Annotated in this window: 180 protein-coding genes, 3 tRNA genes and 3 pseudogenes (1 of these 186 cut by a window edge); 88 read left to right on the top strand and 98 right to left on the bottom strand. The window is 65.7% G+C overall.

The features are described 5' to 3' along the window. Positions 1-146 precede the first annotated feature (146 nt). Positions 147-563 (top strand): hypothetical protein, encoded by a 417-nt coding sequence (locus QA609_RS05780; protein WP_278301627.1) that lies wholly within the window; start codon positions 147-149, stop codon positions 561-563. 413 nt (positions 564-976) lie between these two features. Here the strand turns inward: QA609_RS05780 and QA609_RS05775 are convergent. Together QA609_RS05775 and QA609_RS05770 are read right to left on the bottom strand one after the other, a co-directional pair. Then, a pseudogene (locus QA609_RS05775) lies at positions 977-1,366 on the bottom strand (manganese catalase family protein); the annotation flags it as partial. A 105-nt stretch (positions 1,367-1,471) separates the two neighbouring features. Beyond that, on the bottom strand, positions 1,472-2,857 hold the full coding sequence (locus tag QA609_RS05770) for an NAD(P)/FAD-dependent oxidoreductase (protein ID WP_278301626.1): 1,386 nt from the start codon (positions 2,855-2,857) through the stop codon (positions 1,472-1,474). Between the two features lie 114 nt (positions 2,858-2,971). Here QA609_RS05770 and QA609_RS05765 point away from each other — a divergent pair, with 114 nt between their 5' ends. Both QA609_RS05765 and QA609_RS05760 read left to right on the top strand, forming a co-directional pair. Then, positions 2,972-3,940, top strand: coding sequence for a D-2-hydroxyacid dehydrogenase (locus QA609_RS05765; protein WP_278301625.1), 969 nt, complete (start codon positions 2,972-2,974; stop codon positions 3,938-3,940). A gap of 150 nt (positions 3,941-4,090) precedes the next feature. Continuing rightward, positions 4,091-4,522: a universal stress protein gene (locus QA609_RS05760; protein ID WP_278301624.1), complete on the top strand. Its 432-nt coding sequence runs from the start codon at positions 4,091-4,093 to the stop codon at positions 4,520-4,522. Positions 4,523-5,033: 511 nt separating this feature from the next. Here the strand turns inward: QA609_RS05760 and asd are convergent. Beyond that, positions 5,034-6,068: an aspartate-semialdehyde dehydrogenase gene (asd, locus tag QA609_RS05755; RefSeq protein WP_278301623.1), complete on the bottom strand. Its 1,035-nt coding sequence runs from the start codon at positions 6,066-6,068 to the stop codon at positions 5,034-5,036. Between the two features lie 208 nt (positions 6,069-6,276). Between asd and QA609_RS05750 the strand changes: the two genes are divergently transcribed. Next, a complete protein-coding gene (locus tag QA609_RS05750) occupies positions 6,277-6,543 on the top strand; it encodes a hypothetical protein (protein ID WP_278301622.1) in 267 nt (88 codons plus the stop codon). 90 nt (positions 6,544-6,633) lie between these two features. Here the strand turns inward: QA609_RS05750 and QA609_RS05745 are convergent, their stop codons facing one another. From QA609_RS05745 to QA609_RS05725, 5 genes are all read right to left on the bottom strand, one after another. After that, positions 6,634-6,825: a 30S ribosomal protein S17e gene (locus QA609_RS05745; protein WP_278301621.1), complete on the bottom strand. Its 192-nt coding sequence runs from the start codon at positions 6,823-6,825 to the stop codon at positions 6,634-6,636. 87 nt (positions 6,826-6,912) lie between these two features. Next, a complete protein-coding gene (locus QA609_RS05740) occupies positions 6,913-7,545 on the bottom strand; it encodes a DUF447 domain-containing protein (RefSeq protein WP_278301620.1) in 633 nt (210 codons plus the stop codon). Continuing rightward, positions 7,542-8,399 (bottom strand): triphosphoribosyl-dephospho-CoA synthase, encoded by an 858-nt coding sequence (locus tag QA609_RS05735; RefSeq protein ID WP_278301619.1) that lies wholly within the window; start codon positions 8,397-8,399, stop codon positions 7,542-7,544. The genes QA609_RS05740 and QA609_RS05735 overlap by 4 nt, the downstream gene beginning before the upstream one ends. 81 nt (positions 8,400-8,480) lie before the next feature. Beyond that, positions 8,481-9,701, bottom strand: coding sequence for a PQQ-binding-like beta-propeller repeat protein (locus QA609_RS05730; RefSeq protein WP_278301618.1), 1,221 nt, complete (start codon positions 9,699-9,701; stop codon positions 8,481-8,483). A 135-nt stretch (positions 9,702-9,836) separates the two neighbouring features. Continuing rightward, on the bottom strand, positions 9,837-10,589 hold the full coding sequence (locus QA609_RS05725; protein WP_278301617.1) for a hypothetical protein: 753 nt from the start codon (positions 10,587-10,589) through the stop codon (positions 9,837-9,839). Between the two features lie 98 nt (positions 10,590-10,687). Between QA609_RS05725 and radB the strand changes: the two genes are divergently transcribed. Continuing rightward, a complete protein-coding gene (gene radB / locus QA609_RS05720; RefSeq protein WP_278301616.1) occupies positions 10,688-11,398 on the top strand; it encodes a DNA repair and recombination protein RadB in 711 nt (236 codons plus the stop codon). A 69-nt stretch (positions 11,399-11,467) separates the two neighbouring features. On the opposite strand, the gene QA609_RS05715 is transcribed toward radB, so the two are convergent. Beyond that, positions 11,468-11,938 (bottom strand): hypothetical protein, encoded by a 471-nt coding sequence (locus tag QA609_RS05715; protein WP_278301615.1) that lies wholly within the window; start codon positions 11,936-11,938, stop codon positions 11,468-11,470. 512 nt (positions 11,939-12,450) lie between these two features. Between QA609_RS05715 and QA609_RS05710 the strand changes: the two genes are divergently transcribed. Continuing rightward, positions 12,451-12,891, top strand: coding sequence for a hypothetical protein (locus tag QA609_RS05710; RefSeq protein WP_278301614.1), 441 nt, complete (start codon positions 12,451-12,453; stop codon positions 12,889-12,891). Positions 12,892-13,149: 258 nt separating this feature from the next. On the opposite strand, the gene QA609_RS05705 is transcribed toward QA609_RS05710, so the two are convergent. Next, positions 13,150-14,307, bottom strand: coding sequence for a CBS domain-containing protein (locus QA609_RS05705; RefSeq protein ID WP_278301613.1), 1,158 nt, complete (start codon positions 14,305-14,307; stop codon positions 13,150-13,152). Positions 14,308-14,410: 103 nt separating this feature from the next. Between QA609_RS05705 and QA609_RS05700 the strand changes: the two genes are divergently transcribed. The 3 genes from QA609_RS05700 to QA609_RS05690 all read left to right on the top strand — a co-directional run bounded on the left by QA609_RS05700 (position 14,411) and on the right by QA609_RS05690 (position 16,409). Then, positions 14,411-14,713 carry a lycopene cyclase domain-containing protein gene (locus QA609_RS05700; protein ID WP_278301612.1) on the top strand — a complete coding sequence of 101 codons (303 nt, stop codon included), beginning with the start codon at positions 14,411-14,413 and terminating at the stop codon, positions 14,711-14,713. A gap of 63 nt (positions 14,714-14,776) precedes the next feature. Continuing rightward, a complete protein-coding gene (locus QA609_RS05695; RefSeq protein WP_278301611.1) occupies positions 14,777-15,544 on the top strand; it encodes a CAP domain-containing protein in 768 nt (255 codons plus the stop codon). Positions 15,545-15,593: 49 nt separating this feature from the next. After that, on the top strand, positions 15,594-16,409 hold the full coding sequence (locus QA609_RS05690) for a YihY/virulence factor BrkB family protein (protein ID WP_278301610.1): 816 nt from the start codon (positions 15,594-15,596) through the stop codon (positions 16,407-16,409). Between the two features lie 72 nt (positions 16,410-16,481). On the opposite strand, the gene QA609_RS05685 is transcribed toward QA609_RS05690, so the two are convergent. From QA609_RS05685 to QA609_RS05675, 3 genes are all read right to left on the bottom strand, one after another. Continuing rightward, positions 16,482-17,390 (bottom strand): AEC family transporter, encoded by a 909-nt coding sequence (locus tag QA609_RS05685; protein WP_278301609.1) that lies wholly within the window; start codon positions 17,388-17,390, stop codon positions 16,482-16,484. A gap of 64 nt (positions 17,391-17,454) precedes the next feature. Continuing rightward, entirely contained in the window at positions 17,455-18,459 is a 1,005-nt protein-coding gene (locus QA609_RS05680) for a sodium:proton exchanger (RefSeq protein ID WP_278301608.1), read from the bottom strand. 92 nt (positions 18,460-18,551) lie between these two features. Then, a complete protein-coding gene (locus QA609_RS05675) occupies positions 18,552-19,196 on the bottom strand; it encodes a hypothetical protein (RefSeq protein WP_278301607.1) in 645 nt (214 codons plus the stop codon). Positions 19,197-19,403: 207 nt separating this feature from the next. Between QA609_RS05675 and QA609_RS05670 the strand changes: the two genes are divergently transcribed. The 6 genes from QA609_RS05670 (at position 19,404) to QA609_RS05645 (ending at position 27,023) form a co-directional block, all read left to right on the top strand. Continuing rightward, entirely contained in the window at positions 19,404-20,012 is a 609-nt protein-coding gene (locus QA609_RS05670; protein ID WP_278301606.1) for a hypothetical protein, read from the top strand. 100 nt (positions 20,013-20,112) lie between these two features. Continuing rightward, positions 20,113-21,171, top strand: coding sequence for a site-specific DNA-methyltransferase (locus QA609_RS05665; protein WP_278301605.1), 1,059 nt, complete (start codon positions 20,113-20,115; stop codon positions 21,169-21,171). Positions 21,172-21,249: 78 nt separating this feature from the next. After that, positions 21,250-21,678, top strand: a complete 429-nt coding sequence (locus QA609_RS05660; protein ID WP_278301604.1) for a universal stress protein — start codon at positions 21,250-21,252, stop codon at positions 21,676-21,678. A gap of 65 nt (positions 21,679-21,743) precedes the next feature. After that, positions 21,744-23,411 carry a gamma-glutamyltransferase gene (gene ggt, locus QA609_RS05655; RefSeq protein WP_278301603.1) on the top strand — a complete coding sequence of 556 codons (1,668 nt, stop codon included), beginning with the start codon at positions 21,744-21,746 and terminating at the stop codon, positions 23,409-23,411. An 80-nt stretch (positions 23,412-23,491) separates the two neighbouring features. Then, complete coding sequence (locus QA609_RS05650; protein ID WP_278301602.1) at positions 23,492-26,626, top strand: PAS domain S-box protein; 3,135 nt, start codon at positions 23,492-23,494, stop codon at positions 26,624-26,626. 97 nt (positions 26,627-26,723) lie between these two features. After that, the gene (locus QA609_RS05645) at positions 26,724-27,023 is read left to right on the top strand and encodes a HalOD1 output domain-containing protein (protein WP_278301601.1); all 300 of its coding nucleotides are present in this window, start codon (positions 26,724-26,726) and stop codon (positions 27,021-27,023) included. 929 nt (positions 27,024-27,952) lie between these two features. On the opposite strand, the gene QA609_RS05640 is transcribed toward QA609_RS05645, so the two are convergent. From QA609_RS05640 to QA609_RS05615, 6 genes are all read right to left on the bottom strand, one after another. Continuing rightward, positions 27,953-28,981 (bottom strand): NAD-dependent epimerase/dehydratase family protein, encoded by a 1,029-nt coding sequence (locus QA609_RS05640; RefSeq protein WP_278301600.1) that lies wholly within the window; start codon positions 28,979-28,981, stop codon positions 27,953-27,955. Between the two features lie 309 nt (positions 28,982-29,290). Next, positions 29,291-30,697 carry an NAD(P)-binding protein gene (locus tag QA609_RS05635; protein WP_278301599.1) on the bottom strand — a complete coding sequence of 469 codons (1,407 nt, stop codon included), beginning with the start codon at positions 30,695-30,697 and terminating at the stop codon, positions 29,291-29,293. Between the two features lie 246 nt (positions 30,698-30,943). Beyond that, a complete protein-coding gene (locus QA609_RS05630) occupies positions 30,944-31,174 on the bottom strand; it encodes a hypothetical protein (protein WP_278301598.1) in 231 nt (76 codons plus the stop codon). Between the two features lie 80 nt (positions 31,175-31,254). Then, positions 31,255-31,464, bottom strand: coding sequence for a hypothetical protein (locus QA609_RS05625; protein ID WP_278301597.1), 210 nt, complete (start codon positions 31,462-31,464; stop codon positions 31,255-31,257). 40 nt (positions 31,465-31,504) lie between these two features. Further along, on the bottom strand, positions 31,505-31,711 hold the full coding sequence (locus tag QA609_RS05620; RefSeq protein WP_278301596.1) for a hypothetical protein: 207 nt from the start codon (positions 31,709-31,711) through the stop codon (positions 31,505-31,507). 359 nt (positions 31,712-32,070) lie between these two features. Then, positions 32,071-32,223, bottom strand: a tRNA-Met gene (locus tag QA609_RS05615). Positions 32,224-32,324: 101 nt separating this feature from the next. Between QA609_RS05615 and QA609_RS05610 the strand changes: the two genes are divergently transcribed. Next, positions 32,325-33,305 (top strand): hypothetical protein, encoded by a 981-nt coding sequence (locus tag QA609_RS05610; RefSeq protein ID WP_278301595.1) that lies wholly within the window; start codon positions 32,325-32,327, stop codon positions 33,303-33,305. 4 nt (positions 33,306-33,309) lie between these two features. Here QA609_RS05610 and QA609_RS05605 read toward each other — a convergent pair whose 3' ends face one another. The 4 genes from QA609_RS05605 to QA609_RS05590 form a co-directional block, all read right to left on the bottom strand. Next, positions 33,310-33,693, bottom strand: coding sequence for a DUF5830 family protein (locus QA609_RS05605; protein WP_278301594.1), 384 nt, complete (start codon positions 33,691-33,693; stop codon positions 33,310-33,312). A gap of 118 nt (positions 33,694-33,811) precedes the next feature. Next, positions 33,812-33,964 carry an HVO_2523 family zinc finger protein gene (locus QA609_RS05600; protein ID WP_278301593.1) on the bottom strand — a complete coding sequence of 51 codons (153 nt, stop codon included), beginning with the start codon at positions 33,962-33,964 and terminating at the stop codon, positions 33,812-33,814. Positions 33,965-34,002: 38 nt separating this feature from the next. Then, the gene (locus tag QA609_RS05595; RefSeq protein ID WP_278301592.1) at positions 34,003-34,320 is read right to left on the bottom strand and encodes a carboxypeptidase regulatory-like domain-containing protein; all 318 of its coding nucleotides are present in this window, start codon (positions 34,318-34,320) and stop codon (positions 34,003-34,005) included. A 116-nt stretch (positions 34,321-34,436) separates the two neighbouring features. Then, entirely contained in the window at positions 34,437-37,556 is a 3,120-nt protein-coding gene (locus QA609_RS05590; protein ID WP_278301591.1) for an adenosylcobalamin-dependent ribonucleoside-diphosphate reductase, read from the bottom strand. A gap of 399 nt (positions 37,557-37,955) precedes the next feature. On the opposite strand from QA609_RS05590, the gene QA609_RS05585 reads away from it, so the two are divergent. Beyond that, positions 37,956-38,126, top strand: a complete 171-nt coding sequence (locus QA609_RS05585; protein ID WP_278301590.1) for a hypothetical protein — start codon at positions 37,956-37,958, stop codon at positions 38,124-38,126. A gap of 523 nt (positions 38,127-38,649) precedes the next feature. Here QA609_RS05585 and QA609_RS05580 read toward each other — a convergent pair. The 5 genes from QA609_RS05580 to trpD form a co-directional block, all read right to left on the bottom strand. Next, positions 38,650-38,922 (bottom strand): hypothetical protein, encoded by a 273-nt coding sequence (locus QA609_RS05580; RefSeq protein ID WP_278301589.1) that lies wholly within the window; start codon positions 38,920-38,922, stop codon positions 38,650-38,652. 295 nt (positions 38,923-39,217) lie between these two features. Next, positions 39,218-39,847, bottom strand: a complete 630-nt coding sequence (trpG, locus tag QA609_RS05575) for an anthranilate synthase component II (protein WP_278301588.1) — start codon at positions 39,845-39,847, stop codon at positions 39,218-39,220. Beyond that, positions 39,844-41,496, bottom strand: a complete 1,653-nt coding sequence (gene trpE, locus QA609_RS05570) for an anthranilate synthase component I (protein ID WP_278301587.1) — start codon at positions 41,494-41,496, stop codon at positions 39,844-39,846. Before trpE ends, trpG begins: the two co-directional genes overlap by 4 nt. Beyond that, positions 41,493-42,152, bottom strand: coding sequence for a phosphoribosylanthranilate isomerase (locus QA609_RS05565; RefSeq protein WP_278301586.1), 660 nt, complete (start codon positions 42,150-42,152; stop codon positions 41,493-41,495). The genes trpE and QA609_RS05565 overlap by 4 nt, the downstream gene beginning before the upstream one ends. Beyond that, positions 42,149-43,177: an anthranilate phosphoribosyltransferase gene (gene trpD, locus QA609_RS05560; RefSeq protein WP_278301585.1), complete on the bottom strand. Its 1,029-nt coding sequence runs from the start codon at positions 43,175-43,177 to the stop codon at positions 42,149-42,151. Before trpD ends, QA609_RS05565 begins: the two co-directional genes overlap by 4 nt. A 181-nt stretch (positions 43,178-43,358) precedes the next feature. Here trpD and QA609_RS05555 point away from each other — a divergent pair. Beyond that, positions 43,359-43,433, top strand: a tRNA-Val gene (locus QA609_RS05555). Between the two features lie 474 nt (positions 43,434-43,907). Further along, the gene (locus QA609_RS05550; RefSeq protein WP_278301584.1) at positions 43,908-44,225 is read left to right on the top strand and encodes a DNA-directed RNA polymerase subunit M; all 318 of its coding nucleotides are present in this window, start codon (positions 43,908-43,910) and stop codon (positions 44,223-44,225) included. 155 nt (positions 44,226-44,380) lie between these two features. Here the strand turns inward: QA609_RS05550 and QA609_RS05545 are convergent, their stop codons facing one another. After that, positions 44,381-44,671, bottom strand: coding sequence for a hypothetical protein (locus QA609_RS05545; RefSeq protein WP_278301583.1), 291 nt, complete (start codon positions 44,669-44,671; stop codon positions 44,381-44,383). A 288-nt stretch (positions 44,672-44,959) separates the two neighbouring features. Between QA609_RS05545 and QA609_RS05540 the strand changes: the two genes are divergently transcribed. Further along, positions 44,960-45,517 (top strand): hypothetical protein, encoded by a 558-nt coding sequence (locus QA609_RS05540; RefSeq protein ID WP_278301582.1) that lies wholly within the window; start codon positions 44,960-44,962, stop codon positions 45,515-45,517. Here the strand turns inward: QA609_RS05540 and QA609_RS05535 are convergent. Then, positions 45,514-46,458, bottom strand: a complete 945-nt coding sequence (locus QA609_RS05535) for an A/G-specific adenine glycosylase (protein ID WP_278301581.1) — start codon at positions 46,456-46,458, stop codon at positions 45,514-45,516. The two genes, QA609_RS05540 and QA609_RS05535, sit on opposite strands and share 4 nt — an antisense overlap. A gap of 122 nt (positions 46,459-46,580) precedes the next feature. Here QA609_RS05535 and QA609_RS05530 point away from each other — a divergent pair, with 122 nt between their 5' ends. After that, on the top strand, positions 46,581-46,904 hold the full coding sequence (locus QA609_RS05530) for a hypothetical protein (RefSeq protein ID WP_278301580.1): 324 nt from the start codon (positions 46,581-46,583) through the stop codon (positions 46,902-46,904). Positions 46,905-47,076: 172 nt separating this feature from the next. Here QA609_RS05530 and QA609_RS05525 read toward each other — a convergent pair whose 3' ends face one another. Both QA609_RS05525 and QA609_RS05520 read right to left on the bottom strand, forming a co-directional pair. Further along, the gene (locus tag QA609_RS05525; RefSeq protein ID WP_278301579.1) at positions 47,077-48,852 is read right to left on the bottom strand and encodes a PAS domain S-box protein; all 1,776 of its coding nucleotides are present in this window, start codon (positions 48,850-48,852) and stop codon (positions 47,077-47,079) included. A 243-nt stretch (positions 48,853-49,095) separates the two neighbouring features. Continuing rightward, positions 49,096-51,003 carry an OB-fold nucleic acid binding domain-containing protein gene (locus QA609_RS05520; RefSeq protein WP_278301578.1) on the bottom strand — a complete coding sequence of 636 codons (1,908 nt, stop codon included), beginning with the start codon at positions 51,001-51,003 and terminating at the stop codon, positions 49,096-49,098. Between the two features lie 105 nt (positions 51,004-51,108). Here QA609_RS05520 and QA609_RS05515 point away from each other — a divergent pair, with 105 nt between their 5' ends. The 3 genes from QA609_RS05515 (at position 51,109) to QA609_RS05505 (ending at position 53,793) form a co-directional block, all read left to right on the top strand. Next, positions 51,109-51,603, top strand: coding sequence for a Mov34/MPN/PAD-1 family protein (locus QA609_RS05515; RefSeq protein ID WP_278301577.1), 495 nt, complete (start codon positions 51,109-51,111; stop codon positions 51,601-51,603). Between the two features lie 91 nt (positions 51,604-51,694). Further along, the gene (locus tag QA609_RS05510) at positions 51,695-52,132 is read left to right on the top strand and encodes an FAD synthase (protein ID WP_278301576.1); all 438 of its coding nucleotides are present in this window, start codon (positions 51,695-51,697) and stop codon (positions 52,130-52,132) included. A 272-nt stretch (positions 52,133-52,404) separates the two neighbouring features. Next, positions 52,405-53,793, top strand: coding sequence for a cell surface protein (locus tag QA609_RS05505; RefSeq protein ID WP_278301575.1), 1,389 nt, complete (start codon positions 52,405-52,407; stop codon positions 53,791-53,793). 9 nt (positions 53,794-53,802) lie between these two features. Here the strand turns inward: QA609_RS05505 and QA609_RS05500 are convergent, their stop codons facing one another. From QA609_RS05500 to QA609_RS05490, 3 genes are all read right to left on the bottom strand, one after another. Further along, on the bottom strand, positions 53,803-53,958 hold the full coding sequence (locus tag QA609_RS05500; RefSeq protein WP_278301574.1) for a hypothetical protein: 156 nt from the start codon (positions 53,956-53,958) through the stop codon (positions 53,803-53,805). A 65-nt stretch (positions 53,959-54,023) separates the two neighbouring features. Continuing rightward, positions 54,024-55,763 carry a dihydroxy-acid dehydratase gene (gene ilvD / locus QA609_RS05495; RefSeq protein ID WP_278301573.1) on the bottom strand — a complete coding sequence of 580 codons (1,740 nt, stop codon included), beginning with the start codon at positions 55,761-55,763 and terminating at the stop codon, positions 54,024-54,026. 202 nt (positions 55,764-55,965) lie between these two features. Continuing rightward, positions 55,966-56,607, bottom strand: a complete 642-nt coding sequence (locus tag QA609_RS05490) for a molybdenum cofactor guanylyltransferase (protein WP_278301572.1) — start codon at positions 56,605-56,607, stop codon at positions 55,966-55,968. A 198-nt stretch (positions 56,608-56,805) separates the two neighbouring features. Here QA609_RS05490 and QA609_RS05485 point away from each other — a divergent pair, with 198 nt between their 5' ends. Both QA609_RS05485 and QA609_RS05480 read left to right on the top strand, forming a co-directional pair. Continuing rightward, on the top strand, positions 56,806-57,966 hold the full coding sequence (locus tag QA609_RS05485) for a glutathione-independent formaldehyde dehydrogenase (RefSeq protein ID WP_278301571.1): 1,161 nt from the start codon (positions 56,806-56,808) through the stop codon (positions 57,964-57,966). Between the two features lie 116 nt (positions 57,967-58,082). Further along, on the top strand, positions 58,083-59,774 hold the full coding sequence (locus tag QA609_RS05480) for an ATP-dependent DNA ligase (RefSeq protein WP_278301570.1): 1,692 nt from the start codon (positions 58,083-58,085) through the stop codon (positions 59,772-59,774). Positions 59,775-60,276: 502 nt separating this feature from the next. On the opposite strand, the gene QA609_RS05475 is transcribed toward QA609_RS05480, so the two are convergent. Next, on the bottom strand, positions 60,277-60,459 hold the full coding sequence (locus QA609_RS05475) for a hypothetical protein (protein ID WP_278301569.1): 183 nt from the start codon (positions 60,457-60,459) through the stop codon (positions 60,277-60,279). On the opposite strand from QA609_RS05475, the gene QA609_RS05470 reads away from it, so the two are divergent. Then, a complete protein-coding gene (locus QA609_RS05470) occupies positions 60,460-61,449 on the top strand; it encodes an mRNA 3'-end processing factor (protein WP_278301568.1) in 990 nt (329 codons plus the stop codon). Positions 61,450-61,482: 33 nt separating this feature from the next. On the opposite strand, the gene QA609_RS05465 is transcribed toward QA609_RS05470, so the two are convergent. Beyond that, positions 61,483-61,650 carry a hypothetical protein gene (locus QA609_RS05465; protein ID WP_278301567.1) on the bottom strand — a complete coding sequence of 56 codons (168 nt, stop codon included), beginning with the start codon at positions 61,648-61,650 and terminating at the stop codon, positions 61,483-61,485. A gap of 151 nt (positions 61,651-61,801) precedes the next feature. On the opposite strand from QA609_RS05465, the gene QA609_RS05460 reads away from it, so the two are divergent. Together QA609_RS05460 and QA609_RS05455 are read left to right on the top strand one after the other, a co-directional pair. Beyond that, positions 61,802-61,960 (top strand): hypothetical protein, encoded by a 159-nt coding sequence (locus tag QA609_RS05460; protein WP_278301566.1) that lies wholly within the window; start codon positions 61,802-61,804, stop codon positions 61,958-61,960. A gap of 261 nt (positions 61,961-62,221) precedes the next feature. Then, the gene (locus tag QA609_RS05455) at positions 62,222-63,454 is read left to right on the top strand and encodes a transposase (RefSeq protein WP_278301565.1); all 1,233 of its coding nucleotides are present in this window, start codon (positions 62,222-62,224) and stop codon (positions 63,452-63,454) included. 68 nt (positions 63,455-63,522) lie between these two features. On the opposite strand, the gene QA609_RS05450 is transcribed toward QA609_RS05455, so the two are convergent. Further along, positions 63,523-64,704, bottom strand: a complete 1,182-nt coding sequence (locus QA609_RS05450) for a GTP-binding protein (protein WP_278301564.1) — start codon at positions 64,702-64,704, stop codon at positions 63,523-63,525. Between the two features lie 244 nt (positions 64,705-64,948). Here QA609_RS05450 and phnD point away from each other — a divergent pair, with 244 nt between their 5' ends. From phnD to QA609_RS05425, 5 genes are all read left to right on the top strand, one after another. After that, the gene (phnD, locus tag QA609_RS05445) at positions 64,949-66,139 is read left to right on the top strand and encodes a phosphate/phosphite/phosphonate ABC transporter substrate-binding protein (protein WP_278301563.1); all 1,191 of its coding nucleotides are present in this window, start codon (positions 64,949-64,951) and stop codon (positions 66,137-66,139) included. A 78-nt stretch (positions 66,140-66,217) separates the two neighbouring features. After that, a complete protein-coding gene (gene phnC, locus QA609_RS05440; RefSeq protein ID WP_278301562.1) occupies positions 66,218-67,060 on the top strand; it encodes a phosphonate ABC transporter ATP-binding protein in 843 nt (280 codons plus the stop codon). A gap of 2 nt (positions 67,061-67,062) precedes the next feature. Continuing rightward, a complete protein-coding gene (gene phnE, locus QA609_RS05435; protein ID WP_278301561.1) occupies positions 67,063-67,899 on the top strand; it encodes a phosphonate ABC transporter, permease protein PhnE in 837 nt (278 codons plus the stop codon). Further along, positions 67,899-68,705: a phosphonate ABC transporter, permease protein PhnE gene (gene phnE / locus QA609_RS05430; RefSeq protein ID WP_278301560.1), complete on the top strand. Its 807-nt coding sequence runs from the start codon at positions 67,899-67,901 to the stop codon at positions 68,703-68,705. Before phnE (QA609_RS05435) ends, phnE (QA609_RS05430) begins: the two co-directional genes overlap by 1 nt. A gap of 296 nt (positions 68,706-69,001) precedes the next feature. Beyond that, entirely contained in the window at positions 69,002-69,979 is a 978-nt protein-coding gene (locus tag QA609_RS05425; RefSeq protein ID WP_278301559.1) for a metallophosphoesterase, read from the top strand. A 146-nt stretch (positions 69,980-70,125) separates the two neighbouring features. On the opposite strand, the gene QA609_RS05420 is transcribed toward QA609_RS05425, so the two are convergent. The 7 genes from QA609_RS05420 to QA609_RS05390 form a co-directional block, all read right to left on the bottom strand. Next, complete coding sequence (locus tag QA609_RS05420; RefSeq protein WP_278301558.1) at positions 70,126-71,130, bottom strand: phosphate uptake regulator PhoU; 1,005 nt, start codon at positions 71,128-71,130, stop codon at positions 70,126-70,128. Continuing rightward, positions 71,130-71,789 (bottom strand): phosphate signaling complex protein PhoU, encoded by a 660-nt coding sequence (gene phoU, locus QA609_RS05415; protein WP_278301557.1) that lies wholly within the window; start codon positions 71,787-71,789, stop codon positions 71,130-71,132. Before phoU ends, QA609_RS05420 begins: the two co-directional genes overlap by 1 nt. A gap of 2 nt (positions 71,790-71,791) precedes the next feature. Next, entirely contained in the window at positions 71,792-72,658 is an 867-nt protein-coding gene (gene pstB / locus QA609_RS05410) for a phosphate ABC transporter ATP-binding protein PstB (RefSeq protein WP_278301556.1), read from the bottom strand. Further along, on the bottom strand, positions 72,651-73,568 hold the full coding sequence (gene pstA / locus QA609_RS05405; RefSeq protein WP_278301555.1) for a phosphate ABC transporter permease PstA: 918 nt from the start codon (positions 73,566-73,568) through the stop codon (positions 72,651-72,653). Before pstA ends, pstB begins: the two co-directional genes overlap by 8 nt. Then, a complete protein-coding gene (pstC, locus tag QA609_RS05400) occupies positions 73,565-74,638 on the bottom strand; it encodes a phosphate ABC transporter permease subunit PstC (protein WP_278301554.1) in 1,074 nt (357 codons plus the stop codon). Before pstC ends, pstA begins: the two co-directional genes overlap by 4 nt. 30 nt (positions 74,639-74,668) lie before the next feature. After that, positions 74,669-75,694 (bottom strand): PstS family phosphate ABC transporter substrate-binding protein, encoded by a 1,026-nt coding sequence (locus QA609_RS05395; protein WP_278301553.1) that lies wholly within the window; start codon positions 75,692-75,694, stop codon positions 74,669-74,671. 189 nt (positions 75,695-75,883) lie between these two features. Further along, positions 75,884-76,228, bottom strand: a complete 345-nt coding sequence (locus QA609_RS05390) for a hypothetical protein (protein WP_278301552.1) — start codon at positions 76,226-76,228, stop codon at positions 75,884-75,886. A gap of 224 nt (positions 76,229-76,452) precedes the next feature. Between QA609_RS05390 and QA609_RS05385 the strand changes: the two genes are divergently transcribed. From QA609_RS05385 to QA609_RS05375, 3 genes are all read left to right on the top strand, one after another. Beyond that, positions 76,453-77,448: a phosphate uptake regulator PhoU gene (locus QA609_RS05385; RefSeq protein ID WP_278301551.1), complete on the top strand. Its 996-nt coding sequence runs from the start codon at positions 76,453-76,455 to the stop codon at positions 77,446-77,448. Between the two features lie 82 nt (positions 77,449-77,530). Beyond that, a complete protein-coding gene (locus tag QA609_RS05380) occupies positions 77,531-78,508 on the top strand; it encodes a beta-ribofuranosylaminobenzene 5'-phosphate synthase family protein (protein ID WP_278301550.1) in 978 nt (325 codons plus the stop codon). Positions 78,509-79,200: 692 nt separating this feature from the next. Next, a complete protein-coding gene (locus tag QA609_RS05375; RefSeq protein WP_005559661.1) occupies positions 79,201-79,524 on the top strand; it encodes a transcription factor S in 324 nt (107 codons plus the stop codon). A gap of 90 nt (positions 79,525-79,614) precedes the next feature. On the opposite strand, the gene QA609_RS05370 is transcribed toward QA609_RS05375, so the two are convergent. Further along, positions 79,615-80,001, bottom strand: a complete 387-nt coding sequence (locus tag QA609_RS05370; RefSeq protein ID WP_278301549.1) for a MaoC/PaaZ C-terminal domain-containing protein — start codon at positions 79,999-80,001, stop codon at positions 79,615-79,617. Positions 80,002-80,227: 226 nt separating this feature from the next. Here QA609_RS05370 and QA609_RS05365 point away from each other — a divergent pair, with 226 nt between their 5' ends. The 3 genes from QA609_RS05365 to QA609_RS05355 all read left to right on the top strand — a co-directional run bounded on the left by QA609_RS05365 (position 80,228) and on the right by QA609_RS05355 (position 81,898). Next, complete coding sequence (locus QA609_RS05365; RefSeq protein WP_278301548.1) at positions 80,228-80,368, top strand: hypothetical protein; 141 nt, start codon at positions 80,228-80,230, stop codon at positions 80,366-80,368. 1 nt (position 80,369) lies between these two features. Beyond that, a complete protein-coding gene (locus QA609_RS05360; RefSeq protein ID WP_278301547.1) occupies positions 80,370-80,540 on the top strand; it encodes a hypothetical protein in 171 nt (56 codons plus the stop codon). A gap of 83 nt (positions 80,541-80,623) precedes the next feature. After that, positions 80,624-81,898: a DNA polymerase IV gene (locus QA609_RS05355; protein ID WP_278301546.1), complete on the top strand. Its 1,275-nt coding sequence runs from the start codon at positions 80,624-80,626 to the stop codon at positions 81,896-81,898. Here QA609_RS05355 and QA609_RS05350 read toward each other — a convergent pair whose 3' ends face one another. Further along, complete coding sequence (locus QA609_RS05350) at positions 81,899-82,528, bottom strand: uracil-DNA glycosylase family protein (protein ID WP_278301545.1); 630 nt, start codon at positions 82,526-82,528, stop codon at positions 81,899-81,901. 106 nt (positions 82,529-82,634) lie between these two features. Between QA609_RS05350 and QA609_RS05345 the strand changes: the two genes are divergently transcribed. Continuing rightward, positions 82,635-83,126: a metal-dependent hydrolase gene (locus tag QA609_RS05345; protein WP_278301544.1), complete on the top strand. Its 492-nt coding sequence runs from the start codon at positions 82,635-82,637 to the stop codon at positions 83,124-83,126. Positions 83,127-83,353: 227 nt separating this feature from the next. Here the strand turns inward: QA609_RS05345 and QA609_RS05340 are convergent, their stop codons facing one another. Next, the gene (locus QA609_RS05340; protein ID WP_278301543.1) at positions 83,354-83,974 is read right to left on the bottom strand and encodes a carboxypeptidase regulatory-like domain-containing protein; all 621 of its coding nucleotides are present in this window, start codon (positions 83,972-83,974) and stop codon (positions 83,354-83,356) included. A gap of 492 nt (positions 83,975-84,466) precedes the next feature. Here QA609_RS05340 and gvpH point away from each other — a divergent pair, with 492 nt between their 5' ends. After that, a complete protein-coding gene (gene gvpH / locus QA609_RS05335; protein WP_343233786.1) occupies positions 84,467-84,856 on the top strand; it encodes a gas vesicle protein GvpH in 390 nt (129 codons plus the stop codon). Between the two features lie 533 nt (positions 84,857-85,389). Here the strand turns inward: gvpH and QA609_RS05330 are convergent. Beyond that, a complete protein-coding gene (locus QA609_RS05330) occupies positions 85,390-86,262 on the bottom strand; it encodes a COX15/CtaA family protein (RefSeq protein WP_278301541.1) in 873 nt (290 codons plus the stop codon). A gap of 139 nt (positions 86,263-86,401) precedes the next feature. Between QA609_RS05330 and QA609_RS05325 the strand changes: the two genes are divergently transcribed. Beyond that, on the top strand, positions 86,402-87,493 hold the full coding sequence (locus QA609_RS05325; RefSeq protein WP_278301540.1) for a M24 family metallopeptidase: 1,092 nt from the start codon (positions 86,402-86,404) through the stop codon (positions 87,491-87,493). 6 nt (positions 87,494-87,499) lie between these two features. On the opposite strand, the gene QA609_RS05320 is transcribed toward QA609_RS05325, so the two are convergent. From QA609_RS05320 to QA609_RS05300, 5 genes are all read right to left on the bottom strand, one after another. Further along, complete coding sequence (locus QA609_RS05320; RefSeq protein ID WP_278301539.1) at positions 87,500-88,096, bottom strand: helix-turn-helix domain-containing protein; 597 nt, start codon at positions 88,094-88,096, stop codon at positions 87,500-87,502. Positions 88,097-88,171: 75 nt separating this feature from the next. Next, positions 88,172-89,317 carry a sn-glycerol-3-phosphate ABC transporter ATP-binding protein UgpC gene (gene ugpC / locus QA609_RS05315; RefSeq protein WP_278301538.1) on the bottom strand — a complete coding sequence of 382 codons (1,146 nt, stop codon included), beginning with the start codon at positions 89,315-89,317 and terminating at the stop codon, positions 88,172-88,174. A 24-nt stretch (positions 89,318-89,341) separates the two neighbouring features. Continuing rightward, on the bottom strand, positions 89,342-90,256 hold the full coding sequence (locus QA609_RS05310; protein ID WP_278301537.1) for a carbohydrate ABC transporter permease: 915 nt from the start codon (positions 90,254-90,256) through the stop codon (positions 89,342-89,344). Positions 90,257-90,326: 70 nt separating this feature from the next. After that, the gene (locus tag QA609_RS05305; RefSeq protein WP_278301536.1) at positions 90,327-91,334 is read right to left on the bottom strand and encodes a sugar ABC transporter permease; all 1,008 of its coding nucleotides are present in this window, start codon (positions 91,332-91,334) and stop codon (positions 90,327-90,329) included. Positions 91,335-91,353: 19 nt separating this feature from the next. Then, positions 91,354-92,667, bottom strand: coding sequence for an ABC transporter substrate-binding protein (locus QA609_RS05300; RefSeq protein WP_278301535.1), 1,314 nt, complete (start codon positions 92,665-92,667; stop codon positions 91,354-91,356). Between the two features lie 208 nt (positions 92,668-92,875). Here QA609_RS05300 and QA609_RS05295 point away from each other — a divergent pair, with 208 nt between their 5' ends. Continuing rightward, entirely contained in the window at positions 92,876-93,511 is a 636-nt protein-coding gene (locus QA609_RS05295; RefSeq protein WP_278301534.1) for a DUF4013 domain-containing protein, read from the top strand. Positions 93,512-93,539: 28 nt separating this feature from the next. Here QA609_RS05295 and QA609_RS05290 read toward each other — a convergent pair whose 3' ends face one another. The 3 genes from QA609_RS05290 to QA609_RS05280 all read right to left on the bottom strand — a co-directional run bounded on the left by QA609_RS05290 (position 93,540) and on the right by QA609_RS05280 (position 95,796). Beyond that, positions 93,540-94,727, bottom strand: coding sequence for an AGE family epimerase/isomerase (locus QA609_RS05290; protein ID WP_278301533.1), 1,188 nt, complete (start codon positions 94,725-94,727; stop codon positions 93,540-93,542). A gap of 122 nt (positions 94,728-94,849) precedes the next feature. After that, the gene (locus QA609_RS05285; RefSeq protein WP_278301532.1) at positions 94,850-95,434 is read right to left on the bottom strand and encodes a hypothetical protein; all 585 of its coding nucleotides are present in this window, start codon (positions 95,432-95,434) and stop codon (positions 94,850-94,852) included. Next, a complete protein-coding gene (locus QA609_RS05280) occupies positions 95,431-95,796 on the bottom strand; it encodes a hypothetical protein (RefSeq protein ID WP_278301531.1) in 366 nt (121 codons plus the stop codon). Before QA609_RS05280 ends, QA609_RS05285 begins: the two co-directional genes overlap by 4 nt. A gap of 290 nt (positions 95,797-96,086) precedes the next feature. On the opposite strand from QA609_RS05280, the gene QA609_RS05275 reads away from it, so the two are divergent. Then, on the top strand, positions 96,087-97,064 hold the full coding sequence (locus QA609_RS05275) for a Gfo/Idh/MocA family oxidoreductase (protein WP_278301530.1): 978 nt from the start codon (positions 96,087-96,089) through the stop codon (positions 97,062-97,064). Between the two features lie 19 nt (positions 97,065-97,083). Here QA609_RS05275 and QA609_RS05270 read toward each other — a convergent pair whose 3' ends face one another. The 12 genes from QA609_RS05270 to QA609_RS05215 form a co-directional block, all read right to left on the bottom strand. Next, a complete protein-coding gene (locus QA609_RS05270) occupies positions 97,084-98,166 on the bottom strand; it encodes a glutamate--cysteine ligase (protein WP_278301529.1) in 1,083 nt (360 codons plus the stop codon). A gap of 69 nt (positions 98,167-98,235) precedes the next feature. Beyond that, a complete protein-coding gene (gene hcp, locus QA609_RS05265) occupies positions 98,236-99,561 on the bottom strand; it encodes a hydroxylamine reductase (protein ID WP_278301528.1) in 1,326 nt (441 codons plus the stop codon). A gap of 165 nt (positions 99,562-99,726) precedes the next feature. Further along, on the bottom strand, positions 99,727-100,368 hold the full coding sequence (locus tag QA609_RS05260) for a fibrillarin-like rRNA/tRNA 2'-O-methyltransferase (RefSeq protein WP_278301527.1): 642 nt from the start codon (positions 100,366-100,368) through the stop codon (positions 99,727-99,729). Continuing rightward, positions 100,365-101,249: an NOP5/NOP56 family protein gene (locus tag QA609_RS05255; RefSeq protein ID WP_278301526.1), complete on the bottom strand. Its 885-nt coding sequence runs from the start codon at positions 101,247-101,249 to the stop codon at positions 100,365-100,367. Before QA609_RS05255 ends, QA609_RS05260 begins: the two co-directional genes overlap by 4 nt. A 57-nt stretch (positions 101,250-101,306) precedes the next feature. Beyond that, positions 101,307-101,984 (bottom strand): DUF2391 domain-containing protein, encoded by a 678-nt coding sequence (locus tag QA609_RS05250; protein ID WP_278301525.1) that lies wholly within the window; start codon positions 101,982-101,984, stop codon positions 101,307-101,309. A 72-nt stretch (positions 101,985-102,056) separates the two neighbouring features. Beyond that, the gene (locus QA609_RS05245; protein WP_278301524.1) at positions 102,057-103,175 is read right to left on the bottom strand and encodes a DUF63 family protein; all 1,119 of its coding nucleotides are present in this window, start codon (positions 103,173-103,175) and stop codon (positions 102,057-102,059) included. 62 nt (positions 103,176-103,237) lie between these two features. Beyond that, positions 103,238-104,041, bottom strand: coding sequence for an inositol monophosphatase (locus QA609_RS05240; protein WP_278301523.1), 804 nt, complete (start codon positions 104,039-104,041; stop codon positions 103,238-103,240). 317 nt (positions 104,042-104,358) lie between these two features. Next, the gene (locus QA609_RS24660; RefSeq protein ID WP_343233787.1) at positions 104,359-105,228 is read right to left on the bottom strand and encodes an FAD-dependent monooxygenase; all 870 of its coding nucleotides are present in this window, start codon (positions 105,226-105,228) and stop codon (positions 104,359-104,361) included. Then, positions 105,197-105,658, bottom strand: a complete 462-nt coding sequence (locus QA609_RS05230) for a hypothetical protein (RefSeq protein ID WP_278301632.1) — start codon at positions 105,656-105,658, stop codon at positions 105,197-105,199. The genes QA609_RS24660 and QA609_RS05230 overlap by 32 nt, the downstream gene beginning before the upstream one ends. A gap of 90 nt (positions 105,659-105,748) precedes the next feature. Beyond that, a complete protein-coding gene (locus tag QA609_RS05225; RefSeq protein ID WP_278301521.1) occupies positions 105,749-106,144 on the bottom strand; it encodes a hypothetical protein in 396 nt (131 codons plus the stop codon). Positions 106,145-106,912: 768 nt separating this feature from the next. After that, positions 106,913-106,995: transfer RNA gene (locus QA609_RS05220), tRNA-Leu, on the bottom strand. Positions 106,996-107,043: 48 nt separating this feature from the next. Further along, on the bottom strand, positions 107,044-107,205 hold the full coding sequence (locus QA609_RS05215; protein ID WP_278301633.1) for a hypothetical protein: 162 nt from the start codon (positions 107,203-107,205) through the stop codon (positions 107,044-107,046). Positions 107,206-107,372: 167 nt separating this feature from the next. Here QA609_RS05215 and QA609_RS05210 point away from each other — a divergent pair, with 167 nt between their 5' ends. The 7 genes from QA609_RS05210 (at position 107,373) to QA609_RS05180 (ending at position 111,508) form a co-directional block, all read left to right on the top strand. Next, positions 107,373-107,876 (top strand): DUF309 domain-containing protein, encoded by a 504-nt coding sequence (locus QA609_RS05210; protein WP_278301520.1) that lies wholly within the window; start codon positions 107,373-107,375, stop codon positions 107,874-107,876. A 79-nt stretch (positions 107,877-107,955) separates the two neighbouring features. Beyond that, positions 107,956-108,753 (top strand): succinylglutamate desuccinylase/aspartoacylase family protein, encoded by a 798-nt coding sequence (locus QA609_RS05205; RefSeq protein WP_278301519.1) that lies wholly within the window; start codon positions 107,956-107,958, stop codon positions 108,751-108,753. Between the two features lie 140 nt (positions 108,754-108,893). After that, positions 108,894-109,451, top strand: coding sequence for a YeeE/YedE thiosulfate transporter family protein (locus QA609_RS05200; RefSeq protein ID WP_278301518.1), 558 nt, complete (start codon positions 108,894-108,896; stop codon positions 109,449-109,451). An 85-nt stretch (positions 109,452-109,536) separates the two neighbouring features. Then, the gene (locus QA609_RS05195) at positions 109,537-110,004 is read left to right on the top strand and encodes a DUF6691 family protein (protein WP_278301517.1); all 468 of its coding nucleotides are present in this window, start codon (positions 109,537-109,539) and stop codon (positions 110,002-110,004) included. A 71-nt stretch (positions 110,005-110,075) separates the two neighbouring features. After that, on the top strand, positions 110,076-110,423 hold the full coding sequence (locus QA609_RS05190; protein WP_278301516.1) for a glutaredoxin family protein: 348 nt from the start codon (positions 110,076-110,078) through the stop codon (positions 110,421-110,423). A gap of 115 nt (positions 110,424-110,538) precedes the next feature. Then, positions 110,539-111,120: a hypothetical protein gene (locus QA609_RS05185; protein WP_278292685.1), complete on the top strand. Its 582-nt coding sequence runs from the start codon at positions 110,539-110,541 to the stop codon at positions 111,118-111,120. Between the two features lie 73 nt (positions 111,121-111,193). Next, the gene (locus tag QA609_RS05180) at positions 111,194-111,508 is read left to right on the top strand and encodes a zinc ribbon domain-containing protein (RefSeq protein WP_278301515.1); all 315 of its coding nucleotides are present in this window, start codon (positions 111,194-111,196) and stop codon (positions 111,506-111,508) included. Positions 111,509-111,517: 9 nt separating this feature from the next. Here the strand turns inward: QA609_RS05180 and QA609_RS05175 are convergent, their stop codons facing one another. The 3 genes from QA609_RS05175 to QA609_RS05165 are packed head-to-tail and all read right to left on the bottom strand — an operon-like array spanning position 111,518 to position 113,928. Next, a complete protein-coding gene (locus QA609_RS05175; protein ID WP_278301514.1) occupies positions 111,518-111,829 on the bottom strand; it encodes an ASCH domain-containing protein in 312 nt (103 codons plus the stop codon). Positions 111,830-111,879: 50 nt separating this feature from the next. Continuing rightward, positions 111,880-113,097, bottom strand: a complete 1,218-nt coding sequence (locus QA609_RS05170) for an amidohydrolase family protein (RefSeq protein WP_278301513.1) — start codon at positions 113,095-113,097, stop codon at positions 111,880-111,882. Between the two features lie 39 nt (positions 113,098-113,136). Then, entirely contained in the window at positions 113,137-113,928 is a 792-nt protein-coding gene (locus QA609_RS05165; RefSeq protein ID WP_278301512.1) for a hypothetical protein, read from the bottom strand. Positions 113,929-114,191: 263 nt separating this feature from the next. Between QA609_RS05165 and QA609_RS05160 the strand changes: the two genes are divergently transcribed. Further along, positions 114,192-115,571: a regulatory P domain-containing protein gene (locus QA609_RS05160; protein WP_278301511.1), complete on the top strand. Its 1,380-nt coding sequence runs from the start codon at positions 114,192-114,194 to the stop codon at positions 115,569-115,571. Between the two features lie 38 nt (positions 115,572-115,609). Here the strand turns inward: QA609_RS05160 and QA609_RS05155 are convergent, their stop codons facing one another. Continuing rightward, the gene (locus tag QA609_RS05155) at positions 115,610-116,272 is read right to left on the bottom strand and encodes a phosphate ABC transporter permease (protein ID WP_278301510.1); all 663 of its coding nucleotides are present in this window, start codon (positions 116,270-116,272) and stop codon (positions 115,610-115,612) included. Between the two features lie 149 nt (positions 116,273-116,421). On the opposite strand from QA609_RS05155, the gene QA609_RS05150 reads away from it, so the two are divergent. The 4 genes from QA609_RS05150 to QA609_RS05135 all read left to right on the top strand — a co-directional run bounded on the left by QA609_RS05150 (position 116,422) and on the right by QA609_RS05135 (position 120,227). Beyond that, a complete protein-coding gene (locus QA609_RS05150; RefSeq protein ID WP_278301509.1) occupies positions 116,422-117,393 on the top strand; it encodes a phosphoadenosine phosphosulfate reductase family protein in 972 nt (323 codons plus the stop codon). A 522-nt stretch (positions 117,394-117,915) separates the two neighbouring features. Then, a complete protein-coding gene (locus tag QA609_RS05145) occupies positions 117,916-118,608 on the top strand; it encodes a DUF5668 domain-containing protein (protein ID WP_278301508.1) in 693 nt (230 codons plus the stop codon). Between the two features lie 149 nt (positions 118,609-118,757). Further along, positions 118,758-119,570 (top strand): hypothetical protein, encoded by an 813-nt coding sequence (locus tag QA609_RS05140; protein ID WP_278301507.1) that lies wholly within the window; start codon positions 118,758-118,760, stop codon positions 119,568-119,570. Positions 119,571-119,717: 147 nt separating this feature from the next. Next, a complete protein-coding gene (locus tag QA609_RS05135) occupies positions 119,718-120,227 on the top strand; it encodes a pyridoxamine 5'-phosphate oxidase family protein (RefSeq protein WP_278301506.1) in 510 nt (169 codons plus the stop codon). Between the two features lie 28 nt (positions 120,228-120,255). On the opposite strand, the gene QA609_RS05130 is transcribed toward QA609_RS05135, so the two are convergent. From QA609_RS05130 to QA609_RS05110, 5 genes are all read right to left on the bottom strand, one after another. Continuing rightward, the gene (locus QA609_RS05130) at positions 120,256-120,447 is read right to left on the bottom strand and encodes a hypothetical protein (RefSeq protein ID WP_278301505.1); all 192 of its coding nucleotides are present in this window, start codon (positions 120,445-120,447) and stop codon (positions 120,256-120,258) included. A gap of 150 nt (positions 120,448-120,597) precedes the next feature. Beyond that, positions 120,598-121,389 carry a 2-oxo acid dehydrogenase subunit E2 gene (locus QA609_RS05125; RefSeq protein ID WP_278301504.1) on the bottom strand — a complete coding sequence of 264 codons (792 nt, stop codon included), beginning with the start codon at positions 121,387-121,389 and terminating at the stop codon, positions 120,598-120,600. Between the two features lie 47 nt (positions 121,390-121,436). After that, complete coding sequence (locus tag QA609_RS05120) at positions 121,437-122,183, bottom strand: hypothetical protein (protein WP_278301503.1); 747 nt, start codon at positions 122,181-122,183, stop codon at positions 121,437-121,439. A 78-nt stretch (positions 122,184-122,261) separates the two neighbouring features. After that, positions 122,262-123,095 carry an aldo/keto reductase gene (locus tag QA609_RS05115; RefSeq protein WP_278301502.1) on the bottom strand — a complete coding sequence of 278 codons (834 nt, stop codon included), beginning with the start codon at positions 123,093-123,095 and terminating at the stop codon, positions 122,262-122,264. 574 nt (positions 123,096-123,669) lie between these two features. Beyond that, positions 123,670-124,410 (bottom strand): proteasome assembly chaperone family protein, encoded by a 741-nt coding sequence (locus tag QA609_RS05110; RefSeq protein WP_278301501.1) that lies wholly within the window; start codon positions 124,408-124,410, stop codon positions 123,670-123,672. Between the two features lie 93 nt (positions 124,411-124,503). On the opposite strand from QA609_RS05110, the gene QA609_RS05105 reads away from it, so the two are divergent. After that, on the top strand, positions 124,504-125,412 hold the full coding sequence (locus QA609_RS05105) for an RsmB/NOP family class I SAM-dependent RNA methyltransferase (RefSeq protein WP_278301500.1): 909 nt from the start codon (positions 124,504-124,506) through the stop codon (positions 125,410-125,412). Continuing rightward, complete coding sequence (locus QA609_RS05100) at positions 125,412-125,957, top strand: hypothetical protein (RefSeq protein WP_278301499.1); 546 nt, start codon at positions 125,412-125,414, stop codon at positions 125,955-125,957. The genes QA609_RS05105 and QA609_RS05100 overlap by 1 nt, the downstream gene beginning before the upstream one ends. Positions 125,958-125,962: 5 nt before the next feature. On the opposite strand, the gene QA609_RS05095 is transcribed toward QA609_RS05100, so the two are convergent. The 5 genes from QA609_RS05095 to QA609_RS05075 all read right to left on the bottom strand — a co-directional run bounded on the left by QA609_RS05095 (position 125,963) and on the right by QA609_RS05075 (position 130,377). Beyond that, positions 125,963-126,355 carry a hypothetical protein gene (locus QA609_RS05095; RefSeq protein WP_278301498.1) on the bottom strand — a complete coding sequence of 131 codons (393 nt, stop codon included), beginning with the start codon at positions 126,353-126,355 and terminating at the stop codon, positions 125,963-125,965. After that, positions 126,352-127,008 (bottom strand): SatD family protein, encoded by a 657-nt coding sequence (locus QA609_RS05090; RefSeq protein ID WP_278301631.1) that lies wholly within the window; start codon positions 127,006-127,008, stop codon positions 126,352-126,354. The genes QA609_RS05095 and QA609_RS05090 overlap by 4 nt, the downstream gene beginning before the upstream one ends. Positions 127,009-127,135: 127 nt before the next feature. Next, positions 127,136-128,659 carry a DUF790 family protein gene (locus QA609_RS05085; protein ID WP_278301497.1) on the bottom strand — a complete coding sequence of 508 codons (1,524 nt, stop codon included), beginning with the start codon at positions 128,657-128,659 and terminating at the stop codon, positions 127,136-127,138. Between the two features lie 91 nt (positions 128,660-128,750). Beyond that, the gene (locus QA609_RS05080) at positions 128,751-130,226 is read right to left on the bottom strand and encodes a sodium/proline symporter (RefSeq protein WP_278301496.1); all 1,476 of its coding nucleotides are present in this window, start codon (positions 130,224-130,226) and stop codon (positions 128,751-128,753) included. Between the two features lies 1 nt (position 130,227). Then, positions 130,228-130,377, bottom strand: coding sequence for a hypothetical protein (locus tag QA609_RS05075; RefSeq protein ID WP_278301495.1), 150 nt, complete (start codon positions 130,375-130,377; stop codon positions 130,228-130,230). Between the two features lie 222 nt (positions 130,378-130,599). On the opposite strand from QA609_RS05075, the gene QA609_RS05070 reads away from it, so the two are divergent. Beyond that, the gene (locus tag QA609_RS05070; RefSeq protein WP_278301494.1) at positions 130,600-130,968 is read left to right on the top strand and encodes a sensory rhodopsin transducer; all 369 of its coding nucleotides are present in this window, start codon (positions 130,600-130,602) and stop codon (positions 130,966-130,968) included. A gap of 66 nt (positions 130,969-131,034) precedes the next feature. Here the strand turns inward: QA609_RS05070 and QA609_RS05065 are convergent, their stop codons facing one another. Further along, positions 131,035-131,964, bottom strand: coding sequence for a 2-dehydropantoate 2-reductase (locus QA609_RS05065; protein ID WP_278301493.1), 930 nt, complete (start codon positions 131,962-131,964; stop codon positions 131,035-131,037). 120 nt (positions 131,965-132,084) lie between these two features. After that, positions 132,085-133,548 carry a DEAD/DEAH box helicase family protein gene (locus QA609_RS05060; protein WP_278301492.1) on the bottom strand — a complete coding sequence of 488 codons (1,464 nt, stop codon included), beginning with the start codon at positions 133,546-133,548 and terminating at the stop codon, positions 132,085-132,087. 70 nt (positions 133,549-133,618) lie between these two features. Between QA609_RS05060 and QA609_RS05055 the strand changes: the two genes are divergently transcribed. Further along, complete coding sequence (locus QA609_RS05055) at positions 133,619-134,272, top strand: nucleotide exchange factor GrpE (protein WP_278301491.1); 654 nt, start codon at positions 133,619-133,621, stop codon at positions 134,270-134,272. A gap of 349 nt (positions 134,273-134,621) precedes the next feature. Then, positions 134,622-136,550 (top strand): molecular chaperone DnaK, encoded by a 1,929-nt coding sequence (dnaK, locus tag QA609_RS05050; RefSeq protein WP_278301490.1) that lies wholly within the window; start codon positions 134,622-134,624, stop codon positions 136,548-136,550. 311 nt (positions 136,551-136,861) lie between these two features. Here the strand turns inward: dnaK and QA609_RS05045 are convergent, their stop codons facing one another. After that, positions 136,862-137,245 (bottom strand): hypothetical protein, encoded by a 384-nt coding sequence (locus tag QA609_RS05045; protein ID WP_278301489.1) that lies wholly within the window; start codon positions 137,243-137,245, stop codon positions 136,862-136,864. 166 nt (positions 137,246-137,411) lie between these two features. Here QA609_RS05045 and dnaJ point away from each other — a divergent pair, with 166 nt between their 5' ends. The 5 genes and pseudogenes from dnaJ (at position 137,412) to QA609_RS05020 (ending at position 140,848) form a co-directional block, all read left to right on the top strand. Continuing rightward, positions 137,412-138,569 (top strand): molecular chaperone DnaJ, encoded by a 1,158-nt coding sequence (dnaJ, locus tag QA609_RS05040; RefSeq protein WP_278301488.1) that lies wholly within the window; start codon positions 137,412-137,414, stop codon positions 138,567-138,569. A gap of 71 nt (positions 138,570-138,640) precedes the next feature. Beyond that, positions 138,641-138,858: pseudogene (locus tag QA609_RS05035) on the top strand (DJ-1/PfpI family protein); the annotation flags it as partial. A 55-nt stretch (positions 138,859-138,913) separates the two neighbouring features. Beyond that, positions 138,914-139,651, top strand: coding sequence for a hypothetical protein (locus tag QA609_RS05030; protein ID WP_278301487.1), 738 nt, complete (start codon positions 138,914-138,916; stop codon positions 139,649-139,651). 59 nt (positions 139,652-139,710) lie between these two features. After that, entirely contained in the window at positions 139,711-140,283 is a 573-nt protein-coding gene (locus QA609_RS05025) for an FAD-dependent oxidoreductase (protein WP_278301486.1), read from the top strand. 55 nt (positions 140,284-140,338) lie between these two features. Next, the gene (locus tag QA609_RS05020; RefSeq protein ID WP_278301485.1) at positions 140,339-140,848 is read left to right on the top strand and encodes a DUF892 family protein; all 510 of its coding nucleotides are present in this window, start codon (positions 140,339-140,341) and stop codon (positions 140,846-140,848) included. 18 nt (positions 140,849-140,866) lie between these two features. Here QA609_RS05020 and QA609_RS05015 read toward each other — a convergent pair whose 3' ends face one another. The 7 genes from QA609_RS05015 to QA609_RS04985 all read right to left on the bottom strand — a co-directional run bounded on the left by QA609_RS05015 (position 140,867) and on the right by QA609_RS04985 (position 145,590). Continuing rightward, positions 140,867-141,931 (bottom strand): alpha/beta fold hydrolase, encoded by a 1,065-nt coding sequence (locus tag QA609_RS05015; RefSeq protein WP_278301484.1) that lies wholly within the window; start codon positions 141,929-141,931, stop codon positions 140,867-140,869. Between the two features lie 77 nt (positions 141,932-142,008). Then, on the bottom strand, positions 142,009-142,953 hold the full coding sequence (locus QA609_RS05010) for a formyltransferase family protein (protein ID WP_278301483.1): 945 nt from the start codon (positions 142,951-142,953) through the stop codon (positions 142,009-142,011). 203 nt (positions 142,954-143,156) lie between these two features. Continuing rightward, positions 143,157-143,447 carry a PadR family transcriptional regulator gene (locus tag QA609_RS05005; RefSeq protein ID WP_278301482.1) on the bottom strand — a complete coding sequence of 97 codons (291 nt, stop codon included), beginning with the start codon at positions 143,445-143,447 and terminating at the stop codon, positions 143,157-143,159. Positions 143,448-143,543: 96 nt separating this feature from the next. Continuing rightward, positions 143,544-143,684 (bottom strand): hypothetical protein, encoded by a 141-nt coding sequence (locus QA609_RS05000; RefSeq protein ID WP_278301481.1) that lies wholly within the window; start codon positions 143,682-143,684, stop codon positions 143,544-143,546. A gap of 221 nt (positions 143,685-143,905) precedes the next feature. After that, a complete protein-coding gene (locus tag QA609_RS04995; RefSeq protein WP_278301480.1) occupies positions 143,906-144,082 on the bottom strand; it encodes a hypothetical protein in 177 nt (58 codons plus the stop codon). A gap of 809 nt (positions 144,083-144,891) precedes the next feature. Continuing rightward, positions 144,892-145,305 carry a hypothetical protein gene (locus tag QA609_RS04990; RefSeq protein ID WP_278301479.1) on the bottom strand — a complete coding sequence of 138 codons (414 nt, stop codon included), beginning with the start codon at positions 145,303-145,305 and terminating at the stop codon, positions 144,892-144,894. 72 nt (positions 145,306-145,377) lie between these two features. Beyond that, positions 145,378-145,590 (bottom strand): hypothetical protein, encoded by a 213-nt coding sequence (locus QA609_RS04985; protein ID WP_278301478.1) that lies wholly within the window; start codon positions 145,588-145,590, stop codon positions 145,378-145,380. Positions 145,591-145,768: 178 nt separating this feature from the next. On the opposite strand from QA609_RS04985, the gene QA609_RS04980 reads away from it, so the two are divergent. After that, positions 145,769-147,952, top strand: coding sequence for a GH32 C-terminal domain-containing protein (locus QA609_RS04980; protein WP_278301477.1), 2,184 nt, complete (start codon positions 145,769-145,771; stop codon positions 147,950-147,952). A gap of 91 nt (positions 147,953-148,043) precedes the next feature. Here the strand turns inward: QA609_RS04980 and QA609_RS04975 are convergent. Together QA609_RS04975 and QA609_RS04970 are read right to left on the bottom strand one after the other, a co-directional pair. Beyond that, positions 148,044-149,255: pseudogene (locus tag QA609_RS04975) on the bottom strand (glycoside hydrolase family 68 protein); the annotation flags it as partial. A gap of 60 nt (positions 149,256-149,315) precedes the next feature. Next, positions 149,316-150,470 carry an SPFH domain-containing protein gene (locus tag QA609_RS04970; RefSeq protein WP_278301476.1) on the bottom strand — a complete coding sequence of 385 codons (1,155 nt, stop codon included), beginning with the start codon at positions 150,468-150,470 and terminating at the stop codon, positions 149,316-149,318. Between the two features lie 253 nt (positions 150,471-150,723). Here QA609_RS04970 and QA609_RS04965 point away from each other — a divergent pair, with 253 nt between their 5' ends. Then, complete coding sequence (locus QA609_RS04965; RefSeq protein ID WP_278301475.1) at positions 150,724-151,143, top strand: universal stress protein; 420 nt, start codon at positions 150,724-150,726, stop codon at positions 151,141-151,143. Between the two features lie 106 nt (positions 151,144-151,249). On the opposite strand, the gene QA609_RS04960 is transcribed toward QA609_RS04965, so the two are convergent. Further along, positions 151,250-152,587, bottom strand: a complete 1,338-nt coding sequence (locus QA609_RS04960) for an MFS transporter (RefSeq protein ID WP_278301474.1) — start codon at positions 152,585-152,587, stop codon at positions 151,250-151,252. Positions 152,588-152,789: 202 nt separating this feature from the next. On the opposite strand from QA609_RS04960, the gene hisC reads away from it, so the two are divergent. The 10 genes from hisC (at position 152,790) to QA609_RS04910 (ending at position 160,125) form a co-directional block, all read left to right on the top strand. Continuing rightward, positions 152,790-153,920: a histidinol-phosphate transaminase gene (hisC, locus tag QA609_RS04955; protein WP_278301473.1), complete on the top strand. Its 1,131-nt coding sequence runs from the start codon at positions 152,790-152,792 to the stop codon at positions 153,918-153,920. Then, positions 153,917-154,462 (top strand): adenylate kinase family protein, encoded by a 546-nt coding sequence (locus QA609_RS04950; protein ID WP_278301472.1) that lies wholly within the window; start codon positions 153,917-153,919, stop codon positions 154,460-154,462. The genes hisC and QA609_RS04950 overlap by 4 nt, the downstream gene beginning before the upstream one ends. Continuing rightward, complete coding sequence (locus QA609_RS04945; protein ID WP_278301471.1) at positions 154,459-155,070, top strand: CDP-alcohol phosphatidyltransferase family protein; 612 nt, start codon at positions 154,459-154,461, stop codon at positions 155,068-155,070. Before QA609_RS04950 ends, QA609_RS04945 begins: the two co-directional genes overlap by 4 nt. Before the next feature lie 76 nt (positions 155,071-155,146). After that, positions 155,147-155,689 carry a multiprotein bridging factor aMBF1 gene (locus QA609_RS04940; protein ID WP_343233785.1) on the top strand — a complete coding sequence of 181 codons (543 nt, stop codon included), beginning with the start codon at positions 155,147-155,149 and terminating at the stop codon, positions 155,687-155,689. A gap of 49 nt (positions 155,690-155,738) precedes the next feature. Next, positions 155,739-156,383, top strand: coding sequence for a triose-phosphate isomerase (tpiA, locus tag QA609_RS04935; RefSeq protein WP_278301470.1), 645 nt, complete (start codon positions 155,739-155,741; stop codon positions 156,381-156,383). 40 nt (positions 156,384-156,423) lie between these two features. Beyond that, positions 156,424-156,816, top strand: coding sequence for a hypothetical protein (locus QA609_RS04930; protein WP_278301469.1), 393 nt, complete (start codon positions 156,424-156,426; stop codon positions 156,814-156,816). A 65-nt stretch (positions 156,817-156,881) separates the two neighbouring features. Next, entirely contained in the window at positions 156,882-157,304 is a 423-nt protein-coding gene (locus tag QA609_RS04925) for a DUF3054 domain-containing protein (protein ID WP_278301468.1), read from the top strand. A 376-nt stretch (positions 157,305-157,680) separates the two neighbouring features. Further along, positions 157,681-157,896: a hypothetical protein gene (locus tag QA609_RS04920; protein WP_278301467.1), complete on the top strand. Its 216-nt coding sequence runs from the start codon at positions 157,681-157,683 to the stop codon at positions 157,894-157,896. Between the two features lie 50 nt (positions 157,897-157,946). Then, positions 157,947-158,945 carry an ornithine cyclodeaminase family protein gene (locus QA609_RS04915; RefSeq protein WP_278301466.1) on the top strand — a complete coding sequence of 333 codons (999 nt, stop codon included), beginning with the start codon at positions 157,947-157,949 and terminating at the stop codon, positions 158,943-158,945. Positions 158,946-159,123: 178 nt separating this feature from the next. After that, complete coding sequence (locus QA609_RS04910) at positions 159,124-160,125, top strand: bifunctional oligoribonuclease/PAP phosphatase NrnA (RefSeq protein ID WP_278301465.1); 1,002 nt, start codon at positions 159,124-159,126, stop codon at positions 160,123-160,125. Between the two features lie 23 nt (positions 160,126-160,148). Here the strand turns inward: QA609_RS04910 and QA609_RS04905 are convergent, their stop codons facing one another. Further along, positions 160,149-160,598 (bottom strand): Hsp20/alpha crystallin family protein, encoded by a 450-nt coding sequence (locus QA609_RS04905; protein ID WP_278301629.1) that lies wholly within the window; start codon positions 160,596-160,598, stop codon positions 160,149-160,151. Between the two features lie 138 nt (positions 160,599-160,736). Here QA609_RS04905 and QA609_RS04900 point away from each other — a divergent pair, with 138 nt between their 5' ends. The 6 genes from QA609_RS04900 (at position 160,737) to QA609_RS04875 (ending at position 165,291) form a co-directional block, all read left to right on the top strand. After that, entirely contained in the window at positions 160,737-161,414 is a 678-nt protein-coding gene (locus tag QA609_RS04900; RefSeq protein WP_278301464.1) for a type 1 glutamine amidotransferase domain-containing protein, read from the top strand. A gap of 44 nt (positions 161,415-161,458) precedes the next feature. Then, positions 161,459-161,632: a hypothetical protein gene (locus QA609_RS04895; RefSeq protein WP_278301463.1), complete on the top strand. Its 174-nt coding sequence runs from the start codon at positions 161,459-161,461 to the stop codon at positions 161,630-161,632. Between the two features lie 67 nt (positions 161,633-161,699). Beyond that, positions 161,700-161,900: a DUF1918 domain-containing protein gene (locus QA609_RS04890; RefSeq protein WP_278301462.1), complete on the top strand. Its 201-nt coding sequence runs from the start codon at positions 161,700-161,702 to the stop codon at positions 161,898-161,900. 65 nt (positions 161,901-161,965) lie between these two features. Then, positions 161,966-162,403 carry an RNA-binding protein gene (locus QA609_RS04885; RefSeq protein WP_278301461.1) on the top strand — a complete coding sequence of 146 codons (438 nt, stop codon included), beginning with the start codon at positions 161,966-161,968 and terminating at the stop codon, positions 162,401-162,403. Positions 162,404-162,507: 104 nt separating this feature from the next. Further along, the gene (locus tag QA609_RS04880; RefSeq protein WP_278301460.1) at positions 162,508-163,344 is read left to right on the top strand and encodes a bile acid:sodium symporter; all 837 of its coding nucleotides are present in this window, start codon (positions 162,508-162,510) and stop codon (positions 163,342-163,344) included. A gap of 219 nt (positions 163,345-163,563) precedes the next feature. Next, positions 163,564-165,291 (top strand): YcaO-like family protein, encoded by a 1,728-nt coding sequence (locus QA609_RS04875; protein WP_278301459.1) that lies wholly within the window; start codon positions 163,564-163,566, stop codon positions 165,289-165,291. Here QA609_RS04875 and QA609_RS04870 read toward each other — a convergent pair. Then, a complete protein-coding gene (locus QA609_RS04870) occupies positions 165,282-165,758 on the bottom strand; it encodes a hypothetical protein (RefSeq protein WP_278301458.1) in 477 nt (158 codons plus the stop codon). The genes QA609_RS04875 and QA609_RS04870 overlap by 10 nt on opposite strands. Before the next feature lie 278 nt (positions 165,759-166,036). Between QA609_RS04870 and QA609_RS04865 the strand changes: the two genes are divergently transcribed. The 3 genes in view from QA609_RS04865 to QA609_RS04855 are tightly spaced (each overlapping or abutting the next) and all read left to right on the top strand, a layout consistent with a single transcriptional unit that may run on beyond the window. Further along, positions 166,037-166,537, top strand: a complete 501-nt coding sequence (locus tag QA609_RS04865) for a hypothetical protein (RefSeq protein WP_278301457.1) — start codon at positions 166,037-166,039, stop codon at positions 166,535-166,537. Continuing rightward, a complete protein-coding gene (locus QA609_RS04860; protein ID WP_278301456.1) occupies positions 166,530-168,116 on the top strand; it encodes a sodium/proline symporter in 1,587 nt (528 codons plus the stop codon). Before QA609_RS04865 ends, QA609_RS04860 begins: the two co-directional genes overlap by 8 nt. Continuing rightward, positions 168,116-168,501: the 5' portion of a hypothetical protein gene (locus tag QA609_RS04855; RefSeq protein ID WP_278301455.1), read on the top strand. It continues 70 nt past the right edge of the window; only the first 386 of its 456 coding nucleotides appear in the window; the start codon lies at positions 168,116-168,118; its stop codon lies beyond the right edge, outside the window. The genes QA609_RS04860 and QA609_RS04855 overlap by 1 nt, the downstream gene beginning before the upstream one ends.

Raw genomic sequence — 168,501 nt, 5'->3', positions numbered from 1 at the left:
ACACAGCAACCGCTGTGTGGGCTTTCCACATTTATACAACGATGAAAAAGTCGTGTAGAGAATACAGTGTATACTTTCTAAATAACTCAACTAATCAAACATATTTGGACCCGGTCTTATGCGAGAGTGGTAACAACTCCGTACGTATGCCAGAATCATCCCCTCACGACGCTACCTCCGTTTTCGAGTTGCTATCGCGATCCCGATGTCGGTACGTTACCTACTACCTTCTGAAGAATCAGCACACGACCGTCGAGCGGTTGAGCCGTCAGATAACCGCCTGGGAGCGGGAGTGCTCACTGGAGGCGGTAACCGAAGCAGAGCGACACCCCATACAAACGTCGCTGATACACCACCACATTCCCCGACTCGCCGACCACGGACTCCTCGAGTACGATCACCGAAGCGGGGACGTCACGAGCACGGCGGCGTTCGAGTCGATGCGCGAGGAGATCAGGCGGGCACGCACGCTAGACGACGGACCGGTTCCCGACGAGGAACCGCTCGATTCGGTCCTCTACGCCGAACCACTGACGGAAGGATCGGCGACCTCGAGCGAGTGACGGCGGTGACTCGGAGCGACGCGAGCGCCGAACACGACGAGGTCGATTCGAACCGTTTCGATCCGTCTCGAGCGCGCTCGACGAGCGGCACTGGTCGGCGCAGTTGCTCGAGAGAACTGAGTTATCGCCCGGAACACTAACGTCCAGCGTCATCCCGTGGCGGCGTGCCGCGTCGGCTGGCTAACCCTCGTGCCGGGCGGGGGACTCCGTCCCCAGGCGTGACGGGGATCCGTCACGGTCGAAATGTCACGTGCCCGGGTTCGCCGTACTGTCATCGCACCCGAATGGGTTCGCTCGGACGGGGACTAAAGGCACGTGCTCGTAGTAGATCACTGGGGCGTTTAAGTCTTGTTTGCGACTCCTGCTGGCGGTCGCTGGAGAACTCGGTTTCGAGACGGGTACGTCGAGAGTGCTTACTCGTCCCCCTCCTCCGGACTGTTGTACGGTCTCGGATCCGGCGGGATTCCGGACCCGTCGCCCCGCTGTTCGGCGAGAGAGGAGAACTTGCTCTTGCTGTCCGGGGCACCCCTGTGTCCACGGTGCTTCCGGATCCGTCCGTGGATCTTGCTGGCACCGGAACCGGGTCCTCGAGCGACTCGAGGACGGCGAGCCACTGGTTCTGGTGCATCGTGTCGCGCGATGAGAGACGAGAGCATGTCCTGCATCCCGGGGTCGTCGATCTACTCGTAGAGGCGGGTCGGGAGCGTTCGCCCGGTCCCGTCTGTCGTCACGTTCGCGTAGAGGTCGCCCGTGGGGTTTCCGGAAGCGACCACGTAGCCGCCGGAGAACGGAACGCGGTTGGATCGGAAACCGGAACGGCAGCCCGTACGGGCGGTTCCGTCCTCGGGCGCGGCGGACCGATCGTCCGTCGCTCGCCGTCCGAACCGACTCGGGGAGTCGATCGCCGCTCAGTAGAAGTACTCGTCCTCGGAGAGCTGGACGTACCGACCGTCCCGGTAGGAGAACTTGCGTTTCTTGTAGGCCGCGAGCAGTTTCGTCGCGCCGATGCCGGCGGAGTAGGTCTGCTTGAGGATCGCCGTCTCCGTTCCGGAGCCCTGCATCCCGTTGATGACCTCGAACGCCCGGTCCCAGTCGTCGGGCTCGTACTCCGCGACGATGTCGGCGAAGGCGACGTTGCGGACGATCTCGTCGCCGATCGCGCGCTTCCAGACGTCGTTGTAGTTCTCCAGGGAGTCGGTCGCAACGAGGCGACCGGCGATCTTCCCTGTTCGGACGGCGACGTGGTAGCCGCCCTCGTGAAACGCCGACGTGGTTCCCATTGCGCCGCCGACGACGGCGATGTTCGCGCCGACCGGTGAGTCGATCGGTCGCGTCGAGGAGATCGGGTACGTTTCGGTTCCCTTCGATTTCCCGCGGTCCTCGACGATCGGGATGTCCTCCTCGACGTCGTACTCGTCGCCGTACTCCAGTTCGAGCAGTCGGCGGATGTACTCGGCTCCCGAGGGAAGCTGGTCGTCGGTCGGGTCAAGCAGCGCGTAGGCAGCGGGGTCCGAAACGTCCTCGAGGGTCATCCCGATCGGCATCGTCAGTCCGACGCGGGCGACGGTGCCGTCGTTGGGGAACACCCACGGGTAGGCGGTCTCGCCCGGCATGTACCCCCACCAGAACTTGAGTCGGTCCTCCTCGAACAGTTCGGGGGGAAACTCCCGGTACTCCTGGTAGGCGATGTGGTTCGCCTCCGGCGGCGAGAGGTGGTCCGAGACGCTCCGTCCGGGTGGAGTGAACTGATCCAGCGCCTCGAGGGTGATCCGTCGCTGCGGGCCGTCCGCGAGGACGACGTACTGGGCCTCGAGCTGGTCGCCGTCCGAGAGGGTCAGCGTGTGGGTCGGTCCCTTCGGGCTCGAGGCGCGCAGATCGGTCTCGAGGGACTTGACACCGGTCCCGACCCGGAGGTCGGCGCCGGCGTCCGTGGCGCGCTCGTAGAGCCAGTCGTCCATCCGGGCGCGGTGGAAGGTGTAACCGAACCTCGGATAGTCGGCCTCCATCCCCGTCGTCGCCAGCTCGAGGCGGCTCGACGGGCCGACGAACTCCGTTGTCTCGAGCTCCTGGAGGATAACGTCGTCGGGAATCTCCCGATAGTCGAAGTCCATGATATCGATCCAGTAGTCGAGCATGCCGGCCGCGTCGGTCGAGTCCGGACCGAGTTCGTCGCGGTCCTCCCGCGGGACACCCTGTTCGAACAGCACCGTCTCGGCGCCGTGGGCAGCGGCTCGCTCCGCGGCACAGGCGCCTGCGGGCCCGCCGCCGACGATCGCGACGTCAACGCGTTCCATACTTCGTTGGGACTGGACGGGCCGTATTAAACTGTCTGAAGTTCGGATCGATCACCGGCAGCGGTACTCCCCGTGAACTGAACGCTTTTGAGGACACCGCTCGAGGCACCTGACATGCCCGCTACCGACGAGACGGATCTGCTCGTCCTTCGCAAGGGGACTCACGGAACGCCGATCGAACAGTACGCCGAGACGCTTCGGGATCGGCTTCCTGACCGAACCGTCGAACTCGCCCGCACGCCGACCGCCGAGCGGGAGCTGATCGAGGACGCCCGATTCGTCACCGGGATGACCCTCGAGGAGGAGCTGCTCGAGGCCGCCGAGAACCTCGAGGTGTTCGCCTGTGCGTACGCGGGGACGGGTCACCTGCCCCTGGACCGACTTCGGGAACGGGGCGTCGCGGTGACCAACGCCTCGGGCGTCCACGGGCCGAACATGGGCGAACACGTCCTCGGCGCGATCTTGCACTTCACCCGTCGGTTCCACGTCGCCGAGCGCAGGCAGCGCCGCCGGGAATGGCGCCACTACAAGGCCCACGAGCTACAGGGCTCGACGGTCACCATCGTTGGCTTAGGCGCGATCGGACGGGCGACCGCCGAGCGCCTCGAGCCGTTCGACGTCGAGACGATCGGCGTGCGCTACACGCCGGAGAAGGGCGGCCCCACCGACGAGGTCGTCGGCTTCGAGGGGGAGCCGTTCGAGGACGCGCTCGCCCGGACCGACTACCTCGTGCTCGCCTGTCCGCTCACCGACCTTACCCGGGGGCTGATCGACCGCGAGGTCATGATCACGCTCGACCCCGAGGCCGTGATCGTCAACGTCGCTCGGGGGCCGGTGATCGACACCGACGCGTTGCTCGAGGCGTTGCGCTCGAGCTGGATCCGCGGCGCCTCGCTCGACGTTACGGATCCCGAGCCGCTGCCCGAGGACCACCCGCTGTGGAACGTCGGGAACGTCCAGATCACGCCACACAACGCCGGGCAGACACCCCGGTACTACGATCGACTGGCCGACATCGTCGCGGAGAACGTTCGCCGGTTCGACGACGGAGCCGACGAGCTTCGGAACCAGGTCGTCCCCTGAGGGACCGCGAGTCCGGCCGAGGCTCGCGAGTTCCGACTGTACCTTTTTGACTCGCGGACACCGACGTTCGAGCATGGTATCGAGCACGATCGTTCGATCGGCGCGACCGATTCGCTTCACTACAGGTCGACCGAAACGGAGGACGGGTCGATGACGCTGACGTTCGACGGGACCGTGATCGTTCCCGCGGCGGATCCGGACGACGGGGAACGGACCGCCCGGGCGCTGAAGGGCCATCTCGCGCCGTCGAGTACGGTGATCGCCGTCAACGTCATCGAGAAAGCGGGTGGCGGGATCGACAAGGCACCGATGGAACAGCTCGAGAACCATGCGGACGACATCTTCGAGCGAATCAGGGGTGTCCTCGACGAGTCACCCGCTGCGGTCGAGACGCAGGTGTTGTACGGCACCGACGTGGTCGAACGCGTCTTCGAGGCTGCCCGCGAGGAACGCGCCGACGCCGTCGTCTTCAACGCTCGAGAGGGGAACCGCCTCTCGGAGCTGCTCACGGGAGACGTCGCTCGTCGGCTCGTCAAGGAGGCGTCCGTCCCGGTCGTCGCGCTGCCACAGGCGGAGTCCTGACGATCGACTGCGCTCACTCGTCGATTCGAGTCAGGCGATCCAGGAGCATCGGTCCGTTCTCGCCGAGCGAAACCGCGTTCGTACCGGAATCGACGTCGATCGCGGCGGCCTCGGCCAGCTTCGGAAGGTGAACGTGGTGAAGCGAGAGCCGAACGCGGCGGCGCCGTCTCGTCCTCCGCGAGCACCACGCGGTCTACGAGGGCGTCTACCGAAACCGGCGCGTCGGACTCCGCGAGACACCGGAGGACGAGACGGCGTCGCCGGTTCGCGAGGAGATCGAACGCCGCGCTCGTCTCGTCGGCGACCCCAGTCGACAGGGCGGTCAACGACTCCGGATCGGAGGTGACGGGAAGCATCGTCCGTCGTTGGGGTCGACCCTATTTTTGCGCCGCGCCAAACTGTGATGGTGACGCCGCCGTGAACTCCGATCTCGGGTGTCTACTGGCGAGAGTACGGTACGAACGGAGCGGGAAGTCAAACCGGAAAACAGGGCGTCGATCCGCGGCCGCGGCTACAGGTAACCGTTCTCGAGCAGCAACTCGCCGTTCAGGACGCTCGCGCCCGCGGCGCCGCGGATCGTGTTGTGCGCGAGGCAGTTGTACTGCAGGCCGAACGAGGACTCGCGGAGTCCGCCCGCGGCGACGGCCATCCCGTCGCCAAGCGATCGGTCGAGGCGGGGCTGGGGACGGTCGGGCTCGTCGAAGACGTGGATGAGCTGGTCGGGCGAGGAGCGAAGCTCGAGCGAGGGGTACGAAGCCATTGCGTCGGCCGCGCCCTCGGCCGAGAGCTCCTCGGCGGTTTCGACCCAGACGTTCTCGAGGTGGCCGTCGATCGTCGGGATCCGGTTACAGGAGGCGGCGACCTCGACGCTGTTGTGACTGAGTTCGGCGCCGTCGAACTCGCCGAGCAGCTTGCGGGACTCGGTCTCGAGTTTGTCCTCCTCGCTGCCGATGTACGGGATCGCGTTGTCGATGATCTCCATCGAGGAGACGCCGTCGTAGCCTGCACCGGAGACGGCCTGCAGGGTCGCGACATGGACCTTCTCGAGGCCGTACTCAGCGAGTGCGGCCAGCGTGGGGACGAAGGTGATCGTCGAGCAGTTGGGGTTCTTGACCATCGCGCCGTCCCAGCCGCGCTCGTCGCGCTGGACCTCGAGCAGGTCGAGGTGATCGGCGTTGACCTCCGGAATCACGAGCGGAACGTCGTCGGCCATCCGCGCGTTCGAGGAGTTCGAGGACATGACGTAGCCCGCCTCGCAGAACGCGGGCTCGACCTCGCTCCCGACGCTCGAGGGGAGCGACGAGAAGATCAGGTCGATGTCGTCGGGGACCTCGTCGGGGTCGGTCGCCGAGACGGTCGTCTCGGCGACGTCCTCCGGGATGGGGCCTTCGACGCGCCACTTTGCGGCCTGCCGGTAGCTCTTGCCGGCACTGTCCTCGCTCGCGGTTAGTGCAGCGATCTCGAAGTCGGGATGAGGATCGAGAAGCTGAATCAGTCGCTGTCCGACGGCTCCGGTCGCACCGAGTACGCCAACTCGTACTGCCATTTTCCCGTCTCTCGGAGTCGTGTCCGCAAAACGGTTTGGATTTCCGCGACTGCTGCCGTCCGTCGGAGGCTGTCGGCTCGTAGACGGCCGTATAGAAGAGATTAAGAAAACGGAGTCGATCATATCGACTGATGCAGTACTACCGACGCCGACGCGACGCAGGTACCGCAACGGCAGCGTCCCCCACCCTCCGCCTGAGGTGGTCGCAGTGACGAACTCGACGGCTGGCCTCGGCGATCTCGGCCTGTTCGAGACCCGCTTTAGCACCGGCGCGACGGTCGTCGCAGTACTCGCCGTGGTGCTCGGGATCGCCATCGGCGTGATGGGGTATCAGGAGATGAGCCTCCCGCTCGCCGGAGAGCTCTCGATCATTACCGGAATGGTCGGGCTACTGTTCGGACTCTTTTTCGGGATCGTCGCGTTCGTCGCCGCGGCCTACATGGACTCGGGCTACGGCGACGACCACGGCCACTGAACCGATCCTCGACTCGACGCCACTCGTCGATCGACCGACCGACGCGACGCTATCGACTCTCGGCTCCGATTTTCCGGGTAAGAACTCGAGTTATGCCGCTGCTTCGGCGCCTTTCTTCCGCGTGACGTAGCCGGCGATCCGGTTGCGAACGCCCTTGGACTCGACGTTCGTCAGCTTCGTGACGCTGTCCTTGTTCTGTTCGAAGTCGGTCGTGAACGCCTCCGGGTACCGCTCCAGTAGGAGGTTCCCGGTCTTCTTGACGTAGGCCGGTTTGATTGCCATACAGATGGGTTTCCCGAGCGCGCCCTAAAGCCATTCGTTCTTCGGCGGCGTGGCGGCTGTGTCGCGAGCGACGGAACGGACGCGCCGTCACCACTCGACGTGTTCGCGCACGCACTCGAGGGCCTCCCGTTCTCGGGGGCTTCCCGCACGGTCGACGACCGAGGCGTAGTACTCTAACCGCTCCCGGAGCGCCTCCTGGTCGTACGCCGGGACGCCCAGACGCGAGGCGGCGACGGTCGCCTCGATCACGGCGCCGAACCCCCTGTCGATCGTCGGCACCGTCTCCGCGACGACGTCGGCCTCGAGGGGCCGAAGCGTCCACTCCTCCCACTCGGTTTCCCCCTCGGTTCCCGAGTCGACCCGTTCGACCGCGACGCGCGCCCAGGCGTTGGCCGACTCGAGGATCGGCTCGTCGAACTCGCTGATCGAGAGCGCGGCGTCGACGAACGCGACGGGGTCGACGATGAACTGGACGTACCCCTCGCCCTGCCGGTGGAAGTTCCGTCTGGTTCGGGTGTTTCCCCACGTCGTCGCGGTGACCCGCTCGCCGTCCTCGTCGGCGAACAGCCCGAGCGGGGCGGCGTTCCACCGGCTGTTCGGCCCGAGCGTCGTCACGAGAGACTCCGTGACGCCCTCGAGCGAGACGGGCCACTCGACGGTGTCGGGATCGACGCTCGCGTTCGTACTCGTCTCCGCGGTTCGGTCCGAGTGCTCGGTCACAGTGTCACCGTTTCGTGCTCGAGGGCGATGAACAGTCCGGCGGCGGTGACGTCCGCCGTCGTCCCGGGGTTGATTCCGCGGTCGACGAGCTCGTCGGCGAACGCCTCGACGGCGTCGCGATCGGTCTCGAGTGCGTCGCGCTCGACCAGCGCGGCCGCTCGCTCGGTCGCCTCGGCCGCGACGGCCTCGCCGCTGCGGTTCGCGACGAGCGTGTCGGGTCGCTCCGCGAGCAGGGAGAGAAAGACCGCGGCGGTTCGCTCGAGGATCGGTCCTTCGGCCGCAGCGAGCCGCTCGGCGGCCGCGAAGGAGCGTTCGAACCCGGTTACCCACTCGCGGGCGACGTCGTCGCCGGGGACGCTACGGTCCATCACGTCCAGCAGCGTGAGCCCGCGCTCTTCGAGGGTCTGAATCGCCGCCGCGCCGCGACGGACGTCCAGCGGGGCCATCCCCTCGGGCGGGTCAGCGACGAAGACGTCGACGTGTTCGAACGCCCGGTAGAACGCGGCCGCGTCGGCGACGGTCGTCCCCTCGAGGACGCCCTCGACGACGGGCTGGGAGAGCTCGTCACCGGCCGCCCGCACGAGCGGGACGAGCAACAGCAGTGCGCCGAACTGGGTGTTGCCGCCCTCCTGGGTAGCCATCCCCTCGACGGCCCGCTCGAAGGCGGGACCGACGGCCGCGCCGTTCGCGGCCAGTTCGAGCCCGTCGCGAGCGCCGACGGCTCCGGCGAGGAAGTGTTCGAACCGCAGATCCTCGAGGTCGCGGTGGCGATCGACGTTGCCCGGTTTGGGCGTCCCCGCGACCTCGAGCAACAGTGCGAGTTCGGCGGTGCGATCGGGCGCGGCTCCGTACATACGGTCGTCTACGACACCCCGGGATAGAAGTACGTCCCTTTCGTCGCTGCGAGAACGATCTCGGCTCGGAGCCGCGGGTGACTACGACGGCCGAACGGCGGTAAACTGTCCGTCTCTGTCGACGTAGATCGTTTCCCCGTCGACGACGGCGTCGATCGGGAACCCGTCGCTCCAGTGAGCGTTGTCGAACGCGAACGTCCAGCGCTCGCTCCCGTCCTCGAGATCGAAGCCGACGAGTTCGTCGGGCGAGGATCGCCCGCGGCGGCTGTGGGCGACGACCACGAGGTCACCGACGATCGTCGGCTTGCCGTAGGCATGGGTCTCCCGATCGTTCCACGGCGCGTCCGCGCCGGTGCTCGAGAGCGTGTATCGGCCGTGAGTGACCGCCGTGTCGCCGACGGCTGCGCTGTCGAAGGCGTCGGTGACGGTCTCGACGACCTCCCGCAAGGCGACGTCGAAGACGATGACTCCCTCCTCGGTTGGGGTTTCGACGAACAGGGAATCCTCGGTGGCCGCCAGCCCGCTCGCGGTACGGCCCGACTCCAGATGATCCGTCCACAGAACCTCGCCCGTCGCCGGGTCGAGGGCGGCGACTCCGTCCGCACCCGCACCGGACTCGCTCCGGTGCTTATCGAGCAGCGCCCAGACCGTTCCGTCGGCGACGGCGATCGTTCCGTTCATCGAGTGGAACCCGTAGGCGCCCCTACCGACCTCGCTCTCGACGTCGACCGTCTCGTGCTTCCAGCGGAGCGATCCGTCGGCCGCGTCGTACGCGCGGAGGGCGCCCTCGACACTCACGTAAACCGTTTCGAAGGCGACGAGGGGCGAGGAGACCGAGTCGGCGCCGTCGAGCCCCTCGCTCCAGCGCACCTCGCCGCTTTCGGCCTCGAGCGCCGCGAGCCCCTCGCCCGCGACGTAGACGCCGTCGCCGGCGACCGCCGGTGTTCCGGAGGCCTCGATCGCATCGGCCGTCCACCGGAGACTGCCGTCCCCGGCGTCGAGCGAGTGGATCTCGCCGTCGGTCTGCAGGAAGACGGCGCCCTCGACGACCGAGGCCGGGCCGCTGTGTTCGTACTGCCAGGCGATCGCGTCGGGTCGCCCGAGCCCGTCGCTCGAGGGGACGTGTCGACAGTTTCCGATCGTCCCGCCGTGTGAGGACCAACCCTGCGGTTCGGTTCGGTCGGGGGTTGCGGGAGTATCGGGGGATTCGTTCGCGCTACTCGTTCCGGCTGCGGCGAGGGCGGTTCCGGTTGCGAGTGCGGCACTCGAGACCATTACCGATCGTCGGTTCCATTCACCCATACAGACATTCATATCTTCCAATCATATTAACCTTGTGGAATTTGAAATTACAGTATAAATTGATTGTATGGTAGTTAGTAATATGACTGTGAGCGCGAGTTCCGCCCGCCAGCGGTTTCCGGACCGAACGTGGGCTCAGGAGTCGGAGCCGTCGATCGTCCCGTCGTTTCGGTGTCGCACCAGCGCCTCTTCGATCGTCAGTTCGCCCGCGGCGACCCGTCGGGCCAGCCCCTCGTCGATCGCTCGGTTCGTCTCGCTGCGTTCGCGGGCCCGATCCTTGATCATCTGCAGTTCGCCCGCGGTCGGTTCGATCTCACGGTGCTCGACCGCCTCACCCTCGAGACGGGCGATGTTCACCGCCGCGAGAACGTCGCCCATTCCGCGCGCGCCGGTGCCGAGGTACGGCGTCGTCCCCGTCTCGTCGACGAGCTCGACGCGGACGTCCTCGAGGTCGTTGATCAGCGTCGAGCTCTGCAGGCGGGCGCCGTCGCCGATCCGAACGACGGGGGAGGCGGCCTCGGCGACCTCCCGCTGGATGACGTCGACGGCCTCGGAGAGGGGAACCTGAAACGCGGCGACGACCATCTCGCCCGCCAGCACGGCGATGCCAGGTTTCCGTCCGGGGTCGACGCCGATGATCGTCCGACCGCCCTCGCCCCGAGCGGTCGTCAGCGCCTGATCGACCGCCCGACGGGGCGCGTCCGGGTCCGCGACGACCGTCGTCACGTTCGGGAACGCATCGGCGTAGTCGGTGCCGGTGACGACGACGGTCGTCTCCTCCGGCAGCGGCTCGTCGGGTTCGACGGTCGTAAACGCGGCACCGCGCTCGCGAAGCTCGTTGACGACGCCGTGGTACACCTCGAAGTCTGACGTGGCGACGACGATCACGGTCGCTCTTCGACGCCGATTCGAATAAACGTACGCGAACCGCCGTCGGCCGGGGCGGATTTCAGGAGGTTTTTGCGCGGTGGCGAGCAATATCGCCCGTGAACGACGAGCCGATTCCGACCGGCTGTGGGCCGATCGACGAGCTGCTGGGCGACGGATTCGAACGCGGAACCGTCACGCAGCTGTACGGACCGCCGGCCGCCGGCAAGACGAACCTCGCGCTGTCGGCTGCGGTCGAGACCGCCGTCGCGGGCGAGACGGCCGTCTACATCGACACCGAGGGACTCTCGATCGACCGCTTCGAGCAGTTGCTCTCCGCACGCGTCGGCGAAGCCGAGGACGTCGAGCGCGTCGCCTCCCGGATCGTCGTCGAGGAGGCGCTCGATTTCGAACAGCAAGAGGAGGCCGTCCGGGACGCCGAGGAGTTCGCCGACCGCGCCTCGCTGATCGTCCTGGACAGCGCGACCGGCTTCTACCGTCTCGAGCGAACCGGCGAGGGCGACGACGGCGAGGCGCTGCGCGGGGTCGCCCGTCAGATCACCCACCTGCTCTCGCTGGCGCGCAAACACGACCTGGCGGTCGTGCTCACGAACCAGGTCTTCTCGGATCCCGACAGCGACCGAACTCGCCCGCTCGGGGGCAACACCTTGGAGCACTGGACGGGAACCGTGCTCCGGATCGAGCGCTTCCGCGGGGGCAACCGACGGGCGACCCTCGAGAAACACCGCTCGAAGGCCGCCGGCGACTCGGTCCAGTTCCGGATCACGGAGACGGGCCTCGAGGGCGGGGATGGCGACGGGCTTCGCTGATCTCGCACGCGGTAGATCGGCGTCCCCGTTCGACGGTCGACTCGGACTGTAGAGCGTCGCCGATCGACGTTACGCCTCGCTGCGACGGTACCCCGCGACGAGAACGCGGGAACTCCTGTAGAGGACGACGACTCCGGCGCCCCCGACTAAGAGCCCGAGCGCGACGATACCCCAGCCGAATCCGCCCAGCGCTGCCGACAGACCCGCCCACGCGGCGACCGCCAGCGCGGCGAACGCGAACGCGGTAAACAGCGCGTACCGAGCGAGCGCGACGCGGGGTGATCCCCGTCCAAGCGCTTCGAGGCCGCCCAGCTGGACGGCGGCGGCCTCGACGGCGATCTGAAGCCCGATCACGACCGACGTCGCGAACACCAGGAGACCGACGATCGGGGGGAGCTGGACGCCGGCGAGCCCGAGGACGCGGTCCACGGCGGAACCCAGAATCGCCATCGCACCGATCGTCGCCGGGATCCCGACGAGCACGGCGGCGCCGAGGTAGACCAGACCCGCAACCAGCATCGAACGTCGCTCGCCTGACATACGATCAGTCGTTCGTATCGTCGCAAAAGCGTGTCGGCCAGCGATGGTGTAGAACAGGAGCACGGTTTCGAGGGAGTCGTGAAACCGCGCGTTCAGTATCGGTCGAGGATTCGGATCCAACCGGTGGTCTCACTCACGGGCTACTACGCGCAGATCATTGGTGAATCGAGTCTGCGATCGCGCGTCGCCATGTCGATGACGGCTATACGACGACGTCCGACCGAATCGGGTTCGGGTGGTTAGCCTAGCCGCTCTACTCTTCGCCGACGTCGTCTACAACGTTTTCGCGCCGCTGCTCGAATCGCTGACGACAGGTCGCGTGCTCGTCTCTACAGAACGGACCGAAATCCGGATTATCCCACTCCGCGGAGGATCGGTCGGCTGTTCGTAACCGCTCTTACGTACAGTTCGGTAGCAAAGTACCACAAACGTAGGGGGTATGGCGCCCGAACTGATGGCCCGTGCAACTGTAGGCGAAATCTTTGAGACGCTATAGCACCTCTACCCGTTCGATGAGTACGGAAGAACACAGAACAACGATCAGTGACGACGTGGCGACCGGTCTCGTGAGCGCCGCACGTACCAGTCTCGGCGACACACTCCGAAGCGTCGTGTATTTTACGCCGTCGGCGTTCGACGTGCTCTACCTTCGCCAGGAACTCTACGACTCGATGGAAGCCGGCCGGGCAGCCAAGGAGCAACTGGTCGAACTCGAGCGGGTCGGATTCGCGGAGGCACCGGTCAGGACAGCAATCGTTCGCGGCGAAGACGGAACGGGAATCGGGCCGTACGAGTTTACCGTCCGGTTCCACGAGGACGGGTTCGTCGTCAGGGTGCTTGAGGGCGATGTCGGAACGATCATGACGACCGACAGTATGGATCTGAACGCGTTCGAAGACGCCGCCACCGCCGTCCGACGACTGCTCGCGGACGCGTCGTCCGGCGGCGAGTGAAGACTGTTAGCTACGCAGTAGTAAGTCACTCCTCAAGGACGATCTATTGATCGGTTGATTCGCCGACAGTTACTCGGAACGAACGAAGCCGGTTTGCTGCTTTCAGCCGCTGTAGGCAACGAACCGATCGGTTCGGATTCAGTGCCCAACTCGAGTACCGAAACTACCGGGAACACTCGTCGTTTGCGACGCGAAACCGGGCTCGTCGACAGCGGAGCGGCAAAGAAGTCCGTCCGCGGAACCGGCGCCCTCGAGAACCTACAGCTCGTTGAGCTTCCGCAGCAGCTGGCCGCGGTACTCCTCGTCGCTGGTGACGCCCTTCAGCTCTAAGACGTTACGCTCGAGTTTGTCGAGCGCGACGCGGAAGGCGTTCTCGGCGCCGTACCCCTCGCCGGTGCCGGCAACCTGGCCCTTGTTCGTTCGCAGGCGAATCTGACACTGCACGAGCGGGGTACCGCGGAGTTTCTCCTTGTGTTCGGTGAATCGAACGTGGGCGTGCATCACCTGCATGTCGGCGTACTTCTCGGAGACGTCCTGGATGCTCTCGGTGATCCCCTCTCGGGTGATCGTATCGAGCATCGAGATGTTGGTGATCTGGACGTCCATTCGTTCCTCCTCGGTGAACGTAAGCGCCCGCAGCACGTCGGTCTTGGTGATGACACCGATGACGACGCGGTCGTCGTCCTGTGGGGTCACCATCAGGCCCGCGTAATCGTCGCCGAGCATGGTCTCGACGGCCTCCTTTGCGGTTTTGTCGAGGGAGGTCGTCCGGACCGGACTGTTCATGATGTCGTAGATCGGGACATCGAGCATTCGGTCGGTGTCGCCGACGCGGTCGCCGACCGTCGTCTTGTTGTTCTCCCGGATGACGAAGTCGGCGATGTCGTGGGTCGTGACGACGCCCGTGAGGAAGCCGTTCTCGTTCAGAATGGGAAGCCGCGAGACGCCGTGTTCCCGCAGGTGGTTGATCGCCTTTCCGATCCCGTCTTGCTCCTGAAGCGTCACGGGGTCGGAGGTGTAGATGTCCTCGACGGTGAGTGCGTCGAGATTCTCGAGGACCGCCTCCAGAATGGCGTCGTCGGTGATGACGCCCCACAGCTCCTCGTTCTCGAAGACGGGCGCGACCTTCGAGTTGCTCTCGATGAGCATTCGGGCGGTCTCCCGGACGTCCTCCTGGCGGTCGATCTTCGGCGCCGGCGAGTTGCGGCTCGGCTTGATCAGCGCTGCGACCTTCGCGTCGTCCTCGACGTGGGACTGGAGGACCTCGCGCTCGCTGAGGACGCCCTCGTACTCTCCGTCGTTAGTGACGATGATCCCCTTCGGGTTGCCGTCTTCGAACGTCGAACGGACCTTGCCCATCCGCGTGCCAACGTCGACTTCGATAAACTCCTTCGTCGCGATATCAGCGATATTCATCGTTCGAGTCGTCCTACTCACGCCGGCGTATTTAACGTACTGCACGGTGCTGCCGGCTGGGATCATGGGTACTACTTTTTGATGCGGAGTCCGTAGACGGCGCATGGTACCCGATATCAGCGTTTTCGGACGGTACACCTACCTCGCGACCGAGCTGTTCTGGGGCGCGATCGCGTTCCTCCTGCTCCGTCGTGCGAACGCGCTCCGGCGGGCGGGCGCGACAATCCTCGCGCTGTATCCGATCGCCTACGTCTGGGACCGTTACACCCTCGCCGTCGGCGTCTTCGACATCAAGCTTCGCACCGGAATCGACGTCGCCGGCATCCCGCTCGAGGAGCACCTCTTCATGGCGGTCGTGCCGGGACTCGTGATCGCCTTCCACGAGACGCTGTTCGGCTCGGAGTAGGCGTCGCCTACAGGATGTGTGCAACCGCGAAGCTCTTGGTTCCCTACCACTTGAAGAGGAACGATGGGAGACCGCCGTTCCGCGAGTCCGACCGCGGAGCAAGGAGCGACCGACCGAGGGCTGCTGCGCGGACTGGTTAGATTCGCCGTCTTCGCGGCGCTGCTCGGTGTGATCGTGCTGGCCGGTGCCGCGTACGGGCCGGCGCTCGTGGCCGACCTCGAGCAGTTCGACGACGTCGACGAGATCGAGGTTGGGACCCAGCCCTCGCCGAGTTCCGAGCCGCCACCGACGGGCGAACGCGACCCCGAGACGACGGATCCGAACGATCCGAACGAGTCGAGCTACGAGACCGACGTCGAGACGATCGCCTCCGACGACGTCGAGGACTTCGTCCACGCCGAGGTCAACGACCGACGGGCCGAACACGACCTCGAGGCCATCGACTGGGACGGCACCGTCGCGTCTGTCTCGCGGGCACACAGCGGAGACATGGCCGAGCGGGAGTACTTCTCGCACACGAACCCCGACGGCGAGCAGCCCTACGACCGGTTCAGCGACGTCGAGGACTACTGCCAGGGGTACGGCGAGAACATCGCGATGACCTGGGTCGACAGACCGGTCGAGCAGTCGGGCGGCGACGGCACCGTCGAACACCGGACCGCGGAGGGGCTCGCGGAGGGACTGGTCAACCAGTGGATGAACTCCACCGACCACCGCGAGGCGATCTTAGAGGAGAACGTCCCCTACGGCTGGGACCGCGGCGGCGTCGGCGTCTACGTCGCCGACGACGGCCAGGTGTTCGCGACGCACAACTTCTGTCACGAGTGGTAACGCCCGCGGCAGGTCCCACACTCTTGGCGCACCCGTCCGTAGGACGGGTATGGATACGACGCGGCTCTCGACGGTTCTGCTCTCGATCTATCGGACCGCACAGGATCGAGAGATTACCTTTCTCGCGGCCGGCTTCGCCTACTACGCGTTCGTCTCGCTGATCCCGATGGTCCTGCTCGCGCTGGTCGTCGGCTCGCTGTTCGGCGGCGAGGACGCCGCCGAGCGGCTAGTGCTGGTCACCGGGGACCTCCTTCCGCCGGCCGGCGAGGATCTGGTCGCGGAGGCGCTGATGACGGAGTCGGGGCGCAGCCAGGCGACGGTCGTTGCGCTCGCGATCGCCTCCTGGGGCGCGCTCAAGGTCTTTCGCGGACTCAGCCGCGCGTTCGACATGGTCTACGACGAGGCCGCGGAGGACACGTTCCTCGACGAGGTGCGAGACGGGTTTACGGTGATCCTGGCGGGGACAGGGGCGATCGTGTTGATGATCGTCATCGGAGCGATGCTGGGGATCGCCGCGGACGTGATCCCGCTGGCCGGTCTCGCGAGCTGGATCACGCTGCTGGTCGGTCTGTTTCTGGTCTTCCTGCCGATCTACTACGTTCTCCCCCCGATCTCGGTTACGGTTCGGGAAATCCTCCCCGGGACGGTCGTCGCCGCCGTCGGCTGGACGATCCTGCAGGTCGGCTTCCAGATCTACGCCGCCAACGCCGCCCAGTACGCGGCCTACGGCGCGGTCGGCGCGGTCATCCTCTTCGTCACCTGGCTCTACTTCGCCGGAATTCTGATTCTCCTCGGGGCGGTGGTCAACGTCGTCCTCTCGAGCCCGACTCTGGCCGAGGACGGGGAGATACCGAACCCGCTGTGAACGAGAACCGGGAGCCGGGGCGAGGTTCCCGTCTCACCTCGAGCGAACGTAAAGCGGACTCGAGTGCACAGATTAGCCGACCAGCGTGATGAGCACGAACAGGCTGGCGACGGAGGCGACCGTCGTCGCGAAGACGTTCAGCGAGGCGAACTCGGCGTCGCCGCCGAGCTCGTTCGCGTAGACGTACGTCGACACCGCGGTCGGCATCCCGAGCATCACGACGCCCGCGGTGAAGGTGGCGCCGTCGACGGCGAGCACCGAGAACACCGCCCATGCGAGCAGCGGCATACAGCACAGCTTCAGCGCGACGACCGAGCCGACGGCTCCGAAGTCGACGGCGTCGGCGTCGATCTGTAAGGCAGCGCCGACACACAGCAACGCCAGCGGGAGCGCGAGTGATCCGAGCGCGTCGAGGCCGACGACGACACCCTCCGGAAACGTCACGCCGACCGAACCCACCGCGAGGCCGGCGACCAGCGCGAGCAACACGGGGTTCGTCGCGAGGTTTCGGAGTTCGCGACCGATCGCGGGCTCGGCCGTTCCGAACGCGCTGAGTACGACGATCGTCAGCGGAAGCTGGACGAGGGTGACGAATCCCAAAATCACGCTCGCGATGGCGGTGACCTGCGCGTCGAACGTCGCGGCGACGAGCGGGACGCCGAGGTAGCCGAGGTTCGAGTGGTACGACTGGATGATCGCGACGCTCTGCCGGTCGGTCGAGAGTCGGTTCCGGTGGGCGACCCAGGCGATGGCACCCGTCACGAAGAGCACGACGAGCGATCCCACGAACAGCTCCGCCGAGAGCAGGTCGCCGATCGACTGGTCGTAGGTCGCGACGAACACCAGCGCCGGGAGGGCGACGTAGTAGGCCGTCGCGTTGAGCCGGGCGGTTCTGGTGGCGTTCAACGCGCCCGAGGACCGAAGCCAGGTCCCGACCAGCAACACCGCGAGCATCGCCAGCAGCCGACCGAGAACCTCCATACGCGCTCGAGTCGATCCCGACTTTTCTACCGTTCGATCCCGGTTCGGGTCGCCGCTCGCTCCGTCAGTTCGTCCGCAGGAACTGATCCTCGTACGCCGGCTCGTCCGCCCGGAGGAAACACAGCGCGAGCGATCGCGGCGGGAGCCCCTCGAACCGATCGGCGACCGTCCGAAGCTCCGGATCCCAGCCGATCTCGTCCTCGCGAACCGCGAGCGTCACGAGTAGGTCAGCAGGATCGGCGCGCGTCTCGAGGGTCGATTCCAGCTCGTCCCAGGAGCCGACCGACCGGAACTCGGCGCGGACGTCGATCTCGACGAGATCGAAGAGGGTCCGGTAGTGATCGACGTTCGGCTCGAAGACGTACACCGTGACCGGAAGCTCGAGGCGCGCCGACAGCTGCTTGAGGTTGTAGACGGCCTCGTAGAACCCCTCGTGGTGATCAACGTGTCGCGGGATCACCAGCCGAAGGCGGTCGAGCTCCGACGGTTGGCGAGCGAGCCGGAACAGGTAGATCGGCAGCGGCGTCCGGGCGACGACCTCGTCGGCCGTCTCGCCGTACGTCGCCCCGTCGGCCTCGAGATCCCACTCGGTCATCACCAGATCGGTGTTTGGCTCCGGCGCGGCTCGCACGATCCCGGCGGTGACATCGCCGGCTTCGACTGACTCGGTTCTAACCGCGGTGTGTGCCGCGATCCCGCGCTCGGCGATCCGGTCGGTGATCGACGATCGGTCGCGCTCGCCGCCGGTCGACAGGAGGGTGAGCGGCTCGTCACCGTACCGGTGTTTGAGCCCACACGCGACGGTCGCGAGCCGAAGCGTGTGTTCGTCGTCGCCGTCTATCGGAAGCAGTATCTCCGGGTCGATCGTCCTGGCCCCGCTCCCGTCGGCCCGTTCGAAGAAAGGGAGTCGACTCGAGCCACTGTCGGCGTCGCCGTCGGACGACGATTCCGCCGTCGACTCGTGACTGCGGCCGCGCCGCCGGGACAGCACCCAGTAGCCGGAGACCGCGACGAGGACGCCTCCGGCCGCGGCGGCGCCGACGACGACGGACGGTGCTGTCTCTATCATCGGTTTCGTTCCGGGAGGGGACGATCGCGATCGACCGTCTTCGAACCCGCCTCACTCGAGGATGGTTCCTCGCGGAGAATAAGTGTACCCACTCACGCCTCGAGGAGCCGCTGAAACCGTCGCTGGTGGGCACAGATCGAGAGAACGCCGAACCCGATCAGGCCGAGCTGAAGCGGCTCGATTCGAACGACCACCGTCGCGACGCCGAGCGGAAGCGGCGGGGAGTTGATCACCCAGCCGGGAACCCAGGCCGACCAGAGCAGGAGTCCCGCACCGAGGGCGAGCAGGATCCCCGGACCGATCGCGGCCAATCGATCGGGATCGGCCGACCGGGACCGACACGCCGACTGCTCGAGGGTGAGCTGGACCGCGAGAGTGATCCCCAGAAACCCCGTTGCGACGATCGGCCCCGCCGGCGGACCGACGGTTTCGGCGAGCAACAGCCAGCAGATCCAGCCGCCGGCCACCGCGAGCGAGAGCCCGAGCCACCGCGGTCCGCGCCGGAGCCGGCGGCTGCCGACGACGGCGGCGACGATCCGGGCCCGCAGGAGCGCCCCGCCGACCAGAGCGGCGACCCCGATCAGCGCCGTCGTCGCCGTCCGCGAACTGATCGCGAGGACGAACCAGACGCCGACCGAGACGGCCTCGACGGCCCCGGCCGAGAGGGCGCCGGTCGCACCGAGGACGTGCTGGCGTCTCGTTCGTCCGAGGACGTCCGGCTGTCGGAGCACGCTCATACACCTCCGTTCGGCGGCATCCGTTTCGTTATGCGATCGTTATTCTCGGTTTCGTCGGACTGTTTCTGCCCCTGCTTACCGGACCGAACGTGTTCGACACTCTCCGGGGATAGCCGGTGAATTCTTCTCCTTGTGGTCCGTTACTCTCCCGCACGATAGGTCGATTCGTTGGATAAACCTATGTATCGTGATGTAGTTGGCCGGTGTATGGAAGAGACCGAATCTGATAGGACGATGTCGGAACTCGTCGTCAAGGAACTGGTCGGGCAGGGGCTCGACTCCTCGATGCGAGACTCGATCCTCGAGGCCGTCGAGGAGTCCGAGGGCGACACCGGCGGCTCGCGCAACCTGCCGATCGCGGGTGCGCTGGTCGGCGTCGGCGCCGCGCTCGGCTACCTCGCGGGCCGAGAGTCGACCGACTTCGAGGACGTCTCCCTCGACGACGTCGAGGAACCCGAGATCATCGAGGACGTGACGGGCGGCGACGAGGACGAGGACGAAGACGTCGAGGCCGAAACCGAAAGCGAGTCCGAGGATGCCGAGGCCGAAGCGGTCGATGCCGAGAGCGAGACCGACGCCGAGGTCGAGGACGGCGGCTCCTCGGGCGTGCTCGGTCGGCTGCTGCTGGCCGCCGGTCTGATCGTCGGCCTCGCAGTCCTGCGCCGTCGGTTCGGCGGCGACGCCGACGAGGAGTGGGAACCGATCGAGGAGTTCGAGCCGGCGACCGAGATCGACGCCGACGAGGACGACGACCTCGAGGGCGTCGACGAGGACGAGGAGCTCGAGGCCGAGACGGGCGACGACTCCGAGGAGTAACGCCGACACCGCTTCTTCGCAGTTCTTCCGGTTTTCCCGTGAGAGACGCCGCCGGCTTCGACGAAGGAGCTAAGGGGGCGACGCCGACACACTCCACTCGATGGAGACGACTCACCGCGTCGTCGTCGGCGACGCTCGCGAGCTCTCGCAGGTAGACGACGACTCCGTCGAACTCGTCGTCACGTCCCCACCGTATCCGATGATCGAGATGTGGGACGACCTCTTCACGGAGCTCGACCCCGCTGTCGGCGACGCCCTCGAGGACGGCGACGGCCGAGCGGCGTTCGACGCGATGCACGCCCAGCTCGAGCGCGTCTGGGACGAGCTCGAGCGCGTCCTCGTCGACGGCGGCATCGCCTGTATCAACGTCGGGGACGCGACCCGAACGGTCGACGGCAGCTTCCGGGTGTACCCCAACCACGCCCGCGTGCTCGAGGCGTTCGAGTCCCGCGGGTTCGATCCGCTGCCGGACGTGCTCTGGCGCAAGCCCGCAAACAGCGCGGCCAAGTTCATGGGCAGCGGGATGATCCCGCCTAACGCCTACGTCACGCTCGAGCACGAGTACGTCCTGATCTTCCGCAACGGCGGCGACAGCCGCTCGTTCGAGCCCGGCGCCGACCGACGCTACGAGGCGGCGTACTTCTGGGAGGAGCGAAACCGCTGGTTCACCGACGTCTGGACCGACGTCCGCGGGGAGCTCCAGGCCCTCGAGGACGGTCACGAGGAGCTCCGGGAGCGCTCTGCGGCGTACCCCCTCGAGATTCCCTACCGGCTGATCTGTATGTACTCGGCGTACGGCGACACCGTCCTCGACCCGTTCTGGGGAACCGGAACGACCTCGCTGGCGGCGCTGTGTGCCGGCCGGAGCTCGATCGGCTACGAGCTCGAGGACGCCTTCCGGGAGGTCTTCGCCGACCGGATCGACGACGCGCCCGCACTGTCGCGGACGATCGGGCGACGCCGGCTCGAGCGCCACCGCGAGTTCGTCGCACAGCGTCGGGCCGAAGGCGAGGAGCCGTCCTACGACGCCGTCCACTACGAGACGCCCGTGATGACGAAGATGGAGCGTGAGATCCGGTTCCGGGAGGTTAGCGGGATCGACACCCTCGAGTCGGACGGCGGCTACCGAGCCGTTCACGAACCGCTCGTTCTCGAGTAGCCGACCACCGCTCGTGCCTCGTAGGTGGCTTTCAGGTGGAGGCGGGGGAGCCTTACTGTTCCGCGCGGAAAGGGGGGTATGGGTCGGCACGTCCTCGTCGCGATCGACGACTCCGAGGCCTCGAGAGCGGCCTTCGACTACGCGCTCGCGGAGTATCCGAACGCGACGATCACCGTCCTCCATGCCTTCGATCCGACTCACCCCTACATTTACGCCGACGCAACGGGCGGTTCGGCCGATCAGTACCTCGAGTTCGCGCGAGCCAGCCGCGAGCACGGAACGGCACTGCTCGAGGAGGCGACCTCGCTCGCGGCGGACCGCGGGCGCGAGGTCCGGACCGCCCTCGAGGACGGCCAGCCGCCGGGGGTGATCGTTGACTACGCGGCCGAGGCCGACGTCGATCACGTGGTACTCGGCTCCCGCGACGGCGGTGCGAACTGGATCAGCACCAGGAGCGTCTGCCAGGCCGTCGCGAAACGCGTCGACGCCCCCGTGACGGTCGTCTGATCGTCGGCGTCTCGTGGCCGCCGAACCCGCCAGAATTTTTATCGCAGCCGTCCCGTACACGACCGATGGACACCGACGTCGATCCCGACCGATTCGACTCGAGACGCTCGACGGCCTACGCCAACCGCGGGATGGTCGCGACCAGCCAGCCCCTCGCGGCGGAGGCCGGCCTGTCGATCCTGCGGGAGGGCGGGAACGCCTTCGACGCCGCAGTCGCGACCGCGGCCGCGCTCAACGTCGTCGAACCGACCTCGACGGGGCTGGGCGGAGACGTCTTCGCGCTGTACCGCACGGCCGACGGCGAGGTCGGCGCCATGCGTTCCTGTGGTCCCGCGCCCGCCGAGGCGACGATCGAGAACGTACGAGGCGCCCTCGAGGAGGCCGACGACGTCTCGCAGTACTATCCCGAATCGAGGGGGTACGCCGTCGACGGCGACGCCGGCGGCGACGACCTCGAGATGCCGTTTCTCGGCCCCCACGCCGTGACGGTCCCCGGGACCGCGCGGGGCTGGGAGGCTACCGTCGAGGAGCTCGGAGAGCTGTCGCTCGCCGACGCACTCGAGCCCGCGATCGGCTACGCGACGGAGGGCTACCCCGTCTCGCCGATCATCGCCGGCCACTGGGCGGGCGCCGAGGAGCTCTTCACCGACGAGAACGCCCGCGAGGCGTACCTCTTCGACGGCGAGGCGCCCGACGTCGGGCAAACGGTCACGCTGCCGCGGCTGGGTGACTCCCTGCAGCGGATCGCCGACGAGGGTGCGGACGCCTTCTACGAGGGCGAGATCGCCGACGAGATCGTCGAGGAGATCCAGTCCGCGGGCGGCTTCATGACCCACGAGGACCTCCAGGAGTTCTCGCCGGAGTTCGTCGAGCCCGTCAGCACGACCTACAACGGAGTCGAGGTGTACGAGCTCCCGCCGAACAACCAGGGACTGGTCGCGCTCGAGGCGCTCAACATCGCCGAGGAAATCGGCGCCGGCGAGCACGACTACGACTCGCCCGAGCGCGTCCACGCCTTCGCGGAGGCGATGAAGCTCGCGTTCGTCGACGGCCACCACTACATTACCGATCCCGAGTTCGAGGAGGCCCCGCCGCTGGCCTCGAAAGAGTACGCCCGCGAGCGCGCCGCGGCGATCGGCGACTCGCCGATCCAGGATCCCGAAGTGGGGGTCCCGACGAAGGCGGCCGAGGACGCCGACACCGTCCTGCTCACGGTCGGTGACGAGGAGGGGAACCTCGTCTCGTACATCAACTCGCGGTTCGCCGGCTTCGGCAGCGGGCTGGTCGCGGGCGACACCGGGATCGCGCTCCAGAACCGCGGCGCGTCGTTCTCGCTCGACCCCGACCACCCCAACAGCCTCGAGCCCGGAAAGCGGCCGTTCCACACGCTGGTTCCGGCGATCGCGAAACTCGACGAGGACGACTGGCTCGCGTTCGGCGTCATGGGCGGCTACATGCAGCCCCAGGGCCACGTCCAGGTGCTCTCGAATCTCGTCGACTACGGGATGGACCTCCAGGAGGCGCTCGATCGACCGCGCTGGCGCTACCGCGAGGACGGCAGTCTGGGAATCGAGGAACGGCTGCCAAACGCCGCGAAGCTCGCCCGCAAGGGCCACGACGTCGGCGTCCTCCCGCCCGTGATGTTCGGCGGCGCACAGGCCGTCCGTCGGCGAGGCGAGACGCTCTCGGGCGCGACCGAGCCGCGCAAGGACGGAACGCCGATCGGCTACTGAGCCGTTCCGCGGACGACCCCGTCGCCCGCGTCCGATTGAACCGTCGCGACGTTTTTATCCGCGCCGATCCCAGCGAGGGTATGGATGCCGGACTCGAGGTGGCCGGGGGGAGGCCGGTTCGCGTGCTCGTCGTCGGCGCCGACCCTTGGGCCGAGACAGTGACGACCGCCCTCGAGGATCGGGGCGGATTTCGAGCGGTTACCGGCGAGGATCCCGACCTCGCGCCCGAGCAACCCGACGCCGTCGACTGCGTTCTGACGAACGATCGAACCGCCGTCCGTGAAATCGACGACCGGACCCCTCTCGTCTACGTCGCCGACGACGTCCTCGAGACCGATGTCGAGGGACTGCTCGCCGACGGTGCGACCGACGTCGTCGGTGCGCGAGCGAGCGAGCGACCGGCACTGCTCGAGCGCCGGCTTCGGCTGGTGGCGGGTGACTCGCCGGACCGCGCGCCGACCGGCGACGACGAGGCGTGGTACCGATCGCTGCTCGAGTGTTCGTCGGACCTGCTGCTCGTCTTCGACCCGTCGGGGCGACTCACCTACGCCAGCCCCGGTCTCGAGCGCGTCACCGGACTCGAGGCACCCGAACTCGGGAGGGACCGACTGTTCGAGGGGATTCACCCCGAGGACAGGGCGACCGTCGACGACTCTGTCGACGCCGTCCGGAGCGATCGGCCGGGCGAAACGCGAACCGTCTCCTACCGTTATCGCGGCGAGGACGGCTGGCGCGTTCACGAGGCGGTCCTCACGAACCTCCTCGAGGGCCCCGTCGTCGGCGTGGTCGCGTCGATACGGGACGTCACCCGCTCTCACCGCGCCGAGCGGGAACTGTCCGAGTCGTTCGAACGGGTCAGCGACGCCTTCTACGCGCTCGATACGGACTGGCGGTTCACCTACGTCAACGGCCGGGCCGAGGAGCTGCTGGGTCGGTCGCGATCGGAGCTGCTCGGCGCCGACGTTCGGGAGCTGTTCCCCCACGGGTTTCACTCGGAGCTGTTCGACCGGTTCGCCGACGCGATGGAGCACCAGGAGCGAGTCTCCTGGGAGCGGTACTCCGAGTCGCTCGACATCTGGATGGAGATCCACGCCTACCCCTCCGAAACCGGTCTCTCGGTGTACTTCAGGGATATCACCGACCGGATCGAGCGAGAGCAGGAACTGGCCGAGCGGACCGAACGGCTGCGAATGGTCGTCGAGAACGCGCCGGTTATCCACTACGTCATCGACGCCGAGGGGACGGTCACGCTCTCGGAGGGGCGCGGTCTCGAGAACGTCGGCTTCGAGTCGACAGAGGCCATCGGCGAGTCGTTCTTCGAGCTCTTCGAGGAGTACCCCGCGATTCGCGCCGATGCGCGTGCGGCCCTCGAGGGCGAGTCCGTCCACGGCCAGCGCCGAGTCCTCGATCGGGTCTTCGAGTCGTGGTACCGACCGATCGTCGAGGACGGCGAGGTCACGCGGGTGATCGGCGTCGCGATCGACGTAACCGAACGGGTCCAGTACCGGGATGCGCTCAGCGCCCTCCACGAGGCGACTAGTCACCTGCTGACCGTCGACTCGAAAGACGAAGCCTGTGAGTACATCGTCGCCGTCGCCGACGACGTGCTCGATCTTGACAGTATCGTCTTCCGGTTCGACGAACAGCACAACGAGCTCTCGCCAGCCGCGTACTCGAGCGACCTCGAGCGAGCGATCGGCGCTCCGCCGCGCTTCGAGCCCGACGAGGGGATCACGTGGGAGACGTTCGTCACTGGCACGCCGTCGGTCTTCAAGGACGTTCGAGAGTCGGAGCTGGTCTACGACGAGTCGACGGACGTCAGGAGCGGCCTCTACATTCCCCTCGGCGAGCACGGGGTCTTCGCCGCGGTGTCGACCGTCGCCGATCAGTACGACGAGGACACCGTCGAGCTTGTGAAGCTGTTCGCGACGACGGCGAAGGCGGCCCTCGACCGGATCGGACGTACCCGTCGACTCCACGACAGCGAACAGGAGCTGAAACGACAGAACCGATATCTCGAGCGGGTAAACGAGTCGAAACAGGTCCGCCAGGATGTCGAGGAACACCTGCTGCGGGCCGACTCACGCGAGGAGATCGAGCGCGGCGTCTGTACCAGACTCGCCGAAACCGAGGGCTGCTCGTTCGCCTGGATCGGGGAGCCCGACCCGAGCGGTGGCCGGATCCGACCGCGGAGCCACGCCGGGCTCGATCGGGGCTATCTCGAGGCGGTCACGGCGACCGCCGTCGACGACTCCGCCGCGGAGCCGGCCGGCAGAGCGGTTCGGACCCGGCGTTCGGTCGTCGTCGACAACGTCGCCGACAGCGTGGGGGACGGAACGTGGCGAACCGAGGCGCTCTCGCGGAGCTTCCAGTCGGTGATCTCGGTGCCGCTCGTCTACGACGGTCACCTCTACGGCGTGCTCTCGGCGTACGGCGACGACCCGAACGCCTTCGACGATCCGTTCGAGTCGATGCTCGCGGATCTCGGCGAGACCATCGCGTACACGATCGACGCCGTCAAGCGAAAGAACGCGCTGCTCGAGGAGCGAGTCACGGAGGTCGAGCTCGAGCTCGGAGCCGATTCGCCGCTGTGTCGGTTCGCGGACCGACTCGACCGTCGCGTCGCGTTCGAAGGGGCGACGCTACAGGACGACGACAGCGCGCTCGCGTTCGTCTCCCTCGAGCCTCCAATCGATGGCGAGGATATCGACGCGTCCGTCGACGGAATCGACGACCCGGTCGTGCTCACCGACTCGGACCGACAGACGCTCGTCCAGCTCCGAGTAACGGGGCCGTTTCTCGGCAGGATCGTCGCCGACCACGGTGCCACGCTACGGGAACTCGTCAGCGACGACTCGGGTCACCGGGCGGTCGTCGACCTCCCGGCCGGAGTCGAGCTTCGAACGGTACTGGCCGATATCAACCGTCGCGGCCTCTCGGCGTCGATGGTCGCTCGCCGGGATCGACCGTCCGGAGACGGCGCTTCGCTCGGGGGTCCGGCGCGGAAGGCGATACTCGACCAGCTCACGTCCCGACAGCAGGAGGTCGTTCGGACGGCGTACCACAGCGGGTTCTTCGAGTGGCCCCGGCGGACGACGGGCGAGGCCGTCGCGGACTCGCTTTCGATCTCGCCGCCGGCGTTTCACAAGCACGTGCGATCCGTCGAGCGAAAGCTCCTCGCGACGCTGTTCGAGGGGGCGACGATCGACGGTTAATCAGTTAACCCCCACGATCACCCGCCGTTATACGGTTAACGAGTAGACTCTTTGCTCCCAGTCGAGAAGAGTCGTCGACGACTCACAGTGGGGAACCATGACTGAAACGACACCGCAACCGCTCTCCGCATCGACGAACGACTGCTACGTCGTCCAGTACGACCGACTCGACACCGACCCGCTCAGCGTCACGATCGCGGAGGCGGTCGCGACCTATCGCGGGACCGACGCGACGGAACTCGAGCCGCTACACTACGCCGTCAACGCCGACGCACTCGAGCGACTGTTCGAGCCGCGAGCCGACGGCCTCCGAACCGGTGGCTCGGTAACCTTCGAGTACAGCGACTGTTTGGTCACCGTTACGGCCGACGGCGAGATCCGCATTACGAGCGCGTAGGCCTACACTTCCTGTCTCTTCGGGTACGGATGATACCGCGTACTATGGTGTATAAACACATTATATTTTAATTATTCACCTGCCGAAACAGCTATAACTGATCGATCGGAAGAACCGGTACCATGTCAGAACACACCACCCAGACCATGAAAGACGTCAGTCACACGCCGCCCGCCGGCGAGTCCGTGACGAACGTCTGGAACCGCGGCCGAGACGACGAGTAGTCGATCCCTTCTCCGGTCGCACTCTCTCCTCGAGCGGAGCGCACGCTCTCAAACGGTTTCGGACGTAAACAGGAGGGTCGGAACGAGCGTCACCTTACACGCCGTGCAGCCCCGACCAGGTGGACGGTTCCGGGGGTTCGATATCTGCTTTGTGGTTCGCGGTCGCTCGAGATCGACGGAACTCTCGTCGAGGCGGTTGCGTTGGTCACGTCGGGATGCGAGAACCCATGGTCCGCTATAGACGATCGTGGGGACGGCCTCCCGATCACGGTCGTACTGGTTGCCATACTTGTCCGCTCCGAAGAGGCCCGTTCCAACCTGACGGGACGATACACGAGCTACCGCTGTAGAACGGACCACTTCCGGAAAACAGCGAGCCGAACCGAATCGGCTGCACCCTTCGTTGTCACACGCTCCCTGCAAAAAATAATGCGGAGGGGTTCCGGCATAAGCTTTGTCACTCGGACACACCGGTTTTCTCGTTCTCGACGTCACACGGTACGAACCCCCGGAGAGTGATACCGCTCCGCTTTCCGGAACCGTAGCTCTACTGCGATCCTCAGTATCTGATACGACTGGTCTGTTGAGTACAGAGCGCGAACGTCGGAGGTGAGAGCCGACCTACGAGAGTCAGTGATCGGTAAGTACGAGGCGCGTTTTCATCATCTGCGCCTCCCCTACCCATCGAACTGATGAAAGCCGTCACTAGAGGCGAGCAACTTCTCGAGTCTCGCCTTCCGTATCACCCCGCATCTCCGGCTGGGCCATTTCCCAATCCAGATAGTCGCGGAGGCCTTCCTCGAGAGAGCGGTGTGTAATTCCCAGCTCTTCGAACGCCTTGCTGTTGTCCACCGGCCACTGCACGCCGGTGAAAAACCGGAGGGACTCGGCTTCGAATCCTTCTGGCGGCGTGACGATCCGTTCTATTACTCCCAGTATCCTGGCGAGCCCTGCGAACACCATCGGGGAGACGACTCGGGGGACCGGAACGCCCGTTATCTCCTCGGCACACTCGAGTACGTCGACAACGTGACGGGGTTTCCCCGATATGATATACGTTTCGCCGGGCGTCCCATGCTCCATCGCCCGACGGTGTCCGTCAGCGATATCTCCGACGTGGTCCCAGGGTGCGTAGTGGCCCCGGGGGATCATCGGAAGATCGCCCTGAAGGTAGCTCCGGAACATGCCGCGAATAGATCCGTACGACTTGTCTCCTGGACCGTAGACGATACCCGGCTGAACGATGACGAGCGGGAGTCCATCCTCCATCAGCGGTTTGGCGACTTCGTAGTGAGCCTCCCATTTCGTCCGATTGTACACGGCTGATTCCGGGCAGTTCGGCTCGACCGTTTCGTCGATATAATCGAACTCTCGGAACGGATAGACGCCGATCGTGCTGGTGTAGACGCCCTTCGGAATTTCCAGCTCCTCCATCAGCTCGAGTACGTTCCGGGTCCCCTCCACGTTGATCCGTTCGGCTTTTTCGACGTTTCGAGGGCCCGGGCCAACATAAAACCACGCGGCAATGTGGAACACGCCGTCCACACCGGCCATCGCATCCCGCATACTCTCTTTGTCGGTGATGTCGCCTTCGACCACCGTGACCGCCTCGGGCAGGTGACTCGCGTTCGATCGCGAGCGGGTCAGCGCAACTACATCGTGACCGGCTGCGAGAAGGTCCGTCGTTACGTGTGATCCGATCAATCCGGTCGAACCAGTGACAAAATATTTCATCGAACGTTATACGCTAGCAAGGAGCAAATAGGTTTCTCGAACCGACGAACGGCACGTTTCTATCGAAATCACACAGAACACATGAATACGTCGCAGAACACTCTCACACTGATCTCGACGGATAATATCGTGCTGCAGCCATCCCTCTATGTCTTGCACGCGCTTTCTACCAGCTACCGGATAGGTTAGGCAGAGCGTACGAGAGACAGGGCGCGTATCGGTCACCGCACGCCACTCAGGGCACCGGCTTGCACAGGGGACGGCCTGACGCCCACGTCAGTCGGGACAGGATCGTTCTCGAAAAGCCGTTCAGGAGGTCGAGGTCTCGGCGAGTTCGCGGAGTCGCTCGAGGTTGGCAATTGCCGATTTTTGGCACTCGGCGATCCGCTCGAGCGCGTCCTGTATACGTGGGTCATCGAGGTGATCGTGGACACCCTGAACGAAGCCGATCCGACAGTGTTGGAGCCAGTCCTCGATGTCGGGTTCCTCTCGCCACGCGGCGCGAGCCCGTTGGCCGATGAGAGTATATTGGATCAAGTCCTCCGCGTCACCGGTAAGCGGATTGGGCGGGCACAGCCGGTTTTTCTCCGCGTCGTCGTCGCGGGTCGACTCGACGTAGGCGGTGATCGCGGCACTGAACGAAACGGGGATGATAGTATACTGCAGGGTGATCCGGTCGGGTCCGAAGACCGGCCGCACCGGGGGGGTTTTGACTCCGTGGGCGGTGCAGTCGACGTGCACGTGCTGTAGGTCGGTGGGCACGGTCCCGTCGTCGAGCACGATACGGTCGGCCTCGAGACACTGGACGTACCCCTGACGGATGACGTTGCGGATCCGGCGCAGGTCGTCGCGTTCGTCCTGGCTGAGGATTGCCCCGCGCCAGGTTTCGGGTTCGATCTCGGGGTCGAGCGGGACGACCACCCCGCTGGCTTCGAGCCGTCGGAAAAAATCGGGGACGTCTTCGGCCTTCGCGGCGGCTTCCATCCGCAGCGAAGCCCATTCCATTAACGACGGCACTAGCTCCAGGGTTTGCATATGTCGCCTTTGATGCGTCCATGGGTCGCGTGGTCGAATCCACCGGATCTCGGCCGATGGCACGCCGTTGTTAAGCAGCCAGCCGCAGGTGTCCATCGACGTCTTCCCCGCCCCAATGACGGTGAACCCGTCGGCTGGATCGGTGAGGTCGACGAGCTCGTTGGGGGTGACCAGCCGCACGTCCGGGTCGACGTCGAACGGTGGCGTATGAGTTGCGGGGATGGGCGATTCCACGTAGGTGGCGTCCACGACCCGGCGGCGGACCGTCACCTCGGTCGTCTCGCCGGTCAGCCGCGACTCGAACCGATGGCGGCCCCCCTCGGGACCGATGTAGTTGGACGTGCCGAAAAAGCGGACCTGTCCCGAGCCCAGCAGCTCCTGGTCGAGCACGCGGCGGTAGTAGCCGCAGATCTCCGCGCCGGTCGCCCGCTCGTAGAAGCCGGCGTTGGGACCAACCTCGTCGATCTCGTCGTTGCCGAGCCGCCGCGAGTTGACCCCGTAGACCGCAGACGGCTGGTGGAGCCGCACGAACGGGTAGGCGTCGTTCCAGTGGCCACCCGGATTCGCCCGCCGGTCCACAATCACGACATCGGCGTCGGACTCGCCGATCAGCGTGTCCGTAAACGTCATCCCCGACGCCCCGGCACCCACTACCAGGTAATCCGTCTCAAGCGTCTCCATGTCGACCCACCCCGGTCGTCAGACGCTCAGCGTGATCGCTTCCGGACGATCCCCTCTCGATCTGTCCCTCCTCGGTTTCGAGCTGATCACTGGCGTCTGTCATCTGCTGGGGCACTCTATGCGAAACAGTCACATATAGTCTCCCTGTAACTGGTCTGCAAGGGCTGAGCACTATATTCAGCAGCCGACTTTTGACATACTTCATCCGTGTCGATAGCCGCTTCCGAGAGCGAGTCGAAGCGTCGGTCACCACAGAAGGAGCAAGCCGGCGAGAAGGAGTGCCAGCTTCAGCGACGAGAACGCCGTCTCGTAACCCTCGAGCAGCGACCGGACGCGCGCCGAGTCGTGTTCGACCGCCGTCAGTATCGAAAACTGGATCAAACACGCCGCCGCGAGCCAGTTCGTGGCCGCGACCGAGAGGCCGTACGCGAGTGCCAACATCGCCACGAACAGGCTGAGAACGCGACCGAGTTCCATACAGCATCCCAGGTCACGGCCGGTATTGGCGGTTCTGATCGGTGCGTCGCCCGTAGTGACCAGTCCGCCTCGACGGTCCCTCATCGGAAGTAGAGAGCGTATATCATGATGGCAAGGCCGAACGCGACGCTTCCGCCGACCACGACGATCAGTGCGATCGGCTGATCGACGCGCAGGAGGGCGAGGATGAGTATCGTGTATGCCGCGTACACTATCGTAAGAGCGACGCCAAACCAGAACCACCGGGTCTGTTCCGAGGAATCCGTCTCCCGCATTTCGTCGGTGCTCATTCGTAGCGCTCGTCGTATTCGCGCCCGACACTCCTGTAGCTTACCCACCGCAGGTGTCCTGGCCCGGCTGTGACGCACGAACTGCGATATCGTCGCCGCTATCTTTTTTCCTCACGACTGCAGGCTGGTCGCTAATGCGGTTGGTCTCGGCGCCGGCGACGATCCGACGGATCTTCCCGTCCTTGCTACTCGAGCCATCCTCGAGGACCGCCACCTGCGCCTCGAGTGCTTCGAGACGGGATCGCACCACTTCGTTCTCGTCCTCGAGTTCGGTGCGCGGTCGGCAGTGTTCTCGAGCCGACTCGAGAACACATCCAGTCGTGCCTCAAAGTCGTTGGCGCGATCGCCAAGCGAGTCGCCCAACTCCGCTACGCCCTCGGCGCTGCGAGGAGCGACGCTCATCGAACCACTTCGTGGGCACCGCGGCGTCCAGGCCGCGCGCACGACCGTCCGCGACGGACGTTACGTTTTCACTCCCGTCACTGCCGCTCGAGGACGCTGGAAACTCCTACTACTATCGACTTGACACTCCAGGAGTTCGAGGAAAGGCCACAAACGCCCGTCTCTCGGGGTGTTTTTACGCGATCAAGTAACGAATTGGAAGAGTGCCCGGGGAGGGCTCCGAACCCTCGATCTCCGCATGTCCCAGGTTCGAGGCTCGGCAGTCCTCTGGAGGGACACGGAGGCTTCCAAGGCGAAACCGCACCGAATCTCTGAACCCTATGAGTGCGGCGCTATGTCCAGCTAAGCCACCCGGGCTCGTTTTCGAGTAGTGCGGTCTGTTTCTTTAACCTTCCCTTTCGCGTCGGCCGTGCAAGCAGAACCCACGCATTTATCACCGAATCTACCCAACGCCGGATATGACCGTTCCCGTCATCGTTCGATCCGCTCTCGGCGACGAGGAGGTCCGAACACGGGTCTCGCTCGGCGGTGACGACGAGCTCTTCGTCGCGGACTCGAGCAGCGTCGTCTACCGCGCCGAGGGGTTACTGACCGACGAGTCGATCGAGGAACTCACGTACGACGCCGATCGGCTCACCGTCTCCGAGGGACGCCGCAAGACGTCGCTCACCCTCGAGTACACGCTTTCGGGCACCGCCGAGGTGACCATCCCCGCGAGCAAGACCGACGACGTTCTCCAACCCGTGCTGGCGGGCGTGTTGCGAGCCAACGAGGTTATCGATCCCGACGAGTCGCTCATCGAGGTCTACCGGTTCAGCGAGCTCACCCTGATTCTCACCGACCGACGGCTGATCGAACACGTCGGCACGGCGGTCTGGGACGAGGGGTACGAGGCCTACCATTTCCGGAACGTAACGAACCTCTCGTTCGAGGAGGGCGACGTCGCGACCCGCATCGTCCTCGAGGTCGACGGGCGGCCCCAGCGGATCAAGGCGCCCAACGACGCGGCCGACGACCTCCGGGAGCGACTCAAGCGGGCGCTGGTCGACTACTACGAGCGCACGTCGGAAACCGTCCCCGAGGAATCGGACCCGCTCGAGGAGTCCCAGGAGCGCGGCGAGGAGCAGACCGGACGGGCCTCCCAGTCGAGGCGGGCCGTCCGTTCGGAGCCGACACGAGCCGACGGCCAGCGGGCCGCGGTCGAGTCGCGACCGCCGATGACCGGCACCGTCGACGGCGCGCCGGCCGACGCCACCCAGGACGTCGCGCGGGCGGCAGCCGCCGGCTCCACCGGCTCCGGCGGCGACGACGCGGCGAGCCAGGAGGTCCTCGACCGGCTCGAGGCTCTCGAGGACGCGATCGAGCGCCAGAACGAACGCCTCGAGGCCCAGCAGCAGACGATCGAGCGACTCATCGACGAGCTCCGCCAGGGCCGATAGCGGGCTACTCCCGCCCCGTCACTTTTCGAATACAGGAAGAGCCGTACGGACCGAGTTCGCCGCTCTCGAGGTCGATGAAGTAGCCCGTCGAGAGCCCCGAGCCGCAGCGCCGACAGGCGAACTCGCCTTCCTTCGTGATCACGTCCCGATCGAACCGCACGTACTGGCGGCTCTTCGGTCGGACGATCCCGTCCTCGCGCTCGATGATCCCGCGGAGTTCGGCCTGATCGAGGATCGTCCGAGTTACCGTCGGATCCGCGGTGACGGTCTCGATCCGGTCGACGACGTCCGGCAGGGGGAGCGACTCGTGCTCGAGCCGCTCGAGCAGCGCCAGCCCGAGTTCGACGCGGTCGTCGGTCGGGTCGACCCCGCGCTCGTCGCCGTTCATCGCCGAACACTGGCCCGCCGGAGCGAATAAACGTTGTGTTGAGACGCCTCCTCCGGACGGCTCCGTCGCCTCGAGCATTTCTAGAGGTGAAAGGTGCTATCGTAGTGACTGCTACGGACTAGCGGAACGGGTCGCTACAGTCGATGACGACGCCGTGTTGCGGACAGACGTACTTGCAGTGGCGCTTGAACATCGGCGCCTCACAGTGCGGACAGGTGGGGGCGCCCGCGGCTCCGCTCGTCGGTTCCGGACCCTCGGCGTCGTCGCTCATACGATCTCGTTGGCTCGACTCCCTCAAGTAGCTCCCGCTCACTCGGAGCAGGCGGCGATCCGGCGCACCCGTCGTGCCATCGCCGGCCTCGTAATCGCGCGGATAAGTGTCGTCGCCGGCCGATACGTGAGCGCTCCCTCGCCGGACTTGGTCGCGGTGAGCGACCACAGTCCGGGTGCATGGAAGGTGAGCTGACAGCGTCCCGTCTCGTCCGTTCGGACGGCCTTGCGTCGGCTGGAGACGATGACGCCCTCGATCGGGTTCTGCAGTCGGTCCCGAACGCGGATCGTCACGGGTTCGCCGAGCAGTACCTCGTCGGTGTCGACCTCGAGGACGAGCGACCGTGTCGTTCTCATGCTGAACGTTCGCACGCCACGATGAAAATGGTACCACCTGAACATGATGGTGCGCAGGGTCGGTTCGCCCGGGCTTACAAAAAGTCGAAACGGCGATCGTGTTCAGCTACCGACCGTCAGCACTCGCTCCAGCCACAGGACTCGCAGGTCTTGCAGCCTTCGGAGTAGTACAGCGACAGCGAGCCGCAGTCGGGACACTCGGGGGACTCGCCGGCGTCGATGAGATCCTGGATCGCGTCGTCGTCGCCGGCCGCGTTCGCGGCAGCGGCGCCGCCGTCAGTCTTGGGGCCGTCGACGACGTCCGCGTCCGCGTCGGCCGCGTCCTCTAAGGTCTGCTGGGTCGGGTACGGTTTGTCGATCTCCTCCTCGAGGTAGCGACGCATCGCGGTGCCGATGGCGTCGGGGATCGACTGAATCTGCTCGCCCTTGTCCCAGGCCACCTTGGGGCTTCGAGTGCCACAGAGTTCGTCGACGATCTCCTCGGGGTCGACGCCCGAGCGAAGCGAGGTCGAGATGACCTTCGCCAGCGCCTCGGTAAAGGAGTTGGTGAACCCGCCCGAGTGGCCGATGTTCGCGAACAGCTCGAACGGCTGGCCGGTCTCGGGGTCCTCGTTGATCGTCACGTAGACCTTTCCGTAGCCGGTGTCGATGCGCTGGCTGACACCCTGGAGGGCGTCTGGCCGCTCGCGCTTCTCGGTGAAGTCGACCTGGACGGGCTCGCGGTCGTCCGCCTCGTCGACCAGCGAACCGACGTCGTCCTCGAGGATCTCCTGGACGTCCTCGCTCTCGAGGAACGCCTCGAGGCCGCCGAAGATCTCGTCGATCTGTTCGACGAGCGTCTCCGCGGCCTCGGTCTCGTCGGCGAAGTCGGCGTTCTCGGCGCGGGTCGTCAGCACCTGCTTGCTACGAGTGCCGTCGCGGTAGTAGGTGACGCCCTTGCCGCCGTGCTCGTAGATGTACTCGAAGACGTCCTTGGCGTCCTCGAGCGTGGAGTCGCTGGGTGCGTTGACCGTCTTCGAGATCGCGGAGTCGACACCGGCCTGGCAGGCGACCTGCACGCCCGCGTGTGCCTTCGCCGAGAGGTCGCCGGTCGTGACGAACAGCTCGCCGATCGCGTCGGGCACCGTCGAGAGCCCCTCGACGCCGTTGAACTGGTTGGTCGCCATCTGCTCCTGGGCCTCCTCCTTGACGGCGTCGACATCGATGCCGTTGTCCTCCAGGACGCGTAGGAAGTAGTCGTCGAACTCGACGAGCATCTCGTCGCCCTGAACGTCGTCGGAGACGTTCTTGTAGTAGGCGACGTTGTAGATCGGCTCGCAGCCGCCGGTGGTGTTGCCGACCATGCTCGTGGTGCCCGTCGGCGCGATGGTCGTCGTGTTGTGGTTGCGGATCGGGAACCCGTCGGCCCAGTCGTCGGCGTCCTCGCCGGTCTGGTGCTCGAACCACTCGCGGTACTCCGTCGGGTTCGCGTACTTGGACTCGTCCCACTCCTCGAAGCTACCTCGCTGCTCGGCGAGCTCATGGGAGGTCCACTTCGAGGTGTGGTTGATGTGGGTCATCAGCTGGCGGGCGACCTCGTTGGAGGTCTCGCTGCCGTACTCCATGCCCAGCTGGATGTACAGCTGCGCCAGCCCCATGATGCCCAGCCCGATCTTGCGCATCTCCCGGACCTTCTGCTCGATCTTCTCGACCGGGAAGTCCGACATGGTGACGACGTTCTCGAGGAACCGAGTGCCCATCTCGATACGTCGATCGAACTCCTCGAAGTCGACGGCCTCCTCGAGGAAGGCGCCGACGGCCGCCTCGAGGTCGTCGTACTCCTCACCGTGCTCGTCGTACCAGACGCGCCAGTCCGGCGCCTCGAGATCGGCGAGCGTCGAGAGGTTGATGTGCCCGAGGTTACAGGCCTCGTACTCCTCTAAGGGCTGTTCGCCACAGGGGTTCGTCGCGAGGATTCGGTGGTCGGGGTGTTTCTCGACGTCGAAGGAGTGCTGTTTGTTGACACGCTCGAGGTAGATGACGCCGGGCTCGCCGTTCTCGTGGGCGCCCTCGACGATGTCGTCCCACAGCTCCTCGGCCGGGATCGACAGCTCCTCGCCGACCTCGACGTACTCGCCGAGGCCGAACATCTCGTACAGCTCTTTTGTCTCCGCGGTCGCGATGTGGGGCTCCTCAGTACGGGGGTTGGTGAACGTGAACTCCTCGCCGTTCTGCAGGGCCTCCATGAAGTCGTCGGTGACGCCGACGGAGATGTTGAAGTTCGAGAGGTGGCCCTCGACGGCGTTGCGAAGGTGTTTCGGGACGCGACCCTCGTCGTCGATGAGTTCGCGGGCCTCCTCGAGAGCCGCCTGGAAGGAGGTGTGGGTGTAGTCGTCGGGGTCGTTCAGGCGCAGCGTCTCGGCCAGCGAGACGTCCTTGTTCTTGGCGTGGATGAACTGGATGACGTCCGGGTGGGAGACGCGCATGACGCCCATCTGGGCGCCGCGTCGGGCGCCGCCCTGGGCGATCGTCTCGCACATCTGGTCGTACGTCCGCATGAACGTGATCGGGCCGCTGGCGATGCCGCCGGTGCTCCCGACCGCGTCGCCGTAGGGGCGAAGCCGCCAGAATGCGTAGCCCATCCCGCCGCCGCTCTGGAAGACCTGCGCGGCTTCCTTTGCGGTCTGGTGGATGTCGTCGATGTCGTCCTCGGGGGAGTCGACGAAACACGCCGAGAGCTGCTGGAGCTCGTCGCCTGCGTTCATCAGCGTCGGCGAGTTCGGCATGAAGTCGAGGTTCGCCATCATCTCCTGGAACTCGTCGGCGACGTCCTCGACGTGGGCCCGGACCTCGTCGGGCAGCTCGGGGACGACGGTGTCGTAGGCGAACTTGTTGACGTTGTAGATAGAAAGTGCGGTCTCAGCCTCGTCGTCCGCGGTGGTTCCTGCACCGAACACGTCCGCGGCCAGTTCGTCTCGCCGCGGGTGGTCGGGTTTGAGCTGGTCGGGCGTGACCGTGATCTCGAAGTCGCGCTTCTCGGCCTCGAAGACCGCTTCGGCCAGTGCGATGTTCTTGCCGACGCGGTCGAACAGGTCCTCCTGGCGTTCGACGAGTTCGCCGTCCGCGTCCTTGCGGAGGTATCGGGCAGGGAGAATGTTGTCGTAGGCGTTGGCGGTCAGGCGCTCCTCGAGGGTGTCCCCATCGGTGCGCTTGATCGGGAGGGTAAGCTCCTCCGCGGAGAGGTCGGATTCGCTCATGCGCGGGTCACCTCGGGGGTAGCCCGCCGACGCGTGCGGATTCCGTCGCGGGTCCGGGTCCTGGCGTGGGTCATTTGTAGCGAAGAATCGGTATTCATCGGCGCCTCATAATTGTAGTGGTATTCTTCCATTCTTGTTGTAGTAGTACAACCCTAGTTGCGTAGCTGGTCCTGTACTCAGTCGGGGGGTTGCGATGCGAGGGCGAAACGGCTCTCTTCGCGCTTACCAGGGTGTAGTACGGCGACGGCCTTAATGATTTTCAGACCAGAGTGAAAGTAAATTTGCGGACGATGAGGTCGCTCATCCACGCCTCGAGTTGTACGGAACAGATACTGTTCTTTTGGCCTGTCTTTCACAATATCCAGAAAGACTTCATAGTTTCCGTGCGGGATGGAACGTATGCTCGATCCACTGACGTCCAGCACGGGCGTGCTGCTCGCCCTGGCCGCCCTCGTCCTCGTCCTGGTCACGATCCTCGCGGTCCGCGTCGCGATCAAACTCGCCGTCCGCGTCGGCCTCGTCGCCGGCGTCGCCCTCGCGGGGCTCTACACCGTCGGCGTTATCGGATAGGTCGATCGAAGGTCCGGAGCGATGTTGGCCGTGAGGCGACCGTTGGCGATTCGAGCGTTCTGCTCGAGCCGGCAACACGGGATCGCCACGCCCTCTCCAGCCGATTCGCTCGCTCGCGTTGCTCCCTCGCTCATCCCTCGCACAATATCGTCTATCAGTTCTCGCCGTTGCTCGAACTGACCGACAGCGCGCGCCACTGTAATGCGGCTCAGAGCAGTAACACGTAGCAGTTCGATAAACGATGTCGACATCAGGCCTCGAAGAGCTTGCTAGGCGCGTTGCGCAACAAACCGGTCTCGTGGACTTTCCTTTCTCGATGAGCTAAGATACTTTTTAGAACGACTGGAAGTCACTAACTTCCTCTCATATCCTCGTCTACTGATCCTCAAGATTTTTATAATCGAGTATCCCACCGTCTCTTGCCCGCTACGCAGCCCACCTGAATGGGGTTTCAGCATAAATGGAACGTAATTCGGGCGCAAAACAGTGATCTTGCGGACTGTTGCACCAGCACGGAAGTAAGCTATTCCCCAGACCGCTGGGCGGTTAGCGCGGCCACAGCCAGGATGACTATGGCGAGAAGGGCAGCGAATGCCCCTCCTCCTGCAATGACGATGGCCACAGGCACGAAGCAACAGCCCTGTGCGAGGATCACTTCGAGCCACTTGTCATCGTCGAGCATGTTGTCGTCCATTTTCGGGTTGGACATCCCGGCATTATCCGGGATGGCTACGTTCTTTTGTAGCGAAGAATCGGTATTCATCGGCGCCACATAATTGTAGTGGTATTCTTCCATTCTTATTGTAGTAGCACAACTATATTTGTACAACTGTCCACGAACCTAGTCCCGATTTGCGATGTGGGAAGCGAAATCACATCTTTTTCGCAGAAGAGACTACAATGATGACGGGCTCAATAATTTTCAGAACGGGGTGAAAGTAAACCTATCAATAAGATCACTGTTCATCTATACCACAAAATCCCTCTCAAGATAGCCAGAACATCACATAGACTCGAGCAAGGTCGCTGTGAGACGACAGTCAAGTACTAGAGGTGTGTAGTCCTTGCCGTTTTAGATGGGTCTGTTACCATCACAGCCCCTCGAGGAAGTTCTCGATCACGTCGTGACCGACGGCCGTGAGCACGCTCTCGGGGTGGAACTGCACGCACTCGATCGGGTGCTCGCGGTGGCGTACGCCCATGACCAGCTCGGTGCCGTCGTGGTCGGCCGTCGCCGTCACTTCGAAGCAGTCGGGTACCTCCGTCGCGACCAGCGAGTGGTAGCGGCCGGCGCGAAACCCCTGCTCGAGGCCGGCGTAGACGCCCTCGCCGTCGTGGTCGACCGCCCAGGCCTTCCCGTGGACCGGGTCGGGCGCGCGCCCGACCGAGCCCCCGTAGGCGTAGACGGCCGCCTCGAGGCCGAGACACACGCCCAGCGTCGGTACCTCGGGGCTGATCTCCCGGAGGACGGCCGCCGAGACGCCGACGTCGCGGTCGTTCTTCGGGTGGCCCGGGCCGGGGCTGACGACGATTCCGTCGGGCTCGACGGCACGGACCTCCTCGAGGGAGGCCGTGTTCTTGAGCACCTCGGTCTCGGTTCCGGGCTGCTGGCTGACGTACTCGACGAGGTTGTACGTAAAGGAGTCGTAGTTGTCGATCACGAGGATCCGGACGGTCTCGCCCTCCGACTCGCGCTCGTCCGCGGTCCCGGTCGCGCTCATTGTCCCACCTCCGGGGTGGCCTCAGTCCGTTCGTCCTCGATGGCCTCGAGGGCAGCCAGCACGCCGCCCATCTTCTTCTCGGTCTCCTCGTACTCGGCGGTCGGGTCGCTGTCGGCGACCAGTCCGGCGCCGGCCTGGACGGTGATCCGATCGCGCTCTCCTTCGTCTTCGACGGTTGCGGTCCGAATCACGATCGCGAAGTCGGCGTCGCCGGTCCAGGAGTAGTAGCCCACCCCGCCGCCGTACAACCCGCGAGGCTCGGTCTCGAGATCGTCGATGATCTCCATCGCGCGGATCTTCGGCGCCCCCGAGAGAGTGCCGGCGGGGAAGGCGGCCCGCGTCGCGTCGAACGCATCCGCGTCCGTCGCGAGTTGGCCCGTCACCGTCGACTCGATGTGCTGGACGTGGCTGTACTTCAGGACGTTCATGAACTCGTCGACCCGCACCGAACCCGGTTCGGCGACCCGGCGGACGTCGTTGCGCGCCAGATCGACGAGCATCGTGTGCTCGGCCCGTTCCTTCTCGTCGGCCAGCATTTCGCCGGCCAGCCGACGGTCCTCGACGGGGCCCGACCCCCGGTCGCAGGTGCCCGCGATCGGGTTCGACATGACCTCGCGGCCCCGCACCGAGACCAGCGTCTCGGGGCTCGCGCCGACGACGGTCAGGTCGCCGTGATCGAGCAGGTACATGTACGGCGAGGGGTTGACCTCGCGCATCGCCTCGTAGAACCCGATCGGGTCGATCTCGCCGTACAGCTCCCGCGTCCGCGAAATGACGCCCTGGTAGATGTCGCCGTCGAGGACGTGCTCTTTCGCCCGCCGGACGCTCTCCTCGTACTCCTCGCGCGAGCCCGCACGCTCGTCCTCGCGGACGAACCCGCCCGGCGCCGGCGCCGAGGCCGCCCGGAGCGTCTCGGCGACGTCCCCGGCCTCCGCGAGCAGCCGATCGTAGACCGCATCGGGGTCGTCGTCGGGCTCGACGACGGGAGTGAACACCAGCGAGACGGTTCCGTCGCGCTCGTCGAACGCGACGGTCTTGGTCGTGAGCACGAACTGCGCGTCGGGGAACCGCGAGTCGGGGCGCTCGCAGCCGACCTCCTCGAGCCAGAGGTCGTAGACGGCGTCGTACGCGAGAAAGCCGACCAGGCCGCCCTCGAGGTGCTGGCGGTCGTGTTCCGGGAAGTTCGCGAGCCGGGCGTCCGGCAGCGCGGCCCGGAGGGTGTCGACGGTGTCGCCGGCCGGATCGCGCTCGAGGTCCTCGAGGGGTGGGTCCGCGGAGAGCGCCTCGACCGAGGCGCCATCGGGATCGACGGTGACGACGGCCTCGGGATCGTAGCCGACGTAGGAGTACCGGGCGTGGCGGTCCGCTCGCGAGGCGTTCGGTCGGAAGGCGCCGTCGGGATCGCTCGAGGCGGTCTTCTCCGCGCTCTCGAGCAGGAAGGCGTACGGCGAGCGCTCGCGGTCGCTGCTCTCGGAGCGACCGGTCAGCGCAGCGTAGGCCGCGAGCGGCGACGTTTCGACCTCGAGTTCGGCGACGGCTCGGACGACGACCGGACGCTCCGCGTCGGCCTCGTCAGCGGACGCGCGAAACGCCTCCCGGTCGAGGTCGAGCGCGGGCGGCTCCGTCGGCGTTCGGTCGGCGTCGCTCATGATTGAGGCACCGGGGTGGTCGCGTTCTTCGCTCGCTCGACGAACGACCGGGCTGCGTCGGGGTCGGTCGCGCCTCCGGAGTCCTCGACGCCGCTGGCGACGTCGACGGCGAACGGCTCGACCGTCCGAACCGCCTCGGCGACGTTCTCGGGCGTCAGCCCGCCGGCGAGGACGATCGGCGAGTCGAGGGCTGCCGTCAGCTCGCGGGTCAGCTCCCAGTCGTGGGTTTCGCCGGTGCCACCGCCGCCCTCGGCTGCGGGGGTGTCGACGAGCAGCCCGTCCGCGACCGCGTCGTACCGTTCGGCGGTCCCCGCGTCGGTCTCGCCGGCCTCGAGGACGACAAGCACCGTCGCGTCGACGTTTTCGCGGACGGTCGCGACGTCCTCGGGTTCGAGCGTCCCGTGGAGCTGGACGGCGTCGGGGCTGACCGTCTCGACCAGCTCGATCGCCGCCGCCGGCGTCTCGGGCATCGTCACGAGGACGGTCGTCACGAACGGCGGCGCGGCCGCGGCGAGTTCGGCAGCGCGGGCGGGTGCGAGCTCGCGGTGGGTGTCGACGGGGACCGCAGCGATGAGCCCGACCGCGTCGGCGCCCGCGGCGACGGCCGTCTCGAGGTCGTCTTCGTCGGTCGTCCCGCAGAGTTTCACTCGCGTCATCGGGCCTCCCGCTCCGGGGGCTCGGCGCGGTTCTGGGCGCAGAGCTCCTCGAGCTTCGCCGCCGCGGCCCCCGACTCGATCGCTTCGAGCGCGGCGTCTGCCCCGGCCGCGAGCGTCTCGGCCTCGTCGGCGACGTAGACCGCGGCGCCGGCGTTCGCGAGGATCACGTGCCGCTTGGCGCCGGTCACGTCGCCCTCGACGATGCCGCGCATGTCGCGGGCGTTCTCGGTCGGTGAGCCGCCCGCGATGTCGCCGATCTCGTGTTCGGGGAGTCCCAGGTCGGCTGGCTCGAGGACGTACTCCTCGACGTCGCTCCCCTCGACCTCCGCGACCCGGGTCTCGCCGTGGATCGCGATCTCGTCGGTGCCCGCGCCGTGGACGACCAGCGCTCGCTCGACGTCCATCCGGGCGAGCGCGTCCGCGAGGACGGGCACCAGCTCGGGGTCGTAGACGCCGACGACCTGGGCGTCGGCGCCGGCAGGGTTGGTCAGGGGCCCGAGGACGTTGAACAGCGTCCGCATCCCGAGCTCCTTGCGCGGGCCGATGACGGCCTTCATCGCCGGGTGGAAGACGGGCGCGAGCATGAAACCGATCCCGTCGCGCTGGATCGCGTCCTCGACGGCCGGGGGTTCGGCCTCGATCTCGACGCCGACCTCCTCGAGCACGTCCGCGCTGCCCGAGGACGACGAGACGGAGTAGTTGCCGTGTTTGGCGATCGGAACGCCCGCGCCGGCGGCGACGATCGCGCTGGTCGTCGAGACGTTGATCGTGTCGTAGTCGTCCCCGCCCGTGCCGCAGGTGTCGACGAGCGGCGTCCGGGCGGGATCGATCGTCCGGGCGGCCTCGCGCATCCCCTGGGCGAAGCCCGCGATCTCGGCCTCGGTCTCGCCTTTCGCCCGCAGCGCCGCCAGCAGCGCGCCGATCTGGGCGTCGGTCGCGTCCTCGAAAACGGCCGTCGAGGCCGCTCGAGCCTCCGTCTGTGTGAGATCCTCCCCGTCGGCCACCCGTTCGATGAACTCCTGCATAGTGAACACCAATGTACGTAGTTGTCTTACGATGACCAAATCAGTACACTAACTTAAGCGTGTCGCCGATCCGTGGGGCCGAGTTACGCACGGCGGACGATTCGAAACCTTCAATTACGGCGGCGGGCAACGAACGAGTGCAGGCGAGGTGGCGCACGACGCCACGGACGCGAAACCAGGCGGGTTGGTGGTCTAGTCTGGTTATGACACCTCCTTGACATGGAGGAGGCCGGCAGTTCAAATCTGCCCCAACCCACTACTTCTGTCGCGAACAAATCCGTGAGCGACAGAATCGTGACGTTGAGCAGATTTGAATCAGGGAGTGAAGCGAACGAAGTGAGCGGAACGACCGTGGTTCAAATCTGCCCCAACCCATTTCTGACGAACTAACACGACGAACGCAGTGAGGAGTGCGTTCGTCAGAAATTGTTACGGCAGTTTGAACCGGACCGAGGTTCTGCGAGCGAAGCGAGCAGGTCCTCGGGCGTGGTTCAAATCTGTCCCAACCGCATTTCTTGGTCGTGGCGCAAAGCCGTCTACAAATAAGAAAACTGCTGGGATCGTCGAGGAGGTTCCTTCGGCTCGGTACCACGTACCGCAATACGAGGACGACTTTGACGCTCTTAGTCAACCGCCTCGTACCGCCTGTGAACGATCGTTACAGCTCGCTGCTTTCTAAACGGAGTTGAATCACAAACCTATATTTGCCACCTGCGTAGATTCGGTCACAATGCAATTCTGCGACGAGTGTGGTTCGATGATGCACACGGAGGGCGACACGTGGGTGTGTCGCTCCTGTGAGAACGAGGACCCGCGGGACTCGCAAGCGGAAGCGGCGATGGCGACTCGAGAGGGGCAGCGGGACGACGGGGCACCTGCCGTGGCCGACGCGACCCAAGACTCCACTGAGACGATGCAGGAGCCCTGCCCAGCGGACGACTGCGACAGCGACCGGGCCTACTCCGAGATAATGCCGAAGCCGGGCGGTTCCTACGAGGTTCGGCTGTTGACCTGCGTCGAGTGTAGCCACAAGTGGCGCGAGTCCTGACGGCGCATCTCGCGTCCTCTTCACCCAGACTCCCCTCTCCCTTCCTTTCGAAAATGAACGCCGCTACGCAACTGCTGAGTACCGTCGCAAAGCCGTCCAGCGTTTCGAACGGTGCTATTCACCGTTGCGGTTCGAAATCCGGGCCGCAACGAGAGTCAGCGAGATCCTGTCAGTTCGGAAGCGGCTGCTTCGAGCGCGTTCCGTTCGCGATCCGTGTACCCGATCACGCGCATGTCCTCGAGGACCTCCGGGTCGTAGCTCCGGATCGTTCGACGGATGAGCGCCCCACCCTCGCGGATGTAAAACCCGCCGTTTTCACACCCGACTGCGGGAAGAACGATCGATCGACACGCCAGCTCGTCGGCGACGGAGCGGGCGTTCTCGGTCGCGCGACGGATGCTCTCGGCCGTCGGCCGTTTCCGTGGCGATGTCTCTGGGGGTGACACGGATACCGTCGGTGCCGTGTCCGAGGCAGTCACCGGCGCTCGGTTCGGTGCGACCGAACCCCCGATCGGTGGCGTTCCTCGCTGGAACACCGCACGGAACTGGAGACGCTGACGGAACAGCTGTTCGTCCTGGATCCGGTTCGAGCGCCCGGTTGCGGATACCCGATCGAGGAGGTGGTGTAAGGGGATCACAACGAGACACCCTACACCCTCGAGTGAGCCCTGCTACACCCGATCTTATGTTTCCTGCTGACCACTTATCCGCGGGATCGGCCTAGGGGCGACCGTATGAGTACTGAATCCGCAAGTCCCACGGACTACGGCCTCGGCGGCAGCACGAACTGGCTGCTCGGCGGTGCGATCGGTGGGGTCGTCGGATCGTTGCTCTTCGGCGCCCTGCTGTGGGTCTTCGAGCCGACGATCGTCACCGACACCGTTCCCGGGATCTACGGCGTCGACTCCGGTAGCGCGACGATCGGCTGGCTGTTCCACCTGCTTCACGGGCTCGTCCTCGGGCTCGTGTTCGGTGCGATCGTCTCCCGCGAGGTGATCCTCGGGACGCTCACCGCGACCACCCAGTTCGACGTCCTCGAGGAGAGCGGCCTGGCGGTGCGGTTCGTCCTGGCCGGCGCCGTCTACGGGCTGGCGATCTGGGCGGTGCTCCCGGTCATCGGCGGGCAGGTGCTGATCTCGGTCGGTACCGACCCCGGCTTCCCGGCGGTCGCCGCCGAGAGCCTCGCGGGTCACCTGCTGTACGGTGCCCTGCTCGGTGCGCTGTTCTCGGTGTTCGTCGAGGCCGAGCCGGACGCCGAGACGCCGTTCGACGACGCCGATCGCGACCGCTAACGCTCGAGACGTGCGATCGTTTTCCCGTCCCGTTTTTCGACCTCGACTAACCCGTCGTCCGCGAGATCCGACAGGAGGCCCGCGAGCCACTCCCGGCCGTACTCGCCGTCGGGGGCGTAGTCGACCCGGATCCGGTGGCCGAGTGTGTCCAGCTCGAGTTCGTCGTACTCCCGGAGCGTCCCGATGACCCGTCCGCGGAACTGCCGACGGCTCCCCTCGAAGCTGGGCTGGGTCGGCACGTCGGGTGCCGTGAAATCGCCGGTCTCGTAGGCCGAACACCACTCCCGCCAGGGACAGCCGACCTCGTCACAACGGGGCGTCTGCCGGCAGGCGACCCCACCGAGTTCCATGACGGCGTTGTTCCAGACCCTCGAGCGCCCCTCGGGCATGAGTTCGTTCGCCCACTCTTCGAAGGCCGATTCGTCGTCGGGGACGTCGAAGGCGCGATAGAGAACGCGTTTGACGTTCGTGTCGACGACCGCGTTCCCGTTGTTGAACGCGAAGCTCGCGACCGCATTGGCAGTGTAGGGACCGACGCCCATCAGCTCCTGGAGCTCCTCGGGCGTCGTCGGAAACTCGCCGTCGTACTCCGTCTCGACCTGCCCGGCGGCTTCGTGGAGGTACTTCGCGCGGTTGTTGTAGCCGAGGCTATGGTCGGTCCAGAAGCCGACGACGTCGGCCCGATCCGCGGCCGCCAGCTCGGCCGTCGTCGGCCAGTGCTCGAGGAAGTCCTCCCAGGCGTCGACGACCCGATCGAGCTGGGTCTGCTGGCTCATCACCTCGCTGACGAGGATCTCGTAAGCGTCGTCGGTCTCGCGCCAGGGGTACGGTCGGTGGTCGGCCTCGTACCACGCGATCAGTGACTCGCGGACGGGCTCGCAGTCTTCGGGCACCGACGGCTCGTCGGTACCGGGATCGACGTCGGCGTCGGCATCAGTCATCGGCCGTTGTAGCGACTCCCCCGGCTTACGTCTACTGAATCGGCTCGCGATTCGAACGCGCTCGAGCACACTCGTCGAGCGAGCACGAAAGGCCTATCCGGCCCGCATGAGTCCGCTCCCGTATGAGCCTCGACGATCTCAACGACGACGTACAGGAGTCCTACGCCGACGTCAGCGACGAGCTGACGATTGCGCTCGATCGCGAAACGAGAAACGAACTCGCCCTGCTCGAGGCGGCCCTCGAGCCCGAGGAAACCGACGAACTCGTCCGCCGGGCGATCCACATGCTGTTCCAGACGACCGTCGAGAGCGGGAAGCTCGACTTCCAGCTGCGCTCGGGGTACGACGTCACCTACGACGAGTACCTCTCCGGGATGACCTACGACGAGATGACCGGCGCGGACCAGTATCCGAGCATGGACGACGAGCGCCGCTACCAGTTCTAAGGCTCGAGCGACGAGGGCCCACTCGCGTCCCGGCGGTACGATAGCGGGCAGTAGCGGCTTCCTCACTTGGGGTTGGCCGCGAAACTCGCGCTCGGTACAGGCCAAGCAGGTAACGAAACGGCGCTTGATCCGCATGACAGCTGTCAAAATCCGCGTGCTGAATGCGGAGGTTTTATTCAGCGGTGAACTCAACGCCGATAATCTCAAACCGTGCGCCGCCCTCGGTGCCGTCAACGACGCGAACGTCCCAGCCGTGGGCTTGTGCCACCTGTTTGACGATTTCCAGCCCGAATCCGGTCCCGCCCTCTGCGGTCGAGTATCCGGCCTCGAATACGTCCTCACGATCCCCGCTGGGGATGCCAGGACCGTCGTCTTCGACGTAGAAGCCGTTCTCCAACCGTCCAACAGTAACCGTTACATCTTCACCACCGTGTTCAACCGCGTTCCGCACGAGGTTCTCGAGGAGTTGTTGAAGCCGGCTTTGATTCGCTCGAATCTCACGGTCGATCTCGGTTGTGAGTGCCGCCTCCGGCGTCGCAACGTTCTCCCAGCAGTTCTCGGTGATGTCTGCTAAGTCGACCGGTTCGATACCACCTACTGTATCGCCTTTACGTGCCAGTGTGAGAAGCTCCTCAATCAGACCGTCCATCCGATCATGAGCCTGCTCGACGTGATCGAGGTGCTCGCTCTCCTGGTCTTCTCGAGCGAGTTCCAGATACCCTCTTGCCACGTTGAGGGGATTCCGCAAATCGTGGCTCACGATCGAAGCAAACGTCTCTAACTGTTTCTCGCGTCGTTTGCGCTCGGTGATGTCGCGGTAGAGACCGACCATCCAATCGGGTTCGTTTTCCTGATCGACGATGACTCCCGGGCACTCCGCCCAGACTACGTCCCCATCTCCGTGGATCATTCTGAACTCCATGTGATACAGTTCATCGGTTTCGACGGCTTGGTCGAGTGCATCTTCGACCTGGGGGAGGTCATCCGGATGGACGCGCTTGGCGAAGGCTTCGTAAGTCCCCTCAAACGAGCCGGGCTCGAGTCCGAGCGCCCGTTCCAACGTCTCGTTCCACTCGATTTTGCCCGTTCCTATCTTCCACTCCCAGAGACCCATTTCCGTCCCCTCAAGCACGAGTTCAAGCCGTCGCTTTGTCTCGCGGAGTTCCCGTTCTTGTTCTTTTAGCTCGGTTATATCTTGGAACTGTGAGAAGATGGCAACGACATCGTCCTCGTGGTCGGTCACGACGCGATTGTGCCACTCACAGACGATCCGCTCACCCGTTTTTCGGACGTTTTCGTTGACACTGTGGTATCCGCCTTTGTTTTCGAGCAAGTCGGATACCACCTCATCAACCGCATCTCGGTCCGATTCTGGGACGATCACCTCCCATGATCGGCCAGTCAGATCGTCCTCGGTATATCCGAGGAGTTCCTCAGCAGCTTCGTTCATGCGAACGAACGTGGAGTTCTCGTTCCACTCGATGACACCGAGTGGCGACTGCTCGAAAAACAGGTTGAGACGCTGTTCCCGGTTGGCGAGTTCGATCCGAGTACGGTAGTTTTCGACCGCGTTCCTGATGCGGTTTGCCAGGACGGTATACTGGCTGGTTTTGCTTTCCTTCCGGAGGTAGTCCGTAACACCGGCAGAAATCGCATCACTGGCAACTTCCTCACTGCCCTTACCCGTATGGAGAATAAATGGGAGATCGGGGTATTCTTCGCGGACGGCTTCGAGAAACTCGATCCCGTTCCGACCAGGCATATCGTAGTCGGAAACGACACAATCGAAGTTACCGTCGGCAAGCCGATTCAGCCCCTCGCTCACGCTCGTCGCCGTTTCGACCTCGAATCGGTCGTCTTCTCGTTCGAGAAAGGACGCAGCCACCTCCGCGAAATCCGGGTCGTCGTCGACGTGGAGAACGGGAATCGTGCCCGAGATCGTACCCATGGTGTCCTCCCCCTTCGATTATCAGTCACACTACATAAATATTTGACGGGAAATCACACGCTATCGATTCACCTGATGTTGAATACGCGCTGTGGATTCAGCACGGCTCTCTCAACGCGTCTATTGGGTACGCACTCACCACGTACTGATTCGATCGCTCGGATTCGACGCGAAAACCGAGTCCCGAAACCCGCTACCGACCGAAGCGACCTGCGATCGTTCGCCGGAGAATCGACCGCCCGATCAGTCGTCGTCGATCAGCGCCGCACTCGAGAGCGCCTCGTCGATGTCGGCCTCGGCCATCTTCTCGATCAGGGCGTCGATGACCTCCTCGCGTTTGCCCTTGACGAACTTGATCGAGCCGACGACGAGGTGGCCCCCGCCGGAGACGCCGCCGCCAGGGATCTCTGCCTCGAGCTCCGAGACCATGTTCGGGATGTCGAGGCGAACGCCGTCCGAGCGGAGGACGGCGAAGTCCGGGCCGTAGCCGACTGTGATCACGGGGTCGCCGGTCTCTTCGATTTTCCGGTCGTGGAGCTCGCCCGTCGTCTTCCCCGGCGCGGGGTAGGTAAAGCGGTGGGCGTAGTTCTCGACGTCGATCCCGTAGAGGTGGGCGCCGTTGTCGAGCTCCTCGTGTTCGACGTGGGGCATGACGGCCTCGAGCTGTTCGTCGACCTCCTCGCGGGCGCGGTCGGCGAAGAACGACACCAGCTCGCGGTGGCGCTCCTCGTCGTCGGAGTCGACCTGGAGCAGGTCCTGGATCAGCCGGTCGCCGGAGTTGTACCGCAGCCAGAAGGCGGCGTAGTCGAGCGCCTCGCTGACGTCCTTGAGTCGCTCCTCGTCGTACCCCTCCTCTGCGGCGAGAGCGAGGTAGTCGTCCATCGCGTCGGCCTTCGAGCGATCCGAGAGGCCGGCGACGGCGGGGACGTGGCGCAGCTCGTCGGTCATGTCGGGGTAGATCATCCGAGCGAGTTCGACGCAGAGCATCCCCGTCGTGATGCGGTAGTCCTCGTCGTGGAGGTAGGGGTTGACGTGAGCGTCGAGCAGTCCGCCGACCGCGTCGGGGTCGGGGTGGTGGTGGTCGAGCGCGACGATGGGGATGTCGTAGTGGGCCAGCGTCTCGTAGGCCGGGACGTCCTCGGCCGTCGAGCCGTTGTCGAGCATCAACAGGAGCGGAAGCTGCTGACCGTGTTTCTCGCGGTCCTCGAGCGCGAAGTTCAGGTCCCGCGTGGCGTCTTCCATCTCGTAGAACGGCGCCTTCGCGGGGAGCCGTTTGATGAGGTGTCGGGGGGCGTCCTCGTCCTCGTGGACCTCGGCGATGAACCGCTCGAGGGCGATCTGGACCGGCACCGCGGCGCACATCCCGTCGCCGTCGGCGTGGTGACGAACCCGAATGGGGCGTCCCTCCAGAACCGTCCGGCGAAGTAGCTTTGCGACCTCCTGCAGGTTGGGTCGGAGCTTCTCGAAGGCGGGCCAGTCGATCAGCGGTTCGACGTCGTGGGGTTCGGCGCGCTCCTCGAGGGCGGCCTCGAGTCGCTCGCGGGCCTCCTCGGCGTCCTCGCCCTCGAGTTTCGAGAGGCCGTCGACCTCGATCTGGACGGCCCCCTCGCGGTGTTCGGGCATCCCGGTGACCCGGACGACGTCGCCGACCTCGATGGTGGGGTAGGCACGGACGCCGGCCTCCTCGAAGGCGGCGCAGGGAACGACGCCCTGTTCGTCGGCGACGTGGAAGATCGTCGGGCCTCCGGTCTGTTTGACCTGGACGACCTTGCCCTCGACGTGGATCTGGTCGCCGACGTTGGCCTCGAGGCGGTCGGTACCGGTCAGCGCGTAGTCCCGGGAGACTGACTCGAGGGTGTACTCCTCGACGTCGACGGGCTCGAACGCCATGTCGCCGTTCTCGCGGATCGACTCGAGCTCGACGACGAGCCCGTCGCCGACGGCGTAGGTGCCCTCGAGGACGGACTCGTGGACGAGTCCCGAGATCGAATCCGAGAGATCGACGAAGACGCCGTAGTCGACGATACCGTTGATCTCGGCCAGATACGGCCGGTCCTGTTCGAGGTCGTCTGCGGTGCAGTCGGCAGCGAGATCGTAGACGACGGAATCCCCGTCGTCAGCGCCGGAGTCTCCGGCGGGCTCAACAGTCATCGTTGCCCGTTGTTTGGGACGGGCGCGTATAACCCTTGTTAAGCCTGCCGGCCCGCCGGGTGGCCTTTCGGAACGTTTAGCAACCGGAAGCCCGGAGGGAGGAGTATGGGGCTGTTCGACGCGCTGTTTCGCTCGAGCGAGGTCCTCGGCATCGCCGAGGAGACCCTCGAGTTCGCCATCGAGTCCTCCGAGGCGGCCCACCCCGACGAGTACATGGGCTTTCTCCGCGGGACCGAGGCCGACAAGCTGGGGCTCGAGCGCAGTGGGCTCGTCATCACGGACGTACTGGTCGTGCCGGGAACCGAAGCCAACAGCGTCAGCGCGACGGTCCGGACGAGCCAGATTCCCAACGACGTGAAGGCGCTGGGGAGCGTTCACTCCCACCCCAACGGCGTGCTCCGTCCCAGCGGTGCGGACCTGGAGACGTTCGGCCGGGGGAGCGTCCACGTCATCATCGGCGCCCCCTACCGCCGAAGCGACTGGAAGGCGTTCGACTCCCAGGGACGGCCGACGACGCTGAACGTGATCGACGTCGAACTGCCGGAAAGCGACGAGTTCTTCGATTTCACACAGGCCGACATCGACGAGGACCTCCAATGACTCTCAACGCGACTTGCTCGCTCGAGGCGACCGACGAGTCGGACTCCGATCGACGACCGATGACGGCGACGGCGGAGGCGCGATCCTCGACATGAGCCGCGGTCGCACCGTCATCGCGCAGGGAACGTTCGACATCCTCCACCCCGGTCACGTCCACTACCTCGAGGAGGCCGCCGCCATGGGCGACGAGCTGTACGTGATCGTCGCCCGGAAGGCCAACGTCGATCACAAGGAGGCGCCCGTCTGTCCGGCGAGCCAGCGACGGGACGTCGTCGGCGCGCTCGAGGCGGTCGACGAAGCCCTGCTGGGCCACGAGGAGGACATCTTCGTTCCGATCGAGGAGATCGACCCCGACGTGATCGCGCTCGGCCACGACCAGCACCACGACGCCGACGCGATCCGTGGAGCGCTCGAAGAACGGGGCGTCGACTGCGAGGTCCGTCGAGCGAGCGCGCGCGAACCGGCGGCCGACGACGAGATCCTGTCGACACGACTGATTATCGACCGAATACTCGAACGGCGTGGCTGACCGCTCTCGATGGGGGAGAGCGATAGTTAGATAACTGGGAAGGTGGAAAATATATCCACACTGGGGAACGTAGATAGCGGAAACATAATCCGCATCTCTCCGACATCGACCCCGTCGACTTCGACGAAACGGTCGGTACCTCGCATCTGCGGTGTTCGGATTCGCTCGAGGGAGTCAAATCTTGCCTCTTCCTACGGCCCAAGTCCGAAATTCGTGGGGTAGAAGGCCTGAAACCCGCAGACTTTTGAGGTCGGAGTGCAGAGTATGTCGGTATGCAGACGAACTCCACTCGCAGACGGTTTCTCGCGGGAAGCACGACTGCGGGAATCGTCGCCGTAGCCGGCTGTCTCAGCGAGACGGACGGCGACGAGAGCGACGACCCGAACGGTGACGACGCCGACGATCACGACGGCGACGACGCCGAGGACACCGACGACGCGACCGACTACGCCGACGCCGAGTACGAGGTCTGGGCGCTCGATCAGGGGACCGACAACGTCCACATCTACGAGCCCGGCGAGGGCGACGCCGAGTTCGACCGGAAGACGACGGTCGACCTGAACGAACTCGAGGGCGTCCCCGAGGAGGGAGTCGTGCCGCACATGATCGACTTCAGCTCGGACTACGAGTACGCCGCCATCGCGTGTACGGCCGGCCAGCGCGTCCTCGTCTTCCGAACCGAGGGCTGTGAACTCGTCGGCAACGTCGAGACCGGCCCCGGTTCGCACATGGCGATCTTCTCGCCCGACGACGAGTACATCCACGTCGACGTCATCGGCGAGGAGGCGATCGCCCGCGTCGACGCCGACCTCGAGAACGAGTCCTTCGAGGAGGTCGACCGCCTCGAACTGCCCGACGACGAGACGGTCCAGGAGGCCGGCATCGAGTCCGCTGCACCGATCTGTCACCAGTTCGACGGCCAGGGACGGTCGATCCACACGCTCGGCCCGAGCTACCACGACGCCGGCGTCGTCATCGTCGACCACGACAGCTTCGAAGTCGAACGGGCCTACTCCGGCGACGAACTGCCGGCCAACTGCGGGACGATGCCCCACTTCGAGGACGGGAAGTTCTACCTCACCGCCGGGCTTCCCTCGGATCCCGAGGAAGGCGAGGACGGCGTCGGCGAGTACTACGTCTACGACGTCGAGGAAGACGAGATCATCGTCGACGGCGAGAGTACCAGAGGCGTCGACGCGCACGGCTTCTGGTTCACTCCCGACGGCGAGGAGCTGTGGGTGCTGAACCGCGAGACCAACGACGGCGTCGTCGTCGATCCGGAGACCGACGAGGTCGTCGAGGAGATCGACGCCTTCGGCCCCGCCCAATCCGACGATTCCGAGGATCGCGACGCGCCCGACATCATGTGGACCTCGCCGGACGGCGAGTACATGTTCGTCACCCTGCGCGGTCCCGTTCCGCTGTCGGGCGACCCTCACGCCGCGACCGGCGTCACACCCGGCTTCTCGGTGCTCGACGTCGAGAGCCGCGAGATCGTCGACGTCGTCGAACCGGATCCGATCGACGACTACGAGGAGGAGGAGCTACAGGCCGCACGAGACGAGGAGGATGACGCGCCCGCGATTCCGGACTTCCACGGACTCGGCGTTCGCGTGCTCGGTGACGGCGACAGCGAGATTCCGAACTCGCCACCGTTCTGATCGGCGCCGCTAGTTTTTGCTAACGCAGGACGGCGGGAGCCGTATCGAGTCCACCGTGTGGCCGGTCTCGACGAAGTGTTCGATCGCCTTCCGCGAGACCTCCTGCTCGGTGTCCCCGTCGTCCGTACTCGCCCGCCAGTCACACTCAAGACAGTACTTGTGCATCTCTCCCTCTGTTCGGTAGTCGGGGACGGGGCCGGGAAAGACCCGTGCAGGAAATCGAAGGGAGGCTACTCTCGCTTGACGCCGGGGTTGGTCACGGCACCGTTCGACGCCGAGTCGAAGTCCCGACCGTACTTCGCCAGCACGCCGGCGTCGTAGGCCGGCTCCGGCCGGTCCCACTCCTCCCGTCGGGCCTCGAGTTCCTCGTCGCTCGCGTCGACCGCGAGGGTGCGCTCGGGGATGTCGACGGTGATCTCGTCGCCGTCCTCGAGCAGTCCGATCGGACCGCCGACGAACGCCTCGGGGGCGACGTGGCCGATCATCGGCCCCCGCGTGGCCCCGGAGAACCGCCCGTCGGTGATCAAGGCGACGTCGCCCTCGTGGCCGGCACCGACGACCGCGGCGGTGACGCCTAGCATCTCGCGCATCCCCGGTCCGCCCTGGGGTCCCTCGTTACGGATGACGATCACGTCGCCGCTCTCGATGTCGCCCTCCTGGACGTACCGCATGGCGTCTTCCTCGTTCTCGAAGATCCGGGCGGGGCCCTCGTGGTGGAACTGGTCCTCGCCGGTCGCCTTGAGGACGGCGCCGCCGGGCGCGAGGTTCCCCGTCAGGATCTTGATCGCACCCTCCTCCTGTTTGGGTTCCTCGACGGTGTAGAGGAAGTCGGCCTCGATCTCCTCGTCGTCCGGGAGCCCGCGTTCGGCCTCGAGGTGCTCGAGTTCCTCGGCGATCGTTCGCCCCGTGACGGTCATGGCGTCGCCGTGGATCAGGTCGGCCTCGAGCAGCCGCCGGACGACGATCGGCACGCCACCGAGCTCGTGAAGGTCGTTCATCACGCTGTTGCCGCCGGGCTGGAGGTCGGCGATCTTCGGGGTCCGCCGGGAGATTTCGTCGAAGTCCTCGATCTCGAGGTCGATCCCGGCCTCGCGGGCCAGCGCCAGCAGGTGGAGCACGCCGTTGGTCGAGCCCCCGATCGCGGTCTGGAGCGCGATGGCGTTCTCGAAGGACTCGCGGGTGAGGATGTCGGAGGGTCGGCGGTCCGCTTCGACGACCTCGACGGCGAGTTCGCCCGCGCGCTCGGCGACGTCGTAGCGCTCCTCGTCCTCCGCGGGCGGGGAGGCACTGCCGAGAGGGGCGAGGCCGAGCGCCTCCGAGACCGAGGCCATCGTGTTCGCGGTGAACATCCCGCCACAGGAGCCGGCGCCCGGACAGGCGTTGCGCTCGAGGTCGTCGAGCTCCTCGGCGTCCATCTCGCCGGTGCCGTAGGCGCCGACGCCCTCGAACACCTGGACGATGGTGACGTCCCGTCCCTCGTGCTCGCCGGGCATGATCGACCCGCCGTAGAGAAAGACGGAGGGGAGATCGGTTCGGATCGCGGCCATCATCATGCCGGGCATGTTCTTGTCGCAGCCACCGATCGTGACTAGGCCGTCCATGCGCTCGCCGAAGCTGACGAGTTCGACGCTGTCGGCGATCAGCTCCCGCGAGATCAGTGACGCCTTCATCCCCTCGGTCCCCATCGAGATCGCGTCGGAGATCGTGATCGTCCCGAACTCGATGGGCATCCCGCCGGCCGCGTCGGCGCTCTCGAGGGCCGAGTCGGCGACGTCGTCCAGATGCACGTTACACGGCGTGATGTCTGCGGCCGGGTTCGCCACGCCGATCATCGGCGAGGAGAGGTCCTCGTCGTCGAACCCCATCGCGCGAAACATCGCGCGGTGGGGGGCCTTCTCGGCGCCTTCGGTAACCTCGCGGCTCTGCAGCCGCTCGTCTTTCCCGTGATCGAACCGATCGTCGCTGCTCATGGTCGGCCCTTGTCTCGAGGGGACATAAGTCACGCCTTCTCCTCAAGGGTTGCTGGCGATCGGCGTATCGGCTACCGGGTTCGGTCGGCGGTCATACTGTCGGACGGAACTATTCGAAGGTCGATCGCTCAACTGTGGCCGTTTCCCGAGGCAACGGCCGCGAACTCGCGATCGACTTCTCTCTGACTTCCGTCCGACAGTATCAGTGGCTCGGTGTCTCGAAACGGGCAGCCGCCTCCCGAAGCGCCTCCCTCGTGTCGATGCTCTCGAAGGTGTCCCCGCTCACGCCCTCGAGTTCGCCCTCGTCGACGACGACGGTGTCGAGTTCCTCGACGGCCGCGAGGATCCGCCCGTCCTCGCCCTCGAGGGCGTTGGCGCAGGCCCGGGCCATCGGCTCGGTCCGATAGACTGCCTGGGTCGTCTGGTACCAGCCGTCCTCGAGTTTGACGAGCGCACCGTCGCGGCCCTCGGCGCGGTCGGCAAGCGCCTCGAGCAGGGCGGGGTCGACGAACGGCATGTCGCAGGCCACGACCGCCGCGTACTCTCGGCTGGCCGTCTCGAGTCCGGCGGCGATACCGGCGAGTGGCCCGCGATCGGGTTCGGGATCGATCGCGAACGTGACTGGTTCGGGAAAGTCGGCCATCGCCGTCTCGATCGCCTCGCGCTGGTCCTCTCGGCAGTTGACCACGAGCTCGTCACAGACCGTTGCGAGTCGGTCGGCGACCCGCCGGATCATCGGCGTTCCCGCGAGATCCGCGACCGCCTTGTCGGCCTCGCCGAAGCGCGTCGAGTAGCCGCCCGCGAGGACGACTCCCGACAGTGATCGCTGGGAGTGGGAACTCATAGTCGGCGCTTGGAGTGGGGTGGCGTAATACCTGTCGGCGACGATGCAAAACCGACCGTTCGTTCGATCCACCGCCCGCACCCGATGCTAGCCGCTGTATGTGGATAATAATCATACACAAATCTCGAACCGGTAGTCACAGCAACATTTACCGCCCGCACCCGTGGCAAGTACTGTGGAGACAGATACCAAATGTCAATGAACGCTGTCGTATACCAGGGACCGCACGAGGTAGCCGTCGAGGAAGTCGAAGAGCCGGAGATCCAGCATCCGAACGACGTGATGGTCGACATCACGACGACCTGCATCTGTGGCTCGGACCTCCACATGTACGAGGGCCGAACCGCGGCAGAGGAGGGAATCGTCTTCGGCCACGAGAACATGGGGATCGTTAGCGAGGTCGGCGACGCCGTCACGACCCTCGAGGAGGGCGACCGCGTCGTCATGCCGTTTAACGTCGCCTGTGGGTTCTGTCAGAACTGCGAGAACGGCTACACGGGCTTCTGTACCAACGTCAACCCCGGCTTCGCCGGCGGCGCCTACGGCTACGTCGCGATGGGGCCGTACAAGGGTGGCCAGGCCGAGAAACTCCGCGTGCCGTACGCCGACTTCAACGCCCTAAAACTGCCCGAGGGCGACGAACACGAGGACTCGTTCGCCTTGCTCGCGGACATCTTCCCGACGGGGTGGCACGGCACCCGGCTGGCGAACCTCCAGCCCGGCGAGTCGATCGCCATCTACGGCGCCGGCCCGGTCGGCCTGATGGCCGCCTACAGCGCGAAGATCCAGGGCGCCTCGGAGATCTACGTCGTCGACCGAGTGCCGAGCCGCCTCGAGATGGCAGAGGACCACTGCGATGCCCACGCGATCAACTTCGAGGAGGGCGACCCTGTCGACCAGATCGTCGAGGCCCACGGCGACGAGGTCGACAAGGGCGTCGACGCCGTCGGCTACCAGGCGATCGACCCCGAGACGGATCCGGGCGACGACGCCTACGACCCTGCCCGCGAGAACCCCGCGGTCGTGCTCAACCAGCTGATTCAGACGGTGCGACCGACGGGAGAGATCGGCGTCCCCGGACTGTACGTCCCCTCGGACCCCGGCGCGCCGGACGAGATGGCCGCGCAGGGACGGCTCGGCATCGACTTCGGGAAGCTCTTCGAGAAGGGCCAGAAGTTCGGTACCGGTCAGTGTAACGTCAAGCAGTACAACCGCCAGCTCCGGGACATGATCATCGAGGGCCGGGCCGACCCGAGCTGGGTCGTCTCCCACCGTGTCGGTCTCGAGGAGGCCCCCGAGATGTACGAGCGCTTCGACGATCGCGAGGAGGGCGTCGTCAAGGTTCTACTCGAGCCGTAACGGCCGTCGATTCGACGTCTTTTCGACCGATCACTGCGATCCCGAGAGCACCGTCTCGAGCGCGTGCTCGTGCCTGCTCGGGAGTTTTACGCGCTCGATCCCTACCACGAGCGTTCATGAAGTACGCCGCCCTCGTCGAGCAGTACCGCCGGATCGACGCGACGGCGTCGACCGACGAGAAGACCGCGATCGTCGCCGAAACGCTTGCGGACGCGACGACCGACGACCTCGAGATGCTTCTGCCACTGTTTCGCGGGGAGGTAACGCCGGCGTACGAGCAGGGCGATCTGGGTATCTCCTCGAGTCTCACCCTGGCGGCGATCCACAAGGCAACTGGCGTCGCCGAATCCGAGATCCGAACGACCTGGCGCGAGACCGGCGACCTCGGCACCGCCGCGACCGAGGCCGTCGCAAACCAGACCCAGCAGACGCTGTTTTCGACCGAGCTGACCGTCAAATCGGTCTTCGAGACGCTTCGGGACCTCCTCGAGTACGAGGGAGAGGGCAGCCAGCAGCGCCGTATCGACGCCGTCGCGAAGCTGCTCTCGAACGCGGACCCCGAGGAGGCGCGCTACGTCGTTCGCACCGTCCTGGGCCATCTCCGGATCGGGATCGGGGAGGGAACGATCCGGGACGCGGTCGCTCGGGCCGAACTCGACGGGAGCGACGAGGCGACCGACGCCGTCGAGTACGCCTATCAGCTCACGAACGACTACCCGCTGGTCGCCCGAACGGCCCGCGAGTCGGGCGTCGACGGCCTCCGTGACCTCGAGATCGACCTGTTCCGGCCGCTGCAGGTGATGCTCGCCGATTCGGCCGACAGCGTCGAGGACGGGATCGACGCGGTCGCGACGAGCGACGGGCCGCTGCTGGCCGAGTACAAGTACGACGGCGTCAGGATCCAGCTCCACAAGGACGGCGACGAGGTGCGGGCCTTTACCCGCCGTCTCGAGGAGATCACCGCACAGTTTCCCGACGTCGTCGAGAGCGTCCGCACGCGCGTCGCGACCGACAGCTGCGTGCTCGAGGGCGAGATCGTCGGCTACGATCCAGACTCTGGAGCGCTGACGCCGTTTCAGGAGCTCTCGACCCGGATCACACGCGAACACGATATCGAGGCGGCAGCCGAGGAGACGCCGGTTATCGTCTACCCCTTCGACCTGCTCTCGATCGAGGGGGAGTCGCTGCTCGAGCGCTCGCTCGACGAGCGCCTCGCTCGCCTCGATTCCGTCCTCGATCCCGAGGAGTGGGCGATCGAACCGGCACAGCACGTTCGCTTCGATCCCGCCGATCCCGAGCCGGCCCGCGAGCTCTACGCGGACGCTCTCGCCGCCGGCCACGAGGGGCTGATGCTCAAGAACCTCGAGGTTCCGTACCAGCCGGGCCGGCGCGTCGGCTACATGCTAAAGGTCAAACCGACGATGGAGCCCTTAGACGTCGTCGTCACCCGTGGAAAGTACAGCGAGGGACGCCGGAAGGGCAAACTCGGTCGGCTCTACCTCGCCTGTCGCGATACCGAACGCGACGAACTCAGCGAGGTCGGTCGGCTGGCGACGGGGTACACCGACGAGCAGCTCGCCGCCCTCACCGACGCCCTCGAGCCGCTGGTCACCGAGACCGACGGTCGCGACGTGAGCGTTCGCCCGGAAGTCATCCTCGAGGTCGAGTACGAGGAGATCCAGTCCTCGCCGACGTACGACTCGGGCTACGCGCTGCGGTTCCCCCGATTCGTGCGCCGACGGGAGGATCTCTCGGTGTCGGACGTCGACACGCTCGAGCGAGTCGAGACGCTGTTCGAGACGCAGTAGCGACTCGTCACCCTTGGACCGAGACCGCTTCACTTTCACTACGGTTGGCGACGGTTTATCCGATCGTCGCCCGTCACTACGAGACGTCCCAGTTCGACGGCAAACGACCGGTTCCGACGCGGACTTCGGGATCGCTGTATCGCCGGGCTGAGTGGCAACGCTCGCGCTGACTACGTCCGCGACGCTCCATCGGGAGTCGACGACGACGGCGACCGAAGGACCACCCACGCTGTGATCTCACACCTCAAAATGAACGAGCTCGACCCCGATCCGACCCACCGTATCGACGCCGCGGCCTCGAATCGCCCCCCGCTCGCGGACGCCGAAACGCGAGTTCACGACGACCATCCGTTCGGAGCTGAGCGCTGATGTCCGCCCTCGGCATCGTTCTGATCGTCGTCGGCCTCTGTCTGATGCTCGCGTCCGGACTGCTCGCGCCGCTTGTCAGATCCGGCTTCGAGCGCGGCTACGGAGGCGTCGACCGGTGACCGTCGGCTGGCGTTCACCGCTCGGCGCCCCTCGCTACGACGGCCCCGGGGTCGGCGAGCCAGTACGCGACGATCGTCATTTCGAGCGTCGTAACCGAGAGTCGTCGGCGGATCGAAGCCAGGTCACCGATATCGACGTCGCGACCGACTGCAAGCACGCCGCCCATCATCGTCTCGGCCGTACTGCGGGATAGCACATGCGTCGAGTTCGCCTCGGAGACGGGATCCGGTTCGATCTGACGAACGCCGAGACCGTCGTCTGCGACAGCGAGCGCTCGAGCGACGGGATTCGCGTGCTAAGCCACGCCCACGGCGACCACCTCTATCGGGAGGACCCGGGCGCCGTGATCTGTTCGGACGTGACCGCGGCGCTCGCGCGAACTCGGCGCGAGGACACCCCGCTCGAGCGGACGACCCACCCCGCCGTCGATCTCCACAATGCCGGCCACGTCCCCGGTTCGCGCGCGACCGAGATCGCCGACCCGGACGGGACGACCTACCTCTACACCGGCGACTGCTCGACGCGGAATCGGTTCTACCTCGAGGGATTCGATCCCGACTCCGTCGACGCCGACGTGCTCGTGATCGAGGCGACCTACGGCGAGCCGGGGTACGTCCTGCCGCCCCAGGAGACCGTCGAGGCCGAGATCGTCGACTGGCTCGACGACGCCGCCGATCGTCCGGTGCTCCTGTTCGGTTACACGCTCGGCCGGGCCCAGGAACTGCAGCTTTTGGTGAATCGATCCTCGCGGGATCGGCTGTTCGTCACGCAGGCAACCGAGCGCATCAACGCGGTCGCCGAGGAGCACTACGACGTCGACTTCGACGCACGGCGCTACCGCGACGAGACGGAACTCGGCGCGGGCGACGCGTTGATCCTCCCCTCTCAGACGAGCACGCTCTCCTTCGTCGACGCGCTGGTCCGCGACGCCGACGCGATCAAGGCCGGGTTCTCCGGCTGGGCGATCAACGACAGCTTCCAGTACCGCGGGGACTACGACGTGACGTTTCCGCTGTCCGATCACTGCGATTTCACCGAACTCGTCGACGTCGTCCGCGGCGTCGACCCCGACCTGGTCTACACCCAGCACGGCTCCGCCGCGGAGCTCGCGACGCACCTCGAGACCGTCGAGGGGTACGAGGCGTACCCGCTGGTCCGCAACCAGCGCTCGCTCGGCGACTTCTGAGTCGGTCGAAAAAGGGCGTCGGTCTCGGCCGCGCTACCGTCGGAGCCAGACTCGCGGATGTTCCTCGCGGAGGTGATTCTGGTATCGTTCGATCAGGGCGGGGTAGGTGTCGTCGACGGCGTGCCACTCGCAGTGGTCGCAAGATCGCTCGACGACGTCGGTCGTGCTGGCGACGTAGGCGCCGTTTCGCTTCGTGTTCATTGTCCGTGATCCGGCGGCGGGCCGTCGGATACCCGTCCTCGACGACGCACCGTCATGGCTCTGTTGGATCGGGAGCCGGTCTCAGTACCGTTGATACGTCTTCACCCCGACAACGGAAAGGCGTATGTCGGCGTCGGTACTACCCGTCTCCGTGTGCAAGTACTGTAACTACTCGTTTACCGACGGCTGGGGCCAGCTGCTCGAGTACGACGACGTCTACCAGAACGCCCTCCCCGAGTCGGCGACGACCCAGTCGACACACGGCTTCCACGAGTCCTGGGACGAGCTCAGCGACGAGCTCGAGTCATAGATACCACAGAGCGGATACCCGCGACTTTAGGCGCAGGGGGAAGCGCGTCACTCCGTTAGTCAGTTCTCGCCCAATGGCCCGTCGGAATCCAACCCCTTCGCACCGCGGAGCAAGATCCCTTTCCAAGTCAGACCGTGCGAATCCTTTATTTCGCTTAGTCGTTCGTACTGTTCCTCGTCGTCGATCTCAATCTTTATATAGCGCACACATATAGGTAACATTTCCGTTGCATTTATGATTCACGGTGTCGTATTCGTGATTGTGATGACGACTGCCACGAAAACGCTCGAGGCCACCCTCGTTCCACCCACAACGGGCAAAAAGCAACAGCTCGAGCGTACCGTGGCGACCTACCGCCGTGCCCTCAAAAACGCCTTCGAGAGTGGCGCAGATACACAGTCGGCGGTCAACGACGTCGTCACGCCGTACACGCTCACGTCTTACGCCAAAGACGCGCTCAAAAACTACGTTCCGCAACTCTTCAACACGTATGATGCGTCGGAGATCGAGGACGACCATCCGGTTCGGTTTACGAATCGTGGATTCACTCTCGACCACTCCGACAAGAGAGAACACGAGTTCTGCTGGCGTGTTCCACAGGCCGGACGTGGCAACGCCTTCTGGATTCCACTTCGGATTAACCCCGAACAGGAATCGCTCTGGTTCGACCTCCTTGACAGGGACGTGTCGATCTGCGAGTTCCGACTCCAACAGCACCGTACGAATTGGGTGCTGCACGTCACCGTCGAGTACGAGGTAACCGAGCCAGACACACCGGACGACCCGACTAGAATTGGGTTCGATATCGGAGAATCCAAGCTTCTGACGGGCTGTGCCTGTCAGAACGACGCTCCGACCAAACCGTACATCTACGACGGCGGTCACGCTCGAGCACTCCGCAAGGAGATGTACACGACACTCAAACGACTGCAAGAACGTGACGTCGCTGAGTGGCGTGTGGACGAACGCTTCGACCACTTCCAGAACGCTTTGACAGATATCGTCGAGAAAGGATCTTGCGAAGCCGTCGAGTACGCCGAGTCCTTCGAGGACCCTGTGATCGTACTTGAGGACCTGTCGTACATCCGTGAGAACTTGGACTACGGGAAGTATATGAATCGGCGCTTACACTCGTGGGCGTTCGCTCGACTCACCGGCCGAATTGAGGACAAGGCTCTAGAAGCCGGTATCCCGGTCGAGTTCGTGAATCCGCGCTACACGTCTCAAACATGCCACGCCTGCAGACATATCGGCCGTCGTGGTTCGCAAGCCGAATTCAACTGTACGAATCCGGAGTGTTGGGTTACGGAGTATCAGGCGGATATCAACGCAGCAGCAAATATCGCTGATCGCGTTGACCCGTGGGGAGAGAGCGTTCCTTGGAAACCGGAACGCGATGACTCGCCTCGGGATGGGAGCTCCCTTGACAGTGCCACAGCTCACCGCGAGATGAGTGCGAAGCCCGCACAGACGACGCTCACGGAGTGGAGCTGAAACCTCTCCAGTAGCAGGCTGGATTCCCCATGTCGGGGATTACCCTGCCTTCAGGCAGGTGGAGGATGTCAAAGCGGGAACGGGTCGGCCCAGCTCTCGGCTCCGTCCCGCTCGTCCGGGTCGACGAGCATCGCCTCGAGCTCCCCCCGAATTCGTTCCTCGTCCATCTCGCGGCCGATGAACACGAGCTGGGTCCGTCGGTCGTCGTCGGGCCGCCACTCGCCGATCGGTCCCGCCTGCACAGCGGGGCCGGCCTGGCTGAGCCCGATCACCTCCTCGCGGCCGGCGACGTGACAGACACCCTTCGCGCGGACGATCGAGCCGTCCCACTCCTCGAGCCACGCGCCAAGCTCGTCGGGTCGGAAGGGGTCGTCGGCACGGAAGACGAACGAGGAGACGCCGTGGAGGTCGGCGGCGGACTGTCCAGGTCCGTGGTGGTGGTCGTGGCCGTCGTCCTCGTCCTCGTGTTCGTGTTCCGCTTTCGCGTCTCCGTGCTCGTGACCCCCGTGACCGTGACCTTCGCCGCGCAGCTCGCGTTTCCACCCCTGCGAGCGCTTCGCTTCCGTGAAATCGAAGCTTCCCGTTCCCAACACGAGATCGGGATCGATCTCGGAGTAGCTCGTTCGCAGCCGCTCGGCCCTGGGCTGGAGTCGGTCGACGACGGTCTCGATCTCCTCGAGGACGTCGTCGGGAACCATGTCGGTCTTGTTCAACAGGAGGACGTCACAGAACTCAACTCCCTCGACGAGCACCTCGCTCAGCGGCCGCTCCTCGTCGGGCTGGGCACCCTCGGGGAGCGTCGCGCCCGCGTCGAACTCCTTCCAGAAGCCGTAGGTGTCGAGGACGGTGACCATCGTGTCCAGCCGGAACCGTTCGGTGGGATCGATCTCGCTGTCCTCGGTGCCCTCGAGAAAGACCCGCGCCACCGGAATCGGTTCGCTGATCCCCGACGATTCGACCAGCAGGTAGTCGAACTCGCGGCTCTCGGCGAGCCGGCGAGCCTCCTCGAGCAGGTCGCCCTGCAGCCGACAGCAGATACAGCCGTTCGAGAGGTCGATCACCCCCTCCTCTTCGTTCTCGCGGGCGATCAGGTCCGCATCGATGTTCACCTCGCCCATATCGTTGACGATCACCGCGATCTCGTACCCCTGCTCGTTCGTGAGCAGATGGTTGACGAGCGTCGTCTTCCCGGCACCGAGATAGCCGCTGACGATCGTCACCGGGATCCGGCCGTCCTCTGGTCCTGACATAGCGTACCGTACAGCACGGAAGCCGGCTACTAAACGGCGCGGGTAACCAGTTGCGGCCTTCCGGAACTGGGGTCGCCGGTTTCGCCGCTTTCGGTGTCGTGTTGCGGCCCCTTCCAGGTCGGCCAGCGCCGATACCGAGCGGTCCGTACCGGAACGTAGTCGACTAAAGCGAAAACGGCGTTCGAGAGATCGATATATCACTCTTAGCAACCGCTTTACAACGATATCCGGTTTTCTTCACGTGATGACCTCCGACAACGTCGAAGGGGAATCAGATGGCTTCACTCGGCGAACGTATCTTCTCGGGATAGGTGGTGCCGGACTCGCGGGGACGGCTGGCTGTCTCGGCGACGGCGACGGTAACGGGGACGCATCGAACGACGCTGGAAACGACGACTCCGGCTCCGGCACCAACGATGCCGACTTCCCGGAGTACGACTCCGAACTCGAGCCCGGCGACGGCGACGAGTACGTCGAGATGTTCCCGCAGCCGGCCGAGGAGATGTACGAGCTGGGCAACTACCAGGCGGACAAGCAGGGCCTTCTGGAACCGCTCGAGGATCCGCGGGACGAACCCCGGTACGGTGACGAGCTCTGGGAAGTGGACGACGAAAGCGAGTACATCTCGCCGGATCCGATCGAAATGACGTTCGTTCCGGACGAGGACCCCGCGGCGTTAGAGCGGGCGATGGAGCCGCTCATGGATCAGATCGAGGAGTACACGGGGCACTCGGTCAACTACGTCCCGGTCGACTCGTACGCGGCGACGGTTGAGGCGATGCGTGCGGGGCGACTGCACTTCGGTCGGGTGAGTGGCGGAACGATGCCGTATGCGGCCAACATCGCCGGCGCACACCCGATCGCCCATATCATGGAAGACGATGAATACGGGAACGCCTTCTGGATGGTTACCCGACGGGACAACGACGAGATCAACACGGTGGCCGATCTCGAAGGCATCGAAGTCACCCACGCCGATCCCGGCTCCGGGTCCGGGAACCTCGAACCGCGAGTGTTCATCGAGGACGACGCCGGGCTGGTCGCCGAAGAGGACTACGACGTCGACTTCTCGGGCGGCCACGACACGTCGCTCAGGGGTATCGAACAGGGCGACTACGAAGTCGGTCCCTGCGGCGGACCGACGTTCGCGAACATGGTCGAACAGGGCCAGATTGACCCGGAGAACTTCAAGGTAATCTACATGGGGCCGGTGATGCCCCGGGGCCCGATGTCGTACGTTTACAACCTCGAGCCCGACCTCGTCGAGGGGATTACGAAGGCGCTGCTCGAGCACGATTATTCCGGGACCGCTATGGAGGAAGAGCTCCAGTACAACAACTTCATCGAGGTCGACTACTATACAACCTACGACCCGATCCTGCAGGTCCACGAGGCGCTAGGCGAGGAGTACGACATCGACGAGATGGACGGCTGAGTCGGTCCGTTCGCACCGTTCCCCTCGTTCGGTGGGGAACACGGCCTGTATCGACTACCGAACGAACGTTTCAACACGATGTTACGTGTACGAGAACTAGCGAAGACGTATCCAGGCGGCGAAGAAGCGCTAACCGGCGTCTCATTCGACGTAACCGGTAACGAGGTCGTCGCGATCATCGGACCGAGCGGGGCCGGAAAGAGCACGCTTATCGAGTCGATCAACCGACTTACCGAGCCGACTCGGGGAACGGTCTCCCTCGACGGAACCGAGCTGACCGACCTCTCGAAGCGCGAACTGCGACGCGCCCGTCGGGACATCGCGATGATCTTCCAAGAGTATAACCTGGTCGAACGGCTCACGGTGATGGAGAACGTCCTTTCGGGCCGGCTCGGCTATCTGAGCACCTGGAAGGCGTTCCGCCGGAAGTTTCCGAAGGAGGACGTCGAGTTCGCCCGTGAGACGCTCGATCGAGTGGGTCTCGGCGGTCACGAACGTGATCGCGCCGACGAACTCTCAGGCGGGCAGCGACAGCGCGTCGGGATCGCCCGTGCAGTCCTCCAGCGACCGAAGATCATGCTCGCCGACGAGCCGACCAGTAGCCTCGATCCGGAAACCTCCCGTGCTGTGATGGAGCTACTCACCGAGATCGCTCGTGACGAGGACATTCCTGTGTTGATCAACATTCACGAAGTCGACCTCGCGCTCGAGTACGCCGATCGGCTCATCGGCCTCGCCGACGGCGCGGTCGTCTTCGACGGACCGCCGGTCGAGCTCGATGCGTCGGCTAGGGATCGCATCTATCGCGACGGCGACCCATCCGAGTCCGATTCCGATCCGGACCGAGCCGCGGAAGCGACGGACGAAACCGACAACGGGCCGTCGCTCGAGAAACGGGAGATCCAGCGGGGGCTCAACTGACCGTGGTTCGAGCGATCACGAACCGATTTCGCTCCGACGACGGGTCCGAGTACGTCGTCTGGCGTCGACCGACCGCCTTCCCGAGCCATCGGGTCAAGTACCTGACGTACGCGATTCTGGCTGCGTTCGTCCTCTGGAGCGCGTGGGCGATCCGCATCTCCCCAGAGCGGTTCCTGCAGGGAACCGGAGCGACCGTCGAGTTCCTCGCGTCGATGTGGCCCCCGGACTTCGGTCAGCGGGAGCGCGAACTCATCAGGGAAGGCGTCGGCGAAACCCTCGCGATGGCGGTCATCGCGACCATTGTTGGCGTCATCGCCAGCGTTCCCGTCGCGTTCGCGGCGGCTGCGAACCTCGCACCGCGACCGGTGTACTACCTCGCACGCGGACTGATCATGATTTCGCGGTCGTTCCACAGCCTCATTATCGGTATCATCTTCGTCGTCGCGGTCGGGTTCGGCCCCTTCGCTGGCGCACTCACGCTCTCGTTCGCGACGATCGGCTTCTACGGGAAGATCCTCGCGGAGGACTTAGAGAACATCGACATGAACCAGCTGCGCGCCATCGAGGCTGCCGGCGGGAACAGGCTGCAGGTCATCCTCTACGGGGTCGTTCCGCAGGCGTTACCGCGGATGATCGGGCTGGCGATCTACCGATGGGATATCAACGTCCGCTCGAGCACCATCATCGGCATCGTCGGCGCCGGCGGGATCGGCTTCACGCTACTCAACGCGTTCGACCGCTATCAGTACGACTTCGCGCTCGCGATCCTGCTCGTTATCGTCGCGATCGTGCTCCTCGGCGAGGTCGCCAGCGCGATGATCAGGAGGCGGATCCGCTGATGCTCGAACCGACCGCCGAGGAGTACGAGCGCTGGCAGCGGTACGACGTCAAAACCAGGATCCTGCGGTTCACGGCCGTCCTCCTCGCGATTCCGGTCGTCGTCTACGCCTGGCAGATCCTCGGGATCAACTACGGCTACCTCTCGACATCGGTCCAGGCGGTCGGGGACCTGCTCTCCCGGATGTATCCGCCGAACTACGGCTACACCGGCGAGATCGTCGGGCCGATGATCGAGACGATCAACATCGCCCTGCTCGGAACCGGGCTCGCCGCCGTCCTCTCGGTCCCGATCGCCTTCCTCGCGGCGAGCAACACGACACCGAACCACGTCACGTACGTGATCGGACGGCTGCTCATCACCGTCACGCGAACCGTCAGCACCATCATCTGGGCTATCATCTTCGTGATCCTGTTCGGTCCCGGTGCCTTCGCGGGGGTCCTTGCGGTCGCGATCCGATCGATCGGCTTCATCGGAAAACTCCTCTCTGAGGCGATCGAGGAGATCGATCCCGGCCAGGTTCGTGCCCTCGAGTCCGCGGGCGCGAACGGGCGTCAGCGCCTCATCTACGGCGTCGCACCCCAGGTGATGCCGCTGTTCGTCGGCATTACGACCCACCGGTGGGATATCAACATCCGGTCGTCGACCGTTCTCGGGTTCGTCGGCGCCGGCGGAATCGGGCTCGAGTTGACGGGGCTCATGGATTTCTACGAGTGGCAGTCGGTGTCGGTAATCCTGCTCGCAATCTTGCTCACCGTCGTAGCCAGCGAGCTGGTCTCCGCGAAGGTCAGGAAGCTGGTAAGCTAACCGTTCGATTCGCGTTTCTCGACCGTTCGAGCTGACCCCCACGACGTTCAGCTCTGAATTGCGAATCGATATCGTTCCACCGTCCTCGCTCGCCCGCTCTCGAGTCGTACGGACCAGTACGTACCGATCGCGACGCAGCTGTATCCGACCGCACGCCTCCTAGAAACGTTATTTTTCGGTGACGGCGTGGCGAACAGCATGCATCCACGGCTGCGTGTGTCGCGGGAAACCGAGGGGTTGCAGTCCGGCGTCGGTGTCGTGACGTCGAATCGAGCGAACGGGCTGGAGCTCGTCCGATGACCGATAAACCGCTGTCGGCCGTCGGCGACCGCCTCCTCCTGGGACGGCTCGAGCGGCCCCGCGCGCTAGAGCCCCGACGGATCGCCGTCGTCGGCGATCCACACGTCGCGACGCGCGCGACGGGAACGTATCGCGTCTTTCATCGAACCGAACAGCGGCTCCGGGCGGTGATCGACGACATCAACGACCGGGACGTCGACCTCACGATCTTCCCCGGAGACCTTACGAAGGACGGAGAGCCCTGGAACTACGAACGGCTCGATACGCTGCTCGAGGAGCTCGAAGTTCCGTTTCTCGCGACCCCGGGTAACCACGATCTCCAGAAGCGAAGCGACGACCACCGCTGTCCGTCGGCCGCGGCGTTCGCGGATCGGTACGCGAACGGCTCGCTGCCGGCCCGCTACGACGTCGGCGACGTCGCGTTCTTCGTCGTCGACAGCGCTTCCGGTGGCGACGGCCCCTACGTCGACACCCACCGCGGACGGATCTCGCGGCCCCAACTCGAGTGGCTCGAGGAGCGGCTGCCGGCGGCCGAGACGTCGATCGTCGTCTGTCACCACAATCCGATCCCGATCGTCCGCCAGCCCCTCTGCCGGACCGAAACGTGGGAGACGTTCACGATGCGAGAGCGCGAGCGGTTCGGCGCGATCCTCGAGCGCCACGACGTCGACCTCGTCGTCTCCGGCCACCACCACCTCCCGTCGCTGGTGAGACGGAACGGGGTCCGACAGCTCGTCTCGCCCGCGGTCGCGTCGTACCCGCAGGCGTACTGCCTGCTCGAGATCGAGGAGACCGGAACGAACGTGTGGCTGGTCTCGCACGCGGGCGAAGTAGGTCGGACGGAAGCCTACCAGTTGCTGGCCGAGGGGCCGGCGTTTCGACGAACGTTGCTCGGAATCACCGAAACGACACTCGACGACGCGCCGGTGCTCTACGAGCCCTCCCGAATCGCTCAGGCACCACTAACCGACTGAAATCTCGCCGCCGAACCGAAAATGGTGTCTGCAGCCTCGCCAGCCGAGCGCTTCAACCGAGAGCAGAGACGACAGCGTAGCAGTCATCACGGGCCGACATCGAACGGCGCCGTCCGATTTCCCGCCCCGATCGACGACCGCCCCACTTACGGACCGATCCTCGACTCACTCGTCACCTCGAGGACGTTGCCGGCGATCGCTCCCGTTCGCCGCAGGCTCTCGAGGACCGTTCCGTACCGGTAGGCGTCGGGATCGTCGCTCTCGGAGAGTCGACGATCCAGCTCCTCGATCGCCACGAGGGCGTCCTCGATCGCGTCGTCCGCGCGGTCTCCCTCCTCGGTGAGCGCCAGCTCGAGGGGGCGTCGCGCGTCGGCACCGACGGTCTCGATCGAGTCGCCGATCCCGTCGGCGGGCGGGCCCGACTGGGCGACGGCGACGGTCGCGATCCGTTCGGCGTGGTCGGCGACGCGCTCGAGCTGGCGGGCGATCCGGTAGTCCCGAAACGCCGAGGCCCGATCCGTGCCGAGCCGGTTGATCTCGTGGACGTCCTCGAGGCCGCAGTGGAACCCGCGACTCACGAACGCGAACAGCCGATCGACCTCGTCGTCGCGGTCTATCACCCGGCGGGCGAGTTCCTCGTCGTCCCGCACCAGCGCCTCGAGGGCGTCGGCGTGCATCTCGAGGGCGAGCTGGCGCGCCTGAACGAGCGTCTGTGGCAGCGAGACGTCGTCGACGTCGAGCAGGTCCTGGACGACGATCCGCTCTCCGGCGTCCTCGACGATCTCGACGCCGACGAGCCGACCGACGACCCGATCGAGCGCGCGCCGGGCCTCCTGGCCGAGCCCGTCGGCGCCGACGATCGTGATCCGGTCGCGTCCGACGACGTACGCCGAGCGAACGCGTCGCAACACGGTTTCGTCGTCGACCGCCGCGGCGTCGACGGTCGCGCTTCGATCCTGGTCGGGAATGGTCTCGGCCGAGGCGACGACGCGGTCCTCGTGGGGGTAGAGATGCATCGACATCCCCGACTCGAGCTCCTGTGCGAGGGCCCACTCCTTCGGCAGGGAGACGACGAACGTGGAGTTGCCCGCCAGCTGAACCTTTCGTTCGACGGGCTCCCAGGATCCGTTCTCCGAACGGTGCTGACTCATCAGTAGATCAGCTCGTCGTCGTTGTCGACCATGTACAGCGTTCGCGCGGCGATGTTGACCGCGTGGTCGCCGACGCGCTCGAGGTCGCGGATCGTCAGCAGCATCCGGGAGACGTCCTCGAGCAGCGACTCGTCGCCGACCTCGGTCTCGAGCAGGTCCTCGATGACGACCTCGCTCGCCCGCTCACAGCGCGCGTCGACCTCGTCGTCGGCCGCCGCGACATCGTACGTCGACGGGGCGTCGTCGGTCGCGTAGGCCTCGATGGCGTCTTCGACCATTCCGACCGTCCGCTCGCCGATCGCCGTAATATCGATATCCGGATACCGGCTCCCCTGGCCGCGATCGGCGTACTCGGCGATGTTTACGGCAAGATCGCCGATCCGCTCGAGGTCCGTGATGATCTTGAACGAGGAGGCGATGAAGCGCAGGTCGCCCGCGACGGGTTGTTGAAGCGCGATCAGCTCGATGCAGCGTTGCTCGAGCTCGAGGTACAGCTCGTTGAGCTCGTGGTCCCCCTCGATAACGTCCTCGGCGAGTCTGGCATCCCGTTGCTCGTAGGCCTCGAGTGCCCGCCGGAGTCGCCGACAGGCGAGGGCAGACATCTCTACGACGTCCGTACGAAGCGTCTCGAGTTGTTGCTGGTAGTCCGTTCGTGACATGGTTAGCCGAACTTGCCGGTGATGTAGTCCTCGACCCGCGGGTCGGTCGGGTCCTCGAAGATCGTCGCGGTGTCGTCGAACTCGACGAGCTCCCCGCCGGTGAGGAAGACGGCGGTCTTATCCGAGATCCGCGCCGCTTGCTGCATGTTGTGGGTGACGATGATGACGGTGTACTCGTCGACGAGCTCGTCGATCAGGTCCTCGATCTTCGAGGCGGCGACGGGGTCGAGCGCCGACGTCGGTTCGTCCATCAGAATCACTTCGGGATCGGTGGCGATGGCGCGGGCGATACAGAGCCGTTGTTGCTGGCCGCCCGAGAGGTCGAGTCCCGATTCGTCGAGTTGATCGCTTACCTCATCCCACAGCGCCGCCCCGCGAAGGGCGCGCTCGACCGCGTCGTCGAGGTCTACGTCCTCGTCCGTCCCCTGGACGCGCAGTCCGTAGGCGACGTTGTCGTAGATCGACTTCGGGAACGGGTTCGGGGCCTGGAACACCTGCCCGATCTTCCGGCGCAGGGCAACCGGGTCGACGTCGTCGTCGTAGACGTTCTTCCCGTGGAAGTAGAGGTCGCCCTCGACGCGTGCGGCGTCGATGCGGTCGTTCATCCGGTTGATCGAGCGGAGGAACGTCGATTTCCCACAGCCCGAGGGACCGATCATCGCGGTGACTCGGTTCTCGGGGATCTCGAACGTGACGTCGTCGAGCGCCCGGTCGTCGCCGTAGTAAACGGAGAGATCCTTCGTCCGCACGATCGTCTCCGTGCGCTCGGCGTCGCGACTCGGGCTGGGCTCGGCGTCGATCTCCGTCTGTATCAGCGGGTCGTCAGTCGATTCGTCGACCGTTCGTCCGTCTGGCGTGTCACTAGACATTGCTTATCGTCCCTCCCTCGGTTTCGTACCGCCTGCGCAGGTATCCCGCGAGGACGTACAGGGCGATCAGGGCGACGAGCAGAACCACGATTCCGAGCGCCGCCAGCCCGTTGAACATTCGGTCGGCCTGGTACGTCCAGTTGTAGATCTGGGTGGGCATCGCGCTGAAGTCCGAAAGCGGCCCCATCGGGTATCGCGTCGCGTGCAGCAGCGTCCCGACCATGATCAGCGGTGCCGTCTCGCCGATCGCGCGGGCGAGCGCCAGGATCGTCCCGGTGAGAATTCCCGGCATCGCCTGTGGCAGGACCACCTTTCGGATGGTCTGCCACTTCGTCGCGCCCATCGCGTAGGAGCCGTCGCGGACGCTGCTGGGGACCGCACGGATCGACTCGATCGACGCGACGATGATGATCGGCACGATCAGCAAGGCGAGCGCGATCGCCCCGGCGAGGATGACCGATCCCAGCCCGGCGTCGTTGACGATGAGCGCCAGGACGAGCAGCCCGTAGACGATCGAGGGGACTCCCGCGAGATTCGCGAGGTTCGCCTCGATCAGCCGCGTCACCCGGTTCCGGGGTGCGTACTCGACCAGGTAGATCGCACAGCCGACGGCGATGAAAAACGCGAGCACGGCCGTCAGCACCATCAACCAGATCGACGCGAGTATCGACGCACCGAAGCCGGCCTGCTCCGCCCGGGAGGACGACGTTCCGGTGAGGAACTGTCCGATGTCGATGTCGAACGTGAGCAGCGCCTGTGAGGACTCCCAGAGCACGTCCAGGAGCAACAGCGCCAGCATGACGAGCCCGAACAGCGACGCCGCGGCGAGCAGGCCGTGGAAGAGCCGGTTGAGCAGCTTCTCCTGGCTGAGGTCGACGTCGGCGAAGAGCTCCTCCCGTTTCGTGCTCATCTGTACTCCTCCTGGAATCGCCGTTTCAAGAGATCGTTAATGAGGTTCATCGACAGGGTCATGAGGAACAACAGGAGGCCGACGGCGAACAGGCTCTGATACTCCACGGTCCCGACGGCGCTCGTCCCGCGAGCCATCGACACGAGGTAGGCCGTCATCGTCATGATCTCGTCGAACGGGTTGGCGGTGAGGTTCGCGTTGAAGCCGGCGGCGAGGGTGACCGCCATCGTCTCCCCGATCGCCCGCGAGAGCGCGAGGATGTACGACGCGAAGATTCCCGACACCGCGGCCGGAAGCACGATGCGCGTCGCGACCTGGTACTTCGTCGCGCCGAGGGCGTACGCGCCGTTGCGGAGATCGTCCGGCACGGCTTGCATCGCGTCCTCGCTGATCGAGGAGACCATCGGGATCGTCATCGTGCCGACGACGATGATACCCGCGAGCATGCTGTAGCGGCCGACGCTCTGGGCCATCATCCAGTCGGCCGCGGGCTCGAGAACGAACGGCGCGAGGTGGCTGATCGACTCGAGCCACGCGCCCGCCGGATTGATCAGGTTCGACGCGATCCCGCCCACGAGGACGGGCGTGACGAACGAGACGGCGAAGTAGCCGTAGACGATCGTCGGGATCCCGGCGAGCACCTCGAGGATCGGTTTCAGTCTGTTTCGGGTCGCGTCCTCGGCGTACTCGGAGAGAAACAGCGCGGTCGCGGTGCCGATCGGGATCGACACCAGTCCGGCGCCGATCGTGATCGCGAGGGTCCCCCAGACGATCGGGAGCACGCCGTGGGCGGGCGTCGAGTGATCGGGCGCCCACCGCGTTCCGCTGAAGAACTCGCCGAACGTCACCGTCCGCTCGAGGTCCGCACCGGCGATCAGCTCGCTGATCCGAGCGCCGAAGAAGTAGCTGGCAGCGTTGTCGAACAGGACCAGGAAGATAGCGATCGTCGTCAGGACGGTGACCAGCGCACACGAAAAGAAGACGCGCCGGATCCGTCTGTTCGCCTCGTGGTCGGCGTCGAGGCTGTCGTCGCCCGAAATCCCCGGTCCAGGTTGGTTTTCAGTGCTCATAGTAGCAGTTGTGAGGTCGCGTTCGCCGCGCTAGGGATCCTGTCGCTCGACCGTCAGCTCGTCGGGATCCTCGCCGATCTCCTCGAGGACGGAGTCGAGCTGGTCGTGGTTCTCGACGACGTCGTCGTCGGTCGCCCGATAGAAGCCGACCTCCTCGGCGAACCCGTGCTGGTTGTTGATGTAGAAGCGAGCGAACGAGCCGATCAGGTCCGGATCCTCCTCGAGCGAGGCGTGGTTGAAGTAAAAGAAGAGCGGCCGAGCGAGCGGGGAGTACTCTCCGCCCTCGATGTACTCCTCCTCGGGCGGGTAGAACTCGCCGTCGGTGTCACTTTCGACCTCGACGGCTCTGAGGGTTCCGTCTTGTTCTTGCAGACTGCGGAGGTGGCCGACGCCACCCCAGCCCAGCGCGTACTCGTTGTCGGCGACGGCGTCCCAGATCTCGTCGGTCTGGCTCGTCGCGGAGTAGTCGTCGCGGATGTTGCCCATCTCGCCGTTGATGTGCTCGGTGAAGTAGTCGAACGTTCCCGACGCGGAGTCCCGGCCGTGGAGCGCGATGTCCTCGTCGGGCCAGTCGTCGCGGACGTCGCTCCACTGCTCGACGTCGGACTCGAACTGCCAGATCTCTTCGAGCTCGTCGAGCGTGATCTCCTCACACCAGTCGTTGTCCTCGTTGACGCCCACCGCGAGGGTGTCCTGCCCGACGGTGTAGTGGGTGTAGTCGACGTCGTTCTCTCCGCACAGGTCGATCTCCTCGTCGGTGATCTCCCGACTCGCGCTCTGGAAGTCGGAGTTGGCCTGACAGAACTCCTGGAAGCCGGCGCCGGTCCCCTCCGGTTCGACGGCGACCGCCACGCCGGAGTACTCCGCTTCGAAGTCCTCGGCTGCGACCTGCGTGATCGGTGCGACGGTGTTCGAGCCGGACGCAGCAACGTCGCCCGACAGTCCGTCACCGTCCGAGCCCATACAGCCGGCGAGACCCGCCAGGCCGATCCCGCCGATAGTTGTGATCGCGGTTCGTCGAGTCAGTCCCCCGTTCGGGTTCTGGCTGGGTGCCATCGATCGGTCGTTTCGGTGCCGTGTATAAAAAGAGAGCTAAGATCTATATACTCCATATTGTAAGTATATATTCGTCTCGTCGATGGAACGTTCCGGTACGTACCAGTACGTAGGAACGACCCGTTTCGACGACCGTACCGATGGCTCCCCGTCCGACACTGGCATCGTCGTCTCGCCCGGCTACGAAACCTAGCTCGAACTCGAGAGCCGACGAAGCAACACTCCCGCGAGCACGTCCAGAACGCCGAAGGCGACGGCGATTCCCCCGAGCACGGTCGGCTCGAGTCCGAGTCCGACTCCGGAAGCCGCCTCGACGAGTCCGATAGCGCCCACGGCGAGAACGCCGACGGAGCCCTGAACCACGTCGGCGTCGTCGCCGTACACCAGTCCACCGAGGCCGAGCACCGCCACGAGCGCCGCGGCACCGACGTCCGGGAGCCCTGCCGCGGTGACGGCGAGCAAGACGCCACCGAGAACGACACCGACACCCGACTTCCGCAGGCGCGTGGGCCCGTCGGAAGACTGCTCGGTCATGCTCGAGAATCCGACTCCGACGACAAAACAGTTCTTCTCCGTCCCCTCGTCGAAAGTATGGGACTATATAGCAGTAGATAACCAAACGTTGTCAACGGATATAGTACGTTCACGGACGTATGAATCCGTTCTCGTCCCGTCGAGTTCCCCCTCCGATTTCCCGATTCTCTACACGTCTCTATAGATACGCTAGGCTTTATGTACTGGCGATCGAATCGACGGATATGGAGACGCGCAAGATCCAGGTGACCGGGGGCTCGACCTACACCGTCTCGCTGCCGAAGACGTGGGCGACGGCAAACGACGTCAGCAGCGGGATGACGGTCGAGATCTACGCCGAGGACGACACGCTCCTGATCACTCCGCAGAACGACGTCGACCATCAGGAGGGAACCCTCGAGGTCGCCTCGCTCGACGACGAGCAGTTAAAACGGGCGATCCTCACGATGTACGTCAGCGGTTTCGACGTCATCCGTCTGGAGGCCGGACGGATCACGACCGAGCAACGACGGGCGATCCGCAGCGCGATCCAGGGACTGATCGGGGTCGAGGTCGTCGAGGAGCAAAGCGGCTGTGTCGTCATCCAGGATCTGCTCGACTCCGCGGAGCTGTCGATCGTCAACGCCGTCTCCCGAATGCGTCTGATCGCCACCTCGATGCTCTCCGACGCCCTCACGGCGCTGGTCGAGAACGACGACGATATCGCCCAGGACGTCATCGAACGCGACGACGACGTCGATCGACTCTTCCTCGTCGTCTCGCGGATCTTCCGGGCGACGCTTCGCTCGCCCGGGGCTGCCGAGGGACTCGGCGTTTCCCGGGAGGACTGTTTCGATTACCACTCGAGCGCCCGCCAGCTCGAGCGCGTCGGCGACCACGCCGTCAAGATCGCCCGGCTGGCGCTCAAACTCGAGGAGATTCCCGAGGCCGTCGCCGAGGCGCTGTTGGCTCTCCACGAGGACGCGGCGGCGATCATCGAGCGGTCGATGGACGCGCTGTTCGCCGAGGAGAGCGACGAGGCCAACGAGTACGGCCACCGCGCGCTCGAAGCCGTCCCGGAGATCGACGAACACACCCGCCGCGTCGACGAACTCCTCCGGGATCTCGACCCCGTCCAGGCCCAGTCGCTCGGGCTGGTCCTCGACTCGCTCTCGCGCAGCGCGGACTACGGCGGCAACGTCGCGGAGACGGCCCTGCAGAAGGCCGCGCCCCGTCCCTGATCGACCGTCGGCTTGTGACCGCCGTCAGTCGTTGCCAGCGTCGAAACCCCCTTCCCGGACGGATTCCTACGGCGGGACAGCAATGGGACAGGCGACCGTCAGCGCGGGTGCGCGCCTCCACATCGGCTTTCAGAACCTCTCGCTCGCCCGGCGACGCCTCTATGGTGGCATCGGTGTCGGCCTCGAGCAGCCACGGGTAACCGTCACCGCCGAGCCCGCCTCGACGGTCGCGGCGTCGGACTCGCTCCTCGAGGAGTACGCCCGGCGAGCCGTCGACGTCCTGGCGGTTCCGGGTGTCGACGTCGTCCTCGAGGAGCGACTCCCTCGCCACGTCGGCCTCGGAAGCGGCACTCAGCTCGCACTCGCCGTGCTCGCGGCGACTGCTCGGGCGCACGGCCTCGAGCTCCGGGTCCGCGAACTGGCGCCCGCGATGGGCCGGGGCGGACGCAGCGGAATCGGCGTCGCGACCTTCGAGGACGGCGGGTTCGTCGTCGACGCCGGCCACCCGACGAGCCGGTTCACGACCGACCCGCCCGCGGAGGGCGACTGGACGGTCCCCCCGGTCGTCGCCCGCCACGGCCTGCCCGAGGACTGGCGCTTTCTGATCGTCGTTCCCGACGCCGACCCTGGACGCAGCGGCGAGAACGAGGACGCCAGCATGCGCGCGGTCGTCGAGCGAGCCGACCCCGCGGTCGCCGACGAGCTCGCTGGTGTGGTCACCCGCAAGCTGCTTCCCGCCGCGGCCGAGGGCCGTCTCGAGGCCTTCGGCGAGGCCGTTGCCGAGATCGGTCGCAAGAACGGCTCCTGGTACGCCGACGCCCAGGGCGGGGTCTTCCGCCCGCCCGCGGGCGAGCTCGTCGCGACCCTCGAGGACTGTCCCGTTCTCACGGGCGTCGGCCAGTCCTCCTGGGGTCCGGTCGTCTACGGGCTGACTGACGCCGACCATGCGCCGGAGGCCAGGTCGGCGGCCGAGGACGCACTCGAGGACGGCGGGTTCGGCGGCGAGGTCGTCCTCTCGGCTGCGGCGACGGCGGGGGCGAGGGTCGAGGCGGAACGGTGAGTTGATCTCGGCTGGTAGACGGGGCGCAGTCTTTTCAGAATGCGCGTGTGGTTCCTCTCACCGACAGAGTTCGACTACCCGCCGCATCACCGACAGTCACAGCGGTCAGCGTTCGGGGTGATGCTCCCGGTTCCGATAGCAAACGACGTGCGCCAGAGTTCGGCGGACGATCGGAGCACGTGTCCCCACGAAGCCGCGACACGTTCTGCCGGCCGTCTGCGAACTGCGGGAACGGTTTCCGAACGTGGACGTTCGGTGAGGGCCGTGCCACAGCGTGGACACGCATACTGGACGTAGTCGCCGCATGCGTGGACCACCCATTCTTCCTCGATCGGACTCGCGTGGTCGCACTCCCAGCAGAACAGCATCGATTTCCGACGAATCGGGTCGGTACTGCTGTCGTCATCCGGACGGGGAGGTGCCATCCCGTGAGAGCAGACCGAGAGGATGGATAGTTCTGTCTACCACCCTCATTGGCTTGTTAAAGGAATTAAACGCCGTACCACTGCTGAACGAGTGTCCACGAGCGGGCTGAGCGGCGGACGCTACGCGAGCGGTCGCCGTAACAGGGCAGCGGTACTCGACAGGGTCAGGATCGAGAGCGAGAGAGCCATACTCCGATTAACTGCTGAGTTGGGTGTCACGGTGTCCGAGCGAGGGAGTTTTGTCGCTGTACGTCCGTACGTGCGGACATGCAGTTCTGCGACGACTGCGGCTCGATGATGAAAGCCGACGGCGACCGCATGGTCTGTTCGAACTGCGGCGCCTCGAGCGAGCGCGACCGCGAGGCCGAAAGCGAGTTCGTCACGACCGAGTCCCAGACCGACGACGAAATAATCGAGTCCAGCGAGGACGCGAACTTCGAGGGCAAGCCTAAAGCGACCGACGTCGTCTGCGACGAGTGTGGCACCCAGGAGGCGTGGTACACCCTCAAGCAGACCGCCTCGGCCGACGAACCGCCGACCCGATTCTTCAAGTGTACGGAGTGTGGCCACCGCTGGCGCGGGTACAACTGACGACCCCTTGCGCCGATCGGACACCTCTCTCGAGTCGATCGATTTCGACTCTCGAGCCACCGACCGCGATCCGCTCGAGCCCGACGGTAACTACCGCTCCTTCCAGATCAACCCCTCGACGGTCGCCGACAACACCGTCTCTCCGGCGTCGTTCTCGCAGTCGACGGCCGCGACGAGGTCGTACCGATCCTCGCGCTCGTCGACGCGCTCGTAGCTCCACGTACAGACGATCCGTTCCCCGGTGTACACCGGTCGGCGGAACTCGAAGGTCATCGAGGAGGCCAGCACCTCGAGGTCGCCCCCGATCTTCGTCGGCAGCGTCGCCGTCAGCAGGCCGTGGACCAGCAGCCGTCCCTCCTCGTCGGGTTCGGTGTGACGGGGCTGGGTGTCCCGCGAGAGCTCGGCAAACTGCCGAACCTCCTCGGTCGTGAACGTGCGCTCGAACGCGTGGCTCTCGCCCTCGGTCGGTCGGTGCATGCGGTCTCGTTTTCCACTCTCGCGCGAACCCCTCGAGCTTTCGGCCGCGTCTCGAGCCCGCGCTCGAGGGCGGATACTCGTCCACTCACTCCTCGTCGGATTCGAATAAAGATCCTAATACAGACCCTATCCGATTGGAGATGCTACGCCCGCAGTGCGCCACTCCCTAATACTGGATGTTTGTAAACAGACATCATTATACTCTTTAGGCCAATGTGGGTAGAACATGTATCACGAATCGTTCGACTGCGTTCCGAGCGGATTTCACCACGGTCTGTTGCTCGAGTCGGATCGATCGAGCGGCCGGGAGCTGGCGACCCTCGATTCCGACCGCACCGGCGATCCGGACCCCGAGGTGAGTATCTGAGATGTCGGGCGGCGAGCCGTCCGACTCGGCCGCGGCCGGCATCCGCGGGCTCGGGGGATTCGGCGGGTTCGTCGTCTACCTCGCGCTCGGGGCGCCCGCCATCGCCGTCTCGCTGTCCCGCTCGGAGCCGACGTCCGTTCCGACGGAGACGCCCGTACCGGCGGCCGACTGAGCGCTCGAGCTACCGATTCGAGTCCCGTTGGCCCCTCGTTGCGGGCGCAACGTTCACAACCGTCCGCCCGAACTCTCGAGTGAATGGCAGACGGGCCGCGACTTCCCGGCATCGAGGACGAGGAGGACGAGGAGGATCCCATCGTCCTCCACGTCGACGCGGATTGTTTCTACGCCGCCTGCGAGCGGCTGCGCGAGCCCGAGTTACGGGGCGAACCCGTCGTCGTCGGGATGGGGTACGAGCCCGGCGAGACGAACGGGGCCGTCGCGACCGCTAGCTACGAGGCCCGCGAGTTCGGCGTCGAGAGCGCGCAGGCGATCTCGACGGCCCTCGAGCGACTTCCCCGCCGCGCGGCCCTGAGCCCGGACGCGGACGACTACGATCCCGACCTCGAGCCCGCCGACACCGGCCACTACCGTCCCGTCGACCTGGACTACTACGAGTCAGTCGCGAGTGACGTCCAGGAGATTCTGCACGACTGCGCCGACGTCGTCCGCGAGGTCAGCATCGACGAGGCCTACCTCGAGGTCACCGACCGGACCGCCTGGGAGGTCGCCGACGGCTTCGCCCGCCACGTCAAAGATCGCATCCGTCGGGAGGTCGGTATCGTCGTCAGCGTCGGGGCCGCCCCGACGATGAGCGCCGCGAAGATCGCCAGCGACTTCGACAAACCCGACGGGCTGACCGTCGTCCGACCGGGCGAGCTCAGCGAGTTTCTGGCCCCGCTCGAGGTCGACCTGCTCCACGGCGTCGGCCCCGTAACGGCCCGCGAGCTGCGGGAGATGGGCCTCGAGACCGCCGGCGACGTCGCGACGACGGATCCCGAACCGCTGGTCGAACGCTTCGGCGAGCGCGGCCGGGAGCTATACGACCGTGCCCGGGGCGACGACGACCGCCGCGTCGAACCGAAGGGCGACCCCAAGAGCTTCTCGCGGGAGTCGGCGTTCGCCGAGCCAGTCAGCGAGCCGGCGCCGAAGTACGAACAGATCGAAACGCTGGCGGCCGCGGTCGCCGACCGCGCTCGGCGAGAGGGGGCACTCTACCGGACCGTCGGCGTCAAGGCCGTCGAACCCCCCTTCGAGGTCAACACCCGTGAGCGCTCGCTGCCCGGGCCGATCGACAAGCCGGAGCTGGTCGAGGAGATCGCTCGAGAGCTGTTCGCGGAGTTCGAGCGCGAACCGGTCAGAAAGGTCGGTGTCAGGGTCGCGAACCTCGAGTTCGCCGCGGCCGATCAGACCAGTCTCGAGGGCTGGGCGGGGACGTCCGATACCGCAGACGAACCGACTGACGGAACCGGCGCCGATCGGGACGACGACCCGACTCACGACGAGGGTCAGTCCTCGCTCGAGGACTTCTGACTACCCCACGAGCGTCGCAACGCCCTTGGTTTGACGGTAATCCCGTCCGAGGATCGCCTCGAGGCGCGCGACGAGCGCTTCCCGTTCGGTATCCTCCCACTTGCCGGGCTCCTTGATCGGGACGACCAGAAAGCCCCGGCCGCGGATCTCCGTGGCGTGGAGTGCGGCCATTTCGAGGTCGATCCGATCGCGCTGGGTGGTGTACCCCTCGAGGACGCGGTCGGTCGCCCGTTCGCCGACGGGCATGAGAATGTGGGCGTTGATCGCGCGCAACTCGGCGTCGAAGTAGCGCTCGAGGTCGTCGTACTCCCGGTTGGTCGGGGCGTCGCCGGCCGGCAGCGTACACATGTGGACGTAGCTGGCGAACAGGTTCTCGAAGGCGGGTTCGTCCCGCGGACCGCTCTCGAAGCCGACCTCGCGGAGAACCGCCCGCAGCGGCTCGACCTCGGGGGCGCTGAAGGGGACGCCGGTGTCGGCACCGCCGTGGACGCCGGGGTGGTCGCCGATCAGGTGGAAGTCCGCGTTGGCGTCGCCGTAGCCGAAGACGGCGGGTCGGTCACCGGGAGGGCTCCGGTCGAAGGGCGGTCGCATGCCGAACGGGTTGCTCGTCCTGTCGGTGACGTTTTGCACGCCCCGAACTGAGGGGTTCGGCTCCCATAACGACCGCGGTTGGGCGCGATCGACTCAAGGCGTTCGGGGGGAGAACTTATCAACGATCGGGAACCAGTTACCCGAGATGTACCAGTACGGTCACTACGGCGCCGCCCTGCTCGCGTACGCGCCGATCGGTGCCGCGGTCGCGCTCGCCGGCTTCGAGGCCGTCGCGATCGTCGGCGGCCTCGTCTGCGTCTCGCTGTCGACGCTGCCCGACGTCGATCACCGGCTCCCGCTGGTCGCACACCGCGGCCCGACCCACACGCTGCTCTTCGCGGCGCTGATCGGCGCCGCCCTCGCCGCGGCTACCGCCGTCCTCGTCGAGGCCACGTCGCCGCTCGTCGACGTCGCGTTCGTCGGATTCGCCTTCCTCGTCGGGGCGCTTTCGATCGGCTCGCACCTGCTCGCCGACGCGCTGACACCGATGGGGATCAGACCGTTCTGGCCTCTCTCGAGGCGACGGTACACGCTGAACGTAACGCCCGCGAAGAGCCCGGTGGCGAACTACGCGTTGCTTCTCGTCGGCGTCGCGGCGACGGCCGCGGCTGCGGGAGTCGTGGTCACGGCCGGATAGCAGCAAACGGCCGTACTCGTTTCTCTATCGGTAATCCGGTACGAACCGCGTTACGTACAGATCGGAGAGGTAACGAGGATAGCAATCGATCTATCTGATAACCGTGGTTATACTCCCGAATATGGAAGAAGTATGCAACACCGTCAAATAATCAGCGACACCGACGCTGAGATCTTGAACTGTGGTTGGTCAGCAAGCGTTTCGAAGAAAGAGGACGGTACCGACAGTTAGATGCCGTCTTCTTCGTCGTCCATCATCTCATCGTCGTCTTCTTCGTCGTCCATCATCTCATCGTCGTCTTCTTCGTCGTCCATCATCTCATCGTCGTCGTCCTCGTCGTCGAAGGTAACGGTGACTTCTTCGTCCATCCCATCAACCTCGACTTCCTCTTCGGCCTCGTCGTAGTCATCGTGTTCAACGACGACCGTATACTCGCCATCGGTGACGGTAGCCTCTGCTTCACCGTCGGCATCGGTCTCGGCCTCGTCTTCCTCATCAGGCCAAATCCCACCGAGTAGCCCTTCCTCGTCCTCAACGGTGACGTTCGCGCCCTCGACAGGCTCGCCCATCTCGTCTTCGACGGTGACTGTGAGTGTATATTCCTCTTCCTCCTCATCATCTTCCTCTACGTCGTTCTCCTCGTCGTCAACGGGATCATCGTCCTCGTCATCGATAGGATCATCGTCCTCATCATCGGCAGGGTCATCCTCGTCAACGGGATCGTCGTCCGGGTCATCTTCCGGATCTTCGGGGTCCTCTTCGTCGTCGGCACAGCCCGCAAGGCCGACAATCGTAGCCGCACCTGCCGCTTCTACGAACCGCCGTCTGTTGAGTTTTAGTTTGGGCATATTCCATTATCAGAGTACTAGCGAAAGACAGGTAACTCACGGGCCTGCAGGACCATGTATATAGTTATCGTATCTCTCTATTGTTGCATCGTCGACGGTTGCCGAGCTTACTGAAAACACCTGTAGCCTTCCTCGAGATCTCAATAACCAAAATTAGAGCACTTCTATAATAGCGAGCCGGGGACTTATTCTGCTAGAGAGCATCACACAATACACGGAGTAACCGCGATACAGAGGTGAACCCCCATGAGCAACAAGGACGAAAACGAGAGAGAAGACAGTGAATGAGATGGATCCGTACGCGATCACCAACAAACTAACCCCTCTCTTGCAAGAGCCATCGAGGGGTCACTTCAAGCAGGATTGCGATCGTTGTCAGAAGGATTAGAAAAGGTGGTTGGAGAAGACGCGAAGCGCTCCTCGAGAGGTCCTCCTCGATCACGCCCACCTACTCAGAGAACGAAGGCAAATCAAAACCAGCAGATAGACGGTATGGAACGAAACCAAGCACGCAAATCTGAGTCTACAGACGGTTTAATTGATACTCGCCTTAGCGACGGCGAGTTTGTTGTCGTAGCTGACCTTCCAGGGGCAAACAAAGAGGATCTCATAGCTGGAATCGATTCAAGAACGAACGAACTCATCATCAAGAAAACAGGTACTACTGTTGGACGGGTGGAACTTCCGTGGTCTTCGGCTGAAATGCGAAAAGCATGGTTCAAGAACGGTATCCTCGAAGTGTATATACGATCGGACGGCACCGAGCCGTCCGAGAAATTCCCCTTCTTGAGTTATCCGCCGCTAAAGCGGTATACAGGCGGACTACGCATCATGTCGGACTATCCACTCGATCTGCGGTGGCGCGCGCTGTCGACCGGCTGAACGTCGGTGAGGACGGTCGACGACACTGTGCGAGGTCTTCGTGAACAGCGTGGACGAAGGCTTGTCAGAGCGCGCTCTGACAGTGGATGAACGAGCGACAGCGAGCGTAGCGCGGAACCGCAGGTTCCGCGGACCATGCAAACGGGCAGTGCGCGGCGCGTAGCGCCGCGACTGTCGGGACGGCGGAGCCGTCCCGCAGCGCCCGTGAGCAGAAATCGGTTGGAGAGGGCGTGGCGGTCCCCTGTGTTCGTACGAGCAGGACTCCTACTCGTCGGTATTACCGCGAAAGCCCCTGCCGTTCTGGGGCGTTCTGACTCGCTGCGCGCGCTCCTTGCAGTCGCGTGCTTGCGTCGTCGGAACGCCCCAGAACGCCAGCCCCTTTCATTCCCACCCGGCGGTGGTTGGGGAGGGCTGCAGACTCAACGCCAAACGTTCCATTCGCCCTCTCACGTAACGAATCGACCGATCAAGATTCACGAAGTAGACCGAATACTGAACCCATTTCCCAATAACTGAGCAGCAGAGGAGAGCGATCAGGCGTCTCGAGTACCGATCGCAGAGCGGCTCCGCCAGATCCCGACGGCAAAGGCGACGAGCAACGCGAGCGCGACGACGAGGTAGAGGTCGTCCAGCAGCGGGCTGTAGGTCATCACGGCCTGACGGCCGAGGTAGGTGACGACCAGCGCCAGCACCGCCGAGACCGAGAGCAGGCCCAGCAGGACCGAATCATCGAAGCGCCACCGGGCGACCAGCACGGCGACGATCACCGACGCCAGCAGGGCGAGGGCGACGCCGTACTGGAGCAACTGGACCGTCGGCGAGTAGCTCGAGACGAGGCTCAGCTCGGTCGGGCTGAGCGCGACGTGGGCGGGCAGGGCGAGGAGCCCGAGCCCCAGTGCCGCGGTGACGTGACTCCCCCGCAGCGACGCCGACCAGACGAGCGCGGTCGCGACGACGAACATCGAGAAGATCAGCACCGCGGTCCAGAAGTGAAGCGAGAGGATGTCCATCGTGTACTGGGTGACCGTCTCCCGACCGAGAACGACCTGGATCGGCGTCAGGACCATCCCGGCGACGACGAGCGCCGTGACGCGTCGGTCGATCGACGGCGAGCGCCAGGCGGCGACCGCCGAGCCGATGATGGCGAAGCCGGCGAACATCGCGACGAAGCGGTGGATCCACTCGTAGAAACTCGGCAGGTTCGCGGGCAGGAGGTTGTACGGACCGGCGTCGCACTGGGGCCAGTTCGCCTCGCAGGCGAGCCCCGCACCGGTTGCCTTCGCCGCGACGCCGAGCAGGATCGTCGCCGCGACCAGCGTCAGCGTCGCCGCGAGCAGGTGCGGGAAGCCGACGCGAGCGATCAACGAGCGAAATCGGAGACCGGAGGTGTGGCTGTGAGTCGACACGGGCGTTCTGACGGGGGTTAGGACCACCCGTATTTAGATTGCCCGAGTCGAGCCCGGTCCCGGGTGGATTCGAGCCGTTCGCCCGATTCGAGCCGAACCGGTTCGTCGCATTCAAGGCTCGCCCTCACCAGCGCCCGACATGGACAAACGCGAGCGACTCGAGCGCACCCTCGAGGCCCGCGACCTCGACTCGATCTGGTTCGCCCGACCGAACGCCTTCGCCTGGCTCACCGGGGGAAACAACGTCGTCGACCGCGAGGGCGACGCCGGCGTCGCGGCCGTCGGCTTCGACGGCGAGTTCCGAGTGGTGGCGAACAACATCGAGGCCGACCGCATCGCGGCCGAGGAGCTGCCCGACCTCGAGGGCGTCGCCATCGAGCGATTCTCCTGGTACGAAACCTCCCTGGCCGAGGCGATCGCGGACCGAACCGAGGACGAGCGCGCGGCCGCGGATATCGACGTCCCTGGACTCGAGGGCGTCGACCCGACCGAACTTCGACAGCCCCTGACCGAGCGCGACCGCGAGCGTTACCGCGAGCTCGGCCGGGAGACGGCGACGGTCCTCGAGTCGGTCTGTCGCGAGCTCGAGCCCGGCGACACCGAGCGCGAAGTCGTCTCGGCGCTGCGGGTCGGGCTCTCGGCCCGCGGGATCGAGTCGCCAGTGGCCCTCGCCGGCGGGAGCGAGCGCGCCCAGCAGTACCGTCACTACACGCCTACCGAGGCCGAGCTCGGCGACTACGCGCTGGTCTCGGTGACGGCCGAACGGGGCGGCTTGCACGCCAGCTGTACCCGCGCCGTGGCCTTCGATCCGCCGGACTGGCTCGGAGAGCGCCACCGGGCCGCGGCCCGCGTCGAGGCGACGGCGCTGGCGGCGACACGGGAAGCCGCGACGAACGGCGACACGGCTGGCGACGTCTTCGACTCGATCCGCGAGGCGTACGCCGCCGTCGGCCACGACGGCGAGTGGGAGCGCCACCACCAGGGCGGGGCCGCCGGCTTCGCCGGCCGCGAGTGGATCGCGACGCCCGACCACGAGGCACCGGTCCGGTCGCCGATGGCCTACGCCTGGAACCCGACGGTACAGGGCGCGAAAAGCGAGGATACTGCTCTCGTTACCGAGGCCGAAATCGAGGTGCTGACCGAAACCGGCGAGTGGCCGACGTTCACTGCGACGGCCGTCGACCGATCGTTCGAACTCGAGCGACCGGCGGTGCTCGGGCTCGAGGAGTAGCGCCCGTTACCGCTCGGGCTCGGGCTCGTCGTCGTCTGTTTCGCTCCCGTCGACGTCCACGTCGTCCTCGAGAGCCATCGAATCGGCTTCGCCGCCAGTCGACATCGCATCGGTGTCAGCGACGGTGATCGTAACGGGCTCGAGGTCCTCCTCGAACCCCTCATCGGAGTGTCGATCGAGGACGCGATCGAGCGTAAAGATGGTGTTGAGCTCGTGTTGGACCTGGTCGACGACGCCGCCGACCAGTTCGCTCGGCTGGATCGCCGTGTACTCGTAGGGGTTGTTGCCGGCCCCCTCGCTCTCGCGTTTCTCCCGGCTGACTCGCTCCTCCTCGTGGAGTTCTGCCAGCGCCTCCCGGACGGTGCTCGGATAGAGCCCGGTCCCCTTCGCGACCTCCTCGGAGGTGCTGCCGGGGCTGGCCAACAGGTGAACGTAGATCTTCGCGCGCGTTTCCGTGTCGAGGATCCACGAGAGCAGGTCGACGATTCGCTGGTCGACCTCCTCGACGGTCGGGGGGCGTTCGGTGCCCGTCCCGTCGGCCTCGAGTCGTTCGTCGTCCCCGCCCCCCTCGTCCGGGCGGTCGTCGGTGTCGTCTGAAGCCATGTCCCTCTCGTGGAGGACGAGGCCACCTGCATGGTTAAACCTTTGTGGGAGTTCGGTCTCCGACCGTGCGTCGGTTCAGACGCGCGTTTCGAGCAGTTTCTCCTCGTCGTCGATCCGGCGATTGTGCAGTGCCCGCCCGCTCGAGCGATCGAAGAGGTGGATCGCGGACTCGGGCAGTCGAGCGGCGTAGCGCTGGCCGGCCTCGACGTGGCGCATCCCGTCGACGATCGCGTTGACCGACAGCTCGCTTCCCTCGAACGTCGCCAGCAGGTTGTTCTCGTTACCCATCGGCTCGACGACGTCGACCGTAACCGGGAACGCGTGGTCGTCGGTCGACTCCGCGGCGATCTCGACGTCCTCCGGGCGAACGCCCAAGACGAGCTCGGTCTCCCCCTCGAGCTCCTCGCGGATCGACGCCGAGAGCGGGTACGACAGCTCCGTCCCCTCGAGGAGGAGTTCGTCGCCCTCGAGGGTCGCGTCGAAGAAGTTCATCGACGGTTCGCCGATGAAGCCGGCGACGAACAGGTTCCGCGGCCGGTGGTAACACTCCAGTGGCGTCGCGACCTGCTGGAGACGGCCGCCGTCCAAGATGGCGATCCGGTCGCCCATCGTCATCGCCTCGGTCTGGTCGTGAGTGACGTACACCGTCGTCACGTCGAGCTCGTTTTGCAGCCGCTGGAGCTCCATGCGCATCCCCGCGCGGAGCTTCGCGTCGAGGTTGCTCAACGGCTCGTCCATCAGGAACACGGCGGGATCCCGGACGATCGCCCGTCCGAGCGCGACCCGCTGTTGCTGGCCGCCCGAGAGCTCTCCGGGTTTTCGATCGAGCAGCTCCTCGATCTCGAGCAGTTCCGCGGTTCGTTCGACGGAGCCGTCCATCGTCTCGGCGTCGAGGTCGGTCGACTCCTCGAGGCCGAAGCGCATGTTCTCCCGGACGGTCATGTGGGGGTACAGCGCGTAGCTCTGGAACACCATCGCGATGTCGCGTCGCTGGGCCGGCACGTCGTTGATGATCTCGTCGTCGATCGCGATCGCGCCCTCGGAGATCGTCTCGAGGCCCGCGACCATCCGCAGCGTCGTCGACTTGCCACAGCCGGAGGGACCGACGAGGACGAGGAACTCGCCGTCGTCGATCTCGATCGATACGTCGTCGACCGCGACGATCTCGTCGTCGCCGTCGGCGAAGCGCTTCGTTACGTTTTCGAGCGTGAGAGTTGCCATTGGTAGTGTGTGTGTCGTGGTCGTCTACGATGCACCGGTGATCCCCTTCGCGAACTGCCGTCCGAAGACGACGTAGATGAGGATCGTCGGCAGGGCGGCGATGAAGGCGCCCGCCATCTGGATGTTGTACTCCTGAGCCATCGACCCCTGAAGCTCGTTTAGCGACTGGGTCACGACGTAGTTCGACCGCGAGGTGACGAGCACCAGCGCGAACAGCAGATCGTTCCAGACCTGCGTGAACTGGTAGATCAGCGTCACGGCGAACATCGGCATCGACAGCGGGAGGACGATCCGCTTGTAGATCCCGAACGCGCTCGCGCCGTCGATCTTCGCCGCCTCGATCATCTCGTCGTCCAGCGTCTTGTAGTAGGATCGGAACAGGATCGTACAGATCGGGATCCCGTAGGCGGTGTGGGTGACCGTCAGCTCGATCAGGTCCGCCCGGTTCGCGAGAAACGGCGCGAACGCGAGCAGCCCCGCGAGGTCGACGGCCGACCAGAACTGTCGTAGCGGCACCAGCACCGACTGGTAGGGCAGGAAGACCCCCGCCAGAAAGAGCACGAGGATCCCGATCTGTCCCCGCCAGGACAGCTTCGTCAGCCCGTAGGCCGCGAGGCTGCCAAACAGCGCCGACAGGATCGTCGCCGGAACGACGAACAGCAGGCTGTTGACGAGCCCGCCCTGCATCGTCGCAAAGGCCAGCTCCCAGGGCTCGAGGGTGAACCACTCGGGAGTCGGCGGCGCCAGCGGCGTCGTCTGGACGAACCCCGTCTGGGTCTTGAACGCCGTCGTCAGCCCGCCCCACAGCGGGGAGAGGTAGAACGCGATCAGCCCCAGCAGTACCGCGTACAGCGCGGCCCGCTGACTATCGATCGTCTCGAGGGTCGTCGCGATCCGGCCCTCGCTCGAGGTCGATTCGGTTCGCTCGGCGGCGGTCATCGGCGGTCACCCCCGCGACCGGGTTCGGTCGTTCGACTCCGTCGCACGGATCGTCCCGTATATCGTCTCATCAGAGATCACCTCGCTTGTACTGCATGTAGAGGTACGGAGCGACGACCGACAGCGCCATCAGGAAGAGGACGGTCGCGACCGCCGCACCGTAGGCCCACTCGGTTCGGGAGAACGCGACCCGGAACATCATCACCGCGAGGATGTCCGCGGATCGCCCGGGCGTGTCGCCGAACATCACGAAGATGAAGTCGAACGCCTTCAGCGCGAACACCATCAACACGACTGCGGCGGAGGTCGTCGACGCGCTGAGCTGGGGGACGATCACGCGGCGGTACATCCGCAGCGAACTCGCGCCGTCGACCTTCGCGGCCTCGTAGTGTGCGTCGGGGATCGCCCGCAGTCCCGCCAGATAGACGACCATCGCGTAGCCGCTGAACTGCCAGGTCAGCGCGAAGATGATCGCCGCAAGCCTGGTCGTCGGATTACCGATCCAGTCCATCGTCAGGAAATCGAGCCCGATCGTGCTGAGAAAGACGTTGATCGTCCCCGTGGACGGGTTGTACATCCACGACCAGAAGATCGCCGTGACGACGAACGACAGCGCCATCGGCAGCAGGTAGATCGTCCGGAACGTGTTCTCGAAGCGGATGTTCTGGTCGATCAGGATCGCCAGCACGAGACCGATCGCCAGCGAGACGACCGTAAAGGCGACCAGCAGGACGACCGTGTTCCGAAACGCCGCGATAAACGAGGGGTCGTCCGGCATCTGTCTGTACATCTCGAGCGAGAGGCTCGTGTAGTCGGGCTGGACGAGCCCGCTCCAGTCGGTCAGCGAGATGAGCAGGTTCCAGCTGACTGCACCGTAGACGAACAGCCCGACCAGAAGCGCTGGCGGCAGCCAGAACGGAAGCGCCTGCACAGCGTCGCTGTGACGCAGCCGCGAGACTTTGCTCCCGCGGCTCGAGGTCGTTCCGCCGTCCGTTCTGAGCGTCCGCTCGCCGTCTCCGGAGCCGTCGGTACGTCCGCGGCGAATACGATCGAGTAGCCGACGTATATCAAATCCCATAAAATATCGTCGTGGCTCCTCAGAAGATCCCGATCAGATCTTCGGTGGTCTCCTCGGGATCCCAGTTGTCGGTAAACACCGCGAACGCTTCTTCGACCTCACTGGCCTGTCCCGGCTCGAGACCGCTCCCGTGTGAGATCGACGTCACCTGCTCGTCGGAGCCCTCGAAGTCATCCATCTGGTCCTGCAGGAACGGCGGGAACTCGTCGGTCGGAACGTCGGTTCGGGGCGGGATCGACCCCTTCGGCGGGTTGAACCGCTCCTGGGCGTCGACGGTCGAGCAGTACTCGATCCACGCCTCGGTCGCGTCGGGCGAGGGGTTGTTCGCCGGCATAACGAACGAGTCCATCACCATGGTGTAGACGTCCTCGGTACCGGGGAACGCCATGTAGTCCCAGTCGTCCTCGTACTCGAAGTCGTCGGCACCCTGGTACTCGCCGGCCGCCCAGTCGCCGTTGTGGTGGAAGGCGGCGTCGCCGGTGATCACGTCGGCGTTGGCCTCGTCCCACGAGACCGTGCCGGCGTCCTCGTTGTAGTACTCGCTGGTTTCCTCGACCAGCGACAGCGACTCCTCGATCTCGGCCTCGAGTTCGGCCGCCTCGCCGTCCAGGAACTGCTGGAAGGCGTCGACGCCGTGCTGACCGGTGAAGACGACCTCCCAGAGCTGGAGCACGCCCCAGGGCTCCTGGGTCTGCTGGGTGAGCCCGACGTAGCCTGCGTCGTCGGCCGCCTCGAGCGCCTCGAGGAACGCCTCCGGGCTGTCGACTCCCTCGGGGTCGACGCCGGCGTCCTCGAGGACCTCGACGTTGTAGAAGACGTTGTTCAGCCGGTGGATGTTGATCGGTACGGCGACGACGTCGCCCTCCGGGCTGGAGACCTCGAGGACGCTGTCGAGGTACTCCTCTTCGGCGCCGTCTTCCCAGAGATCGCCGACGGGTTCGAGGGCGTCGGCGTCGGTGTACGTTCGCAGCGCTTCCCCGGGCCAGATCTGGAACGTCCCCGGCGGATCCTCGTCGAGGACTCGCGTCTGGACCTCGGCGTCGATGGCCGCACCGGCCCCACCCGGTGCCGGGTTCGACTCGACCGTGTACTCGGTCTCCGATTCGAAGCCGTCCACCAGCGACTCGAAGGCCTCCTCCTCGCCGCCGGCGGTCCACCAGTGGACGACCTCGAGGTCGCCGTCGTCGTCGCCGTTTCCGTTTCCGTTCCCGTTCCCCTCGTCGTCGATCTCGTCGGGATCCTCGTCCTCCGCACACCCGGCGAGGACCGCAGTCCCGACTGCACCGGTCGACAGCAGATACTGCCGACGCGTGACTAGGCGGTTGTTTGCCATAACCACTCACAGATTTCGGTGCCCTCATAATAAATATACGTATTTTTATTCGCTCTCGAGTACCTCCCGACGTTCGCCCGAGGAGATCGACTCCCGCTGGCGATCCGTCGGTCGAACCGAACCGGTCCGTACCGCGCTCGAACGTTCTCGATTCGTGACCGATCGGTCGCGGAAGACGTAAACCGGATCGCGCTCGAGACCAGCGTGGATGGACGACGCACTGCGGTACCCGCTTCGCGGCGAGCACGGCGAGAAGGCGCTGCTCGTCGCCTGGCTCTGCGTGTTCGTCCACGCCATCGCCGTCCCCGTCCTCGCGCTCGTCCCGCTGGCGGGGTATCTCGTCTCGGTGTTCGCCGCAGCGCCCGACCGGGACCCCCCGTCGGCGCTCGAGCGGAGCGTCCTCTCTCGTGGCGTCGGCGCGACCGTGCTCGGAATCGCCTACCTCGCCGCGCCCCTGCTCGCGGCGGGCGTGACGTTCCGGCTGCTGCTCGAGACGACGCGAGCGCCGACGGGCGGCGACGCCGTCGTCGTCCTCGCCGGCTCGACGGCCGTGCTGTTCGCCCTCGCAATCGCCGGCTACCTGCTCCCGATTGGGCTCGGGAACTACGCCCGAGACGGTTCGCTCCGGGCCGGCTTCGGCGGTCTCGGAGATGCGGCGGGCAACGCTGCCTACTTCGTCGGCTGGTGTTCCGGGTCGATCGTCTTCCTGCTCGGAGTCGCCCTCTCGAGCGCGCTCGTCGAGATGGGCGGACTCGCGGTCGTCGTCGGCTCGCTGATCGGGGCCTACGCGACGCTGGTCGCGACGCGACGGGTCGCACGCGGGTACGTCGCCGCGACGGCGTGATCGGCCCGTCGTCTCGTTTCACCGCTCTCTACTCGAGTCCGCCGTCCTCGAGAGCGCCCATTGCGAGCCAGGCGTTCGTCAGCGGGTGATAGCCCGGCTCGACGGCCGTCCCGCGGTTCGGTCCGTCCCGTTCGTGACCGCGGGTCAGGCGCTCGTACCAGTTGCCGTACTTCGGGTTCCGGAGGTGCTCGAGGGAGTGTTCCCAGAGGCAGTCGTACCAGTCGGCGTAGGCGTCGTCGTGGCGACTCAACAGCGCGCTCGCACCGATGGCCTCCGTGTGGACCCAGCCGTACTTGTCGGGGACGATCGGCTCGCCGTCGGCCTCGACCGTGTAGTAGAGCCCGCCGTACTCATCGTCCCAGCCGAGGTCGACTGCGGCGTCGAACAGTTCGAAGGCCCGCTCGAGTATCCACGACTCCGACCGGTGGTCCGCCAGCAGGGCGAGCAGCTTCGCCCACTCGGCGTGGTGGCCCGGCTGGTAGCCCGGCGGGCGAAACTGGTGATTCGGCTCCTCGGCGTTGTACGACAGGTCCGGCTCCCACTCCTCGGTGTAGTGTTCCCACAGCAGGCCGTCGGTCGCGCTCGTCACCTCGCGGGTAAACCGGTCGGCGACCGTATGGGCGCGCTCGAGGAATCGTTCTTCGTCGGTCGCTTCGTAGGCCGAAAGCAGCGCCTCGCAGGCGTGCATGTTCGCGTTCTGGCCGCGGTAGGGCTCGAGTTCCCAGTCGGGCGATGCCTGGTCGGCGTACAGGCCGTGTTCGGGCTCCCAGAACCGCTCCTCGAGGACGTCGAAGGCTCGCTCGAGTTCCGCTCGGCCGCCGGGGATTCCGGCCTGGTGCGCTCTGGCTCCGGCCAGCAGCGCGAACGCGTGGCCGTAGCAGTACCGGGTTCGATCAACGGGCTCGCGGCCCGCGAGCAGCCAGTCGTACCCCTCGCGGTCGGCGTCCCAGTGGACCTCGGAGAGAAACTGCAGGCCGTGCTCGGCGGCGTACCGACACCAGTCGGGGCCGTCTTCGAGGACGCCCAGGCTGAAGTTGTGGACGCCCCGCGCGGTCGCGACGAGGTGTCGCGTTTGCGAGTCGTAGACGTGGCCGTCCCGTTCGTCCAACTGGGCGACGTACCCCCCGACCGACGTGTCGATACAGGCCGGGTAGTAGAAGTTCAGGATATCGCGAAACTGGTGGCGCAGTCCGGTTCGGGTCCGGTAGACGTTCATAGCTCGTCGTATCCGACGGGATCACATAGTGATTCGGTCGACTGGCCGTAACCGGAACACCAGCGGCGCGAGCGACGAGAGACTCGTCCCGGTCGGCACGGAAAGTACGGACGAGGTGACCGTCACCGTTGTTCCTCCTCGAGGAGTGCCAGTATCCGGGTGACGTAGGGGCTGTCGTCCCAGCTTCGGTGCGGACTGATCGCGTCGATTAGCGTTCTCGCCTCGTCGTGGGTCAGGTGGCCGTTTCGGGCATAGTCACGGATGAGTCGCGGCGTCGGGACGATGCGCGGCCCGTCGAGGACCGCGTGGATGAGCGGGAAGTTCGTCCCACCGAACTCGTCGGTCAGAAAGCCGTCGACACCGAGCGCGTTCGCGAGAACGATCCCGTCGGTCTCGCCGTCATCGAGGCCGAACGCTGGTCGTGAGTCCGGGGCGTCGGAGCGTTCGTACGGATCCTCGACCGAGTAGTGATCGCGGGCCGCGAGGACGTTGCTCGCGGCGGCGCCATGTATATCCCGGTACTGCGTGATATCGCGGAGTTCCGCGATCACCTCCGGCGGCACGACTGCGTCACACGACGTGAGGAGGTATTGGAGCGGATCTGGGGCACCGTCGGTGTCGTAGTCCGTGTCGGTGCGGGGCACGGCGAGACTGACGAGCGCGCTGGTGTCGGCGACGACCGTTCGGAGTTGCGGCCGACCGTTCATCGACCGTCGTCGTCGGTGTCGGCCGTCACCGCGTCGCCGCCGTAGATATCCGCGTCGTCGGGAGCAGCGAGATCGAGCGGTTCGTCCTCGAGGTCAGCTTTGAGGAGCCGAAGCCGCTGGGCGGTTTCGGTGCCGACCAGCTCCGTGACCGTCTCGAACTCGAGCCGATCGTCGTAGTACTTCCTCGCGACTAGCTCCCGGAACGTCTCGCTATCTGCGGTCTCCTCGATGTACTGACGGATGGCCTCGACGAGGAGATCCGTCCGATCCGTCTCGAAGAGCTCCGCGATCGCGTCGAGCCGATCGACCAGGTACTCCGGCGACTGGAAGTGGACGCGTCGGGGATCGTCGCTTGCGCTCATTCTATGTGCAGCTTTTGCACATAGAAGGATAACTGTTTCGTCGCTTGTGCAGGGTTTACACATCGATCCGAAGAACCGACAGCGAACGTGCCGGTCGTCCGTGTTGTCTCCTTCAACCCTCGCCGTCGTGATGGTTCGAGCGGCGTTTCCGCGCCGGCTACGGGGAAGCCGGACGGGTTGCGTCTCCGAGGACGGCAGTTGGTGATGACGGCTCGAAACTGACGAGTGTCGTGTCCCCGTCGTCGACCGTCGACGTGCGGTTCTTTACCGATGGCCGAGACATCGGACGCATGGAGTTCGGCATCATCGGTACGGCGGGAATTGCCCGAAAGTCGGTACTGCCCGCGATCGACGCGAGCGAGCACGCGGTCGGGGCGGTCGCCTCCCGCGACGGCGAGCGCGCGCGGACGTTCGCCGACGAGTTCGAGATTCCGCGACGGTACGGTTCTTACGAGGAGCTGCTCGAGGACGGCGGGATCGACGCCGTCTACGTCCCCCTGCCGAACGCCGCCCACGCCGAGTGGACGAAACAGGCGGCAGACGCCGGCCTGGACGTGCTCTGCGAGAAGCCGCTGGCGGTCGACGCCGACCAGGCCCGCGACGTCGCCGCCCACTGCGAGGACCGCGGCGTCACCCTCATGGAGGCGTTCATGTATCGCTACCATCCCCGGACCGAGCGCGCGATCGAACTCGCCCACGAGGAGCTCGAGGACGTCCGCTCGGTCTCGGCCGCGTTCAAGTTCCCGCTGTTCGGCGATCCCGACAACGTCCGCCTCGATCCCGACCTCGCGGGCGGGTCGCTGATGGACGTCGGCTGCTACGCCGTCTCGGCCGCCCGCCAGTTCCTCGGCGAGCCCGACCGGGTCTACGCCCACACCCACGACTCCCGGAGTACGGGCGTCGACACCGAACTCGCGGGCGTCCTCGAGTACGACGACGGCGCCTCGGCCCGGATCGCCTCCGGGTTCGACACGCAGAAGGTCCAGCGCTACCGCGTCGAGGCCGCAAACGGCTGGCTCGTGGTCGCGGACGCTTTCGACGCCCCTCTCGAGGAACCGCTCGAGCTGGAGTACCGGATTGACGGCCGCCACGCCGTCGAGACGTTCGATCCCACCGATCACTACCGCCTGCAGGTCGAACAGTTCGCCGACTGCGTCGAGTCGGGCACGCGGCCCCGAACCGACGCCGACGAGGCGATCGCGAACATGCGGGTGATCGACGGGCTCTACGAGAGCGCCAAGCGCGGGGAGCTCCGGGCGCTCCCGTAGTCACGAAAAAGCGGGACGATCAGTGCGTCTCGAGCAGCAACGACTCACAGAGGGCGTCGGAACCCTCCTCCTCGCGAAGCCGGCGCTGGCGCTCGGCCCCGCTCTCGCGCTCGTAGACCTCGCGAATGCCGTCGATTCCCAGCCGCTCGCACTCCCGGTCGACGAGTTCGCCGAGGTCGACGGTTCCCTCGAGGTCGCGATCGATGAGCGAGACGTCCTGGCCGTGGCGGATCGCGCGCCACTTGTTCTCGTCGAGCAGCTCCCGGCGGTGCTGATGGCCAGGGGTCCCGTCCTCGTACTCCTCGGCGAGGACCTCGACTAACGCGTGGGCGTACTCGACGAACGCCATCACCACGTCCGGATCGGCCTGGCCGTCGGGCGTCCGTAGCTCGACGGTGCCGTGGGCCGTGTGCGGGCGAACGTCGTACCAGAGCTCGCCCCGGTCGGCGATGGCGTCGGTTTCGAGCATCCGTCGTTCGAACCGGTCGAAGTCGTCGAAGTCCTCGAAGTGGGTCGGCATTCCCGTGTTGGGCAGCGCCTCGAAGATCTTCGCGCGGGCGGACTGGAGCCCGGTGTCGAACCCGTTCCAGTACGGCGAGTTCGCCGAGAGCGCGAGCAGGATCGGCACGTACCAGCGCAGCTCGTTGGCGATCCAGACCGCCTTGTCGGCGTCGTCGACGCCGACGTGGACGTGGACGCCGGCGGTCGTGTTGCGGTGCTGGGGGTACTGGATCCGGTCGAGCTGGGAGCGATAGCGGGGTTTCTCGGCGTGCTCGAGTTCGCGCCACTTCGCCAGCGGGTGGAGTCCCGCAGCGGCGATCCGGTAGCCGTGGGTCTCGGCGTGGTCGGCCAGCGCCTCCCGAACCGAAAGCAGCGAACCGCGGGCGTCACTCGGTTCCTCGATCAGGGGTGTCTGGGTCTCGATGACGAACTTGAACAGCTCGTGGTCGAGCCGTCCCTCGAGGATCTCGGGGGGTTCGTGCTCGTAGACGAGTTCGTCGGTGCCGCTCGTCGGGCGGCCCCGCTCGTCGACGACGTAGAACTCCTCCTCGATGCCGAGCGTACCCATGCGCGCAAACGATTCCGGCGACCCGCGTTCCATTGGCTCCCGTTTTCGGCCGCGGTGATAAATACCGTTTGGACTCGGCAGGGCACCGGACGAACCGGGTGCTCAGTCGTCGGCCGGCTGCGCCTGCGAGGCCGGCTGCGGCTCGCCGAGCATCTCTCGGAGATCCGTCTCGGGCTCGCCGATCGGCTGCAGACCGAACTCCTCGTGGAGCAACTCGACGTTCGATTCGGTGAGAAACTCCGGCACCGTCGGTCCGAGTCGAATGTCCTCGACGCCGAGGTGGAGGAGGCCGAGCAGGACGGCGATCGCCTTCTGTTCGAACCACGACAGCACCACCGACAGCGGGAGGTCGTTGACGCCGCAGTCGAACGCCTCGGCGAGCGCGCCCGCGATCTTGACCGTCGAGATCGAGTTGTTACACTGGCCGAGATCGACGTAGCGAGGAATCTCGGTGCCGGGAACGGTCCCCATCTCGAGGTCGTTGAACCGGAACTTGCCACACGAGGTCGTCAGCACGACGCAGTCGTCGGGGATCGTCTTGACGAGCTCGCGGTAGTAATCACGGCCGGGTGTCGGTCCGTCACAGCCCGCGACGACGAAGAAGCGCCGGAGCTTGCCCGACTCGACGGCCTCGACGATCTCGTCTAGCTGGTCGAGGACGGGCTCGTGGTGGAACCCGGTCGCGACGGTCTCGTTGCTCTCCCAGTCGACCGCCGGCAGCTCGGTGGCCCTCTCGATGACGGGACCGAACGCGTAGTCGTCGATCGACTCGACGCCCTCGAGTCCGGTCAGTCCTGTCGTGAAGAAGCGGTCGCGGTACTCCTCCGTCGGCGGCTGGACGCAGTTGGTCGTGCCGACGATGGCGCCGGGGAAGTCCCGGAAGAGGAGTCGCTGATCGTGCCAGGCGCCGCCGACGTTCCCCTTCAGGTGGTCGAACGTCGCGAGTTCGGGGTAGCCGTGGGCCGGCAGCATCTCCGAGTGGGTGTAGACGTTGATCGGTTCGTCCTCGGTCTGCTCGAGCAACTGCTTGAGCCCGTAGAGGTCGTGACCCGTGACGAGGATCGACTTCCCTTCGACGGCGTTCTGGGGGACCTCCGTCGGCTCCGGAACGCCGAGTTCGGTCGTGTGGGCCTCGTCGAGCAGCTCCATTACGTCGACGGCGGCCTTCCCGGACCGCATCGCGAGGTCGACGTGGTCCTCGGTGCTGAAGTTAACGTTGGTCAGCGTCGAGTACAGCGCCTCGTGGACGAGGGCGTCGACGTCTGGGTCGCGGTAGCCCATGTCGCGAGCGTGGGTCGCGTACGCCGAGATCCCCTTGAGTCCGTAGACGACGAGCTCCTGTAGCCCGTTGATGTCGGGTTCCTTGCCACAGACGCCCCGAACCGTACAGCCACCCTCGGGCGTTTGCTCGCACTGGTTGCAATCCATACTCGAGTTACAACACGGCGACCACATAACAGCCGAGCGCAATTCCCGCGGGCTCGCAATACCCGCAAAACGGGTTCGGGCTGGGGTTTATGTTCCCCTGTTATGACGGTCCGTTCGACGGACCAGTCCGGCGCGGACACGTTCACGCGACGCGACCTCGCCCGGCTACCGCGGGCGCGCGACGATCCCGAGGTGGTCCGCGTGGTAGTCGTCGAGCCGACGGTACTCGAGAACCTCGTACCCCTCGGTCAGCTCGTCGCGAACGTCCTCGAAGACGGCCGCGGGCTCGCGAGTCACATCCTCGCTTCGGGCCTTGACCGCGAGCACCAGTCGGCCGTCGTCGGCGAGAAAGCGCGCGTTCTCGAGTGCGACCCGGGCCTGTCCCCGCGTCGCCACGTCCTGGACGATCGCGTCGACGTCGCGCTCGACGACGTGGGCGTACGTCTCGGGTTTCCGGGCGTCCGCAAGGAGCGGAAAGAGTCGGGGGCGGGAGTCGGCCGCCTCGAGGAGATCTCGTGCCGGACGCGGGGCGAACTCGACGGCGTAGGTCGGGCCGGCGACGTCGGCGACGTGGCTGACCGTCGTCCCGCTGGCGGCGCCGAGATAGAGCACCGTTTCCTCGTCCCCGCCCTCGAGCCCCGTCTCCATACCGAGGGCGAGCATCGCGCCGAGCTTCGATCGGTTCGGGTTCCAGGCGCGCCACTCGCCGTCGGTGGGCTCGCCGTAGACGGGCTCGCCCTGCGTAGCGAGGCGTTCCTCGCCGTCGAACTGATGGCGTTCGACGCCTACGGGTAGCTCGTCGCTCACTCGCCGCCACCCCCGTTCTCGTCGCCCTCACCGTCTGCGGTTCGGGACTGGATCGTCTCGATGCGCTCTGCGAGTTCGGCCTCGAGTTCGGGCTTGCGCTCGCCCGAGTAGTGATCGACGCGGGCGGCGATAGCCAGTTTGCCTGCGACCGCCCGCGCCGCGGAGCCCCGCTCGTCGGGGTGGGTCCCCCGCACCGCGTCGTGGGTGTAGATGATCCCGTGTTTCGGCGAGGAGGCGTGTCCCCGGAGGTGGGCGAACAGCGCGTCCTCGGCGCCCAGCACCTGGACGGTTCCGCTGGGTTTCTTCGCGAGGGGCTCGAGACCCCCGGCCAGCGAGATCAGCCGGGCCGCCAGCACGGGGTCGGCGAGCGCCGCGAGGTTCGGCGCGACTGTCGGCGTCTCGCGCTCGACGTACTCCCGCAGGTCCTCGGCCTCGTCGGCCAGCGAGACGACGCGCTCGGCCAGCGAGCGAACGCGCTCGTGGCCGACGTCGCGCTCGGCGTCCTCGCCGGCGATCGCTCGAGCGTACTCGACGCCCGCACCCGCGTCGGGATCGATCGTTCCCGCCCACTCAGCGAGGCGTTCGGCGAGTTCGTTCGCCGTGCGCGTGCAGTCGTCCATCGTCCGCACCGCGTGGACGAGCTGGCGGTCGTCGGCCCGCTCGGCCCGTTCGACGGCGTCGCGAGTCGCTGCCGTCGTCGCCTCCTTGAGGCGATCGTAGTACTCCTCCGCGTCGCTCGCAAAACCCGCTTCGACGGCCAGTTTCGGCCAGTCGGCGGGCTCGGCGGCCGTTCCCTCGGTGATCGCGGCGGCCGCGCCCTCGCTGTCGTCGGGCTCGAGCTCCGCGAACCAGCCCGTCTCAGCGGGCGAATCTGCTGTCATACCCGACCCTTGTATCTCGGGGCGGTAAGTCGTTCCCGATCCGGCGGCGTGACTCGGCTACCGTTCGTCATCCCGGAGCCCCTCGAGGCCCGCTCTCGTCACGTCGACGCCCTCGCTCTCGCCGGGCAGGATGTCGCCCAGGGCGGCACCGAACGCGCCTGCCGTCCAGATGACGGTGATCCGCCCGAACGCCTCCACGGTCGTCGGCTCCGCCTCGAAGATCCGTCCCCACATGATCATCAGTCCCGTCGCCGTCAGCAGCGAGATTCCCAGCACGCCGACCAGGCGACGGGGAACGAACCCGAACAGCGGGTCGGTCACGCCGACATCGCGGATGTCGGTCCAGTAGAGCAACGCGGTCGTGAACAGCCCGATGAACAGCACGTTCGCGATCAGGAAGACCGGCATCCCCGCGACCGCGAACTCGACGAAGTGTTCGGCGATCTCGAAGACGCCGTCCTCGACGAGCAGGGGAAGCGAGAGGAGGATGCTGCCGACGAACGCCTCGGCCATGTCGCGGGTGGTGTAGCGCTTGATCCCGTTCTCGACCGCGTGGAGTCCCGGGACGTGGTGGGCCGTGTGGATCGCCCGCCGCACCTGCTCGCGCTCGGCGGGGTGGTCGACGAGCTCCTCGAGCTCCTCGAGCTCCTCGACGAGCCGCTCGAGATCGGCCTCGGACGACGGATCCCTACCCGACGAGGGCTCCGAACCGGGTTGTGGCTCTCGCTCGCTCATTCGAGACGGATATCCGAGGGCGAGCGCAAAAGCGCGTCGACTCGAGGCGGACGCGACGAGGGATCCGCCGCGTTAGACGCCGAACGTCGCCCGGAGCATATCCCGGGTTCCGGGTCCGAGACCGACCGCGACGACGGCGACCAACAGGAGGTACGCGAACTGCGGGCTCTCCTCGAAGATCTCCTCGTTGAACAGCCAGATGATGAACACGGGCGCGGCGAGTTTCAGGAGGGCAAACGGCCACGCGCTGCCGATGACCTCCGCGCTCTGAGGCAGAAGCGCACTCGTGTACGTGACGATCGCGTCGTTGACGGGGTGTTTCGGCGTGTAGGTCATCCCCCAGACGTGCGACCAGTCGAGCATCAGCTGGTTCGCGAAGCCGTCGACGGCGTGGGCCCAGATGATGACGATCCCCATATACCGGGTGCCCGCGTTCAGCCCGGGCGCGAACCGCTCGATCGCGAGCCAGACGATAGCCGTCGAGACGGTCGCGGCCGTGAGCACGATCGCTGGAATCGTCCAGTAGAACGTCGAGTACGTCTCGGTCGCGGCAGTGTACCCCAGGAAGCCGAGCGTCGCCGCGAGCGCGACGGCGCCGACCCCGAACAGCGGGTACTCGTACCCCGAGACGTACTCCTTTCGCTCGAGCCAGACCCCGGCGACGATCGCGACCAGTGCGACCAGGAAGACGGTGACGTAGATCAGCGGGCTGATCAGAAAGCCCGACCACGGCAGCTCGATCGCCAGCTCGCCGGTTTCGCGGTAGGCCGCGACGTTCGCGTCCTCGACGGTTCGCAGGGCGCCGCCGAACAGCATGAACGGGAACAGCGCGAAAAAGCCCGCCCGGTAGCGCTCGATCTCGAGCCAGTCGATAATGAAGTAGATCCCGATCAACAACAGCAGGAGCGTCGGGATGTAGCCGGCGTACGAGATCGCCGTGTAGCCGGGCTCGGCGGTCGGTCCGGCGTCGGCACCGGCCTCGTTGCAGGGTAGCTCGTCGCCGCCAGCCCACGCGACGCAGTTCCAGCCGTGGGCGTCGGCGACGACGGGCCCCCAGTAGTACTGCCAGATGAGATCGACGTACACTCGCTGTGGAAACGCCACCGCGAGGGCGACGACGGCGACAGCGAGCACGACGACGGTCGCGGCCCAGATTCTGGCGGGGCCGAACCGTTCGATGTACTCGTCCATACCCGATACCGTGGGAGCGACCGCTTACCGTTTCCGGTTTGCACTCCGAGAAAAACGCAAGCCTACGCGTCGATCCCGCGGGCGGCCTCGAGCAGCTCGTCGTGAACTGCGCCGTTCGAGGCGACCAGTCCCTCGCTGTCGTGGCGCCAGCGCTCGCCCTCGAGATCGGTCACCTGCCCGCCGGCCTGGCGGATCATGTGAACACCGGCGACGGTGTCCCACGGGTTCGCCCGCAGGTTCGTCGTGATCCCCTCGAGGGCGCCCGACGCGACCATCGCGAGCCCGAGCTGGGCGCAGCCAAAGCGGCGCATGTCGCCGAAGCGGGTGACGATCTCGCGGTTCGCCGCGGCGTACTGGTCGCGGTGGTCGAAGTCCCACCAGAACGTCGGCGAGACCGTCGCGGCCTCGGGGTCGGCGCAGTCGCTGACGACGATCGGCTCGTCGTTCCGGAACGCCCCCTCGGGACCGCTTCGGTACTCGTCGTCCAGCGCCGGACAGACGATCGCCGCGCCGACGGGTTCGCCGTCGACGACCGCCGCGACGGCGGTGCCGAACGCCCGGATCCCCCGGACGAAGTTGTTCGTCCCGTCGATGGGGTCGACGATCCAGGCCGGCCCCGACTTCGGAACCGCCTTTAGCTCGTCGTCCTCCTCGCCGACGACGGGGTCGTCGGGGTAGGTCTCGCGGATCGCCTCGATTACCGCGACCTGTGCCTCGCGGTCGGCTCGCGTGACGACGTCGGTCTTGCCGTTTTTCGTCTCGACGTCCAGGCTCGTGCGAAACGCGTCGCCGGCGATCGCGGCGCCCGCTCGAGCCGCACGTACGGCGGTGTCGGCTCGTCGGTCGAGTTCGTCGGAGTCACTCATTGCTCAGTCTCCGTGCTCGACGTCAAAAAGGGATCACGTTTCGACACGCCTCTCGGCTCGAGTCGGCGTCCGTGGAGTGGCGGTTCTCGAGGGAAACTGACGGCAACTATCGCAGTAGATGTCGCACAAGTTCGCTACTCAGAAATTACGTGAAAGTCGCGTTAGGTATAGGCGAAGCAGGTAACGACACAGCAATCAATTTATACGATAGCTGTCAAGACCACCCTGCTGAATATAGAGAATGTATGCAGAAAGTATAATTTCAGATGTGTTAATTATATCTACGTATCGGATTCAAATCGAATAAGACGTCCTCATTACGTGCCTTGACTAGACCCTTTTGCGCTTGGTACCGTTACGAGGCGACTCGGGCCAACCACACGCCAGATGATGTGTGGACGGAACAGTTTAGCCGGCGGTTGCTGTAATGAGAAGACCTGAATTGCGGCTTCTGATAACCTTCTATCCGTTTGGGTACGGCGGAACAAGCGATTGAGATACCAGTTAAGAACGCCCGTTCCACGCGGTCTGGGGCCTTCGGTCTGCGGAAACTCCAAGTCACCGCCGATTGTCAGGTCCCACGCGACATCGGTAATCTCTGTGGCATCGTCGAAAAACTGGGATTCCATCCCCGTCCGGTCACTCGTCGCAAGCACATGATGGAGCGCCAGCGCCTGGAGGACCGCTACCGACATGCCTTGCCCGTTGACCGGATTATAACTGGCGATGGCATCGCCAATAACGATCAACCCGGTAGGCAATCGATCGAGGTCTTCGTACCTGTATCGACGGTTGGCTGGAAACGGATAGTGTCTGATGTCCCCGGTGATCAGCGGGTGCTCGTCGAGGAGTTCTTTCACGACGGGGGTGCGCAAGCGCGCAGCGAACTCTTTGAAACCCGTGGTATCGTCTGGCGCATGATCACCGTGCATACCATAGAGGCAGATGAGCCATCGGTTCCCCTCAACGGGATGAACATGTGCTCCGCGTGTGTGAGGCGCGTCCGCCATAACTGCGAATGCCCGGTTATCGGTTGGGGGGCGCTCGATAAAGGTCGACGTGTAGCCAAGGTCGATATGGATCTCTTCAAGCGGTGGTGGCGTGTATCCGTGATCTTCCAGCCACGCTGGCGTCCGACTCGTTCGACCGGTGGCGTCAACGACTAGCTCGGCAGTGAGTTGCTCGATTTCGAATCGCTATCCCCTCGATGCTCGTTGCATCGTCATCGACGAGGTACTCGATGAACTGACACTGTGCTCGTATATCGACGTGATCGAGCGTGGAGACGCGCTGGCGAACCAGATGCTCGAACACCGGTCTCGTAGCGAAATACATTGAATGGCGCTCCGTTCCAGGTGCCAAGAAGTCACCCTGGGAATGAATTTTGAAGTCGTTTCCGAGTTCGCTCGTCACCGCACCAGCTGCGAGTAGTTCCTCACTGAAACCCGGGAACAGATCCTCCAGCGTGGCTCGACCGCTCTCCCAGAGAGCATGTGGCTGAGGTCCCTGGGGCACCCCACGTCGTGGGATGGGTTCCGTGGGGAACGAATCACGATCGATTACGGTGACTTCACTGAACGCATCTGCGAGTACCCGGGCTGTCACCAATCCAGCCATGCCCGCCCCGACAACTACCGCCCGCCCTCTCTGCTCGGGAATCTGTTCGCGGTCGTATTGGGGGATGGTTGCTAACGTCATCTCTGTCGTTCACCAGTCCTCCGCGAGGATGGAATGGACGTCGGAGAGTTCCACCCCATCGGGGACGTAAGTGAGGGTGTCCGGATCGTAGCCGAGCCGATCGGCGAGTTCACGACCCGTCTCGAAGTGGAACTCCGCGGCGGCTGACTCCGCGATGTCCCGGTACATCGACTTGATCTCGCGTTCGGGTTTCTCCGTGTCGAGTGATTCGCTCATTACTCCCATCGCCGCGGCGTTGGCCGCGTAGCCGACGTTCAGACAGGACCCAAGCGCCGCGAGCAGCAACTCGACGGCGTTCGGTGCCGTGCGCTCGCCAAGAATCTGTTCCGGTTCGTCACCCTCGACGTGAAGCTCCTGCGTTCGAACTCGTTCGCCGGCCTGATCAAATTCATCTATCGACGTCACGCATTTCAGCGCATCTTCCCACTCTGTTTCAGCGTAGAACCGGAATTGACCGGCATCCGGGTCATCTGAAATTGCATCGATCGTTTCAGTAAGCTGACCTACGTTTACGCCGTTCGTCGTTGTCATAGTGTGTCCCTCCTGTGGACAGCGTTTGATCGCACGACGTGTCGTGCGTCCGGCCCTTACGGGTGATTCGCTGTCCCCTCACCCAACGATTTGACGAGGGAAATGGCTATTTGGTAAAGTATTTTCAACTACTGCGAGATCTGTAGACGTTGAAGGAGACGCAACGAGTGACGAACGAGACGTGACCGATATGCGCTGTGGATTCAGCACGGTTCCTCAAACATCTATATTATCTGATAGAGGGACGGCGTTAGGTTCGCATCTGTAGGTAACAAACCGATCCAGATGTACAGTCCAGACTGAATACGGAAGTCGTACTGCCAACCACTAAGAATGCTAGCTGGAACTGTTTTGCACACCGATCGTCTAGTTCGCGGTTCTCGCATCCGCGGTTCTCACTCACTCCGTTCGCTCCGAACCGCGCTCGCTCCGAACCGCGCTCGCTCCGAACCGCGCTCGCTCCGAACCGCGCTCGCTCCGAACCGCGCTCGCTCCGAACCGCGCTCGCTCCGAACCGCGCCCGTCCCGAACCGCGTTCCAGTCGTGCGATACTGTGTACTGATGTACAGTGGCTACTCGTCGGTCGTGTTGCGTAGAAGTTTGCGAGGGCAAGAGGCTCGCTCTTGCCGCACTGGTTGCCAGTGCGAGGGGAGGGAATCGAACCCACGAACGTCTACACGAGCGGATCTTGAGTCCGCCGCCGTTGACCGCTTGGCTACCCTCGCACGCAGTCGACGGTTCGTAGCTGTCGTATGAATACCCTGCGGTTTCGCCTACACCGAGGGGTGGCACTCGAGGCCGCTCCGCTCGGCTGATCGCCCGGCGAGAGGCTCGAGGAGGTGTCGCGCACCGCAGTTGTGACACGCGTATCCCCCGTCGACGTGGGCGAAGAGGCGCTCGCCACAGCTCAGACAGCGTCCGTCCGAGTGCTTCATTGGCGTGACAGTCTTCCTCTCGGAAGATAAGCATTCCGACAGCGGGTTGCGGTTCTGGCGGAAGCGAACAGCCGTCGAGCGAAACGTACGGGACCCTCGAGCCCGAACGGTCAGGCGATGGGAGTCGAATCGCTCGCGGACCGCACCCGACCGACGACCGAGCAGCGATGACCGACCACACGCGGGATTACGCCGTCGCGCCGCCGATCTCGGGCTCGCCGACGGGCTGGGATCCCGGCCGCGGGGAGTCAAACGGCTGGGAGCACGGCACGCTCCGGCGGGCCGTCGTCCACGGCGTGCGCCTGTTCAACGACGGCGAGTTCCACGAGTCACACGACTGTTTCGAGCTCGAGTGGTACAACTACGGCCGCGGGACGGCCGAGAGCGCCTTCCTCCACGGGATGGTCCAGGTCGCCGCCGGCGCCTACAAGCGCGCCGACTTCGAGGACGACGGCGGGATGCGCAGCCTGTTCCGGACGGCGCTGCAGTACCTCGAGGACGTTCCCGACGACTACTACGGCGTCGACGTCCGCGAGGTACGGGAGATCATGGAGACGGCTCTCGAGGAGCCCGCCGCGATCGACGGCTGGCGGATCCCGCTGGACGGCGAGCGACCGACCGCGCGGGCGATCGATCGAGAGTACGCGGCCGACCTCGAGAACGGGCCCTGAGGGCCGCGTCGATAGCCCGAGACGGCGCGAGCGCTATCGGACCGAATCACATTTGAAGCCGAAGTTCGTACGACTGGTAATGAAAGTTGCACAGCTCGGGACAGGAACGCCCGAGATAGCGGTCGTTGCGGGAATCCACGGCGACGAACCCTGCGGAGTTCGCGCCGTCGAGCAGTTGCTCGACGAGAACCCGACCGTCGAGCGTCCGGTCAAGCTCGTGGTCGCCAACGAGAAAGCCCTCGAGCGGCAGGTTCGGTTCGTCGACGAGGATCTCAACCGGGCGTTTCCGGGTGCCCCGAACGCGAAGACCCACGAGGGACAGCTCGCCGACGAGCTCGTCGACGAACTGTCTGGCTGTTTCGCCTTCTCGATGCACTCCACGCAGAGTCACGCCGAACCGTTCGCGATCGTCAACCAGGTCGACGAACAGGCGAAGTCGGTCTGTCCGCAGCTGCCCGTCCAGGCGATAGTCGAGACCAGCGAGTTCGCCGAGGGACGACTGTTCTCCGAGATCGAAACCGTCGAGGTCGAGTGTGGGCTCCAGGGCTCGGAGACGGCGGCCCAGAACGCGCTTCGGCTCACCCGATCGTTCCTGACCGCCGTCGACGCGCTGCCGGGTGATACGGTCGGGCGCGACCTTCCAGTCTACCGGCTCGTCGACGCCATCCCGAAGGGAGAGGCCGACAGCTACGAGGTGTTCGTCGACAACTTCACCCAGATCGAGCCGGGCGACCCGTTCGCCGCCGCGGACGGGGACATGCAGGTCGCAAACGAGTCGTTCTACCCGGTGCTCATGTCCTCCTACGGCTACCGCGACGTCTTCGGCTACGCCGCCGAGAAGCTCGACGTGCTGTCGACCTCGAGCGCGGCCGACTGACCGACCGATCGCCACGCGTACACGCGGAAGGTCGTTCCCTTCCCGGCTTCCGGCTCGAGCCGGTCCTGACGGCTCCGAGATACGCACAAGTTTCCCCGAGTGAGGAGGATTGATGCCTCGCCGTCCCCATCGATCGTACAATGACAGCCACAGCACTCCTCGCGGTCGCGTTCGGGGAGCTGTTCCCGAACGGGATCAGCCACTACGCGATCGGCGGGCTCCTCGTCGGGCTCGGCACCGTCGTTATCTATCTGGGCACCGGCATCGCCGCTGGTGCAAGCACGTTCCTCGAATCGACCCTCTCGTACGTCTCGAACCTCTCGCGGTTCCAGCGGTACGTCTCCTCGCGGGACTGGCGGGTCGTTTTCACGCTCGGGATCGTCGCCGGCGCAGCCGTCTACGCGGTCACCTTCCAGTCCGGGCTGGTCTCGAGTTCGCTCCACCAGCCCGCGACGACCGGGCAGCTCTACGACGTCGGCGGGCTGACGCTGTGGATGACCGAGGTCCAGCCCTGGCGGCTGTTCCTCGGCGGGATCCTGATCGGGATCGGCACCCGGGTCGGGAAGGGCTGCACGTCGGGCCACGGGGTCTGTGGCGTGGGCTCGGCCTCGAGCGCGTCCCTCGTCGGCGTGGCGACCTTCCTGCTGATCGCGATCGGGGTCGCCCAGCTGGTGCAGGCCCTGGGGGTGAGTCCCTGATGCGCGGGATTCGAGCTGTGCGAGAATCCCGGAGACGCCAGCGGCGAGCGAAGCGAACCGCGAGCCACGAACGGAGGTGTAAGCGATGAGCGCCGATCACGAGCAACACCCGCTGTTCATGCCGCTGGTGTTCGTCGGCGGGCTGATCTTCGGCTTCGGGCTCGGCTTTAGCCACATGGCCCAGCCCGAGATCGTCCTGAACTTCCTGCAGTTCGAGGACTTCGGGCTGCTCTTTGTCATGTTCGGCGCCGCGGTCGTGACGGGGATCACGTTCTTCGGCATCAAACTGGTCCGAAGCACGGCGCCGTTTACCGGCACTCCCTACGCCCGCCGGCTGAAGACCCTCGACCGAAACGTCGTCCTCGGTGGCGGCATCTTCGGCGTCGGCTGGGGACTTTCCGGAATCTGCCCCGGCGCGGCCTACGCCAGCCTCGGGATCGGGAACGTGGCGATCCTCTACGGGATCGTCGGCATGTTCCTCGGCGCCTACGTTCAGGGCTACTGGCGGTCGGCCCGGGCCGAGGGCGACGCCCCGGCGTCGACGGCTGACTGACGACGCCGATCGAACCGCGGCGCGATAACCGGGGACGTAAGGTCTATCCGCGTCACGACCGTACCCGCTGTATGGACTTTCCACCGAACCAGGGGCTCGATCAGGACGAAGTCGACGAACAGGTCGCCGACGTGCTCGAGGACAACGACGTTGTCCTCTTCATGAAGGGGACGGAACTGATGCCGCAGTGTGGCTACTCCCGCCGCGCGCTCGGGCTGATCGACCAGTATCGCGACGACTACGAGACCGTCGACGTCCTCGACTCGCTCGACGAGTACCGCGCGGCCCTCGAGGACCACAGCGGCTGGGAGACGATCCCGCAGACGTTCGTCGATGGCGAGTTCGTCGGCGGCTCGGACATCCTCGCCGAACTCGAGGAGCGCGGCGAGCTGGCCGAGACGCTCGAGGCCGACGAATAACTAGCGGCAAGACCGAATTGAATTTATTCCTCTTGGAAGCGCTCGAATTTAATAGCAGGTCATATAAGCCACGCGACCGTACTAGGAACCAGCGACCGTCCCACACCTTCCCACTATGTCCACAGAGGAATCCAGACACGTATATCGGCTGCATTCGACCCTCGAACTGCCCCTCGAAGACCTCCACGACCACATCGACGAGGCGACGTACCCCGACGGGGTCTCGGACGTCGAGATCACGCGGCGAAACAACACGCTCATCCTGAAAGCCGTCGCCGAGGACGAGACGGTAAGCAAGTACACGCCGACCGCCCAGCTCAAGGCCAGCGTCACCGAGAACCGGGTCTACGAGGAAGACCCCGACGAGCGACACAACTCCTTTCGCTGGGACGAGGACGAGGAGGACGAGATCGAGTCCGAACTCGTCGAGTTCGCCGCGTTCAAGGGCGACCGCGAGACCGTCCTCCAGAACTCACTGCTGCAGTACGAGATGTTCCTCGTCCTCTGTGAGATCGCCGAGGCCGCCGAGAAAGGCACTCTGACGGCGATCGCCGAGTTCGACGGCGAACTCGAGGCGACCCGGATCGTCGAGGGCGAGCCCCGACCCGCCGACATCGAGGTCGTCGAAGGTCCGCGGGACCACAGCTCGAGCCAGGGCGGCGTCAACTGGCGGGACAACAAGTTCATCAGCGACTGATCGGTCTCGCCCCGCGAGCGTCTCGAAATCCGACCGACGGTAGCGATTTCCGTTCCGTTCCCGTACTCCTCGTATGGACGATCCGAGCAGCTACGGGATCGTCGGCCGACTCGCGCTCGCGGCGTTCGTCACGGTCGCGCCAACGCTCCTCTTTCTGGGTCTCGTTCGGGGGTTAGAACGACTGCAAAACGACGCGCTCGTCCTCGAGCTACGCCAGCAGGGTGCCCTCGAGCCGTCGCCGGACGACGACGTCCTCGCCGTGCTAGCAAACGGGCTCGAGTTCGACCGCGCCGACGGCTCGGGGTCGCGATGTCCGACCTGTGGAGACTCGAGCGACGTCGACGAACAGTGCTGTCGGGAGTGTCTGGCCCGGTTCTCGGAACCCTGACGATCGGGATCAGGAAACCGGTTCGAACCGGTGGAGGACGGCAGTGTTCTCGTCGTCCCACTCGGTACCGTGAGTGCGCTCGATCCGTCGCTTGTAGGCCTCGAGATCCGACGACCCCTCGGCGCGTGCGTCCTCGTCGGTCAGATCCCCGAGTCGACGTTCGGTCACCTCGACGAGTTCGAACGTCGTCCCCTCGATCTCGAAGGTGTCGCCCTCCGCAGCGTGTCTGTCTCCCCGGTGGAGCTGGGTGATTTCGCCCTCGAGCGCACTCGTTCGAAGCCGTTCGGCGGGCAGGAGGTCGCTTGCGTCGATCGTTCCCATGGCCGGACCTTCGGTCGCTGAGGAATAGTACTATCGGTGACTCGAGTGCTCTACAGACCGACCGGTTCGCCGTCGACGTACACCGTCTCCGGGCTCCTGACGGCGCCGATCTCCTCGCAGGGATCGCCGACGAGCGCGAGGACGTCGCCGCGGTTGCCGACCTCGAGCGTGCCGATATCGTCGGCGGGAACGGTCTCGGCGGCGACCCGGGTCGCGGCCTGGAGCGCCTCGTGTTCGCTCATGCCGATCTCCTCGACGAACAGCTCGAGTTCGAGGGCGTTCTCGCCGTGGGGGACCAGCTCGGGGCCGAGGAAGTCCGTCCCGGTCGCGATCGGAACGCCGGCCTCGTAGGCGCGCCGGACGGAGTCGAAGTGGGCTTCGCTGGCCTCGCGGGCCTTCTCGAGGCCGTAGTCGGGAACGCCGTGGTCGGCCCCGTGCTCGAGTAGGCGATCCATGATCGACAGCGTGGGGACGAAGCTCGCTCCCGTCTCGGCGAACAGCTCGAGACACTCCTCGTCGACCCAGAACCCGTGTTCGATGGTGTCGACGCCGTTGCGGAGCGCCGCCTTGATTCCCGGCGCGCCCTGGGCGTGGGAGGCGACCGGAATCCCGACCCGGTGGGCCTCCTCGACGAACGCCCGGATCTCGGCGTCGGTGAACTGGCTCTGGTCGGGGGCGTCCTTCTCGCTCAACACCCCGCCGGTCGTCATGATCTTGAGGACGTCGACGCCGTCACGGATCCGCTTGCGGGCCTCCTTGCGACACTCGTCGGCGCCGTCGGCCAGCGTCGCGAGCGCGTCGTCGCCGTCCGCGGCCCACTCGTAGGGGAGGAAGTGTGAGTCGCCGTGGCCCCCCGTCTGACTGATACTCCGACCACTCGTGAACACCCTCGGCCCCGGAATCGCGCCCTCGGCGACGGCCCCGCGAAGCCCCAGTCCCGTCGAGGAGCCGACGTCCCGGACGGCGGTAAAGCCCGCTTCGAGAAGCGATCGAAGATCCGCGGTCGCTCGTGCGGCGCCGAGTTCCGAGGACTCGGTGGCCCAGACGAGCGGGTTCATCTCCCGGGTCCCTTGCAGGTGAACGTGGGCGTCGATCAGGCCCGGCGTGATTACGGGGTAGCTGTCGTGGGCGGCCCCCGACGGTGCGGCGACGTCCTCCTGCGTCCCGACGGCGTCGATCCGCCCCTCGTCGTCGACGACGAGCCGGCCGTCCGACAGCGGCGATTCGTCACGGCCCGTCACGACCACGTCGGCGTCGATAACTCGCATATCAAGACGTTCACAGCGGGGGTGGTTAGCAGTTGTGCGTTATCGCCCGTCGTCCTCGACGGGATCTCGAGCGAGGAGCGTCGGTCCGTTGTCGTCGGCGGAACCGTTCGACGAGGGCGAGTCGCCTCGAGCGATCGAGGCGCCGACCTCTCGACCGAGTTCGGAGTCGGCCTCGAGCAGGAGTCGCAGCGTCCCGCCGTCGGCCGTAGCGATCGTCAGCTCGGTCGCGCGCGTTCGCGAGAGTCCGACGCCGTCGAACGCGGCGACGAACCGGGGTGTGCAGGCGAGGTTCGCCAGCCCGACGACCGTTGCGAGCGCCAGCAGCGACGGGGAGATCGCCGAGAAGACGGTCGCGAGCGCGGCGATCGACAGGAGGAGGAAGCAGCCAGCGCCGACCAGGAGCCGCCGAACCGGCCGCTCGAGCCCGGTTGCCGCTCGGATGCGGTGGGTCGCCGCGAGAGCCGTCGCGGCGACCGCCGCGAGCGTAGTCGTGAGCGCGCCGCCGATCGGTCCCACGCCGGCATCGGCGCCGACCGCGACAAGGACCCAGATCGCCGCCAGCAGCGCTCCGGCGGCTCCGACCAGGAGCGCGTCGTCGGTTCGGAACCGATACTCCAACCGGGTACGGGGTCGGCTCCGAACCGAGCTAACGTGTTCGTGTTCGACGCTCGCGAACGCACCTCCCTCCGAGACGCAGAGCACGCGCCGATCGGTGAGGCCGACGGTCACCGACCCCAATCCGGGCTCTCCGAGGAACGAACCGGTCTCGAGAACGCGAACCGATTCGTCGTCGACGAGGTGTCTCGCGAGTCGGTCTTCGGGGAACGTCATCGCACGGGTCTGGACCGACGGTGTACAAAGTAAACCACCGCATTCCGCCGGCATCGTCCGGTGAACGCGCCGACACGGTCGGCTCGAGACGCGCTCCCGCGAGACCGTCCCAGCAGGGCGGTCGAACGGAACGGCCACCCTACCGAAATTCGCAGTCACGAAAAAGAATTATATAATGGTTTCTCTCTAATTCAATTCTGTAGTATCTTAGCTAGATACAATACAGTATCGCTTGAAATATCGTTCAGCCAGTTTAACTTACTATGACAGATCACTCCCGCCGACGGTTCGTTGCAGGTATCGCTACGACAGGCCTTGCAGGAGCGATCGGTACCGGGACGGCGACTCGGGGCGACGCTCGAGGCGGGCCGCCGGATCACGCGAACGCCCGCACCCGCGGACGGCTCGAGTTCCTCGGCCACGAACTCACCGAGGATTCCCCGATGTACACGTTCGGAGACGTCAGCGAGGACGGACGCTGGGGCGTCGTCAGCAGCTGGCCCCGAACCGGGATCGAGACCGCGAGCACGCTGTACGACCTCGACGATCTGGCGGATCCGACCGAGGTACACCGCGTCGAGTCGGCCGAGGGCACCAGGTCGAACCACGTCCGGTTCGACGGCACCCGCGACGGGCTGTACTATCGTTCCCAGGAGATCGACGACGATGACGTCGGTGAGAAAGGGATCGAAGTCGTCGACTTCGGCTGGGAAGAAGGGACGCCGGACGATCCCGTCGTACTCGCGCAGGTCGAGACGCCGAACACGGGCGTTCACACCCTGAGCGAGCATCCTGACGAGGAGATCATGTATCTGATCGACAAGACCGGCAGTCAGCCGGGCGTCATCCCGCTCGACGTCAGCGATCCCGCCGACCCCGAACTCGGCGAGTTGGCCGGGCCGAACGGCTACTGTCACGCGACGGAGGTCGATCCCGTGCGGAACGTCCTCCACTGTGCGTACATTGCCGGCCAATTCCAGGGGTACGCGATCCTCGATCTCGACGAGCCGATGCAGCCGACCGAGATCGGCCGTTTCGACTACACCCAGGCGCCCGACTACACCGAGGTCGGCGAACCCGGCTTCGAGAGCTGCCACCACGCCCACTTCGACCCCGAACGGGATATCGCGGTCGTCGGCGACGAGATCGGCTCCGGCGTCCCGGGTGGGAAACACGTCTTCGACATCGGCTGGGACGAGGGGAGCCTCGAGGACCCACAGCCGATCGGCTTCACCACCTCGCCGGACGCCAGGGAGATGGGTGCTGGCCAGACCTTCTGGTGGACGACTCATTTCCACGACATCCTCCGGGACGGCGACGAGACGCTGCTCGTCGACGGCGGCTACCGCAATGGCGCCTGGATGGCCAACATCACGGATCCGCGGAACCCGGTCCCGACCGAACGGTACGGGACGACCGACGGCGCGGAGATCGCGACCGACCACGACGACGTCGGGGTTGTCCCCTCGACGCCGCCGTTTGCCTGGGGCGCGGTCTACAATGAGGCGCGGGACTTCGTGTTCGTCAGTGACAGCGTGACCGGCGCGTTCACCTTCCGGCCGTCCGCGAAACCGGCCCGAGGGAGAGACGGCGGCGGCCCCGGGAACTACTACGACCTCGAGGCAGCGTTGACCGACGAGTAGAACTTCGTGGACGAGTCGGCTTCGCTCCCGCTATCTCGTCATCTCGTCGCGTCTGGGTCCTCGTGACGGCGACTCGACGGAAGCACGAGTCCCGGAACGGCCCGGACCAGCCGCCGGAGCGTCCCAAGCGAGAAGAGACCGAACTGCGAGAGGAGGCCGACCGCGACCAGCGCCAGGAACGCCGGCGACGCGACCTCGAACAGCAGTGGTTCGAGAGTTAGCGACTCGTAACCCGCGACGATCCCCTCCGGGGTGAGCGATCGGGAAGCGAGCGCAGCGCCGACGACCGCCGTGATCGCGGCGGTCACCCACCGCGTGAGTACCAGCCCGAGGACGGCGGCGACGAGGCCGACGGCGACGGCGCCGCCCCACTCGGCGAGCCAGCCGTCCACGGCGGCGCTCGAGGAGAGCGCGGCCGTTGCGAGGACGGTCCCGACGACGAATCCCAGTAGCGAGACGGCGACGGACAGGAGCAGATAGCTCCCGAGACCGCCGACGACCGCGCCGAGTGCGGCGGCCGTTCCCGCGGCCGCGGCGCCCTCGAGTCCCAGCGCGGCTCCGACCGCGGGGCCGACCAGATACCCGCCACCGGCGCCCGCCGCGAGACCCGTGGCGACGACGCCGTACACCGAGAGGGCGGTGCCGGAGAGCAGGAGGGCGATCCCGGCGAGGACGAACGCGGCGGCGACCGCATCGATCATGGTGAGTATTCTCGAGCCAGGATAAATAAACGATTTGTTCACTCGCCGACAGCCGACCTGTCCGGTAGCCTCTAGCGTCCGGAGTTCCGTCAGAGGTTTCCGGTCCCACAAACGGTTTAACGCTCCTAATTATATCTAATTACAGTACGATGACCGAGAACTTCCCCGACTACGTCGACGTAAACTACGACGACGGCGAGGGCCAGGATCCCGAGGACTACCCGCACATCAACGACAAGATCGAGAAGGCCGTCGAGGTCACCCGACAGGGTCTCGAGCAGTACGAGAACCCTGCGGTGATGTGGACCGGCGGCAAGGACTCGACGCTCGTGCTGTACTTCGTCAAGGAGGTCGCCGAGCGGTACGACCTCGAGGTCCCCCCCGCGATCTTCATCGACCACTACCAGCACTTCGACGAGATCCACGACTTCGTCGACGACTGGGCCGACCGGTGGGATCTCGAGGTTATCTACGCGCGCAACGAGGACGTCGGCGAGTACGTCGACGAGCACGGCCTCGAACCCGGCGACGAGATCGAGATCGAGGAGCTCTCCGAGCAGAACCGCCACCACGTCCGGGATCTGCTCGAGTACGAGGAGGACACCTTCCCGTTCCTGCTCGACACCTACGTCGGCAACCACCTGCTGAAGACGGTCGCGCTGAACAACGCCTTAGAGGAACACGACATCGACGGCATCCTCTCGGGCGTCCGCTGGGACGAACAGGAGGCCCGCGCCGACGAGACGTTCTTCTCGCCGCGCCATGACCCCGACATCTACCCGCCCCACGACCGCGTCCAGCCCATCCTGCAGTTCGAGGAGGCCGCCGTCTGGGAGGCGTTCTGGGACTTCGTCGTCCCCGACACCGTGTCGGAGTTCCCCGACGAGGGCTACGTCCCCGAGGGCAAGGACGACCTGCCCGAGGGCCTCGAGCCCCGCGACACGCCCGTCTCGCCGAAGTACTGGGAAGGGTTCCGATCGCTGGGTAGCGAGATCAGCACCGAGAAGACCGAGGACGACCCCGCCTGGCTCCAGGACCTCGAGGGGACGACCGAGCGCGCGGGCCGCGCCCAGGACAAGGAGGACCTGATGGAGCGTCTTCGCGATCTCGGCTACATGTAGCGGTAGTCGGTCAGCTTCCTCCCACGACTTTAGTCGTGCTTCCGCCTCGAATACGTGTGAGTACACTCGGCTTCGTGATCGCTTTCGCCGGCTTTCTCGTCCTGTATTATGCGACAACGGGTGGTGAGACCGCTGCCGAGCTGGCATTGGGGCTGGCAGCCGATGGGGCGTGGTGGTAAAGCCTAGCGCTGTCGTTTCTGGCGCTGATGGCGCTGATGGCGTTGGTCGTCCTTCCACACGAGCTCTGTCACAGTATCGCCATCCAGGCGTTCGGTGGCGAACCGCGGTACGGCCTGGGTGTGTCCTCCTTCAGTTCACCGCTGGCCCGAGAGTTTTCGTCGTCGGCGTGGTAGTCGGATTAGTGTACGCCTATACTCGGACACGACGGCGTAGCGGCGAGGCTGTCCAAAACAGGAATTGAGAACAGACCATAGTTTTGAGGCCCGCGGTGAATAGAGCGCATCGTGTATGCGGTAGAGAGACGATTGATATATATTCTTAAGAGTCAATAGTTGCGGAACAGTGACACGAAATATCTCGGAACGGTTTACGACCGGTACGGTATTCGTCCTTATCGGGATCATCCTGCTGCTCTCGACGACTGGCTTTATCGAGATGCGATCGGTCTGGGGATGGATCCCGGCACTGTTCGTACTCGTGGGCGTGTGGGCACTGGTCCGTAGCGAGTTCCGTAACCTCGTCGGTCCGGTCATGATCATTGCGATCGCTGGTACGTTCTTGCTCAGGAACGTGGGACTCATCGCAGACGGCGTAATCGGGACCTGGTGGCCGCTGTTCGTCGTCCTCTTCGGGTTGCTAATCATGATCAATCGCTCGCGGCGTCGTCAGCGAATTCGACTCGAGAGTCATACCGCGGAGGAAGTTACTGTTGTTGCGGTGTTCGGAAGCGACGAACGCCGCCCCGTCACGGAACAGTTCTCCGGTGGTGAACTCGTCTCCGTTTTCGGAGACGCACGAGTGGACCTCGGCGATGCCGGCGTCCGGGCGCGCCCAGCGATCGTCGAGACGATTACGGTGTTCGGCGATAGCGAGATTCGGGTTCCAGCAGACTGGAACGTGGCGTTAGAAACAGTGAACATCTTCGGAGAGACGACCGATCGTCGGCGGGATTCGGGTAAACGAAACGCGACGGACGACCCTGAATTGATCGTGACAGGCATCTCCATGTTCGGGGATATCGAGGTTCGGGACTGATTGTACATGCTGTGTACTGGGAATCGAAAACTGCGTACACTCTCAGACAGTAGGTGGGGAACGGGCGACGACTCGAGAGCGGACTACAGAGCCATTCGCAGATACCCGTGGCGAATCTTTTTCTAACGAACCGAGAGAGGTGACACAGCATGACACAACCAAGTCGGTACGAGACCGCCGCGACGGTGGCCCTCCTGCTTCTGGCGGTGGTTGCGAGTGCGCTCGGTCTCCTTCGAGACGGACACTACGTCGAGTCCGGGTTCGAACTCCTCCGCTTGCAAGCCCAAGACGCGGTCGTCCTTTTCCTCGGCGTTCCCGCACTCGCAGTCGGTCTCTGGCTGGCTGTCCGGGGCTCACTTCGTGGACGTCTCATCTGGCTGGGTTCTCTCGCGTTTATGGCCTACATGTGGACCCACTACGCGTTCGTCGTCTCCTACAACGACTTTTTCCTCGGCTACGTTGCGCTGTTCGCCCTCGCTGTGTTCACACTCCTCAGTGGTATTGCAACAACGAATTCGATCCAGGTATACGACGCACTCCACGACGAAATCTCGACGCGGTTGTACGTCGTGTTCCTCGCGGTAGCAGCAGTCGGCCTCACGTTCATGTGGCTATTCGACATCGTTCCTGCCCTGCTTGTGGGTGAACCCCCGTCCGCCATTGCGCAGTTCGGGCCGGAGGCGGCCCACACCTACGTTATCGATCTCGGCATTCTGGTTCCGTCACTCGCCATTACCGCCATCTGGCTACACCGTTCCCGGCCGTGGGGATACGTCTGTGCCGGTGTGTTGCTCGTCTTTGCAGCGTTGATCGCGCCGACACTGACCGCAATTACAGTCGTGGATATGGGGGAGGGCATCGAGATCTCGGCTCCGATTCTCGTCGGGACGATCGTTCCCCCGCTCCTCGGGTTACTCTTCGCCGGAGCCTACCTTCGTAGACTATCCGAAGTCACCTCTTGACATCCTCCTCCGCCTGAAGGCCGTGGTATTGCGCCTGTTCCGCGTATAACTGTTTGACCTGTACAGCGAACGATAGCAATTACATTTTCGCCGTCTCTCGAGCAACCGACGGTGCGTTTCATACGGCTCCCTCGCGTGTGTCGTTCGATGACCGACGAGGACTCGAGACCCATCGACGACGCGCACCGATCCCGTCCCGCGACCGAGGCGAGCTACGGAATCCCCGACGACAGCGAGGGCCTGCTCTCCTGGGCGTTCGTCGGCGAGAAGCTAGCCGGCGACCGATCGTACTGGATCACGACCGTTCGTCCGGACGGATTCCCGCACGTCAGGCCGACCTGGGGCGTCTGGGTCGACGGGGCCTTCCACTGCGGGGGTGGGGAGCGGACGCGGTGGGTCCGCAACCTCGAGCGAAATCCCGACATCGTCGTCCACCGCGAGGACGCCGCGGAGGTGGTCATCCTCGAGGGCCGGGCCGAACGACTCGACGAGGAGACGGCCGACGCCGACCTCCTCGAGGAACTCGACGGGGCCTACGAGGAGAAGTACGACGTTCGGCACGGAACGCCGTTCTTTCGGGTCCATCCGAACGTCGCGTTCGCGTGGTCGGAGTTTCCGACCGATGCGACTCGCTGGACGTTCACCGACGGACGATAGGAGAGCTGATCGGACTCGAGGAAGCCGGCTACTTCAACGCCCGGTACTGACCGTGTTTGATCCCGATCAGCAGCATGATTCCGCCGAAGATCACCATCGACGGGACGACCATCATCAGGATACTGTCGGTCGTCATCATGTCCGAGGCGATCATCCCGACCGCGCCGAGCGTGATCAGCGCGATAAACGTCGCCGCCGTGGTTGGCAGGTCGAACTCCATACGTAATCGTGGGACGGCGAACCCCCAAAGGGTATCGGAAACCGGCAGTGCGCTCGACCTGATGTTCGGGCTGGGCCGAACGTATTCGGATCCGACAGCTCCGCCGAGCAGCAGGGTTTCGGAGATCGGACGCTCTCGGTTTCGAAACCCCTAGGTCTCGAGGTCGCTTTCCAGCCCGTGCGCCGATTCGACGAGTTCCCGTAGACGTCCGACGAACCGGGCGGCGGGCGCGCCGTCGACGACGTCGTGGTCGACCGTGACCGTGAGGCTGAGGAACTCTCGAGCCACGACCTCTCCCTCGACGAGCCTCGGCTTGCGCTCGATGCCGCCGACCGTGAGCTGGAGCGCGTAGTTCGTCGGACTGATCCCCCACCCGCCGCCGGGGCCGAACATGCCGATCGAGGTCACCGCGACGGTGCCGGCGACGCGTTTCCAGCGTCGGGGAAAGGTCCGAGGCAGCCGCCAGAACAGCCGTCGGACGGGACCGGGGAGTCGCAGTCCCGCGACCGACAGCCCGCGCTGTCGTCCCGCGTTCGGATCCGTCTGGGCCGCTCGGATCTCGTCGTGGATCGACTCGAGCGACCGTCGGTTCGCCGCTCTGAGGACGTGCGGGACGCCGATCCGCTCGCCGTCGATCTCCCGCTCGATCAGGACGTTCACGTCGACGTCCTCGAACCGGACGAGTCGGCCCCGCCAGTCGCGGTAGGTCTGGACGCGAGGGTGGTCGTCGATCGCTCGAGCGAGACAGAAGACGAGAAACGCGGTGAACGACCGTCGCGTTCCGGTGCGCTCCTCGTAGTCGTGAATGTACCGTCGGGCCTCGGTCACGTCGAGTTCGACGAGCCCGTGGACGACGCTCCGTCGGCCGGCTGTCCGCATGTAGTCGACGGTGCCGCGTCGCTGCAAGGGGAAGGGTTCGATCGTTTCGCCGCGCTCGGTCATAGTCGTCGGACCACGAGGAGGAGTATACCGCTTGCCGCGACCCCAGTTCAGCTCGAGGGACGCACCAGGTTCGCCAGCGCAACTGCAAGTCCCAGCAGCCACCCCATCGGGAACGCGATCGCGGTCCACATCGCCGCGTAGGCCGCGCCCGCGAGTTCGAAGTTCGCCCGGAGCAGTTCGTTGATCCCGCCGACAGCCAGCGGCCCCTCGAGCAACTGAACCGCGAACGCGTAGCTGGGCTCGAGGACGACCCCCTCGAGCGAGGGTGTCACGAGCGCGGCGACGACCGGGGGCAAAAGGAGGGCGGTCAGCGCGAACGGGTACGCGAGCAGCACGGAGGCGGGTCGGCCGCCGACTCGCGAGCAGCCGGCCGAAAGCGCCGTCGCCCCCGTTGCGACTGCGCTGGCTGCGGCGACCGCGAGGACGGCGTCGGGCTCGAGCTGGAAGTGGGCGACGGCCGTCAGCGTCCCCCACGCGAGGACGGCGAGGGCGGTGACGCCGACGACGCCAAACCGGGTTCGGGTCGAGTCGAGTTTCGCCGCGTAGTAGCGGGTCGCGAAGCCGAGGACGGTGAGGGGGTACAGCGCCAGCAGGCCGAGCGCGCCGACGATCCCCCAGCCGTAGTAGCCGACCTGCTGGGGTGTCGTCTCGGGGCTCCACCGGCCCATGACGGCGTGGCCGTGGCCGCGCTGTCTGGGAAAGGCGAGCGCCATCCAGCCGCCGTGGAGCCGCCGGAGATCGGTCGCGACCTCCCCGACGACGCCGGCGTTACCCCTCCGTGTGCGGGTTGCCATAGCGCCTGCGACGGCTCGAAAAGTGGTAAGCTTTCTTGCTATTCAGGAGTTCGAACTGCTCGAGCGCTGCGGCTCGAGTCAGTTCCAGGGAGCGAAGTCGGGATCGACCTCGCGGCTGACGTCGTCGACGTTGTCGATCGTGTCGATGTCGGAGCGGTCGAGTTCGACCAGCAGCGACTCCCAGTTGCCCTCGATGTGGTCCTCACCGGTCGCCTTCGGGATCGCGGTGATGCCCTTCTCGCGCAGCCAGGCGAGGCTGACCTGGGCCTCGCTGACGCCGTGGCGGGCCGCGACGTTCTGGATCCCCTCGTGGTTGAACACCTGTCCGCGGGCCAGCGGCGAGTAGGCGACGACGTCGACGTCGTAGCTCTCGCAGCGCTCGCGCAGGTCGTCCTGCTGGAGCAGCGGGTGGAGCTCGACCTGGTTGGCCGCGATCGGCGCGTCGCAGACGTCGATCGCCGTCTCGAGCTCCTCGGCCATGAAGTTGCTGACGCCGACGTTCTCGATCAGGCCCTCGTCGTACAGCTCTGCGAACGCGGAGAGGGTCTCCTCGGGCTCGTACGCCCCGGCGGGCCAGTGGACATACAGCATGTCGAGGGAGTCGACGCCGAGGCGGTCCATGCTCGCCCGAGCGGTCTCCTTGACGTCCTCGTAGCCGAGGTTGTCGGTCCAGATCTTCGTCGCGAGGAAGACCTCCTCGCGGTCGACATCGGCGCTGGCGATCCCCTCGCCGACGGCTTCCTCGTTGTCGTAGGCCTGTGCCGTGTCGATGTGTCGGTACCCCTGCTCGAGGGCGTTCCGGACGCTCTCGGCGCACTGTTCCGGATCGTCGTTCTGCCAGGTGCCGAGGCCGAGCATCGGCATCCCGTGAGACGTCGTCGGACAGAAGTCGGGGGCGATTTGGTCTGCCATGTTCGAAGGATGCGTCAGGACCCGAAAAGGGGTTGTGATTGCGTGAGCAAGATCCGCGGTTCGGCGCGTTAACTCGACGCACAGTAGTAGATCGTAGCACGGGTTCTGTGTTCAGAGGGGAACCGCGAAACAGCCGTTCCGCACGGGCGAACCGTGTGTCAATTGACGGACCGAACTCGCACCGATCATTCTTTCTGCGGTGGCGTGCGCTGTCGACCGTTCGAGCGCAAGTGAGGGCGGTCGACGATACTGCGCGAGGTCTTCGTGAACAGCGTGAACGAAGGCTTGTCAGAGCGCGCTCTGACAGTGGATGAGCGAGGGAGCGACACGACCGAGCGAATCGGCTGGGGAGGGCGTGGCAATCCCCTGTGTTCGTGTTGGCAGGAGCTGTTTCCGTAGATACTACCCCGAAAGCCTTAGCCGATAACGTCTGATCCCCACTGTAGACTCGAGGCCGGATGCTCCATACGTACGCTCTACGTAACAATTCGATCGATCCAAATTCGCGGTCCGGACCGAATACGGAAGCTACGATACGGCCACTGACACCCGCTTCTGGCTCTCGAGTCGCCCGCTACTGGTACATCCGCAGCGGCTGAGCCTGGGAGCTCTCCTCCTGGCTCAACTGCTGCATCTGGCGGGCGAACTGTTCGCGTTTCTCCCGGATCTCCTCGGCCCGACCGACGAGCTCCTCGACATCGATCGAGACGTCCGTGATCGGTGCGATCCCTTCCTCGAGCAGGACGCTCGCCGCCTCGGGATCGGGAAACTGCGGGCTCGAGTCGACGATCAGTCCCAGACTATCGTCGCCGCGCTGTGCGGCGCGGTCGAGCAACGCCCCCGTGGGTCCGCTGACGACGCCGTCCTCCGGCGGCGTCGCGATCCCGTGGTCCTCGAGCGTCTCGAGTTGGCTTCCGGTCGCGATCCCGTACAGCGAGGGGGGCTCCTCGCGCTCGGCGGGGAGTCCGCTGAGGTAGATCGGTCGCGCCTCCTGGGCGGCGATCCAGCTCGAGACGCAGTTGGCGACGCTGCCGACGGCCGGCGAACCGATCGGCACGTCGCTCTGTAGTGCGATCAGGTCGTGGGCCTCGCTGGCGTAGAGCCGAACGGGCGGGCGTACTCGCCCCTCACCGGCTCGGTACGTTCCCACGCGGGGCAACCCCTCGCAGTCGACGCTGGCGTAGTACTCCATCTCGAGTTCCCTGATCAGGTGGTCGGTCGCGATCTTGCCGACGAGGCCGACGCCGGGAAACCCCTCGACGAACGTCGGCTCCTCGAGCGATACGTCGGGTGCCTGTAGCTGGATCCCTGCCATGTGCTGACAATCGTTGGTGAGCGGCATAAAGACGGTGCCGACGTGCGCGGCGGTTCGAAACCCACAAGCGACGGGCTCACGAATCCGCGAGCAATGGAGCCACTCGAGCGGTATCGGCCAATCGTCGACGACTTCGAGGCGTTTCTGGCCGCCTGCGAGCGATCCCTCGGCAATGCGGTTCGCGTGAACACGATCAAGGCCTCCGTCGACCGGGCGACGGCGGCCCTCAAGGCCGACGGCGTCGGCTACGAGGAGGCCGACTGGAACCCTCGGGTGCTGCGACTCGAGACCGACTCGCCGGGCTCGACCTGGGCGTCGTTTCACGGATTCACCCACGGCCAGGAGGAGGTCTCCGCGGTTCCCGCGACCGTGCTCGATCCCGAACCCGGCGAACGGGTCTGGGACTGCTGTGCGGCCCCCGGCGGGAAGGCGACCCAGCTCGCGGCGTTAATGGACGACCGGGGCACCGTCGTCGCCAACGACAGCAACCTCGGGCGGATCTCCGCGCTGCGTTTCAACGCCGAACGACTCGGTGCGACTAGTCTCGCCGTCACGAACGACGACGCCCGCAACTACTCCCTCGAGCGGTTCGACTTCGACGAGTTCGATCGCAGTCTCGTCGACGCGCCCTGCTCCTGCGAGGGGACGATCCGGAAGAACCCCGACGCGCTCGACGGCTGGTCGGAGGGCTACCTCGACGAGGTCTCGGGGATCCAGAAGGGAATTCTCGGGCGCGCCGTGCAGGCGACGCGGGAGGGCGGCACCGTCGTCTACTCGACGTGTACGTTCGCGCCCGAGGAAAACGAGGCCGTCGTCCAGCACGCGCTCAACAAGGAGGATTGCCGGGTCGTCGACTTCGACCTCGACCTCGAGCACTCCCCGGGACTCACCGAGTGGGACGGCCAGGAGTACGACGAGCGTCTCGAGCGAGCCGCGCGGATCTACCCCCACCAGAACGACACCGGCGGCTTCTTCGTCGCGAAACTGGAGGTGACGGCCTGATGGGTAACGACGCCTCCGGAGGCGAATCCGACGCGGATCTCACACAGAACGACGGTCAGCGCTTTGGCCGCCTTCCCGCGACGGCCGACGAACGAACCGTCGAGGGCCGAGTCAGTCGCGAGGCGGTCGTGGACTACTTTGCGGACCGATTCGGCATCCCTCCCGAGACGTTCGACGAGTACACCTTCTGGGAGAAAGGGGCCGGAAAAATCTGGATCTACGCTGGATCGGCCCCCTCGCCGATCGCGATCGAGGCGATCGGGATGACCTGTCTCCGGACGCGCCAGGAACACTGGAAGCCGACGACCGACTTCGTCCAGCGGTTCGGCCGGGAGGCCGAGGAGTGCGTGATCGAACTCGAGCCCGAGGAGGGCCGGGCGTTCGCCGCGGGCGAGGACCAAGAGCTCGAGCGCTGGGAGGGCGACTGGGGGTATCTGATCGCCGCCCACGATATCGCCGGCGAGCTCGAGCCGATCGGCGTCGGACTGTACGTCCACGGCGAGTTGCGCTCGATGGTGCCGAAGGGACGCCAGCGGGAGCTGTGAAACGGTCAAAACACCGGTGTCGTTCCGCTCGCACCGACGAGAATCCGTGCAACGATCCCAACCATCACGGAGTACGTGACGTTGACCAGTGTTCCGGCGAGATAGAACAGACTGTTATTTTTCATGTCGTCGCTCCGGACGATACTTTTTGCTGCGAAAATGACCGCGATCGCCGTGTACGCACCGACGAGAACCAGCGTCAACAGGAGAACGTTCTCGGTCTTCCCGACGACGACTCCAATATCGCGATCAGTGTCGGTAACGGTATCGGCATACTCCGAGTCAGCCCACGAAAGTGTCCTCGTTACTACCGAACCACTGGTCACGACTACTCCGAGGTAGGCAGCGACGATGATCGCAGCATCGGTCACCGCCGGGGCGATACCGATCCCAGTCATCGGCCGTACGCCTCGAGCGTTCGCCGTAATCGGGTCTCGATCGTCTCGGCGAGTGGCCACGATGCGCCCCGGAGTGCGTTCGAAACGGCTTGCTGGCTCACGTCCAGATCGTCGGCAACCGCTTGCTGATTGCCGGTTCGCTCGTACAGTTCGACTACGTCGCGTTGACGGTCGGTCCACGATTCGCGAAGATGTAGCAGCAGGTTGATCTCGTCTGCAACTGCGGTATCGAGCGGGGCTGTCCCGGTATCGAGGTCGAACCGAAGACCGGTCCGTTCGATGGATTTCAGGAGTTCTGTCGCCCGGTGGAACGCCTCCCCGTCCATCTGCGAGACATCCTGGTCGTCGACTCCGAACTCGATCTCCCCGAAAGCGACCGCAAGCCGAATGGAGTGTGGACGGAGGCGATCGGTGAGCGCGACGACGATGTTGTAGAGGTGTTCGACCGATGTCAACACAGCGCCTATTTCGTCGATACCTTTTAGAGCGGAAAGCGGCGTAGCGAAAGAGTCCTCGTACGACTCCGTGACCGTCTGCCGAGTGTCCCTGAGTTGCTTTCGAAATCCGTCTCGATCGGTAATCTCCCTCGAACCGACTACGTCCCCGAGCAGGACGTATCGTGAGGAAGGCGTTTTGGAGTTGCCGGGTTCCATTCGTGTCTGTTTCACAACTACACAAGTGAAAAAGATTGTTATAGTGAATACAATCGATATTGGTTGTATACTGCCGTTGGATCGGAGAGAGCAGCCGTCCGCTCCAGCGAGAGTCTGTAGACGAACGTCAGCGTTCGACGAGTGTCCCACCCGCCAGCCCCTCCCACTCGACGCGATAGCCGAGTTTCGAGAGCACCGCACTCGAGTCCCCGATTCCGTAGGACTCGAGGATCGCCTCCGCTTCGGACAGCGACGAGCCGGCCTCGAGCGCCTCGCCGAGTTCCTCGAGCACCGACGGTCGAACCAGCGTTCGGCCGACCAGTTCGTGCTCGGGGAAGGCGACGTCGGCCAGCGCGTCCTCGCTCACGCCGCGGTCGGCGGCCAGCTCCTCGAGCGTGTGGACGTCGGCGTCTGGTCGCAGCTCCTCGGGCAGTGCGGCCGCGCTGTCGGCGACGAGCTGGCGCTCGTACTCCCGGAGGACATCGCGGACGTCCTTCAGCCGAACGTTACCGGAGTAGGGGATCGCCCGGAAGTCCCGTGCCGCGATCTCCTCGCCGACGCCGAGCGACTCGTCGACGGCGACGACCAGCTCGACGTCCTCGAGATCGGCGAGCTGGGCGAGTTTCTTCTCGACGTACTCGGGCGTCCAGAAGCCCATGATCTCGAAGAAGACCCGAAAGTCGCTATGCGAGTAGTCGAACGCGAAGTCGGGGATCATCACCCGGGTCCCGGTCTCGAGGGGCTCGGGCTCGCGCACGAGCTCCCAGTCGAGCTCGAGACTCGAGAAGCGCCCGGCGAAGTCGGCCTCGACGCCGCTGTCGAAGGAGACGTCGGCGACGGGCTCGGCGTCGGGCACCCGCACGGGATCGGCGTCGGAGAGCTCGAGGACACGTTCGGTGCCCCGGTCGTCGATCGTCGCCTCGAGGTGCCACTCGTCGGCTTTCGCGACCGTCCGCAGAAGGCGGGCGAACCTGGTGCCGTACCGACGGGTCGCGCGAAAGAGGTGAGTTGGACCGGTGACGACGACCTCGCGGTCGCTCAGGTCGGTTTCGTTCGCGTCGTCCGTCTTGTGAATCTCGTACATCAGTCGAAGCCGCTTGATCGCCGACACCAGCGCCTTCGGATCGCTCGACCTGACGCGGAGTTCGGTGGCGTCGAACAGCGCCGTCTGTGCCAGCGAGAGGTTGTACTGGGCCACGAGGTCGGCGGGATCCCACCGCGATTCGATCGCCCCGAGGACCTGTCGTTCCTCGAGATCGGCGTACAGCGCCGACTCGAGGGCGTCCGGCGAGAGCCCGAGCCCGTCGGCCGCGCGGGCGAGCGCCGCCTCGCGGTCCTCGCCGGTGACGACGCCGACGGCCTCGGCCGCCTCGAAGGCCACCTTCCGGGCGCGTTCGGGATCGATCGCCGCGTCGGTCTCGAAGCTCGCGTCGCGCTCGAGCAGGGCCGAAAACCCCCGGACGAGCTTGAAGTGGTCGGCATCGCGCTCGAGATCGGTCAGGGCGCTCTCGAGCTCCCCGCGGGACTCGCCGACGTGGCCCTGGTAGGTCCCGATGACGCGGGCGGCCAGCGGACGGTGCTCGCGGCTCGCGAACTGCGGGTGGTAGCCGCCGCCTGCTCTCGAGACGCGCAGCAGGTCCTTCGTCAGCATCTATCTCGAGTCGGCACGCCGAACGCAAAAGTGGCCCGCACCCTGGGACTGGGATTCGAGCGGTCGATGCAAGGAAACGGCGGTCAAGAGGTCAGTCGTCGGCGGGCGAGGTGGCGCCCGTCGTCGGCTCCGGGACGCCGGCGACGTCAGCACCGGTGTCGGCGGTCGCGAGCGTGACGCCGACGATCGTCGCGATGCAGACGGGCCAGACAAGAATCGGGAAGTACTCCGGCAGCAGGTAGAGATTGCCGATCGACGAACCGAGGCCGACGACGATACCCGCCAGGATCGCCTCTCCCGTCGTTCGTTCCCAGAACAGCATGAACAGCAGGGGCAGCCCGAACGTCGCGCCCAGTCCGACGTACGCGAACTCGATGATCTCGAAGATCGTACCGGGACGGACGAACGCGAGTGCGATACCGCCGAGCGCCAGGACGCCGACGGTCGCTCGGCCGAGGAGGATGAGCGTCCCTTGGCTCGCGTCCGGGTCGATCCGCGCCTCGTAGAATCGCGTGAAATCGGAAGACGCAACCAGCAGCATCGAGTCCGACGTCGAGAGGATCGCCGATACGATCGCCGCGAGCAAGATGCCGGCGACGATAGCGGGGAAGAAGTCGACGATCGCCATCATCGCGACGTTCTCGGGGTTGTCGACCGAGCCGTAGAGGACGCGACCGGCGGCCCCGATGAGCAGGGGAACCGTGAGTCGCAGCGACTGGAATGCGACGGCGATGACCGCGGCCGGACTGAGCAGCCGTTCCGAACGGATCGCCTGCAGCCGCATCAGCGAGTGGGGCTGACCGATGGTTCCGAACGCGAACGTCACCCACGCGAGCGTACCGATGAGCAAGGCCTGGCCGGCGAGCCCGCCGGTAATATCGAGCAGCGCCGCGTCCTCGACCGCACCGGCTTCGGCGACGAACGCCGACCAGCCGCCGACCTCGCCGATCATCAGGATCGGCAGGGTGACCGCAGCGATGAAGATCAAAATGCCCTGGAAAACATCGGTCCAGATCGAGGCGTTAAACCCACCGAGCATCGTGTAGAGTCCGACGACGACGCCGCCGATCGCGATGGCGATGCCGTAGTCGATCCCGATTCCGGTGTCCATGGCCTCGCCGACCGCGATGATCTGCGCACCAACGTATGCGCCCATGAACACGAGGATCGAGAGCGTCGCAACGACCCTGATCTGCGTGCTGAGTCGGTCGTTCGTGACGGCCAACGAGAGGTGATCGGCGATCGTAATGGAGCCGAGCGCCTCGGACTGACGGCGGAAGCGCGAGCCCACGTACCGGTACATGAAGATGACGAGCAGAATCATCGTAATCGAGAACCACAACCCGTTGATACCGGTCGCGAAACCGACGCTGACCCAGGCGAAGAAGGTCCAGCCGCTGGCAACCGAGGAGACCTCGGAGATGGCGACCGGCCACGCGCCGACGTCTCGGCCGGCGAGCAGGTAATCCGAGAGGCGGTTCGTCTCCGTCGTCACGAAGAAGTACGCCCCGATCGCCAGCAGGATGAGGAGATAGGCGCCGAACGTGAGTTGGATGGTCGAGAGCATCCTATCGCCTCCCCAGCACCGAGACGTAGCCGTCGTTGGTAGTCAGGTCGATCCAGTACAACACGAGCGTTAGAACCGGAAGCAGTACCATCAGGAGGATCGCGACGGTACTCCCCGGTGGAAGATCGAGCACCATGGGTAGTAGTGGCATATCGATATATGATATAGCTACCGAATTGTGGTCGGTTTCGGAGACGTGTGTTCAAACCTATAACATATTTCCGTGGGTTGTGAACCACTTCGCGGGTAACGGATGGTGAATTGTCAATAGCCGGTGACGAGCATCGCTCTCGCTCGAGCGTCGACGCCCCTCCGGGGCCGCATGCCCGTACAAGCCTGGGCGTTATCTGCCGCTCTACCGTCGATAAACTCGATGACCGGAAAGCACACGTGGGCGATTCCGGAGGGGTACATCCCCGCGGAGAGCACCGGCCCGGAGCCCGAGATGGAGAGCCACGAGACGGTCTGCGTCCTGAACACGACCGACGAGGAGGCGACGATCGAACTCACGCTGTACTTCACCGACCGCGAGCCAGTCGGTCCCTACGAGCTGACCGTCCCCGCCGAACGCACCCGCCACTTCCGGTTCAACGACCTCGAGGATCCCGAACCGGTGCCGAAGGGCGAGGACTTCGCGAGCGTGCTCGAGTCCGACGTGCCGGTGGTCTGTCAGCACACTCGCCTCGACTCGCGTCAGGCCGAGAACGCCCTGCTGACGACGATCGCACACCCCGGGGAGTGACCCCGGTCCCGATCTCGAGACGCGATCGACTCGCCATCTCACCCGACGGGCGGCGCCGCGGCGGCGTCACCCGTCGCGCCGATTGCGCGCCGCCCACGGGCGGAGGATCGCGTAGACGGTTTCGGTCGTCGGAACCGCGACCCCGTGCTCCCGTCCCTTCCGGACGACCGCGCCGTGAAGCGCCTCGAGCTCCATCGGCTTCTCGCGGGTCATATCGTAGTGTAACGACGAGTACGAGTCGTCGTTGAGCTCCGCCGCGAACGCCATCCAGCGCGAGACCGCGTCATCGGGAAGGTCGACGCCGGCCGCCCGCCCGACGCTACACGCCTCCTCGACGATCCGTCGATAGGCGTCCCACGACTCCGGCGTCTCCCGAATCTCGCCCAGTGGCAGTCGGACCGCCGCCGTCATCCCCGCCTGGGCGCAGATGAACGCGGCCTTCTCCCAGAGGGCCGTTCGGATCGTCGTCGAGAGCTCGGCGTTCATGCCGTCAGCACGCTCGCACAGCTCGAGCAACCGTTCGGCCCGCTCGCTTCGCGTCCCGTCGAGCTCCCCGAAGGTGATGCTGGCCGGGCCGCCCGTCTGTTCGATCACGCCGGGCTCGGCGATCGTCGAGAACACGTACGCGACGCCACCCATGACGCGGTCGGCACCGATCTCCTCGGCGAGTCGTTCCTCGTTGTCGACCCCGTTCTGGAGCGAGATGACGGCCGTCTCCTCGCCGAGCAACGGCTCGAGCTCCCGGGCGGCCGCGATCGTGTCGAAGGACTTCACGGCGAACAGGACGTAGTCGCAGACCCCGATCGACGCGGGATCGTCGGTCGCCGGTAGCTCGACCTCGAAGTCGCCGCGAACGCTGTCGACGCGGAGCCCGTCCCGCTGGAGTGCCTCGAGGTGGGTTCCGCGGGCGACGAGGTGGACGTTCGCACCCGCCCGGGCGAGGCGACCACCGAAGTACGCACCGACGCCGCCCGCGCCGTAGACCGCGATCTTCACGCGAGACCAACCCCCTGCCGACGCTCGAGCGTTTCGTCGTCTCTCATCGTTCGACGTTCGGCGGGATCGGTGTTATACGTTGCCGGATCGCGCCGGGATCGAACCGCGTTCGAAGCGCGATCAGTTCCGGCGCCTTCGGGAGGTCCGCTCCTCGGCGGTTTCGCCCGCGACGACCTCGTACAGCAGCGCCCGTCCGCCGTCGTCCTTCGGGCGCAGGATCCGGCCCAGCCGCTGGGTGAACTCCCGCTCGCTGCCGCTGCCCGAGAGTACGACCGCGACGTTGGCGTCGGGGACGTCGACGCCCTCGTCGAGCACGTTCGAGGTCGCGATCCGCGAGTAGGTTCCCTCGCGAAAGCGCTCCAAGATCTCTCGCCGTTCGGCGGCCCCCGTCTGGTGGGTGATCGTCGGGATCAGGAACCGCTCGCTGACGTCGTACGCGAGGTCGTTGAACGCCGTGAAGACGATGATCCGCTCGCCGCGGTGGTCGTCGAGGATCCCCTCGAGCGCGTCGATCTTCGCCCGACTGCCGTACGTGATCTCGCGGGCGCGCTGGCGCGCGAGCAGGGCCTCGCGGGCTTCGGGGTCCGAGCCCGAGCGCTTGACGAGCTCCTGGTAGTCCGAGCCGCTCGAAAACTGGATGTTCGACTTCGCGAGATAGTTCGCGAAGATCTCCTGGTTGCGGTCGTACGCCTCGCGCTCCTCGGTGGTGAGCGACACCTCGAGTCGCTTCACGTCGTACGGCGCGAGGTGGTCGCCGGCCAGTTCGTCGGGTTCGATTCGATAGACCAGCGGGCCGACGACGTCCTCGATGACCTCGTGGGCGCCGTCGGGCCGTTCGAACGTCGCGGTCAGCCCCAGTCGGGCGGGCGCAGCGAGCAGGCGGGCGATCTCGCGGTAGCCCTCGCCCCCGAGGTGGTGGACCTCGTCGAAGACGACCAGGCCGAACCGGTCGCCGACGGAGTCGGCCTTGAGGTAGGCCGAGTCGTACGTCGAGACGGTGATCGGCCCGATTCGCTGCTCGCCCCCGCCGAAGCGCCCGATCTCGCAGTCGAACTCGCGCTCGAGTTCGCGCTGCCACTGCTCGAGTAAGTCGATCGTCGGGACGACGACGAGTGTCGGGACCGCGAGGCGTTCGATCGCCTTCAGCGCGATGACGGTCTTCCCGCTGCCGGTGGGCAACTCGAGGACGCCCGCAGGGGCGCGGTCGACGGGCAAGTCGGCGTCCTCGAGGGTCGACCCCGCCCAGCGGTCGGTCTCGAGCCAGGCCGACAGCGCATCCTGCTGGTAGTCGCGGAGCTCGTACGTAGAGCGGAGTTCGGAGAGGGGTTCGGCCTCGAGCACCCGATCCCGAACGGCGACGTCCTCGAGGGCCAGCGCCGCCCGAAGCGGCGCGTACCGCAGGGCGGGAACCCGTCGACCGCCCGATCTGGGATCCGCCTCGAGTTCGGGAACGCGGTCTCGCAGCGCCGACGCGAGTTCCGGGGTCAGTCCCTCGAGGCGGACGGTGCCGTCCTCGTATCGCAGCTCGATGGCGTCCTCCTCGAGCGTCGGTGTCACGCCGAACACTGCGGTCGGCGGGCACATATATCGTCGGATCGCGCCCCGTCGAGTCCGGATCTCAACCCTTTTACCGCCGCTGGTCGTTGACCCGATCATGAGCGAAGACGAGGGCACGAACGCGTCAGCCCAGGGTGTCCCGTCCGAGGATCGACCCGACGACGACGGCGTCGATACCGACGCAGGGGACGAATCGGACGTGGAAACGGCCGAGTCGGAGGCAGAACCGGAATCGACCGACGCGGAGGCCGAGACCGTCGAGCAGCTCCGCGCCGAGCTCGAGGAGGCCGAAGCCGAGATCGCGGACCTCGAGAGCCGGCTCAAGCGCAAGCAGGCCGACTTCCAGAACTACAAGAAGCGCGCGAAGAAGCGCCAGGAGCAGATGAAAGACCGCGCGACGGAGGACCTGGTCGAGCGACTCGTCGGCGTCCGGGACAACCTCAAGCGCGCGCTCGAGGAGGACAGCGACGACGTCGAGAGCCTGCGCGAGGGCGTCGAGATGACGATGCGGGAGTTCGATCGCGTGCTCGCCGACGAGGACGTCTCCGAGATCGACCCCGAGCCCGGAACCGAGACCGACCCCCAGCGCCACGAGGTCATGATGCAGGTCGACAGCGACCAGCCCGAGGGGACCGTCGCCGACGTCTACACGCCGGGCTACGAGATGGGCGAGAAGGTTATCCAGAACGCGCAGGTGACGGTGTCGAACGGCGAACTCGAGGACGGCGAAGACGGAGACGCTGCGGAGTAGTTCCTCGAGGCGCGAAGCAGCGTACCCGTTCTGTCTGCGAAACCGGGTGCAGCACCACCCGTCAGAGTTCTATCTTGTAGCTGGAGACAGTTGAGCCGAGGACGGCGAGCTACGGCACTCGAGGCGACTCACTCGAGCGAGACGAGAGTGCAGTCACAGCGCTGTAAGCCTCCGGCCTATTAGTTTTCTCTCGAATCCGTCGAGAAGACTCGTTCCGTGAACCGGACGGTAGCCGGCGAGGGCCGATATTCTGCTCGAGAGTCCTTCAGATACCCTGTCCGTTATAATCCAAAGTGCGGTCGCTCGCTGTGATAAGCTTTAAACCAAAGTGAGCATTACCCGTCTCGTAATGACGAGCAACAAGATTCTCGGTATCGACCTCGGTACCACGAACAGCGCGTTCGCGGTCATGGAGGGAGGCGATCCGGAGATCATCGCCAACGGCGAAGGTGAGCGGACGACGCCGTCGGTCGTCGCGTTCAACGACGACGAGCGACTCGTCGGCAAGCCGGCGAAGAACCAGGCCGTCCAGAACCCCGATCGGACGATCCAGTCGATCAAGCGCCACATGGGCGAGGAGGGTTACACCGTCGAGGTAGACGACGAGGAGTACACGCCCGAGGAGATCTCGGCGATGATCCTCCAGAAGATCAAACGCGACGCCGAGGAGTACCTCGGCGACGACGTCGCGAAGGCCGTGATCACGGTACCGGCCTACTTTAACGACAAGCAGCGCCAGGCGACCAAGGACGCCGGCGAGATCGCCGGCTTCGAGGTCGAGCGCATCGTCAACGAGCCGACCGCAGCGTCGATGGCCTACGGGCTCGACGACGAGTCCGACCAGACCGTCCTCGTCTACGACCTCGGTGGCGGCACGTTCGACGTCTCCATCCTCGATCTCGGCGGCGGCGTCTACGAGGTCGTCGCGACCAACGGGGACAACGACCTCGGTGGCGACGACTGGGACGAGGCGATCATCGACTACCTCGCCGAGGAGTTCGAGGCCGAACACGGAATCGACCTCCGCGAGGACCGACAGGCCCTCCAGCGGCTCAAGGACGCCGCCGAGGAGGCCAAGATCGAACTCTCCTCGCGCAAGGAGACCGACATCAACCTGCCCTTTGTCACCGCGACCGACGACGGCCCGGTCCACCTCGAGGACTCCCTGACCCGCGCGAAGTTCGAGTCGCTTACGGAGGACCTCATCGAGCGTACCGTCGAGCCGACCGAGCAGGCTCTCGAGGACGCCGGCTACGACAAGGGCGACATCGACGAGGTGCTGCTCGTCGGCGGTTCGACCCGGATGCCCCAGGTCAGCGAGAAGGTCGAGGCCCTCACCGGCCAGGAGCCCCAGAAGAACGTCAACCCCGACGAGGCCGTCGCGCTGGGCGCGGCGATCCAGGGCGGCGTGCTCTCGGGCGACGTCGACGACATCGTGCTGCTGGACGTCACCCCGCTGTCGCTGGGGATCGAGGTCAAGGGCGGCCTCTTCGAGCGTCTGATCGAGAAGAACACGACCATTCCGACCGAGGAGTCGAAGGTGTTCACCACCGCGGCGGACAACCAGACCTCCGTCCAGGTCCGGGTCTTCCAGGGCGAACGCGAGATCGCCGAGGAGAACGAACTGCTCGGCGAGTTCCACCTCACCGGGATCCCGCCGGCTCCCGCGGGGACGCCCCAGATCGAGGTCACCTTCTCGCTCGACGAGAACGGGATCGTCAACGTCTCCGCCGAGGACCAGGGCTCCGGCGAGAGCGAGGAGATCACCATCGAGGGCGGCGTCGGTCTCTCCGACGACGAGATCGAGGAGATGCAGGAAGAAGCCGAGCAACACGCCGAGGAGGACGAGAAGAAGCGCCAGCGCATCGAGGCCCGTAACGAGGCCGAGGCGACGATCCAGCGCGCCGAGAAGCTTCTCGAGGAGAACGACGACCAGATCGACGACGACGTCCGCGCCGACATCGAGGCGGCGATCGAGGACTTAGAGGAGACCGTCGACGACGACGATGCCGACGCCGAGGACCTCGAGGACGCGACCCAGGAGCTCAGCACCGAACTGCAGGAGATCGGTAAGCAGATGTACCAGCAGCAGGCCGGCGCGGCGGGCGCCGGTGCAGGCGGTGCAGCTGGCGGCGCTGCCGGCGGTGCAGCCGGTGCCGGACCCGGCGGTATGGGCGATATGGGCGGCGCTGCCGGTCCCGGCGGCGCAGCCGGCGGTGACGACGACGAGGAGTACGTCGACGCCGACTTCGAGGACGTTGACGAAGACGAGGACTGAAAGGACGAGTCTTCGTCTGCCAGCGAATCTTCGATTCGCACTGTTGACGAAAACGACTCAGTCTTCGTCGTTTTCGTCAGCCCGTCAGACGTAGTCTGGCGACGTCCAAGAGGACGACGACAACGAGTAACACGAGGCGGCGTCCTCTTGGGCTCGATGGACGAGTGAAACGAGTCAATCGTAGTGTCGAAAAGTGAGCGGAGCGAGCTTTTCGAATCTGGGTGTGAACAGTTTCAGTTGTTACTATCCCGAATCGAAACGGCGTCCTCGTGGTCGACGGGTTCGCGGCCCGATTACTGCAGATCGCTTTTTCAGCCCTTTTGGAGCGCTCTCGCGCCCAGCAGCAGGTAGCTCACCCCAATGAGTCGGGCACGGTCGGCAAACGCCTCGTTCCACTCGACGGCCTCCGGGTCCCCGTACAGGAGTCGGGCTGCAAACCGTTGGTATACCCCCGGAAACAGGAGCAGAACAGCGCCGAACGCACCGGTGAGTTTCAACAGTCGTGCGTACGCGGCTCCACCGAGGAGGGTCGCTCCCATCGTGAGGACCCCCTCCGCCCGAATTACCGTTCGCGCTCGCGGCTCGAGAGGACGGTCACCCGGCTCCTCGAGGGCGAAGCGTTCGAAAAGTTGGATCGTCTTTTCGGGAACCAGCGCTGCCACAACGCCGAGGACGCCGACTATCGCACGGAGCATACGCGTCGGTACGATCGCCGTCGAAATAACTGTCCGGCCCGTTCGGGGGGGACGGTCCGTCACTGACGGCAACGCGCCGTCCGAGCACGACGCCGTCGTTCGGAACGAAGTCCGCTGCGGGGGAACGGTCGTTTCAAGTGTCTCAACCGAGTAACGCCCACAACGAATGAGTGAGGATTTCTACGACGTTCTCGGCGTGAGTCGCGACGCCTCGGCCGACGAGATCAAAAGCGCCTACCGGGAGAAGGCCACGGAGTACCACCCGGACGTCAGCGACGACCCCGACGCCGAGGAGAAGTTCAAGAAGATCCAGAAGGCAAAGCAGGTGTTGACCGACGAGGAGAAGCGCGAGGCCTACGATCGGATGGGCCACGACCGCTACGAGCAGGCCGAAAAGCACGGCTACGACGCCGGCGGCGGCGGTGCCGGCGGGATGGGCGGGGACCCGTTCGGCGGTATGGGCGGTGGCATGGGTGGCGGCGGTCTCGGCGACATCTTCGAGCAGGTCTTCGGGGGCGGCGGCGGTCGCGGTCGCCAGCGCCCGCGCAAGGGACGCGATCTGCGAACCGAACTCGAGATCACGCTCGAGGAGGCCTACGAGGGCGTCGAGAAGCAGTTCACGGTCGAGCGACCCGAGGCCTGTGACACCTGTGACGGCGAGGGTCACCCGCCGAGTGCCGACGCCCAGACCTGCCCCGAGTGTCAGGGGCGGGGCCAGGTGACCCAGGTCCAACAGACGCCGCTGGGTCGCGTTCAGCAGACGACCGCCTGTCCGCGCTGTGAGGGCGAGGGAACGCTGTACTCGGAGACCTGCGGCGACTGCCGCGGCGAGGGATACGTCCGCGGCGAGGCGACGCTGACCGTCGAAGTGCCTGCTGGGATCCAGAGCGGCCAGACCCTCCGGATGGAACGGGAGGGATCGCCGAGCCCCGAGGGCGGCCCCCGCGGCGACCTGCTGATCGACGTTGCGGTCGCCGAGCACGACGAGTTCGAGCGCGAGGGCGACGACCTGCGCCACCGGCTCCCGATCTCGTTCCCGCAGGCGACGTTCGGCGACACGGTTCAGGTGCCGACGCTGGACGGCAGCGTCGAGTTCGACGTCCCCGAAGGGACCCAGAGCGGGGAGACGTTCCGCCTGCAGGGGAAGGGGATGCCCCGACTGCGCGGCCGCGGCCAGGGCGACCTCTACGTCAAGGTCCAGATCGTCACGCCCGACTCGCTCAACGAGGAACAGCGCGACGCCCTCGAGGCGTTCGCCGAGGCCGGCGGTGACGAGATCGAGGTCAACGAGGGCTTCTTCGAGAAGATCAAGCGGGCGTTCTGAGCGGCGCGGTCCGGTTTCGATACGCGATAACGACCTATAGCTCCGTGTGAGTGTTCCTGACCGTGGTGAGCCTCGCGGCCGCGGACGTCCTCGAGGGACGGGCCTGTAGACCTATCCCGCGCTCGAGGGCGATGTGCGCCAGGCTGGCGCGGAGTTCGAAGAGGGCGTCGCGCGGGACGGCACCCTCGTGACCGCCCAGGTCTGGGCCGACCACCCCGAGTGGCTCGCGGCGGTTCTCGATCCACTGGGGACCGACCTCGAGCAGCCGGCGGAGGCGGCCGATGACTGACGACCGACGCCCGCGAGTCGGCGCGCTTTTTTGGGATCGGTTCCCAGTGGCTCGTATGAACGCCGCGACAGTCGACGACCTGCTCGCGCGGGAGCGACGCGGCGACCGGACGACGCTGGTCGACGCGACCGGGCGCGAGTACGACCACCACTGGCTCTGTACCTCCTCCTGGAAGGCCGGCAACTTCCTCCGCCACTCGGGCGTGCGCGAGGGCGTCACCGTCGGCGTCGTCGGCGAGGGACCTCTCTCGCTGCTCGCCTTCTTCGGGACGACCCTGCTCGAGGGGACCACGCGGTTCGATCCGCCGACCGACCTCGCCGACGACGAGCGGTTCCGAACCCTCGTCGCGCCGACCGACGAGGGAAGCGCCTACGAGCTCCCCCCGGGGGCCCAGCGAGTCTACTACGGCGACAAGCCCGACCAGCCGGGCGTCCACCACTTCGACGCCGGGCTCTGGAGCGAGAACCCCTCCTTCCCCCCGCTTTCGATCGATCCCGAGACGGCGCTGGTGACCGACGGCGAGCGGACGCTCACCCACGGCGAGGCGCTCGAGGCGGCCCGCGGAGTCGTCGACGATCGCGGCCTCGAGGCCGACGATCGGGTCGTCGTCCGGGCGCCGCTGTCGACTCTCGGAACCGTGATTGCGGGCCTGATCGCGCCGCTGCTCGCGGAGGCGACGATCGTTCTCGCCGACGGTGACGGGGGCGCCCACGAGAAACGCGGGGACGTCGCCGTCTCGAGCGATCCCGCCCCCGAGCCCGCGCGGATCGACGTCGAAGAGGTCGACTACTGATACCGGAACGCACGCCCCCTTTCACAACCGTTTACTGCCTCTCCGTGGTATGCCACTTCATGCCAGAAGTAGCCATCGTCGGCGGCGGCGCGGCCGGACTGAGCGCGGCGCTGTTCACCGCGAAGAACGGCCTCGAGACGGCCGTCTTCGACACTGACGAGACGTGGATGCACAAGGCCCACCTGTTCAACTACCCGGGGATTCGCAGCATCAGCGGCAGCGAGTTCATGTCGGTTACCCGGGGTCAGGTCCAGGACCGGGGGGCCGACCTCCACATGACCGAGAAGGTAACCGACGTCGAGGAGACCGACGACGGGTTCCGGATCGAGACCGCGGACAGCGAGTACGATGCGAGTTACGTCGTCCTCGCGACCGGCGCCAACCGATCGATCGCCGAGGAGATCGGTTGTGAGTTCGACGACGACGATACCGTCGACGTGAACCTCAGCATGGAGACGAGCGTCGAGAACTGCTACGCGACGGGCGCGATGGTTCGCGCCGAGGAGTGGCAGGCGGTCATCGCCGCCGGCGACGGCGGCGCGGCGGCACTCGACATCCTCAGCGCCGAGAAGGGCGAACACTACCACGACTTCGATACGCCGGCCGACGTCCCGACGTTCGAGTCGGAGTAGCCCTGCGTGTTCGTGGTCGGCGACTATTCGTGCGGCGGGCGCTTGTTAGCGTAGGATGAGCATCGACACACTCGAGGGACTGTTCGTCTACAAACTCCGCCAGCAGTACTACGTCGAGCGGGAACTCGTCGAGACTCTCGACGAGCTGGCGACGAACGCGAACAACGGGCGATTAACCCAGAGCTTCGCCGACCACCGCGACGAGACGCGAGCCCAGATCGAGCGACTCGAGGCCGTCTTCGAGGCCCTCGACGTTCGGGCGGAGACCCGCGAGGCGCCGATCCTCGACGCGATCGACGCCCAGCGGCGCGGCTTCGAGGCCCAGATCGACGACGAGGATCTGCTCGACACCGTCTACCTCAACGCGGGATTGATGACCGAACGGGTCGAGATGACGACTTACGAGGGGCTATCGATGCTCGCGACCGAACTCGGGCTCGACGAGACGGTCAGAGAGCCCCTCGAGGCGAACTACGACGAGGAGCAGTCGGCCCACGGCGAACTCGACACGCTGGCGGCCGCCGCCGAGATGAAGTCGCTGTGGGATCGACTGACGCCGACGTAGGGGGTCTCGGCGGCCAACTCAGCCCCGCTCTGCGAGCCAGTCGACGATCCGCGGCCACCCCCGTTCGTGGGCCACTTCCGCCACGGAGAGTCCGACGTGGCCGGTCGGGAGCTCGACGATCTCGGCCTCGTCGCTTCCGATCTCCTCGAGGATCGGGACGCTCGCTGCCCGAGGCACGAACCTGTCGTCCTCACCGAGGACCAGCAGAGTCGGGGCGTCGATCGCCGACAAGTCGACCCGTCGACCGCCGAGTTCGAGGTCGTTCTCGATCAGCCGGTTCTCGAGGAGCAGATCCTCGACGAACTCGCGGTAGAGCCGCGCCGGAATGTCGGGGCCACCCTGGACCCACTCGAGTTTCCGCCCCTGTTGCTCGACGAACGCGGGATCGTCCAGTCGATCCCAGAGCCAAAGCGGCGCGGTGACGGTGTACTCGACCGGTCTGCGACACGCGAGGCCGATCTCGAGCAGCGGCGTCGGAACGGCGTCGAACGCCCTCGAGACCCGATCGTGGTCGTGTCCGGTGGCGAGCGTCCGAAACAGCTCCATGTCGTCTCCGGCACGAAAGTCGATCGGCGGTCCCTGAAGGACGAGCGTCCGGACGCGATCCGGAAACAGGGCGGCGTAGGCGACGACGAGCGGGACGGACGTCGAGTAGCCAAGCAGGTGTACCGCCTCGGTCCCCTCCCGCTCGCGGACGGCGTCGACGCAGTTCGCGAGGAATCGCGTCACGTAATCCTCGAGCCCGAGCGAGCGATCGATCGGCGACGGATCTCCCCAGTCGACGACGTAGACGGGGATTCCTCGATCGAGGAACCGTCCGAAGACGCTTCGATCCGGCGAGAAATCGAGGATTGAGGGATCGTTGATGAACGCGTAGGCGATCACTACCGGCGTCGCGTCGGTCGCCTGCTCCGGGTCGTACCGCCGGAGCCGAACCGGGTGCTCCTCGTAGACCACGTCGTACGGCGTTTCACCCGGCTCGACCGCGGCGAGCTGGAGCGTTCGATACGGCGCCTGCCCGAGCTTTCGGGGGGCTCGGACGGCCCGGTCCGTGAGCTGACGCGAGAGCTCGAGGGGATCCATCTGTCGTCCGTAGTCGAACGGGCCATACGGTTGAACCGCATCCTTGCAGAGTTCAACGCTGCGGAGTCGCGTCGTGGCTAATCACCGGAGCGCGGGCGACCCGGCCTCGAGGCGGGCGGGGTCGAACCGGTCGGCGATTCGACGGCCCCGCTCCCTCGCCGAAGCCGTCGCTCGGCGCGTCCGGCGAGGTTCTTCAGCAGGATGCGTCCCGAAAACGAGAGGCTGTGGCGCAGTTTCCGGTAGTACACCTCGCCCAGCTCGGCCTCGGGGACGGTCGTCGGCTCGAACGTCGGATCCCGAAGGTTGGCGACGCCCTCGCTCAGCAGCGAGGTCTGTCGGTCCACGACGCGATCGAAGACGTCCCACAGCGTCGGGCAGTCGTCGATCGGGACGTCGTCGTAGGCGACGATCTCGCCCCCGTCGATCGACTCGTTGAGCCGCTGGAGCGTGGCGCCACACCGGTCCTGCCCGTCGTGAAACACCGCCGGCGGCCCCATCCCACGGTACGACCGAATGTCGGCGGGGTGGAAGCTTAGCACGCCGAACTCGGTCGCTTCGAGGATCGGCCCGCGGACGAGTCCGAAGCCGAAGAGCACCAGGGCGTCACACTCTTCGGCGACGCGATCGACGACGTCGTCGGGAAACTCGTACCAGGCGCCGTCCGTCTCCGGTTCACACCGGACGTGGTCGGCCTCGGCGAGGGCGGCGACGTTCTCGATCGATCGACGCCGCCAGAGCGGTCGCTCCTCGCCGATCAGCTTCGCGACGTTTCGCTCCGCGAGCACGAGCGCCCACGCCCGCTGACGTTCGAGGAGGTCGACGAACTGTCGGGCGTCCGCCAGTCCGATCCGGTTTCGCGTGTTCCACGCCTCGGGGTCGTCGTCGGCTTTCTCCTCGTTCGTAACGACCAGCGACACCGTCACGTCGTGGTCGGCCTGTAGCCGTTCGAGGGCGCGGACCTGCCACTCGTTGAGATACGGATCGGCCAGGATCCCGATCGTCTCCGGTCCGGATCGTGTCATGGTGTACGTTCGTCCGCCCGTTTCCCCCTTAGTTACAGTCTCCGTGCGTTCGGTTACGGGCTCCGAACAGGGACGGAAACCGGCTCGAGCGAGGGCGGACCCGCTCGTCGAAGCTGTCGGACGCAGTTCGGCGGTAGGCGAGAGCGCTCGGCCCGGTGCGGACTCGCTGTCGACCGCCCGAAGAGAATAACCGAGGACGCCGACTACGACTCCGAGAGTAGTTCGTCGACGTACTGCTGTTCCCACTCCCGGCGCGCCTCGAGTTCGCGCTTACCTCGTCGCGTAACGGTGTAGAAGTTCGTCCGTCGGTCGACCTGCCCCTTCTCGACGAGTCCCTTGTCGACGAGCGTGTCGAGGTTCGGGTACAGCCGCCCGTGGTGGATGTCCTTCTCGTAGTACTCCTCGAGTTCCTCCTGGATCGCCAGCCCGTGGGGCTCGTCTTCCCCCTCGATGACGTACAGGAGGTCCCGCTGAAAGCCGGTTAGATCATACATGTTTTCTCGATTGAGCTATTGATATAATACGATATCGGAATCGACCGATTCCCGCATCCGATCCGCGCGTCTCGACTGGACGGTCTCGAACGACGATCACCCCGAGAGGCCCACGTCGGTACCACGACACTCGGGACAGATTCGTTCGCCCCCGACGCTCGGATCCCCGTCGCGAACCCGCCAGTTGAGTTCGTTCGCGTCCCCGCTCCAGCGACAGGTTCGACACTCGGATCGCATCGTCTTCGGTACACCGTGTGGGACGATACCTCTTTTTACACGGTAGCGAACCGGTAGTCGGACCGACACGAACCGGGGGGACGCGCTCGAGGGATGGCTCTCACGGCGACAAGCACGCTCGAGCGAACGCACACACGGCGAACGGACGAAACGGACGAATCAACGACGATGTCTCGCGGTAGCGTTGCGGTCGGACGGGACGGTCCGGTGTCGAGATCCGCTTACTCGGAGGTCGCGTATGGATCGGTCGGCCCGCTCTCCAGCACCTCGAACGACGTGCCTCCGCAGGAACACTGGCGGACGCCGATCGGCTCGATCGCTCCGCCGTCCGACTGCCGGACTGCGAATACGTTTCCACACTTCGTACACGTCCCGGCAGCCCTGGTTTTGGACGCCATACGCGTCCTATCACCATCGATCGGTATAAGCCGTCCGTGAATACGAACGTAGTACTCGAGCTGTCACTACGGGTGTAACAACTACGCTGTTCGACGGACGACTGGCGCAACCGTGTCCGGTCCTCGCCGTCGTCGGGCCCCACTCGAGCGGGGGCGGGCGGTGGGGAGGCCGAGTCGGTTCAGTCACGACTGGCGATCGAACGTTCCGAGAAACCGCGCGAGGTGAAGTCCCGCTTCAGCTCGCTCCGTGTGGTTCGTATCTGGTTCGTGGTGCGAGGTCGGTGGGATCGAGGGTGAAGGCATGACCTCTGACCGTTAGGGCAGTCCGAATAACTCCCCCACCGACCACGTGGTTCTACTTAGGGTGGTTACAATAATCTTTTTATTAGTCAGGTATAATAAGAAGTTCCGAGGTGCGGCTAAACATACTGGAGGGATCGCAGTTCAACTGCGGACCGATGCGTCGTGCATCCGAATCACGGATCGACACGAACGGTCCGATGAACCGACGCTCCAGTCGCTCGCTGTGTGAGGTCGGACGCTCCCGAAAGAGCAGCGATGGGGGGAGGGGAGTGGCCGGGGAAACTCACGAGCGATGCCTGTCGAAGGCAGTATTTCGCCGGCCGTTTCATAAAAAAGCATGCTGCAATAAATACTTTCCGTCCGAAGTTACTGACGGTGGACGCCGTCTGGACGGCCCGACCGCGGTGCCGACGCCGGCGAGAACCGTTCGTCGATTCATAAGGGAGCAGTTCGCAGTTTCTGTCAAAAACTCTTCTTCACGGTGAAACCGCTATTTTACCCCTCGTTTAGTTCGCCCGCTGGGGCTCGCCTCGAGCGACCCGAACCGTCTCGTCGCGTCGCTCGTGGAAGACCGCGACGCAGTCGGGCTCTCGGCCGTCGAGTTCGATCTCGAAGAGGTACTCGACGACGCCGAGACACTGCACGCAAAAGCCGTCCGGGTCGCCGACGCCGATAGTCACCTCGAGTACGTCGCGCTCCCGGGAGACCGACTCGAGGACGAGGGCGTGACAGGGTGTCGGCGTTCGGATGAGTCCCTCGAGGACGAGCGCGCCCTCGTCGATCCGAACCGTCGCCGCGTCGTCCTCGTCGCTCGCACAGCGCTGGTCGCGGCGCTCGAGCGACGCCGTTGCGTCGTCTTCGGGGGCGGCGAACCCGACGAGGCCGCCGGCGAGTCCGCCCAGCAGCGTTCGCCGTCGCATACGATATACGCCCACGGCACGAAACAAATTGCTTTGCCGTTGCCGGACGGCACGCTCGGAATCGCTCTCGAGCTACCGGAGCCGGTGGATCACGCGCAGCAGGATCGAAGTCGCCGTCCCGAGTCCGGGAATCCGCGTCGAGAGCGCGGCCGCGGCGAGCAACAGCAGCGCGCTCTTGGGTCGCCCGCGGGCGAACGCGAGACCCGCGTCGATCACCGTCGAAACGATACTGAGCCTGTTCGCCGACGAGCCGCCGAAACCGCCGTTGCTGGTACTGGTGGACATCGTACCAGTTCTAAGGGCGCCACGAGGAAATAGTACGCCCCTGAACCTCCAGGCGGAAACCGGTCAGCTGGGCGACGATTCTGCCGATATTGCCGGGCCCGACGGCCCGAGAGCCCCCGATCCGACCCCGACCCGACGTCGGCACGCCTATTAGCGTCCGACGCCGCATTGGGAGTAGATGAGCGAACCAGCGGAGACCGTCGGATTCCTGGTCGCCGGCGAGCCCTCGCCGGAACAGCGCGCCGCCCTCGAGTGGTGTGAGGCGGCCGGGGTCGACGTCGAGACGATCTCACTCGCGGCCGTCGCCGGAGACGGCGTCCGACTCGCCGAGTACGACGTCCTCTGGTGGCACCGCGCCGAGCCCGCCGACGACGCCGTCGCCGAGGACGCAAGCGCCGCGCTCGAGGCGTTTCTCGCGGACGGCGGCGGACTGTTGCTGTCCCTGCGGGCGCTCGAGGCCGTCCCTGCGCTCGGGATCGACCCGGTCGGCCCCGATACCGCGGGAACGGAGGAAGGGACGACGGGACTGCTCGTGAAGTCGCTTCGCGCCGATCGACCGGTCTTCGAGGGACTCGAGGGGCTGCGGGTGCCGACCGCCTCGCCGGAGGGTGAGCAGCCGTTCGCGCGCTACGAGGGGATCCTTCCCCGTCGGGGAGCCGTCCTCGCGAGCACGCTCCGGGCCGACGGGGAACGGCCCCACGAGACCGCGCTGCTGGGCTGGCGGATCGGCAACGGCGACGTCGCCGGCCTGGGAACCGGGGTTCGATTCGACGGACCCCTATCTGGGGACGCCGCCCACAATCGGGATCGCCTGCTCCGGAACCTCCTCGCGGTGCTCGGCGGGGAGGGCCGGCTTCTCGAGCACGATCCCGGGGGAACCCCCGCGCTGTCGGCCGACCGCAAGCGGTTGGCCGACGACCACCACCGACCCCGGTACCACGTCTCGCCGCCGGGTAACTGGCTCAACGATCCGAACGGGATGATCAAGTGGAACGGGACGTACCACGCCTTCTACCAGTACAATCCGGGCGGTCCCCACCACGGCACGATCCACTGGGGGCACGCGGTGAGCGACGATCTGGTGACCTGGGAGGATCGCCCGATCGCGCTGACGCCCTCGCCGGACGGCCCGGACCGGGACGGCTGCTGGTCGGGCTGTGCGGTCGACGTCGACGGCACGCCCCAGATCCTCTACACCGGGGGCCGGGACGACGTCCAGTTGCCCTGTCTGGCGACGGCGACGGACGACGAGCTAACCGGCTGGGAGAAGTCGTCCGAAAATCCGGTCATCAAGTCGGTTCCGGTCGAGCCGCCGCTTCGCTCGAGCGACCACTGGCGCGCGGAGTTTCGCGATCACAACGTCTGGCTCGAGGACGGCATCTGGCACCACCTCATCGGCTCGGGTATCGAGGACGGCGGCGGGACGGCGCTGCTGTACACCAGCGAGGACGACGACTTCACCGACTGGACCTACGAGGGGCCGATCCTCTCAGGCGAGGCCGAGACGGACGGCGTGATCTGGGAGTGTCCCGAACTGCTCGACCTCGGCGAGAAGCGGCTGCTGCACGTCTCGAACTACGAGGCGGTTCGGTACTATCTGGGCGACTACGCCGGGGGCTCGCTCGAGGTCGAGCGGACGGGGCTGCTCGACCACGGCGCGTTCTACGCGCCCCAGTCGCTGCGGGACGACGACGGTCGGTGGCTCACCTGGGGGTGGATCAAACCCGACCGCAGCCCCGAGGCTCAGTGGGATGCGGGCTGGTCGGGCACCCTCTCGCTGCCCCGCGAGATCGACCTCGACGAGGCGGGTCGGCTCCGACAGCGGCCCGCAGCCGAGCTGACAGCGCTTCGGGAGGAACGCGGCTACGACGGCTCCCCCGCGCTCGCCGACGAACGCCGCGATCTTCCTCTCGACAGTCGGTCGTTCGAACTCCGGGCCGAGATCCGCCTCGACGACGCCGACGAGTGCGGGCTCGTCGTGTGTGGATCGCCCGACGGCGAGGAGGAGACCCTGCTGCGGTACACCCGCGAGAGCGATCTCGTCGTCGACCGCTCGGCGTCGACGACCGACCACCGCGCCTCGAGCGAGCCGATCTCGATGCCCGTCACGCCGGTCGACGAGAGCCTGTCGCTGCGGCTGTTCGTCGACGGCTCCGTCCTCGAGGTCTTCGCGAACGACCGCCACTGCCTGACGACGCGGATCTTCCCGACCCGACCCGACAGCGACGGCATCGCGCTGTACGCCGCCGACGGGCGGGCCGTCTTCGAGGATCTCGAGGTGTGGACGCTCGGCTCCGCCTGGCCCGGCGTCGGAGCCGAATCGGAGCGGGAGTCGGAACGCCCGGTCGGTCCGGAGAACTAGTACTCGCTCCCGTCGCCCCACCGCGGTACGAGGCGAGCAGCGAGGGGAGTTCCTCGCGGGGTAGCGGCAGGTGACCGTGATCCAGCACGCCGAGCACCCGCGTCTCGGTTCCGTCGACGCCCAGCCGAACCGTCGGGGCGAGGGTGCCGCCGAACCGACGCTGCTGCTCGTCGTCGGGGAGGTTGGCTACGTCGTCCAGCGAGAGCCCGCGCAGGTCGTAGTAGTTGAAGAAGCTGCTGACCAGCACCTCCTCGCGGTGGGGGTAGGCCAGCCAGGAGTAGGTCTGGAACGGCGCACTCTCCGGATTGGTGAGCACGAGCCCCGACTCGTTCAGCGGGACGTACTCGCCCCGAAGCGAGTCCGCGACGAAGCCGTACAGCGCGTCGTACCCCTCGAGCCCCTCGGCGAAGGTGTGCTCGTGACTCGAGAGGAAGAGGTAGTAGCGACCGTCCTGGACGACGACGTGCGGTCGTTCGAGCTCCTGGTTGGTGCCGACGCCCTCGAGGATCGGGGATCGGAGCTCCCAGTCGGTCGGATCGCCCGACGGCGAGACGGCGATCCCGACGCTGCCGTTGAAATCGAGGTGTTCGGGGTCGGCGTCGTACCGGTCGCTCTCGAGTTCGGGGTCGGGAACCGGGGTGTTGGCCTCGAACAGCAGGCAGGTCTCCCCGGTCCGGGGGTCCTCGAAGAACCAGGGATCCCGGAACGTGTAGATCATCCCCCGGGACTGCTCCTCGCGCTCGTACTCGGTGCCGTCTGGCTCGAGTAAGATCTCGTGGTCGAACGGCCCCGAGATCTCGAGGCCGTCGTCGTCGGTTTCGATCGTCCCACCCGAACCGACGGCGAGGCGCTGGGTGTAGGTGAGATCGGTCTCGTCGCGGGTTCCCGAGGCGGTGTAGTAGAGGTACAGCTGGCCGTCGTCGTCGTAGAGGGCGGAGCCGGCCCACTGGCGCGAGCCGAACGGGGCGTCCCCAGCGAAGACCCGACCGCCGCAGGTCCACTCGCGGCCGTCCCGCGAGTAGAAGTACCGGATCGTCGCCACGTCGTGGCGCTTGCCCGGCAGGAGGTCAGCAGGTGCCGTCAGCGAGAGAATTACGCGGTAGCCGTCGATCTCGGCGATCGTCCCGTCGCGGTTGCGCAAGAACCAGGTGTCCCAGATGTGCAGGGCCGGATCGATGTCCTCGGCGGGCGGGTAGACGACCGGCGCGAGCGTCTCCTCGCTGCGCCGGATCGCGGCCGCCTGCGAGCGCGTCCACCGCGAGATCGTCCGCTCCTCTCGAGCGGACCGTGGATCGTCGTGCATGCCGTAGCGTCCGCGAGCGCGGTAGAAAAACGATGTGAACTCCGACCGCCTCGAGCCAGCTTACTGACTGTCGGCTTCCGGCTCCTCGCCCGGCGTCTCCACTTCGTCTCGCGGCACGTCGATGCTGTCCGGGCTCTGGCCCATATCCTCGCCCTCCTGGATCGCCTGGGCCTCCTGTTCCATCGCCTCGACGTCCATCTCGAGCTCCTCGTCGATCTCGCCGAGGATCTTGCTGATGTCGTCGAGGCCGATCAGCTCGCGAGTTTCGTCGTCGAAATCGAGACTCTCGAGCCGGCCGTCCTGTTGCTGGACGTCGCTCCCCGAGAGATGCTTGCCGTAGCGCCCGACCATCGACGTGAGCTCCTGGGGCATGACGAACGTCGTCGACTCGCTCTGACCGATGTTTTCGAGGGCGTCCATCCCCTTGTCGATGACCGCACGCTCGCCCATCGATTCGGCGGATTTCGCACGCAGGACCGTCGAAATCGAGTCACCCTGCGCCTCGAGGATCTGGCTCTGCTTCTCACCCTGGGCGCGGATGATGTTCGACTGCTTCTCACCTTCCGCCTTCTCGACGGCGCTGCGGCGTTCACCCTGTGCCTCGAGGATCATCGCGCGGCGTTTCCGTTCGGCGGAGGTCTGCTGTTCCATCGCGCCCTTGACGTCCGGCGACGGGGTGACCTCCCGGACCTCGACGCTCTCGACGCGGATGCCCCACTCGTCGGTGGGCTCGTCGAGCTCCTGGCGGATCCGCTCGTTGATCATCTCCCGGCGGCTGAGCGTGTCGTCGAGCTCCATGTCGCCCAGCACGGCGCGGAGGGTCGTCTGGGCGAGGTTCGAGACGGCGTTCTTGTAGTCGTCGACCTCGAGGAACGCCCGCTTTGCGTCCATCACGCGGATGTAGACGACGGCGTCGGCCGTGACGGGCGAGTTGTCACGCGTGATCGCTTCCTGGGTCGGCACGTCGATCGTCTGGGTCCGCATGTCGAAGGTGTAGACCCGCGAGACGAACGGCGGCACGATGTTCAACCCCGGCTGAAGCAGCTTGCGGTACTCCCCGAAGACCGTCAGTGCACCCCGGTTGTAGGCGTCGACGATCTCGACCATCTGCCAGACCGTGATCGCGGCGACCGCGAGGACGAGGGCACCGATAAACAGCATCGGATCGATCCCCGGGTCCTCGAGTTGGAGGACTGTTGCCACCAGTTCGTTCATACTCGAGTCAGGGGTTCCGTTCGAATAACTCTTCGTTCAGGAATATGTGAGAGAGTACCACTTTCCGGTCGAGCTTGCCGGTATCGTCCGGTTTCCACCGACGGATCCGAGTCGCGAACCGGCGCGGACACCCCTCGGTGGTCGTCGCGCTCACACGCGGGTCGATCCCCCGAGCTCGCCTCGACCCGTAGCCGACCCCGCGCTTTGGGAAGCAGGCACAATCCTTTCCGGTAGCGCTAGCGTGGCCGGACACGTGAACGAACGACTGCTGGTCCCGATCGACGACTCGGACCCCGCTCGAGCGGCACTCGAGGAGGCAACGGAACTGTTCGACCCGGGAGAGATCGTGTTGTTGCACGTCCTCGAGATGGACGAGGTCACCTACGGCGCGGCCGGCGCCGCGGCGGAAGGTATTCGAGAGGAGCGCGAGGAGGAGGCCCGAGAGCTGTTCGACGACGCGCGACGGACGCTCGGCGACGACATCTCCGTCGAGACGGTGCTCGAGACGGGCGATCCGTCGTCGGTGATCGTCGACGTCGCCGAGTCCACGAACGTGGATCACGTCGTTATGGGAAGTCACGGACGGTCGGGACTCTCCGGGATCCTGGTCGGCAGCGTCGCCAAGAACGTCATCGGGAACTCGCCGGTTTCGGTGACGATCTCGCGACTGTAGCGACCGACGGCGCCCTCCTTTTCGAGTTCGTGCGGCGACCCGTTCGTTTCCGAAACCGTTCGAGCGAGTGATATCGGCCGGCGTAGCCGAAACGACGATCCGTCGGTCAGTGCATCGCGGACTCGTCGATCTCCTCGGCGGGTTCGGGACCGAAGAACTTCAGCAGGACCGAGACGCCGACGCAGATCGCACTCAGTCCCGCGATGACGACGAACCCTCGAGCGTAGCCGATCTCGCCGTAGACGTCCACGAACACGCCGAGGATCGGAAGCACCAGGAGGGTTCCGGCGCCGCCGATCCCGCCGATCCAGCCGGAGGCCCCGCCGACGGCGTCGGGCACGTACTTCGGGACGAGTTCGAACACCGCGGCGTTCGCGACCCCCATCCCGGTACCCAGTATCATCATCCCGACGAAGGCGGGGATCACGGCCTGGGAGACGGTGGCGATGCCCGCGCCGACTACCATCACGGCGAAGCTGACGGCGGCAACGTTCTCGCCGCCGAACCGATCGCTCAGGCTGCCGCCGGGAATTCTGACCAGCGAGCCGTAGACCACGAAGACCCCCGCGAACAGCCCCGCCATCGAGAGCGTCATCCCGTGGAAGAGGTTCCAGTAGGTCGGGTACCACGTCGTCAGCGCGGTGAAGCCGCCGCCGTAGGAGACGGTGTAGAGGAAGACGAGCACCCAGGTCCAGCGGTTCGTCGACGACTCCTTCAGCGAGTCCCAGGTGCCGCCGCCCGGGAACACTTCCTGGCCCATGTCCTCGGCGACGCTCTGTGCCCGCTCACTGTCGAGCCCCCTGTCGAGGAGCTGAAAGTAGTACGGGTTGGCGCCGTAGACGAAGTACAGCGCGGTCGCGGCGAGCATGAAGACGAGCCAGCTCGAGTACGCGAGCGCCAGTCCCGCGACGCCGATGAGGAAGGGGATGACGGCGTTGATGATCCCCGGCCCGATGTTCCCGGCGCCGCCGAAAAAGCCCATCGCGAACCCCTGTTCGTCCTCGGGGAACCAGTAGGAGGTCTGGGCGATGCCGACCGAGAACGTCGCGCTCCCGGCGCCCGCCAGGATCCCGAACACGAGCAGCGGGACGTAGAGATGGGCGCCGAAGTTGTCTGGATAGAACAGGAACAGGGTCCCGACCAGGCCGACGAACCCGACGAGCGTCATCCCCAGGAGGATGAGGATCGGTTTTCGCGCGCCGATGTCGTCGACCCAGGCGCCAAAGGGCACCCGGAGCACGACCTTGCTGATGTGTGGCGAGGAGAGCAGCAGTCCAAGCAACGCTCCGGAGATACCGAGCGCTTCCTGAAACGTCGGCCCCGCAACGCCGTAGAAGGCGATCGTCGTGAGGCCGGCGAAAAACGATAGCGTCGCCATCACCAGTCCCCGTCTGGGGCTCCCGGAGAGATCGTACTCGTCACTATGTTCCGCGTCCTGAGTCATACGGGCACACAAAACTATCCGTGATGCAACATCTCTATGCCTTCATGCCAAAGCCCTCTTGATGGGGTAGAAGCTCTGAAAGTCGAAATAGCGATATCGGGCCGCCCAAATTTATCTGTGCGGATATAATTCTTGGTTGGATCCGGGAGAACGACGAGACGAGGTGAGCACCCTTAAGAGCCGCCGGGAACAGGGTTCGCGTATGCAACCGCGCGACCTGTCCGACCACGTCGCCTACGAGGCGGGTCGAGGCATCGAGGAGGTCGCCCGCGAACTCGGGCGCGACCCCTCGGAGTTCATCAAGCTCGCCTCGAACGAGAACCCCCACGGTCCCTCCCCCGCGGCCGCCGACGCCGTCCGGGAGGCGGCCGGGAGCATGAGCTCCTACCCCAAATCCGCCCACACCGACCTCGCCGACGCCGTCGCCGACCGCTGGACCGTCGACTCCGCACAGGTCTGGCTCGCAAACGGCGGCGACGGCGCGATCGACTACCTCTCCCGGGCGGTCCTCGAGCCGGGCGACGACGTGCTCGTCCCCGCGCCGGGCTTTGTCTACTACGGGATGAGCGCCCGCTTCCACCACGGCGACGTCCGGGAGTACACCCTCGAGCGCGACGAGGACTTCTCACAGACGCCCGAGACCGTACTCTCGGCCTACGACGGCGAGCGGATCGTCTACCTCACGAGCCCGCACAACCCCTCGGGCTCGACGATCGAACTGGCGGCCGTCGAGGAGATCGCCGAGAAGACCGGCGAGGACACCCTCGTCGTCGTCGACGAGGCCTACGGCGAGTTCGCCGACGTCGACAGCGCCGTTTCCCTGCTCGAGGGCCGGAACGGGTTCGAGGCCCGCGACGATATCGCGGTCCTGCGGACGTTCTCGAAGGCCTACGGCCTCGCCGGGGTTCGACTTGGATACGCGATCGTCCCCGACGAGTGGGCCGACGCCTACGCCCGCGTGAACACCCCGTTCGCGGCCAGCGAGATCGCCTGTCGCGCGGGGCTGGCCGCGATCGACGACGACGAGCACGTCGAGCGAACCGTCGCGACGGCCCGGGACTCCCGCGAGTACATGCGCGAGCACCTCGACGCGCGAGTCTGGCCCAGCGAGGGGAACTTCGCGCTCGCGGCGGTCGGCGACGCGACGGCCGTCACCGAGGAGCTCCAGCAGCGGGGCATCATCGTCCGTGACTGCTCGAGCTTTGGCCTGCCGGGCTGTATCCGGATCACCTGTGGCACCGAGGCGGAGACCGAACGCGCCGTCGAGACGGCAAACGCCGTCCTCGAGGATCTGGCCCTCGATCGAGAGCGCGGGGAGGTGACCGACGCGTGAGGATCGCCGTCACCGGCACCCCGGGAACCGGAAAGACCACCGCGACGGCGCTGCTCGAGGAACGGCTCGCGGACGGCGAGTCGTCGATCGAGGGCGATGCCCTCGAGGTCGTCCACCTCAACGAGGTCCTCGAGGAGGAGGAGCTCTACACCGCGATCGACCCCGACCGCGAGAGCAAGATCGCCGACCTCGACGCGCTGGCCGACCGCCTCGCCGACTACGAGCGCGCGGTGATCGAGTCCCACCTGGCACACCACTTCGAGGTGGATCGCGTCGTCGTTTTGCGCTGCGAGCCCGCACGGCTCGAGGGGCGCCTGCTCGAGCGCGGCGAGAGCGAGGCCAAAGCGGCCGAAAACGCTGATAGCGAGGCGCTGGACGTCGTCCTCGCGGAGGCGGTCGAGGAACACGGCCTCGAGTCGGTCTACGAGATCGACACCACCGACCGCGATCCCGAGGCGGTCGCGGCCGACCTCGAGGCCGTCGTCGCGGGCGACCGGGAGCCAAGCGCCGGCGAGGTCGACTTCGTGGGGTACCTCGAATGACGCTGGATCAGCTCCGTCCCTACGTCTCGGGCGTGCTGGACCCGTTCGTCGAGGGGTTCGACCGCCTGGGGATGACGCCCAACGGCGTGAGCCTGCTGGCGTTCGGGATGGCGGTGCTGGCGGCGCTTGCCTTCCTGCTAGGTGGACGGGTAGCGCCGATCTGGTTCGTCGCGGCCGCGATACTGGTCTTTCTGAACGGCTGGCTCGACGTCATCGACGGGGCGCTCGCCCGCGAGCAGAACGTCGCCTCCGCGGGCGGGGACCTGCTCGATCACGTCATCGACCGCTACGCCGACATCGTCATCATTGGCGGGATGGCGGCCGGCATCGAGAGCTACTTCCTGGGTTTTCTGGCGGTGACCGGTGTCGTGATGACGTCCTATCTCGGCACGCAGGCTCAGGCGGTCGGGCTCGACCGAGTCTACGGCGGGCTCATCGGCCGCGCGGACCGACTGGTGCTCATCGGGCTCGTCGGCTTCCTCGCCTATCCCATCTCGGGAGTCTACGGCGGGCTGACCCTGATCGGCTGGCTGTTGGTCTTCCTCGCGGTCGTCGGCCACATCACGGCGCTCCAGCGCTTTTACTACGCCTGGATCGCGCTCGAGTAGCCGGCCCGCACGTCCGCTTCTGCGGGCCTGGGACCGCGCCGCATGGTTTATGACGCGTCACGATATAGACTCCCTCATGGTTCAATGCGAGATGTGTGGCACCGAGACGTCGTCTCCGAAGACGATCAAGGTCGAGGGTGCGAAGCTGGACGTGTGTTCGAACTGTACGGAGTTCGGGACGGAGGTGAAACAGCCCAGTAGCTCGAGTTCCTCCACGAAGTACTCGACCGGTTCGAGTTCCTCGAGTTCGTCCTCGAGCTCCGGCGGCGCCACGAGCGGCGGATCGACGTCCTCGAGCTCCGGTGGCTCACGCCGCCAGGATATGTTCGACGACATGGACGAGCTGGCGACCGACTACGACGACCGCGTCCGCAACGCTCGCGAGCAGAAGGGGCTGAGCCAGTCCGAGCTGGCGAACGAGCTCAACGAGAAGGCAAGCCTCGTTCGGAAGATCGAGCGGGGCGACACCCTCCCCAGCGATCAGGTGCAGTCGAAACTCGAGAGCCACCTCGGGATCGACCTGAACGCCGAGGGCGGCTCGGCGGAGGACTCGGAGTGGTCGGGCGGGTCGGCGTCGGGTAGCTACACCCTCGGCGACGTCGTCAAGCGCAAAGACTAGTTGGGACCGACTCGCAAGCTATTTCTCTCCGGCGACGGGCGTCTCTGGTATGTTCGTTCTCGTCAACCTCAAGACCTACCCATGCGATCCGATCGAGGTCGCGGAGGCCGTCCGCGACGTCGACGATCGGACCGACGCCCGACTGGCCGTCGCACCCCAGGCCGCCCACCTCGAGCGCGTCGCCGAGACGGGCGTCGAGACCTGGGCCCAGCACGTCGATCCGATCGACCACGGCAGCAACACCGGACACACGCTCGCCGAGTCGGTCGCCGACGCGGGCGCCGACGGCACGCTGATCAACCACTCCGAGCAGCGCCTGAAACTGGCCGATATCGACGGCTCGGTTCGCGCGGCCGAACGCGCCGACCTCGAGACCGTCGTCTGTGCGAACAACCCGGCCCAGATCGGCGCCGCGGCGGCGCTCGGCCCGGACGCGGTCGCCGTCGAACCCCCGGAGCTCATCGGCACCGGCACTCCCGTCAGCCAGGCCGACCCCGACGTCGTCGAGGACGCCGTCGACGCCGCAGCGAACGTCGACTCGGACGTCTCCGTGCTCTGTGGCGCGGGTATCAGCACCGGTGACGACGTCGTCGCCGCGGGCGACCTCGGCGCAGAAGGGGTCCTGCTCGCCAGCGGCGTCGCGAAGGCCGACGATCCGGCCGCGGCGCTCGAGGACCTCGTCGACCCGCTGTAGCGGGTAATCGTTTTTACGGACACCGGCCCAACTCGGTGGTATGTCACCGGACCACGCCGTCGCTGTCGCACTCGAGAATCGGCTGATGAGCAACGGGATCTACGTCACGGACGTCTCCTGGCCCGACGGCGGCGGTGGCGAGGCGCCAGCCGACGGCGCGGCGATCGATCTCGAGTACGAAACCGTCGCCGAGGCGCCGTTCGTGACGACCGACGAGGTGAGTTCGGTGGTTCGGATGCTGCTCGCGATCGCCGAGGAGCGCGACTGGACACCAGGGCGGCTCGAGGTGACCTCGCGCTCGACCGACGGGGACCCGCGGGGGCACTGGCACGTCGAGGGGGAGTGGTTCGCAGCGCTCGACGACGAGCTTTCGGAGGTGGAGTTCTCCCAGCGCGTCCTTGGGACGGTCAGTCGACCGCCAGAGGCCGAGTAACCACGCTCCGGTTCCCGTGACGCCGAACCGAGACACCGATATGGACGCGGTCGCGAGAGTCGGGTATGGATACGCCACCCCGCTCGTCCGCGCTCTCGATCGACCGGGAGGGTCTCGTACTCGGCGCGATCGATCTCGCCTTGCTCGCCGCGATCATCGTCGTCGGCCAGCTGAGCCACGGCATCGACCCGGTCGGGGAGCCGCTGACCGCCCTCGAGACGGTCGTCCCCTTCGCCGTCGGCTGGCTCGCGATGGCCCCGCTGGCGGGGCTGTACGCGCCCGGGGTCGCCGCATCGCTCGCCCGCACCGTCCGCGTAACGACGGTGGCCTGGGTCGCGGCGGCGAACGTCGGCCTGATCCTCCGGGCGTCGTCGCTGTTCGACGGCGGCGCGGTCTGGCCGTTTCCGCTCGTGATGACCGGGTTCGGCCTGCTCGCGCTCGTCGGCTGGCGCGGGGCCTACGCGGTCTACGCCCGCTCCCGGCACTGAGCGCAACGGAACGAGCCCGCCCGACGACTCCGAGCGCTGACCGTCCGTCGGGTCTCTCGGAAATCGGACAGGATGTTTTCTTCCTGATACGCCTACTAAAGAATATAATTATCGACCGTGTACTTTTCGTAGCCGACGACTGACGGTCCCAGGCCGACCCCGTCTGGCGATTATTCCGTATTCGATCGGTGAACGTTCGGAACACCGCAGGGAATAGCTTCCCCTCGAGCCGATAATTACGGCAGTATAAGTCACAATATAATTGCCGCATAAGTTATGAGAATCCCCCTTCGCTAATATGAGTTAGAAATAGGTCCAGTATCAGCTAATTATGGGAAACACTTATGCCACTATTCCGCATAGTATAGAATACATTATGACTGGATACTACGACATTGTTCTCGGCCTCATCCCAGTCGCACTGCTCGGCATCACCGCCGCACTGACGTTCGTCGGCCTGTCAGTGACGACGGCGATACCGGCCGGAGCGTTCGCCGCGATGGTGCTCATGGGCCATGCAATGTTCGTCAATACCCCGGTCGATTCGACCGAGGACGTCCAGTCGACGCCCCAGCCACTCAACGCGGACTGAACGCGATCTCGAGCCGGTATCCCTTTCTCCTTTCCCGCTGTTTCCCCGGTGTGACCGACACCCTGTTTCTGAAGAGCGAGGAGGTCGACGGACTCGCGACTCCCGCCGAGTACGTCGACGCCGTCCGCGAGGGGTACCGACAGCGCGGCGAGGGCGCCCCCGCCCAGCCCAGATCGAAGCTCTTTCGCGACGAGCCGAAGGGGATGCTCACCGGCTACACCGCTATCCTCCCCGAGAGCGGCGTCATGGGAGGATACACGTACAGCGCCGGGTTCGGCGCCGAGGACGCCTGGTTCGTATTGCCGCTGTTCGACGCCGACAGCGGCGAGCCGCTCGCGCTGTTCGACGGCGCGAGCATGAACCCGTTCAAAACCGGCGCGGCCGGCGCCGTCGGGGTCGATGCCCTCGCCCGCGAGGGCGCCGACACGCTCGGAATCATCGGTAGCGGCGCGCAGGCCCGTGGCCAGCTCCGGGCGACGGCGACCGTCCGCGATCTCACCGACGTACGGGTCTACTCGCCGACGGCCGAGAACCGCGAGGCGTTCGCCGCCGACTTCGACGCTGCCCTCGCGGCCGACGTCCGGGCCGTCGCCTCGAGCGCCGACGCGGTCGCCGGTGCGGATATCGTGATCACGGCGACCCGAGCGAGCGAACCGGTGTTCGACGGGGACGACCTCGAACCCGGGACCCACGTCACGGCGATGGGCCAGTACGGAACCGACAGCCGCGAGCTGGATACGACCACGATCGAGCGGGCGACGTACGTTCCCGACCTGCGGGAGCGGGCGACGTTCGACGCCGGCGCCTTCCTCGCGGCGATGGAGGCCGGTGTCGTCAGCGAGGCCGACGTCCACGCCGAACTCGGCGAGGTCGTCGCCGGCGTCGCGCCCGGACGAACGAGCGACGAGGAGATCACCGTCTTCGACAGCGGCGGCACCGGTGTCGAGACGGTCGCCGCGGCGCACATGCTCTACGAGCGCGCCCGCCAGGAGGGGCTCGGCACCGAGATTCCGTTCGCGCCGGCCAGCGAGGCGCTGACGGGCAACTGATCCGGCCTCGAGCGGTGACGGACGGTTGTGAGACCCGTCGGTATCGATCGGTTACGAATCGGTTGCCGACGGCGATTGCAATATATGGCGCTGCTACCGCCAGCTAACGTTAAATTGCCGGTGTAATTCCTGTGAAACCGTAGGGGCGTTCAAACGTGTCGACCCCCTACGACGCCCCATGTCCCGCGCGGTCGAGCTCGCCGCGGTTCTCGAGAGCCGCGACTCGCTTGCGATCGTCTGCCACGACAACCCCGATCCCGACTGTCTGGCCAGCGCGCTGGCCCTCGAGGCGATCGCCGATCACGCGGGCGTCGACGACGTAGCGATCGCCTACGGCGGCGAGATCTCCCACCAGCAAAACCGCGCGTTCGTCTCGGTCCTCGAGCTCTCGCTGCGAACCCTCGACGAGACCGAACTCGACGACTACGACGCCGTCGCGTTCGTCGACCACTCCCAACCCGGTGCCAACACCGAGCTTCCGGAGACGTTCCGTCCGGAGATCGTCGTCGACCACCACCCGGGCGATCCGATCGAGGCCGCGTTCGTCGACGTCCGCGTCGACTACGGCGCGACGACGACGATCTTCGTCGAGTATCTCGAGGAGCTCGGGATCGAGCCGACCCCTCGGCTGGCCTCGGCGTTGCTGTTTGCGCTCCATCGGGAACGGCTCGACTTCGTTCGCAGTCCGACCCGCCGCGAGTACGAGGCCGCGCTCGCGGTCTACCCCGAGGCCGAACTCGAGGCGCTCGACCAGCTGTACGGCAGCGCCTTCTCCGCGGCGACGCTGGACGCCATCGGTCGAGCGATCGCGACCCGCCAGCGCCAGGGGTCGTCGATGGTCGCCACCGTCGGTCGGACCCCCGAAACGGACGCCCTGCCACAGGCCGCGGACTACCTGCTCAACCTCGAGGACGTCGACACGGTGTTGGTCTACGGCGTCGTCGACGACGCGATCCGGCTGAGCGCCCGGTCGATCGATCCCGATATCGACATCGGCGAGGCGCTCGAGGCGGGGTTCGACGAGCTCGGCTCCGCCGGCGGTCACCACGACATGGCCGGCGGTCGGATCGAGCTGGCGGCGATCGCCGACGACGTCGATCCCGAGGCCAGGGAGCTGCTGACGGTCGTCGGGAGCCGGCTCCCGGACCGGTTCTTCGAGGCCCTCGAGGCCGAGAGCTGAGGGCGGGCGAGCCGCCGTCCGTCTCAGTCGATGTCGATCGCGTGCGATCCCTCGCCGGGCTCGAGCTTGAGAAGGCGGATCGTCAACACGCCGTTGTTGACCCTCGCCTCGATCCCGTCGGCGTCAACGGGCTCTGGAAGGGTAAGCTGGCGGCTGAACGACTCGAGCTCTCGCTCGCGGCGGAGGTAGCTGTCGTCGCGCTCGTCGGTCGTCCCGTGTTCGCGCTCGCCGCTGATGTAGAGGGTCTCGCCCGAGAGGCGGCTGTCGAGGTCCTCGGACTCGTAGCCGGGAACGTCGACGGTGACGACGAACTCGTCGTCGTGGTCGGCGAGGTCGAGCGTGGTCGTTCCGGCGCCGAAGGGGAACCCTTCGCCCTGCTCGCTCTCCCAGGTTCTGGTAGCCTCCTCGAACTGGCGGTTCAGTCGGTCGAACAGTTCCTCGAGGTTGTCGAAGGGGTTTCGTCGGCCGGCCATAGCAGTTCGACCCACTACCGCTGTCCTCGAAAAAGCCACTTACGAGTATCGGAACTGTCACCGGTTCGGACGTGTCGGTTCGCGAACGCGGCAGCATCCAGGCTCGTCGTTTTCCGTCTTCCGACCCTCGCTTCGGGTATGACCAAAGCGCTGTTCGTCGTTAGCGAGGAAGGGTACTGGGGCGAGGAATGCATCGAGCCGCTCGAGACGCTCTCCGACGCCGGCGTCGAGATCACCGTCGCGACGCCGTCTGGCGGGCCGCCCAAACTCGACGAGACGTCGGCCGATCCCGACGAGGTCGGCGAGGAGACCGCCGAGCACGTCCGCGAGGTCCACGAGAGCGACGAGCGACTGAACGACCCGATGCCGGTCGCGCGAGCCGACGGCGAGGCCTACGACGCCGTCGTCTTCCCGGGCGGCCACGGCACCGAGTGGGACGTCAACCAGGACAGCGACGCCCGCCGGCTCCTCCGCGAGGCCGTCGAGGGCGAGGACGGGACCGCGCTGGTCGTCTGTCACGCCGTCGGCATGCTCGGGTTCGCCCGCGACAGCCAGGGCGCCTTTGTCGTCAACGGCCGCGAGGTCACCGGCTTCCCCAACGAGTGGGAGGAAGACATCGTCGACGAGAACGACGTGATGCCCGACGGCCGCAAGCTCCCCTACTGGGTCGCCGACGAGGTCGAGGCCGCGGGCGGCGAGTTCGATCCCGAGCTCGACGCTGACACGAGCGTCACCGTCGACGGCGACCTGCTGACGGCTCGCGGCCCCGAGTCTTCGAGCGCCGCGGCCGAGGCGCTGCTCGAGGAACTCGAGTAACTCCGAACCGGGCCAGTTATCCCTCCGGCTTGCCGAGTTCGGGTGTGACCGCCGACCCGACGCCGTCCGAGCGAACGACCGAGCTGCGGAGCGAGAGCTACCGGATCACCGTCGACGACGGCCGGGACTCGTTTTTCGCCCTGAGTATCGAAGACGCCGAAAACGAGGAGGCATGGCTCATGTCCGACACCGTCTACGCCCTCGAGAGCATGCGGTAGCCGGCTCGGCACCGGCTTCCGCGCGGCGAATCAGTCCCTTTTTATCTCGCGCCGGGGAACGGCCACTATGAGCTTCGAGAAAGAGGACGACGTCGTTCTGCACGACGAGCACAGCGAGTTCGACGGCGAGACCGGCACCGTCACCCAGACGATGGAGTCGATGTTCGGCGACGTCACCTACACGATCAGCTTCGAAGACGGTCAGGAGACCGGCGTCCCCGAGGACTCCCTCGAGGCGGCTGACGGCGCCAACGAAGACGAGGAGTAACCCGATCGGGGCGACTCGACGCTCGCCCGCCCGTTCCGAACCAGCGATCCGCACTGTATCCGCAGATGCCACAGATACCCCTTCACTACGTCGACTTGCGGGCGTTTTGCTACGCCACCGAGGACGAGAAACGCGTCGAGCAGGCGCTTCGAACCTTCCTCCCCGAGGAGTTCGAGATCGAACGCGTCGAGAGCGAGGGCCACTACGGCGACCGCATTCTGGTGCTGTCGGCCCGCGTCGAGAACGCTGACGACGTTCGCCACGTCCTCTCGCGGCTCGCCGACCTCGAGGATCTCGACGGTCTCCTCGGGGAGCTCGACGACCGCGTCACCGAGAACACCGAACTCTTCCTGCGACTGGACAAGCAGGCCGCCTTCGGCGAGGAGGTCCGCCTCGGCGAGGGGATCACCTTCCGGGCGAAGGTCGAGGCCTACCCCGCCAAGAAGGACCAGGCCGTCGACAACGCCGAGGAGGTCCTCGAGCGCCTGCGCGACGAGGAGTAGCCCTCGAGCGCGGCGTTCCGTCCGTCCGCCGAACGCGAAACAGGAGCGCCCACGCCATGGCGCTTCGAACCCACCGATCAGACCGTGAGCACAACATGGTAGCGATGTCAGTTGAGACGGTCGTCGAGGTCGCGACGACGATCTTCGTCCTCTCGACGATGTTCTCTATCGGGATGGAGCTGTCACTCGGTCAGCTACTGGCCGCACTCCGCAGGCGGCGATTGATGACGAAATCACTGGTAGTCAATCTCGTGGCGGTCCCGGTACTCGCGTATCTGCTCGTCCGTCCGCTTCCCGTGGAAGCAGGATACGCGGCGGGGATCGTGCTGATCGCCGTGGCTCCCGGCGCCCCTTTCGGCCCGAAGTTCGCGGAACTGTCCAACAGTAATATCGAGTTTGCCAGCGGCCTGATGGCCGTTCTCGGGATCATCTCGGTCGTAACGATACCGGCGAGTTTAGCACTGCTTCTGCCCGGGAACGTTGCCGTAGACCCGCTCGCAATCGGGTGGATGGTCTTCGGTATTCAGCTTCTCCCGCTGCTGGCGGGAATGGGGCTCGATCTTCGATTCCCTTCCGCGACGAACCGGCTGTACCCACCAGTACAACGGCTCTCCGATCTCTCGTTTCTCCTCTTGATCGTGCTCCTGTTGGCTGCCTACAGCAACGAGATGCTCGCACTCGTCGGCACGGGAACGCTGTTCATTTCGGCCGTCGTCATCGCCGCGTCGCTAGTACTCGGGTACGCCCTCGGTGGACCGGGACGGAACACGCGGGAAGTGTTGGCGACGACGACCGCCGCTCGAAACGCTGCGATTGCGCTCTTTATCGCTACGACGAGCTTCTCCGACCCGGACGTGCTGATGGTCGTCCTCGCGTTTTCGTTCGTCGGCGTCGTTCTCTCGGGACTACTCGCCGGGGCGTGGAGACGACTGGCGACGTGATGCCGGACCGCTTCGAAGCCCGCTTCTCGAGTCCGAGTCGGGAGACGGTCCCCGACACGTTCGCTCGTCTCCACAACGAACCGACCGGTTCCGCCTCACGACCCGGACTGCGTACGGAACGTGTGTGAGTATCCGCCAGTACCCCTGTTCCGATACGACCTGGCGTCGTCCCGCGGTCGCTCCGGAAAGGACTTACAGCAGACCGTACGACGGTCCGGTATGCACGTTTCCGTCGTCGGAGAGGATCCCGTTCGCGACGCCGTCGAGACCGCGCTCGCAGACGTCGACGTCTCGGTTCGCTCGGCCGCGCCGACCGACCTCGAGGACGCCCGCTTCGCCGTCGTCAGCGACGTCGCCGGCGCGGCGACGTTCGAGCGAGCGAACGAGGCCGCCCTGGCGGGAGGGACTCCGTGGATCGCCGTCGAGATCGGCGGCGCCGGCGGCCATCCGATCGCGGAACTGGACGCCGCCGTCTCCGGTTTCGCCCCCGCAACGGGCTGCTTCGACTGCCTTCGCGCCCGCGTCGACTCGAACCTCGAGTCGGCCGCCGACGAGCCAAGCGCCGACTCGAGCGCCGCTCGCTTCGCCGGCGCGCTGGCGGGTCGGGAGTGCGTACGGGTGCTGTCGGGCGAGGAACGGTCGGTTATCGGCCACGTTCTCGAGGTCCCCCACAATCGTCGACGCGTTCTCCCGGTGCCGGGCTGTGCGTGCGGCGGCGAACGGGATCGATCCCTCGAGCGCGACGACGAGCCGTTCGACCTCGACCACGCCGTCGAGCACGCCGACCAGGCGATCGACGACCGAGTCGGCATCGTCAGCACGATCGGCGAGGTCGAGTCGTTCCCCGCACCGTACTACCTCGCGACGACGGCCGACACGAGCGGGTACAGCGACGCCAGCGCGGCCAACCAGGCGGCGGGCGTCGACCCCGACTGGAACGCGGCGCTGATGAAGGCCGTCGGCGAGGGCCTCGAGCGCTACTGCGCGGGCGTCTACCGGCATAGCGATTTCGTCCACGCGAGCGAGGCCGATCTCGAGCGGGCGGTCTCGCCGACGGATCTCGTTCGACCCGACGACGCACCCGAGTACGATCCCGACGAGGAGCACCGCTGGGTCGAGGGTGAGACCCTCGAGACGGGTGAGCGAACCCACCTGCCCGCGGCGGCCGTCCAGTTCCCCCAGCCCGGCGAGCGGCTCGTCCCCGCGATCACGACCGGGCTCGGGCTGGGGTCCTCGACGGTCGACGCCCTGTTGTCGGGGCTGACCGAGGTCCTCGAGCGCGACGCGACGATGCTGGCCTGGTACTCGACGTTCGACCCGCTCGGACTCGCCGTCGAGAGCGAGTCGTTCGCCGCCCTCGAGCGACGGGCTCGGAGCGAGGGACTCGAGGTGACGCCGATGCTCGTCACCCAGGACGTCGACGTTCCCGTGGTCGCGGTCGCGGTCCACCGCGGTTCCGGGGACGGCGAGTGGCCCGCGTTCGCCGCGGGCTCGGCCGCCGGGCTCGACGTCACGGAGGCGGCGACGGCGGCGCTGGCGGAGGCGCTACAGAACTGGATGGAACTGCGCGGGCTCGGCCCCGACGAGGCCGCGGAGGCCTCGGCCGCGATCGGCGAGTACGCCTCGTTCCCCGAACCCGCGCGGGCGTTCGTCGACGTCGACCGGACGGTTCCCGCAGCGAGCGTCGGGCCCGATCCGGTCCCGACCGGCCGCGAGGCGCTCGAGGAACTCGTCGCACGAACGGCCGACGCCGGACTGGCGCCCCACGCGGCCCGGCTGACGACCCGCGACGTCGAGGGGCTGGGCTTCGAGGGCGTGCGAGTCGTCGTCCCCGGCGCACAACCGCTGTTTACTCGCGAGCCGTTCTTCGGCGAACGGGCCCGGGAGGTGCCGGCCGAGCTCGGGTTCGAGCCCGCACTCGAGCGGCCGTTCCACCCCTACCCCTGATCCGCGTCGTCGCCGTCGGATCCGTCGTCGTGTTCCTCCTCGACTTCCTCCTCGGCCTCCTCGGCTTCCTCCTCGTCCTCGATGATCTCGAGTTCGATCTCGTCCTCGTAGAGGCTGATCAACACCAGATTCGTCTCGTCGGTGATCGTCCCCATCTCGACCAGATCGTCGAGCTCGTCGTTGCCGTGTCGGGTGACGCGGAACTGCTGGTCCTCCCCCTCGAGGTGAGGGGGAGCGACGCGCTCGCCGGGCGTGATCGTGTAGCTCTCCTCGTAGGTTTCCCGACCGTTGCCTCGAGCCACGGCGTCGAGACTGACGTTGTAGGGCTGCTCCCCGTCGTTAGTGATCTCGACGGGAACCGGGCTCTGGAGGCCCCCCGTGAAGTGTTCCTGGACGCCGTCGATACAGCCCGCGAGACCGACGAGCGCGACGGTTCCGGCGGACTGAAGTACCCTGCGGCGGTTCACGCTCGATCCTCGGAACCGAGCGACCGTCAGTATTACTTTTCGCGTCGTCACCGCCCGATTCGAGCGGCTCGTTTCGACGGAACGCGCCGGAGTTTAACATGTTAACGATCACCTTCTCGGCAGTCTGTTGTGTGTAATAGGACGATGATTCGTGATAGAAAGCCACGAGTCGGCCGAGCGCGGCCGGTCTCGAGGCGACTCCGCGGGGGACGTGGGCAGCGCGTCGAGAACGTCGGCGGGTGGCCGGACCGGCGACTCGAGCGAGGGGTGACCGACCGATGACGCGAAACACGACGATGGTCGTCGTCGGGGTTCTGTCGGCGCTCGCACTCGTGACGGCGAGTCTCGGACTATACAGGGTGTTTTCGTTCGTCGCTGCAGGGACGATTCTGTCGGTGTTCGCCGTGGCGACGATCGAGCGAAACGGAAGTGACCCGAATTTCGCGCCCTACACCGGGTTGATCGGTATGTTGGGCGTGTTCTTCCTGATCGGCCTCGTCGGTATCTGGCTGACCTGGGAGCCGGGCGTCACCGACTACAGCTACGTGCTCGGGCTCCCGATTCCGACGCTCGTGTACTTCGGGTTCATCTGGTTCCTGCCGCTTTTCGCGGCGATCTACTACGCATTTATTTTCGATAGAGTTGGAAGTGAGGAGATCGTCGAGGGGATCATCGAGGACGCCCGGGAGGCACAGCGACGGGAGTCGTTCCCGCTCGCTCCCGAGCAACCCAAACAGACCGTAGAGGCCACCGACGGGGGTGAAACGACCGATGAGTGAACTCCTCGCGAACGCCGGAACGCTCCTCCAGCAGGACGGGATTCCGGTCGCCGACGATCCGATCATCATCGGCTTCGGCGCGGCGTATCTGCTGATCGTCATCGCGATCGGCGTCTGGGGGTGGATGCGGACGGACACGACCAGCGACTTCCTGATCACGGGCAAGAGCATCGGGACCTGGGTCCTCGCGCTGACGGCCTTCTCGGTGATCCAGTCCGGGTTCGGTTTCGTCGGGGGGCCGGAACTGGTCTACGAGTTCGGGACGACCGCGCTATGGATCTTCTTTACCGCGCCGCTTGGCTTCCTGCTGACGTGGGTCGTCCTGGCAAAGCGGCTGCGGATACTGGCCGACATCCGGAACGTGTTGACCCTGCCCGACGCGATGTACGTCCGCTACGAGAGCGACTGGGTTCGCGGGCTCAGCGGCGTCGCCGTCGCGCTCGGGGTCATCGCCTACCTCGCGGTTAACCTGGCTGCGCTGCAGTTCGTTATGCGGGCCATCTTCGGCATCCCGGTCCTGTGGGGGCTGTTCGGCGGCGCCTTGATCCTCCTGCTGTACAGCATGCTCGGCGGGATGATCGCCGGCGTCTGGACGGACTTCCTGCAGGCGATCACGATGATCGTCGGCGCCGGGTTCGTCTTCGCGTACGCGCTCTCGTTCGGCGGCGGGATGGCGAACATCTCACAGAACCTCGCGAGTGCCGATCCGAACCTCGTTTCGCCGTTCGGCGCGCTCGGCGGCGCGACGACCGCCGTCCTCGTCGGACTCGCCTGGTGGATCCTGTTTTCGGTCGGCGCGGCCGGCCAGCCCCACCTGATCACGAAGTTCTACATGAGCCGCAACCTGACGATCCTCAAGTGGGGCGCGCCGATCGCGGCGATCTCGTACGCGATCTCGAGCCTGATCGCGTTCTCCGCGGGGCTGTCGATGCGCGCGATGGTCGAGGCCGGCCAGCGCGAGGCAACGTTCTCGGCCTCGGAGGTCGGACCGGTCTTCGTGCTCGATCACACCGGCAGCGTCATCGCCGGACTGATCCTCGCGGCCCTGCTCGCGGCGATCATGTCCACCAGCGACTCGTTCCTGAACATCGGCGCGGCGGCCATCTCCAGGGACATCCCGCGGGCGCTCAACCGTCCGATCACCGATCCGAAGACCGAGCTCCGGGTCACGCAAGGGGCCCTGGCCGGCCTGACGGTCCTCTCGACGGGGGTCGTCTACTACTCCGACGCGCTGGTCGGCATCCTGGGCGCGATCAGCTGGGGCTTCTTCGCCGCCGCGTTCGTCCCGATCGCCGTCTTCGGGCTGAACTGGAAGGGCGCGACCAAGGAGGGTGCGATCGCCGCGCTCGTCATCGGGATGGGGTTCAACATCGTCTACAACGTCATCCCGGAGGCCGCAGCGATCACCGGCACCGAGTGGCTCAACGAGTCGATCATGGCGATCTACCCCTACCCGCCGGCGGTTCCGGCCGAGGCGATCTCGCTGCTCGTGACGATGGTCGTCTTCGTCTTCGTCTCGATCGCCACCCAGCGGGGCCAGGAGCTGCCCGCTGATCTGCACGCCCTGTTCGAACGGTGATGACCGCGACCGAGGACCCGATCGCGCGGTTCACCCACTGGATCCGCCAGCGCCCGAACTCGATCGAGTTCTGGGAGCTGGTGGTCACCGACGAGCGACTGCTCTGCTGTTTCGTCGGCGAGTCCTACCGCTCGATGCTGTTGCGGGCCGACATGGGCGAACGTGACCGTGCGCTGGTCGCCGACAGTGCGCCAGCAGAACTCGAGTCCCTCGACGAGCGGAACTTCTCGGTCCCCCTCGAGGCCATCGAGGGGATCCGACTCGTCACCGGGACGCGGTTCCGGCGGGCGAAACTCGAGATCGACTGGACCCACGCCGACGCTCCCTACGACGACGGGATGACGCTGGTGTCGACGAGCGGAGCCGAGTCGCAGGCCGACGCCGT

This window comes from Natronococcus sp. A-GB7, assembly GCF_029688865.1.
In the GTDB taxonomy this organism is placed as follows: Archaea; Halobacteriota; Halobacteria; order Halobacteriales; family Natrialbaceae; genus Natronococcus.
The sequence above is the reverse complement of the archived record's forward strand: the minus strand, read 5'-3'. Positions and strand labels throughout refer to the sequence as shown.

Excerpts from the sequence above, each read along its gene's own strand:
- QA609_RS05390 (WP_278301552.1), bottom strand. The coding sequence starts at position 76,228 with ATGACCGAGCAGTCTTCCGACGGGCCCACGCGCCTGCGGAAGTCGGGT.
- QA609_RS05120 (WP_278301503.1), bottom strand. The coding sequence starts at position 122,183 with ATGGCAACCCGCACACGGAGGGGTAACGCCGGCGTCGTCGGGGAGGTC.
- ugpC (WP_278301538.1), bottom strand. The coding sequence starts at position 89,317 with ATGGCAACTCTCACGCTCGAAAACGTAACGAAGCGCTTCGCCGACGGC.
- QA609_RS05485 (WP_278301571.1), top strand. The coding sequence starts at position 56,806 with ATGAACGCTGTCGTATACCAGGGACCGCACGAGGTAGCCGTCGAGGAA.
- QA609_RS05550 (WP_278301584.1), top strand. The coding sequence starts at position 43,908 with ATGCAATTCTGCGACGAGTGTGGTTCGATGATGCACACGGAGGGCGAC.
- QA609_RS05085 (WP_278301497.1), bottom strand. The coding sequence starts at position 128,659 with ATGCTGACGAAGGACCTGCTGCGCGTCTCGAGAGCAGGCGGCGGCTAC.
- phnD (WP_278301563.1), top strand. The coding sequence starts at position 64,949 with ATGACCTCCGACAACGTCGAAGGGGAATCAGATGGCTTCACTCGGCGA.
- QA609_RS05425 (WP_278301559.1), top strand. The coding sequence starts at position 69,002 with ATGACCGATAAACCGCTGTCGGCCGTCGGCGACCGCCTCCTCCTGGGA.
- QA609_RS05140 (WP_278301507.1), top strand. The coding sequence starts at position 118,758 with ATGACACAACCAAGTCGGTACGAGACCGCCGCGACGGTGGCCCTCCTG.
- QA609_RS05005 (WP_278301482.1), bottom strand. The coding sequence starts at position 143,447 with ATGTATGATCTAACCGGCTTTCAGCGGGACCTCCTGTACGTCATCGAG.
- QA609_RS05210 (WP_278301520.1), top strand. The coding sequence starts at position 107,373 with ATGACCGACCACACGCGGGATTACGCCGTCGCGCCGCCGATCTCGGGC.
- QA609_RS05150 (WP_278301509.1), top strand. The coding sequence starts at position 116,422 with ATGACCGAGAACTTCCCCGACTACGTCGACGTAAACTACGACGACGGC.
- QA609_RS05530 (WP_278301580.1), top strand. The coding sequence starts at position 46,581 with ATGAGCCTCGACGATCTCAACGACGACGTACAGGAGTCCTACGCCGAC.
- QA609_RS05000 (WP_278301481.1), bottom strand. The coding sequence starts at position 143,684 with ATGCGATCCGAGTGTCGAACCTGTCGCTGGAGCGGGGACGCGAACGAA.
- QA609_RS05340 (WP_278301543.1), bottom strand. The coding sequence starts at position 83,974 with ATGCCCAAACTAAAACTCAACAGACGGCGGTTCGTAGAAGCGGCAGGT.
- QA609_RS04945 (WP_278301471.1), top strand. The coding sequence starts at position 154,459 with ATGACGCTGGATCAGCTCCGTCCCTACGTCTCGGGCGTGCTGGACCCG.
- QA609_RS05730 (WP_278301618.1), bottom strand. The coding sequence starts at position 9,701 with ATGGGTGAATGGAACCGACGATCGGTAATGGTCTCGAGTGCCGCACTC.
- QA609_RS05465 (WP_278301567.1), bottom strand. The coding sequence starts at position 61,650 with ATGAACACGAAGCGAAACGGCGCCTACGTCGCCAGCACGACCGACGTC.
- QA609_RS04880 (WP_278301460.1), top strand. The coding sequence starts at position 162,508 with ATGTCAGTTGAGACGGTCGTCGAGGTCGCGACGACGATCTTCGTCCTC.
- ggt (WP_278301603.1), top strand. The coding sequence starts at position 21,744 with ATGGACACCGACGTCGATCCCGACCGATTCGACTCGAGACGCTCGACG.
- QA609_RS04875 (WP_278301459.1), top strand. The coding sequence starts at position 163,564 with ATGCACGTTTCCGTCGTCGGAGAGGATCCCGTTCGCGACGCCGTCGAG.
- QA609_RS05245 (WP_278301524.1), bottom strand. The coding sequence starts at position 103,175 with ATGGACGAGTACATCGAACGGTTCGGCCCCGCCAGAATCTGGGCCGCG.
- QA609_RS05540 (WP_278301582.1), top strand. The coding sequence starts at position 44,960 with ATGAGTACTGAATCCGCAAGTCCCACGGACTACGGCCTCGGCGGCAGC.
- QA609_RS04885 (WP_278301461.1), top strand. The coding sequence starts at position 161,966 with ATGCCACAGATACCCCTTCACTACGTCGACTTGCGGGCGTTTTGCTAC.
- QA609_RS05205 (WP_278301519.1), top strand. The coding sequence starts at position 107,956 with ATGAAAGTTGCACAGCTCGGGACAGGAACGCCCGAGATAGCGGTCGTT.
- QA609_RS04940 (WP_343233785.1), top strand. The coding sequence starts at position 155,147 with ATGGTTCAATGCGAGATGTGTGGCACCGAGACGTCGTCTCCGAAGACG.
- QA609_RS05520 (WP_278301578.1), bottom strand. The coding sequence starts at position 51,003 with ATGACTGTTGAGCCCGCCGGAGACTCCGGCGCTGACGACGGGGATTCC.
- QA609_RS05320 (WP_278301539.1), bottom strand. The coding sequence starts at position 88,096 with ATGGCTTCAGACGACACCGACGACCGCCCGGACGAGGGGGGCGGGGAC.
- QA609_RS05135 (WP_278301506.1), top strand. The coding sequence starts at position 119,718 with ATGACCGACGAGGACTCGAGACCCATCGACGACGCGCACCGATCCCGT.
- QA609_RS05595 (WP_278301592.1), bottom strand. The coding sequence starts at position 34,320 with ATGAGAACGACACGGTCGCTCGTCCTCGAGGTCGACACCGACGAGGTA.
- pstC (WP_278301554.1), bottom strand. The coding sequence starts at position 74,638 with ATGAGCACTGAAAACCAACCTGGACCGGGGATTTCGGGCGACGACAGC.
- QA609_RS05360 (WP_278301547.1), top strand. The coding sequence starts at position 80,370 with ATGTCGGGCGGCGAGCCGTCCGACTCGGCCGCGGCCGGCATCCGCGGG.
- QA609_RS05450 (WP_278301564.1), bottom strand. The coding sequence starts at position 64,704 with ATGTCAGGACCAGAGGACGGCCGGATCCCGGTGACGATCGTCAGCGGC.
- QA609_RS05395 (WP_278301553.1), bottom strand. The coding sequence starts at position 75,694 with ATGGCACCCAGCCAGAACCCGAACGGGGGACTGACTCGACGAACCGCG.
- QA609_RS05780 (WP_278301627.1), top strand. The coding sequence starts at position 147 with ATGCCAGAATCATCCCCTCACGACGCTACCTCCGTTTTCGAGTTGCTA.
- QA609_RS05640 (WP_278301600.1), bottom strand. The coding sequence starts at position 28,981 with ATGAAATATTTTGTCACTGGTTCGACCGGATTGATCGGATCACACGTA.
- QA609_RS04985 (WP_278301478.1), bottom strand. The coding sequence starts at position 145,590 with ATGTCCACCAGTACCAGCAACGGCGGTTTCGGCGGCTCGTCGGCGAAC.
- QA609_RS05650 (WP_278301602.1), top strand. The coding sequence starts at position 23,492 with ATGGATGCCGGACTCGAGGTGGCCGGGGGGAGGCCGGTTCGCGTGCTC.
- QA609_RS05105 (WP_278301500.1), top strand. The coding sequence starts at position 124,504 with ATGGAGCCACTCGAGCGGTATCGGCCAATCGTCGACGACTTCGAGGCG.
- QA609_RS05090 (WP_278301631.1), bottom strand. The coding sequence starts at position 127,008 with ATGGAACCCGGCAACTCCAAAACGCCTTCCTCACGATACGTCCTGCTC.
- QA609_RS05310 (WP_278301537.1), bottom strand. The coding sequence starts at position 90,256 with ATGACCGCCGCCGAGCGAACCGAATCGACCTCGAGCGAGGGCCGGATC.
- QA609_RS05300 (WP_278301535.1), bottom strand. The coding sequence starts at position 92,667 with ATGGCAAACAACCGCCTAGTCACGCGTCGGCAGTATCTGCTGTCGACC.
- QA609_RS04925 (WP_278301468.1), top strand. The coding sequence starts at position 156,882 with ATGGATACGCCACCCCGCTCGTCCGCGCTCTCGATCGACCGGGAGGGT.
- QA609_RS05095 (WP_278301498.1), bottom strand. The coding sequence starts at position 126,355 with ATGACTGGGATCGGTATCGCCCCGGCGGTGACCGATGCTGCGATCATC.
- QA609_RS04860 (WP_278301456.1), top strand. The coding sequence starts at position 166,530 with ATGAGTGAACTCCTCGCGAACGCCGGAACGCTCCTCCAGCAGGACGGG.
- QA609_RS05030 (WP_278301487.1), top strand. The coding sequence starts at position 138,914 with ATGAACGCCGCGACAGTCGACGACCTGCTCGCGCGGGAGCGACGCGGC.
- QA609_RS05490 (WP_278301572.1), bottom strand. The coding sequence starts at position 56,607 with ATGAGTTCCCACTCCCAGCGATCACTGTCGGGAGTCGTCCTCGCGGGC.
- QA609_RS05660 (WP_278301604.1), top strand. The coding sequence starts at position 21,250 with ATGGGTCGGCACGTCCTCGTCGCGATCGACGACTCCGAGGCCTCGAGA.
- trpG (WP_278301588.1), bottom strand. The coding sequence starts at position 39,847 with ATGAGCGCGACCGGGACCGCGGACGAGCGCGAGTCGGAGGGCGAGACC.
- QA609_RS05580 (WP_278301589.1), bottom strand. The coding sequence starts at position 38,922 with ATGGAAGAATACCACTACAATTATGTGGCGCCGATGAATACCGATTCT.
- QA609_RS04905 (WP_278301629.1), bottom strand. The coding sequence starts at position 160,598 with ATGGCCGGCCGACGAAACCCCTTCGACAACCTCGAGGAACTGTTCGAC.
- QA609_RS05420 (WP_278301558.1), bottom strand. The coding sequence starts at position 71,130 with ATGAGTCAGCACCGTTCGGAGAACGGATCCTGGGAGCCCGTCGAACGA.
- QA609_RS05675 (WP_278301607.1), bottom strand. The coding sequence starts at position 19,196 with ATGAGCGTGCTCCGACAGCCGGACGTCCTCGGACGAACGAGACGCCAG.
- QA609_RS05375 (WP_005559661.1), top strand. The coding sequence starts at position 79,201 with ATGCAGTTCTGCGACGACTGCGGCTCGATGATGAAAGCCGACGGCGAC.
- QA609_RS04890 (WP_278301462.1), top strand. The coding sequence starts at position 161,700 with ATGAGCTTCGAGAAAGAGGACGACGTCGTTCTGCACGACGAGCACAGC.
- QA609_RS05370 (WP_278301549.1), bottom strand. The coding sequence starts at position 80,001 with ATGCACCGACCGACCGAGGGCGAGAGCCACGCGTTCGAGCGCACGTTC.
- QA609_RS05705 (WP_278301613.1), bottom strand. The coding sequence starts at position 14,307 with ATGAATATCGCTGATATCGCGACGAAGGAGTTTATCGAAGTCGACGTT.
- QA609_RS04920 (WP_278301467.1), top strand. The coding sequence starts at position 157,681 with ATGACTGGATACTACGACATTGTTCTCGGCCTCATCCCAGTCGCACTG.
- QA609_RS05290 (WP_278301533.1), bottom strand. The coding sequence starts at position 94,727 with ATGAACGTCTACCGGACCCGAACCGGACTGCGCCACCAGTTTCGCGAT.
- QA609_RS04980 (WP_278301477.1), top strand. The coding sequence starts at position 145,769 with ATGAGCGAACCAGCGGAGACCGTCGGATTCCTGGTCGCCGGCGAGCCC.
- QA609_RS05535 (WP_278301581.1), bottom strand. The coding sequence starts at position 46,458 with ATGACTGATGCCGACGCCGACGTCGATCCCGGTACCGACGAGCCGTCG.
- QA609_RS05060 (WP_278301492.1), bottom strand. The coding sequence starts at position 133,548 with ATGTGCCCGCCGACCGCAGTGTTCGGCGTGACACCGACGCTCGAGGAG.
- QA609_RS05380 (WP_278301550.1), top strand. The coding sequence starts at position 77,531 with ATGGGACAGGCGACCGTCAGCGCGGGTGCGCGCCTCCACATCGGCTTT.
- QA609_RS05015 (WP_278301484.1), bottom strand. The coding sequence starts at position 141,931 with ATGGATCCCCTCGAGCTCTCGCGTCAGCTCACGGACCGGGCCGTCCGA.
- QA609_RS05155 (WP_278301510.1), bottom strand. The coding sequence starts at position 116,272 with ATGATCGATGCGGTCGCCGCCGCGTTCGTCCTCGCCGGGATCGCCCTC.
- gvpH (WP_343233786.1), top strand. The coding sequence starts at position 84,467 with ATGGAACGAAACCAAGCACGCAAATCTGAGTCTACAGACGGTTTAATT.
- QA609_RS05480 (WP_278301570.1), top strand. The coding sequence starts at position 58,083 with ATGAAGTACGCCGCCCTCGTCGAGCAGTACCGCCGGATCGACGCGACG.
- QA609_RS05630 (WP_278301598.1), bottom strand. The coding sequence starts at position 31,174 with ATGGAACTCGGTCGCGTTCTCAGCCTGTTCGTGGCGATGTTGGCACTC.
- QA609_RS05515 (WP_278301577.1), top strand. The coding sequence starts at position 51,109 with ATGGGGCTGTTCGACGCGCTGTTTCGCTCGAGCGAGGTCCTCGGCATC.
- QA609_RS05070 (WP_278301494.1), top strand. The coding sequence starts at position 130,600 with ATGACCGGAAAGCACACGTGGGCGATTCCGGAGGGGTACATCCCCGCG.
- QA609_RS05345 (WP_278301544.1), top strand. The coding sequence starts at position 82,635 with ATGTACCAGTACGGTCACTACGGCGCCGCCCTGCTCGCGTACGCGCCG.
- QA609_RS05295 (WP_278301534.1), top strand. The coding sequence starts at position 92,876 with ATGGACGACGCACTGCGGTACCCGCTTCGCGGCGAGCACGGCGAGAAG.
- QA609_RS05305 (WP_278301536.1), bottom strand. The coding sequence starts at position 91,334 with ATGGGATTTGATATACGTCGGCTACTCGATCGTATTCGCCGCGGACGT.
- QA609_RS05355 (WP_278301546.1), top strand. The coding sequence starts at position 80,624 with ATGGCAGACGGGCCGCGACTTCCCGGCATCGAGGACGAGGAGGACGAG.
- QA609_RS05170 (WP_278301513.1), bottom strand. The coding sequence starts at position 113,097 with ATGCGAGTTATCGACGCCGACGTGGTCGTGACGGGCCGTGACGAATCG.
- dnaK (WP_278301490.1), top strand. The coding sequence starts at position 134,622 with ATGACGAGCAACAAGATTCTCGGTATCGACCTCGGTACCACGAACAGC.
- trpD (WP_278301585.1), bottom strand. The coding sequence starts at position 43,177 with ATGCAGGAGTTCATCGAACGGGTGGCCGACGGGGAGGATCTCACACAG.
- QA609_RS04995 (WP_278301480.1), bottom strand. The coding sequence starts at position 144,082 with ATGGCGTCCAAAACCAGGGCTGCCGGGACGTGTACGAAGTGTGGAAAC.
- QA609_RS05240 (WP_278301523.1), bottom strand. The coding sequence starts at position 104,041 with ATGAGTGACTCCGACGAACTCGACCGACGAGCCGACACCGCCGTACGT.
- QA609_RS05195 (WP_278301517.1), top strand. The coding sequence starts at position 109,537 with ATGAGCGCCGATCACGAGCAACACCCGCTGTTCATGCCGCTGGTGTTC.
- QA609_RS05200 (WP_278301518.1), top strand. The coding sequence starts at position 108,894 with ATGACAGCCACAGCACTCCTCGCGGTCGCGTTCGGGGAGCTGTTCCCG.
- QA609_RS05505 (WP_278301575.1), top strand. The coding sequence starts at position 52,405 with ATGCAGACGAACTCCACTCGCAGACGGTTTCTCGCGGGAAGCACGACT.
- trpE (WP_278301587.1), bottom strand. The coding sequence starts at position 41,496 with ATGAGCGACGCCGACCGAACGCCGACGGAGCCGCCCGCGCTCGACCTC.
- QA609_RS04960 (WP_278301474.1), bottom strand. The coding sequence starts at position 152,587 with ATGACTCAGGACGCGGAACATAGTGACGAGTACGATCTCTCCGGGAGC.
- QA609_RS05765 (WP_278301625.1), top strand. The coding sequence starts at position 2,972 with ATGCCCGCTACCGACGAGACGGATCTGCTCGTCCTTCGCAAGGGGACT.
- asd (WP_278301623.1), bottom strand. The coding sequence starts at position 6,068 with ATGGCAGTACGAGTTGGCGTACTCGGTGCGACCGGAGCCGTCGGACAG.
- QA609_RS05125 (WP_278301504.1), bottom strand. The coding sequence starts at position 121,389 with ATGACCGAGCGCGGCGAAACGATCGAACCCTTCCCCTTGCAGCGACGC.
- QA609_RS05250 (WP_278301525.1), bottom strand. The coding sequence starts at position 101,984 with ATGAGCGAGCGAGAGCCACAACCCGGTTCGGAGCCCTCGTCGGGTAGG.
- QA609_RS05695 (WP_278301611.1), top strand. The coding sequence starts at position 14,777 with ATGGGAGACCGCCGTTCCGCGAGTCCGACCGCGGAGCAAGGAGCGACC.
- ilvD (WP_278301573.1), bottom strand. The coding sequence starts at position 55,763 with ATGAGCAGCGACGATCGGTTCGATCACGGGAAAGACGAGCGGCTGCAG.
- QA609_RS04970 (WP_278301476.1), bottom strand. The coding sequence starts at position 150,470 with ATGAACGAACTGGTGGCAACAGTCCTCCAACTCGAGGACCCGGGGATC.
- QA609_RS05025 (WP_278301486.1), top strand. The coding sequence starts at position 139,711 with ATGCCAGAAGTAGCCATCGTCGGCGGCGGCGCGGCCGGACTGAGCGCG.
- QA609_RS04990 (WP_278301479.1), bottom strand. The coding sequence starts at position 145,305 with ATGCGACGGCGAACGCTGCTGGGCGGACTCGCCGGCGGCCTCGTCGGG.
- QA609_RS05685 (WP_278301609.1), bottom strand. The coding sequence starts at position 17,390 with ATGGAGGTTCTCGGTCGGCTGCTGGCGATGCTCGCGGTGTTGCTGGTC.
- QA609_RS05280 (WP_278301531.1), bottom strand. The coding sequence starts at position 95,796 with ATGAGCGCAAGCGACGATCCCCGACGCGTCCACTTCCAGTCGCCGGAG.
- QA609_RS05635 (WP_278301599.1), bottom strand. The coding sequence starts at position 30,697 with ATGGAGACGCTTGAGACGGATTACCTGGTAGTGGGTGCCGGGGCGTCG.
- QA609_RS05055 (WP_278301491.1), top strand. The coding sequence starts at position 133,619 with ATGAGCGAAGACGAGGGCACGAACGCGTCAGCCCAGGGTGTCCCGTCC.
- QA609_RS05010 (WP_278301483.1), bottom strand. The coding sequence starts at position 142,953 with ATGACACGATCCGGACCGGAGACGATCGGGATCCTGGCCGATCCGTAT.
- QA609_RS05665 (WP_278301605.1), top strand. The coding sequence starts at position 20,113 with ATGGAGACGACTCACCGCGTCGTCGTCGGCGACGCTCGCGAGCTCTCG.
- QA609_RS05745 (WP_278301621.1), bottom strand. The coding sequence starts at position 6,825 with ATGGCAATCAAACCGGCCTACGTCAAGAAGACCGGGAACCTCCTACTG.
- QA609_RS05500 (WP_278301574.1), bottom strand. The coding sequence starts at position 53,958 with ATGCACAAGTACTGTCTTGAGTGTGACTGGCGGGCGAGTACGGACGAC.
- QA609_RS05715 (WP_278301615.1), bottom strand. The coding sequence starts at position 11,938 with ATGTCAGGCGAGCGACGTTCGATGCTGGTTGCGGGTCTGGTCTACCTC.
- QA609_RS05735 (WP_278301619.1), bottom strand. The coding sequence starts at position 8,399 with ATGTACGGAGCCGCGCCCGATCGCACCGCCGAACTCGCACTGTTGCTC.
- QA609_RS05700 (WP_278301612.1), top strand. The coding sequence starts at position 14,411 with ATGGTACCCGATATCAGCGTTTTCGGACGGTACACCTACCTCGCGACC.
- QA609_RS05230 (WP_278301632.1), bottom strand. The coding sequence starts at position 105,658 with ATGGCTGGATTGGTGACAGCCCGGGTACTCGCAGATGCGTTCAGTGAA.
- pstA (WP_278301555.1), bottom strand. The coding sequence starts at position 73,568 with ATGAGCACGAAACGGGAGGAGCTCTTCGCCGACGTCGACCTCAGCCAG.
- QA609_RS04910 (WP_278301465.1), top strand. The coding sequence starts at position 159,124 with ATGTCCCGCGCGGTCGAGCTCGCCGCGGTTCTCGAGAGCCGCGACTCG.
- QA609_RS05180 (WP_278301515.1), top strand. The coding sequence starts at position 111,194 with ATGGACGATCCGAGCAGCTACGGGATCGTCGGCCGACTCGCGCTCGCG.
- phnE (WP_278301560.1), top strand. The coding sequence starts at position 67,899 with ATGCTCGAACCGACCGCCGAGGAGTACGAGCGCTGGCAGCGGTACGAC.
- QA609_RS05760 (WP_278301624.1), top strand. The coding sequence starts at position 4,091 with ATGACGCTGACGTTCGACGGGACCGTGATCGTTCCCGCGGCGGATCCG.
- QA609_RS05175 (WP_278301514.1), bottom strand. The coding sequence starts at position 111,829 with ATGGGAACGATCGACGCAAGCGACCTCCTGCCCGCCGAACGGCTTCGA.
- hisC (WP_278301473.1), top strand. The coding sequence starts at position 152,790 with ATGCAACCGCGCGACCTGTCCGACCACGTCGCCTACGAGGCGGGTCGA.
- QA609_RS04930 (WP_278301469.1), top strand. The coding sequence starts at position 156,424 with ATGTCACCGGACCACGCCGTCGCTGTCGCACTCGAGAATCGGCTGATG.
- QA609_RS04865 (WP_278301457.1), top strand. The coding sequence starts at position 166,037 with ATGACGCGAAACACGACGATGGTCGTCGTCGGGGTTCTGTCGGCGCTC.
- QA609_RS05215 (WP_278301633.1), bottom strand. The coding sequence starts at position 107,205 with ATGAAGCACTCGGACGGACGCTGTCTGAGCTGTGGCGAGCGCCTCTTC.
- QA609_RS04900 (WP_278301464.1), top strand. The coding sequence starts at position 160,737 with ATGACCAAAGCGCTGTTCGTCGTTAGCGAGGAAGGGTACTGGGGCGAG.
- QA609_RS05080 (WP_278301496.1), bottom strand. The coding sequence starts at position 130,226 with ATGCTCTCGACCATCCAACTCACGTTCGGCGCCTATCTCCTCATCCTG.
- QA609_RS05160 (WP_278301511.1), top strand. The coding sequence starts at position 114,192 with ATGACAGATCACTCCCGCCGACGGTTCGTTGCAGGTATCGCTACGACA.
- QA609_RS05100 (WP_278301499.1), top strand. The coding sequence starts at position 125,412 with ATGGGTAACGACGCCTCCGGAGGCGAATCCGACGCGGATCTCACACAG.
- QA609_RS05690 (WP_278301610.1), top strand. The coding sequence starts at position 15,594 with ATGGATACGACGCGGCTCTCGACGGTTCTGCTCTCGATCTATCGGACC.
- QA609_RS05325 (WP_278301540.1), top strand. The coding sequence starts at position 86,402 with ATGGACAAACGCGAGCGACTCGAGCGCACCCTCGAGGCCCGCGACCTC.
- QA609_RS05710 (WP_278301614.1), top strand. The coding sequence starts at position 12,451 with ATGAGTACGGAAGAACACAGAACAACGATCAGTGACGACGTGGCGACC.
- pstB (WP_278301556.1), bottom strand. The coding sequence starts at position 72,658 with ATGTCTAGTGACACGCCAGACGGACGAACGGTCGACGAATCGACTGAC.
- QA609_RS05165 (WP_278301512.1), bottom strand. The coding sequence starts at position 113,928 with ATGACGTTCCCCGAAGACCGACTCGCGAGACACCTCGTCGACGACGAA.
- QA609_RS05510 (WP_278301576.1), top strand. The coding sequence starts at position 51,695 with ATGAGCCGCGGTCGCACCGTCATCGCGCAGGGAACGTTCGACATCCTC.
- QA609_RS05115 (WP_278301502.1), bottom strand. The coding sequence starts at position 123,095 with ATGGCAGACCAAATCGCCCCCGACTTCTGTCCGACGACGTCTCACGGG.
- QA609_RS05020 (WP_278301485.1), top strand. The coding sequence starts at position 140,339 with ATGAGCATCGACACACTCGAGGGACTGTTCGTCTACAAACTCCGCCAG.
- QA609_RS05770 (WP_278301626.1), bottom strand. The coding sequence starts at position 2,857 with ATGGAACGCGTTGACGTCGCGATCGTCGGCGGCGGGCCCGCAGGCGCC.
- QA609_RS05045 (WP_278301489.1), bottom strand. The coding sequence starts at position 137,245 with ATGCTCCGTGCGATAGTCGGCGTCCTCGGCGTTGTGGCAGCGCTGGTT.
- phoU (WP_278301557.1), bottom strand. The coding sequence starts at position 71,789 with ATGTCACGAACGGACTACCAGCAACAACTCGAGACGCTTCGTACGGAC.
- QA609_RS05110 (WP_278301501.1), bottom strand. The coding sequence starts at position 124,410 with ATGGCAGGGATCCAGCTACAGGCACCCGACGTATCGCTCGAGGAGCCG.
- phnC (WP_278301562.1), top strand. The coding sequence starts at position 66,218 with ATGTTACGTGTACGAGAACTAGCGAAGACGTATCCAGGCGGCGAAGAA.
- QA609_RS05525 (WP_278301579.1), bottom strand. The coding sequence starts at position 48,852 with ATGGGTACGATCTCGGGCACGATTCCCGTTCTCCACGTCGACGACGAC.
- QA609_RS05190 (WP_278301516.1), top strand. The coding sequence starts at position 110,076 with ATGGACTTTCCACCGAACCAGGGGCTCGATCAGGACGAAGTCGACGAA.
- hcp (WP_278301528.1), bottom strand. The coding sequence starts at position 99,561 with ATGGATTGCAACCAGTGCGAGCAAACGCCCGAGGGTGGCTGTACGGTT.
- QA609_RS05590 (WP_278301591.1), bottom strand. The coding sequence starts at position 37,556 with ATGAGCGAATCCGACCTCTCCGCGGAGGAGCTTACCCTCCCGATCAAG.
- QA609_RS05285 (WP_278301532.1), bottom strand. The coding sequence starts at position 95,434 with ATGAACGGTCGGCCGCAACTCCGAACGGTCGTCGCCGACACCAGCGCG.
- QA609_RS05565 (WP_278301586.1), bottom strand. The coding sequence starts at position 42,152 with ATGACGCGAGTGAAACTCTGCGGGACGACCGACGAAGACGACCTCGAG.
- QA609_RS05385 (WP_278301551.1), top strand. The coding sequence starts at position 76,453 with ATGGAGACGCGCAAGATCCAGGTGACCGGGGGCTCGACCTACACCGTC.
- QA609_RS05645 (WP_278301601.1), top strand. The coding sequence starts at position 26,724 with ATGACTGAAACGACACCGCAACCGCTCTCCGCATCGACGAACGACTGC.
- QA609_RS05585 (WP_278301590.1), top strand. The coding sequence starts at position 37,956 with ATGCTCGATCCACTGACGTCCAGCACGGGCGTGCTGCTCGCCCTGGCC.
- QA609_RS05270 (WP_278301529.1), bottom strand. The coding sequence starts at position 98,166 with ATGGAACGCGGGTCGCCGGAATCGTTTGCGCGCATGGGTACGCTCGGC.
- QA609_RS05365 (WP_278301548.1), top strand. The coding sequence starts at position 80,228 with ATGTATCACGAATCGTTCGACTGCGTTCCGAGCGGATTTCACCACGGT.
- QA609_RS05470 (WP_278301568.1), top strand. The coding sequence starts at position 60,460 with ATGCGTCGAGTTCGCCTCGGAGACGGGATCCGGTTCGATCTGACGAAC.
- QA609_RS05680 (WP_278301608.1), bottom strand. The coding sequence starts at position 18,459 with ATGATAGAGACAGCACCGTCCGTCGTCGTCGGCGCCGCCGCGGCCGGA.
- QA609_RS05625 (WP_278301597.1), bottom strand. The coding sequence starts at position 31,464 with ATGAGCACCGACGAAATGCGGGAGACGGATTCCTCGGAACAGACCCGG.
- QA609_RS05605 (WP_278301594.1), bottom strand. The coding sequence starts at position 33,693 with ATGAACGGCGACGAGCGCGGGGTCGACCCGACCGACGACCGCGTCGAA.
- QA609_RS05610 (WP_278301595.1), top strand. The coding sequence starts at position 32,325 with ATGACCGTTCCCGTCATCGTTCGATCCGCTCTCGGCGACGAGGAGGTC.
- QA609_RS05600 (WP_278301593.1), bottom strand. The coding sequence starts at position 33,964 with ATGAGCGACGACGCCGAGGGTCCGGAACCGACGAGCGGAGCCGCGGGC.
- QA609_RS05185 (WP_278292685.1), top strand. The coding sequence starts at position 110,539 with ATGTCCACAGAGGAATCCAGACACGTATATCGGCTGCATTCGACCCTC.
- tpiA (WP_278301470.1), top strand. The coding sequence starts at position 155,739 with ATGTTCGTTCTCGTCAACCTCAAGACCTACCCATGCGATCCGATCGAG.
- QA609_RS05670 (WP_278301606.1), top strand. The coding sequence starts at position 19,404 with ATGGAAGAGACCGAATCTGATAGGACGATGTCGGAACTCGTCGTCAAG.
- QA609_RS05255 (WP_278301526.1), bottom strand. The coding sequence starts at position 101,249 with ATGACAGCAGATTCGCCCGCTGAGACGGGCTGGTTCGCGGAGCTCGAG.
- QA609_RS05275 (WP_278301530.1), top strand. The coding sequence starts at position 96,087 with ATGGAGTTCGGCATCATCGGTACGGCGGGAATTGCCCGAAAGTCGGTA.
- QA609_RS05075 (WP_278301495.1), bottom strand. The coding sequence starts at position 130,377 with ATGCCACTACTACCCATGGTGCTCGATCTTCCACCGGGGAGTACCGTC.
- QA609_RS05130 (WP_278301505.1), bottom strand. The coding sequence starts at position 120,447 with ATGGAGTTCGACCTGCCAACCACGGCGGCGACGTTTATCGCGCTGATC.
- dnaJ (WP_278301488.1), top strand. The coding sequence starts at position 137,412 with ATGAGTGAGGATTTCTACGACGTTCTCGGCGTGAGTCGCGACGCCTCG.